Annotated in this window: 213 protein-coding genes and 3 pseudogenes (2 of these 216 cut by a window edge); 93 read left to right on the top strand and 123 right to left on the bottom strand. The window is 69.5% G+C overall.

Annotated elements, in window-relative coordinates:
• The 3 genes from DMH03_RS21875 to DMH03_RS21865 form a co-directional block, all read right to left on the bottom strand.
• Positions 1–1705: the 5' end (the start) of a hypothetical protein gene (locus DMH03_RS21875; protein WP_125793800.1), read on the bottom strand. Its footprint begins 2765 nt before the window's first position; only the first 1705 of its 4470 coding nucleotides appear in the window; its start codon is at positions 1703–1705; the stop codon falls past the left edge of the window.
• Between the two features lie 178 nt (positions 1706–1883).
• A complete protein-coding gene (locus DMH03_RS21870; RefSeq protein ID WP_125794026.1) occupies positions 1884–2624 on the bottom strand; it encodes a hypothetical protein in 741 nt (246 codons plus the stop codon).
• 47 nt (positions 2625–2671) lie between these two features.
• Positions 2672–4123 (bottom strand): hypothetical protein, encoded by a 1452-nt coding sequence (locus tag DMH03_RS21865; protein WP_125794027.1) that lies wholly within the window; start codon positions 4121–4123, stop codon positions 2672–2674.
• 109 nt (positions 4124–4232) lie between these two features.
• Here DMH03_RS21865 and DMH03_RS21860 point away from each other — a divergent pair, with 109 nt between their 5' ends.
• From DMH03_RS21860 to DMH03_RS21850, 3 genes are all read left to right on the top strand, one after another.
• Positions 4233–4670, top strand: a complete 438-nt coding sequence (locus DMH03_RS21860) for a PPOX class F420-dependent oxidoreductase (RefSeq protein WP_125793799.1) — start codon at positions 4233–4235, stop codon at positions 4668–4670.
• Between the two features lie 314 nt (positions 4671–4984).
• Positions 4985–7498: a PQQ-dependent sugar dehydrogenase gene (locus DMH03_RS21855; RefSeq protein ID WP_125794025.1), complete on the top strand. Its 2514-nt coding sequence runs from the start codon at positions 4985–4987 to the stop codon at positions 7496–7498.
• A gap of 72 nt (positions 7499–7570) precedes the next feature.
• Positions 7571–8089, top strand: a complete 519-nt coding sequence (locus DMH03_RS21850) for an NUDIX domain-containing protein (RefSeq protein ID WP_125793798.1) — start codon at positions 7571–7573, stop codon at positions 8087–8089.
• On the opposite strand, the gene DMH03_RS21845 is transcribed toward DMH03_RS21850, so the two are convergent.
• On the bottom strand, positions 8064–8675 hold the full coding sequence (locus tag DMH03_RS21845; protein WP_233611577.1) for a TetR/AcrR family transcriptional regulator: 612 nt from the start codon (positions 8673–8675) through the stop codon (positions 8064–8066). The genes DMH03_RS21850 and DMH03_RS21845 overlap by 26 nt on opposite strands.
• Positions 8676–8759: 84 nt before the next feature.
• On the opposite strand from DMH03_RS21845, the gene DMH03_RS21840 reads away from it, so the two are divergent.
• A complete protein-coding gene (locus tag DMH03_RS21840; protein WP_125793797.1) occupies positions 8760–9635 on the top strand; it encodes a sterol desaturase family protein in 876 nt (291 codons plus the stop codon).
• 80 nt (positions 9636–9715) lie between these two features.
• Here DMH03_RS21840 and DMH03_RS21835 read toward each other — a convergent pair whose 3' ends face one another.
• Both DMH03_RS21835 and DMH03_RS21830 read right to left on the bottom strand, forming a co-directional pair.
• Positions 9716–10720, bottom strand: coding sequence for a glucosyl-3-phosphoglycerate synthase (locus tag DMH03_RS21835; RefSeq protein WP_125793796.1), 1005 nt, complete (start codon positions 10718–10720; stop codon positions 9716–9718).
• A gap of 104 nt (positions 10721–10824) precedes the next feature.
• Entirely contained in the window at positions 10825–11739 is a 915-nt protein-coding gene (locus tag DMH03_RS21830; RefSeq protein ID WP_125793795.1) for a hypothetical protein, read from the bottom strand.
• A 59-nt stretch (positions 11740–11798) separates the two neighbouring features.
• Between DMH03_RS21830 and DMH03_RS21825 the strand changes: the two genes are divergently transcribed.
• The 4 genes from DMH03_RS21825 (at position 11799) to DMH03_RS21810 (ending at position 17584) form a co-directional block, all read left to right on the top strand.
• Complete coding sequence (locus DMH03_RS21825) at positions 11799–14525, top strand: FHA domain-containing protein (RefSeq protein ID WP_233611576.1); 2727 nt, start codon at positions 11799–11801, stop codon at positions 14523–14525.
• Positions 14526–14719: 194 nt separating this feature from the next.
• Positions 14720–15934, top strand: coding sequence for a glycosyltransferase family 1 protein (locus DMH03_RS21820; protein WP_199748960.1), 1215 nt, complete (start codon positions 14720–14722; stop codon positions 15932–15934).
• Positions 15928–16635 (top strand): class I SAM-dependent methyltransferase, encoded by a 708-nt coding sequence (locus DMH03_RS21815; protein WP_125793794.1) that lies wholly within the window; start codon positions 15928–15930, stop codon positions 16633–16635. Before DMH03_RS21820 ends, DMH03_RS21815 begins: the two co-directional genes overlap by 7 nt.
• A gap of 25 nt (positions 16636–16660) precedes the next feature.
• Positions 16661–17584, top strand: coding sequence for a prenyltransferase/squalene oxidase repeat-containing protein (locus DMH03_RS21810; protein WP_199748959.1), 924 nt, complete (start codon positions 16661–16663; stop codon positions 17582–17584).
• Between the two features lie 421 nt (positions 17585–18005).
• Here DMH03_RS21810 and whiA read toward each other — a convergent pair whose 3' ends face one another.
• The 4 genes from whiA to uvrC are packed head-to-tail and all read right to left on the bottom strand — an operon-like array spanning position 18006 to position 22840.
• Positions 18006–18995 carry a DNA-binding protein WhiA gene (whiA, locus tag DMH03_RS21805; RefSeq protein ID WP_061980674.1) on the bottom strand — a complete coding sequence of 330 codons (990 nt, stop codon included), beginning with the start codon at positions 18993–18995 and terminating at the stop codon, positions 18006–18008.
• Complete coding sequence (gene yvcK, locus DMH03_RS21800; RefSeq protein WP_125793793.1) at positions 18986–19987, bottom strand: uridine diphosphate-N-acetylglucosamine-binding protein YvcK; 1002 nt, start codon at positions 19985–19987, stop codon at positions 18986–18988. The genes whiA and yvcK overlap by 10 nt, the downstream gene beginning before the upstream one ends.
• Positions 19974–20831 (bottom strand): RNase adapter RapZ, encoded by an 858-nt coding sequence (gene rapZ / locus DMH03_RS21795; protein WP_034311885.1) that lies wholly within the window; start codon positions 20829–20831, stop codon positions 19974–19976. Before rapZ ends, yvcK begins: the two co-directional genes overlap by 14 nt.
• A gap of 50 nt (positions 20832–20881) precedes the next feature.
• A complete protein-coding gene (uvrC, locus tag DMH03_RS21790) occupies positions 20882–22840 on the bottom strand; it encodes an excinuclease ABC subunit UvrC (RefSeq protein ID WP_125793792.1) in 1959 nt (652 codons plus the stop codon).
• Between the two features lie 238 nt (positions 22841–23078).
• Between uvrC and DMH03_RS21785 the strand changes: the two genes are divergently transcribed.
• Together DMH03_RS21785 and DMH03_RS21780 are read left to right on the top strand one after the other, a co-directional pair.
• Positions 23079–23816, top strand: a complete 738-nt coding sequence (locus DMH03_RS21785) for a trypsin-like serine protease (RefSeq protein ID WP_125793791.1) — start codon at positions 23079–23081, stop codon at positions 23814–23816.
• 95 nt (positions 23817–23911) lie between these two features.
• Positions 23912–24691, top strand: a complete 780-nt coding sequence (locus DMH03_RS21780) for an exodeoxyribonuclease III (protein WP_125783669.1) — start codon at positions 23912–23914, stop codon at positions 24689–24691.
• A gap of 292 nt (positions 24692–24983) precedes the next feature.
• Here DMH03_RS21780 and DMH03_RS21775 read toward each other — a convergent pair whose 3' ends face one another.
• The 5 genes from DMH03_RS21775 to rpe form a co-directional block, all read right to left on the bottom strand.
• The gene (locus DMH03_RS21775) at positions 24984–25427 is read right to left on the bottom strand and encodes a PH domain-containing protein (protein ID WP_125793790.1); all 444 of its coding nucleotides are present in this window, start codon (positions 25425–25427) and stop codon (positions 24984–24986) included.
• A gap of 17 nt (positions 25428–25444) precedes the next feature.
• Positions 25445–25951, bottom strand: a complete 507-nt coding sequence (gene ribH, locus DMH03_RS21770; protein ID WP_125793789.1) for a 6,7-dimethyl-8-ribityllumazine synthase — start codon at positions 25949–25951, stop codon at positions 25445–25447.
• Positions 25948–27222 (bottom strand): bifunctional 3,4-dihydroxy-2-butanone-4-phosphate synthase/GTP cyclohydrolase II, encoded by a 1275-nt coding sequence (locus DMH03_RS21765; RefSeq protein ID WP_199748986.1) that lies wholly within the window; start codon positions 27220–27222, stop codon positions 25948–25950. The genes ribH and DMH03_RS21765 overlap by 4 nt, the downstream gene beginning before the upstream one ends.
• A gap of 53 nt (positions 27223–27275) precedes the next feature.
• Complete coding sequence (locus DMH03_RS21760; protein WP_125783662.1) at positions 27276–27899, bottom strand: riboflavin synthase; 624 nt, start codon at positions 27897–27899, stop codon at positions 27276–27278.
• Between the two features lie 112 nt (positions 27900–28011).
• Positions 28012–28680: a ribulose-phosphate 3-epimerase gene (gene rpe, locus DMH03_RS21755; protein ID WP_125794020.1), complete on the bottom strand. Its 669-nt coding sequence runs from the start codon at positions 28678–28680 to the stop codon at positions 28012–28014.
• A gap of 146 nt (positions 28681–28826) precedes the next feature.
• Between rpe and DMH03_RS21750 the strand changes: the two genes are divergently transcribed.
• The 3 genes from DMH03_RS21750 (at position 28827) to DMH03_RS21740 (ending at position 32083) form a co-directional block, all read left to right on the top strand.
• The gene (locus DMH03_RS21750) at positions 28827–30062 is read left to right on the top strand and encodes a sensor histidine kinase (RefSeq protein WP_125793787.1); all 1236 of its coding nucleotides are present in this window, start codon (positions 28827–28829) and stop codon (positions 30060–30062) included.
• A complete protein-coding gene (locus tag DMH03_RS21745; protein WP_125793786.1) occupies positions 30059–30718 on the top strand; it encodes a response regulator transcription factor in 660 nt (219 codons plus the stop codon). Before DMH03_RS21750 ends, DMH03_RS21745 begins: the two co-directional genes overlap by 4 nt.
• A gap of 240 nt (positions 30719–30958) precedes the next feature.
• Complete coding sequence (locus DMH03_RS21740) at positions 30959–32083, top strand: serine hydrolase (protein ID WP_125793785.1); 1125 nt, start codon at positions 30959–30961, stop codon at positions 32081–32083.
• Here the strand turns inward: DMH03_RS21740 and DMH03_RS21735 are convergent.
• From DMH03_RS21735 to ggt, 4 genes are all read right to left on the bottom strand, one after another.
• Positions 32080–32586 carry a flavoprotein gene (locus DMH03_RS21735; protein ID WP_125793784.1) on the bottom strand — a complete coding sequence of 169 codons (507 nt, stop codon included), beginning with the start codon at positions 32584–32586 and terminating at the stop codon, positions 32080–32082. The two genes, DMH03_RS21740 and DMH03_RS21735, sit on opposite strands and share 4 nt — an antisense overlap.
• A complete protein-coding gene (locus tag DMH03_RS21730; RefSeq protein ID WP_125793783.1) occupies positions 32583–34019 on the bottom strand; it encodes an RsmB/NOP family class I SAM-dependent RNA methyltransferase in 1437 nt (478 codons plus the stop codon). The genes DMH03_RS21735 and DMH03_RS21730 overlap by 4 nt, the downstream gene beginning before the upstream one ends.
• Positions 34016–34942, bottom strand: coding sequence for a methionyl-tRNA formyltransferase (gene fmt, locus DMH03_RS21725; protein ID WP_125793782.1), 927 nt, complete (start codon positions 34940–34942; stop codon positions 34016–34018). Before fmt ends, DMH03_RS21730 begins: the two co-directional genes overlap by 4 nt.
• 204 nt (positions 34943–35146) lie before the next feature.
• Entirely contained in the window at positions 35147–36958 is a 1812-nt protein-coding gene (gene ggt / locus DMH03_RS21720; RefSeq protein ID WP_125793781.1) for a gamma-glutamyltransferase, read from the bottom strand.
• Between the two features lie 97 nt (positions 36959–37055).
• On the opposite strand from ggt, the gene DMH03_RS21715 reads away from it, so the two are divergent.
• Complete coding sequence (locus DMH03_RS21715) at positions 37056–38435, top strand: hypothetical protein (RefSeq protein WP_233611575.1); 1380 nt, start codon at positions 37056–37058, stop codon at positions 38433–38435.
• A 73-nt stretch (positions 38436–38508) separates the two neighbouring features.
• Here the strand turns inward: DMH03_RS21715 and DMH03_RS21710 are convergent, their stop codons facing one another.
• The 13 genes from DMH03_RS21710 to pyrR form a co-directional block, all read right to left on the bottom strand.
• Positions 38509–40602 carry a primosomal protein N' gene (locus DMH03_RS21710; protein WP_125793779.1) on the bottom strand — a complete coding sequence of 698 codons (2094 nt, stop codon included), beginning with the start codon at positions 40600–40602 and terminating at the stop codon, positions 38509–38511.
• A 439-nt stretch (positions 40603–41041) separates the two neighbouring features.
• On the bottom strand, positions 41042–42256 hold the full coding sequence (gene metK / locus DMH03_RS21705; RefSeq protein WP_370310842.1) for a methionine adenosyltransferase: 1215 nt from the start codon (positions 42254–42256) through the stop codon (positions 41042–41044).
• An 84-nt stretch (positions 42257–42340) separates the two neighbouring features.
• On the bottom strand, positions 42341–43561 hold the full coding sequence (coaBC, locus tag DMH03_RS21700; RefSeq protein WP_199748958.1) for a bifunctional phosphopantothenoylcysteine decarboxylase/phosphopantothenate--cysteine ligase CoaBC: 1221 nt from the start codon (positions 43559–43561) through the stop codon (positions 42341–42343).
• Positions 43554–43823, bottom strand: coding sequence for a DNA-directed RNA polymerase subunit omega (rpoZ, locus tag DMH03_RS21695; protein WP_005152353.1), 270 nt, complete (start codon positions 43821–43823; stop codon positions 43554–43556). Before rpoZ ends, coaBC begins: the two co-directional genes overlap by 8 nt.
• On the bottom strand, positions 43820–44476 hold the full coding sequence (gmk, locus tag DMH03_RS21690) for a guanylate kinase (protein WP_125793778.1): 657 nt from the start codon (positions 44474–44476) through the stop codon (positions 43820–43822). Before gmk ends, rpoZ begins: the two co-directional genes overlap by 4 nt.
• Complete coding sequence (gene mihF / locus DMH03_RS21685) at positions 44473–44790, bottom strand: integration host factor, actinobacterial type (protein ID WP_003096398.1); 318 nt, start codon at positions 44788–44790, stop codon at positions 44473–44475. The genes gmk and mihF overlap by 4 nt, the downstream gene beginning before the upstream one ends.
• Before the next feature lie 107 nt (positions 44791–44897).
• Positions 44898–45737 carry an orotidine-5'-phosphate decarboxylase gene (gene pyrF / locus DMH03_RS21680; RefSeq protein ID WP_125793777.1) on the bottom strand — a complete coding sequence of 280 codons (840 nt, stop codon included), beginning with the start codon at positions 45735–45737 and terminating at the stop codon, positions 44898–44900.
• Complete coding sequence (gene carB / locus DMH03_RS21675; RefSeq protein WP_125793776.1) at positions 45734–49048, bottom strand: carbamoyl-phosphate synthase large subunit; 3315 nt, start codon at positions 49046–49048, stop codon at positions 45734–45736. Before carB ends, pyrF begins: the two co-directional genes overlap by 4 nt.
• A 156-nt stretch (positions 49049–49204) precedes the next feature.
• Positions 49205–50353: a glutamine-hydrolyzing carbamoyl-phosphate synthase small subunit gene (gene carA, locus DMH03_RS21670; RefSeq protein ID WP_125793775.1), complete on the bottom strand. Its 1149-nt coding sequence runs from the start codon at positions 50351–50353 to the stop codon at positions 49205–49207.
• Entirely contained in the window at positions 50353–50862 is a 510-nt protein-coding gene (locus tag DMH03_RS21665; RefSeq protein WP_125793774.1) for a transporter, read from the bottom strand. The genes carA and DMH03_RS21665 overlap by 1 nt, the downstream gene beginning before the upstream one ends.
• Positions 50859–52151: a dihydroorotase gene (locus DMH03_RS21660; RefSeq protein WP_125793773.1), complete on the bottom strand. Its 1293-nt coding sequence runs from the start codon at positions 52149–52151 to the stop codon at positions 50859–50861. The genes DMH03_RS21665 and DMH03_RS21660 overlap by 4 nt, the downstream gene beginning before the upstream one ends.
• Entirely contained in the window at positions 52148–53080 is a 933-nt protein-coding gene (locus tag DMH03_RS21655; RefSeq protein ID WP_125793772.1) for an aspartate carbamoyltransferase catalytic subunit, read from the bottom strand. The genes DMH03_RS21660 and DMH03_RS21655 overlap by 4 nt, the downstream gene beginning before the upstream one ends.
• Positions 53077–53673: a bifunctional pyr operon transcriptional regulator/uracil phosphoribosyltransferase PyrR gene (pyrR, locus tag DMH03_RS21650; RefSeq protein ID WP_034311664.1), complete on the bottom strand. Its 597-nt coding sequence runs from the start codon at positions 53671–53673 to the stop codon at positions 53077–53079. The genes DMH03_RS21655 and pyrR overlap by 4 nt, the downstream gene beginning before the upstream one ends.
• A gap of 261 nt (positions 53674–53934) precedes the next feature.
• Between pyrR and DMH03_RS21645 the strand changes: the two genes are divergently transcribed.
• Positions 53935–54423 (top strand): transcriptional regulator, encoded by a 489-nt coding sequence (locus DMH03_RS21645; RefSeq protein WP_003096372.1) that lies wholly within the window; start codon positions 53935–53937, stop codon positions 54421–54423.
• A gap of 240 nt (positions 54424–54663) precedes the next feature.
• Here the strand turns inward: DMH03_RS21645 and nusB are convergent, their stop codons facing one another.
• From nusB to DMH03_RS21630, 3 genes are read right to left on the bottom strand one after another with little or no spacing between them, the layout of a single operon-like run.
• Positions 54664–55128: a transcription antitermination factor NusB gene (nusB, locus tag DMH03_RS21640; protein WP_125783628.1), complete on the bottom strand. Its 465-nt coding sequence runs from the start codon at positions 55126–55128 to the stop codon at positions 54664–54666.
• Positions 55128–55691, bottom strand: a complete 564-nt coding sequence (efp, locus tag DMH03_RS21635; RefSeq protein ID WP_076163692.1) for an elongation factor P — start codon at positions 55689–55691, stop codon at positions 55128–55130. Before efp ends, nusB begins: the two co-directional genes overlap by 1 nt.
• Positions 55692–55729: 38 nt before the next feature.
• Positions 55730–56821 (bottom strand): Xaa-Pro peptidase family protein, encoded by a 1092-nt coding sequence (locus DMH03_RS21630; RefSeq protein WP_199748957.1) that lies wholly within the window; start codon positions 56819–56821, stop codon positions 55730–55732.
• A gap of 329 nt (positions 56822–57150) precedes the next feature.
• Between DMH03_RS21630 and DMH03_RS21625 the strand changes: the two genes are divergently transcribed.
• Positions 57151–57570 (top strand): hypothetical protein, encoded by a 420-nt coding sequence (locus tag DMH03_RS21625; RefSeq protein ID WP_233611595.1) that lies wholly within the window; start codon positions 57151–57153, stop codon positions 57568–57570.
• Here DMH03_RS21625 and DMH03_RS21620 read toward each other — a convergent pair.
• The 11 genes from DMH03_RS21620 to DMH03_RS21570 form a co-directional block, all read right to left on the bottom strand.
• The gene (locus DMH03_RS21620) at positions 57525–59006 is read right to left on the bottom strand and encodes a beta-xylosidase (RefSeq protein WP_125794017.1); all 1482 of its coding nucleotides are present in this window, start codon (positions 59004–59006) and stop codon (positions 57525–57527) included. The genes DMH03_RS21625 and DMH03_RS21620 overlap by 46 nt on opposite strands.
• A gap of 60 nt (positions 59007–59066) precedes the next feature.
• Positions 59067–59993: a GNAT family N-acetyltransferase gene (locus DMH03_RS21615; RefSeq protein ID WP_125793770.1), complete on the bottom strand. Its 927-nt coding sequence runs from the start codon at positions 59991–59993 to the stop codon at positions 59067–59069.
• Complete coding sequence (gene aroQ / locus DMH03_RS21610) at positions 59990–60421, bottom strand: type II 3-dehydroquinate dehydratase (protein ID WP_125793769.1); 432 nt, start codon at positions 60419–60421, stop codon at positions 59990–59992. Before aroQ ends, DMH03_RS21615 begins: the two co-directional genes overlap by 4 nt.
• On the bottom strand, positions 60418–61527 hold the full coding sequence (aroB, locus tag DMH03_RS21605; RefSeq protein ID WP_125793768.1) for a 3-dehydroquinate synthase: 1110 nt from the start codon (positions 61525–61527) through the stop codon (positions 60418–60420). The genes aroQ and aroB overlap by 4 nt, the downstream gene beginning before the upstream one ends.
• Positions 61528–61535: 8 nt before the next feature.
• Positions 61536–61952, bottom strand: a complete 417-nt coding sequence (locus DMH03_RS21600; protein ID WP_125793767.1) for a hypothetical protein — start codon at positions 61950–61952, stop codon at positions 61536–61538.
• On the bottom strand, positions 61949–62473 hold the full coding sequence (locus tag DMH03_RS21595; protein WP_125793766.1) for a shikimate kinase: 525 nt from the start codon (positions 62471–62473) through the stop codon (positions 61949–61951). The genes DMH03_RS21600 and DMH03_RS21595 overlap by 4 nt, the downstream gene beginning before the upstream one ends.
• Positions 62470–63657, bottom strand: a complete 1188-nt coding sequence (aroC, locus tag DMH03_RS21590; RefSeq protein ID WP_125793765.1) for a chorismate synthase — start codon at positions 63655–63657, stop codon at positions 62470–62472. The genes DMH03_RS21595 and aroC overlap by 4 nt, the downstream gene beginning before the upstream one ends.
• A gap of 47 nt (positions 63658–63704) precedes the next feature.
• Positions 63705–64310, bottom strand: a complete 606-nt coding sequence (locus DMH03_RS21585) for an A24 family peptidase (protein WP_233611574.1) — start codon at positions 64308–64310, stop codon at positions 63705–63707.
• Between the two features lie 874 nt (positions 64311–65184).
• A complete protein-coding gene (locus DMH03_RS21580) occupies positions 65185–65814 on the bottom strand; it encodes an anti-sigma factor (protein ID WP_125793763.1) in 630 nt (209 codons plus the stop codon).
• The gene (locus DMH03_RS21575) at positions 65811–66323 is read right to left on the bottom strand and encodes a sigma-70 family RNA polymerase sigma factor (RefSeq protein ID WP_125675061.1); all 513 of its coding nucleotides are present in this window, start codon (positions 66321–66323) and stop codon (positions 65811–65813) included. Before DMH03_RS21575 ends, DMH03_RS21580 begins: the two co-directional genes overlap by 4 nt.
• Positions 66320–66688 carry a hypothetical protein gene (locus DMH03_RS21570; RefSeq protein ID WP_125793762.1) on the bottom strand — a complete coding sequence of 123 codons (369 nt, stop codon included), beginning with the start codon at positions 66686–66688 and terminating at the stop codon, positions 66320–66322. The genes DMH03_RS21575 and DMH03_RS21570 overlap by 4 nt, the downstream gene beginning before the upstream one ends.
• 132 nt (positions 66689–66820) lie before the next feature.
• Between DMH03_RS21570 and DMH03_RS21565 the strand changes: the two genes are divergently transcribed.
• Positions 66821–67261 (top strand): Rieske (2Fe-2S) protein, encoded by a 441-nt coding sequence (locus DMH03_RS21565; protein WP_125793761.1) that lies wholly within the window; start codon positions 66821–66823, stop codon positions 67259–67261.
• A gap of 65 nt (positions 67262–67326) precedes the next feature.
• Here DMH03_RS21565 and DMH03_RS21560 read toward each other — a convergent pair whose 3' ends face one another.
• Positions 67327–67782 carry a PTS glucose transporter subunit IIA gene (locus DMH03_RS21560; RefSeq protein WP_125793760.1) on the bottom strand — a complete coding sequence of 152 codons (456 nt, stop codon included), beginning with the start codon at positions 67780–67782 and terminating at the stop codon, positions 67327–67329.
• Positions 67779–68024: pseudogene (locus tag DMH03_RS21555) on the bottom strand (glucose PTS transporter subunit EIIB); the annotation flags it as partial. The pseudogene DMH03_RS21555 and the gene DMH03_RS21560, both read right to left, overlap by 4 nt.
• A 224-nt stretch (positions 68025–68248) precedes the next feature.
• On the opposite strand from DMH03_RS21555, the gene DMH03_RS21550 reads away from it, so the two are divergent.
• From DMH03_RS21550 to DMH03_RS21515, 8 genes are all read left to right on the top strand, one after another.
• The gene (locus DMH03_RS21550) at positions 68249–69037 is read left to right on the top strand and encodes a GntR family transcriptional regulator (protein ID WP_125793758.1); all 789 of its coding nucleotides are present in this window, start codon (positions 68249–68251) and stop codon (positions 69035–69037) included.
• Positions 69034–70290 (top strand): PTS transporter subunit EIIC, encoded by a 1257-nt coding sequence (locus DMH03_RS21545; protein WP_125793757.1) that lies wholly within the window; start codon positions 69034–69036, stop codon positions 70288–70290. The genes DMH03_RS21550 and DMH03_RS21545 overlap by 4 nt, the downstream gene beginning before the upstream one ends.
• A 40-nt stretch (positions 70291–70330) precedes the next feature.
• Positions 70331–70597: an HPr family phosphocarrier protein gene (locus DMH03_RS21540; RefSeq protein ID WP_076163675.1), complete on the top strand. Its 267-nt coding sequence runs from the start codon at positions 70331–70333 to the stop codon at positions 70595–70597.
• 61 nt (positions 70598–70658) lie between these two features.
• Positions 70659–71474 (top strand): serine hydrolase, encoded by an 816-nt coding sequence (locus DMH03_RS21535; RefSeq protein WP_125793756.1) that lies wholly within the window; start codon positions 70659–70661, stop codon positions 71472–71474.
• A 286-nt stretch (positions 71475–71760) separates the two neighbouring features.
• Entirely contained in the window at positions 71761–72780 is a 1020-nt protein-coding gene (locus DMH03_RS21530) for an iron ABC transporter substrate-binding protein (protein WP_125793755.1), read from the top strand.
• Positions 72781–72824: 44 nt separating this feature from the next.
• Entirely contained in the window at positions 72825–74282 is a 1458-nt protein-coding gene (locus DMH03_RS21525) for an iron ABC transporter permease (protein ID WP_233611573.1), read from the top strand.
• Positions 74279–75295, top strand: a complete 1017-nt coding sequence (locus tag DMH03_RS21520; RefSeq protein WP_125793754.1) for an ABC transporter ATP-binding protein — start codon at positions 74279–74281, stop codon at positions 75293–75295. Before DMH03_RS21525 ends, DMH03_RS21520 begins: the two co-directional genes overlap by 4 nt.
• Positions 75292–77745 carry an AMP-binding protein gene (locus DMH03_RS21515; RefSeq protein WP_233611572.1) on the top strand — a complete coding sequence of 818 codons (2454 nt, stop codon included), beginning with the start codon at positions 75292–75294 and terminating at the stop codon, positions 77743–77745. Before DMH03_RS21520 ends, DMH03_RS21515 begins: the two co-directional genes overlap by 4 nt.
• On the opposite strand, the gene DMH03_RS21510 is transcribed toward DMH03_RS21515, so the two are convergent.
• Positions 77679–78620 carry a D-2-hydroxyacid dehydrogenase family protein gene (locus DMH03_RS21510; RefSeq protein ID WP_125793753.1) on the bottom strand — a complete coding sequence of 314 codons (942 nt, stop codon included), beginning with the start codon at positions 78618–78620 and terminating at the stop codon, positions 77679–77681. The genes DMH03_RS21515 and DMH03_RS21510 overlap by 67 nt on opposite strands.
• A 92-nt stretch (positions 78621–78712) precedes the next feature.
• Here DMH03_RS21510 and DMH03_RS21505 point away from each other — a divergent pair, with 92 nt between their 5' ends.
• Positions 78713–79336 (top strand): maleylpyruvate isomerase family mycothiol-dependent enzyme, encoded by a 624-nt coding sequence (locus tag DMH03_RS21505; RefSeq protein WP_125793752.1) that lies wholly within the window; start codon positions 78713–78715, stop codon positions 79334–79336.
• A gap of 139 nt (positions 79337–79475) precedes the next feature.
• On the opposite strand, the gene DMH03_RS21500 is transcribed toward DMH03_RS21505, so the two are convergent.
• Positions 79476–80675, bottom strand: coding sequence for an endonuclease/exonuclease/phosphatase family protein (locus DMH03_RS21500; protein ID WP_125793751.1), 1200 nt, complete (start codon positions 80673–80675; stop codon positions 79476–79478).
• 138 nt (positions 80676–80813) lie between these two features.
• Between DMH03_RS21500 and DMH03_RS21495 the strand changes: the two genes are divergently transcribed.
• Both DMH03_RS21495 and DMH03_RS21490 read left to right on the top strand, forming a co-directional pair.
• Positions 80814–81239: a hypothetical protein gene (locus DMH03_RS21495; RefSeq protein WP_125793750.1), complete on the top strand. Its 426-nt coding sequence runs from the start codon at positions 80814–80816 to the stop codon at positions 81237–81239.
• 17 nt (positions 81240–81256) lie between these two features.
• Positions 81257–81937, top strand: a complete 681-nt coding sequence (locus DMH03_RS21490; protein ID WP_125793749.1) for a TetR/AcrR family transcriptional regulator — start codon at positions 81257–81259, stop codon at positions 81935–81937.
• Between the two features lie 365 nt (positions 81938–82302).
• Here the strand turns inward: DMH03_RS21490 and DMH03_RS21485 are convergent, their stop codons facing one another.
• The 8 genes and pseudogenes from DMH03_RS21485 to DMH03_RS21450 form a co-directional block, all read right to left on the bottom strand.
• Entirely contained in the window at positions 82303–83565 is a 1263-nt protein-coding gene (locus DMH03_RS21485) for a GrpB family protein (protein ID WP_125793748.1), read from the bottom strand.
• A 58-nt stretch (positions 83566–83623) separates the two neighbouring features.
• Positions 83624–84481, bottom strand: coding sequence for a shikimate dehydrogenase (locus tag DMH03_RS21480; protein ID WP_125793747.1), 858 nt, complete (start codon positions 84479–84481; stop codon positions 83624–83626).
• The gene (gene mltG / locus DMH03_RS21475) at positions 84468–85913 is read right to left on the bottom strand and encodes an endolytic transglycosylase MltG (protein WP_125793746.1); all 1446 of its coding nucleotides are present in this window, start codon (positions 85911–85913) and stop codon (positions 84468–84470) included. Before mltG ends, DMH03_RS21480 begins: the two co-directional genes overlap by 14 nt.
• A 356-nt stretch (positions 85914–86269) precedes the next feature.
• Positions 86270–86773 (bottom strand): Holliday junction resolvase RuvX, encoded by a 504-nt coding sequence (gene ruvX / locus DMH03_RS21470; protein WP_125793745.1) that lies wholly within the window; start codon positions 86771–86773, stop codon positions 86270–86272.
• Positions 86766–89429 carry an alanine--tRNA ligase gene (alaS, locus tag DMH03_RS21465; protein WP_125793744.1) on the bottom strand — a complete coding sequence of 888 codons (2664 nt, stop codon included), beginning with the start codon at positions 89427–89429 and terminating at the stop codon, positions 86766–86768. The genes ruvX and alaS overlap by 8 nt, the downstream gene beginning before the upstream one ends.
• Before the next feature lie 103 nt (positions 89430–89532).
• Positions 89533–89841: pseudogene (locus DMH03_RS42600) on the bottom strand (hypothetical protein); the annotation flags it as partial.
• Positions 89838–90236: a DUF948 domain-containing protein gene (locus DMH03_RS21455; protein ID WP_005157207.1), complete on the bottom strand. Its 399-nt coding sequence runs from the start codon at positions 90234–90236 to the stop codon at positions 89838–89840. The pseudogene DMH03_RS42600 and the gene DMH03_RS21455, both read right to left, overlap by 4 nt.
• A gap of 130 nt (positions 90237–90366) precedes the next feature.
• Positions 90367–90894: a hypothetical protein gene (locus tag DMH03_RS21450; RefSeq protein ID WP_125793743.1), complete on the bottom strand. Its 528-nt coding sequence runs from the start codon at positions 90892–90894 to the stop codon at positions 90367–90369.
• An 89-nt stretch (positions 90895–90983) separates the two neighbouring features.
• On the opposite strand from DMH03_RS21450, the gene DMH03_RS21445 reads away from it, so the two are divergent.
• Positions 90984–93062 carry a phosphocholine-specific phospholipase C gene (locus DMH03_RS21445; RefSeq protein ID WP_125793742.1) on the top strand — a complete coding sequence of 693 codons (2079 nt, stop codon included), beginning with the start codon at positions 90984–90986 and terminating at the stop codon, positions 93060–93062.
• 498 nt (positions 93063–93560) lie between these two features.
• On the opposite strand, the gene DMH03_RS21440 is transcribed toward DMH03_RS21445, so the two are convergent.
• The gene (locus tag DMH03_RS21440; protein ID WP_125793741.1) at positions 93561–94151 is read right to left on the bottom strand and encodes a hypothetical protein; all 591 of its coding nucleotides are present in this window, start codon (positions 94149–94151) and stop codon (positions 93561–93563) included.
• 151 nt (positions 94152–94302) lie between these two features.
• Between DMH03_RS21440 and DMH03_RS21435 the strand changes: the two genes are divergently transcribed.
• Together DMH03_RS21435 and DMH03_RS21430 are read left to right on the top strand one after the other, a co-directional pair.
• On the top strand, positions 94303–94998 hold the full coding sequence (locus DMH03_RS21435) for a VOC family protein (RefSeq protein WP_125793740.1): 696 nt from the start codon (positions 94303–94305) through the stop codon (positions 94996–94998).
• 178 nt (positions 94999–95176) lie between these two features.
• Positions 95177–97561, top strand: coding sequence for a glycosyl hydrolase family 18 protein (locus DMH03_RS21430; protein ID WP_125793739.1), 2385 nt, complete (start codon positions 95177–95179; stop codon positions 97559–97561).
• A 419-nt stretch (positions 97562–97980) separates the two neighbouring features.
• Here DMH03_RS21430 and DMH03_RS21425 read toward each other — a convergent pair whose 3' ends face one another.
• From DMH03_RS21425 to DMH03_RS21375, 11 genes are all read right to left on the bottom strand, one after another.
• Positions 97981–98559: an acireductone dioxygenase gene (locus tag DMH03_RS21425; protein WP_125793738.1), complete on the bottom strand. Its 579-nt coding sequence runs from the start codon at positions 98557–98559 to the stop codon at positions 97981–97983.
• Positions 98556–99188 carry a methylthioribulose 1-phosphate dehydratase gene (mtnB, locus tag DMH03_RS21420; RefSeq protein ID WP_125793737.1) on the bottom strand — a complete coding sequence of 211 codons (633 nt, stop codon included), beginning with the start codon at positions 99186–99188 and terminating at the stop codon, positions 98556–98558. Before mtnB ends, DMH03_RS21425 begins: the two co-directional genes overlap by 4 nt.
• Positions 99185–99901 (bottom strand): acireductone synthase, encoded by a 717-nt coding sequence (mtnC, locus tag DMH03_RS21415; RefSeq protein WP_125793736.1) that lies wholly within the window; start codon positions 99899–99901, stop codon positions 99185–99187. The genes mtnB and mtnC overlap by 4 nt, the downstream gene beginning before the upstream one ends.
• Positions 99898–100908 (bottom strand): methylthioribose-1-phosphate isomerase, encoded by a 1011-nt coding sequence (locus DMH03_RS21410; protein ID WP_125794014.1) that lies wholly within the window; start codon positions 100906–100908, stop codon positions 99898–99900. Before DMH03_RS21410 ends, mtnC begins: the two co-directional genes overlap by 4 nt.
• Entirely contained in the window at positions 100908–102038 is a 1131-nt protein-coding gene (locus DMH03_RS21405) for an acyl-CoA dehydrogenase family protein (RefSeq protein WP_125793735.1), read from the bottom strand. The genes DMH03_RS21410 and DMH03_RS21405 overlap by 1 nt, the downstream gene beginning before the upstream one ends.
• Complete coding sequence (locus tag DMH03_RS21400) at positions 102035–102763, bottom strand: nucleoside phosphorylase (RefSeq protein WP_125793734.1); 729 nt, start codon at positions 102761–102763, stop codon at positions 102035–102037. The genes DMH03_RS21405 and DMH03_RS21400 overlap by 4 nt, the downstream gene beginning before the upstream one ends.
• Positions 102760–103617, bottom strand: a complete 858-nt coding sequence (locus DMH03_RS21395; RefSeq protein WP_125793733.1) for an ABC transporter permease — start codon at positions 103615–103617, stop codon at positions 102760–102762. Before DMH03_RS21395 ends, DMH03_RS21400 begins: the two co-directional genes overlap by 4 nt.
• Positions 103614–104618, bottom strand: coding sequence for an ABC transporter permease (locus DMH03_RS21390; RefSeq protein ID WP_125793732.1), 1005 nt, complete (start codon positions 104616–104618; stop codon positions 103614–103616). Before DMH03_RS21390 ends, DMH03_RS21395 begins: the two co-directional genes overlap by 4 nt.
• Positions 104615–106132 carry an ABC transporter ATP-binding protein gene (locus DMH03_RS21385; protein WP_233611571.1) on the bottom strand — a complete coding sequence of 506 codons (1518 nt, stop codon included), beginning with the start codon at positions 106130–106132 and terminating at the stop codon, positions 104615–104617. Before DMH03_RS21385 ends, DMH03_RS21390 begins: the two co-directional genes overlap by 4 nt.
• Positions 106113–107150: a BMP family ABC transporter substrate-binding protein gene (locus DMH03_RS21380; protein ID WP_233611570.1), complete on the bottom strand. Its 1038-nt coding sequence runs from the start codon at positions 107148–107150 to the stop codon at positions 106113–106115. Before DMH03_RS21380 ends, DMH03_RS21385 begins: the two co-directional genes overlap by 20 nt.
• A gap of 68 nt (positions 107151–107218) precedes the next feature.
• Positions 107219–108796 carry a metallophosphoesterase family protein gene (locus tag DMH03_RS21375; protein WP_125793731.1) on the bottom strand — a complete coding sequence of 526 codons (1578 nt, stop codon included), beginning with the start codon at positions 108794–108796 and terminating at the stop codon, positions 107219–107221.
• A 273-nt stretch (positions 108797–109069) separates the two neighbouring features.
• On the opposite strand from DMH03_RS21375, the gene DMH03_RS21370 reads away from it, so the two are divergent.
• Complete coding sequence (locus DMH03_RS21370) at positions 109070–110323, top strand: HNH endonuclease signature motif containing protein (protein ID WP_125793730.1); 1254 nt, start codon at positions 109070–109072, stop codon at positions 110321–110323.
• 272 nt (positions 110324–110595) lie between these two features.
• Here DMH03_RS21370 and DMH03_RS21365 read toward each other — a convergent pair whose 3' ends face one another.
• The 11 genes from DMH03_RS21365 to DMH03_RS42880 all read right to left on the bottom strand — a co-directional run bounded on the left by DMH03_RS21365 (position 110596) and on the right by DMH03_RS42880 (position 123403).
• Complete coding sequence (locus DMH03_RS21365) at positions 110596–111660, bottom strand: hypothetical protein (RefSeq protein ID WP_125793729.1); 1065 nt, start codon at positions 111658–111660, stop codon at positions 110596–110598.
• 191 nt (positions 111661–111851) lie between these two features.
• A complete protein-coding gene (locus DMH03_RS21360) occupies positions 111852–113219 on the bottom strand; it encodes a replication-associated recombination protein A (protein ID WP_125793728.1) in 1368 nt (455 codons plus the stop codon).
• Between the two features lie 43 nt (positions 113220–113262).
• Entirely contained in the window at positions 113263–114111 is an 849-nt protein-coding gene (locus tag DMH03_RS21355; RefSeq protein ID WP_125793727.1) for an SGNH/GDSL hydrolase family protein, read from the bottom strand.
• Positions 114112–114186: 75 nt separating this feature from the next.
• Positions 114187–115374, bottom strand: a complete 1188-nt coding sequence (locus tag DMH03_RS21350) for a phosphotransferase (protein WP_125793726.1) — start codon at positions 115372–115374, stop codon at positions 114187–114189.
• A gap of 79 nt (positions 115375–115453) precedes the next feature.
• On the bottom strand, positions 115454–116395 hold the full coding sequence (locus tag DMH03_RS21345; protein WP_125793725.1) for a DUF389 domain-containing protein: 942 nt from the start codon (positions 116393–116395) through the stop codon (positions 115454–115456).
• Entirely contained in the window at positions 116395–118167 is a 1773-nt protein-coding gene (aspS, locus tag DMH03_RS21340) for an aspartate--tRNA ligase (protein WP_125793724.1), read from the bottom strand. Before aspS ends, DMH03_RS21345 begins: the two co-directional genes overlap by 1 nt.
• A 127-nt stretch (positions 118168–118294) precedes the next feature.
• Positions 118295–118870 (bottom strand): organomercurial lyase, encoded by a 576-nt coding sequence (merB, locus tag DMH03_RS21335; RefSeq protein WP_125793723.1) that lies wholly within the window; start codon positions 118868–118870, stop codon positions 118295–118297.
• A 147-nt stretch (positions 118871–119017) separates the two neighbouring features.
• A complete protein-coding gene (locus tag DMH03_RS21330; protein ID WP_199748955.1) occupies positions 119018–120925 on the bottom strand; it encodes an intein-containing Rv2578c family radical SAM protein in 1908 nt (635 codons plus the stop codon).
• Between the two features lie 131 nt (positions 120926–121056).
• The gene (locus tag DMH03_RS21325) at positions 121057–122004 is read right to left on the bottom strand and encodes a sucrase ferredoxin (protein WP_125793722.1); all 948 of its coding nucleotides are present in this window, start codon (positions 122002–122004) and stop codon (positions 121057–121059) included.
• 85 nt (positions 122005–122089) lie between these two features.
• Positions 122090–123271, bottom strand: coding sequence for a cupin domain-containing protein (locus tag DMH03_RS21320; RefSeq protein ID WP_125793721.1), 1182 nt, complete (start codon positions 123269–123271; stop codon positions 122090–122092).
• Entirely contained in the window at positions 123272–123403 is a 132-nt protein-coding gene (locus tag DMH03_RS42880) for a hypothetical protein (RefSeq protein WP_255431246.1), read from the bottom strand.
• Between the two features lie 172 nt (positions 123404–123575).
• On the opposite strand from DMH03_RS42880, the gene crcB (DMH03_RS21315) reads away from it, so the two are divergent.
• Together crcB (DMH03_RS21315) and crcB (DMH03_RS21310) are read left to right on the top strand one after the other, a co-directional pair.
• Positions 123576–123986 (top strand): fluoride efflux transporter CrcB, encoded by a 411-nt coding sequence (gene crcB, locus DMH03_RS21315; RefSeq protein ID WP_125793720.1) that lies wholly within the window; start codon positions 123576–123578, stop codon positions 123984–123986.
• Complete coding sequence (gene crcB, locus DMH03_RS21310) at positions 123983–124357, top strand: fluoride efflux transporter CrcB (RefSeq protein ID WP_125793719.1); 375 nt, start codon at positions 123983–123985, stop codon at positions 124355–124357. The genes crcB (DMH03_RS21315) and crcB (DMH03_RS21310) overlap by 4 nt, the downstream gene beginning before the upstream one ends.
• A gap of 1 nt (position 124358) precedes the next feature.
• Here crcB (DMH03_RS21310) and DMH03_RS21305 read toward each other — a convergent pair whose 3' ends face one another.
• Entirely contained in the window at positions 124359–124784 is a 426-nt protein-coding gene (locus DMH03_RS21305; protein ID WP_125780403.1) for a MarR family winged helix-turn-helix transcriptional regulator, read from the bottom strand.
• Between the two features lie 87 nt (positions 124785–124871).
• Between DMH03_RS21305 and DMH03_RS21300 the strand changes: the two genes are divergently transcribed.
• Positions 124872–125948, top strand: coding sequence for an NAD(P)/FAD-dependent oxidoreductase (locus tag DMH03_RS21300; RefSeq protein ID WP_125793718.1), 1077 nt, complete (start codon positions 124872–124874; stop codon positions 125946–125948).
• Positions 125949–126029: 81 nt separating this feature from the next.
• On the opposite strand, the gene DMH03_RS21295 is transcribed toward DMH03_RS21300, so the two are convergent.
• Genes DMH03_RS21295 through DMH03_RS21285 form a run of 3 tightly spaced genes read right to left on the bottom strand, consistent with a single transcriptional unit; the run spans position 126030 to position 129975 of the window.
• Positions 126030–126980 (bottom strand): LLM class F420-dependent oxidoreductase, encoded by a 951-nt coding sequence (locus DMH03_RS21295; protein WP_125793717.1) that lies wholly within the window; start codon positions 126978–126980, stop codon positions 126030–126032.
• On the bottom strand, positions 126977–129100 hold the full coding sequence (locus tag DMH03_RS21290; RefSeq protein WP_125793716.1) for a prolyl oligopeptidase family serine peptidase: 2124 nt from the start codon (positions 129098–129100) through the stop codon (positions 126977–126979). The genes DMH03_RS21295 and DMH03_RS21290 overlap by 4 nt, the downstream gene beginning before the upstream one ends.
• A gap of 20 nt (positions 129101–129120) precedes the next feature.
• Positions 129121–129975 (bottom strand): PPK2 family polyphosphate kinase, encoded by an 855-nt coding sequence (locus DMH03_RS21285; protein WP_125793715.1) that lies wholly within the window; start codon positions 129973–129975, stop codon positions 129121–129123.
• Between the two features lie 156 nt (positions 129976–130131).
• Here DMH03_RS21285 and rocD point away from each other — a divergent pair, with 156 nt between their 5' ends.
• Together rocD and DMH03_RS21275 are read left to right on the top strand one after the other, a co-directional pair.
• Positions 130132–131334, top strand: coding sequence for an ornithine--oxo-acid transaminase (rocD, locus tag DMH03_RS21280; RefSeq protein WP_125793714.1), 1203 nt, complete (start codon positions 130132–130134; stop codon positions 131332–131334).
• A 31-nt stretch (positions 131335–131365) separates the two neighbouring features.
• Complete coding sequence (locus DMH03_RS21275) at positions 131366–132727, top strand: DUF2252 domain-containing protein (RefSeq protein WP_125793713.1); 1362 nt, start codon at positions 131366–131368, stop codon at positions 132725–132727.
• 202 nt (positions 132728–132929) lie between these two features.
• Here DMH03_RS21275 and DMH03_RS21270 read toward each other — a convergent pair whose 3' ends face one another.
• The gene (locus DMH03_RS21270; RefSeq protein WP_125793712.1) at positions 132930–133805 is read right to left on the bottom strand and encodes an FAD-dependent oxidoreductase; all 876 of its coding nucleotides are present in this window, start codon (positions 133803–133805) and stop codon (positions 132930–132932) included.
• A 69-nt stretch (positions 133806–133874) separates the two neighbouring features.
• Between DMH03_RS21270 and DMH03_RS21265 the strand changes: the two genes are divergently transcribed.
• Positions 133875–134483: a phosphatase PAP2 family protein gene (locus tag DMH03_RS21265; protein ID WP_125793711.1), complete on the top strand. Its 609-nt coding sequence runs from the start codon at positions 133875–133877 to the stop codon at positions 134481–134483.
• Here DMH03_RS21265 and zapE read toward each other — a convergent pair.
• Positions 134437–135471, bottom strand: a complete 1035-nt coding sequence (gene zapE / locus DMH03_RS21260; protein WP_125793710.1) for a cell division protein ZapE — start codon at positions 135469–135471, stop codon at positions 134437–134439. The two genes, DMH03_RS21265 and zapE, sit on opposite strands and share 47 nt — an antisense overlap.
• Before the next feature lie 98 nt (positions 135472–135569).
• Here zapE and DMH03_RS21255 point away from each other — a divergent pair, with 98 nt between their 5' ends.
• From DMH03_RS21255 to DMH03_RS21210, 10 genes are all read left to right on the top strand, one after another.
• A complete protein-coding gene (locus DMH03_RS21255; RefSeq protein ID WP_125793709.1) occupies positions 135570–136316 on the top strand; it encodes a pyrimidine reductase family protein in 747 nt (248 codons plus the stop codon).
• Entirely contained in the window at positions 136313–136870 is a 558-nt protein-coding gene (locus DMH03_RS21250; RefSeq protein WP_125793708.1) for an RNA polymerase sigma factor, read from the top strand. The genes DMH03_RS21255 and DMH03_RS21250 overlap by 4 nt, the downstream gene beginning before the upstream one ends.
• The gene (locus DMH03_RS21245) at positions 136870–137295 is read left to right on the top strand and encodes a hypothetical protein (protein ID WP_125793707.1); all 426 of its coding nucleotides are present in this window, start codon (positions 136870–136872) and stop codon (positions 137293–137295) included. The genes DMH03_RS21250 and DMH03_RS21245 overlap by 1 nt, the downstream gene beginning before the upstream one ends.
• Positions 137296–137428: 133 nt before the next feature.
• Positions 137429–137878, top strand: coding sequence for an Asp23/Gls24 family envelope stress response protein (locus tag DMH03_RS21240; protein ID WP_125780378.1), 450 nt, complete (start codon positions 137429–137431; stop codon positions 137876–137878).
• Entirely contained in the window at positions 137875–138054 is a 180-nt protein-coding gene (locus tag DMH03_RS21235) for a hypothetical protein (RefSeq protein ID WP_199748989.1), read from the top strand. Before DMH03_RS21240 ends, DMH03_RS21235 begins: the two co-directional genes overlap by 4 nt.
• Positions 138051–138407: an Asp23/Gls24 family envelope stress response protein gene (locus tag DMH03_RS21230; RefSeq protein WP_125793706.1), complete on the top strand. Its 357-nt coding sequence runs from the start codon at positions 138051–138053 to the stop codon at positions 138405–138407. Before DMH03_RS21235 ends, DMH03_RS21230 begins: the two co-directional genes overlap by 4 nt.
• A 191-nt stretch (positions 138408–138598) precedes the next feature.
• Entirely contained in the window at positions 138599–139135 is a 537-nt protein-coding gene (locus tag DMH03_RS21225; protein ID WP_125780374.1) for a DUF6286 domain-containing protein, read from the top strand.
• The gene (gene amaP, locus DMH03_RS21220) at positions 139132–139719 is read left to right on the top strand and encodes an alkaline shock response membrane anchor protein AmaP (RefSeq protein ID WP_125793705.1); all 588 of its coding nucleotides are present in this window, start codon (positions 139132–139134) and stop codon (positions 139717–139719) included. The genes DMH03_RS21225 and amaP overlap by 4 nt, the downstream gene beginning before the upstream one ends.
• A 28-nt stretch (positions 139720–139747) precedes the next feature.
• Positions 139748–140827, top strand: a complete 1080-nt coding sequence (locus tag DMH03_RS21215) for an ATP-dependent DNA ligase (RefSeq protein WP_125793704.1) — start codon at positions 139748–139750, stop codon at positions 140825–140827.
• Positions 140828–140899: 72 nt separating this feature from the next.
• The gene (locus DMH03_RS21210) at positions 140900–142465 is read left to right on the top strand and encodes an alpha/beta hydrolase (RefSeq protein ID WP_125793703.1); all 1566 of its coding nucleotides are present in this window, start codon (positions 140900–140902) and stop codon (positions 142463–142465) included.
• Between the two features lie 405 nt (positions 142466–142870).
• On the opposite strand, the gene DMH03_RS21205 is transcribed toward DMH03_RS21210, so the two are convergent.
• A complete protein-coding gene (locus DMH03_RS21205) occupies positions 142871–143113 on the bottom strand; it encodes a DUF2630 family protein (protein WP_125794009.1) in 243 nt (80 codons plus the stop codon).
• A gap of 91 nt (positions 143114–143204) precedes the next feature.
• On the opposite strand from DMH03_RS21205, the gene DMH03_RS21200 reads away from it, so the two are divergent.
• On the top strand, positions 143205–143564 hold the full coding sequence (locus DMH03_RS21200) for a co-chaperone YbbN (protein ID WP_125780364.1): 360 nt from the start codon (positions 143205–143207) through the stop codon (positions 143562–143564).
• 87 nt (positions 143565–143651) lie between these two features.
• On the opposite strand, the gene DMH03_RS21195 is transcribed toward DMH03_RS21200, so the two are convergent.
• Both DMH03_RS21195 and pruA read right to left on the bottom strand, forming a co-directional pair.
• Entirely contained in the window at positions 143652–144581 is a 930-nt protein-coding gene (locus DMH03_RS21195; RefSeq protein WP_125793702.1) for a proline dehydrogenase family protein, read from the bottom strand.
• An 18-nt stretch (positions 144582–144599) separates the two neighbouring features.
• Positions 144600–146228 (bottom strand): L-glutamate gamma-semialdehyde dehydrogenase, encoded by a 1629-nt coding sequence (gene pruA, locus DMH03_RS21190; protein WP_125793701.1) that lies wholly within the window; start codon positions 146226–146228, stop codon positions 144600–144602.
• Between the two features lie 128 nt (positions 146229–146356).
• On the opposite strand from pruA, the gene DMH03_RS21185 reads away from it, so the two are divergent.
• Positions 146357–147949 (top strand): CdaR family transcriptional regulator, encoded by a 1593-nt coding sequence (locus tag DMH03_RS21185; protein ID WP_125793700.1) that lies wholly within the window; start codon positions 146357–146359, stop codon positions 147947–147949.
• On the opposite strand, the gene DMH03_RS21180 is transcribed toward DMH03_RS21185, so the two are convergent.
• Entirely contained in the window at positions 147946–149406 is a 1461-nt protein-coding gene (locus tag DMH03_RS21180) for a carboxylesterase/lipase family protein (protein WP_125793699.1), read from the bottom strand. The genes DMH03_RS21185 and DMH03_RS21180 overlap by 4 nt on opposite strands.
• Positions 149407–149438: 32 nt before the next feature.
• Entirely contained in the window at positions 149439–150056 is a 618-nt protein-coding gene (locus DMH03_RS21175; protein WP_125793698.1) for a TetR/AcrR family transcriptional regulator, read from the bottom strand.
• A 54-nt stretch (positions 150057–150110) separates the two neighbouring features.
• Here DMH03_RS21175 and DMH03_RS21170 point away from each other — a divergent pair, with 54 nt between their 5' ends.
• Positions 150111–150467, top strand: coding sequence for a GatB/YqeY domain-containing protein (locus tag DMH03_RS21170; RefSeq protein WP_125793697.1), 357 nt, complete (start codon positions 150111–150113; stop codon positions 150465–150467).
• 487 nt (positions 150468–150954) lie between these two features.
• Here the strand turns inward: DMH03_RS21170 and DMH03_RS21165 are convergent, their stop codons facing one another.
• The 4 genes from DMH03_RS21165 to DMH03_RS21150 all read right to left on the bottom strand — a co-directional run bounded on the left by DMH03_RS21165 (position 150955) and on the right by DMH03_RS21150 (position 154241).
• The gene (locus tag DMH03_RS21165) at positions 150955–151995 is read right to left on the bottom strand and encodes an LLM class flavin-dependent oxidoreductase (protein WP_125793696.1); all 1041 of its coding nucleotides are present in this window, start codon (positions 151993–151995) and stop codon (positions 150955–150957) included.
• A 7-nt stretch (positions 151996–152002) separates the two neighbouring features.
• Positions 152003–152395, bottom strand: a complete 393-nt coding sequence (locus DMH03_RS21160) for a DUF6221 family protein (protein WP_125793695.1) — start codon at positions 152393–152395, stop codon at positions 152003–152005.
• A gap of 249 nt (positions 152396–152644) precedes the next feature.
• Complete coding sequence (locus DMH03_RS21155; RefSeq protein ID WP_125793694.1) at positions 152645–153664, bottom strand: DNA polymerase domain-containing protein; 1020 nt, start codon at positions 153662–153664, stop codon at positions 152645–152647.
• 19 nt (positions 153665–153683) lie between these two features.
• Positions 153684–154241 carry a GNAT family N-acetyltransferase gene (locus tag DMH03_RS21150; RefSeq protein WP_125793693.1) on the bottom strand — a complete coding sequence of 186 codons (558 nt, stop codon included), beginning with the start codon at positions 154239–154241 and terminating at the stop codon, positions 153684–153686.
• A 24-nt stretch (positions 154242–154265) separates the two neighbouring features.
• On the opposite strand from DMH03_RS21150, the gene DMH03_RS21145 reads away from it, so the two are divergent.
• From DMH03_RS21145 to DMH03_RS21105, 9 genes are all read left to right on the top strand, one after another.
• Positions 154266–154952: a TVP38/TMEM64 family protein gene (locus DMH03_RS21145; RefSeq protein WP_125780348.1), complete on the top strand. Its 687-nt coding sequence runs from the start codon at positions 154266–154268 to the stop codon at positions 154950–154952.
• A gap of 132 nt (positions 154953–155084) precedes the next feature.
• Positions 155085–156737 carry a serine/threonine-protein kinase gene (locus tag DMH03_RS21140; protein ID WP_255431249.1) on the top strand — a complete coding sequence of 551 codons (1653 nt, stop codon included), beginning with the start codon at positions 155085–155087 and terminating at the stop codon, positions 156735–156737.
• Between the two features lie 73 nt (positions 156738–156810).
• Entirely contained in the window at positions 156811–157116 is a 306-nt protein-coding gene (locus tag DMH03_RS21135) for a hypothetical protein (protein WP_125780344.1), read from the top strand.
• 19 nt (positions 157117–157135) lie between these two features.
• On the top strand, positions 157136–157558 hold the full coding sequence (gene msrB, locus DMH03_RS21130) for a peptide-methionine (R)-S-oxide reductase MsrB (RefSeq protein ID WP_125793691.1): 423 nt from the start codon (positions 157136–157138) through the stop codon (positions 157556–157558).
• 76 nt (positions 157559–157634) lie between these two features.
• Positions 157635–158516, top strand: a complete 882-nt coding sequence (locus tag DMH03_RS21125) for a TIGR04222 domain-containing membrane protein (protein WP_125793690.1) — start codon at positions 157635–157637, stop codon at positions 158514–158516.
• Positions 158509–159315: a TIGR04222 domain-containing membrane protein gene (locus DMH03_RS21120; RefSeq protein WP_158633104.1), complete on the top strand. Its 807-nt coding sequence runs from the start codon at positions 158509–158511 to the stop codon at positions 159313–159315. The genes DMH03_RS21125 and DMH03_RS21120 overlap by 8 nt, the downstream gene beginning before the upstream one ends.
• A 113-nt stretch (positions 159316–159428) precedes the next feature.
• Complete coding sequence (locus DMH03_RS21115; RefSeq protein WP_125793688.1) at positions 159429–160385, top strand: TIGR04222 domain-containing membrane protein; 957 nt, start codon at positions 159429–159431, stop codon at positions 160383–160385.
• Entirely contained in the window at positions 160375–161190 is an 816-nt protein-coding gene (locus DMH03_RS21110) for a DUF692 domain-containing protein (protein WP_199748954.1), read from the top strand. The genes DMH03_RS21115 and DMH03_RS21110 overlap by 11 nt, the downstream gene beginning before the upstream one ends.
• Entirely contained in the window at positions 161187–161531 is a 345-nt protein-coding gene (locus DMH03_RS21105; RefSeq protein WP_125793686.1) for a hypothetical protein, read from the top strand. Before DMH03_RS21110 ends, DMH03_RS21105 begins: the two co-directional genes overlap by 4 nt.
• 17 nt (positions 161532–161548) lie before the next feature.
• Here DMH03_RS21105 and DMH03_RS21100 read toward each other — a convergent pair whose 3' ends face one another.
• The 4 genes from DMH03_RS21100 to hemE are packed head-to-tail and all read right to left on the bottom strand — an operon-like array spanning position 161549 to position 166083.
• The gene (locus tag DMH03_RS21100) at positions 161549–162895 is read right to left on the bottom strand and encodes a CoA transferase (RefSeq protein WP_125793685.1); all 1347 of its coding nucleotides are present in this window, start codon (positions 162893–162895) and stop codon (positions 161549–161551) included.
• Positions 162896–162906: 11 nt separating this feature from the next.
• Positions 162907–163599, bottom strand: a complete 693-nt coding sequence (hemQ, locus tag DMH03_RS21095) for a hydrogen peroxide-dependent heme synthase (RefSeq protein ID WP_125793684.1) — start codon at positions 163597–163599, stop codon at positions 162907–162909.
• 25 nt (positions 163600–163624) lie between these two features.
• Positions 163625–165004: a protoporphyrinogen oxidase gene (gene hemG / locus DMH03_RS21090; RefSeq protein WP_125794008.1), complete on the bottom strand. Its 1380-nt coding sequence runs from the start codon at positions 165002–165004 to the stop codon at positions 163625–163627.
• 5 nt (positions 165005–165009) lie between these two features.
• Entirely contained in the window at positions 165010–166083 is a 1074-nt protein-coding gene (gene hemE, locus DMH03_RS21085) for a uroporphyrinogen decarboxylase (RefSeq protein ID WP_125793683.1), read from the bottom strand.
• Between the two features lie 88 nt (positions 166084–166171).
• On the opposite strand from hemE, the gene DMH03_RS21080 reads away from it, so the two are divergent.
• From DMH03_RS21080 to DMH03_RS21070, 3 genes are all read left to right on the top strand, one after another.
• On the top strand, positions 166172–166735 hold the full coding sequence (locus DMH03_RS21080; RefSeq protein ID WP_199748953.1) for a DUF3000 domain-containing protein: 564 nt from the start codon (positions 166172–166174) through the stop codon (positions 166733–166735).
• Between the two features lie 940 nt (positions 166736–167675).
• Positions 167676–168392, top strand: a complete 717-nt coding sequence (locus tag DMH03_RS21075; protein ID WP_125793682.1) for a response regulator transcription factor — start codon at positions 167676–167678, stop codon at positions 168390–168392.
• 68 nt (positions 168393–168460) lie between these two features.
• Positions 168461–169729 carry a ribonuclease D gene (locus DMH03_RS21070; RefSeq protein WP_125793681.1) on the top strand — a complete coding sequence of 423 codons (1269 nt, stop codon included), beginning with the start codon at positions 168461–168463 and terminating at the stop codon, positions 169727–169729.
• Positions 169730–170119: 390 nt separating this feature from the next.
• On the opposite strand, the gene DMH03_RS21065 is transcribed toward DMH03_RS21070, so the two are convergent.
• Positions 170120–170776, bottom strand: a complete 657-nt coding sequence (locus tag DMH03_RS21065) for a TetR/AcrR family transcriptional regulator (RefSeq protein ID WP_125793680.1) — start codon at positions 170774–170776, stop codon at positions 170120–170122.
• A gap of 178 nt (positions 170777–170954) precedes the next feature.
• Here DMH03_RS21065 and DMH03_RS21060 point away from each other — a divergent pair, with 178 nt between their 5' ends.
• The 6 genes from DMH03_RS21060 (at position 170955) to DMH03_RS21035 (ending at position 179839) form a co-directional block, all read left to right on the top strand.
• Entirely contained in the window at positions 170955–172421 is a 1467-nt protein-coding gene (locus DMH03_RS21060) for an amino acid permease (RefSeq protein WP_125793679.1), read from the top strand.
• A gap of 11 nt (positions 172422–172432) precedes the next feature.
• Positions 172433–173266 (top strand): urea amidolyase associated protein UAAP1, encoded by an 834-nt coding sequence (locus DMH03_RS21055; RefSeq protein WP_125793678.1) that lies wholly within the window; start codon positions 172433–172435, stop codon positions 173264–173266.
• On the top strand, positions 173263–173874 hold the full coding sequence (locus DMH03_RS21050) for an urea amidolyase associated protein UAAP2 (protein WP_125793677.1): 612 nt from the start codon (positions 173263–173265) through the stop codon (positions 173872–173874). Before DMH03_RS21055 ends, DMH03_RS21050 begins: the two co-directional genes overlap by 4 nt.
• Complete coding sequence (uca, locus tag DMH03_RS21045) at positions 173871–177446, top strand: urea carboxylase (protein WP_125793676.1); 3576 nt, start codon at positions 173871–173873, stop codon at positions 177444–177446. The genes DMH03_RS21050 and uca overlap by 4 nt, the downstream gene beginning before the upstream one ends.
• Positions 177443–179056: an allophanate hydrolase gene (gene atzF, locus DMH03_RS21040; protein WP_125793675.1), complete on the top strand. Its 1614-nt coding sequence runs from the start codon at positions 177443–177445 to the stop codon at positions 179054–179056. Before uca ends, atzF begins: the two co-directional genes overlap by 4 nt.
• A 195-nt stretch (positions 179057–179251) precedes the next feature.
• On the top strand, positions 179252–179839 hold the full coding sequence (locus DMH03_RS21035; RefSeq protein WP_125793674.1) for a D-alanyl-D-alanine carboxypeptidase family protein: 588 nt from the start codon (positions 179252–179254) through the stop codon (positions 179837–179839).
• Between the two features lie 121 nt (positions 179840–179960).
• On the opposite strand, the gene bla is transcribed toward DMH03_RS21035, so the two are convergent.
• Positions 179961–180881, bottom strand: coding sequence for a class A beta-lactamase (gene bla / locus DMH03_RS21030; protein WP_125793673.1), 921 nt, complete (start codon positions 180879–180881; stop codon positions 179961–179963).
• Between the two features lie 185 nt (positions 180882–181066).
• Between bla and DMH03_RS21025 the strand changes: the two genes are divergently transcribed.
• The 3 genes from DMH03_RS21025 to DMH03_RS21015 all read left to right on the top strand — a co-directional run bounded on the left by DMH03_RS21025 (position 181067) and on the right by DMH03_RS21015 (position 186257).
• Positions 181067–182299 (top strand): thiolase family protein, encoded by a 1233-nt coding sequence (locus DMH03_RS21025; RefSeq protein ID WP_125793672.1) that lies wholly within the window; start codon positions 181067–181069, stop codon positions 182297–182299.
• On the top strand, positions 182299–184410 hold the full coding sequence (locus DMH03_RS21020; protein WP_125793671.1) for a 3-hydroxyacyl-CoA dehydrogenase NAD-binding domain-containing protein: 2112 nt from the start codon (positions 182299–182301) through the stop codon (positions 184408–184410). Before DMH03_RS21025 ends, DMH03_RS21020 begins: the two co-directional genes overlap by 1 nt.
• Before the next feature lie 245 nt (positions 184411–184655).
• The gene (locus DMH03_RS21015; protein ID WP_125793670.1) at positions 184656–186257 is read left to right on the top strand and encodes a PHP domain-containing protein; all 1602 of its coding nucleotides are present in this window, start codon (positions 184656–184658) and stop codon (positions 186255–186257) included.
• Between the two features lie 78 nt (positions 186258–186335).
• Here DMH03_RS21015 and DMH03_RS21010 read toward each other — a convergent pair whose 3' ends face one another.
• The 4 genes from DMH03_RS21010 to DMH03_RS20990 all read right to left on the bottom strand — a co-directional run bounded on the left by DMH03_RS21010 (position 186336) and on the right by DMH03_RS20990 (position 190615).
• Complete coding sequence (locus DMH03_RS21010; RefSeq protein ID WP_125793669.1) at positions 186336–187160, bottom strand: aldo/keto reductase; 825 nt, start codon at positions 187158–187160, stop codon at positions 186336–186338.
• 26 nt (positions 187161–187186) lie between these two features.
• Entirely contained in the window at positions 187187–188314 is a 1128-nt protein-coding gene (locus tag DMH03_RS21005; RefSeq protein ID WP_125780295.1) for a cell wall metabolism sensor histidine kinase WalK, read from the bottom strand.
• A complete protein-coding gene (locus tag DMH03_RS21000) occupies positions 188311–188988 on the bottom strand; it encodes a response regulator transcription factor (protein WP_007033550.1) in 678 nt (225 codons plus the stop codon). Before DMH03_RS21000 ends, DMH03_RS21005 begins: the two co-directional genes overlap by 4 nt.
• 139 nt (positions 188989–189127) lie before the next feature.
• On the bottom strand, positions 189128–190615 hold the full coding sequence (locus DMH03_RS20990) for a PucR family transcriptional regulator (RefSeq protein ID WP_199748952.1): 1488 nt from the start codon (positions 190613–190615) through the stop codon (positions 189128–189130).
• A gap of 110 nt (positions 190616–190725) precedes the next feature.
• On the opposite strand from DMH03_RS20990, the gene DMH03_RS20985 reads away from it, so the two are divergent.
• From DMH03_RS20985 to DMH03_RS20965, 5 genes are all read left to right on the top strand, one after another.
• Complete coding sequence (locus DMH03_RS20985) at positions 190726–192177, top strand: sodium:solute symporter (RefSeq protein WP_125793667.1); 1452 nt, start codon at positions 190726–190728, stop codon at positions 192175–192177.
• A gap of 28 nt (positions 192178–192205) precedes the next feature.
• Complete coding sequence (speB, locus tag DMH03_RS20980; RefSeq protein WP_199748951.1) at positions 192206–193159, top strand: agmatinase; 954 nt, start codon at positions 192206–192208, stop codon at positions 193157–193159.
• The gene (locus DMH03_RS20975) at positions 193156–194805 is read left to right on the top strand and encodes a thiamine pyrophosphate-binding protein (RefSeq protein WP_125793666.1); all 1650 of its coding nucleotides are present in this window, start codon (positions 193156–193158) and stop codon (positions 194803–194805) included. Before speB ends, DMH03_RS20975 begins: the two co-directional genes overlap by 4 nt.
• Positions 194802–196208, top strand: coding sequence for an aminobutyraldehyde dehydrogenase (locus tag DMH03_RS20970; RefSeq protein WP_125793665.1), 1407 nt, complete (start codon positions 194802–194804; stop codon positions 196206–196208). The genes DMH03_RS20975 and DMH03_RS20970 overlap by 4 nt, the downstream gene beginning before the upstream one ends.
• An 81-nt stretch (positions 196209–196289) precedes the next feature.
• Entirely contained in the window at positions 196290–197744 is a 1455-nt protein-coding gene (locus tag DMH03_RS20965) for a cytosine permease (protein ID WP_125793664.1), read from the top strand.
• 184 nt (positions 197745–197928) lie between these two features.
• Here the strand turns inward: DMH03_RS20965 and dxs are convergent.
• Positions 197929–199833, bottom strand: a pseudogene (gene dxs / locus DMH03_RS20960) (1-deoxy-D-xylulose-5-phosphate synthase).
• Between the two features lie 217 nt (positions 199834–200050).
• On the opposite strand from dxs, the gene DMH03_RS20955 reads away from it, so the two are divergent.
• From DMH03_RS20955 to DMH03_RS20935, 5 genes are all read left to right on the top strand, one after another.
• A complete protein-coding gene (locus DMH03_RS20955) occupies positions 200051–201535 on the top strand; it encodes an aldehyde dehydrogenase family protein (protein ID WP_125793663.1) in 1485 nt (494 codons plus the stop codon).
• Between the two features lie 17 nt (positions 201536–201552).
• Entirely contained in the window at positions 201553–203064 is a 1512-nt protein-coding gene (locus tag DMH03_RS20950; protein WP_125793662.1) for an APC family permease, read from the top strand.
• The gene (locus tag DMH03_RS20945; protein ID WP_125793661.1) at positions 203061–204614 is read left to right on the top strand and encodes a GMC family oxidoreductase; all 1554 of its coding nucleotides are present in this window, start codon (positions 203061–203063) and stop codon (positions 204612–204614) included. Before DMH03_RS20950 ends, DMH03_RS20945 begins: the two co-directional genes overlap by 4 nt.
• 234 nt (positions 204615–204848) lie before the next feature.
• Positions 204849–205391 carry a DUF1062 domain-containing protein gene (locus tag DMH03_RS20940; protein ID WP_125793660.1) on the top strand — a complete coding sequence of 181 codons (543 nt, stop codon included), beginning with the start codon at positions 204849–204851 and terminating at the stop codon, positions 205389–205391.
• Between the two features lie 381 nt (positions 205392–205772).
• Positions 205773–207029 (top strand): HNH endonuclease signature motif containing protein, encoded by a 1257-nt coding sequence (locus DMH03_RS20935; protein ID WP_125793659.1) that lies wholly within the window; start codon positions 205773–205775, stop codon positions 207027–207029.
• Between the two features lie 123 nt (positions 207030–207152).
• Here DMH03_RS20935 and DMH03_RS20930 read toward each other — a convergent pair whose 3' ends face one another.
• The 4 genes from DMH03_RS20930 to DMH03_RS20910 all read right to left on the bottom strand — a co-directional run bounded on the left by DMH03_RS20930 (position 207153) and on the right by DMH03_RS20910 (position 211471).
• The gene (locus tag DMH03_RS20930) at positions 207153–207410 is read right to left on the bottom strand and encodes a transposase (RefSeq protein WP_125793658.1); all 258 of its coding nucleotides are present in this window, start codon (positions 207408–207410) and stop codon (positions 207153–207155) included.
• Positions 207411–207676: 266 nt separating this feature from the next.
• Positions 207677–208021, bottom strand: a complete 345-nt coding sequence (locus DMH03_RS20920) for a hypothetical protein (protein ID WP_233611567.1) — start codon at positions 208019–208021, stop codon at positions 207677–207679.
• 214 nt (positions 208022–208235) lie between these two features.
• Complete coding sequence (locus tag DMH03_RS20915) at positions 208236–209441, bottom strand: class I SAM-dependent RNA methyltransferase (protein ID WP_125793655.1); 1206 nt, start codon at positions 209439–209441, stop codon at positions 208236–208238.
• Positions 209438–211471, bottom strand: coding sequence for an APC family permease (locus DMH03_RS20910; RefSeq protein WP_125793654.1), 2034 nt, complete (start codon positions 211469–211471; stop codon positions 209438–209440). Before DMH03_RS20910 ends, DMH03_RS20915 begins: the two co-directional genes overlap by 4 nt.
• A 98-nt stretch (positions 211472–211569) precedes the next feature.
• Between DMH03_RS20910 and DMH03_RS20905 the strand changes: the two genes are divergently transcribed.
• Entirely contained in the window at positions 211570–212235 is a 666-nt protein-coding gene (locus DMH03_RS20905) for a TrkA family potassium uptake protein (RefSeq protein WP_125793653.1), read from the top strand.
• Entirely contained in the window at positions 212235–212891 is a 657-nt protein-coding gene (locus DMH03_RS20900; RefSeq protein ID WP_016332961.1) for a TrkA family potassium uptake protein, read from the top strand. The genes DMH03_RS20905 and DMH03_RS20900 overlap by 1 nt, the downstream gene beginning before the upstream one ends.
• 101 nt (positions 212892–212992) lie before the next feature.
• Here the strand turns inward: DMH03_RS20900 and DMH03_RS20895 are convergent, their stop codons facing one another.
• Positions 212993–213721, bottom strand: coding sequence for a DUF3159 domain-containing protein (locus DMH03_RS20895; protein WP_125793652.1), 729 nt, complete (start codon positions 213719–213721; stop codon positions 212993–212995).
• 9 nt (positions 213722–213730) lie between these two features.
• Entirely contained in the window at positions 213731–214111 is a 381-nt protein-coding gene (locus DMH03_RS20890) for an OB-fold nucleic acid binding domain-containing protein (RefSeq protein ID WP_034316985.1), read from the bottom strand.
• 103 nt (positions 214112–214214) lie between these two features.
• Between DMH03_RS20890 and DMH03_RS20885 the strand changes: the two genes are divergently transcribed.
• Positions 214215–214931, top strand: coding sequence for an alpha/beta hydrolase (locus DMH03_RS20885; RefSeq protein WP_233611566.1), 717 nt, complete (start codon positions 214215–214217; stop codon positions 214929–214931).
• A 213-nt stretch (positions 214932–215144) separates the two neighbouring features.
• Here DMH03_RS20885 and DMH03_RS20880 read toward each other — a convergent pair whose 3' ends face one another.
• Both DMH03_RS20880 and dut read right to left on the bottom strand, forming a co-directional pair.
• A complete protein-coding gene (locus DMH03_RS20880; RefSeq protein ID WP_125793651.1) occupies positions 215145–215795 on the bottom strand; it encodes a DUF3710 domain-containing protein in 651 nt (216 codons plus the stop codon).
• Positions 215795–216277, bottom strand: coding sequence for a dUTP diphosphatase (dut, locus tag DMH03_RS20875; protein WP_007033571.1), 483 nt, complete (start codon positions 216275–216277; stop codon positions 215795–215797). The genes DMH03_RS20880 and dut overlap by 1 nt, the downstream gene beginning before the upstream one ends.
• Positions 216278–216301: 24 nt before the next feature.
• Here dut and DMH03_RS20870 point away from each other — a divergent pair, with 24 nt between their 5' ends.
• Complete coding sequence (locus DMH03_RS20870; RefSeq protein ID WP_199748950.1) at positions 216302–216796, top strand: DUF3093 domain-containing protein; 495 nt, start codon at positions 216302–216304, stop codon at positions 216794–216796.
• Positions 216797–216887: 91 nt separating this feature from the next.
• Here DMH03_RS20870 and DMH03_RS20865 read toward each other — a convergent pair whose 3' ends face one another.
• Entirely contained in the window at positions 216888–217196 is a 309-nt protein-coding gene (locus DMH03_RS20865; RefSeq protein ID WP_005164528.1) for a DUF4193 domain-containing protein, read from the bottom strand.
• A gap of 454 nt (positions 217197–217650) precedes the next feature.
• Between DMH03_RS20865 and cei the strand changes: the two genes are divergently transcribed.
• Positions 217651–218334: an envelope integrity protein Cei gene (cei, locus tag DMH03_RS20860; protein ID WP_125793650.1), complete on the top strand. Its 684-nt coding sequence runs from the start codon at positions 217651–217653 to the stop codon at positions 218332–218334.
• Positions 218335–218489: 155 nt separating this feature from the next.
• On the opposite strand, the gene DMH03_RS20855 is transcribed toward cei, so the two are convergent.
• A complete protein-coding gene (locus DMH03_RS20855; protein WP_125793649.1) occupies positions 218490–219308 on the bottom strand; it encodes an inositol monophosphatase family protein in 819 nt (272 codons plus the stop codon).
• 67 nt (positions 219309–219375) lie between these two features.
• Between DMH03_RS20855 and ppgK the strand changes: the two genes are divergently transcribed.
• From ppgK to DMH03_RS20840, 3 genes are all read left to right on the top strand, one after another.
• A complete protein-coding gene (gene ppgK, locus DMH03_RS20850; protein WP_199748983.1) occupies positions 219376–220137 on the top strand; it encodes a polyphosphate--glucose phosphotransferase in 762 nt (253 codons plus the stop codon).
• A gap of 246 nt (positions 220138–220383) precedes the next feature.
• Positions 220384–221784: an RNA polymerase sigma factor gene (locus DMH03_RS20845; RefSeq protein WP_125793648.1), complete on the top strand. Its 1401-nt coding sequence runs from the start codon at positions 220384–220386 to the stop codon at positions 221782–221784.
• A gap of 91 nt (positions 221785–221875) precedes the next feature.
• A complete protein-coding gene (locus DMH03_RS20840; RefSeq protein ID WP_125793647.1) occupies positions 221876–222397 on the top strand; it encodes a pyridoxamine 5'-phosphate oxidase family protein in 522 nt (173 codons plus the stop codon).
• A 133-nt stretch (positions 222398–222530) separates the two neighbouring features.
• Here DMH03_RS20840 and DMH03_RS20835 read toward each other — a convergent pair whose 3' ends face one another.
• From DMH03_RS20835 to DMH03_RS20820, 4 genes are read right to left on the bottom strand one after another with little or no spacing between them, the layout of a single operon-like run.
• Positions 222531–223730, bottom strand: a complete 1200-nt coding sequence (locus DMH03_RS20835) for a hypothetical protein (protein WP_233611565.1) — start codon at positions 223728–223730, stop codon at positions 222531–222533.
• A gap of 48 nt (positions 223731–223778) precedes the next feature.
• Positions 223779–224156 (bottom strand): hypothetical protein, encoded by a 378-nt coding sequence (locus tag DMH03_RS20830; protein ID WP_125793645.1) that lies wholly within the window; start codon positions 224154–224156, stop codon positions 223779–223781.
• 18 nt (positions 224157–224174) lie between these two features.
• Complete coding sequence (locus DMH03_RS20825; protein ID WP_125780250.1) at positions 224175–224381, bottom strand: hypothetical protein; 207 nt, start codon at positions 224379–224381, stop codon at positions 224175–224177.
• Positions 224378–224968 carry a hypothetical protein gene (locus DMH03_RS20820; RefSeq protein ID WP_125793644.1) on the bottom strand — a complete coding sequence of 197 codons (591 nt, stop codon included), beginning with the start codon at positions 224966–224968 and terminating at the stop codon, positions 224378–224380. Before DMH03_RS20820 ends, DMH03_RS20825 begins: the two co-directional genes overlap by 4 nt.
• Before the next feature lie 110 nt (positions 224969–225078).
• On the opposite strand from DMH03_RS20820, the gene DMH03_RS20815 reads away from it, so the two are divergent.
• From DMH03_RS20815 to DMH03_RS20805, 3 genes are all read left to right on the top strand, one after another.
• Positions 225079–226257, top strand: a complete 1179-nt coding sequence (locus DMH03_RS20815) for a sensor histidine kinase (protein WP_125793643.1) — start codon at positions 225079–225081, stop codon at positions 226255–226257.
• Positions 226254–226907 (top strand): response regulator transcription factor, encoded by a 654-nt coding sequence (locus DMH03_RS20810; RefSeq protein WP_125780244.1) that lies wholly within the window; start codon positions 226254–226256, stop codon positions 226905–226907. Before DMH03_RS20815 ends, DMH03_RS20810 begins: the two co-directional genes overlap by 4 nt.
• 67 nt (positions 226908–226974) lie before the next feature.
• Entirely contained in the window at positions 226975–228414 is a 1440-nt protein-coding gene (locus DMH03_RS20805) for an APC family permease (RefSeq protein ID WP_125794001.1), read from the top strand.
• On the opposite strand, the gene DMH03_RS20800 is transcribed toward DMH03_RS20805, so the two are convergent.
• A complete protein-coding gene (locus DMH03_RS20800) occupies positions 228389–229057 on the bottom strand; it encodes a hypothetical protein (protein WP_125794002.1) in 669 nt (222 codons plus the stop codon). The two genes, DMH03_RS20805 and DMH03_RS20800, sit on opposite strands and share 26 nt — an antisense overlap.
• Positions 229057–229375, bottom strand: the 3' portion of a protein-coding gene (locus DMH03_RS20795) for a GNAT family N-acetyltransferase (RefSeq protein WP_125793642.1). 98 nt of this gene lie beyond the right edge of the window; only the last 319 of its 417 coding nucleotides appear in the window; its start codon lies beyond the right edge, outside the window; its stop codon occupies positions 229057–229059. Before DMH03_RS20795 ends, DMH03_RS20800 begins: the two co-directional genes overlap by 1 nt.

The raw sequence follows: 229375 nt of genomic DNA, 5'->3' as shown, positions 1-229375 counted from the left end.
GCCTGTCCTTTGTGGACCCGGCGAGCCGGTGCGCGTCGTTGACCGTGGCCTGCGCGGAGCGCAGATCCTCGGCGACGCGTTCGAGTTCCTGTTCACGGCGGACGAGTTCCGCGGCGGTCGTCTCGGCCTCGGTCCTGGCCTCGCGGGCCGCCTCGGCGACATCGGCCCCGGCCTTGAGCGCGCCGGACCGGACGGCTTCCGCGATCTCCTCACGGACCTCCGCGATCCGCGCGCCCAGCCCGCGGGCCTCCGCCCGGCGCGAAGCCGCGAGGTTCGCCGACTCGTCCCGTTCCGCCTGTGCCTTTTCCGCCTCGGCACGCAGGGCGCCGACCTGCGCCTCGGCCTTCACCGCCTGCTCGGTCGCGTTCTTGGCCAGCGCCAGCAGGCCACGCGCGAGCGCGGCCGCGGCGGTGTTGCGCGCCTGCAGCGCGGGCTGCGCCTTCTGCTCGCGGTTTCCCACCAGTTCCCGGAAATCGCGGGCCTTGCGGGCGGCGTTGAGGTGGTTGAGCACGGTGGCGCATTCCCGCCATGCCTCGGCGGAGGTCTTGGCCTCGGCCAGTTCGCCGTCGACCCGCTTCTTGCTCTCCTGCGCCTCGTCGAACCGCAGTTTCCCGACCAGGCGGCGAAGTTCGGTTACGCCTGCGGTGAGACGACGGTGGTCGCCCTCGGCCAGTTTCTCCGCGGACTTCACCTCGTCGACGTGCTGTTCGAGCCCGCTCAGCCGCTCGTTCTCCAGCTTGTCCCGCGCGGCGACCTGGCAGGCCAGCGTCCGCATCTCGGCGCGGGCCGCGTCGGCGAGCTTCCGTGACGCGGCCGCGACGCCTTCCTCTTCCGCCAGCGGTGTGAGCAGATCGAGGGCACCCGCGACGAAGTCCCGCTCCGACAGCAGATCCCCCCGCTGGGCGAGGTTGTGCGCGTAGGTCGCGACGACCTCGGCGAGGTCCTTCGGCTCCTCCTCCGAAAGGACCGCGCGCAACAGGAACTCGACGAACGCCTCGTCGGTGCTGAACGCGAAGGCGTCCGCCGCCTCGCCCTCACCGGCGTTCATCGCGCGCTGGTACCGGAAAAGCTCGGTGTCGAGGCCGAGACCGTCTAGCCGGGACGTCCATTCGTGGTGACGCCGGGTCCAGAACAGCTCCAGTTCCGGCTCGCCGCCGTGCACCTTGTCGAGCTGGTCGTGGAAACCGGACATCGTCAGCAGCCTGCCGTCCGACGTCAGCGGCAGCGAGTCCAGATCGAGCGAGGGGGTGGGACGGAAGCAGTACCAGGAATCGACGAGGTTCTCCGAATCCGCCGACACCACGTGCCCGCGCCATTCCGACACCTTGCCGGTGATCACCCGGTGGCCGGTCTCGACCTGCAGCCACTCCAGCACGACGTGGGAGACGTCCTTGGCGGTGACGAACTTCTCCAGCACCTTGGTGTTCGTGGTGCCGACGACCTGGCGGCGGCCTGGCAGCATGACCGAGAAGATCAGCTTGATCAGGACGGACTTGCCACCGCCGTTCTCCAGGAACAGCACGCTCGCCGGCGACGGGCGCCGCGGCGGCCCCTCCCCCGCCAGGTGGATACCGGCGCTGAACAGCGCGTCCTGTTTGGGCGCGGTGATGGCGGCGCCGACGCCGCTGAAGTCCAGCACGACGTCCTGGTACCGCGCGCCCGCCGGGCCAACCGAGTGCAGGCGAACCCGCGAAAGCTCGTACATCTCTTCCCTCCCCTATCCGAGAACCCGCGTCCGCGATAGCGCCGCCAGGGCGCTGGTTCCCGTTGCCACCCAAGCTCTGCTTTCCGGCGCCCTGCCGCCGCGATAGCGGGGCCTCCGGCCCGGGCGGGTTCGCATCGGCTGATTTCCGCTCATCCCCACTGCTCCGCTCACCAGCCGTCTAGAGCGTGTCCGACGCAGCAGCTCGCAGTGTCCCGCCGCCGTTGGCGACCGAGACCACGTTCAGCTCGAGCAGATCGTCGAAGGCCGCGTCGGCGGCGAGTTCCCGCACCTGCACCTGATAGCGCGGCGTCGTCCGGTAGGTCCCGCCCTGTTCCCCGCTGACCTGGACGAGAAAGCCTTGATCGGCGAGGAAGCGCAGGGCCCGCGCGACCATGCCGCGCGTGGTGTCCGAAGCCAGCCTGCCGTCCTTGGTCGCCGCCGCCGCGGGACGCCGGGCGTAGGCGCGCCATGCCTGTTCGAGCTCGGGCGCGTCGGCCAGCGGGTCGTTGTTCGCCTCGGCCGCCGCCGCGCGCTCGTCGAGGATCCGGCAGGCCTCACGCACCATCGCGTCCACCTGCTCGACGCTGACGCGGCCTATGTAGGTGTCGTTGGCGAGGTCGTCCGGGCGCGGGTAGCCGAGCGCGGCGGTGGCCAGGTGGACGAGCCCGTGCAGGACCTTCTCGGTCTCCCGGCGTTCGCGGATCTTGCTCTGCCGCGCGTAGCTGTCCATTTTGATCTCGAAGACGGACTCGTCGGTCGCCGCCAGCACGGCACCGGCCTGGAGGTTGACCTCCAGCACCATCAGCCCGAGCCCGGCCGCGACCGCGTGCGTGAGCTGTTTGAACGCCCTGTCCTCGCCGTAGCGCCGGACGAGATCGCCGTACACGACGTCCCGCGACGGCAACTGCTTCGGGCGCATGCCGAAGGAAACCAGCCTGGCCGCGGATTCGACGTCCCCGGTTGTCGTCACGCGACCTCCTCCTCTTCTTCTTGGCGATCCACTGCGGCCGACGAAAGCAGCAGATCCGCTCCGCCGAACTCGGGATCTTCGAGCAGCGTGCCGTCGTCGACGGCCAGCAGCACTTGACGCTGCCCCAGCCGCAGCGCCGCGCCGACCTCGGGACTGTAGGCGTGCACCGCCCGCAGGGCGACCAGGGCAGGCAGCCCGGGATCGATCCGGCGGGCCTCTTCGAGCAGTCCGGACAGCCGTCGCGGCACCTCCGGCAGGTCGAGCAGGTCGTCGGCGAGGCGCCACTGCTCGTCGCCGAACTTGTCGGTGACGTCGGCGGGCATGAGCTCGGGCTCCGGGATCTCGCCGACGAGCTGGTCGCGTTCCGGTGCCGGCCGCAGCAGCAGCGACACCAGCGAAGACAGCGACGGCACGGTCGGCGGCGAGATACCGGCGCCGGCGTGGAAGAACGACTCGGCCGGCGCGACGGCCTCGGCGATCGGCAGGCCCAGCGTCGGCATCAGGAGCTGGCCGAACAGGTCGATCGTCGCGCGTTGCGGCGGCCCGGAGAACTGCTGGCGGTCCTGTTCGGCTCGGAACACCGCACCGGCGTCGGCCAGCCTCGACTGGAGCCGGGTGTGGCGGCGGATGCAGTCGCTGACGATGTCGACGAGTTCGGCCGCGCGGCGTTTACGGTCGAGGTCCTCGGTCTCGTCCCGCGACGCCGTGATGTTCTTGAGGATCGCGTTCTCCGCCCGGAACCGGGACTCGATATGGGACAGCGCCTGATCCAGCAGGTCCGGGACCTCGCGCTCCCAGTCGACCGCGCGGACGTCGCGCCGGGTGGCGTCCAGCTTGGCGCGCAGTGTCTCGCCGTACTGGACGGTCCGGTAGCGGGCCTGTTCGGCGGCGAGCTTCGCGTCGGCGAGGCGGCCGCGGTTGATCAGGTTCTCCAGTTTGACCTCGGCCGCGATCTGGGCGGACTCGACGTCGGTGTCCAGCGCGCCGACGAGGACGTTGATCGCCTCGTCGGTGGCGCGCAGGTAGACCTCGTCGTGGCGCTCGGCCAGCTCGACGAGCAGCTTGAAGTCGAACTGGCGGCGCTGGTAACCCCCGCCGGGGCCGATGGAACCGTAGACGCGGCGGAACCCGCGATCGGTGGTGCCGACGTTGATCAGGTTGTCGAGGACCCACCGGGCGACCTTGGCGTGCTCGTCCGGCGTCCGGCCGGGCGCCTGGAGCGCGACGAACGGCAGCAACCGCGCGATCACCTGTTCGTGATCGGCGCCGGTGTCGAAGTCCATCGACACCGTGACCTGGTCGATCGTGTGCAGCGCGATCTCGGCCATCTGGTAGATCGTGGCGTCCGCCCAGTCCAGCTTCGCCTTGCGCGCGTCGAGGTCGTGCAAGGGCGCTGTGCAGGCCAGCGCCTTGAGGCGGCGGGTCAGCCCCTCGTCGGCCAGCCCCATCCCGGTCAGCTCGTCGTCTCGCACAGCAGGCCAGGCTAGTCGCCACCCCCGGCGACCCGCACGGGTGACCGGGGTGCCCGGCGCTCCGGGCGGCGGTAGCGTCTGGTCCATGCGTGAAATGAGCCGGGACGAATGGTGGAAGTTCTCGAGTGAGGGCACCCGGACGGGCATGCTCGGCCTGGTCCGCGCCAACGGGGCGCCGATCGTGACTCCGGTGTGGTTCCTGCTGAACGAGGGTACGGACGGTGACGAGCTGATCTTCACCACCGGCACGGAGACCCTCAAAGGGAAGGCGCTGCGGCGCGACCCGCGGCTCTCGCTTGCTGTCGACGACCAGAAGCCGCCCTACTCGTATGTGCAGTTCACCGCTGAAGCCGTGCTGCACGACGACCTCGACGAGATGCTCGAATGGGCGACCAAGCTCGGTGGCCGGTACATGGGCGCCGACCAGGCCGAGGCCTACGGCAAGCGGAACGCCGTGCCCGAGGAGTCGTTGGTGCGCGCACGGATCACGAAGGTGATCGCGCGGGCCGACATCGCCGGCTGACCCGATAGCGCGTGAAGGCCCCCTTCCCTCGGCTCAGCCGAGGGAAGGGGGCCTTCACGCGCTATGGGCGCGACACCCGGACAGCCCGTTTCACATGACCCTCTGTGTTGATGTTGGTCAAGTATTGACACGAAGCACCCTCTGGTGTGTGATCTGAACCATAGATAGGAAAGTTTCCTAACTAAAACTCCCTCCCCCGCCGGGCCCGCCCGGTCCGCCGTTGCACCTCCCGACCCCGAACTTCACGCATGGAGGCTCCAGTGGCACCCCGACCCCCGTGGCGCGCGTTGCTCACGTGTGCCGCCGCGACGGCGATGACCCTCGCCGTCCTGCCTGCTCTGCCCGCCGGCGCGGCACCGACCGACCATGAATCCGAAGCCGCGACGATCTCCCAAGGCGCCGTCGAAAAGAACCACGCCGGCTATTCCGGCACCGGGTTCGTGAACTTCGACAACGTCGCCGGCAGCTACGTCGAGTACACGGTGAACGCCGCGCAGGCCGGAACCCAGACGCTGACTTTCCGCTACGCCAACGGAACCACGATCGACCGGCCGGTTTCCTTGAGTGTCGACGGGACCGCCGCCGGCACGCTGTCCTTCCCCGGGACCGGCGCGTGGACCACCTGGAAGACCGTCACCAAGGACGTCGCCTTGGCCGCCGGGGCGAACAAGATCCGCACCACCGCGACGACCGCGAACGGCGGTCCCAACGCGGACAAGCTCACCGTGAGCGGGGTGGCCGACGCAGAAGCGCCGACCCCGCCGAAGAACCTGGCCGCCAAGGACATCAAGGCCCGCAGCGCCACCTTCACCTGGGAAGCCGCGACGGACAACGTCGGCGTGGTCCGCTACGACGTCATGCGCGGTGGCAACGTCCTCAAGACCGTCGACGGGAACACGCTCACCGCGACCGTCGACAACCTGCAGCCGAACACGGCCTACGACATCTCGGTCGGCGCCTTCGACGCGGCCGGAAACCCTTCGCAGCAGAGCAATGTCGTCCAGTTCACCACGCCGCCCAGCGGGGACACCACGCCGCCGACGGTGCCGGGGAACCTGCGCTCGACGTCGGTGACCGCGAACAGTGTCTCCTTGGCGTGGAACGCTTCCACGGACGACAGCGGCACCATCGCCGGCTACGACGTCTACCAGGGCACCACGAAGGTCGCGACGACACCGTCGCTCGAAGCCACGATCACCGGGCTGACGGCGAACACGTCGTACACCTTCACGGTGAAGGCGCGTGACCTCGACGGCAACGCCTCGGCCGCGAGCGCCGCGCTGACCGCGAAGACGAGCGGGAACGCGGGCGGCGGAATCCCCGAGTACGACAAGGAAATCACCAAGGTGGACCTCGCCTGGTCGGTCGACTTCCTGCCGGACGGCACGGCGCTGGCGACCGAACGGGACCGGTTCGAGATCCTGCGGATCACGCCGTCGGGTGAGAAGACCACGGTCGGCAAGGTGCCCGGCGCGGTCGGCACCAACGGCGAAGGCGGCCTGCTCGGCATCGCGATCTCGCCGAACTACGCCACCGATCACGCGATCTACCTGTACCACACGGCATCCGGGGACAACCGGATCGTGAAGATGACCTACGACAACGGAAAGCTGTCCTCGGCGTCGACGCCGGTGCTCACCGGGATCGCCAAGAACCGCTACCACAACGGCGGAAGGCTGCGCTTCGGCCCGGACGGAAAGCTCTACGCCACCGCCGGCGACGGGCAGAACAAGGACACCGCGCAGAACAAGGGATCGCTCAACGGCAAGATCCTTCGGGTCAATCCCGACGGCTCGGCGCCGAGCGACAACCCGTTCTTCTCCACCGGCGGCAGCGCCCGCTACGTGTGGAGCTTCGGACACCGTAACCCGCAAGGCCTGGCGTGGGATTCCCGTGGCCAGCTGTGGGCCTCGGAGTTCGGCGACGGCAAGCTCGACGAGCTCAACCTGATCCAGAAGGGCGGCAACTTCGGCTGGCCCCAGTGCGAAGGCACCGAGGGCTCCTGCGGAGGCACTGTCGCGCCGAAGAAGACTTGGTCGACCAGCTCCGGCGGGCCGAGCGGGATCGAGATCGTCAACGACTGGATCTACGTCGCGGCCGTCACCAGCGAGCAGCTCTTCGCCACCCAGATCAACGCGGCGGGCAACGGCGTCGGTTCGGTGCAGTCGCTGTTCTCCGGCCGCTGGGGCAGGCTCCGCTCGGTCACCAAGACACCGGACGGCGGCCTGTGGGTCACCTCGACCAACGCGGACAAGAACGGCGGCACGCCGAGCGGGATCGACAACGTGGTGGCACGGTTGAAGTTCCCGGGTACCTCGCAGCCGGGAGCGTTCAAGCTGACCAGCTCCGCGTTCGCCGACAACGCCTCGATCCCGGACAAGTTCACCTGTGCCGGTGACGGCACCGCGGGCCAGGACACCTCCCCGCCGCTGACGTGGAGTGCCGGGACCACCGGCGCCAAGGGATACGCGGTCGTCTTCGCCGACGTGGCCAACAACGGCAACAAACTGCACTGGGCGATCTGGGACATCCCGGCGTCCTCGGGGTCCACAGTGTCGCTGCCCGAAGGCCTCGGAGCGGGCTACACGGTCCCGAACCAGAACGGTGCCAAGCAGAAGGCCATGGGCAGCGGGGCGAACTCGCAGAAGTACTTCGGCCCCTGCCCCGGCGGCTCCAGCCATCCCTACACGTTCACGCTCTATGCCCTGAAATCGGCGACGGTGCCGGGCTTGTCCTCATCCTCGACGATGGCCCAGATCGAGACGGCGATCAAGAACGCCTCGACGGCCAACGTCAAACTGCGCGGCAAATCCAGCGCCGCGTCCTGAGTCGCGGTCGGGGTGTCCGGAGCGGCGCCGGGCACCCCGGCCGTTTCCACGGAAACGCCTAAGCTCCCCACGGTGAAGGACTGGAAGTTCTGCCCTCGCTGCGGCGACCGCACGCGAATCGACGGCGACGGCGAAGACACCCATGTCGAGTGCCCCGCCTGTGGCTTCACCAAATACGACAACCCGCTGCCGACCACGGTCGGGCTCGTCCTCGACGGCGACCGGATCCTGTTGCTGCGCCGGGAACAGGAGCCGCGGAAGGGCAGCTGGGACACCGTCGGAGGGTTCCTCTCCGGCGCGGAGACCGCCGAGGACAACCTCGTCCGCGAAGGGCTCGAGGAAATCGGCTGCGAACTCCGGAACCTCCGGTTCGCCGGATCGTACCCGTCCGTCTACGGCGACACCGGGCTGACGACGATCGGGCTCGCCTTCGTCTGCGAACTCCCGCCGGACGCGGAAATCGTGCTGTCGGAAGAGAATTCCGAGTACGCCTGGTTCCCGCTGGACGATCGCCCGCCGCTCGCCTTCGCCGACTGCGAGGCCGCCGTCGCGGCCTTGGCGGCGCTCACCAGCCGAACAGGTTCCGCATGATCCGCGAACAGCGCTCGGTCATCGCCGCGGCGTCCTGATCCGGCTGGTCGATCCACCAGCTGATCAGGGAATCGACCACTCCGGTCCACACCTGGGCGATCGCCTCGATGTCGCGATCGTCGTCCAGCCCGCGCGAATGCATCAGCTGCGCGGCGCCGATCAGCGCGAATCCGTCGAGCCGATGGCGATAGCCGACCGCGACGCCGGCGATCTCGCCGGTCGACGGCACCGTCGGGTCGCGGAGCAGCTTCCACGCGTACCGGTCATTGTCGAATGTCTCGAAAATGGCCGAGAGCACCGCGAGCGGCATGCGTTCCGGCGGCCCGCCCTTCCCCGCCATCGTCTCGGCGACCCCTTCGGTCAGCCTGTCCCCCGCCCGGTGCAGGCAGGCGAGGTACAGCCCGTCTTTCGAGCCGAAGTACTGGTACAGCAAGGGTTTCGTGACGCCGACCCGGCGGGCGATCTCCACCATCGACGCCCCGGCGTACCCGTTCTTGCCGAACTCCTCCGTCCCGGCGCGCACGATCTGGGTCTCCCGTTCCTCACGGGGCACCCCCTTCGTGCCGACGGCCCTTGCTTCTGTCACGGCGGTTATCTTACCCTGAGGTAAATGACCCCAGGGTAAGTTACCTGATGGTCAGTTAACCGGGGCGGGACAGGGAGAGGTGCGATGGCGGAGTTTCTTGCCCATTTGAGTGACCCGGTGTTGCTGGCGACGCCGGTGTTCCTGCTGTTCGTCGCGATCGAGATCCTCGCGCTGCATGTGCTCGGCCACGACGACAACGTCATCGGCTACAGCGTCAAGGACACCCGGACCAGCATGTCCATGGGCGCGGTGGCGGTGGTGATCAACGGTGTCTTCCGCATCGCCATGCTGTTCGTGTTCGCCGCGCTCTACGAACTGGCGCCGGTGAAGTTCAGCCCGCACGACTGGTGGACCTGGGTGCTGATGCTGCTGGGGCAGGAGATCGTCTTCTACGCCTACCACCGGGCCAGTCACCGCGTCCGGATCATGTGGGCCGGCCATCAGGTGCACCACTCGAGCGAGCACTACAACTTCTCGACGGCGTTGCGGCAGAAGTGGACCCCGTACTTCCAGCTGCCGTTCTGGTCGATCCTCGCCCTCGCCGGGATCCCGCCGTGGATGATCCTCACCGGACTGTCGATCGACCTCGTCTACCAGTTCTTCGTGCACACCGAGAAGATCCGGAAGCTGCCGCGCTGGTTCGAGTACGTGTTCAACACGCCGTCACACCATCGTGTGCACCACGGCAGCGACCAGGAGTACCTGGACGCGAACTACGGCGGCATCCTGATCATCTGGGACCGGATGTTCGGCAGTTTCGTCCCGGAAGGCAAGCGGCCGACCTACGGGCTGACCAAGAACGTCGAGTCCCACAACCTGCTCAAGGTCGGCTTCCACGAATACGGCTCGATCCTGCGAGACGTCCGCGCCGCCGGGTCTTGGCGGGACAAACTCGGGTACGTGTTCGGCCCGCCGGGCTGGCAGCCCAAGGCGGCGCTGAGCCCAGGCCGTGTCCTGTGAGTGCTGACCTGCGGAAAGAGAGCGGGGGACCTTTGCTCTCGCCTCCGGGACGGTCACCGCGCGTCCTCGCAGGACACGGCCTAAGCGCTCCTGCGCAACGCGGGTGAATTCTCCGGCCGGATCTCCGGCGGGAGGCTCTCCAGCGGCGGCCGCTGGGTGAGGGCCACGTCGGTGAGCACGAGTTCCCGCTCGACGCCCTCCCCCGTGCCACGCCGGAATTGGGCGAGCGACGTCGACGGCGGCGCCGCGGAGATCACCCGGCCGCCCCGCTCCAGCCGGTCCATCAGGGTCAGCATGATCTGCGCGGCCATCCTGCCGAGCGCCTGGGTGCCCTGGTGGCGGTGGGTCCGGTGGCCGAGGTCGACCTGCGCGAGCGCGTCGAGCCCGTGCAGTTCGAGCAGGTCGATCAGATGGCCGACCTCGACGCCGTAATGCGTGACGAACGGGATGCCTTCGAGCACTTCGCGCCGCCCCGCGTACTCGCCGGCGAGCGGCTGGACGAAACCGGCCAGTTCCGGCCAGTACATGTTGAGCAGTGGACGGGCGACGAGTTCGGTGACCCGGCCACCGCCGTCGGGTTCGACACCCGCCGCGCCGGCGAGCGGCCGGTGATAGAACCCTTTGACGTAGGCGATTCCCGAATCGGTCAGCAGTGGCCCCAGCAGGCCGGTCACGTAGTCGGCGGTGAAGTCGCGCAGATCGCCGTCGACGAAGACGACGAGATCACCGGTGGTTTCGGCGACGCCCTTCCAGAGCGCTTCTCCCTTGCCCGGCAGGCTTTCCAGAGCCGGGAACACCGCGTCCTGCGCGACGACGTCCGCGCCGGCCGCGCGGGCGACCTCGGCGGTGGCGTCGGTGGAATGGCTGTCCACCACCAGGATTTCGTCCACCAGGGGAAAGCGTTCGACGAGTTCACGCCGGATGGTGCCGACGATCGCGCCGACCGTCTCGGCTTCATCGCGGGCCGGGATCACCACCGAAACCCGCGTCCCGCGTTTGGCGGCGACGAGTTCGCCCGCCCACCAGTCACCCGCCCGGCTGCTGCGCCGGGCGAGCCACGTGCCGACCTCCGCCGATACCCACATGGCTGCCCCTTCCTCGAAGATCACCTCACCGGGAAGCTTCGAGGGGAGCTGTTTCCATCCGTCGTCACCACGGAAACCGCCGCGTTACGCCTGCCCGCCGCAGGTTAACGGCCGGACAGTGCGGCGGAGAGGGCCTCACCGGTGCGGCGTTTGGCGAGGTAGAACGCCGCCTCGTGCGGTTTCGCCCCGTTGTCGACGGTGTAGCCGCTGTCCAGGACGCCGTCGGCGCCGGGGAACAGCCTGCTGAGGTCCGGCCGGGCGGCGACGAGATCGTCGCGGTCGGCCAGGTTCACCCAGCTCGCGACGCCGGGCGGGACGGACGGCGGCTGCGGGCGGGTCCGTTCGTAGACCACCGTGCGCAGGCCCAGCGGCGAGCCGAGGGTGAGCAGCAGCGGCAGCGGACGGCCGTGCAGATGGGCGGCTTCGTAGGCGACGACGGAACCGAGCGAATGCCCGATGATCGCCTCGGTCTCCGGGCCGATGTGTTCGGCGACGCGGTCCTGCACGCGTTTCCGGATCGTCTCGTCGGTGAGGTACAGCGTCACCTGTTTGAGTGCCTTGACCACCACGCGTTCGGCGAACGCCACCCCGAGCCTCGCGAACGGCTTCAGCCGCATCAGCGCGTTCAGCACCGGGCGGGCGGCCGCGCGTACGCCCTGGGTTTCCCCGTCCGGACCGCCGAGCCGGGCCAGTTCGGCACTCGCCCGCTCGCGATCCGTCTCGCGGGACGCCGACACGGCCGCGTTCCGGAGCCACTCCCCCGCCAGCGCCTCGGCGAGTTCCCACTCGTCGGCGGTGAGTTCGTCGGCGCCGCCTTGCTGGCCGTCCTTGAGGAAAAGGTCACCGTAGAAGGCCATCCGAGCGTCACCGGGCCGGGCGTCGCGCCACAGGGAGTCGGCCAGTCCGGCGTCACCGACGAGCCGGACACCGCCCGCCAGACTCGGCAGCCATTCCGCCTCGAGGGTGTCCGCGGACTTCTGTTCCTGGGCGATGCCGTGCACCAGAACGATCCGAGCCATGGCGCACAGTATCGCGGCCGCCCTTGCCGGTGACCGTCCGATGAGACAAAGTGATCTCCGTGGGAGAGCGGAGGTCGTTGGTCGTCGCGTCGCAGTGCGACTCGCTGAACCTTCTCTCGTTCCTCCCCGACGCGGGCCGTCAGGTTTCGACGGCCCTGCTCGACCCAGAGATCGGCGGCTGCGTCCCCGCGCTCGAGGACGGCCGCGGCCTGCTCGTCGACCCGACGATGGTCGAGCTGGACGACGCACTGGTGGAAGCGTTCGAGCGTGCTTCGGAAGACGAGGCGACGCTGTTCCTTTCGCTCGTCGGGCACGGCGAATACGCCGACGACGACTTCTACTTCCTCACCAAGGACACCGGCCTGCCGGTGGACAGCCGGAAATCGTTCCTGTTCGCCCAGCGCATCAAAGAGCTCCTCGGCCGCCACTCGATGCTGGACGGTTTGGTGATCCTGCTCGACACCTGCCACGCCGGGATCGGGGCGAGGCAGGCGGGCCGACGCTGGCTGCGGATCGTCGGCGAGGCGGGTAGACGGTTCGACCTGCTCACCGCCTCGGACGACCGTGTCGCGGCGAACGGGTGTTTCAGCCGGTCACTGGTTTCGGTACTCCGGTCGGGGCACGCCGAGTTCGGCGAGCGCGTCCGGTGCGCGGACCTCAAACGGGTGATCACCGGCCTGTGCCCGGCGCAGACCGCCATCCATCTGGGTTTCGACGGCACCCGTGAGGTGACCGAAGCCGACCAGGGACTGTGGCTCGCGCTGAACTCCTCGCCCGCCTGGCGGCGTTCGCCCTTGGCAGGCAACCCGGCCGCGCCGCGGATCGAGCGGCTGACCGCGGACTACCGGCCGGATCCGAAGCTCGGTGAGACCGTCGGGCACCTGCTCACCGGGACCCGCCTGGTCGTGCTCGCGGGCGAGGCAGGCACGGGGAAGTCGGCGATGCTCGCCGCGCTGGCCCGGCCGTCGGTGGCCGGTTCGTACGTGCCGCCGGACTTCCTGCACGCCGTGCTGTTCACCGGCCGAGGTGAGACCGCGGAACAGATCGCCCGTGAGCTGGCCAGGCAGTTGCGGCGCACCGTCCCCGGATTCGCCGGCGCCGAAGACGCCCATCGTGCCGGGCTCGACGACGTCGGCCGCGCCGGCGCGAGCGCGTTCGAGCTGGCACTGTTCGGCCCGCTGCGCCGTCTCGCTCCACAATGGACCGGCGGTCCGGTGCGGATCGCGATCGACGGGTTCGACGACCTCGATCCCGGGCTCCGGGGGCGGCTGCGCGAGGTTCTTCTCGACCTGTCGCTGGACCCGGCGCTGGCGTGGGTCAAAACGGTGGTGGCGACCCGGAAACCGGACGTCCTGGGGCCGGCGTTCGTGATCCGGCTCGGTCAGCGGAACCACCTCCTCGAACCGGAGGAAGCCTACGAGGGCGACCCCGTTCCGGGACACGACACCGGCTCTCCCACTTCGCCGAGGATCACTCCCGCCACCCTGATCATCGACGTCCCCGGCCTCCCGCCCGCGCGGCACGAACTGTCCTTCGGGCTCACGACGCTCGGCCGCAGCAGGAACGCCGCGCTCCGGCTCGGCGATTCGCGGGTTTCCCGGCTCCACTGCGAGATCCGCTGGGACGGCACGACGGCGTGGCTGACCGACCGGGACTCCGCCAACGGCACCTTCGTCAACGGGAAACGGGTGCCGAACGCCGAGTTGGCGCATCGGGACGTGCTCCGGCTCGGCGATTCGACGGTCACCTTCATCAGCGTCACGCAGGCGGACCGGGACGAGGAGGACGAGGAGCACGGCACCGGCGCGGTGGCCTCGCCGCGGCACGGTGACGCGGTCCTGCTGGAGCTGCTGGGGCTGGCCGCGGGACGCGGGCCCATCCCGATCTCGATCCTCACCGCCGCGAGCGCGGCGGCGGGCGGGCCGGACCGGCGGGTGCGCGTCCGCGATTTCCTGGCCGGGCTCGGTGATGCGGTCAGCCGGACGCGAGCGGGCCTCGCCGACGAAACCGTCCTGTGGACCGGTGCGCCGCCCGAGCTCTTCCCTGATGTGGAGACCCGTTTGCACGCCTGGCTGGCGTCGGCGACCTCGGAGGTGCCACTCGTGACCGGAGACGACGAGCCGACGCTCGAACAGGGTTATGCCGAGGCCAACGAGGCCGAGCACCTCTGGCTCGCCGGGCTCCGCGAAGACGCCCTCACCTCGCTGGAACGCCGGACGTCCCACATTCCGGTCGAGAACCGGGAACGCTGGGCGATCTGGGTGAACCGCGCGGCCGACGAGCTCGGTGAGACCGACCGCATCACGTTGCGCTGCAAGGCACGGCACGCGACGTGGACCGGCAAGGCGGGTGACGCGGCCGGGGCACTCGCCCGCTTCGAAGAACTCCTGCCGATCGCCACCGCCGCGCTGTCCAGCGGCGACGAAGACGTTTTGAGCATCCGCAACAACATCGGCCATCTGCTCGCCGAACTCGGCCGCTTCGAGGAGTCCCGGGCCGAGTTCGAAGCCCTCGTCCGCGACGCCACCCACGCGCTCGGAGCCGACCATCGCGAGACACTGCACGCGCGGCACTTCCTCGCGGTCGCGACCGGCAAGACGGGGAACGGGGAGGAAGCCCTCCGGCTCGCCAGGGAACTGCTGCCGCGGGCGAAACAGGTGCTGGGCGACGACGAGATCGTCAGCCACGTCCGGCACAACATCGCGTTCTGGAGCGCCGAAATCGAGCACCCCCCCCCGTCGTTTCGGACTACCGACGGCTCCTCGACGAAGCGACGGGACGGCTGAATGACCGGCATCCCGACGTCCTCGACCTCCGATACGGTCTCGCGCTCACCCTCGCCAAGGCCGGGCAGGTCACCGAGGCGCTGTCGACCTGGACCTTGCTGCTCGGCGATTCCGTCGAGGTCCGCGGCGAACGGCACGGCGAAACCCGGAAGATCCGCGAGCAGCTCGCGTACTGGAGCGCGCGGGAGTGAGCGGTGAGCGCACTGCGGATCGCGCTCCTGACCTACCGCGGGAATCCGCGCAGCGGCGGTCAAGGCGTATACGTCCGGCATCTGAGCCGCGAACTCGCCGCGCTGGGGCATCGCGTCGAGGTGCTGTCCGGGCCGCCCTATCCGGTGGTCGACGACGGCGTGCGGTTGACGAAGATCCCGGGGCTCGACCTGTTCGCGGAGCCGAACCCCTTCCGGACACCGCGGCCGCGGGAGTTGCGTGATCTGCCGTCGTGGGTGGAATTCCTCGGCATGCGCCGCGGCGGCTTCCCCGAACCCCTCGCCTTCTCCCTGCGTGCCGCCCGCCATCTCGCGAAACGCAGGAACGAATTCGACATCGTCCACGACAACCAAGGGCTCGGCTACGGGATGCTCCACTGTGGACTGCCGACCGTCGCCACGATCCACCATCCCATCGCCGTGGACCGGGCTTTGAAGCTCGCCACGGTCGCCGGACGCGACGCGGCGCGGGTCAAGCGGTGGTACGGGTTCGTCGACATGCAGCACCGCGTCGCACGGCGGCTGCCCACGCTGACGGTGTCCCGGGCTTCCCGCGCGGCCATCGGCCGGGAAATGGGTGTCCCGGAGGACCGGATCCAGGTCGTCCCGCTCGCCGCCGACACCAGGATCTTCCGGCCGCGGCCCGAAATCCGCCGGGTCCCGGGCCGGGTCGTGGCCACCGCGAGCGCGGACGAGCCGTTGAAGGGGCTCGAACACCTCCTGGCGGCGTGGGAACGGATCGAAGGCGAATTGGTGATCGTCGGCAAACCGAAACCGGACGGCCCGGCGGCGCGGGCGCTCGCCCGCCTCGGCCCCGGCGCGGACGTCCGATTCGTCACCGGGCTGACCGACGACGAACTCGCGCGGCTGCTTTGTTCGGCCGAAATCGCTTGTGTACCTTCACTGTTCGAAGGGTTCTCGCTGCCGGCGGCCGAGGCGATGGCCTGCGGAACGCCGGTCGTCGCGACCACGGGCGGCGCACTTCCCGAGGTCGTGGGTGACGCGGGGATCCTGGTGCCGCCGGGTGACGTACCGGCGCTCGCGGAGGCGCTCACCAAAGTCCTCGGCGACGAACATCTGCGCGCCGACCTCGCGGCCCGCGGCCGGGAAACGGCGGGGGCGCTGAGCTGGCGGCGCACCGCCGAGGAGACCGCCGCGCACTACCGGCGGGTCCTCGGCCGGGAGCGTGCGGGGTGCTGACCGTCGACTTCGACCGGTTCCCCGTCGGCCCCGGGGACCGGGTGCTCGACCTCGGCTGCGGGGACGGACGGCACGCCTATGAAGCGTACAAACGCGGCGCGGACGTGGTCGCCGCCGACCTCGACGACACCGCGCTGAAGTACGTGCGGGACATGTTCGCCAACCTCGCGAAAGCGGGCGAGGCTCCCGCCACGGCCTCGGCGATGGCGGTCCGCGCGGACGCCCTCCGGCTCCCGTTCCCGACCGGCTCCTTCACCCGGGTGATCGTGGCCGAGACACTGGAACACATCCACGCCGACCGGACAGTGCTCGCGGAGGCGAGCCGCGTGCTGGCACCCGGTGGACGGCTGGTGGCGACCGTGCCGCGCTGGTGGCCGGAGCGGATCTGCTGGCTGCTCTCGGACGCGTATCACGAGGTCGAGGGCGGGCACATCCGGATCTACCGGCGTCGCGAACTGCTCGGCAGGCTCACGGAAGCCGGACTGCGGCCGACCGGAAGCCATCACGCGCACGCGCTGCACTCGCCGTACTGGTGGCTGAAATGCGCTGTCGGCCCGGACGAGGAGCATCGGCTCTGCGCGCTGTACCACCGGTTCCTGGTCTGGGACATCATGCGGAATCCCCCGCCGGTGCGGTTCGCCGAGCGGGCGCTGAACCCGGTGCTCGGCAAGAGCCTCGTCGTCTACGCCCGCAAACCGTGAAGGCCACCGCCGCCGGATCGCGGCCGTGCAACGGCCGGACGGCGGGATCCCCTGGGAGACCGGCGGACACCTCGATCCGTGGAATCACCTCGAAGCCGCCATGGGGCTGGACGTCGCCGGACTGAAGGCAGAGGCCGAAGCCGCGTACGACTGGCTGCTTCGGAACCAGCGTCCTGACGGATCCTGGGCGGCCAGGTATCGCGACGGCGGGATCGACTTGTCCACCATGGACACGAACTTCACCGCCTATGTCGCGGTCGGGACACGGCACCATTTCCTGCTGACCGGGGACCGTGCCTGGCTGGACCGGATGTGGCCGGTCGTGGACAGGGCCGTCGACGCCGTCCTGCGGCGACAGCAGCCGTCGGGCGCCATCTCCTGGCGTGACGACCCCGAAGTCCGCTTGGTCGCTGGATGCGGCAGCATTCACCACGCACTGACCCAGGCGCTGGCGCTCGCGGCCACGATGGGGCTGGACCGTCCACAGTGGCGGGACGCAGCGCGGCGGCTCCGCGCGGCTCTGCTCGGCGAGCCACGCCTGTTCGCCGCGAAACCGCATGCGATGGATTGGTACTACCCGATCCTGGGTTCCGTCATGACCGGCGACGACGCCACCGCGCGGCTCGCCGCGGGCTGGGACCGGTTCGTCGAACCCGGCCTCGGAGTACGCTGCGTGCACCACGAACCTTGGGTCACCGGCGGGGAAACCGCCGAACTGGCACTGACCCTCGCCACCCGCGGCGAGCGGGCCCGCGCGGGCGAACTCCTCGCTTGCGTGGCCCGGCTTCGGCTCGACGACGGCTCGTACTGGACCGGATATCAGTACGCGGACGACGAGTTCTGGCCGGACGAGCGCACGACGTGGACCTCTGGTGCCGTCCTCCTCGCCACCGCCGCGCTCGATGGGGACCCAGCCACGTGCGAAGTCTTCGGCGAGCAGCACATTTAGTGAGCCGAAAGTCAAACGTGTCGTGCGAGGAGGCCTTCACAGACCGGTGAGCGTTTCCTCGCGCGGGGCCGGTGTCGCTCCTGCGTACGCGTTCTCCTGGTAGCGAGGGCCTCCTTCCCTACTCTGAAGGTAGGGAAGGAGGCTTTCGCTACCGTCAGATGTGATCCCTGGTGACAGTGGGACGGCTGTGACCTCGGCGGCCGGTCGTGAAGGCGTGACTCGCGTGCTTGAGGACGTAACTCGCGTGCCTGGACGCCGCACTCGCGAGATCCGGGTCCGAGCACGCGAGTACGGTGTCGCGTCACCCAGCCCACCGTCTCGCCCGACACACAACACCCTTGCCTTACCGCATTTAGTCCTCTGGATGCGGTCCTTGCACACGCAAGTACCGCATTTAGAGGACTGAACGCGGGCTACTCGCTCAGGCTTCGTCTTCTTCGAGCATGTCCGGGGTGACGGCGGATTCGGTGTCCGGAATGCCTTGTTCCTTCGCCTTCTTGTCGGCCATCGCCAGCAGGCGGCGGATCCGGCCGGCGACGGCGTCCTTGGTCATCTGCGGATCGGACAGCTGACCCAGTTCTTCGAGCGAGGCCTGCCGGTTCGACAGGCGCAGTTTGCCCGCGGCGAGCAGGTGATCCGGGGCGGATTCGCCGAGGATGTCGAGCGCGCGTTCCACCCTGGCCGCCGCCGCGACGGCCGCGCGGGCCGAGCGCCGCAGGTTGGCGTCGTCGAAGTTCGCGAGCCGGTTCGCGGTGGCGCGCACCTCGCGGCGCATGCGCCGCTCTTCCCACGCGAGCACGCTCGTGTGCGCGCCGAGGCGGGTCAGCAGGGCGCCGATGGCGTCACCGTCGCGCACCACGACCCGGTCCGCGCCGCGGACCTCGCGCGACTTGGCCTGGATGCCCATCCGCCGGGCGGCGCCGACGAGCGCCAGCGCGGCCTCGGGGCCGGGGCAGGTCACCTCGAGTGACGACGAGCGGCCGGGTTCGGTGAGTGAACCGTGCGCCAGGAACGCGCCGCGCCAGGCGGCTTCCGCGTCGGCGACGCCGCCGGACACCACCGCGGCGGGCAGTCCGCGCACCGGACGGCCGCGCTGGTCGATCAGGCCGGTCTGCCGGGCGAGTCCCTCGCCGTCCTTGACCACCCGGACGACGTACCGCGTGCCCTTGCGCAATCCGCTGGAGGAAATGACGTGGACGTCGGACTGGTGTCCGTACAGTTCGTGGATCTCCTTGCGCAGCCGCCTCGCCACCGAACCGGTGTCGAGTTCGGCCTCCACCACGACGCGGCCGGCCACGATGTGCAGCCCGCCCGCGAATCGCAGCATCGACGCGACCTCCGCGCGGCGCGGCCCGATCTTGGTGATCTCCAGCCGGCTCAGCTCGTCCTTCACGGCGGCGGTCATCGCCATCGCTGCCCCTCCATACCTTCAGCTCCTCCCCCGGTGAGACCGAGAGCGTCTCGCATACAGCCCGCGAGCGCATCAGGATCATGCCGCCCCGTCACGACCGGGTCAGCCACCGCCCCCAGCAACGCCCTCGCGCCCAGTCTCTCGGCGGCGTCCCGCAACCGGGCTGGTGAGGGCACCGAGTCGCGATCCGCGATGACCGCGTCCACCCGCAATTCCGGGGCGTGTTCGAACAGTACGTCCAAATGCTTCTCCGGAGAGAATCCCGCCGTCTCCCCCGGTTGGGGGATCAAGTTGAGGATGACGACCTTCGTGGCGTCCGTTCGGAGCAACGCGTCGTGCAGATCCGGTACCAGCAGATGGGGCAGCACGCTGGTGAACCACGACCCGGGGCCGAGGAACACCACGTCCGCGGCGAGCACGGCCTCGATGGCCTCGGGACACCCGCGCGGCGGCCGGTCGGCCTGCCCTGTCGGGTGCAGGCTGATCCGGTGCACCTGGCCCGGCGTCGTCGCCACCGCCACCTGACCGCGAATCCGCCGGAGCGCCTCGGGATTCTCGGCGTCCAGCCCCGAAACCTCACCTTGAATTTCCAGCGGTTCGGGTGACATCGGCAGCACCCGGCCGGAAATGCCCATGAGCCTGCTCGCCTCGTCGAGCGCGGCGACCGGATCCCCGAGCACTTCGAACAATCCGGCCAGCAACAGGTTCCCGACCGCGTGCCCGGCAAGAGCCCCGTCGCCGCCGAAGCGGTGCTGGAACACCTCCGCCCACAGGGTCCCGCCGTCTTCGGCGGCGAACGCGGCGAAGGCCTGCCGCAGGTCGCCCGGCGGCAGCAGCCCGAGTTCCCGGCGCAGCCTGCCGGACGAGCCCCCGTCGTCCGCGACGGTGACCACGGCGGTGACCTGCGAGGTCACCCGGCGCAGCGCGGTGAGGGTGGCGTGCAGGCCGTGCCCGCCACCCAGAGCAACCGCGCGCGGATCACTCGCGGCCAAGGTCGCGGTGCACCACCTTCACGGCCATACCGTCCTCATTGGACAGACGCTGGGCGAGCTCCTCGGAAATGGCGACACTGCGGTGCTTTCCGCCCGTGCAGCCGACGGCCAAGGTCAGGTACCGCTTGCCCTCGCGCTTGTAGCCCGCGCCGATCAGGCGCAGCAGCTGGTGGTAGCGGTCGAGGAACTCGTCCGCGCCTTCCTGGCTGAGCACGTAGTTGCGAACCTCACCTTCGAGACCGGTGTGGTCGCGCAGTTCCGGGATCCAGAACGGGTTCGGCAGGAACCGGACGTCCATCACCAGGTCGGCGTCCATCGGCAGGCCGTACTTGTAGCCGAACGACAGCACGGTGACGCGGGTCTGCGTGCTCGCCTCGGAACCGAAGGCATCCTCGATCTTGGCGCGCAGGTCGTGCACCGAAAGCGACGACGTGTCGAGCACCAGGTCCGCCTCTTCGCGCAGCGGCTCCAGCAGCGTGCGTTCGGCGGTGATGCCGTCGGCGAGCCTGCCGTCGCCCTGCATCGGGTGGCCTCGGCGGACGGCCTCGAACCGGCGCACCAGTACCGCGTCCGTGGCCTCCAGGAACAGGACACGCGGCTTGTACCCGCGGGCGTCGAGATCCTTGATGACCGACGCCAGGTCGTCGGTGAACGCGCGCGAGCGCACGTCCATCACCACGGCGACCTTGGTGATCGCGCCCCGCGCCTGCGCGCCGAGCTCGACCATGGTGGCGATCAGTTCGGGCGGCAGGTTGTCCACCACGAACCAGCCCAGATCCTCCAGGCATTTCGCGGCGGTGCTGCGGCCCGCTCCGGACAGCCCGGAAACGACCGCGACCTCCATCCCCGAACCGCGGCCTTCTTCTTGCGCACTCACGATGGTCCCTTCACCGATCACGTACCGGACTCCCCCGCCGCCGCGGCTTTCTCCCCTGCGAGTGCCGCGACGACCGCTTCCGCGGTGCGCCTGCCGAAGCCGGGCACCGCCTCGATCTCCTCTATCCGCGCTTCGCGGAGTTTCTTCACCGAGCCGAAATGCTTGATCAGCGCGGTACGCCGAGCCTGCCCCAGCCCGGGCACACCGTCCAATGCGGACACCTGCATCCGCTTGGACCGCTTCTCCCGGTGGTACCGGATGGCGAAGCGGTGCGCCTCGTCACGCAGCCGCTGCAACAGATACAGCGCGTCGGAGGTGCGCGGCAGGATCACCGGATCGGGATCGCCCGGCAGCCACACCTCCTCCAGCCGTTTCGCCAGACCGACCACGGCGACGTCGGTGACGCCCAGTTCGGAGAGGACGTCCGCGGCGGCGGTGGCCTGCGGGCCCGCGCCGTCGACGACGAGCAGGTTCGGCGCGTACGCGAACTTGCGCGGTTTACCGGTCTCCGGGTCGATACCCGGCCGATCCGGATCGACCGCGACACCCTCGGCGGTTTCCTTGAGGTAGCGGTAAAACCGGCGGCGGACGACCTCGGCGATCGACGCGACGTCGCCTTCCTCCGCGGCCTCGCGCAGGGCGAAACGCCGGTACTCCGACTTGCGCGGGATCCCGTCCTCGAAGACCACGAGCGAGGCGACCACGTCACTGCCCTGGATATGGCTGATGTCGACGCATTCGATGCGCAGCGGCGCGGTTTCCAGCGCCAGGTAGTCCTGCAGTTCCGCCAGCGCGGCCGAGCGCGCGGTGAGATCGCCCGCGCGGCGCAGTTTGTGCTGCGTGAACGCCTCACCGGCGTTGCGCGTCACCGTCTCCGCGAGCGCGCGCTTGTCCCCGCGCTGCGGCACCCGCAGGCTCACCCTCGAACCGCGTAGCCCGGAAAGCCATTCGCCGAGCGCTTCCGCGTCGGCGGGCAACTCGGGGACGAGGACCTCGCGCGGCACCGGCGACCCGAGATCGGGGTCGTCCGCGCGTTCGGCCTCCTCGCCGTAGAACTGCGTGAGGAAATGGTCGACGAGGTCTTTGACGTCCATCTCTTCGGCCTTGTCGATCACCCAGCCGCGCTGGCCGCGGACCCGGCCGCCGCGCACGTGGAAGACCTGGACGGCGGCTTCGAGTTCGTCGTGGGCGAAGGCGACGACGTCCGCGTCGGTACCGTCGCCGAGCACCACCGCCTGCTTCTCCATCGCGCGCCGCAACGCGCCGAGGTCGTCGCGCAGCCGGGCCGCGCGCTCGAACTCCAGCTCCTCCGACGCGGCCGCCATTTCCTGTTCCAGGCGGCGGATCAGCGCGTCGGTGCGACCGGCGAGGAAGTCGCAGAAGTCCTCGACGATCGCGCGGTGCTCGTCGGCGGAGACCTTGCCGACGCAGGGCGCGGAACATTTGCCGATGTAGCCGAGGAGACAGGGCCTGCCGATCTGGCCGTGCCGTTTGAAGACGCCCGCCGAGCAGGTGCGCGCCGGGAAGACCCGGAGCAGCAGATCGAGCGTTTCGCGGATGGCCCAGGCGTGCGCGTACGGACCGAAATACCGCACGCCCTTCTTGCGCGCGCCGCGATAGACGTGCAGGCGCGGGAACTCCTCGTTCATCGTGACGGCGAGGACCGGATAGCTCTTGTCGTCGCGGTAGCGGACGTTGAACCGAGGGTCGAACTCCTTGATCCAGTTGTACTCCAGCTGGAGCGCCTCGACCTCGGTGCTCACCACGGTCCACTCGACGCTCGCCGCCGTGGTCACCATCTGGCGGGTGCGCGGGTGCAGACCCGTGATGTCGGCGAAGTACGAGTTCAGCCTGCTGCGGAGGCTTTTCGCCTTGCCGACATAGACGACCCTCTTCGTGGCATCGCGAAATTTGTACACGCCAGGGGCGTCCGGGATGCTCCCCGGCGAGGGACGGTAGGTGGTCGGGTCAGCCACGTCGTCCAGCCTATGGGGCACCACCGACAGTCTTGCGAGCCCCCATGCCCTAACCCTCATTCGAGTGGCGCCTACCACGATGCGGTCCGTATTTAATTACGTATACCGACCTAAGTCTGGTCTTCGGCCGGATCAGACGTTCGTTGGTTCCTAGCGGGTGAACCGGGTGACTACTTTCCGTCCCAGTTCCACTTCATTCGGTTCTTCGTCAGATGACGCTCGAAAGGACTCCTGCACCGTGAGCCGTCTTCGCACGCTGGGCGCCGCCACCCTCGCCGCCGCAGCCCTCACCATGACCGCCGGCGCGGTCGCCTCCGCGGGTACCCCCACCGGTGTCCAGCCGAACATCGTGGGCGGCGGCACCGCCCCGACCGTGAGCTGGGGCGCCCAGATCTACGTCAACACCCCCGGCCGTCAGTGGGACGGCTTCAACTGCTCCGGCAGTGTGATCGCCCAGCGCTGGGTCCTGACCGCCAAGCACTGCCTCGACTCCGACGGCAGCGGCATGCGAGTCCGCGTCGGCAGCAACGCGCTGCAGGGCGGCCGTGAGATCGCGGTCGACCGCAAGGTGTCCTCGCCGAACGGCGCCGACATCTCGCTGCTCCACCTGGCCTCGGACGCCGGTGTCACGCCGATCTCCCTGACCGGCTCGAACCCGCCGGTCGGCAGCACCAACAAGCTCTACGGCTGGGGCCGTGAGACCCCGACCGGCCCGCCCGCCTCGGCGCTGAAGGTGGCCGACGTCCGCGTCACCGGCAGCTCGCGCGACGCCTACGGCGGCCCGGCCATCCAGAGCGTCGGCATCAACGGCTCGGCGTGGAAGGGCGACTCGGGCGGCCCCCAGGTCTACAACGGCGTCCAGGTCGGTGTCGCTTCGACCGTGCAGAACCAGAGCGGCTCGAACATCCGCGGCACCAACAACTACGGCAGCGTCGCTTCGGCCCGCTCCTGGATCCGCTCGACCACCGGGGTCTGACCTCCACCCCGGCCGGGCCCCTGTCGCGACGTGACCCGTCGCGACAGGGGCCCTTTCGCGTGGTCGTGTCGGTGGGGTGTGGGACGCTCGCGGGCATGCGGATCGCGACCTGGAACGTGAACTCGATCGGGCCCCGGCTGCCGAGGGTCCTGGACTGGCTCGGCTCGGTGCAACCGGATGTGCTGTGCCTGCAGGAACTCAAGAGCGGCACCGACGCCTTCCCCGTCGACGCCGTGAAGGAACTGGGCTACGAGACGGCCGCGTACGGCATCGGGCGCTGGAACGGCGTCGCGATCGTGTCCCGCGTCGGCCTGGAAGACGTGACGCGCGGCCTGACCGGTGAGCCCACCTTCGAGGACAAGGCCGACGCTCGGGCCATCGGCGCCACCTGCGGCGGGCTGCGGCTGTGGTCGGTGTACGTACCGAACGGGCGTGACCTGGAGAACCCGCACTACGGCTACAAACTGGCCTGGCTCTCGGCGCTGGAGGCGACCGTGCGGGAGGAGCAGGCGCGCGGACTGCCGTTCGCGGTGCTCGGCGACTTCAACATCGCGCCGACCGACGCGGACGTATGGGACATCGGCGTGTTCGCCGAATCGACGCACGTGACCGAGCCGGAGCGAAAGGCGCTCGCCGCGCTGCGCGACCTCGGGCTGTCGGACGTGTTCCCGCGGCCGCTGAAGTACGACCACCCGTTCACGTACTGGGATTACCGGGCGGGGAACTTCCCGAACAACAAGGGAATGCGGATCGACCTCGTGTACGCCGACGCCGTCGTGGCCGGTGCGGTGACGGATTCCTATGTGGACCGTGACGCGCGGAAGGGGAAGGGACCCTCGGACCACGCGCCGATCGTGGTGGATCTTTCGCTTTGAGCGCTTGCCGGGTCCCGCGCCGGACGTCATGAAAGGGTCGTTCAGGACGTTTTTTGTCCTGAACGACCCTTTCATGACACTTGAGTGCGCCCCCGCACTGCGGCCCGCACCCGCCCCGAACGCTAGGAAAGGTCCTTTCCTGGCAAATTTCGCAAGGAAAGGACCTTTCATGGCAGCCGTCCCCGGCGTTGCGGTGACCCGCGTCCGTGCCGGTCCCCGAACGCAATGAAGGGGCCTTTCATAGCAAATTTTGCTATGAAAGGCCCCTTCATTGCACGCTAGGGAGAGTGCGTCAGCCTTCCCAGGCCGCCTTGTGCAGCCGCCGCAGCGACCGCACCGCGGCCACCGCCCGGTCCCGGTCCACCGCCTGCACGGCCATGACCGAGTAGTACTCGTCGTCCGGCAGTTCCAGCCGCGCCCACGAGGCACCGTCCGGGAAGCTCACCGAAAGCACCTCGCTCCACGCGAACTTCTTGGTGATCAGCACGTTCCGGACCTCGATGCCGTCGGCGTCGGCCTTCACGCGCGCGGTCGCGAACAGCATCGTGCCCGCGGCGAGCAGGACGCCGATGCCGATCATCGCCGCCTGGTCGGACGGCTGGAAGATCACGCCGGTGTCCGAGCCGCGCAGCAGCACCGCGACGACCACGAACGTCGCCAGCAGGATCACCGCCAGCACCGAGCACATCACCAGGGCACGGCGGGGCCGCAGCACCACGACCTCGGACTTCGTCATCACATCCGCCTCGACGCTCACACGAAGCCCCGCTCGGTCCACGGCTGGCGCAGGTTCCGCAGCGCGTGCGCGGCGTCCAGTGCGGCGACCGTCGCTTCGTAGCCTTTGTCCTCGACGGAGCCGGGCAGGCCGGACCGGTCGAGGGCCTGCTGCTCGGTGTCGCAGGTGAGCACGCCGTTGCCGACCGGGGTGCTCTCGTCGAGCGCCACCCTGGTCAGGCCCGCGGTGACCGCGTCGCAGACGTACTCGAAGTGCGGCGTCCCGCCCCGGATGACCACGCCCAGCGCGACGACCGCGTCGTGGGTGCGGGCCAGCGCCTGCGAGGCGACGGGCAGTTCGACGGCGCCCGCGACGCGCACGACCGTCGGCTCTTCCTCCAGGTCGGCCGCCTTGGCCGCGGCGAGGGCGCCGTCCAGCAGCGCGCTCGTGATCTTCGTGTGCCAGCGTGTGGCCACGATGCCGAGCCTGATGTTCTTACAGTCGGACAGGTCGAGTTCGACGTCCGGACGGCCTTCGCCGCTCACCGCTTGCCACCTCCGTTGCCCTGGTCGACCTCGGCGCCGACCTGGTCGAAATGCTCCAGCTGGGACAGGTCGTGGCCCATCCGGTCGCGTTTGGTCCTGAGGTAGCGCAGGTTCTCCGGATTCGGCGAGATCGGCAGCGACACCCGCCCGGTGACCCGCAGGCCGTAGCCCTCCAGGCCGACGCGTTTGGCGGGGTTGTTCGTCAGCAGCCGCATCGAGCGGACGCCGAGGTCGCACAGGATCTGCGCGCCGGTGCCGTAGTCCCGCGCGTCGGCGGGGACGCCGAGCTGCAGGTTCGCGTCGACGGTGTCCGCGCCGGCGTCCTGCAGCTGGTAGGCCTGCAGTTTGTGCAGCAGCCCGATGCCGCGGCCCTCGTGTCCGCGGATGTAGAGCACGACGCCGCGGCCTTCCTTGGCCACCGCTTCCAGTGCCGCCTCCAGCTGCGGGCCGCAGTCGCAGCGCAGCGAGCCGAAGACGTCTCCGGTGAGGCATTCGGAGTGCACACGGACCAGGATGTCCTCGCCGTCGGCGATCTCGCCGTAGACGAACGCGATGTGCTCGATGCCATCCAGCAGGCTGTCGTAACCGACCGCGCGGAACGTGCCAGCCGCCAGCGGGATACGCGCCTCGGCGACCCGCTCGACCTGCTTCTCGGTGCGCCGCCGGTACGCGATCAGGTCGGCGATGGTGATCATCTTGAGGTCGTGGTCCGCGGCGAAGACCTCGAGTTCGTCGCGGCGGGCCATGTCGCCCTCGTCCTTCTGCGACACGATCTCGCAGAGCACGCCGGACGGCGAGAGCCCGGCGAGACGGGCCAGGTCGACGGACGCTTCGGTGTGTCCAGGGCGCCGCAGGACGCCGCCCTGCTTGGCGCGCAGCGGGACCACGTGGCCGGGCCGCCGGAAGTCCGACGCCTTGGACGCCGGGTCGGCGAGCAGCCGGACGGTATGCGACCGGTCGGCCGCGGAGATGCCGGTGGTGATGCCCTCGGCGGCGTCGACCGTGACGCTGTACGCGGTGCCGCGCTGGTCCTGGTTCGTGTGGTACATCGGCGGCAGGTCGAGCCGGTCCGCCTCGGCCTCGGTCAGCGCCACGCAGACGTAACCCGAGGTGTAGCGCACCATGAAGGCCATCAGTTCCGGCGTGGCCTTCTCCGCCGCGAAGATCAGGTCGCCTTCGTTCTCGCGGTCTTCGTCGTCCACCACGACGACCGGACGGCCCGCCTTGATGTCGGCGATCGCCGCCTCGATGGCATCGGCGTTCACGGCCACCCCGCCTCCACAGGGGGTCAGATCAGCCGACCCCGGAATCGCACTCGTCTCACTCACGCCCGCTCCTCCGTACCGCCATTGTCCCCCTGCGCGCGCAGATGCGGCATGGCCAGCTTTTCGACATACTTGGCGACCACGTCGACCTCGAGGTTCACCAGGTCACCCGGGGTGTTCCGGCCGAGAGTGGTGAGTTCGAGGGTGGTCGGGATCAGGGCGACGGAGAACTCCTCGTCGGTCACGGAAGCGACCGTGAGGGAAACGCCGTCGACCGCGATCGACCCCTTCTCGACCACGTACCGCGACAGCCTCTTGGGCAGCGCGAACGTGGTGAGCCCCTGCTCGTCCCGCTTGAGGAAGACGCCGGTGCCGTCGACATGGCCCTGCATGATGTGCCCGCCGAGCCTGCCGCCCGCCGGCGTCGCGCGTTCGAGGTTGACCACGTCACCGACGTGGACCTTCGCGAGGCTGGAGCGCTGCAGGGTCTCGTGCACGACGTCGACGGTAAACTCACCGCCCGCCACCGCGACCACGGTGAGGCACACGCCACTCACCGCGATGGAGTCACCGTGCCCGGCGTCGCTGGTCACCAGCGGACCCCGCACGGTCAACCGCGCGGCGTCCGGGACCTGCTCGACCGCGGTGACCTCGCCGAGTTCCTCGACAATGCCGGTGAACACTCCTGCTGCCCTCCTCCTGGCTCGCACCGCCGCTGGAAACGGTGCTCCCCTCATCCAACACCCATCGGGGCCGATTCCTTCTCCTGACCCGACGGCGGATCAAGAGGCGGGATCAGCCGCGGGCACGGGCCGCCTGTTCGCGCAGCGCCGCGACCGCCTTACCTGGGTCTTCGGCGCCGTAAACGGCGGAACCGGCGACGAAGCAGTCCACACCGGCCTCGGCGGCCTGCTCGATGGTGTCGGCGTTGATCCCGCCGTCGATCTCGACGACGAGCTTGAGGTGACCGGTGTCGACCAGGCGCCGCGCCGTGCGCACCTTGTCGAGGACACCCTCGATGAACGACTGGCCGCCGAAACCGGGCTCGACCGACATCACCAGGAGTGTGTCGTAGTGCTTGAGGGTGTCGAGGTGGTCCTCGATCGGCGTGTTCGGTTTGATCGACAGGCCGGCCTTGGACCCGGCGGCGCGCAGGTTCTTCGCGAGCGCGATCGGGTCGTGCGCGGCCTCGACGTGCACGGTGACGTTGTACGCGCCCGCCTCCGCGTACCCGATGGCCCACTTGTCGGGGTTCTCGATCATCAGATGGCAGTCGATCGGCACGTCGGTGGCCTTGAGCAGCGACTTCACCACGGGCAGGCCCAGGGTCAGATTCGGCACGAAGTGCGCGTCCATGACGTCGACGTGGACCCAGTCCGCGCGGGTTTCCCCCTCCCCCGCGACGGCGCGGATCTCGTCGCCGAGCCGGGCGAAGTCCGCGGAGAGGATGCTGGGTGCGATCAAAGGTCGGTGAGCCACGCGCCCGAGTGTAGGAGGACACCGCTAACGCCCGCTAACCGGCTGTGACCGCCCCGCCGGTCTTGAGGATGACGGGAAATGGCACCCCAGTGGGAGGTGCGCGCACGGCCGGGGCGAATAGCGTTCCGGTCATGGTCAACCCCCTCAAACCGCTGGTGCGGATCGGTAGCTATCGGAGCGTGCCGTTCGGTTTCCTCGGCATGGCGATCACCGCGATCCCGTTCCCGATCGCGCTCATCCCCGCCGTCCTCATCCCGGGCGACGTGCGGGCGAAGGCGGTCTACGGCGTGCTCGCCATGGGCGTGCTGGTCGCGCTGGCCGGGCTGCCGGGGCCGATGCGGCGCGTCGGCATCTGGTTCGCGAACCAGATGCTGGGCACCCGGATCGCGCAGCCACTGCCGAATACGAAGATCGCCTGGCCGGAGCGCTGGCGCTCGGCGGCATGGCTGGTCGTGCACACCGCGCTCGGCTGGGTGCTGTTCGGCCTCGGCTGCTTCCTGTTCCTGGGATTCGTCCTGACCCTGGTGTGGGCGGGCGGTGGCGGCAGTCCCATCGCGATCTTCGGCCAGGAGGTGACGATCGAACCCGGCATCGCCGGAGCGTGGACATTGCCGATCGGGTTCTTCACACTCGTGGTGATCGCGTACGTCCTCGCCGGCTTCACCAAACTGTTCCAGTACAGCGCGGTCGCGCTGCTGGGACCCTCGGCCGCCGAACGCGTCGCCGCGGCCGAGGTCCGGGCGAACCACTTCGAACAGCGCAACAGGCTGGCGCGCGAACTGCACGACTCCATCGGCCACACGCTGACGACGTCGACCATCCAGGCCGCCGCGGCCGCCGAACTGGTCGACTCCGAACCGCAGCTGGTGCGGAAGGCTCTAGGCACCATCGAGGAGTCTTCACGGGCAGCGCTCGAAGACCTCGACCACGTACTCGGCCTGCTGCGGGAGGACCGGTCGTCCCGCGAACCCGAACGGCGGCTCATCGAGGCCGCGACGCTGGCCGAACGCGCCCGATCCGGCGGAGCGGTGATCGACTACGAGCTGACCGGCCCCGCCGCGGAACTGCCCGCGACCCTTTCGCGGGAGGCGTACCGGATCGTCCAAGAAGGACTGACGAACGCGTTGCGGCACGCCCATCCCGGCCCGGTTTCCGTGCGGGTCGCGGTCCTCGCCGACGCGCTGCGGATCGAGATCGTGAACCCGCTCGTGGAGTACGCGGCCGTTTCCGGCCGCGGCGGCAACGGGCTGCCGGGGCTCACCGAACGTGTCGAAGCCCTGCGCGGCGAGCTCGTCGCGGGGCCTGCCGTCGACGGGGAACCGCTGTGGCGGCTGGTGACCACGATCCCGCTACGGTCGCACTCATGACACTGCGCGTCCTGATCGTCGACGACGAACCCCTGCTGCGCGCCGGATTGCGCTCGCTGCTGGACAACCAGCCGGATCTGACGGTGGTCGGTGAGGCGGGCGACGGCGGCGAGGTGGTCGGCCTGGTGCGGCGGACGCGTCCCGACGTGGTCCTGATGGACGTGCGCATGCCGGGAGTGGACGGGATCGAGGCGACCCGGCGGGTGCTGGCCGGGACGGCCGAGCCGCCGAAGGTCCTCGTGATCACGACGTTCGACAACGACGATTACGTCTACGACGCGCTGCTCGCCGGGGCGAGCGGGTTCCTGCTGAAGCGGGCGCGCAAGGAGGAATTCGCGCACGCCATCCGCACCGTCGCCGCCGGGGAGACACTGCTGTTCCCCGACGCGATCCGGCGGATGGTCACCGCGCGCCCGGCGCCGTCCGGCCTCGCTCCCCGGCCGTCCTCGCTGACGAAACGGGAGACCGAGGTGCTGCGGCTCATCGCCACCGGGATGTCCAATGTGGACATAGCGGCCGAGCTGGTGATCAGCCTCGAAACCGTCAAGACCCATGTGGGCAACATCTTCGGGAAACTGGGCGCGGCGAACCGCAGCCAGGCGGTGGTGTTCGCCTACGAGACCGGCGTCGTCGCGCCGGGGCACAGCCTGCGCTGACCTCTCGGTGCGGGGGCGGCACGCGCCGCGGCAGGGCGGTCGGGCACTCAGGTGAGGTTCGTGGTCCGGCCGCGGTGCTCCCAATGTGGCATTGGGGTCGCTGAGCGTCCCCAATGCCACATTGGGGGCACCGAAAGCGGGCGCCAAGCGGAGGCTTCACGGCCAGGTGGGGCAGACCCCCGGTCCGGCGTGGGGCCTGCCCCATGGCTACCGCACCCGACCGTCCCTAGCGTGATGACCATGCGAAAATCCTTGCCAGGCAAGAAGGTCATCGCCGTCGGTTCGCTGGTCGCGCTGCTCGCCGCGACGACCGCCACCCCGGCGCTCGCCGCGAGCGGACCACACGACAAGGTCGACCAAGCGCTGAAAACGCTGGTGCAGGACGGCGTCCCCGGCGCTCAAGCGACGGTGACGAGCCCGTCCGGGCGCACGTGGTCGGAGCGCGAAGGCGTCGGGAACGTCGAGACCGGGACGCCGTTCCCGCACGGTTCGAAGTTCCGGGCGGCCAGTATCACGAAGACGTTCGTCGCCGTCGTGGTGCTGCAACTGGTCGCCGAAGGGAAGGTCGGGCTGGACACGCCGATCGACCGGTACCTGCCGGGGCTCGTCAAGGGGAACGGCAACGACGGCACCAAGATCACCGTCCGGCAGCTGCTCCAGCACACCAGCGGGATCTACAACTACCTCCGTGACCTCGACCTCGAGGAGTGGCGCCATCGCGGTGCCGAACCCGAGGAGCTGGTGGCGATCGGGCTCGCGCATCCGCCGTTGTTCGCACCCGGCACGAACTGGTCGTACTCCAACACGAACTACATCATCGCCGGGATGCTGATCGAGAAGCTCACCGGTCGTTCCGTCGCCACCGAAATCCGGAGCAGGATCACCAAGCCGCTCGGCCTGCGCGACACGTACCTGCCGTCGCGCGGCGACGAAGGCCTGCCGTATCCGCACGCCAGGGGCTACGCGCCGGGTCCCGCCGGCCACACCGACTACACCGAATTCGATCCGTCGGCCGCCGGGGCCTCCGGCGGGCTCATTTCGACCGGTGCGGATCTCAACCGGTTCTACGGCGCGCTCGTCGACGGCCGACTCCTGCAGCGCGCGGAGCTGGCGGAGATGCAGCGCACCATTCCGGCACCCGTCGGGCTCCCGGGCGCGCAGTACGGTCTCGGCATCGCGTCCGTCCCGCTGTCGTGCGGCGGCACGTTCTGGGGGCACGGCGGGAACATCGTCGGTTACGCGAACCTGTCGGGCGCCGTCCCGCACGGCAGGCGGGTGAACGTCGTGGTGAACCTGAATCCCGCGCCGCCCAAGGTTGCGGACGACCTCACCAAGGCGCTGGACACCGGATTCTGCGCCCGCTAAACCGACGGCAGCAGGTCCAGCACGGAGGTCCACGAGGCCTCCGGGCTGAGCCTCGCGGTGGTGACCCCGGCGGAGGCGAGCGTGTCGAGATGGCGCTGCCACGCCGGATGGTGCACCCGCGTGTCCTGGATCTGGTAGCCCAGCACGATTGTGACGCCCGGTGTGCCGAGGACGTCGCCGAGCAGGGTCAGCGCCTGGTTGTCGGCGATGCCCAGCGCCAGTTTCGCCACGGAGTTCGCCGACGCGGGCGCGAACAGGAACACTTCGGGATCCGGATGCGGGCGGGGTTCGCCCGGCAGCCGGGAGGTACTGCGGACCGGCAGCTCGGTGCACTTCTCCAGGTCACCGAGCCCGCCGGTCTCTTCCAGCCAGCGGGCCGCGGTGGGGGTCAGCGTGATCGCGAGCTCCCAGCCGCGGTCCGCGGCCGGTTTCGCGAGCTGCGCGGCGAACCGGGTGTCCAGTCCGCCGCACGAGCTCGCGACCAGGCCGAGGACCCTGCTCACCCGGCGGAGTCCGGCTTCCGCAGGACGGCGCAGAACATCGCGTCCGTGCCGTGGCGATGCGGCCACAGCTGGACGTACGGGCCGTCGCCGAGCTGCGGGACATCCGGGAAGAACTCCCGCGCGTCGACGATCTGGGCGCCGGCGCGGCGCGCGGTCTCCCCCACGACGCCTTCGGTCTCGGCCAGATGCGGCGAGCAGACGACGTAGGTGACGACACCGCCGGGACGGACCAGGTCCAGCGCCGCGGTGATCAGCTGGCCCTGCAGTTTCGTCAGGTCCGAGATGTCACCGGGCTGACGGCGCCAGCGTGCCTCCGGGCGACGCCGCAGCGAGCCGAGCCCGCTGCACGGCGCGTCGACCAGAACGCGGTCGTAGCCCGGTTCGAGACCGGACTCGCGGCCGTCGGCGACGTGGATGGTCACCGGCAGGCCCTGGACGGCGTTCTCGATCAGCTTCGCGCGGTGCGGTGCCTTCTCGACCGCGTCGACGGTCGCGCCGCTGATCGACGCCAGCGCGCCCAGCAGCGCGGCCTTGCCACCCGGACCGGCGCACAGGTCCAGCCAGCGCTCGTCGGAGCCGGTGAGCGGGACCTTCGTGACGGCGACGGCGCACAGCTGGCTGCCCTCGTCCTGCACCGCGGCCAGCTTTTCCCTGATCGGCTCGATGTCGCCGGGGTCGCCGGAGCCCGCGGGCATCCGGACACCGTAGGGCGAGTACGGGGCGACGTCGCCGCCGGTGATCGCGGCCAGTTCGTCGGCGCTGATCTCGCCGGGCCGGGCGACCAGGTGGACGTCGGGACGGTCGTCGTCGGCCTCAAGAGCCGCCTTCAGCTCAGCGCCCTTGTCCCCCAAGGCTTCCGCGAACGAACGCGCGACCCAGCGCGGGTGCGCCGTCCGCAGCGCGTAGGCGCCGATCGGGTCGACGGCCTCGTCCGGCGCCAGCTCGTTCAGCCAAGTCTCTTCGTCCTTTTCGGACACCGAGCGCAGCACTGCGTTCACGAAACCCGCGATCCAGGAACCGACTTCGGCGCGAACGAGGTCCACAGTGGACCCGACGGCGGCGTGCTCGGGGATGCGGGTGCGCAGCAGCTGGTACGCGCCGAGCCGCAGCCCGTCCAGCACGATGGCGTCCACTTTGGCCAGTGGCCGGTCGAGGCATGCCTCGATGACGGCGTCCAGCATGCCGACCGCGCGGCAGGTGCCGTAGGTCAGTTCGGTGGCCAGCGCCGCGTCACGACCGGAGATCCGGCGGTTGCGCAGCAGCTGCGGCAGCACCAAGTTCGCGTACGCGTCGTCTTCACGGACCGCGCGCAGGACGTCGAAGGCGACCTGCCGGGCCGGGTCGATCTGCGGCGGGCGGCTCGGCCCCTCTTTACGCGGGCCAGGGCGGCCTCGCTCCGGCCTCGACGGCCGGCGTTCCCTACGCTCGTTCACTGCAGGCGCTCTCCTTGTTCGATCCTCGTACCGCGCGCCCAGTCGGTGGCCGCCATCCGCTTCTTCCCCTGCGCCTGCACTTCGCCCAGCCGCACCGGCTTCGACGCCGTGCCGACCAGGACCCGCTTGCGTTCCACGACCAGCTCACCCGGCGGGGGCCCCGGCTCGTCGACGACCGTCACCGGGCCGAGCTTCAGCCGCTCGCCCCGGAACTCCGCCCACGCACCGGGTTCCGGCGTGACCGCGCGGATCTGCCGGTCGACCGCGGTGGCCGGATCGGCGAACGACACGCGCGCGTCCTCGACGGTCACCTTGGGCGCGTAGCTCAGGCCGTCACCGGTCTGCTCGACCGCGCGCAATGTGCCGTCGGCGATTCCGTCCATCGTGGACACGAGCAGCTTCGCCCCGGACTCCGCCAGCCTGGCGAGCAGCTCCCCGGCGGTGTCGCCGTCGGTGATCTGCTCGGTGATCACGCCGTAGACCGGTCCCGCGTCGAGTTCCTTGACGATACGGAAGGTCGAGGCGCCGGTGATCTCGTCCCCGGCGCGGATCGCGGCCTGGACCGGCGCGGCGCCGCGCCACGCGGGCAGCAGCGAGAAGTGCAGATTGACCCAGCCGTGCGCCGGGATGTCCAGCGCGGCTTGGGGCAGCAGCGCCCCGTACGCGACCACCGGGCACGCGTCGGGGGCGATCTCCGCGAGCCGGGCGAGGAACGCGGGGTCGCTCGCCTTCGGCGGGGTCAGCACCTCGATCCCGAGCTCGTCGGCCAGCGCGCCGATCGGGGACCGGACGACGCGGCGGCCACGGCCCGCCTGAGCGTCCGGACGGGTCACCACGGCGACGACCTCGTGCTGTTCGGACGCGAGAAGCGCCCGCAGCGACGGGACGGCGGGTTCGGGGGTGCCGGCGAAGACGAGGCGCATCAACGCACCTCCGCCGGGGGGACGGGTACCTCTGACTGGGCGAACATCGCCGCTCAGTCTAGAAGGGCCCCGCCGCCGGGGCGCGCTCGCTGTCCCCGTGCCCGCCGTCGAGCGCCATGAACGGTCCTTTACTTGCAAAATTTGCAAGTAAAGGACCGTTCATGGCACGCGAGAGAGCTGAAAGAGGCCTTCGCGAGCCGGGCCCTACCTGGGTGGCCAGGGCAGCACGACGGCCGCCGAGCCGCCACCCCGCCGGGTCGGTTCGGCGGCGGCGAGCCACCGGCCGTCCCGCAGCCGCTCGACACCGGTCGCGGCCCCGATCTCGGCGGGCGCCGTCGAGAAGCCCTGTCCCTTGGCCTTCAGCGCCTTGAGCACCTCGGTCTGGTCGAGGAACGCCTGCTCGACCTGCGCGGCCGCCGAGTTCCGCTGCGAAGCGCGCGGTTCGGCGATCGCGTCGACGAGGTTCAGGCCGCGGTCGATGCGGCCGGTGAGGATCTGCAGCACGGTGGTGATGATCGACGCGCCACCGGGCGAGCCGACGGCGAGGAACGGCTTGCCGTGGTCGAGCACGATGGTCGGCGCCATCGACGAACGCGGCCGCTTCGCCGGGCCCGGCAGGTTCGGGTCGGGCACGCCCGGCGTCACCGGGGTGAAGGAGAAGTCGGTCAGTTCGTTGTTGAGCAGGAACCCGCGGCCCGGCACGACGATGCCGCTCCCGCCCTCCTGCTCGATGGTCAGCGTGTAGGCGACGACGTTGCCCCACCGGTCGGCGACCGTGAGGTGGGTGGTGTTCTCGCCCTCGTACGGCGTCGGCGCGGCGTTCGTCCCCGCGACACAAGGAGTCGGCTTACGCGGGTCGGCGGGCGCGACCGGGCTCGTCCCGGCTTTCGCGGGGTCGATCAGGCACGCGCGGCTGTCGGCGAACTTCTGGCTGATCAGTTCCTTCGCCGGGACGTCGACGAAGGCCGGGTCGCCGATCCACCGGTTACGGTCGGCGAAGGCGTACCGCGTCGACTCCAGGAAGTAGTGCAGGTAGTCGGCCTTCTCCAGCTTCGAGAGCTTCGTGTTCTCGAGGATGTTCAGCGCCTCGCCGACGGTCAGCCCGCCCGAAGACGGCGCGGGCATGCCGTAGACGTCGAGGCCGCGGTACCGGGTCTTGGTCGGCTTCCGCTCGACGACGCGGTACTTGGCGAGGTCGGCCGCCGTCATGTCGCCGGGACGCACGTTCAGCGTCGACGCGGGGTCGACCGGCGGCTTCCGCACGGTGTCGACGACGTCGGCGCCGATCGGGCCGCGGTAGAGCACGTCGGTGCCCTTCGCGGCGAGCTGCGCGTACGTGCCGGCGAGGTCGGGGTTCTTGAACGTCGTGCCGACCGCGGGCGGCGCCCCGCCTGGCAGGTACAGCGACCGGGTCGACGGGAACGCCGAGAAGCGGGCGGCGTTGTTCGCGATCTGGGTGGTGAAGGTCTGGTCGACGGTGAAACCCTTGCGGGCGAGGTCTTCGGCTGGCTTGACCGCCTTCGCCAGCGACCTGGTCCCCCACTTGCGCAGGGCCTCGTCCCAGGTGGCGGGTGTGCCGGGCACGCCGACGCCCAAACCGCTGGTGACGGCTTCGGGGAACGGGATCGCCTTGCCGTTCTCGACGAAGAGGTTCTCGTTCGCCGTCGACGGCGCGGTCTCGCGGCCGTCGAGGGTGTTCACCTTGCCGGTGCGCGCGTCGTAGTAGACGAAGAAGCCGCCACCGCCGAAGCCGGCGGAGAACGGGTCGGTGACGCCCAGCGCGGCGGCCGTCGCGACGGCGGCGTCGACGGCGTTGCCGCCCTCACGCAGGATCTTCGTGCCGATCGCGGTCGCGTCCGCGTCGATACTCGACACCGCGCCCAGATAGCCGACGGCGGTCGGCGACTTGGGTGTCGGTGGTGCCGCGGCCGCGGTTCCCGGCGCGGCCGTGCCGACCAGTGCGGCGATCGCGGTGACTGCGGTGATGCGTCCCAGAGTGCTTCTGTGCGCGGCCATGGCGCGAGTCTGCCCCGCCTGTCCACCCCGGACAAGACCCGGCCAGACCTGCGAACGTCGGTAGTGCGGCCCGGCATCGATGAGAAGAATGCGGTCCATGAAGACTCCCGGCAGGCGATGGGGCGTGCTCCTTCCGCTGCTCCTCGCGCTCCCCGTCCTCGCTGTCCCCGGCGTCGCGCAAGCCGAAGACGCCCGCTCCTGCTTCGACGAGTCCGCGGCGATCACCGTCGAGGAGAAGCGGCTCACCGCGACCATGCCGTCCGGTGGCCCGGCGGTCGGCCCGGAACTCGTCCGGCTCGCCGGATTCGACAAGCTCGTCTCGGACTTCACGACGCGTCTCTGCACGACGAAGACCGCTTTGCGCGCCGAGAAGCTCGCGGAGAACGCCGGCGACGGGCTCTGGCGGACCGCGGTCGACCGCGCGCAGGGCCGCCGTCCCGATCTCGGCGGCATCGACAAGGCCGACGACCGGCCGCTCTACTGGGCGCGCCTGCAAATGAGCAAGGCACTGCGCCAGTGGACACCGCGCTTCCCACTGTCCGCGCCCGCCCGCGCCGAACTGCTGAAGACGTTCGACGTCGGCGCCCGCGGCCTCGACGACTCCCGCTTCCCTGCCGGCCCCAAACTGCGCCGGGTGCTGGTGAGCGGGTTCGACCCGTTCACCCTCAACGGCGCGGGCGTCCGCATCGCGAACCCGTCGGGCGCGGCCGCGCTGCACCTGGACGGCAAGGTCATCCAGACGCCCACCGGGCCCGCGCTGGTGCAGGCCGTGTCGTTCCCGGTGGTGTGGAGCTACTTCGACGCCGGCATCGTCGAGGCGGCCTACGGCCAGGCGTTCAAGGACCGCTTCCGCCGCCCGGAGCTGATCATGACGATCAGCCAGGGCCGTCCCGGCCGCTTCGACATCGAACGCTGGGCCGGTGCCTGGCGCGGTGGCTCGCCGGACAACCTCGACGAGCCCGTTCGCGGCCCCGTCCCGCCCGCCGCCGGCTGGCCGCAGCCGGCCGCTCAGTTCATCGAAACCACGCTGCCGTACGAAAAGATGCTCGCCGCGCCCGCCGGGGCGTACCAGGTGCTGTACAACCAGGCGTTCTGCGTCTGGCCGGACAGCGGCAACCCGGGGACGGGAACGGCGGTCTGCCGGACGGACGCGCCGAAGCCCGGCGAGATCGCCGCTTCCGGCGGCGGCGGCAACTATCTCAGCAACGAGTCGATGTTCAGAAGCAACCGCCTGCGGACGGGACTCGGCTTGGACGGGATCGCGGGCGGGCACCTGCACACGCCCGTCCTCGGCACGCCCGCCGATCCTTCGGCGCTGACCGACGCCGGCTTCGAGGCACGGCGGGCGGCGATCTCCTCGCAGATCGTCACCCTGCTCACCGCCGCTCTCGGCGGCTCCGCCGCGAAGGCGGCTACGCCCGCTCCGGGCGCTTCGCCCCGCTCCGATGTCCTCGCCACCCCCGGCACGACCCTCTGACCCCACGCAATTAGTCCTCTGGATGCGGTAGTTCGAGGCCGAACTACCGCATCCAGAGGACGAAACGCGGGGGTTAGATGAGCTCCAGCGGGTCCAGCTGGATCCGGATGGGCTCGGAGGCCTTGCGCGCGTCCCGGCGGGCGGCGGCCGCGTGGATCGCGGCGGCGAGCGCCTTCCCGTCCGGACGTGCGACGCGCACCAATGCCCGCTCACGTTCGGCGTTGCCGTCCTCGTCGACCTCGCCGAGCGGCACCGGGCCCAGCACCTCGCCGGTCTCCGGCAAGGCGAGGTCGTCGAGCAGCCCGGCGACCGCGTCCGGGGTGCCCTCGACACTCGCCATCCGCATCGCGGGCGGGAAGCCGAGTTCGCGTCGCTCGGCCAGCTCCTGGCTCGCGTGCCAGCCCGGGTCCCACCGCACCAGCGCCTGCACGACCGCGAGACCCGCTTCCGCGCCGACGAACACGCGGCCGCCTTCGGTCCCCGGCCGCACCAGTGCCGCGGCCGCCATCCACCGGCGCAAGGTCTCCTCCCCCGCGCGCAGGTCCTGCCGTCCGAGCAATGCCCAGCCGTCCAGCAACAACGCCGCGCCGTAGCCGCCTTCCGCGACCGGCTCGGCTCCCGGCGTGCACACCACGAGCGCCGGTTTCCCCGGCACTGAAGCCAAAACCTCCGACGCGCCCGAGGTCCGCACGGGGAATCCGGTGAACGCGCGGCCCAGTTCCTCCGCGGTGCGCTTGGAGCCGACGACGACCGCCCGCAAGCGCACCGAACCGCAAGCGGCGCAATGGAAGTTCGTCTCGGGGACACCGCACCAGCGGCAGGCGGGCGGCCTCGGCGCGCCGTCGATCAGCCCGCCCGGCAGGGAAAGCGGACCGGCGCACCGGCGGCAGTGCGCCGACGTCCGGCAGTTGCCGCAGGCGAGGCCCGGGACGTATCCGCGACGCGGAACCTGCACGAGGACAGGGAATCCGCCCGCCAACGACTGCCGGGCCGCCTCGAAAGCGACCGACGGGAGGCGCGCGGCCTTCGCCGCTTCGTCCCGGGCGACGTCGAAGTCCTCGCCGACCGGGGTGACCCGCGGCGCCGCGGCCCGCAGTTCGGGGCGGGCCGCCACGAGAGGCTGCGCCCAGCCTGATTCCACCAGGAACTGCGCCTCCGCGGTGCGCGCGAAACCGGCGACGAGCATGGACCCCTTCGCGGCGTGCGCGCGGTCCATCAGCACGTCGCGGACGTGCGGGTACGGCGCGTGCTGGTCGAGGTGGACGTCGTCGCCGTCGTCCCACACCACGAACAGGCCGGGATCGGCGACCGGCGCGAACATCGCCGCGCGCGTGCCGACGACGACCCGCACCGCGCCGCGCAGCACCGCGAGCCAGCGGCGATAGCGCTCGGCCGGCCCCAGCCCGGCGATCAACGCGACCACGGAATCGGCGCCCATCAGTTCGGCGCACGCGTCGTGCAGCCGGGTGAGGTCGCGGTGGTCGGGAACGACCATGACGACCCCGCGTCCGGCCGCGGCCGCGACGGTGGCCGCTTCGGCGAGGCGGCGCGGCCAATCCTCACCCGGCAGGGCCTGCCAGACGGCGTTGGCCGGACGCCGTTCCGCGACGGCCTCCAGGAAAGCGGGGCCGTTTTGGTACCGCTCCCAAGCCGTGGTTTCGGGCGGTTCCGGCGTCGGCGCGGGCTCCGCGGACGGCTCGGCCTCGACTTTCGCGTGCCGGGAGGGGATCGCGAGCCGCAGGACGTCGCTGAGCGTGCCGCCGTACCGGTCCGCGACGGATCGGCAGAGCGTGTGCAGCGCCGGAGGCAGCACCGGCTCGCTGGAGGTCACCCTGTCGATGTACGCGAGCTTCCCGGTGAACTCCGTGGTGTCGGCACGCTCGACGAGGTACCCGTCGACGAGCTGGCCCGCGAACCGGACGCGCACCCGGCAGCCGGGCACGGCGGCTTCGTGCAGCTTCTCGGGGATCCGGTAGTCGAAGGTGCGGTCGAGGTGCGTGAGCGGGATGTCCACGACGATCCGCGCCACCGGGTTCTCGGGCGCGGGATTCTGCGCGCCGCGGCGGCTGGCGGTTTTCGCGCGGGACGGTTTGGCCTTCCGCGCCGGCTCGGCTTTCGGAGGCTCCGGAAGGTCCCACAGCGGGGTCGGTTCGGGACTGCTGCTCACCCGGTGATCTCTACCAGACTCTGTCGCCACTGCCAGTCACCGCGTGCGATGAACGGTCCGTTGCTTGCGAAATTTGCAAGCAACGGTCCGTTCATCGCACGCGGTGCTGGGGTGCCTCTCGCCGCGGAGTGACGTGAAGGCCCCCGTGAGGGACCCAGAGTCCCTCAAAGTTCCCCTCACGCGCCGGCGGACTCCACCGACCACAACGATGCCGCGTGAAGGACCCCTTCACGCGGCTCAGCCGGAGAAACTCGACCTTCACGCCTTCCCAAGTACATGAAGGCCCCCTTCCTTGCGCCTAGCGCCGTGAAGGACCCCTTCATGTACCTCCGGTACCGCGCGCCGACCCAGGGCTACCGCCGCCCCGCATCAGGCCAGGACGTAGTGAGGGCCTCCTTCCCTACCCTCAAGGTAGGCAAGGAGGCCTTCACGGAACGGATCAGGCGCCGGCGGCCGACTTCAGGTCCGCGGCCCGCGCCGTGCTCTCCCACGGGAGGTCCAGCTCGGGACGGCCGAAGTGGCCGTACGCGGCTGTCGGCGCGTAGATCGGGCGAAGCAGGTCGAGGTCGCGGATGATCGCGGCCGGACGCAGGTCGAAGATCTCCGTGATGGCGGCCTGGATCTTCGACGGGTCGACGGTCTCGGTGCCGAAGGTCTCGACGAAGAGGCCCACCGGGGCCGCCTTGCCGATCGCGTAGGCGACCTGGACCTCGGCGCGCGAAGCAAGCCCGGCGGCGATGACGTTCTTCGCCACCCAGCGCATGGCGTACGCGGCGGAGCGGTCCACCTTGGAGGGGTCCTTGCCGGAGAACGCGCCGCCACCGTGGCGGGCCATGCCGCCGTAGGTGTCGACGATGATCTTGCGGCCGGTCAGGCCCGCGTCGCCCATCGGGCCGCCGATGACGAAGCGGCCGGTCGGGTTGACCAGCAGGCGCACGTTGGAGGTGTCGAGGCCGAGCTCGGCGATCTCCGGGGCGACCACGTGCTCGCGGACGTCGACGCCGAGCATCTGCTCCAGGTCGATGCCGTCCGCGTGCTGGGTGGACACGACCACCGTGTCGAGCCGCACCGGCTGGTCACCGGCGTACTCGATGGTGACCTGGGTCTTGCCGTCCGGGCGCAGGTACGGCAGCACGCCGTCCTTGCGGACCCTGGTCAGCCGCTGCGAGAGCCGGTGCGCCAGCGCGATCGGCAGCGGCATCAGCTCGGGGGTGTCCGAGCAGGCGTAGCCGAACATCAGGCCCTGGTCGCCGGCGCCCTGGCGGTTGATCTCGTCCTCGTCGGACTCGACGCGGGACTCGTACGCGGTGTCGACACCCTGCGCGATGTCCGGCGACTGGGAGCCGATCGCGACGTTGACGCCGCAGGAGTTGCCGTCGAAGCCCTTGGCCGAGGAGTCGTAGCCGATCTTCAGGATCACGTCGCGGACGATGGTCGGGATGTCCGCGTAGGCCTCGGTGGTCACCTCGCCGGCGACGTGCACCTGCCCGGTCGTGATGAGGGTTTCGACCGCCACCCGGCTGCGCGGGTCCTTGGCCAGCAGGCCGTCCAGGATCGAGTCGCTGATGGCATCGCAAATTTTGTCGGGATGACCTTCAGTCACCGATTCCGATGTGAACAGTCTGCTCGTGGACGCGGTCACGGTGCCCGTCACTCCCTCACCTAGACGTCTGATGCCTAGAAAGTTAGGCACCCCTCAGCTTGAACTCAAGCCTACTGACTATCGCTTTGGGGGCTCTCAACGCTTCATCAAGGTCACAACAGCATCCCACAATGTGGACGCCAGTTCAGCCTTGGCGCCGAGGGGGATCGGGATTTCGGTGCCGTCGGCCCCGAGCAGCCAGCCCGAGTTGTCCTCGGTCCCGAAGGCCTTCCCCTCACCGACGGCGTTCACCACCAGCAGGTCCGCGCCCTTGCGCTTCAGTTTGACCCTGGCGTGGTCGAGGACGCCGCCCTTGTCGTCCCCGGTTTCGGCGGCGAAGCCGACGACCACCTGACCTTGGGTCCGATTGCGGACCAGCTCGGCCAGGATGTCCGCGTTGCGCGCGAGTTCGACGACGGGATCCGGAGTGTCGTCGGACTTCTTGATCTTGTGATCGGCCCGGTTCGACGGCCGGAAGTCGGCGACGGCGGCGGCCATCACGAGGACGTCGGCGGAGGTGGCCTCGGCGTGCATGGCCTGGCGCATCTCCTCGGCGGTCGACACGTGGACGACCTTCGCGCCCGCGGGCTCCGGCAGCGCGACGGTGTGCGCGGCGACCAGCGTGACCTCGGCGCCGCGCTGGGCGGCGACGCGGGCCAGCGCGTAACCCTGTTTGCCCGACGAGCGGTTGCCCAGGTACCGGACCGGGTCCAGCGGCTCACGGGTACCACCGGCCGAAATCGCCACGCGCACGCCTTCGAGGTCGCGCGGGAGGGCCTTCGGCACGGCGAGCAGGATCCGGGCGAGGTCGACGATCTCGGCAGGGTCGGCGAGCCGTCCCTTGCCGGTGTCCTTGCCGGTGAGCCTGCCGGCGGCGGGTTCGGCGACGACCAGGCCGCGGGAGCGCAGCAGCGCCACGTTGTCGCGGGTGGCCGGGTGCTCCCACATCTCGGTGTGCATCGCCGGGAAGAAGGCGACCGGGCACCGGGCGGTGAGCAGGGTGTTGGTCAGCAGATCGTCCGCGATGCCGTGCGCGGCCTTGGCGAGCAGGTTCGCCGTGGCGGGCACGACGATCACCAGGTCGGCTTCCTTGCCGACGCGGACGTGCTGGACCTCGGGCACTTCGGTGAACACGCCGGTGTGCACCGGGTTCCCGGAGAGTGCCTCGAAGGTGGCCGCGCCGACGAAGTTCAGCGCGGCTTCGGTGGGGACCACGCGGACGTCGTGACCGGATTCGGTCAGTCCGCGCAGGACCTCACAGGCCTTGTAGGCGGCGATCCCGCCACCTACGCCCAGAACGATCCGGGGTTTACTCACCCTCGGTGTGCTCGAGCAGGCCACCGTGGATCTCGCGCAGGGCGATGGAGAGCGGCTTCTCGCGCGGGCCCGGCTCGACCAGCGGGCCGACGTACTCCAGCAGGCCCTCGCCCAGCTGGGCGTAGTAGTCGTTGATCTGGCGAGCGCGCTTGGCCGAGTAGATCACCAGCGCGTACTTCGAGCTGACCTTTTCGAGAAGGTCGTCGATGGGCGGGTTGGTGATGCCTTCGAGCTCTTCGTGCAGCGTGGCCTGAGTCGTCACTCGTGGTGCTCCGAATCTTCGGTTGAGATGTCGCCGGTTATCAAGTTTAGCAACTGCTCGGCGGCGTCTCGCACCTCGGCGTTGACGACGCGCTCGTCGAACTCCCCGGCGGCGGCGAGTTCACGCTCCGCCTCGGCCAGCCTGGCCTTCACCGCGGCCTCGTTTTCGGTGCCGCGGCCGGTCAGCCTGCCGACCAGTTCGTCCCACGACGGCGGCATCAGCATCACCAGCCGCGCTTCCGGCATCGCCTTGCGGACCTGCCGCGCGCCCTGGAGTTCGATCTCCAGTACGGCGTTGCGTCCGGCGGCCAGTGCCCGCTCGACGGGCTCGCGCGGGGTGCCGTAGCAGTTTCCCGCGAACTCGGCGTGTTCGAGCAGTTCGCCGACGGCGACCATGCGGTCGAATTCGGGCCGGTCGACGAAGTGGTAGTGCTCGCCGTCGACCTCACCCGGCCTCGGCTTCCTGGTGGTCACCGAGACGCTGAAATAAATCTCCGGATCCAGCTTGCGCAGCTCCTTCGCCACGCTCGACTTCCCGACCCCCGAAGGCCCTGAGACGACCGTGAGCCGGTGCCGGGAAGAAACTCCCGCCACCGGCTCACCGCCGCGGTCAGCGCCCGGGGTCACCGGGTGGTCCTGACCGGTGCCGCTCACTCGCCGCTGAATTCGGCCAGCAGCGCCTTGCGCTGCCGGTCGCCGAGGCCGCGAAGACGACGGCTGGGTGCGATCTCCAGTCGTTCCATGGTCTGCTGGGCACGGACCTTGCCGACGCCCGGAAGAGCCTCGAGCAGAGCCGAGACCTTCATCTTGCCGAGGACTTCGTTCTCCTCGGCCTGCTTCAACACGTCGACCAGAGTGGTACCGCCCCGCTTCAGCCGCTCCTTCAGCTCAGCACGGATGCGGCGGGCGGCGGCGGCCTTCTCCAGCGCCGCAGCGCGCTGTTCCTCTGTCAGCTGGGGAAGTGCCACGTTTTCCTCCGGTAGTTCTCAAATCTGGGTGGGTGTGGCGACGGTACCCACCCGTTACCTCGGCCCACAATGCGGGGGTGGCTGGTCATGACGGATTCCCGGGCCTGCTATTGGCCTTTTTCCAGGGGACCGAGGGAATCCCGGGTCCGCCGAACGGCCGCACGCAACGCTTCGGGGGCGGGTCCGTGTCTGAGGACGTCACGGGACGACGCGGGGAGCACACCCGGCAGTCCCGGCCCGAAAAGGGCCCGCAAATCGGCCGGAGTGGCCCCCTGTGCCCCGAAACCGGGCGCCAGGACGGGACCGTTCAGCTTGCTCAGATCGAGCTCTCCCGGCGTGATGGTGGCGCCGACGACGACACCGATGTCACCCAAGGGCCCGACGCCCGCGTTGTACGCGGCCGCCGTGTCGACGATGTCCTGCGCGACACTCTTTCCGTTGGGCAGCAAGGCGTTCTGCAATCCCTGCGCCTCCGGGTTGGAGGTGCGCGCGAGAACGAACAGCCCCTTGCCTTGCGTTCGCGCAACGTCGAGCGCGGGGGCCAGCGAACCGAAACCGAGGTACGGCGACACGGTGATGGCGTCCGCCTCGAGTTCCGCGCCGGCCGGCAGGAACGCCGCCGTGTACGCCGCCATCGTCGAACCGATGTCGCCGCGTTTGACGTCCAGCAGGACGAGCGCGCCCGCCTCCCGGCACACCTTCATCGTCTTGGCCAGAACGGCGACCCCAGGAGGCCCGTAGGCCTCGAAAAAGGCCGACTGGGGCTTGATCACCGCGACCTCGGGCGCGATCGTCTCAGCGGCCGTGAGGGCGAACTTCTCCAGACCGCCCGCGTCCGCCGGAAGACCCCACGCCTGGAGCAGCCCGGGATGGGGGTCGATCCCGGCGCAGAGCGGTCCCTTCTCGGCGACCGCCCGCGCCAGCCTCGCCCCGAACCGTTCGCTCATGCCTTGGCCTTCAACGCCGCCTGGAGGCTCTGCAGCGACCGCACGCCGATGTCGCCCTTGATGACGGCCTCTATCCCGTGCACGGCCGCCGCGGCGCCCTGCACCGTGGTGATGCAGGGGATGTCCCGCGACACGGCGGCGGTGCGGATCTCGTAGCCGTCGATGCGGGGACCGCTGTTTCCGTACGGCGTGTTGATCACCATCTGCACCTCGCCGCTGAGGATGACGTCCACGACGTTCTGCTCCCCTTCGGCCGAACCCTCGTAGTGCTTGCGCACGACGGTGCAGGCGATTCCGTTGCGCCGCAACACTTCTGCGGTTCCCGACGTGGCGAGGATCTCGAAGCCGAGGTCCGCCAGCCGCTTCACCGGGAACACCAGCGAACGCTTGTCGCGGTTGGCGACGGAGACGAACACCTTGCCCGACGTCGGCAGCGAACCGTAGGCACCGGCCTGCGACTTGGCGAACGCCTTCCCGAAGGAGACGTCGACGCCCATGACCTCACCGGTGGACTTCATCTCCGGGCCGAGCAGCGAGTCGACGCCGTGGCCCTCGGGGGTGCGGAAGCGGTGGAACGGCAGGACCGCCTCCTTGACCGCGACCGGCGAATCGGCGGGCATGTGGCCGCCGTCACCCTCGGCGGGAAGGACGCCGGACTCGCGCAGCTCCTTGATCGACGAGCCGGTCATGATCAGCGCCGCGGCCTTCGCGAGCGGCACCGCGGTCGCCTTCGACACGAACGGCACCGTCCGCGAGGCGCGCGGGTTGGCCTCCAGGACGTACAGGACGTCGTCCTTGAGCGCGTACTGGACGTTCAGCAGCCCGCGGACGCCGACGCCGCGCGCGATGGCCTCGGTCGAGCGGCGCACCGTCTCGATGTCGGTCCGGCCCAGCGTGATCGGCGGGAGCGCGCACGAGGAGTCGCCGGAGTGGATCCCGGCCTCCTCGATGTGCTCCATGACGCCGCCGAGGAACAGCTCGTCGCCGTCGAAGAGCGCGTCGACGTCGATCTCGATGGCGTCGTCGAGGAAACGGTCCACCAGCACGGGGTGCTCGGGGGTGACCTCGGTGGCGCGGTGGATGTAGCCGGCGAGGGATTCCTCGTCGTACACGATCTCCATGCCGCGTCCGCCGAGCACGTAGGACGGCCGGACCAGGACCGGGTAGCCGATCTTGTCGGCGATCCGCTTCGCACCCTCGAACGAGGTCGCCGTGCCGTACTTCGGCGCGGGGAGCCCGGCGTCGGTGAGGACCTCGCCGAACGCGCCGCGGTCCTCGGCGAGGTGGATCGCGTCCGGGGAGGTGCCGATCACCGGGACACCTGCGTCGGCGAGGCGTTTCGCCAGCGAGAGCGGGGTCTGGCCGCCCAGCTGCACGATGACACCGGCGACGGTGCCCGACTCCTGCTCGGCGTTGACCACTTCGAGGACGTCCTCGAACGACAGCGGCTCGAAGTACAGGCGGTCCGAGGTGTCGTAGTCGGTGGAGACGGTCTCGGGGTTGCAGTTGACCATGACGGCCTCGAAACCGGCCTCGCGCAAGGCGATCGCGGCGTGCACGCACGAGTAGTCGAACTCGATGCCCTGCCCGATGCGGTTCGGCCCGGAGCCGAGGATGAGCACCTTCGGCTTGTCGGTCTGCGCGGTGATCTCCGACTGCGCCGCGGGATCGGTCTCGTAGGCCGAGTAGTGGTACGGCGTCTTGGCCGCGAATTCGGCCGCGCAAGTGTCGACGGTCTTGTACACCGGCCGCACGCCGAGACGGCGGCGCAGCGCGCGGACGCCGTCCTCACCGGCCAGTTCCGGCCGCAGCGCGGCGATCTGGCAATCCGAAAGACCGGTGCGCTTGGCGCGCCGCAGCAGCGGCTCGTCCAGCACCAGCGCGTCACGGACCTCCGAGCCGACCTCGCCGATGAGGGCGATCTGGTCGATGAACCACGGGTCGATACCCGAGGCCTCGTGGATCTCCTCGACCGTGGCACCGAACCGCAGCGCCCGCTCGACCTCGTAGATCCGCCCGTCGTGCGGCGTGCGCAAGGCGTCCAGGATGGACTCCTTGGTCGCGCCTTCGGGGTCGGGACGGGTCCAGAAGCCGGTGGCCTTGGTGTCGATGGACCGCAGTGCCTTGCCGAGCGCCTCGGGGAAGCTGCGGCCGAACGACATCGCCTCGCCGACGCTCTTCATCGTCGTGGTCAGCGTGGGGTCGGCGCCGGGGAACTTCTCGAAGGCGAACCGCGGCACCTTCACCACGACGTAGTCCAGCGTCGGCTCGAAGGCCGCCGGGGTCTCGCCGGTGATGTCGTTGCGGATCTCGTCGAGGGTGTAGCCGATGGCGAGCTTCGCGGCGATCTTGGCGATCGGGAAGCCGGTCGCCTTCGACGCCAGCGCGCTCGACCGCGACACCCGCGGGTTCATCTCGATGACGACCATGCGGCCGTCGGCGGGGTTGATCGCGAACTGGATGTTGCAGCCACCGGTGTCGACGCCGACCTCGCGCAGCACGGCGATGCCGACGTCGCGCATGTGCTGGTACTCGCGGTCGGTCAGGGTCATCGCGGGCGCGACGGTGACCGAGTCGCCGGTGTGCACGCCCATCGCGTCGATGTTCTCGATCGAGCAGACGACCACCACGTTGTCGTGCCGGTCGCGCATGAGTTCGAGTTCGAACTCCTTCCAGCCGAGGACGCTCTCTTCGATCAGCACCTCGGTGACCGGCGATTCGGTGAGGCCGGTGGAGGCGAGGCGTTCCAGCTCCGCGTCGGTGTGCGCCATGCCCGAGCCGAGCCCGCCCATGGTGAACGACGGCCGGATGACCACCGGGAGGCCGACCTCGGCGACGGTCGCGCGGACCTCGGCCATGTCGTGGCAGACCCGCGAACGCGGCACGTCGGCGCCGATCGTGCGGACGATGTCCTTGAACTTCTGCCGGTCCTCGCCGCGCTGGATGGCGTCGATGTCGGCGCCGATCAGCTCGACGCCGTACTTCTCCAGGACGCCGCGCTCGTGCAGGGCGACAGCGCAGTTGAGCGCGGTCTGCCCGCCGAGGGTCGCGAGGATCGCGTCGGGGCGCTCCACGGCGATGACCTTCTCGACGAACTCCGGGGTGACCGGCTCGATGTAGGTGGCGTCGGCGAACTCGGGGTCGGTCATGATGGTCGCCGGGTTCGAGTTCACCAGCGAGACGCGCAGTCCCTCTTCGCGGAGCACGCGGCAGGCCTGGGTGCCGGAGTAGTCGAACTCCGCCGCCTGGCCGATCACGATCGGCCCGGAGCCGATCACCAGCACGTGCTGGATGTCTGTCCTCTTCGGCATTACTTGGCCTTCTCCGTGTTGATCATGGCGCGCGGTCGACGAACGCGTAGCCGGGCCGTGAGTTCTGGAATTCCGTTGCAGTCCGCGCCGAAGGCGGCCCGCCTCCACGTTCGCGAGGCCTTCGGCCGGTGCGCGCCGTCGTGGCCGGTCAGCTGATCAGCCATTTCCCCGCCCCGCGCTCTTGCTCATCAGACCCACGAACTCATCGAACAAGGGGGCCGCGTCGTGCGGGCCGGCGGCGGCCTCGGGGTGGTACTGCACCGAGAACGCGGGGACGTCGAACGCGCGGACACCTTCGACGGTGTCGTCGTTCGGGCAGTAGTGCGAGATCTGGGCGGCGCCGAACGGCGTCTCGAAGCGCTGCCCCGGCTCGCCTTCGAGGGCGAAACCGTGGTTCTGCGCGGTGATCGCGACCCGTTTGGTGGCCACGTCGATCACCGGGATGTTGATCCCGCGGTGACCGTAGCGCATCTTGTAGGTGCCCAGCCCCAGCGCGCGGCCGAGGATCTGGTTGCCGAAGCAGATGCCGAACAGCGGGATTTCCCGCTGTAGTACCGCTTTCGTCAGCTCGGTCGCGTGCGCGGTGGTCGCCGGGTCGCCGGGGCCATTGGACAGGAACACACCGTCCGCCTCGACGGCGAGCAGTTCGTCCACAGTGGACGAGGAGGGCAGCACGTGCACCTCGATGCCGCGCGCGGCCATCATGCGCGGGGTGTTGGACTTGATGCCCAGGTCCAGCGCGGCCACGCGGAACCGGGTCTCCCCCTGCGCCTTGACCACGTACGACTGCTTCGTGGTGACCTCGCCGGCGAGGTCGGCGCCCTTCATCTGCGGGCTCGCCTTCACCTCGGCGAGCATTTCCTCGTCGGTGCCCAGCGCGTCACCGGAGAACACGCCGGAGCGCATGGCGCCCTGCTCGCGCAGGTGCCGGGTCAGCGTGCGGGTGTCCACTTCGGAGATCCCGACGACGCCCTGGCGCTCCAGTTCCTCGTCCAGCGTGCGCTTGGAGCGCCAGTTGGACGGGGTGCGCGCCGGGTCGCGGACGACGTAGCCCGAAACCCAGATGCGGGCAGACTCGTCGTCCTCGTCGTTCCAGCCGGTGTTGCCGATCTGCGGCGCGGTCTGGACCACGATCTGCCGGTGGTAGGACGGGTCGGTCAGCGTCTCCTGGTAGCCGGTCATGCCGGTGCAGAACACCGCCTCGCCCAAGCTGCGGCCACGGGCGCCGTACGCGGAGCCGCGGAACACGCGGCCGTCTTCGAGGACCAGTGCCGCGGGGGTCCTAATGCCGTTCGTGGTGCTCATCAGGCACCTCCCTTGATGTCGTTGCGAGTGTCTTGCAAAGCTTCGATCCACTGTGGATAGTCGTCGACGTCGTCGCCGCGGAATCCGGTGTCCAGTTCGACGTCGCCCGCCAGCCAGGTGATGACGAGCAGCGCGTCGATGCCCATCACCTTCCCGGCCATTCCCTTGTCCTTGCGGACGCCGGTGACGGACGCGCGCGGGATCCAGAAGTCCGGGGCGCCGCCGCGTTCGATGGCGACGCCGTCTTCGTGCAGCCGCCAGACCGCGCCGGTGCGCAGGCCGGCGCCGCGGGTGACCACCCGCTCCTGCCAGTGCCCCGCCGTCGTGGTGCTGATGTAGACGCCGGTCGATTCGAGCGAGGCCTCACCGGGCTCCGCGGGGATCTCCGGGAACGGCGGCACCTGGACGCTCTGCGCGCGCGACTTGCGCCGCCAGCCACGCCACATCAGGAAGACGCAGAAGAGGAAGAAGGCGAAGACCGCCAGGGTCAGCAGAATCCGGTCGCTCATTGCGTGATCTTCCCTTCCCGCGCGGTGATCCGCCCGCGCAGCAACGTCGCCGTCACCACGCCGGGGAGCCGCATTCCTTCGTACGGGGTGTTCGCCGCGATACTCGCGAACTCGGCGCCCCGTACGGTCCATTCGGTTTCCGGGTCCACCAGCGCCAGGTTGGCCGGTTCGCCGACCTCGATCGGACGGCCGTGGTCGGTCAGATTGCCGATCTCGGCGGGCCGCTCGCTCATCACCCGTGCGACGCCCCGCCAGTCCAGCAGGCCGGTGCGGACCATGGTCTCGATCACGATCGACAACGCGGTCTGGAGGCCGAGCATGCCGGGCCGGGCCGAGTTCCACTCGCAGTCCTTGTCCTGGACGGCGTGCGGCGCGTGGTCGGTGGCGACGCAGTCGATGACACCCTCGGCGAGCGCGGACCGCAGCTTCACGGCGTCGGATTCGGTGCGCAGCGGCGGGTTGACCTTGTTGACCGGGTCGTAGGTCGAGAGGCGCTCGTCGGTCAGCAGCAGGTGGTGCGGGGTGACCTCGGCCGAGACCTTGGTGCCGCGCTCCTTGGCCCACTTCAGGATGTCGGCCGTGCCCGAGGTCGAGACGTGGCAGACGTGCAGCCGCGCGTTCGCATGCTCCGCCAGCAGGCAGTCGCGGGCCACGATCGACTCCTCCGCCGAAGCGGGCCAGCCGGTGTAACCCAGGCGTGCGGCCTGCTCACCTTCGTGCGCCTGGGCACCGACGGTCAGCCGCGGCTCCTCGGCGTGCTGGGCGATGACCACGCCGAGCGCCGTCGAGTACTCCAGCGCGCGGCGCATGAGCAGCGGGTCCGCGACGCAGAGACCGTCGTCGGAGAAGACCTTCACCTTGGCCTCGGACTTCGCCATCGTGCCCAGTTCGGCGAGTTTCTCGCCCTTGAGGCCCACGGTGACCGCGCCGACCGGGTGCACGTCGACCAGCCCGGCCTCCTGGCCGCGCCGCCACACGTGGTCGACGATCACCGCGTTGTCGGCCACCGGGTCGGTGTTGGCCATGGCGAACACCGCGGTGTAGCCGCCGAGCGCGGCCGCGGCCGAACCGGTCGCGATGGTCTCGGTGTCCTCGCGGCCGGGTTCGCGCAGGTGGGTGTGCAGATCGACGAAACCGGGGAGCAGCACCTGGCCACCCGCCTCGATCACTTCGGCGTTGTCCGGGGTGTCGATCGAACCGATGTCGGTGATGACCCCGTCCTCGACGAGTACGTCGACCGGGTCGCCCTCGCCGTAGGGTCGGGCGCCCTTGATCAGGACGATGGTCACGCGGTGGCTCCTTCGCTGGCGAGCAGGTGGTAGAGGACCGCCATGCGCACGTGGACGCCGTTGCGGACCTGTTCGGTGATGGCCGAGGCCGGGGAATCGGCGACCGCCGAGGCGATCTCCATCCCGCGCAGCATCGGGCCGGGGTGCAGGACGACGGCGTGCTCTGGCAGGAGCTTCATCCGTCGTTCGTTGAGGCCGTAGGAGATCGAGTACTCGCGAGAAGACGGGAAGAAGCCCCCGTGCATCCGTTCGGCCTGGACTCGCAGCATCATGACCGCGTCGACCGCGGGCAGTTCGGCGTCGAGTTCGTGCGACACGGTGACCGGCAGGCTTTCCACCCCGGCGGGCAGCAGCGTCGGCGGCGCGACGAGCACCACTTCCGCGCCCAGCGCCGACAACAGGTGGATGTTCGACCGCGCGACCCGGCTGTGCAGGACGTCGCCGACGATCGCGATCCGGCGCCCCGCCAGCGAGCCGAGGCGCTCCCGCAGCGTCGCCGCGTCGAGCAGGGCCTGCGTCGGATGCTCGTGCGTCCCGTCGCCCGCGTTGACGACCGCCGTCCCGGCTTCGGCGAGCCAGCCCGAAAGCCGCTGCGCCGCCCCGGAGGCGGGGTGCCGGATGATCACGCAGTCGGCGCCGGCCGCGGCCAGCGTCAGCGCGGTGTCCCGCAGCGATTCGCCCTTGTTGACCGAGGAACTGGACGCGGAGACGTTGATCACGTCGGCGCTCATCCACTTCCCGGCGATCTCGAACGAGACGCGGGTGCGGGTCGAGTTCTCGTAGAACAACGTGATCACGGTGCGGCCGCGCAACGTCGGCAGTTTGCGGACCTCGCGGCCCAGCAGGGTGTGCTTGAGCTCTTCGGCGGTGTCCAGCACGGCTGTCGCGAGCGCCGGGTCGAGCCCGTCGGTGGCGAGCAGGTGCTTCACGATCGATCTCCTTCTGGTTGCGCGCGAAGCAGAACCGAGTCCCGTCCGTCCACTTCGGACAGCAGGACCTCGATCCCTTCGGCGCGCGAGGTAGGCACGTTCTTGCCCACGTAGTCGGCGCGGATCGGCAGTTCGCGGTGGCCGCGGTCGACCAGCACGGCCAGCTGGACCGCGCGCGGGCGGCCGTGGTCGCGCAGGGCGTCGAGGGCGGCGCGGATGGTGCGGCCGGAGAACAGCACGTCGTCGACCAGGATCACCACCGCGTCGTCGATACCGGTCGGCGGCAGCTGCGAATGTTCGAGCGCGCGGGGCGGGCGGCGGCGGAGATCATCACGGTAAAGCGTGATGTCCAGCGCGCCGGTCGGCGGACGGATGCCGGAGAATTCGGCGATCTTGTCCGCGAGCCGCAGGGCGAGCGGAGTACCCCGGGTGGGGATGCCCAGCAACACGGGCGGAGTCGAGCCACCCGCACCGAGAGCGGTCTTCTCGATGACCTGGTGGGCCATTCGGGCGATCGTGCGCGCGACATCGCCGGACGAGAGCAGCTCGCGCTCTCCCGCCGGTTCCGCCGCGCCACGCGGACGTGACGACAAGGCGGACCTCCTTCCCCGCCTCTCTGGACGGGTCCTTAAAGGACGTCGACTTCCTGCTTGGCGAGGAAATCGAACCGACACTAGCAGGAAGGAGCCCTCAGTCTTACGGGTGGCGCGCCCCAGGTGACGAAGGCCTCTCGAAAGCACCCGCTTGACCTGGTGACAACTATGCGTAACCATTACTCTGAGTATTCGACTCTAGGAGTCCCCTGGATCGGTCACCCTCGACCGGTTGGGGGTGAGGAAACGGAGAACCACCAGATGGGCGATTACGCCAAGGCGCTCGGGGCCAAGCTCCGCGGGATCCGCCAGCAGCAGGGCCTGTCCCTGCACGGGGTCGAGCAGAAGTCCGGAGGCCGCTGGAAGGCCGTCGTCGTCGGTTCGTACGAGCGCGGAGACCGCGCCGTCACCGTGCAGAAGCTCGCCGAACTGGCCGATTTCTACGGCGTGCCGGTGGTCGAGCTGCTGCCGGAGGGCCGGGTGCCGTCGGGCGCCGAACCCGCCACGAAGATCGTCATCAACCTGGAGCGTCTCCAACAGCTCCCGGCGGAGAAGGTCGGGCCGCTCGCCCGCTACGCCGCCACCATCCAGAGCCAGCGCGGCGACTACAACGGCAAGGTGCTCTCCATCCGCACCGAAGACCTGCGTTCGCTGGCGATCATCTACGACATGACCCCCGGCGAGCTCACCGAGCAGCTGATCGACTGGGGTGTGCTGCCGCCAGAGGCTCGACCGTCCAAAGAGGACTGAAGGTGAGGACGTTTTCGGTCGGGGGGCCGGAAACGTTGCCCCACCAAGGTAAAAACGACCACCCCCAAGGTGACCGAGGCGAAGGTGACCAAGGTCTTTTGATCTTTTGGAGTCGCGCCTTTCGGCCGACAGGCCCCGGGATCGTGATGACAGGGCGCCCTCCAGCCTGACGTGAGAGTCAATGCTGAAGAGCGCCCTGGCAGCACGATCGCGGCAGCGCGATCAGAGAAACAGCGCGATTTACAGTACAGCCCGGAGCCGGTCGGCGATGGTGCCGATGCGGCCGAGCACGCCGTTCACGAAACGCGGCGAGTCGTCGGTCGACAGCTCTTTCGCCAGCCCGACGGCCTCGTCGATGGCGACCGGATCCGGCACGTCCGTCGCCCACAGCAGCTCGTAGACGCCGACCCGCAGCACCGCGAGATCCACCGGCGGCATCCGGTCCAGCGTCCAGCCCTGAGCGTGCTCCGAAAGCAGCTCGTCGATCTGCGTCTTGCGTCCGGTCACGCCCTCGACCAGCGAGATCGTGTAGTCCCCGATCGGATCGACCTCGACCGAACCGACCCTGTCCGCCAGCAACGTCACCGCGTCGGCACCGCGCTGAGCGGCTTCGTACAGCACTTCGACGGCACGCTTGCGTGCCTGGCGGCGGCTGATCGGCCCTCCGCGGTTCGGCGACTTGCCGGATTTGTCTGAACCGGCCATCAGTTGGAGACGCGGCCCAGGTAGCGGCCGTCACGGGTGTCGACCTTGATCTTCTCGCCGGTGGTGAGGAACAGCGGCACCTGGATCTCGGCGCCGGTCTCCAGGGTGGCCGGCTTGGTGCCACCGGTGGAGCGGTCGCCCTGCAGGCCGGGGTCGGTGTGCTGGACGATCAGCTCGACCGAGGTCGGCAGCTCGATGTACAGCGGGACACCCTCGTGCACCGCGACCTGGACCTCGAAGTTCTCGAGCAGGTAGTTCGCGTTGTCGCCGACGGTCTCGGCCAGCACGGTGATCTGGTCGTAGGTCTCCGCGTCCATGAACACGAAGTCCGCGCCGTCCTTGTACAGGTAGGTCATGTTGCGACGGTCGACGGTGGCCGTGTCGACCTTCGTCCCGGCATTGAAGGTCTTGTCGACGACCTTGCCGGTCAGCACGTGCTTGAGCGTCGTGCGGACGAACGCGCCGCCCTTGCCCGGCTTGACGTGCTGGAACGCGGTGACGGTCCAGAGCTGGCCGTCGAGGTTGAGGACGAGCCCGTTCTTCAGGTCGTTGGTGGTGGCCACGAGTGTGCAGTCTCCTGTGTCGATCTTCCGGGCCGCCGTCAGACGACCACGAGTTCCTTGGTGCTCAGCGTGAGGAGTTCGGGCGTACCTTCCCGCACGACCAGCGTGTCCTCGATGCGCACGCCTCCGCGTCCGGGCAGATACACACCAGGTTCGACGGTGACGGCCATACCGGCGGACAGTGTACCGACGCCGGTGGCGGCCAGGCTGGGCGCCTCGTGCACCTGCAGTCCGACCCCGTGGCCGAGACCGTGGCCGAACTCGTCGCCGCGCCCCGCGTCGACGATCACCCCGCGGGCCGCTTTGTCCACTTCGGACACTTCGGCGCCGGGCAGGACGGCGTCGCAGCCCGCCGCCTGCGCGCGCTGGACCAGCTCGTAGATCTCCTCCTGCCACGCCGCCGGCTTGCCGAGGACGAACGTGCGGGTCATGTCGGAGTGGTAACCGTCGACCGTGGCACCGAAGTCGATCTTGACGAAGTCGCCGTTCGCGAGCACGGCCGAGGTCGGCCGGTGATGCGGGATCGCGGAGTTGACGCCCGCCGCGACGATCGTGTCGAACGACGGCCCTGTCGACCCGTGACCGAGCATGCGATTCTCGAGGTCACGGGCGACGTCCAGCTCGGTCCGGCCCGGCCGGAGCCCACCTGCGGACACCAAATCCTCCAGCGCCCTGTCGGCCGCGGCGCACGCCTGGCGCAGCGCCTCGATCTCCTGCTCGTCCTTGACCAGCCGCAGCTGCTCGACGAGCCCGGGCGTCCGGACCAGCTCGACGCGGTCGAAGCGGACCTTGAGATCTTCGTGCTGCTCGACACTGACGTGCTGGCTCTCGAACCCGGTCTTGCCGAGCTTCTTCCCGGCCGCGAGGTCGGCCAGCTTCGCCGCACTCGCGCGGTCCAGCACCCGTTCGAGGTCGGGCACCTCTGTCGCCGACTGGACCGTGTAGCGGCCGTCGGTGCAGAAGATCGTCTTGTCGTCGCCGCTCCCGTGGACGAGGAGAGCGGCGTTGGACCCGGTGAAGCCGGTCAGGTACCTGATGTTGAGCAGGTCCGTGACCAGCAGCGCGTCCACCCCGGAATCGGCCAGCAGGGAACGCAGCGCCGCGCGGCGGCGAGAGAAGTATTCACGCACGCCTTGGAGTTTAGGGGGCCGACCGCTCATTTCGCCCGCATGCGCCGCCCTCTTGCGCCGCTTGTGGTGCCCGGTGGTCCGTGAAGGCCTCCTTGAGGGACTCTGGGTCCCTCAAGGAGGCCTTCACGGACTTGGCCAGGCCCACCAGCCCCACCAGCCCCACCAGTCACAGCGTGGGCGCATGAGGGCCTCCTTCCCTACCCTCAAAGTAGGGAAGGAGGCCCTCACGGACCTTCGCCCACCGAGGGTCCAGGACCGCGCGGGGGTGACCATCGCTACTGGCGAGTTAAACTCACCCAATGGCACCGTGGCTGACTCGTGGACTCGTGATGGCGCTGCTGCACGGCGCGGCCGTCACCGTGCTGGCCAAGTACGAGGTCTTCAACCCCACCGACAAGACCCTCGTCACCTCCCTCGCCCCCGCCGTCCTGGTCGGCGCGGCGGCGGGCTGGGGCGCCGTGGACGCCTGGCGGGGCAAACCCGAACGCGGCAGGGACTGGTTCATCGCGGCGCTGATCGCCGGACCGGTCTCGGGGGTGCTGTACGTGATCGGCCGCGCGGTGTTCGTCGATCAGACCGGCGTATCGGAGCTCGGCGGCGCGCTCACCGGCGGTGCCGCCTTCTCGGCCCTGCTGGTGCTCATCCCGGCCGGGCTCGGCCTGTTCGTCGGCGGCCGCATCACCAGGAGCGAAGACGACGAAGATCAGCCCGCGAGCGGGAAACCGGCAGGGAAACCGTCCCAGGCCTGATCGCTGATCTGCTCGACGGCCGAGTCGTTCAGCGCCGCCGTCCCGGCGTCCGGCACCGCGAACAGTTTGCCGTCGAGCACCACGCCGAACCCGCGTCCGGGGGCGCGCACCATCCTCGCCCCGGCGCTCAGCCGCGCCGCCTGCGGGAACTTGTCGACGACCTTGAGCCGCTGGTCCAGGATCTCGCTCGCGAGGGTCGCCGCCACGGAACGCCGGTCGACCCGCACCAGGGTGCCGTCGGCCACCAGATCGATGGTCCGCTGCGGTGACGGCATCGCGACGCCTTCGAACGAGGTCCGGATGCGGGCGTCGCCGTCGCAGGCCCGCGAACCGCGGACGTCCAGGCCGAAATGTTTGAGGTCGGTCGGCGCCCCCGCGCCGCCGACGATCGTGGCCCGGACGACGTCGAACGGGACCCGGTCGCAGACGTCACCCGAGGAGAGCGGCGCGTGCCCGTCGGGCCGCCGGACCAGGCCGGGGCCTTCCTTCCACGCGCCGGGGATGATCGCCGTCCGGTACGGCTGCGCGGAGAAGTCCCTGGTCCAGAAGGTGAGCGTGGTGCCGGTTTCGGTTTCGTGGGCGATCACGAAGGCGTCGAGCGCGCCGACCCACATCAGATCCGTGCTGAATCCGTCGACCAGTGAGCGGGTGCGCGGTGAGATCGTGCTGGGCTTGGGGACGAAGCCCTGCTCCCCCAGCGTCTCCACGCCTCGGGTGAACGCAGCGTCCTTGGCGCGGAGCAGGAATTGCCCGGCGCCGTTCCACCCGGCGCCCTTCGCCGTGGTGTCGGTGAAGAGCACGTAGAACCAGCCGTCGAGGTACACCGCCGAGGGCTGGCCGGCGCCGTAGACGTTGGCGCGATGCACGTCGTGCGAGGGCCCGATGATCGGCTTCCCGCCCGCGGCACGGGTCCAGTTGAGGCCGTCGGGGCTGGTCGCGAGCCCGATCGAGTTGCCGAGCGCGTGATCGCCCGCCGCGCCGGTGTAGTACATGTAGTAGATCGAGCCGACCTTGATCACCGACGGGTCGCAGGTGTGCATACCGTCGAAACCGCCGGGCGCGCCGGAGAACACCGCCGCCGGGCCGCCACCGGACGGGCCGGTGAAGGGACCGTCGAGCGAGGGCGACTGCGCGTAGAGGATGTCGTCACCGGGCGGCTGCGCGCTGCCGTACTGGCTGCACCACCACATCCGGAGCTTGCCGCCGTCGCGCATCACCGTCGGGCCGTAGTTGTAGACCGCGTCCTGATCGCCCGCGGCCACCACACCGCCACTGGCCCGGGGGTCGCTCGTCGCGAGTTCGACGTCCATCGGCCGCGGCTTTTCCGTGGGCAGCTGGGCTCCGCCGATCCCGCCGCCCTTGCCATCGGCCTGGGACTGGACCTTGCCGTCACTACACGCCACGAGGACCGCGCCTGCCGCGAGGACAGCCACCACGGCACGGGCGGGTCGCCGACCCCCACGAAAAAGGCGCATGATGGCCGAGTGTAGCGAGGCTTAACCCGGCCGGGTGACGTCAGTACCCGGTAGGGCGACCAATTCCACTTCGAAGCCATCGGCGTTTTCGAGGTAGGCGGCGTAGTGGTGATCACCGCCCGCATTCGGAAACTTGTCCGCGAACATCGGCGACCAGCCGTGTTCGAGCGCCTTCGAAGCCAGTTCGTTCACCCGTTCGCGGGATTCGACGTGCAGGGCGAGATGGTTCAGGCCCGGCGCGGTGCGCTCGTGTTCTTCGCCGCTGAGCGCGGGAGAACGCTCGACGACGAGATAGGTCGCGCCGTGTTTCCAGCTGACCCCGGCGGGCCAGCGCTGGAATTCCCGCCAGCCGAGTTCGCCGAGCAGCCAGCCCCAGCTCTCCTCGGCGCGGGCGAGATCGGGGACCCACAGTTCGATGTGGTGCGCGCGGCCGTGGTCCGAGGGCAGCGCGACGAAGACGCGGTGCGGCCCGCTGCCGTAGTGCTCGCCGCCGCCGACGTCGAGGAAACCCAAGCGCTTCACCAGGTTCTGACTGGCCACATTGGACTCGCCGACCAGCGCCCACACCGACGACAGGCCGAGCCCGACGAGTCCGTGGTCCAGCAGGGCCTTCGCGGCCTCGGTCGCCAGGCCTTGCCCGCCGTGCGCACGCGCCAGGTAGTAGCCGACCTCCGGTACGTCGCCGGGCAGCTCCTGCGACGGCCGCAGATGCGCGAGGCCGATCACCTCGCCGTCGCGTTCGATCGCCCAGTGCCCCATCCCGGCCGGGCCGCGGTACGCCAGCCGCCTGCCGACCATTTCGCGGACCAGGTCCGGCTCGGTCAGCCGGTCCGCGAAATGCGCGCTCATCGCCGGGTCGGCGAAGAGCGCGACGATCGCCTCGGTGTCCGCCTCCGTCAACGCGCGCAGCCGCAGCCGCGCGGTCTCGATCTCTGGAGGGTTGTTCACGCCGCGTTCGCGGCCATCCAGCGCAGGGCCAGCGGGTACCCGTCGACCCCGAGCCCGGCGATGACCGCGGTGGCGATGTCCGACAGCACGCTGTGATGCCGGAACTGCTCGCGTTTGTGCACGTTGGAGATGTGCAGCTCGATCAGCGGCGCCTTGAGCTGGGCGGCGGCGTCGCGGACCGCGATCGAGTAATGCGTCCACGCGGCCGCGTTGAGCACCACCGGCCAGCCCGCATCGGCGGCTTCGTGCAGCCAGCCGACCATCTCACCCTCGTGGTCGGTCTGCCGGACCTCGACGTCGATCCCCAGCTCTTTGCCTGCTTCGGCGCAGGTGGAGACGAGATCCGCGTGCGTGGCCGAACCGTAGATACCGGGTTCGCGCAGGCCGAGCCTGCCGAGGTTGGGGCCGTTGAGGACGAGCACCTTCACAGCAGCACGCTCCCGCCCGCCTTGGGGGCGTCGCCCGCCACCACCGAGTACGCCGCGGCGAGCAGCGACGGGTCCGGGCCCTCCAGCCTGCCGGGTTTGGCGAGGCCGTCGAGGACGACGAAGCGCAGCACGCCGGACCTGGTCTTCTTGTCGCCCTTCATCGTCTCCAGCAACTGCGGGAGCGCGTCCGGGTCGTACGTGGTCGGCAGGCCCAGCATCTTGAGGACCGACGCGTGCCGCTCCGCGGTGGCGTCGTCGAGACGGCCCGCGAGCCGCGCGAGTTCGGCGGCGAACACGAGGCCGACGCTGACCGCCGCACCGTGGCGCCACCGGTACCGCTCGCGGCGTTCGATGGCGTGGGCGAGTGTGTGGCCGTAGTTGAGGATCTCGCGCAGATCCGACTCGCGCAGATCCGTGGCGACGACGTCGGCCTTGACCTGGATCGAGCGGCGGACCAGTTCGCCGAGGACCTCGCCGGTGGTGTCCAGCGCCGCGGCGGGATCCTGCTCGACGAGTTCGACGATGCGCGGGTCGGCGATGAACCCGGCCTTGACCACCTCGGCCATTCCCGCGACGAGTTCGTTGGGAGGCAACGTTTCCAGCGTCGAGAGGTCGGCGAAGACCGCGCTCGGCTCGTGGAAGACGCCGACCAGGTTCTTGCCGGCCTCGGTGTTGATGCCGGTCTTGCCGCCGAGGGAGGCGTCGACCATGCCCAGCAGCGTGGTGGGCACGTTGACCAGGCGGACGCCGCGCATCCAGGTCGCGGCGACGAACCCGGCCAGGTCGGTCACGGCGCCGCCGCCGAGCCCGACGACCACGCCTTGGCGGTCGAGGCCCATGCGGCCGAGGACCTCCCAGCAGAAGCCGGCGACGGTGAGCGCCTTGCCGTCCTCGGCGTCGGGGATCTCGACCCGGTGCGCGTCGATCCCGGCCTCGGCCAGTTCGTCGCGGATGGCCTCCGCGGTCGTCGTCAGCGTCGGCGGGTGGATCAGCGCGACCTTGGAGGCGTCGGAGAGCTGCTCGGTGAGCTCGCCGAGCAGGCCGCGGCCGATGACGACGTCGTACGGCTTGGCGGTGTTGACGGTGATGCGGACCGGCTCGGTCATCGTTCCCCTCACTTCGGCGGAAGCCGCTTTGCCCTCGCGACCTCGCAGGTGATCTTGCCCTTGACCGGGGTGTCCCCCGGGATCTCTTCGGTCACCTTCTGGCCGGGCGACATCCGGTTCTTCGCGAACAACGCTTCACCGGAGGCCTTGCCGTCGGCGTCCTTGATCGCGATGGTGACGGCGTAGCGCGCGTCCTCGCCCGTGCTGTTGGTGACCTCGATGGTGATCTTCGGGGTGTAGCTGTTGCTGTCGCATTTGGTGACCTTGACGTCGGCGGCGACGTCCTCCGCCGGAGCGGCGGAACCGGTCTGCGCGGCGGAGGTCTGGACGACGTCCGCGCCGGCGGGCTGCTTCTCCTCGCCGCACGCCGTCAGGGTCATGGCCACGACGGCGAGGAGGACACCGGCGGTGGTGGTGCGCTTCATGCTCGTTCCTTGCTGATCTCGTGCAGCCCGATGACGGCGGCCTCGACGACCTCGTCGGCGGTCAGGCGGTCGGTGTCGATTTCGATCGTGGCGACCTCGCGGTACACCGGCAGGCGCGCGTCGAGAAGCGACTTGTAGGTGGCGCGGGGGTTCACCCCGGCCAGCAGCGGACGCGCGGTCGAGAGCCCGGCGCGCTGGACGCCCGCGGCCATCCCGACGTTGAGGAAGACCACGGTGTGCCTGGCGAGCCGCTCGCGCGTGCCCGGGGTGATCGGCGCTCCCCCGCCCAGGGAGAGGACGCCGTCGTGTTCGGCCAGCGCCTTCGCGACCACCTCCTCCTCCAGCGCGCGGAAGGCGGGCTCGCCCTCCTCGGTGAAGATGTCGGTGATGGGCTTGCCCGCGCTCGCGACGATGTCGTCGTCGGTGTCGCGGAAGGCGAGGCCGAGCCGGGCGGCGAGCGCCGGGCCGACCGTGCTCTTGCCGGAGCCCGGCGGCCCGATGATCACCGCGCGAGGAGTCACCAGCGCTCCTCGAGCGCCTTCAGGTAGGCCTCGGCGTTGCGCTTGCCCTCGACCAGCGAGTCTCCGCCGAACTTCTCCAGCGCGGCGTCCGCGAGCACCAGCGCGACCACCGACTCCAGCACGACGCCGGCGCGGGGTACCGCGCAGACGTCGGAACGCTGGTGGATGGCCACCGCGGGTTCACCGGTGGTGACATCCACAGTGGACAGTGCTTTGGGGACGGTCGAAATCGGCTTCATGGCGACGCGCACGCGCAGCGGCTCGCCGTTGGTGATGCCGCCTTCGAGCCCGCCCGCGCGGTTGGACCGGCGGGTCACCCCGACCGGACCGGTGCCGCGGTCGATCTCGTCGTGGGCCTGGCTGCCCCAGCGCTTGGCCGTGGTGAAGCCGTCGCCGACCTCCACGCCCTTCATCGCCTGGACACCCATGAGCGCGCCGGCGAGGCGGGCGTCGAGCCTGCGGTCCCAGTGGACGTGCGAGCCGAGGCCCGGCGGCAGGCCGTAGGCGATCACCTCGATCACGCCGCCGACGGTGTCACCCGCCTTCCGCACGGCGTCGACCTCGGCGACCATCGCGTCGGTCCCCTCCTTGCCGAAGGCGCGGACCGGGCTCTCGTCGATGGACGGCAGATCCGACGGCACCGGCAGCGGGCCCTCGGGCGCCGAGGCGCCGCCGATGGAGACGACGTGGCTGAGGATCTCGACCCCCAGCAGCTGCTTGAGGTACGCGCGGGCGACCGTGCCGAGCGCCGTGCGGGACGCCGTCTCGCGGGCGCTCGCGCGCTCCAGCACCGGACGGGCCTCGGGGAAGCCGTACTTCTGCATGCCGGGCAGATCCGCGTGGCCGGGCCGGGGACGGGTCAGCGGCTCGTTGCGCGCCAGGCCTTCCAGCTCCTCGGCGGGCACGGGATCGGCCGACATGACCTTCTCCCACTTCGGCCACTCGGCGTTCTCGATCTGGACCGCGACGGGGCCACCCTGAGTGAGCCCGTGCCGGACACCGCCGGTGAACTCGATGTGGTCGGTCTCGAAGCCCATCCGGGGGCTACGGCCGAAGCCGAGCCGCCGTCGCGCGAGCTGCTCGCCCACTTCGGCGGTGGTGACCTCGACCCCGGCGGGCATCCCTTCCAGGATGGCGGCGAGAGCGGGTCCGTGCGATTCCCCTGCGGTTATCCAGCGCAACACCTGACAGATCCTGTCACAACCTCCTCTCCGTCCCGGTACAGGCCGGGCTATCCCGGACCGGGTCCGGCGAAGACGGCGAGCGTCCACGCCGCGACCAGGAGACCGGGCCCGTGCGGCACCGTGGGGTGCCGGGGCCCGCCCACCGCGAGCGCCACGCTCAGTAGCGCGGCGGCGACGGCGCCGAGCACGACCGACGGCCAGCCCGTCGCGGCGAGGACCGCGCCGAGACTCCCCGCGAGCTTCACGTCACCGGCGCCGAGCGAGCGTGGCGACAGCGCGTGGACGAGCGCGTGCGCCCCGCCGAAGACCAGCGCGCCCAGCACGGCCCGCCACGCGATGGCCGCCCCTCCCCCGTGCGCGGCGACCGCGAGCGCGGCGGCCAGCGCCGGGTACGCGGGCAAGGTCAGGATGTCGGGCAGGCGGCGGTACTTCAGGTCGGCGAGCGCCAGCGGGACCGCGAAGACGGTCAGCACGGCCGGGACCGCCAGCCACCACGCCGGCCAGGCTCCCGCTTGATGCCGCAGCCAGACCGCGACGAGCGCCACCGCCGCGACGGCCGCCGCCCAAGCCGTCACCGGTGCTCCGGCCCGGCGCAGGCAGGAGCGGGTGACGAGCGCCGATCCGGCGCCCGCCGCGGCGAACGCGATCGGCATGAACACAAGATCAAGAGTGCGCCCGTCGCGCTCGGTGCGGCAAGGATTTCTTTTTGTGACAGGGACTTTCACGCACTTTCGGCAGTTCGGGGGTGAGCTGAAAGGGCCTTTCGCCGCGTCTCATGCGGTGAAGGGCCCTTTCGCTGCATGGCATGCGGGGAAAGCGTCCTTCACCCCCCGGCTGCGCGCGGGGTGTCCGTTCGCCTAGGTACGTGAAGGACCTTCATGTACCAAGTGTCCCGAGTTGGAAGTTCGTGCGGTAATTCGGCGTGGTGCCGAAGGATCTTGTTCTTGTTTCGTGCGGTGAAGATGCTGGCGACTGAGGCCGTGAGCATTTCGCTGACTTCAAGGTAGCCAGGAGGCTTTCATGGCCAGGTTCCGGACCGACTACGGGAGCCGGCCCCGTCTTGAGTGTCCATAAGGGACACTTCCGGGCGGCGATATGTCCGGCTTGTGGATAAATGTGCGGTTTTCAGCGGGGGTCGTGAGTGGTAAGTGTCGTTCTAACGACACTTACCACTCACGACCCCCGCGCAATGTACCCAAAATGGACACTAGTGCCTGCCCGGCGTCCCTTGTGGACGGTCAAGAGCTCATTTTCACCTCATGACCCCCGGGCCAGGCGCGAAACGGCCGGATATCGATACGGATTTACGGCGCGAACTTCCGGTGCAGGACCGCCGCGCTGGGTTCCCATATTCCGCGAAGGCCTCCTTGAGAGACGCCAGAGTCCCTCAAGGAGGCCTTCACGGAACGCGATCGCCACGCTGGTCACAGCAGCCCCGCCAGGAGCAGCCGACGCGACCCGGAAGTTTTCGGCAACGGCACCAATCCGCCTCGACTCCGGCACCGAAGGCCTGTCATGACACCGGGATCAGGGGTTCATCCGCAGCAGCGGGAGACCCGAAGGCGTGCGGATCTCCAGCGCCTTGATGTCGCCGGTGCGCATCGCGGTGCCGACCACGATGTGCGCGGTGTCCTTGGGCATCGCGCGCCAGGACGCGAGTTCGCTGGTGCCGCCGTCGGCGCCGACGGCGACCAGGATGTAGTCGCCGGTGCGGTTGCCGCCGTAGCTGCACGTCATGTCGACCTTCGTGCCGGTGTCCGTGGCGGACATGGCGACCTCGGCGGTCACCGGGTAGTCGCCGAGCGGGGTCATCGGGTTCCCCGCCGTCGCGACCGGCCCGGTCAGGACGACCACGAGCGCGGCACTGGCGGCGACGGCCAGTCCGGCCGCGGTGGTGGTGATGGCCCGTTGGATCCGCCTTCCCCGGCGGACCCGTTTGAGCACGGTCGGCAGCAGTTCCGGCGAGGGTGCCGGTTCGTCGTCCAGCAGCGCTGGGGCGCCCGCCTGGGCGAGCAGGCCGGGGATTCCGGCCAGATCGCGTACGGACGCGGCACACCGGTCACAGACGCGAAGGTGTTTCTCGTAGGCGAACCGGTCTTCCGGGGACAACGCCCCGAGCACGTAGGCCGCGTCGTAGGTGGCGAAGGGGTCGGTCATTGAGTCACCCCTCTTTCCTCCAATATCAGCCGCAGCGCCCGCAACGCGTAGTGCGTCCGCGACTTGATGGTTCCTTCGGCCACACCCAGCCGCTTCGCAGCGTCGGCGACGGAGTAACCCTGGAAATAACACAGGACGAGGACGTCCCGGTGTCTCGGCGAGAGCTCGCCGAGGGCTTCGGCGACCAGCCAGCCCTGGACGGCCCGTTCGGTGCCGTCCGTGACCGCCGTTTCGGGCGGTTGACCGGTCACCACCTCCGGATGCGCCTCGGAAGCGCGCCAGTCGTCGATGGCGATCCGCCTCGCGACGGTGAACAGCCAGCCGCGCGCCGATCCCTCCGACTGGTCGAGCACCTTGGCGTTGCGCCAGGCCCGCAGCAACGTCTCCTGGACGACGTCCTCCGCGCGGACCCGGTCGCCGCTGGTGAGGTGCAGTGCGTAGGACCAGAGCGCCGCCGCGTGCTCGTCGTGCAGAGCCCGCATGAGCCGGTCCTCCGCGAATTCCTTCACCGATCCGTGCTCTCGCGGTTGAGAAGCAGCGGAAGGGCGAAGACCACGCACACCACTTCGGTGATCAAGCCCCAGAGCTCGGCCTGGGTGGTGAAGCGCTCCGAGACACCGAAGAACCCTGTGGTCAGGGAGAGAACGTACGCACCCAGCGTGGCCAGGCCGAAGCCGATCGCCGCGAGCGCCGGCAGCCAGTGGTGCCACACCAGGACGGCGACCGCGATGACCACGCCCGCCACGACGTTCACCAGGAAGAGCGGGCCGACCACGGCCGTTTCCGACGCCCAGTCCTGCCATACGACGTAATGCACCCATGCCGAGCCGAGCAGGCCCGCCGCCACGACCGCCCGCGACAACCACCGGATCATGTCCGTATCCCTTTTCCGCGTTTTCGGTTCCCCTATGCCTGTGAACACGGAAAATCGGGCCTCCCGGTTCAATTCCGCACCCGATGGGCGCCGAAATTGAACCGGATGGCCGCTTGGACCGTGTGTAGAGGCATGACTGCCGAACTCCACTCCCGCCGCACCGTCCTGACCACCGGGGCCGCCGTCGCAGGCGCGGCCGTCGGTGCCGTGGCCCTCACGGCCTGCGGAAGCGAAACCCCGCCGTCCGGCTCGGCCGCCGCACCGCCCGCCGCGGCACCGGGCGAGACCCTGACCGCGCTCTCCGAGATCGAGGTCGGCAAGGCGAAGGCCGCCAAGACCGCCGACGGCAAGGACGTCATCGTCACCAGGACCGCCGAAGGCACGGCGGCCGCGTTCAGCGCGATCTGCACGCATCAGGGCTGCGCGGTCGTCCCCGAGGGCGCCGACCTCAAATGTCCCTGCCACAACTCGATCTTCGACGCCGCGACCGGCGCGGTCAAAAAGGGACCGGCGGACCAGCCGCTGCCCTCGATCGCGGTCAAGGTCATGAACGGCCAGGTCGTCACGGCCTGACGAGCACGAAAAGGGTCCCTTTAGGACGGAAATTCCGTCCTAAAGGGACCCTTTGATCCGATACTTCAGCTGTCCCAGGTGAAGATCGCGTCGCCCGCTTCGACGTCGCCGCCGGTGAGCAGTCCGGAAAGGACTTCGGCCTTCGCGTCCAGCGCCACCACCGGCACGATCGGCGAGTAGCCCGCGGCCTTGACCGCCTCGGGGTCCCACTCGACGACCGGCTGCCCGGCGCGGACGGTCTCACCCTTGGCGACGTGGAGGCTGAACCCCTCGCCCTTCTGCTTCACCGTGTCGATCCCGAGGTGGACCAGTACCCCGCGGCCGTCTTCGGTGGCCACCACGAAGGCGTGCGGGTGCAGGGTCACGACCGTCCCGTCCACCGGTGCGACCGCGTCCTGGCGCCCGCCCGAGGGCATGACCGCGAGACCGGGGCCGACCATCGCCTGCGCGAAGACCGGATCGGGCACTTCGGTCATAGCGGTCGTCTTACCGCTCACCGGGCTCAGAATTTCGAGACTCACATCAGGTCCTCGATGTCGCTGGCGATCGTGTCGGCCTCCGGCCCCACGATGACCTGGACGCCCGCGCCGATCCGCACGACGCCCATCGCGCCGGCGGCCTTCAGTGCCGCTTCGTCGAGCAGGCTCACGTCTTCGAGCTCACAACGCAAGCGGGTGATGCAGCCCTCCACCTCGATGACGTTCTCAGCGCCGCCTAGCGCCGCGAGGATCTTTTCCGCCCTGTCATCCGCCATCGCGGTCTCCCTGTTCCCTGTCGGTTTCCCACATGCGAACCAGCTGTACTACGCCGTTCGCCGACTCGCACGCGATCCCTGGCCACGAACGCGTAACGGTGGTTGACACCCGCTCGTGCGACGGAGCATCCTGCCCCATCGGATCATTGGTCTAGACCGGAACGTACCAATCTTCCGGACCAGATGCGAGTACGGGTTCCCCGACAGACCGGCCCGAAAGGACGGTGACCGTCATGAGCGCTTCGGCGCAGCTGCCGCCGTCCGACCGTGTGATCAACGGACCGACGCCCAAGCACGCCCAGCTGCGGGAGATTCTGCGCCGCACAGTGGAGCGTGAGCTACCCCCTGGCTCGCCTATTCCCTCGGAACGTGACCTCGCCGAGACCTACCAGGTGTCGAGGCTCACCGTCCGCTCGGCGATCGGCAAGCTGGTCGAAGAAGGGCTCTTGTCGCGCGTGCGCGGCAAGGGGACGTTCACCGCCGCGAGGCGGATGGAATTGCAGCTCTACCTGATGTCCTTCAGCGAAGACATGCGCCGTCGCGGGATGACGCCGACCACGGAGGTCGTCAAGACGGCCACCGAGGTCCCGCCCGCCCCCTCGGCGCACGCCCTCGGCCTGGCCGCCGGGACCCCGGCGCACCGGCTGGTGCGGCTCCGTCGCGCCGACGGGGTCCCGCTGGCGGTCGAACGCGGCTGGTATCACGCGGGCCGGATGCCCGGTCTGCTCGACCTCGATCTCACTCGATCGTTGTACGTCCAACTCGCCCAGTCGTACGACCTGCGCCCGGATCACGCGTGGCAGACGGTCTGGGCCGAATCCGCGGACCGCGAAACGGCACGCCTGCTCGGCATGCGCGCCGGCAGTCCGCTTCTTGTCTTCCGCCGGGTCTCCAGCGTCAACGGGGAACCGATCGAAGACATGACTTCCTGGTACCGGGGCGATCACTACCAGGTCACCATGCAGCTGGACCGGAACACCCCGGATTCCGGTCACCATCCTCACTACGGAGGTACCCGATGAGCTCCACCACCGCGGAGGGGGCGAAGGGCAAGGGCAAGGGCTTCGCCGGGCTTCAACGCTTCGGCCGCAGCCTCATGCTCCCCATCGCCGCTCTGCCCGCCGCCGCGCTCCTGAACAGGTTCGGTCAGCCCGACCTGCTCGGCAAGGACGGCCTCGGCTGGGACAAGGTCGCCGAAGTGCTCGGCGCGGCGGGCAACTCGCTGTTCAACTGGCTGCCGCTCCTGTTCGCGGTGGGTATCGCCGTCGGCTTCGCCCGGAAGAGCGACGGCGCGACCGCGCTGGCCGCGGTGGTCGGCTTCTTCGTGTTCACCAGCGTCCTGCAGGTCTTCGCGCCGTTCTCCGAACTGCCGGGCTGGAACCCCGAGAAGCCCGCGGGCCTGATGCTCAACCCGCTCAAGTGGCCCTACAGTGTGCTGGCCGGTGTGATCGTCGGTCTGGTCACCGCGCTGCTGTGGCAGAAGTTCTACCGCATCAAGCTGCCGCCGTACCTGGCCTTCTTCGGCGGCCGCCGGTTCGTGCCGATCGTCACCGCACTGACGCTGATGATCCTCGCGGTGCCCCTCGGCCTGGTCTTCCACTGGGTCAACGAAGGCATCCAGGCCGCGGGTGAGGCGGTCACCGGTTCTCCCGTGGTCGGTGGCGGTATCTACGGTGTGCTCAACCGGTTGTTGATCCCGGTCGGTCTGCACCAGCTGCTGAACGTGCCGGTGTGGTTCATCTTCGACGGCGGTGACCTCACGAAGTTCTTCGAGGGCGACCCGACCCGCGGCACCTTCATGACCGGCTTCTTCCCGATCTTCATGTTCGCCATCCCCGCCGCGGCGCTGGCGATTTGGCAGACCGCGAAGCCCAGCCAGAAGAAGATCGTCGGCGGTGTGATGATCGCCGGTGCGCTGACCTCCTTCCTGACCGGTATCACGGAGCCGATCGAGTTCTCGTTCATGTACGTCGCGTGGCCGCTGTACCTGATCCACGCGGTCCTGACCGGTACGTCGCTGGCACTGGTGAACGCGCTCGACATCCACCTCGGCTTCGGCTTCTCCGCCGGTGCGATCGACTTCGGGCTCAACTTCAACCACCCGGCGGCGAGCGGCAACGTCTGGCTGCTCATCCCGATCGGCCTCGCCTACGCGGTGATCTACTACGTGCTCTTCCGTTTCGTGATCAAGAAGTGGAACCTGCGCACCCCTGGCCGCGAGGACGACTCGATCGAGGCCGACCTCGAGGCCACCGCGGCGAAGCCCGCAAAGTAGTTTCAGCTCAGCAGAACCACAGGCACGAAAGGGAAAGAACATGCCGGAGAAACGCGTCACCGTGGCCAGCAAGGTGGGCCTGCACGCCAGGCCCGCGGCGACGGTCGCCAAGGCGGCCGCGGCGCAGCCCGTCGCGGTGTCCATCGCCAAGGCGGGTGGCGACCCGGTCGCGGCCGGCAGCGTGCTGAACCTGATGACCCTCGCCGCGGGCTACGGCGACGAGGTCATCATCAGTGCCGAGGGTGAGGGGGCCGAGGCGGCCGTCGACGCCATCGCCGAGCTGGTGGCGACCGACCTCGACGCCTGATCCCAGGATCCTGCGAAGCCCGGGCCGCCCCGACCGGCCCGGGCTTCGTAGGGTGTTGGGCATGGACAGCGTGCGCGAGATCGAACAGTGGCCGGTGGACAACGCCGCCACGGCCGTGGTGACCGCCGCCGGTGACGTGCTGGGCACGCACGGCGACACGGCGAAGGTGTACAAGCTGGCGTCGGTGACCAAGCCGCTCACCGCCTACGCCGCGCTGATCGCCATCGAAGAGGGCGTCGTCGAACTCGACACCCCCGCCGGGCCGGAGGGCTCCACGATCCGGCATCTCCTCGCGCACACCTCGGGTCTGGCCTTCAACGAGCACAAGCCAATGGCCGCGCCGGGCAACCGGCGCCTGTATTCCAACGCCGGATTCGAGCAGCTCGCCGACGCGCTCACCGAGCACTCCGGCATCCCCTTCGCCGACTACCAGGCAGAGGCGCTTTTCCAGCCGCTGGGCATGAAGGCGACCAAGCTGACCGGTTCCCCCGCTTCGGGCGCGGAGTCCACTGTGGACGACCTGGTCGCGTTCGCCGCCGAACTGCAGGCACCGAAGCTCATCGCCGCCGAAACGGTGCGCGCGGCGACTTCCGTGGTCTTCCCCGGCCTTTCCGGTGTCCTGCCCGGCTTCGGCCACCAGAAGCCGAACGACTGGGGCCTCGGCTTCGAGATCCGCGACCACAAGAGTCCACATTGGACCGGGTCGTCGAGCTCGCCGCGGACCTTCGGCCACTTCGGGCAGTCCGGCACGTTCCTCTGGGTCGATCCCGACGCCGGCGCCGCCTGCGTCGCGCTCACCGACCGCGCCTTCGGCCCGTGGGCCGCCGAGGTGTGGCCGCCCTACACCGACGCCGTACTGGCTGAGCTGGGGTCGTGAGCGGCGATTCGTGTTCTCTTGAGAGATAAGGCATAAGTGTCGTGAGGTCGGGCGTGTCGCGAAAGCCACTTTCGCGACATGACAGCCGGACGAGGCGACACTCACCGGTCCGTGAAGGCCTACCCCGGACACACTGGGAAATAACCAACCCGGAACCCGCTCGCCACTCGAATGAGTGACGTGACCGAGGTTGCATCACGTAATGGCCACGATGCCTTGTTAGTCCCTTAGGTGAGGTTTACCTTAGCCGCGGCACAACCGTGGGGGCTGACCGAAGGAGGGCCCCGTGGCTGTGGGCCGGGTAGCTGTGGTTCTGTTCGTCGCGGCGTTGCTGGCGACCTCTGTCGCCGCCTGCGACAGCGCGGAGGAATCCGACGCGCTGGTGATCTACTCAGGACGCAACAAGGAACTCGTCGGCGGGCTACTGGACCGGCTGAAGCAGGCCACGGGAACCCCGGTCGAAGTGCGCTACGGCGGCAGCGGCGAGATGGCCGCGCAACTGCTCGAAGAGGGTGAGCGGACCCAGGCGGACGTCTTCTTCGCCCAGGACGCGGGCGCGCTCGGCGCGGTCGCCGGCCAGGGCAGGCTCTCCGCCCTCCCCGCCGACGTACTGGGCCTCGTACCCGCCGGATACCGCGCCGACGACGGCCGCTGGGTCGCCACCTCGGCACGGGTCCGGGTCGTCGCCTACGACCCGGGCGCGGTCACCGAAGCCGAGCTGCCGAAGAGCCTCGACGACATCGTCGACCCGAAGTGGAAGGGCAGGCTGGGGTTCGCCCCGGCCAACGGCTCCTGGCAGGCGTTCGTGACCTCGGTACGGGTCCTCAAAGGCGAGGAGTTCGCCCGCGACTGGCTGCGCAGGTTCGCCGCGAACGAACCGAAGCGGTTCGACAACAACGTCGCGATCCTCAACGCGGTCAACGACGGACAGCTTCCCGCGGGGTTGATCAACCACTACTACTGGCACGCCAAGGTGGACGCGGTCGGCGCGGGCGCGGTGCGGGCGAAACTGCACCACGTCACCGGCGGCGACCCGCTCGGTCTGGTGAACGTCGCCGGGGCCGGTGTCGTGGAAGGGACCGACCGGAAGGACGCCGCGCTGCGGGCCGTGCGGTTCCTGCTTTCCGAGGAGGCGCAACGGCATTTCGCCGACGTCACCGCGGAGTACCCGGTCGTCCCGGCGGTGAAGTCGTCGAAGCACCAATTGCCTCCGCTCACCGAATTGCACGGTCCCGACATCGATCTCTCGCGGCTGTCGTCGCTGCAGCAGACTGTCGCGTTGCTCCAGGAAGCGGGCCTGTCCTGAAAGGCGTCTTCCGGGCCGCCCCCGCGCTGACGACGCTCGGCGCCTTGGTCGCGGCCGCGGCCGTGACGCCGCTCGGCTACCTCGCGGTCCGCTCGTTCGACCACGGGGCGGGCGAGGTGTGGCGCGTCCTGTGGCGGTCCCGCACCTTCGACCTCGCCGTGCGCAGCGTCGCGCTCGCGGTCGCGGTCACCACGGCCTGCCTGGTGCTCGGCGTGCTCTCCGCGTGGCTCGTCGTGCGCAGCGACCTGCCGGGGCGCCGGTTCGCGGGCATCCTCCTGGTACTGCCGCTGGCCGTGCCGTCGTACGTCGCCGGGTTCACCTGGCTGGCGCTGGCCCCCGGGCTGACCGGGTTCTGGGGCGCGTCCCTGGTGCTGACGCTGGTGTCCTACCCGTACGTCCTGGTCGTCGACGCGGCGGCGCTGCGCACCGCGGACCCGGCGGTCGAAGAGGTCGCGCGGTCGCTGGGCCGCACGAGTACGCGGACGTTCTTCTCGGTGACCCTGCGGCAGATCCGGCCCGCGGCCACCGCGGGCGGGCTGCTGGTCGCGCTCTACGTGCTGAGCGATTTCGGCGCGGTGTCGCTGATGCGGTTCGACGCGTTCACCCTCGGCATCTACACCAGCTATCGCGGGACCTTCGACCGGACGCCCGCCGCCATCCTCGGCTGCGTCCTGGTCGTCCTCGCGATCTTGCTGACCGTCGGTGAACGGCGCGCGCGAGGCGCGACCGGCGGCCGCGGAGAACGCGAGCCCGTCCGAGTTCCCCTCGGCCGGGCGAAGATCCCGGCGGTGCTCGGGACGGCGGTGGTACTCCTGTTCGCTCTCGGCGTGCCGGTGGCGAGCCTCGTCCGATGGCTGGTCGCGGGGAGTTCGGCGGCGGGCGGCAACCTGCTCTCGACGACCGGGAACACCGTGGCGGTGGCGGCTTCCGGCGCGGTCCTCACCGTCGTGTTCGCCCTTCCGGTCGGGATCCTCGCGGCGCGGCACCGGGGACCGCTCGTTCGCGGGATGGAACTGGCGAGCTTCGCCGGGCACGCGCTGCCGGGGATCACGGTCGGGCTCGCGCTGGTGTTCTTCGGGATCCGCGTGCTGCCGGACCTTTATCAGACGACGTCGATGCTGGCCTTCGCCTACGCGGTGCTCTTCCTCCCGCTGGCGGTGAGCGCGGTGCGGACCGCCGTCGCGCACGCCCCGCCGGTGCTGGAGGACGTCTCACGGTCGCTCGGCAAGGGCCGGTCGGCCACGCGGCTGCTGGTGACCGTGCCGCTGGCCGCGCCGGGCATCCTGGCCGGCGCGGCGCTCGTTTTTCTCACCTGCGCCAAGGAACTGCCCGCGACCCTGCTGCTCCGCCCGACCGGGGTGGACACGCTGGCCACCGAACTGTGGACGAAGACCGAGATCGGCGCCTACGCCGCGGCCGCGCCGTACGCGGCAGTCCTGCTGGTGGTGGCGGCCATCCCGGCCGTCGTCCTCGACCGGTTCCTGCGAGGAGCGACGCGATGAGCGGCTTGGACGTGAAGGGCCTGATCGCAGGCTACGGACCGGAACCGGTGCTGCGCGGGCTGGATCTGCGGGTTCCCGAAGGCGGTCTCGTGGCGGTGCTCGGGCCGTCCGGCTGCGGGAAGACGACCCTGCTGCGGGTGCTCGCCGGATTTCACCCGGTCCGCGACGGCGAGGTACGCCTCGGCGGCAGGCTGCTCGCCGGCGGATCCACGCACGTGCCGCCGGAGCGCCGCGGGATCGGGATCGTGCCGCAGGAAGGCGCCCTGTTCCCGCATTTGACCGTCGCGGGCAACGTGGGCTTCGGGTTGCCGCGCGCCGGGCGCCGCGACGGCCGGATCGAGGAACTCCTCGAACTGGTCGGGCTTTCCGGTTACGCCTCGCGGAAACCCGGCGAGCTGTCCGGCGGGCAGCAACGCCGGGTCGCGCTCGCCCGCGCGCTCGCGCCACGACCGGGTGTCGTGCTGATGGACGAACCGTTCTCCTCGCTCGACGCGAGCCTGCGCGACGAACTCCGGGCGGACGTCCGCGCGGCGTTGCGCGCGTTCGGCGCGACGGCGCTGCTCGTGACGCACGATCAGGAGGAGGCGCTCGGCATGGCCGATCTCGTCGCCGTGCTGCGTGACGGTGTCGTCGCGCAACTCGGGACGCCGCAAGAGATCTACGCCCGGCCCGCCGATCTCGGGGTCGCGCTCTTCGTCGGCGAGGCGGTCACTTTCCCCGGTGACGCGGAAAACGGGACGGTGGACACACCCTTGGGCAGGTTTCCCGTCCAGGGCAGCGGTTCCGGCACCGTTCTGCTGCGCCCGGAGCAACTGCACGTCGGCACCGACGGCGTACCGGCCACCGTGGACGATGTGCTGTTCCACGGGCACGACGCGACGGTGCTGCTGCGACTCGCCGAAGGCAGGCGGGTGCGCCAACGTGTCCAAGGACCGCTCGGCGTCACCCCCGGTGACGAGGTCCGCGTGCACGTGTCCGGCCCTGCCCTGTTCTTCGCCGGGGAACCGGCATGACCAGGGCGGCCGACCTCGGCTTCCTCGGCGATCTCGCGGTCCACGGCGACCGGACCGCGCTGGTCGCCCCAGACGGCTCCGCACTGAGCTATCGGGAGCTGGACCAGCGAGTGTCCACTGTGGCCGATCGGCTCGGCCCGGTGCGCAGGCTGGTCCTGCTGGCCGCCGCGAACGACGTCGACTCCCTGGTCGCCTACTTGGCGGCGCTGCGCGGTCGGCACCCCGTGCTGCTGGTCCCGCGTGGCCAGGCGGGGGCGCCGTCCGAACGTTACGACCCGGACGTCGTCATCGACGGCGACCTGATCGAACGGCGACCGGGTACCGCGCACGAACTGCATCCCGAACTGGCGCTGCTGCTTTCGACCTCGGGATCCACCGGCTCCCCCAAAGCGGTGCGCCTGTCGGCCGGGAACCTGCGGGCCAACGCCGCCGCCATCGCCGGGTATCTCGACATCCGGTCCGACGACCGCGCCGTCGCCTCGCTGCCGTTGTCATACTGCTACGGGCTTTCCGTGGTGAACAGCAATCTCCTGCGCGGCGCCTGCCTGCTGTTGACCGAGCGCTCCGTCCTCGACCCCGAGTTCTGGACACTGGTGCGGGACCGGGGCGCGACGAGCCTGCACGGTGTCCCGCACACTTTCGCCCTGCTCGACCGGATCGGGTTCGATCGGCTCGACCTGCCCTCCCTCCGCTATGTCACGCAGGCGGGCGGACGGCTCGATCCCACGAAGGTGGCCGAGTACGCCGAGCTCGGGCGGCGACGTGGTTGGCGGTTCTTCGTGATGTACGGCCAGACCGAGGCCACCGCGCGGATGGCCTATCTGCCGCCGGATCTGGCGAGCGCCCATCCCGGCGCGATCGGCCTGCCCGTCCCCGGCGGCGACTTCGACCTCGCCGAGGACGGCGAGCTGATCTATCGCGGCCCGAACGTGATGCTCGGCTACGCGCACGGCACCGCGGACCTGGCCTTGGGCCGCACCGTCCACGAACTCCCGACCGGCGACCTCGGCCGCCGGAACGCCGCCGGACTGTACGAGGTGACCGGCCGCAAGAGCCGGTTCGTCAAACCGTTCGGGCTGCGCGTCGACCTCGACCGGGTCGAACGCGTCCTCGCCGCGGCCGGGATCGAGGCGGTGTGCGCGGGCGGCGACACCGGGGTCGTGATCGCCGTCCACCGGTCCGCCGACCGGGCGGCCGCCCTCGTGCGCATCCGGTTCGGCCTGCCGCCGTCCAGTGTCGTCGTCCGCCGCATGCGCGAATTCCCCTTACTTCCCAACGGAAAGCCCGACTATCCGGCCATCGCCGCGGCGGCGGGACCGGCGAGCCCGGAACCGGCGTCGGTACGCCGGGTGTTCGCCACCGTGTTCGGTCGGCGGAGCGTTCCCGGCGACGCGACCTTCGTCGGGCTCGGCGGTGATTCGCTCTCCTACGTCAGGATGTCGATCGCGTTGGAACGCGTGCTCGGACGGCTTCCCGACGACTGGCCGACCACGCCGGTCTCGGAACTCGAACGCCTGCGCACGACCCCCTCGCGATGGCCGGCGCTGGAGACCAACGTCCTCCTTCGCGCACTGGCGATCGTCTTCATCGTGAGCACGCACATGGAGTTGTTCACCGTCCACGGCGGCGCGCATCTGCTGCTCATCGTGGCGGGCTGGAACTTCGCCCGGTTCGTGCTGCCCGGCCCGGCGACGCGGATCGCCAGGGCCGCGCTGCCGATCGCCGTGCCCGCGATCGCCTGGCTCGGCTACCGGCTCGCCGTCACCGACGACGTGTCGTGGACGAACGTGCTGCTGATCAACAACTTCACCCTCACCGGCGCATACGGGTACTGGTTCGTCGAGGTCCTCGTGCACGCGTTCCTGGCACTGTCACTGGTGTTCGCGATCCCGGCGGTGCGCCGGGCCGAGCGGGCGCACGGGTTCGCCACGGCGTTGGTGGCGCTCGGCGCCGGTCTCCTGCTGCGGGTGAGTCTCGGCGAGGCGCCGTCGTTTCCCGAACTGCACTGGACCACGCTCGGCACGGTCTGGTTCTTCGCTCTCGGGTGGCTCGCCCACAAGGCTCGGACGGGTACGCAGCGGGCGATCGTGCTGGGGTTCGGTTTCCTGCTCGTCCCGGGGATGGTCGGCGATCCGCTGTGGGAGGCCGTGGTGCTGGGCGGGCTGGTGCTGGTGCTGCTCCAGGTCCGCGTTCCGGTGCCGGGGGCGGCGATCGGCGTCGTCGGGCAGGTCGCGAGCGCGTCGCTCTACATCTACCTGACGCACTGGACGGTCTTTCCCGCCCTGCTCCCGTACCTTCCGGCGCCGGTCGTGCTGGTGCTCAGCGTGGCGGCGGGCACGGCCGTGTGGTGGACCGTGCAGCTCGCCACGCGCCGCCTGCGGTCCTACTCCATGACTCGGATCGGCGAACCTGCCTGGAAGGCCGCGATGTCCTCGACCGCGTCGCGGTAAAAGATCTCGTAAGCCTCCCGGGTGACATAGCCGATGTGCGGGGTGAGCACGACGTTGTCCAGCGTCCGCAACGGATGCTCCGACGGCAACGGCTCGACGTCGTAGACATCCAGCGCGGCGACCGCGATCTCCTTGCGGCGCAAGGCGTCCACGAGAGCGGCCTCGTCCACGATCGGGCCGCGTGAGGTGTTGACCAGCATCGCCGTCGGTTTCATCGCGGCGAGTTCGGGCGCGCCGACCAGCCCACGGCTGCGGTCACTGAGCACCAGATGGACCGACAGGACATCCGCACGGGCGAACAGTTCCTCCTTCGACACCGCCGTCACGCCGTGGGGATCGGCCTTCTCCTTGGTCAGGTTCTGGCTCCAGGCGATGGTCTCCATGCCGAACGCCTTGCCGATCTTGGCCGCGCCGGCGCCGAGCCTGCCGAGCCCGAGCAGCCCGAGGGTCTTGCCGGACAGGATCGTGCCGACGGTGGTCTGCCAGCCGCCCTCGCGCATGTTCGCGGACTCCACCGGCACATTCCTGGCGGCGGCGAGGATCAGCGCCCAGGTGTGCTCGGCCGCCGGGGCCGCGATGTACCCGGTGGAGGAGACGACCACACCGTTGCGCCGGGCGGCGGCCACGTCGATCGCGGCGTTGCGGTGGCCGGTGCTCACCAGCAGCTTGAGCGCGGGCAGCCGGTCGAGGACCTCGGCGGGGAACCGGGTGCGCTCACGCATCGCGACCACGACGTCGAAGTCCCGGAGGCGGCCCACGACGTCGGCGGGGTCCGCGAACGGCTTCGTGAACACCTCGATCTCGGCGCCGAGGGAGCCCCAGTCGCCGAAGCCGAGCGCCACTTCCTGGTAGTCGTCGAGAATCGCGATCTTCATACCCTCAGGCTAGTTCAGCTCTTTCGGAGAACTCGAACGGCGAGGACTGTGGTTCCATGGCGGCGAGGTGTATCTCCGGACAGAGGAGCGGGATGGACGACGGCGACGTCTTGGCCTGGACCGAGGCCGAACGGCTGAGCTTCGCGGATCTGCTGGAGAGCCTCTCCGAGCTGGACTGGTCGGCGAAGACGCTGTGTACGGAGTGGACGGTCCACGCGATGGCGGGCCATCTCGCGCAGACCACCAGGAACCGGCTCAAGGACACCCTCGTCGGCATCGTGAAGGCCAAGGGGAACTGGGACCGGATGAACGTCGACCAGGCCGTCGCCTACGCCGCGCGGTTCACCCCGGCCGAACTCGTCGCCCAGATCCGCGAGGACGCCGGATCGGCACGCCGCCCGCTCGGCGCCAAACCGGTCGACGAGCTCGCCGACGTCCTCATCCACGGCCAGGACGTCGCCCGCCCGCTCGGTATCGACCGGCCCATGCCGGAGAAGCCGACGATCGCGGCGCTTGAGCACCTGCTGGCCAGCCCGTTCTGGGGCGCCAAGAAGCGCTGTAAGGACCTGAAGCTGATCGCCACCGACGCCGAGTGGACCGGTGGCACGGGCCTCGAAGAGGTACGAGGCCCGCTCGACGACCTGCTCTTGGCGGTGAGCGGACGAAGCATCGGCCTCGCCACGCTCACCGGCCCAGGTACCGCGCGGCTCAGCTGAACGTCACCAGCGAGGGGACCCTTTTCCAGGTAAGAGTGCCTGATTTGGGCGTTGTGTGAGGGGGTCGTGAGTGGCAATGATCGTTCTAACGACACTTACCACTCACGACCGGCAATGCAACTTTGCCGGGGCCCTGACGTCACCAGCGAGGGACGAACACGTCGACCCGGACCAGGTGGTGGTCCGAAGCGTCGTTCAGCCGGGCCAGCGGTGAGTCGGGCAGCGGCCAGAAGACCTCGGCGCGCCAGGGGATCAGGCCCTTCGACGGCAGGACGTAGTCGATCCGCAGGTTCCCCGGCGCGTTGTCGTTGAAGTCGCCGGTGTCGAAGAAGGGGTCGCCCTTCTGGCCGATGTTGGCGCCTGCCTGGTCCTGGGCGGCGCGCACGCCGCCTTCGCTGCCCGGCCGGGTCTCGATGACACGCGGCGCGTTCAGCAGGCGCGAGATCGCGCCCGGAACGCTGTCGCCGTCGAGCGGGTCGGAGTTGTAGTCACCCGCGATGACGAACTTCTCGTGCGGGGAGAGCCCGCCGCGGCGGCCGTTGTCGTCGTGGATGTAGCGGCCCTTGCCCGGGGTCACGTAGTCCGCCCAGAAGCGGATCTCGTCGTTGTTGCGGGTGCCGTTGCGGTCTTCGGGGCCGTCGAAGGTGGGCGGCGTCGGGTGCGCGGTCAGGAAGTGGACGGTCGAGCGGCCGACGCGGACCGGAACGTCCCAGTGGGACTTCGACGACAGGCGCAGCACGTCGAGCGCCTGCGGCGAGTACCAATCGCCGGGCGCCGGGGTGGCCGGATCGTCCGGGAGCAGCGCGCCCGGCATGTCCTTCCAGAGGAACTTCTGGAACGTCCGCACGCTCTTGGTGTCGATCGGGTACTTGGACAGCACGAGCATGCCGTACTGGCCCTCGAAGAGGCCGAAGCCGTGCGCGTCGTTGCCGCCGCCGACCTGGGCGATGCGGTCGAGGTCGAAGCCGGTCGAGACGCCGGTGTTCGACGGCGCCGTGAAGGCGTACGGGTAGTCGATCGGCGCGGCACCGTTCTGGCCGCGCTCGAGGTAGTTCTCGCGGAACAGGTCCGCGGCGCGGTTGCCCGGCACGTAGTCGAACTCGTTGATCAGCAGCACGTCGGGCCGGTTGCGCTGGATCACCTCGGCGACCTCGCCCGCCTGGGCGTTGCCCGGCTGGGAAAGGTCGGTCACCAGCTGACCGGCGGCGCCACGGTTGAGCGAAGCGTTGAACGTCGCGAAGCGGACGTTGTGCCCGACGGTGGCTTCCGCCGGTGTGGCGGCCAGCAGCGTCCCGGCCAGCAAGGCGCCCGAGGTGAGCACGGCGGCGATGCGTTTCACGGTCTTACCTCCCAGAGTCGTAGCGACGATACGCACTCCGTGCGGCCGCACGGGTGAGCTTCAGGTGAACAGCGTCTCTTGAACGCGTTCAAAATCTGAGCTACGGTACTTCTTGAACACGTTCAAAAGGAGGTCCCCATGCAACCCGTAGTCGTGGCCTACGCCCTCTACCTGGCCATAACCGTGCCGCTGACCGTGCTGGTCGCCCGCACGCTGAGCAGGCACGGCAAGACGTTCCTGGAAGACGTCTTCCAGGACAAACAAGCACTGGCGCATTCGGTCAACCAACTGCTCGTCGTCGGGTTCTACCTGGTCAGCCTCGGTTTCGTGACCCTGTTCCTGACCAGCGACGACATCGTCCTCGACGCGCGCGACGTCTTCGAGATGCTGTCGGTGAAGGTCGGCACCGTGGCGCTCGTGCTCGGCGTGATGCACGTCGGGAACGTGCTGGTGTTCAACGGCATCCGCCGCAAGCACCTCAACCACACGGCCGCGCGGCCCGTGCCGCCGCCCTACCCCGGTTACCCCGGCTACCCGGCGCCCGCTCCGCACCCCGCGCCCTGACCGGATAACGTGCAGTCGTGGCGAAGAGTGAGGAAACCAGGTCACTGATCGTGGCGACCGCGTTACGGTTGTTCGGCGAGAACGGCTACGACCGAACGACCATGCGGGCCATCGCCGCCGAAGCGGGCGTGTCGGTCGGGAACGCCTACTACTACTTCGCCTCGAAAGACCAGCTGATCCAAGGCTTCTACGACGAGATCGCCAGGGTGCACCTGACGACGGCGCGGGAGGCGATCGAAGGTGAGCGGGACTTCAGCGCGCGACTCAAGACCGTCCTGCTCACCTGGCTCGACGTCGCCGAGCCGTACCACCGCTTCGGCACCCAGTTCTTCGTCAACGCCGCCGACCCGGACTCGCCGCTGAGCCCGTTCAGCGAGGAGTCTTCGCCCGCGCGGGACGCCTCGATCGGCCTGATGCGCGACGTCATCGCCGACTCCGACGTGAAACTCGACCCGGACCTGCGCGACGACCTGCCCGACCTGCTGTGGCTGTACCAGATGGGTGTCGTGCTGTTCTGGGTCCACGATCGCTCCCCCGGCCAGAAACGCAGCCGGATGCTGGTGGAACGGACGGTCCCGTTGATCGCGCGGCTGGTGGGGCTTTCGCGGCTGCGGGTGCTGAGGCCGGTCAGCCGGGAGATCGTTTCACTGATCCGGGACCTTTCGAAGCGGGACGATCCCGCTCCCCCGCGCGATTAGTCACCTACTTGCGTGGGTTCGCCGGCCGGCACGAGGCATGCATCAAGTCCCCGAGTGTCCACAAGGGACACTTTCGAGGAGTTAAATGTCTGATTAATGGCTAGATGTGCGGTTCTCGAGGGGGTCGTGAGTGGTAATGATCGTTAGAACGACCATTGCCACTCACGACCCCTTCGCAAAACGCCCGAATCAGGCACTGATACCCGGAAAGAGTCCCCTGTGGACAGTCGAGAAGATGTCAGGCCACTGTGACGAGTCCCCACCACCCACTTCAACCAGCGGTTATGCGACTTTGCCGGGACCCTCAGGGCAGGCAAGGAGGCCTTCACAGACTTCTGGGGTGCCCACCGGCCGCAAGTAGGTGACTAATTGCGGGCTGGCTCCCGGACGGTCCGGAAGTACAGGAACCGCGGCTGGGTCCGCAGCTTCGCGTACCACCGCGGGTCCGATTCGGCGATCGCCTCATCCGGCATCGGCTCGACCAGCCGGTCGACCGCGAATCCGGCATCCCGCACCGCACCGAACGTCCAGCTCAGCGGACGCCGGTAGAACCGGACCTTCTGACCAGCCGGGAACTCGTCCTCCAGCAGTTCGAGCTGGAAGTAGTTCTGCTTCCCGAACCAGCGCCAGTCCTCGCCGGGATGGTGCACCGAGAACACCAGGAGCCCGCCCGGTTTGAGCACCCGCCGGAACTCCGCCAGCGCCGGCGCCCACTCCTTCAGGTAGTGCAGCACCAAGGACGCCGTGATGACGTCGATCGAGCCATCGTCCAGAAAGGACAGCGGCCGCGAGACGTCGGCCGTCTCGAACTTCGCGACGTCCCCGAACTTCTCCCTGGCGATGGCGACCATGCCCGCGCTGGCGTCGACGCCGAGGACGTCCGCCCCCTTCGCGGCGAGCAGTGCGCTGAGGTGACCTGCCGCGCTGCCGACGTCCAGCACCCGTTTGCTCGCCACGTCCCCGGCCAGTTCGACGATGGCGGGACGGTCGTAGTGGGCGTTGGTGCTGCTGGTTTCGGCGTGCGCCGCGTAGAGCCGGGCGAACCCGTCGTACTGGGCGGCGCGCGCCCGCTCGACGATCTCGTCGATCACCTCGGTCTTGGCGTCGGCGTAGTGCTGGATGTACTTCCAGGTGCGCGACGCCAGCTCGCGTTTCTTGACCTCGTAGAGCTTCCGCTCGTCCTCGTGCGCGATCAGGCGCTCGCGGAAGAGCCGGTAACGCTCGGTCTGGCCGTTGTCCGGCGAGTAGACGTGCAGGTTGATGTTGGTGTCCGGACCTTTGAAGCTGCGGTGCTTCTCCCACTCCGGCTCGCGGATGACGAGCTTGTAGCCTGCCGCCTCCAACTGCGGCACATAGGCGTCCTCGTCGTCCGAATCGGCGACGATCAGCATGATGTCGATGATCGGTTTCGCGCAGAGTCCCGGCACCGACGTGGAGCCGACGTGCTCCAGCACCAGCGCGCGTTCCCCCAGGATCCCCCTGATGCGCTTGGCTTCCCGCTCGAACAGGGCGGGCCACTCCGGATCGTATTCGGCCAGCGTGACGGTGGAATTCAGTACCGGAGGCTGATCGACCCAGGCGTTGTTGATGTCTTCTTCGGTGTAATCGTCTCGATCAGGTTTAGGCATCGACCCCTTGTTCCTCTCTCAAGGCAGTCGGCCAGATTATCGAACTCTGGCGAACTTGTCAGCTGATCGGCAACGGAAGGATCCCGCCGGTCGCTTCCCGAAGAGCGTCCCGCATCTCCGCTCGCGGCGCCGGCTGCCCGGTGAAGTACTCGGACTGCCCGAAAGCCTGGTGCAGCAACATATCCAGTCCGGTCGCGAGCCGCCCGCCCTGTTCGGCGACGGCTTCGGCGAGCGCGGTCGGCCAGGGGTGGTAGATGACGTCGAGGACGCAGCCGATCCGGGCCAGCTCCGCCAGATGCGGGCGGACCGCGTCCGGGGGCACGGTGTTCACCAGTACCGACGAGTCGGCCGCGAGCTTCCCGAAGTCGGCGTCGGCCCAGCGGAGCACTTCGGCGTCGAGCCCCGCCCGCTGCGCCGCCTCGACCGTTTCCGTGGCCCGTGCGGGATCCCGCACGACGAGCCGCACGGTCCGCACGCCGAGCGACGCGAGCCCGACGACGGCCGCCGCGGCCGTGCCGCCCGCTCCGAGGACGACGGCCGCGTCATCCTCGCCGGGCGAGTACTCCCCCGCGATGCGCAGTGCCTCGGTGACCCCGTCGACGTCGGTGCAGTCCGCCAGCCAGCCGGTTTCCCGGCGCACCAGCGTGTTCGCCGCGCCGACCGCCGTCGCCGCGAGCTTTACCTCGCCGGCGAACTCCAGTGCGGCCCGTTTCCCGGGCATGGTCACCGAAAACCCGGTCCATTCCGGACCGAGACCGTCGACGAACGCGGGCAGCCCGGGTCCGTCCATCTCGACCCGCTCGTAGGTCCAGCCGTCCAGGCCCAGCGCGCGGAAGGCGGCGCCGTGCAGCACGGGCGAAAGCGAGTGTTCGACCGGCTTTCCCAGGATCGCGGCTTTGCGGTTAGTAGACACCACGCCTCTGTGCGTCCAGCTTGTTCTTGTTGTGCTCGTCATTCGTCACCGCGAAGCAGGAGAGCCCGTTCTTCTCGCACTTGACGAAGAAGATCCAGTTTCCCGCGACCGGCTTGAGCGCGGCCTGGATCGCTTCCGCGCTGGGCACCGCGATCGGTGTCGGGGTCAGGCCGACGGACTTGTAGGTGTTGTACGCGCCCGCTTTTTCCCGTTCCTCGGGTTTCGTGAGCAGGGTCGGCCGGTCGAGGACGTAGTTGACCGTCGAGTCCATCTCGAGCCGCATCTTCTCGTCGAGCCGGTTGTAGATGACCCGCGAGATCTTCCCGAAGTCGGCCTTCACCGCCTCGCGTTCGATGATCGACGCGATGATGAGCGTCTCGTACGGTGTCTTGCCCTCGCCCTTGGACTGATCGCTCAGCCCGGCGTCGAGGATGCGCTTCGCCGAGGTCTTCACGACGTCGGTGAGCAGTTCCTCGGCCGTCCAGCCGGGTTTGACGTTGAAGATGCCCGGGGCGATCAGCCCTTCGAGCCGCCGGTCCTTGTGCTCCGCCTTCGCGGCGGAGTCGATGGCCCAGGACGGGACACCCAGTTTCGCCAGATCCGCGGTCTCGATCGTCTTCCGCAGTTCCTCGACCGGGATGCAGGTGCTCTTGCCGTTCAGGTCGGCGCAGGAAGCCTTGGACAGCAACGAATACACACCCGGGGTCACCTTGCCGTCGGGCTGGGTGATGTCGTGGAACTGGGTGTACGGCCGGATTTCGACCTGGCCGACCTTCGACGCGGGGGTGATCATCTTCTCGACCGCGCTGGCGCCGGACATCTTCGTCTTCATGACGTAGTAGCCCTGCTGGAGCCGCGAGACGGCGGTGTTGTCCTCGCCCGCCTTCACGAACGCCTTGCCGCTGGCGACCACTCCGGCCGCCTGCAACCGGTTGCCGATCGCGGAGGTCGAGTCGCCCTTCTCCACCTGGACGAGGACGTCGCTCTCGCCGGTGCCTTCGTAGTCGTCGTAACCGAAGATCTGCGTGAAGCCGTAGTAGGCGCCACCGGCGAGCAGGACGAGCACGGTCAGCGCGGCGATCCAGCCCACCGCGCGTTTCTTCTTGCGCTTCTTGGGCGGCGGTCCCTGACGTTCCGGGCGCTCGTCCTCGATGCGTTCCGGCTCGGCACGGTCGTCGTCTTCGAAGTCGTCGTAATCCTCGTAGTCGTCGTACTCGTCATAGTCGTCGTACGTGTCGTCGCCGAAGATCTCGTTGTATTCCTCTTCGCTGCCTTGAGGCGGCGAAGAAGGAGCAGCGCCGGGGCGCCGGGCGATCGGCGCGTCCTGGATCGCGGGGAGGATGTCGGTCGGCCGCTCGTCCGAGAGCGGGCCGTCGTCCTCGCGGCGCCTGCGGCGGCCGGGGCGGGGCGGCTCGTCCTGGGCGTACGCGGGCATGCCAAGACTCCGGTCACCCGGCTGGGGGGACCGCCGCGGCGGTGCGGGAGGCGGCGGAGGAACCGCGGGTTCCGGGGCCCGCCTCGGCGGGGCCGGACGTGCCACCGGCGGCGGCTCCTCGGCCGCACGCCGGGCACGCGGCGGTGGCTCTTCGGGAGACCGGCGGGCACGCGGCGGTTCCTCCACCGGACGCCGCACGGGCGGCGCCTCGGGGGGTTCCTGCCGGATGTGCCGTCGTCCCGTCGGCTGGGGTTCGGGCCTTCGACGGGGCGGGGCCGGCGGCTGGATGGCCTCCTCAGGCTCCCGCAATCGCCGCCTACCGCCCTGACGGCGCTCGGGCCGGCCGTGGGGCTCGGTCATGTATCGCCCTTCCGTGCGCGATGTGCCGCTACCGCGTCGATCCACGCCTGCAGGATCTCGACCGCGGCCGCCTGATCGACGACGGCACGTTGCTTACGTCCCTTCACCCCACGCTGCGACAGCATCCTGGATGCCGTCACCGTGGTCAACCGCTCGTCGGCCAGTCGCACCGGCACCGGGGCGATCCTGGCGGCGACCTTTTCGGCGTAGTCGAGCGCCGCTTCGGCCGCCGGGCCGTGACGGTCCTTGAGCGTCCTCGGCAGGCCCACGACGACTTCGACGACGTCGTGTTCCGTGACGAGTCCGACGAGCTGGTCGACGTCTTTGTCGCCCACCGCGTCGCGAGTGAGGGTAACGAGCGGGCTCGCGAGGATGGGGTCGGGATCGCTGAGCGCGACCCCGACCCGGACGGATCCGACATCCACCCCGAGCCGCCTGCCGCGCCCCGGATCGGTCTCCCCTGGCCGATCCGGGCGCCGCTGAAGGGCGTCGTCAGCCAACTTGGGCGACCGCCGCGCGCAGTGAGGCGATGGCCTGTTCGGCCCCGGCCGGGTTGGTACCCCCGCCTTGCGCCATATCCGGCTTGCCGCCGCCGCGGCCGCCGATCGCCTCGGCGAACGACGGGACGAGCTTGCCCGCCGCGATCCCCTTCTCCTGCGCCGCCTTGGTGGTGGCGACGACGAAGGCGACCTTCTCGCCCTGCGGGGCGAACAGCGCGACGATGCCGGGACGGTTGCCGAGCCTGCCGCGGATGTCGGAGGCCAGCGCGCGCAGACCGTTCGAGTCGACGCCCTCGCCGAGCTTCTCCGCCACGACCGCGACGCCGCCGATGTCCTCGGCCTTGTCCGCGAGCGAGCCCGCCGAGCCGAGCACCTGCTGGGTGCGCAGCTGCTCGATCTCCTTCTCGGCGTTCTTGAGCCGCGTGAGCACGTCGTCGATCCGCGACGGCAGCTGCTCCGACGGCACCTTGAAGGTGCTCGCGAGCTGCGAGACGAGCAGCTGCTCCTTGCGGACGTACTTGAGCGCGTCCGTGCCGACCAGCGCCTCGACGCGGTGCACGCCGGAACCGATGGACGAGTCGCCGACCAGTTTCACCAGGCCGAGCTGGCCGATGCGGTCGACGTGGGTGCCACCGCAGAGTTCGCGGGAGTACTCGCCCATGTCGACGACGCGGACGTCGTTGCCGTACTTCTCGCCGAACAGCGCGACCGCGCCCAGTTCGAGGGCCTTGTCCTTCGTGGTGACGAAGGTGTTCACCTCGACATTGGTCTGGAGGTAGTCGTTGACCTCTTCCTCGACCTCGGTCAGCACGTCGGCCGAGACCCCGCCGGAGGTGGTGAAGTCGAAGCGCATCCGGCCCGGCGAGTTCAGCGAACCGGCCTGCGCCGCGCGCTTGCCGTACGCGCCGCGCACGGCCGCGTGGACCAGGTGTGTCGCGGAGTGGGACCGCTCGATCGACAGGCGGCGGTGCTGGTCGACCGAACCGGTCAGCGCGGTGCCGATGCCGACCTCGCCGTCGAGCACCTCGACGCGGTGCACGAACAGGCCCGGCACGATCTTCTGCACGTCGTGGACCTTGAGCTCGACGCCGTCGCCGAGCAGCACGCCGTGGTCGGCGACCTGGCCACCGCTCTCGGCGTAGAACGGCGTGCGGTCCAGGACCAGCTCCGCCTTCTTGCCCGTGCCGACGCTGCGCACCGGCACGCCGTCTTCGAGCAGCGCGACGACCTTCGCTTCGGCCTGCAGGTCGGTGTAGCCGAGGAATTGGGTCTCGCCGTGCTGTTCGAGCACCTTGCGGTACTCGGACAGGTCACCGTGACCGGTCTTGCGCGACGCCGCGTCGGCCTTCGCGCGCTGCCGCTGCTCGTTCATGAGCGTGCGGAAGCCCTCTTCGTCGACGGCCAGGCCCTGCTCGGACGCCATCTCCAGGGTCAGGTCGATCGGGAAGCCGTAGGTGTCGTGCAGCTGGAACGCCTTGTCACCGGCCAGCAGCGAACCGCCGGAGCGCTTGGTCTCCTCGGCTGCCATATCGAAGATGCGCGAACCGCTGGTGAGCGTGGAGAGGAACGCCTCCTCCTCGACGCGCACGACGTCCTCGATGCGGTCGAAACCGGAGACGAGCTCGGGGTACGTCGGGCCCATCGTGTCGCGGACGACCGCCGCGAAGGCGGGCAGCACCGGCTCGTGCACGCCGAGCAGGCGCGCGGAACGGATGATGCGGCGCAGCAGGCGGCGAAGCACGTAACCGCGGCCGTCGTTGCCGGGGGTGACGCCGTCGCCGATGAGCAGGACGCGGGCGCGGCCGTGGTCGGCGATGACGCGGAAGCGGACGTCATCGGTGTGGTCGGAGCCGTAGCGCCGGCCGGAGAACTCCTCGGCGCGGCCGATCACCGGGCGGACGAGGTCGGTCTCGTAGACGTTCTCGACCCCCTGCAGGATCGTCGCGACCCGCTCGACACCCATGCCGGTGTCGATGTTCTTCTTCGGCAGCTCACCGATCGGCTTGTGGCCGTGCTTCGGGCTCTTGTCGCCCCGCACGTCCTGCATGAAGACGAGGTTCCAGATCTCGATGTAGCGGTCCTCGTCGGCGACCGGGCCGCCCTCGCGGCCGTAGTCCGGGCCGCGGTCGTAGTAGATCTCCGAGCAGGGGCCGCCGGGACCGGGCACGCCCATGTCCCAGTAGTTGTCCTTGCCGTCACGGGACTGGATGCGCTCGCCGGGCAGGCCGGTGAGCTTCTTCCACAGGCCGGCCGCCTCGGCGTCGTCCTCGTAGACCGTCGCCCAGATGCGTGCCGGGTCGAGGCCGTAGCCGCCTTCGCTCTGGGGCTTGGTGATCAGCTCCCAGGCCGCCTCGATGGCGCCTTCCTTGAAGTAGTCGCCGAAGGAGAAGTTCCCGGCCATCTGGAAGAACGTGTTGTGCCGGGTGGTCTTGCCGACCTCTTCGATGTCCGGGGTGCGGACGCATTTCTGGACGCTGGTCGCACGCGGGTACGGCGGCGGGACCTCGCCGAGGAAGTACGGCTTGAACTGGACCATGCCGGCGTTGACGAACAGCAGGTTCGGGTCGTCGAGGATCAGCGGCGCGCTCGGGACGCGCGTATGTCCCTTGTTCTCGAAATGGCTCAGAAAACGCTGGGTGATTTCGTGTGTTTCCACGGGATCGTCCTTGTATACGGGCTCGCGCGAAAGCGCTGGGAATGCGGACAGGCGGGAACGGCGGAGGGCTGGGTCTGTTCCGGTCGCGGACGCGACCCCACCAGCCCTCCGCCCGGCGAGCTCGCCGGGCCGGGCGCCGCGGCGACGCCGCGTGCCTGCCCGCAGGGCCGTCGGCGGCCGTGCTCAAACCGGTGCGTTCGGACACCATGTCGTGCAGCTCCTGTTCCCGTTCGCTCATCCCGGCGCGGACCTCCGCGCCGAACGAACCGACGGCGCCCGCGAGTTCCCGCACGGCGTCGCCCAGGTTCGAGGCTAGCCCCGCCGGCGTGGCCTGGCGAGCGGTTTCGGTCGCTTTGCGTGACAGGGCGACGCCGGCGACCACGCCGACGCCGAGCCAGAACAGGCGCTTCATTTGCGGCCCCGCTTCTTCGCCGGGCGGGCCGCCTTCGCTTCCGCTTTCTTGCGGCGGGCCTTGATGGCCTTGCTGAGGCCGTAGGACAAGGCGGCCGTCTTCACCAGCGGTCCGCCGAGCGTCGCGGTGAACACCGACGACAGCGCGGACACGTTGCCGGAGACGGCCTGCGCGTTCGCGGTGATGCCGTCGACCCGCTCCAGCTGCGTGTTGACGTGCGTGATCGTCTCGTTCGCGCCGATCAGCAACGGGTCGGTGTTCTCGTGCGCCTTGCGGATGGCGATCGTGGCCTCGTCCAGGGTCCGGCCGAGCTTGAACAGCACGATCGCCAGAAGCACGACGAGTACGACGAATGCTCCTGCGGCGATCAGCGCGGCGATCTGCCCTGCCGACACGGGCCCTCCTCAAGGGTCTGCGGTCTTTGGTGCCCGTGAGGTTACCGCCCCGCCAGCCGTTCGGCGGTGTCACCCCGCCGGACGGTCACTCAGCGCAGTGACCTCACGACGAACCGGGGAGAACCGGACGTCAGCGCCCGCTCTTGGGCGGCGTGGTCCTCGCGTGCCCGGGCGGGTCATCGGGCGCGCGGCTGTTGCGGCGCTCGCTGTCCGCCGGCGAAGTGGTGGAGGGGGCCCGTGCGTCCGGCGGGCCGGACACGGTCGTGGTCCGGACCGGAGCAGGCCTGGCGCTCGTGGGCATTGTTTCGAGAACCGGCTCGGGCGCTCCCCACGATTCCGGCGGCGAAGCCGTTCGAGGCCCGCTCGGCGTTGGCCCGTCCGTCGTTGTCGTGGGCGGCGGTGTCGTAGGCGGCGTTGTCGCGGGAGGCTGGGACGTCGCCTGCGGCCTGGGTACCGGCCTCGGGCCCAGCGCGGTGGGCAGGTCCGGCACGCCGGAGAGCGCGACGAGAAGGAGGACTCCGTAACCGGCGGCGGCTCCGGCACTGATCGCGATCCGGCGGATCAAGACGCCGCGACGGCCACCGGGTTCGGCGGACACCGGCTTCGCGGGTTCTCCCCCACCGCCGTTTTCGTCGTGATGCTCGGGAATCACGGCCATCCAGGGATCGTACGGGCGGACCACTCCGGCTGCCGACTCCGAGTCGACCGGTTCTTGTGACGTTCATGTTACTGGGTCAAGGTTCCGGCATGCCTGAACTGTCACGCCGCACGTTGCTGGGCGCCACCGGCGCCGCGGCCGCCACCACCCTTCTCCCGCCGTCCGTGCACGCCGCCATGGCCGAACCCATGCGGCGCGGCGGACTCGACGCCATCGAGCACGTGATCGTGCTGATGCAGGAGAACCGGTCGTTCGACCACTACTACGGCAGCCTGCGCGGCGTCCGGGGCTTCTCCGACGCCCACCCGCTCGAACTGCCGTCGGGGAAATCGGTGTTCGAGCAGCCGAATCCCGCCGGCGGGACGGTGCTGCCCTTCTCGGTGCGCAAGGCGGCCGAACTCGCCGGGCGGAAAGCGGACGACATCCAGTACCTCGGCGACCTCGACCACAGCTGGAACGGCAGCGGCAAGGCGTGGGCGCGCGGCTGGAACAACGGCTGGATCGCGGCGAAGACGCCCGCCACCATGACCTACTACGAGCGCCGTGACATCGCGCTGCAGTACGAACTCGCGGACACGTTCACCATCTGCGACGCCTATCACTGCTCGATCTTCGGCTCGACCAACCCGAACCGGAACTTCCTCTGGACCGGGACCACGGGTTTCGAACCGGGCAGCACGACCAACCGCGCGGTGACGAACGCGGCGTACTCCTACGACCACAAGGGTTACGACTGGACGACGTACCCGGAGCGCATCGAGGCCGCCGGAGTGCCGTGGCAGATCTACCAGGAGTGGGACAACTTCACCGACAACGCCGTCGAGTACTTCTTGCCGTTCAAGAAGGTCGGCACGAAGATCCTCGCTTCGGTCGAGGGGAAGTTCCGCACCACCGAGGAGTTCTACGACGCGCTGCCGAAGAAGACCCCCGAAGAGCGCGCGAAACTGCTGGCGCAGTTCGACGCCGGGGTCGCGAAGCTGACGCCCGCCGAGCGGAACCTGTTCAAAAAGGCCATGTACCGCAGCGAGCCGGAGACGCTGGTCACTCGATTGAAGGCGGACATCCAGGCGCGGCGGCTGCCCGCGGTCAGCTGGCTGGTGCCGTCCGCGAAGGACTCCGAGCACCCCGGCGCGTCCACTCCGGTCGGCAGCGCGAACCTGATCTACCGTGTGCTCGACGCACTGGCGTCCGACCGCGAGACGTGGTCGAAGACGGTGCTGCTGATCAACTTCGACGAGAACGACGGCTATTTCGACCACGTCCCGCCGCCGATGCCGCCGGGGAACGCGGCCGACGACGCGGACCATTTCAACGGCCAGCCGCTCGGCTTCGGGCCGCGCGTGCCGATGACGGTCGTCTCGCCGTGGTCGATCGGCGGCAACGTCGACTCCACCGTGTACGACCACACCTCGGTGCTGCGGTTCCTCGAGCGCTGGACCGGGATCGGCGAGCCGAACATCAGCAAGTGGCGGCGGACCGTCGCGGGCGACCTCACGGGCGCCTTCGACTTCTCGCACGCCGGGCGGCAACCTCGGGTGAACCGGCCCGGTCCCGTTCCCGCGCCGATCAGCCGCTGGCGGCCGTCCGCCCCCGCGGAGCAGAGCCTGCCCGTGGCCGAGCCCGGCAACCGGCCGTCCCGTCCGCTGCCGTACCAGGTGTCGGTGTCCGGCGCGGTGGACAAGTCGGGGAACCTGGCGCTTTCGCTGGCCAACAGCGGCTCGTCGTCCGCGCATTTCGCGCTGTACCCGTACCAGGGCGAATTCGCCGAGCCCGCGCACCGCGACGTCCGCGGCGAGGCGCCGGAACTCGTGCGGCTGGCCGGTGACGAGTACCGCGTGGTCGTCCAGGGACCGAACCGGTCGTGGTGGGAACTGCGCGGGAACCGTCGCGGGGCCGCCGCGGGTGTCGATGTCCGGACGCGCTTCCTGACGTGGCGTTCGGGTGTCGAGTTCAAGCTGTCCAACTCGGGCACTTCGGCGCTGACGCTGCGGCTTTCGTCCTCGCGGCTCACGCGCGTCGTGCGAGTCGGAGCGGGGCGTTCGGTCACCGTGGACTGGCCGGTTTCGGGTGGCTGGTACGACGTGAAGGTCACCGCGGACGGGGATCCGTCGTTCCTGCGGACGCTGACCGCGCGGGTGGAGAACGGGCGGACCGGCGTCTCCTGCTGATCGTTCCGTGAAGGCCTCCTTCCTTGCGCCTAGTGTCCCGAGTTGGAAGTTCGTGTGGTGATTCGGTGTGGTGCCGAAGGCTCTTGTTTCTTGTTTTGTGCGGTGAAGATGCTGCCGGCTGAGGCCGTGAGCATTTCGCTGACTTCAAGGTAGCCAGGATGCCTTCATGGTGAGGTTCCGGACCGACCACAGGAGCCGGCCCGTCTTGAGTGTCCATAAGGGACACTTCCGGGCGGCGATATGTCCGGCTTGTGGATAAATGTGCGGTTTTCAGCGGGGGTCGTGAGTGGCAATGAGCGTTAGAACGCTCATTGCCACTCACGACCCCCGCGCAAAGTACCCAAAATGGACACTATTGCCTGCCCGGCGTCCCTTGTGGACGGTCAAGAGCCCATGACCCCTGGACTAGGCGCGAAACGGCCGGATATCGATACGGATTTACGGCGCGAACTTCCGGTGCAGGACACTAGGTACAGGAAGGGGGCCTTCATGTACTTACTACTGCCGGCGCCGCCGCCAGTACGCGAAGCAGACTGCCGCCAGCAGCGGTCCCCAGAGCAGGAGCGGGGCGTAGGTGAGTTCGAAGAAGGCGAGTTGCCAGCCGTGCAATGACTCCGTGGGGAAGTCGTCCGGCAGGGGATCGCCTTGGAGGGTGAGCCCGGCCAGTGAGGTGGCGTAGGCGGTCGTCCACAGCACGGTCAGGATCGTGGCGCCGAGAGCGGCGGGCACGACGGCGGCGAGGGGCGGTATTTTGCGGCCGCCCAGCAGCGGAATCCAGCGCGGGAGGACCTCCCCCCACTCGGCGATCAGCCCGACCGCGGTGAAGGCGATCAACTCGGAGACAACGGACAACGCGATGACGTACACCGGCCCCGGCAACCACGACGGGAGCTGGCCCGCACCGTGCGTGGCGTCGTCGCCGATGTGGAAGACGACGGTCATGATCCGCCACAGGCCGGAGGGGAGCACGACGAAAGGGATGGCGTAGGCGGCGACCTTGGCCCACCGGGGGACCCCGGGCACCGGGGCGTGTGCTCTGGTCCACGCGGCGCGCAGTCGCCCGGTCGCGGTGGCTTGGTGGACGGTCATACGTACTCCTCGGGGTCCGCTCGCTTGATCGGTTCAACGATCACAGCCGTCCCGGTCCGCGGCGTCCCCCGCCGGATGGAAGCGGGTCCACTCCATGGGGGAACGCGCTTATTCGGTTGCGTGCGGGTCGCCGTCGTTTCTAGCGTCGCTTATGACCGTCACCTTGCACACGCTCTGTTTCGCCGCGCACGACCCGCGGCGTCTCGCCCGTTTCTGGACGGGCCTCCTCGGCTGGGAAACCGACGGCGACACCCTGGTCCCGAACGACGACACCGGCTTCCGACTCGGTTTCGCGCCGACGGAAGAACCGAAAACCCGCCAGAACCAGATGCATTTCGACCTGACGAGCAAGTCCCTCGATGACCAGCGGCGGACGGTCGCGAAGGCGCTCGAACTCGGCGGCAGGCATCTCGACATCGGCCAGCTTCCCGAGGAAGAACACGTGGTGCTCGCCGACCCCGAGGGCAACGAGTTCTGCGTCATCGAGCCGGGCAACGATTTCCTCGCCGAATGCGGTTTCGTCGGCGCGGTGGCGAGCGACGGTTCGCAGGAAGTCGGCTATTTCTGGAGCAAGGCGCTCGACTGGCCGCTGGTCTGGGACCAGGACCAGGAGACCGCGATCCGGTCACCGCACGGCGGCCCGAAGATCACCTGGGGCGGCCCGCCGTTCACCCCGAAAACCGGGCCGAACCGGCTCCATTTCGTTGTGCACGGCCCTGTTTCGGAAGTCGAGCGGCTCGTCGCGCTCGGCGCGACCCCGCTCGGCACCGGCGAGCGCGGTCAGATGGCGATGACGGATCCCGACGGGAACGAGTTTTCGTTCGTGGTGCGGGAAATGGCGGCATAACACGCACCGGATGTGGTCGAGGGTATGGCCACCCCCGGCAAAGCCGGACCTGACGGACCACAGGTACGCTCCGCCGTACGGCACAGGATGGAAATTGGTCTACACCTATTGACGCGCGCCAGGTCAGCGGCCCAAGCTGCTGTGACCGAGGGCCATCTTCCACTGTCGGAGGTTCGGCGTGCCAAGGAGAATCAGGAAACTACTCCCCCTGCTGGCGTCGCTCATCACGCTGGCCGGACTCATGATCGTCGTCATCACCCCGTCCACGTCGAGCGCGGCAGGTCACGAGGACTGTCGTCCCGACGGGCTGTACCGGACACCCGGCGTCGACACCCCCTACTGCACCGTCTACGACACCGCGGGCCGCGAATCCCTGGGAGAAGGGCATTCCCGCCGCGTGATCGGCTACTTCACCAGCTGGCGCACCGGAAAGAACGGTGCACCGGCCTATCTGGTCAACAACATCCCGTGGTCGAAGGTCACCCACCTCAACTACGCGTTCGCCCATGTCGACGCGCAGAACAAGGTGTCGGTCGGCGCGCCGAGCGCGACCAACGAGTCCATCGGCATGGAATGGCCGGGCGTCCCTGGCGCCGAGATGGACCCGTCGTTGCCCTACAAGGGACATTTCAATCTGCTGACCAAGTACAAGAAGCAGAACCCCACCGTGAAGTCGCTGATCTCGATCGGCGGCTGGGCCGAGACCGGCGGCTTCCTCAATCCCGACGGCACCCGCAACGCCTCGGGCGGCTTCTACAAGATGACGCAGACTCAGGCGGGTATCGACGTCTTCGCGGATTCCGTCGTGGAGTTCCTGCGCGCCTACGGTTTCAACGGCGCGGACATCGACTACGAGTACGCGACGTCGGCGAGCTACGCCGGAAACCCGGACGACTACTGGATCGCGCAGTCCAACCGCGGCACCCTCTGGGCGGGCTACGAGAACCTGATGCGCACGCTGCGCGAGAAGCTCGACAAGGCGGGCGCCGCCGACGGCAGGCACTATCTGCTGACGGCCGCCGTGCCCGCGTCCGGCTGGTTGCTGCGCGGTCAGGAGGTCTACGGCGTCACGCGGTATCTCGACTACGCCAACATGATGAGCTACGACCTGCACGGCGCGTGGAACCAGTTCGTCGGGCCGAACGCGGCGCTCTACGACGCCGGCAACGACGCGGAACTCGCGCACTGGCAGGTGTACACGACACCGCAGTACGACGGGCAGGGTTATCTCAACACCGACTGGGCCTATCACTACTTCCGAGGCGCCATGCAAGCCGGCCGGATCAACATCGGCGTCGGCTTCTACACGCGCGGCTGGCAAGGTGTGTCCGGCGGGACGAACGGCCTGTGGGGCAAGGCGCCACTACCGGACCAGAAACAGTGTCCACCGGGCACCGGATCCCAAGTCGGTTCGACGGTGCCGTGCGGTAACGGTGCGATCGGCATCGACAATCTCTGGCACGACCTGGGCCTGGCGGGCGGCGAAGTCCCCGCGGGCGCGAACCCCATGTGGCACGCGAAGAACCTCGAAAACGAGATCACCCCGGACTATCTGGAGGCGTACGGGCTGACCCCGAAGACCGACCCGACGGACCGGGTCTCCGGAAGCTACAACAGGCACTACGACAACACGATGGTGACACCGTGGCTGTGGAACAACGACAAGAAGGTGTTCCTGTCCACTGAGGACGAAGCCTCGCTCGCCACGAAGGCCAAGTACGTGGCCGACAAGGGCATCGGCGGCATCATGATCTGGGAACTGGCGGGCGACTACGCCTTCGACGAGGCCAAGGGCCAGTACTTCATGGGCGACACGCTGATCACGAAGATCAACGACGGCCTGCGCGGCGCCGCCCCGTACGGCAACACCAAGTCGTCGCGTCCCGCGCCGTCGTCGGTGCTGAACGCGAACGTCAACCTGACCGGCTTCGCGCTGGGCGACGCGAACTACCCGATCACCCCGCGGATGCGCGTCACCAACAATTCGACCACCACCATCCCCGGCGGGACGAAAATCGAGTTCGACTACGGCACCAGTGCGCCCGGCAGCATGTCCGACCAGTCCGGTTTCGGCCTGACGGTCACGAGCAAGGGCCACAGCGGGCCCAACGTCGGCGGGATGAAGGGAGACTTCCAGCACGTCGCGGTCACCGTGCCGACCTGGCAGAACATCGCGCCGGGCGCGACGGTCGAGATCCGGCTGAACTACTACATGCCGATCGCGTCGCCGTCGAACTTCACGTTCACCTTCGGCGGGACGACGTACGCGATCGCGTCGGACCACCCGCGTGGCGGCGGTGCCCCGCCGACATCCACCACACCCACCACGACCACCGGTACGACGACCACCACCACGACCAGTCCGACGACGACGACGCGGACGACCACCACCACCCCGACGACGACCACCACGGTGCCGTCCGACGCGTGGAAGCCGAACACCGACTACGCCACCGGTGCTCGCGTGACCCACAACGGCGCGGCGTACGTATGCCGTCAGGGCCACCGGTCCCTGCCCGGCTGGGAGCCGCCGAACGTGCCTGCCCTCTGGACCCCCGCCTGACAGAGCCCGGCAGCGCGCTAGGAACGGTCCTTTCCTTGCGAATTTCGCAAGGAAAGGACCGTTCATGGCGTCGGAACTTCCGCTGAGACCGACGCGATCGGCATTCCGTGAAGGCCTCCTTGAGGGACTCTGGGTCCCTCAAGGAGGCCTTCACGGCTCGGAGGTGTCCACGGGACGCCACGCGAAGGCGAAATGCCCGCTTTGTGTACTTTAAGTGACTTTACGCAGGGGTCGTGAGTGGCAATGAGGGCTAGAGCGAACCGTGTTCTAGGTACCTACGGCGGGCGGGCAGGGAGCCCTCCGAGGCAGACGGGCGGGCAGGAACGCCACCTGGAGTCTCAGTGCTACAGCGACTGCGCGTGAAGGTCGAGTTCCTCGGCTCAGCCGACGAACTCGACCTTCATGTCTTCCCCAAAGCGTCAGTAGCGCCCCGCGGTCAACGTGTCGAAGTCCGGGAACTCCCCCGCCAGCGTCGCGCCGGTGAAGTTGCCGACCCAGCCGCCGTCGTCGTGGAAGAACCGGATGGACACGTAGTCGGGCCGCGTGCCCATGTCGAACCAGTGCGTGGTGTTCGCGGGCACGCTCAGCAGGTCTCCCGCCTCGCACAGCACCGCGTACACCTTGCCGCCGACGTGCAGGTAGAACACGCCGGACCCACGCGCGAAGAAGCGGTCTTCGTCATCGTCGTGCGTGTGCTCGGCGAGGAACTTCTGCCGGGCTTCGGCGGCTTCGGCCGCCCAGCCGGGCTCGTCGGACGGGGTCATGCGGACGGCGTCCACGAAGGTGTAGCCCTCGGCCGCCGAAACCTTGCCGATCGGCTCCTCGTAGGCGGCCAGCACCTGCTCGGGCGTCACGTCGCGCGGCAGGTCCGGGACGAGGTCCCAGCGTTGGAACCGGACACCGAGCCGCCCCAGTTCCCCGGTGATCACGGCCGGATCCTCGGTCCTGAGCGCGATCTCGTCGGGCCGGTCGTCCGGCCACACCGTCAGCAGGGTCATCGCACTCCCCTTTCTCGACCGACAAGTCTTGTCTCTACCCGGAACCGGAGCAACCACTCCAAACATTCCAGACGGTGGCGAGCGTGGCGCAGGTCATCGCCCCAGACGTAGATCCCGTGCCGCGCGACGATCACCGCCGGCGTGTCCGCCCGGAAGCCCGCCTCGAACGCGTCGCCGAGGACTCGCATGTCCTGGCCGTTGGCGATCACCGGGATCGTCACCAGGTCGTCGTGCGCGGCCCGGCCGAAACCCTTGAGCATCTCCAGGTCCCGCAGTTCGACGCCGTCCGGCCAGTGTTCGGCGGCCACCACCGGCGCGAGCGCGTGCACGTGGATCACCGCGCCCGCATCCGACACCGCCGCGATCCGGGCATGCAGGCCCGCCTCGGCCGACGGCACCTTCTCCGGATGCGGCTGGTCGGCGACGGCCAGCCCGTCCTCGCCGACCACCACGACGTCGTCGCTGGTCAGCTCGCCCTTGTCCCGGCCGCTGACGGTGACGGCGACCCGCAGCGGATCGCGGCCGAGCACCACCGAGAGGTTGCCCGACGTGCCCCGCATCCAACCCAGCCCGGCGAACCGCGCGGACTCCTCGGCCAGCGCGCGTCCGGCGAGTTCCAGCGTGCTCATCGAGGGACGACCTTCACCTCGTCGAACGTCCGGATCGTCCGGTGCGTCCCGAAATCCGCGTCACCGAACGGCTCACCCTCGCGAGCGAGGCCGACGGTCTGCCAGCCGTCGGCGGCGGCCCCGTCGAGTTCGGCCGGGACGTCGGAGAAGAACACGATGTCACCCGGCTCGGCCTCCAGCGCGGAGGCGATCGCGCGATACGACGGCGCCTCACGCTTCGGCCCGGCGTTGACGGTGTCGAAATGCTTCTCGAACAGGCCGGTGACGTCGCCGTCGGTGGTCCGCGAGAACGACGCGACCTGCCCCGCGACCGAGCCGGACGAGAACACCGCGAGCCGCAGCCCGGACTCGTGCCACGACCGCAGCGCCGGGGCGACGTCACCGAAGAACTCCGTCGTGAGATCGCCTTCGGCATACCCCTGCTGCCAAATGAGGCCTTGCAACGTCTTCAGCGGCGCGATCTTCTGGTCCGCGTCCATCCAGCCGTGCAGCACCCGCACGACGTCCACTGTGGACGCGTCCGCCGGGAGCCCGCCGAGTTCCTTGATCCGGGCGACGGCACCGGCGACCTCGGGGTCGTCCGGGTGCTCGTCGATCCACGGGCCCAGCCGCGGACGCGCGTAGTCGTAGAGGGTCACATGCACGTAGCTGGTGGCGGTCAGCGTGCCCTCGATGTCGAGGACCACCCATCGGGCGGTCAGCGTTGCGGTCACTGGTTCGCTTCCCCTTCTGCGTAGTACTCGCGGAGCCGCCGGGGTTCGAAGGCCCCGCGGTCGGTCACCACCGAGGTCACGAACCGCGGTGGTGTCACGTCGAAGGCCGGATAGTGGCCCCGCACGCGTTCGCTCGCGACTCGGTGGCCGAGCGCGCTCAGCACCTCGTCGCCGTCGCGGTATTCGATCGGCACGTCGGCGCCGGTCGGCGCGGCCTGGTCGGGTGCCTGGACCATCGCGTGGAACGGCACGCCGAACGCCTCCGCCGCCACCGCGAGCCCCAGTGTGCCGATCTTGTTGACGACGTGGCCGTCCATGGTGACCCGGTCGGCCGCGGTCACCAGCGCGCCGACCTCGCCGGACGACAGCACCGCGGCGCCCATCCCGTCCGTGATCAAGCGGGTGTCGGCGCCCATCTCGGCGAGCGTCTCGGCGGTCAGCCGCGCGCCCTGCAGGTACGGCCGGGTTTCCGTGCAAAGAAAGGAGAACTCCTTGCCCTGCCGTCGCGCGGCCAGCACGAATTCGACCAGGTACAGATCCGCCCAGCAATGCGTCAGCACGGTCGCCCCGCCCGGCACCAGTTCCGCCGTGTACTCACCCAGCGCACGGCTGCGCGACCGATACAATTCGTCACCTGCTTGCGCACCGGCCGTCGCGGCCTCGACGAGATCGCCTGCCGATTTGTCCACTTCGGACAGTACGGCGGAGACGGCCTTGCGCAGGTGGTTGTTGGTCTTGCGGGTCGCGACGATCCGCTCCCCCGCCCGCTCCAGGTACGCCCGCGGGTCCGCGAACCCGGACGCCTCCCGCGCCGCGAGCACCATCGCGCCCAACGCGGCGAAATACGGCCCGGAAGACTGCGTGACCATCTCTTCGATGGCCACCGCGACCTCTTCCGAAGTCCGGCACAGCACCCATTCCCGTTCGAACGGGAACACCCGGCGGTCGAGGATGTGCACGCCTTCGTCGTCGAGGCGGACGCTTTCGGCGAGGATCGGCAGCGTCATCAGCTGTACCCCGAAAGGCATGGCGGGATCCCGTTGAGGAAGTGGTCGCCGACCTCGCGAGCCTTGTAGGTCACGGGGTCGTGCAAGGTCAGCGTGCGGGCGTTGCGCCAGAAGCGATCGAAGCCGTACTTCGTCGCGGTGGCTCGCGCGCCGGTGAACTCGAAGACCTTGCTCGTGGTCTCGACGGCGGTCCGGCTCGCGACGATCTTCGCCGACGAGATCGCGATCGCCGCTTCGGCACGCTCGGCCGGGGTCAGCTCGAACCCGCGCTCGTCGGCCTCGCCGAGGGCGGAAACCGCGGCGTCGACGGCGAATCCTGCTGCTCGCGCCGTCGCGACCAGCTCGCCGTATCCGGCCAGGATGTACGGATCCTGTGTCGCTTTGTCCACATCGGACAGTGTCCAGGGCCGCGCGGTCTCACGGGTGTACACCGCGGCCGCGTCCAGCGCGCCGAACGCGAGGCCGACGTACACCTGCGCGAGCATGAGCTGGAAGCCGATCGCCGCCAGGGAGATCCGGGGCACCTTCGGATCCGACTGGTCCTCCGGCTGGGTGCCGAGCACGTCGTCGGCGGCGATCCGGACGGCGTCGAACCGCACCGCGCCGCTCGCGGTGAGCCGCTGGCCGATGTTGTCCCATTCACCGGGGAAGGTGATCCCGTCGGCCCGCGCGTCGACGACGAACGTCAGCTTGTCGCCGTTGTCCGTCCTCGTCGCGCTGACCACCAGGCGGTCGGCGACGGCCGCGCCGGTGGCGAAGGTCTTGGTGCCCTCGACGGTGAACCCGCCGTCGATCGGGGTCAGGAGCAGTGCCGCGTCGAGCGGGTTGCTCACGCCAGCCCAGAACCAGCCCGGTTCGCTCGCCGCACGCGGCCCGAACAGGCCGGTGCGCCACAGCTGCAGGTAGTGGTAACCGAGGAGGTGCCCGACGGAGGCGTCGGCGGCGGAGACGATCCGGGTGGCCTCGTTCGCCGCCGCCCAGCCGGCGGTGCCGAGCAGGGGCAGGAGCCCGGACTCGCGCAGCAAGCCGACTTCCTCGACCGGGAGACGCCCGGCGAGGTCCCGCTCGGCCGCGTCCGCCGCCAGGGTGCTCGCCAGCTCGTGCGCCGCTTTTCGCCACACTTCGGTCATTCCGCCCCTTCCACCTCGATCAGCGCGTCGAGCGCCACGCGGGTCGCCCTCGCCACCCCGGCGGCCACGACGTCGCGATGCGGGTCGTAGGCCGACGGGTCGGGGTGCTCGGGCCGCGCGTCGCCGTCGATCACGAGCACACCACCGGCCCGCAGGCCGCGCAATGCCGCGAACACCAGCAGCGTGGAGAGTTCCATCTCAATGGCGATCACCCGCGCGGCCAGGTACTCGGCCATCGGGAGGGTGAGCACCAGCGGGCTGAACGCGGCCCGCGTCCACACCACGCCCCGGTGCGCGTCCGGTGCCTCGCGGCTCAGCGCCACGACGACCTCCGGCGTGGCGAACGCCGGGTACTCGGGGTGGATCAGCTGCTGGGTGACGCCGTCGTCGCGGACGTCGTCCTCGGCGATGACGAGGTCGCCGTCGGTGATCCCCTCGGCCAGCGAACCGGCGGTGCCGAGCCGGAGGAAGGTCCGGACGCCCGCCTCGGCCAGCTCACCGAACTGGCACAACGCGCCGGGCCCGCCGACTCCGTGCGACGACACGACGACCGGGACGCCCTTCCAGGTGCCGGTGTAGGTCCGGTACTCGCGGTTCTGCCCGACGAGAGCGGAGTCCACCAGCGACTCGGCCACCGCCGTCGCGCGGTCCGGATCACCCACGACGAGGGCGCGCGGCGGCAGTCCGTGCCGGGGGATCTTGGTGATGGGCAGGACGTCGCTCACGCGGGCTGTCCCTTCTTCCGCTTGAGATTCGACAGGAACAGCGCCACGAGCGTGACGACGTACGGAGCGGCGTCGGTGGCCTGCTGCGGCAACCCGATGCCCTGAAGCCGGAAGCCGAACGCCTCGGCGAGGCCGAACAGCAGCGCCGCGAGCAGCACCCCCAGCGGATGCGCGCGGCCCAGCATGACCGCCACGACGGCGATCCAGCCGCGGCCCGCGGTCATGTTCTCGGCGAAGAGCGTCACCGAGCCCAGCGCCAGTTGCGCGCCGCCGAGACCGCACAGCGCTCCCCCGGCGAGGATCACCCCGTAGCGGTACTTCGTCACGTTGACGCCGAGGCTGGAGGCGGCCTCCGGGCGCTCGCCGACGCCGCGCAGCCGCAGGCCCCACGGATGCCGGTACAGCAGGACCGCGAGCGCGGGCACGGCCAGCCAGGACAGGTAGACCAGCAACGACTGCCCGGGAATCGGCCCGAACTGGCCCAGCCCCTGCAAGGAGGGGTCGCTGAACGAGCCTTCGGTGCCGAACACGGTGCGAATGAGGAAGCTCGTCAGGCCGACCGCGAGCAGGTTGCTCGCGACGCCCAGCACGATCGGGTCACCGTCGAAGGTGATCGAACCGATCGCGAGGATCAGCGAGTACGCCGTCGCCGCGATCACCGCCACGACCACCCCGATCCAGGCGCTGCCGGTGTACCAGCTCCCGGCGACGGCGCCGAAGCAGCCGACCAGGAGCGAGCCCTCGAGCGAGATGTTGAAGACCCCGGCCCGCTGGCACAGCGCGCCCGCGAGCGCGGCGAACAGGATCGGTGTCAGCGCGGTGAGCGCCGAGGAGAACAGACTCGCGTCGATCATGCCCGCTTCCCCTTCCGCTTGAAGACCCCCGAGGCGGCCGCGAGGAAGATGATCAGCACCGCCTGCAGGACCGCGGTCAGCTCGCGCGGGACCTGGGTTGCCCGTTCCATCGCGAAGCCGCCGCTGGTCAGCGCCGCGAAGAACACCGCCGCGAGCAGGGTCCCGAGCGGGCTTGCCCCGGCGAGCAGTGCCGCGAGCAGGCCGATCCAGGTGTACTGCGGCGTGATCAGCGCGCCGTCGATGAACCGGTACGGGAAGCCGAGGACGGCGATCGCGCCGACCAGTCCGGCCGTCCCGCCCGAGGCGGCCAGCAGCCGCAGCGTGAGCTTCGGCCGGTCGATCCCGGCGTAGGCGGCGAACCGCGGCGCCCAGCCGGTCACCTTGGTCTCGAAACCAGCGGGCGTGCGGGCGTCGATCACGGCGTGGACCGCGATCACCGCCACCACCAGGAAGATCCCGGTCGTCACGCCGTCGATTTCGGGCAGGCGCGCGCCGTCGGGCAGTTGCGGGCTCTGCGGCAGGCTGGACCCGGCGTCCTTCAACGGGAACCGCACCAGATACCCGGCGAGCGACATCGCCGGGTAGCTCAGCAGCAGCGTGCTGATCAGCAGCGGGACGCCCAGGCGGTTCTCGCAGACCGCGGCCAGCGCGGCGTACGCGGCTCCGGCGAGGATGCCAGCGAGCAGCGCCAGGATCACCTTGACCGGCCCGGGACCGGGCACGTACAGGCCGACGGCGAGCGCGCTGACCGCGCCGAGCACCAGCTGTCCCTCACCGCCGAGGTTCACCATGCCGGCGCGCAGCGGAATCGCGAGCGCGGTCGCCATCCCCGCGACGGGGACGGCGTAGGCCAGGGTGTCGCCGATGCCGTCGGGGCCGAACGCGCCGGAGACGATCGCGCCGTACGCGGCCAGCGGATCGGTCCCGGTGGCCAGCAACAGGATCGCGCCGAGGACGAGCGCCGCGGCGACCGGGACGGCGACGAGACGGACGCGGGTCATCCGGCACCTCCGGCCATCGCGAGGCCGATCGTGTGCTGATCGGCCTCGTCCTTGGTGAACTCCGCGACGATCCGGCCTTCGAACAGCACCAGCACGCGGTCCGACAACGCGAGGATCTCGCTGAGTTCGGCGGAGATCAGCAGGACGGCGTGCCCGGCGTCGCGATGGGCGACGAGCCGGGCGTGGATGTTCTCGATCGCGCCGACATCGACGCCTCGGGTGGGCTGCTCGACCAGCAGGAACGGCGCGTCGTGGGTGAGCTCGCGGCCGAAGATCGCTTTCTGCTGGTTGCCGCCGGACAGCGTGCCCATCGCGGCGCCGGGGCCGGACGCGCGGACGTCGTAGTCCTCGATGATCGCCGACGCGTGCTCGTCGATCGCCTTGCGCCGCAGGAATCCCTTGCGCACCAAGGGACGCTTGCGATGGAACCCGACGGCGAGGTTCTCCCGGAGGCCCGCCGTGGGCGCCGAGCCGACCTCGGCGCGATCTTCCGGGACATGGGCGAGCCCGGCGTCCCTGCGCGCGCGGACCGACAGGCCATCGAGAGACTGTCCATTGAGGACGATGGTGCCGCCGGTCTTCCGGAGACCGGTGATGGCATCGGAGAGCTCAGCCTGCCCGTTGCCCGCGACCCCGGCGACGCCGACGATCTCCCCCGCGCGCACGGTCAGGGAAACGTTGTCCAGCAACGGTTTTCCTTCCGCTCCGGGAGCGGTCAGGGAACGGGCTTCGAGGACGGTGTCCCCTGGTGTCCCGGCCGGGTGCACGCGGTCGAGGTCGACCACGCGTCCGGTCATCGCCGCGGCGAGCCCGGCGGCCGTCTGGTCCGCGGTGCGGCCGCGGGCACTGACGCGGCCGTCCCGCAGCACCGTGACGTGGTCGCTGACGGCGAGGACCTCCTGGAGCTTGTGCGACACCAGCAGAATCGTGCGATCCTCGGCGGCGAGGGCACGCAGCACACCGAACAGCCGCTCGGTTTCGGGCGGGGTCAGCACGGCGGTGGGTTCGTCGAGGATCAGCACGCCGGCCTCGCGGTACAGCAGTTTGAGGATCTCGACGCGCTGCCGGAGCCCGACCGGCAGATCGCGGACCCGGTCGCCCGGCCGCAGCCGCAGTTCGTGTCGTTCGATCAGCTCGCTGACACGGGCCGTCGCCGCCTTGCGGTCCAGCAGGCCACGGCGGGTCGGCTCGCTGCCGAACACGACGTTCTCGGTGACGGTGAGCTCGCCGAACAGCGCGAACCCCTGCTGCACCATGCCGACACCGGCGTCGATGGCCTGCGCGGGCGAGCCGAAGGAGACTTCCTCGCCGTGCAAGGAGATCGTGCCCTCGTCGGGCCGGTGCAGACCGTAGAGCACGGACATGAGCGTCGATTTGCCCGCGCCGTTCTCGCCCATCAGGGCGTGGATCTCGCCGCTGCCGACGTCGAGGTCCACGTGGTCGTTCGCGAGCACTCCGGGGAACCGCTTGACGATCCCCCGGAGCGAGACGGCGTCAGGATTTGGCGGGGTCATCGACGACGATCGCGCCTGAGATGATCTGGTCCCGCAACTCGCCGACCTTGGCCAGCACGTCGGGGCGGCTCGCGACGACGCACTGCGACGTCGCCGCGTCCGGCTCCAGCCCGGTCAGGGAGATGCCCTTCTCCTTGACGCCATAGGACTTCGTCTCGCCGGTCTTGCCGCCGAGGATCGCCTCGACCCCGTCGCCCACGACGACGTTGGTGCGCTTGATGACGTTGTCCACGACCTGGCCCGGACTGGCCGGGCACTGGTTGGCGTCGACGCCGAACGCGAAGAACTTGCCCTGTTTCGCGGCCTCGAACACGCCGAGGTTGCCCGCCGCGGAGGCCGCGCCCATGACGTGGTCGACGCCCTGGCCCGCCAGGGTGGTGGCCAGCGCCTTCGCGCGGGCCGGGTCGTTGAACGGGTTCGCTCCGCCGATGAACAGCGGGGCCAGCGTGGTGCCGGGTTTGGCCTTCTCCGCGCCCTGGCCGAACGGGATCGAGTACCGGCGGAACTGGGGCGTGTCGAGCACGACGACCGCGCCGACCTTGCCGGACTTGCTCAGCAGCCCGGCTTCGGCACCGGCGAGGTAGCTGCCCTCGTGCTCGCGGAACACCGCGCAGGTGACGTTCGGGAACGGTTTGGTGGTGCAGGAATCCACGAACAGGAACTTCTGCTCGGGATTGCGCTCGGCCTCGGCCGCGATCGCGTCGGCGAAGTTGAAGCCGACGGCGACGATCACGGCGGGCTTCTCGCGCACCGCGGCCGCGAGATTCTGCTGGATCGATGCCGGATCGGTGCTCTGATACACCTTCTGCGTCCCGTTGTGCTTCTTGGCCGAGTCCTCGATGCCCTGGACGGCGAGCTTGAGGAAGTCGTTGACCCCGACCGGGCTCGGCGTGATCAGGACCAATGCCGGCCCGGCGGCGTTTTGCGCGGCCGGGTCCTTGGCCGAGGCGTTGCACGCGGCGAGGAGCGTGACGGCGGAAACGGCCATGACGGCCCGCAGGAGGGTTCTCGGCGACATGTCCCGGACTGTATGTCGCCGGTCCACGATATGACACCGATTCCCACCATGCGGAACCGTGTAGGTCGTTATACGTCGCCCGGATCTGCCCCGAGCACACTCCCGTGCCGCGAACGGTGGAGACCGGCGGTGCGGCGCAGGGTGAACCGGTCGATCTCGGCGCCGTCGTTGCGGAGGGTCCGCACGGTCAGCGTCGTCCGGCGGCCGGGCCAAGCGGGCTCGACGTCGATGGCGAGGAACGAGTATCCGGTGTAGCGCACCCGCGACCAGGACACGGTCTCGGTCACCTTCTCGCCGCCCTTGACCCAGTGGTACGACTCGAACTCCCCCGCGAACGTGTCGGGCACCGGGAAGCTGTAGAGGCTCTTCCCGCCGCCACCGCAGGTCGCGTACACGGTGCCGTCGCGATCCGGCTCGGCTGTGTCGCCGATCCTGACCTCACGGATCACCTTGCCGCCGCGCAGGGCGTCGGTCCGCTCGTAGATGTGGTTGTGCCCGTTGATCACGAGGTCGACCCGGAACTCGTCGAACAGCGGGACCCATTGCTCACGGACGCCGCCCTCGGACGCGTGCTGGTTCGTCGTCGAGTAAGCACAGTGATGGAAGAACACCACGACGAAGTCGACGTCCGGCTGCGAGCGCAGATACCGCAGGCGCCGCTTGAACCACGCCGTCTGGGAGCCGTGCGAGTAGCCGAGGTTCGCCGGGATCTCGTAGGAGACGTCGTTGGCGTCGAGCGAGATCACCCCGACGTTGCCGTAGATGAACGAGTACACGCTGGGACAGTCGTGCGGGCCGCCGCCGGGGAAATCCCAGCGCTTGAGCTGCCCGCCGTAGCCGTCCGGGGAGTAGAGGGCCTCCATGTCGTGATTGCCGGTGGTGACCATCCACGGCACCGACGCCGCGACGCCCTCGATCTGGCGGTAGTAGGCGTCCCAGACCTTGGGGTCGAAAAGGTCGTGCCCCGCGTCGGGCTTGGACCCGGGCGGCTTGCCCGCACCACTCGGGTCGGCGTACGCGATATCGCCGGCCAGCAGGTGAAAGCGCGGATTCTGGCCCGCGACGGCACCGTCCTGCGCGAGCGCCGTCGTCGAGACCCCTTGGTCCCCGAACGCGGTGAACGTGAACTTGCCGGCCGGAACACCCCGCGCGGGCGCGGTGGTGAACGTCGAGATCGCGGCAGGCCCGCCGTCACCCGACGCCGGGTCGAAACCCTCGTGCCCGACGGCGTACCGGTAGGTGTGGCCGGGCCAGAGGTGATCGGCCTCGGCGTGCAGGTAGTACTGGTCGTACGGCGCGATGACCCCGGCGACCTCCGAATGCAGCGCGCGGACCTCGGCCGGAATCCGATGACTCCAGCCGCCATGACCGTCGGCGATCCGCAGGAACGGCTTCCGCACCGGCGCCGGCACCTGCCACGCGACCCGCATCGACGTCCGCGGATTCCGGCCGAACGCCAGATGCCGCCCCGCCGGGACGACCTTGTCGCCGTCGGCGTACGCGGTGCCCTGCAAGAGAAGCGGCCCGGCGGCGAGGAGGGCACCGGTTCCTTTCAGCATCGAGCGTCGGCTCAGGTACTCGTGTTGTTCGGCCATCGTGAGGTGCGAGGCCAGCGCGTCGGGCACACCGACCCTGGGGATTTCCATGCGCGGGATACTCGCCGACGCAGATGTTCGGCTCGCGACGGTGAAACGAACGGGAGTGGTCGAGCTGCCCAGGGCCGGCCCAAGGAACTCTCAAGCGGGCTTTACTGTTCCGGTCTTCTGAATGGGCGAGCGCATTTAGTCGACTAACTGCGGCACACTTTATTTGCGTAGCCTCCATGCGAGAGATCATCACCCTTCAGTGTTGTTCGCGCGTTTGTTCTGTTGCTTAAAATTACGAACGCTTGTTCAATTGTTTTGCGGTATTCTTGTGGGGTGTCCGAGACTTTCCTTCCCGAGTTGCCGCAGGAACTGTGGCGTGCCGGCAAGCTTGAGCTTGCCCATGGCGTGCAGCAGTCTCTGCGGGTGATTCGGATGGCCACTGCCGGACTGGGGCGATACCTGGCGGAGATCGAGTCTCGTGGCGTCAAAGACTTATACGGCTATGGCCGCACGGATAAGTGGTTCGCCGATATTGCGGGATTGTCGGTTGGTGAGGCGCGTGCGGTGGTGAATCGGGCAATCGCATTGAACCCCACCCGAGCGTTGGACGGCACCGAGGTTCCGCCTGTGGCTCCCGCGACCGCCGCGGTGGCGGCGGAGGGGTTGGTCGGGGATGAGCGGATCGACCAGATCCTGGAGATCTTGAAGAACCTCCCGCCCGACACCTCCGCTGAGGATCGGGCGAGTGCGGAGAAGATCCTCGCCAATCTCGCCCGGGATGCCGGTCCCCGCCAGCTCGCCGACGCCGAAGTGAACCTCCTCGCCTGGCTGGACCCTGACGGCAATGAACCGAAGGATCCCGAGCCCAAGGAACCGCGACGGGAAATCACCCTGGAGCGCCGCAAAGACGGTTACTGGAAACTCACCGGCCTTCTCGACGATGAGACCGGTGCTCGCACCGCGGCGGCTCTGGAGGCGTACGCCCAGCCGCGCCCAGTCGACGAGTTCGGCCAAGCCGACCTGCGGATGAAATGCGAACGCATGGGCGACGCCTGGGTCGACATCCTCGACCTGGCGATCGCCTGCCCGGACCAGCCCGGCACCAGCGGCTACCGCACCCTGCTGCATGTCACCATCGGCCTCGACGAGTTGAAGTCCGGCCTCGGGACCGCGTGCCTCGACTTTGTCGGGACGATGACCGCCCGCGAGGCCCGGCTCGCGGCCTGCGACTGCCTGATGCTGCCGGTCGTGATGAGCGCCGCCGGAGAACCCCTCGATGTGGGGCGGCTGCGACGGTTCGTCACCCCCGGCCAACGCCGGGCGTTGAACATCCGGGATGGCGGCTGTGCGTTCCCCGGCTGTCATCGGCGGCCCAAGAACTGTCACGCTCACCATATTCATCACTGGGCAGACGGAGGGCCTACGGATCTCCGGAATCTCGTGCTGCTGTGCGGATTCCACCACCGGCTGATTCACCACGGCGACTGGGAAGTACGGATGGCGGGCGACGGGTTACCGGAGTTCATTCCACCCCAATACCTGGACCCGCTCCGAAAACCCCGGCGCAACACCCTCCACCACCGCTGAACCCGAGGAGCCCGCCAGCCACACCGGCGACGGGCCCCTCGGCATGCAAAACTGTGATTGAAGTACATGAAGGCCCCCTTCCTTGCGCCTAACGCAAGGAAGGGGGCCTTCATGTACTTGGCAAAGGCGGGAAGGTCGAGATTCCTCGGCTGCGCCGAGGGAAGGAGGCCTTCACGCACCCGTTGTGACAGGCGGTGTCAGTGAGGCTCGTGGGAATGCTCGGACTTCGGCCACAGCACTCGCCCCATCGCCGCGACCCACCAAGACACAAGTCAGGACTTGTCCGCCGCAGCCGCAGCGAAAATGTCCGTTTCCAGGAAGACTCGCCACTGGGCGGGAGATTCGCTTTGCAACGCCCGATAAGCGGCCGCCTGGACCTGACTCCCGGACTTCGCCCTGTTCCAGATCTCGCGGACCAAAGGACCTTCCTGGAGATACCTGGCGTACCCGGCCTCGATACCGACGACGGCTGCGGCGCGGACCTTGATGGCGTCCACCTTGTCCTTGGCCGCGGCCTCGAAGATGCCGGTGTCGATGAAAGCCCGCCACTGCTCCGGCGTCCGGCTGAGGTAGGCCCGGTACCACACCTCGGAGTCCTGAGGCACCAGGTCGCCGGTCACGATCTGCTGCACGAAGTACTCGTCCGTCAGCTGTGCGGCCAAGGCCGGGTCCATGCCGACGACGGCGGCCGCCTTCACCCGCGCGTCGCGAAGCTTCTTTTCCGCGGCTTCCTTCTCGGCCGCTTCCTTCGCCGCGTCCACATCACGCTGGTGCTCGACGAAGATCCCGCGAACGATGAATTCCTTCTGCTCCGCCGGCGTTCCGCTGTAAACGGTGCCCGCGGCGGACCGCACGAACGATCCCCTGGCGGCCCGTTCCCACAACGCGAAGACGAAGTTCTTGTCGTCCTGGGCCAGCAGGATCGTGGTCAGCTCGAAACCGAGCAGCGTGGCGGCGGGCTGCCGCTCCGTGCGCCGGGCCTGATAGACCGCTTCCCGGTCCAGATCCCGTTGGCGCGCCTCGTAGATCCCGGTCGCGAGGAACAACGAGGTCCACCCGCCGTTGTAGGCGTCGAGTGCCGCGAACTGAACCTCCCGCGCGGTCTCGCCTCGCAGCTTCGCGGCCCGGTAGATCTCGTAGACGAAGTCGCGTTCACTGAGGCGCAGCAGTTCCGGAGTAATCGCGAGCCCGACGACGGCGGCCGCGTTGGTGCGCAACTCTTCCGGCGTCTGCGCCGCGGCGGACGAGGCCCCGGCCGGAGCGGCGGTCGCCACCGCGGGGGCGAGAACACCGGTCATCACGGTCACCGCGGCGAGAGCGGCGACGGAGGACGCCATCAAGCCGCGAACTTTGGACTTACCGATAGTCATCATAGTTGAGGCTGTCAGTTTCGTGCTGCTCGCCGAGATGGTCGAGCACGAGGAATCCCCCACCCAGATCGACAACCCGGTGATCCCCCAGCCATGGGGGATATAGCCCCATGATCAACGAACGTTACCGATCACCTCGGGGTTACGCCGAATGCGGGCTAACGCTCACCCCGGACGGTGCGCCGCAGCTTCGGCACCCGCTCGTACAACGTCCGCTCCGCTCCGTGCTGCGTCGGTTCGTAGTAATCCCGGCCGACCAGTTCGTCCGGTGGATACTGCTGTGCCAGAACGCCTTCCGGCACTTTTTGCGGATGCCGGTAGCCCTTCGCGTTGCCGAGTTTCTCCGCCCCCGCGTAATGCCCGTCCCGCAGATGCGGCGGTACCGTGCCGATCCGCCCGGACCGGACGTCGCTGAGCGCGGCGTCGATGCCGGTGATGACGGCGTTCGACTTCGGCGCCGTCGCCAGGTGCACGGTCGCCTGCGCCAGCGCGAGACGGCCTTCCGGCATCCCGATGAACTGCACCGCGTGCGCCGCCGCGATGGCCGACTGCAATGCCTTCGGATCGGCCATGCCGATGTCCTCGCTCGCGTGCACCACCAGGCGGCGGGCCAGGAATCGCGGGTCCTCCCCCGCTTCGATCATCCGCGCCAGATAGTGCAGCGCGGCGTCCACATCGGACCCTCGGATGGATTTGATGAACGCGCTGATGACGTCGTAGTGCTGATCGCCGTCGCGGTCGTAGCGCACCGCCGCTTTGTCCACTGTGGACTCGACGATGGCGAGGTCGATCGTCTTGGCCTCGGTCGCGCTCGCCGCGTCGGCGGCCGCTTCCAGTGCGGTGAGCGCGCGCCGCGCGTCACCGGACGCCAGCCGCACCAGATGTGCCCGCGCGTCTTCGGTCAGGGTGAGTTCGCCGCCGAGACCGCGTTCGTCGGCCAGCGCGCGGTCGATCAGCGCGACGATGTCGGCGTCGGTCAAGGGCCGCAACTGGAGCACCAGCGACCGCGAAAGCAGCGGCGAGACGACGGAGAACGACGGGTTCTCCGTGGTGGCGGCCACGAGCAGCACCGTCCGGTCTTCGACGGCGCCGAGCAAGGCGTCCTGCTGCGTCTTGGAGAACCGGTGGACCTCGTCGATGAAGAGCACCGTGTTCTCGGCGTTGTAGTTCCGGCGGCGGCGAGCCTCTTCGATGACGCCGCGCACTTCCTTCACCCCGGCCGACAGCGCCGACATCGCGACGAACCGGCGGCCGGTCGCGGCCGAAACGAGGTTCGCCAGCGTGGTCTTGCCCGTCCCCGGCGGGCCGTAGAGCAGCACGGAAGCGGGTGCCGCGCCTTCGACGAGCCGCCGCAGCGGCGCGCCCTCGCGCAGCAGGTGCTGCTGGCCGACGACCTCGTCGAGCGACCGCGGCCGCATCCGGACCGCCAGCGGCGAGCCCGCCGGGACGGCGACGTCCCTCGGCTCGGCCTGCTCCGGCGGCGGCCCGAGATCGGGGTTCACGGTGAAGAGTTCGTCCTGTGCCACGGTGTCGACGGTAGCCGTAGCCACCGACGGTTCCGGCCACAGGTCAGCGCAGCCGCTCCCGGAACGAGTGCCACATGATCACGGCCGCGTACGGCACGAACTCGCGGCCCCGCCGCCACACCCACGGGACACCCTTGAGCACCAGCCAGCCGACGTGCCCGGCGGTGCTCGGTTCGACGCCTCCCGAGCAGGTCAGGCTGACCGGCCGCGGCACCGCGAACCCGGCCTCGGCGAGCCGTTCGGTGAAGCCGGTGGCCAGCATCCGATGCCCCAATTCCGACGGGTGCAGCCGGTCGACGCTCCACGCGGTGAGGTCGTAGGCGCCGGGCAGCAGTTCGAGGTCGAGGCACGGCACGCCCTCGCGCTCGACGACGCCGGCGATGGCGGCGTTCAGTTCGGCCACCCGCTCGCTCAGCGCGCGCCGCAGCGACCCCGGGAGGCGGAACACCTTGCCGTGGTCGTGGTAGCGCACGGGGACCACGGTGGTGCCGACGGCGGCCAGTGAGCGGATCACCTCGGTGAGGTCTGCGGCGATCTTCTCGGCGCTGAAATCGGGACGCAGGGTGTCGTTCATCCCCGCCACCACCAGCGCGACGTCCGGCCGGTGCGCCACGGCCGCGGGGAGCTGCTCCGTCAGCACGCATCCCATACGCGCTCCGGTGAACGACGGGTTCAGGTAGCCGTCCGGCTCGACGCCCAGCGCCTCGGCGACGAGCGGGCCGACCCCGCGCCACCCGCCTCGGTTCGGCAGCGGGTCGCCGAGGCCCACGGCCGTGGAATCGCCGAGCACGACCAGTCTGCGAGCGGACCGCGGTACGGCCGGGGCAGGAGGAAGGAGAGGTTCGGGACTCGGAGTGACTTCGACACTGATCACGGTCACGGTAGCCACCATCGGCCACGCAGACTCACCAGCGGTGATGCCTGGGTAACGCGATGAGGACGGTCGAGCGAAAAGTCCGTGCGGCGGCTACCGGAACGCCGGGTAGAAGGCGAGGTCCGCGTGCGGCCCCAGCCTGGCCCCGAGCGCCGCGGCGACCCTGGTGGCGTGTTCGGAGATGTCCGTGAGGCGGGCACGCAGCGATTGCTTGGCCAGTTCCCGCCACCAGGTGACCAGTGCGGCCTCCCGGCTGATCGGTGTGGCGTGCCGCTCCAAATCCAGCTCCGGAAGGATCTCCCAGGTGATGACCCACAGCAGGAGCAGCTGACCGTCCATCAGGTGGTCGGCCAGCGCGTCCTCGTCCGCGAGCCCCGGCCAGACCGAGACGACCTCGGACCGCCAGGCCGCGATCATCGCCTCGCTCATCCCCGGCGGCAGCGCCAGCGCGTCCGCGCTCGACGCGAACGGGAGCCGCAGGTACGCCACGTCCATCAGGGTGCTGCGCACCCGGCCGCGTTCGAAATCGAGGAATCGCACCCCGTCGCTGGTCACGAGGTTGTTGTCCGGGCTGAGATCGACCGGGCTGAACGCGCGATAGGACGGTGAGCCCGCCCGCTCGGCGACCTCCATGACCCGCCGTTGCACCGGCTCCGGGGTCTCGACGTCGAGCAGTTCCTCGAGCAGCCCCGGCAGTTGCGCGCAGACCGCGGGCAGCGGCGCGTCCTCGTTCTTGACGGGGCCGCCGAGACGGCGCAGCAGCGCGTTGAAATCGGGTTCGCGGCTGGCCGTGCTCGCGTGCAGCCTGCCCAGCGACCGCGCCCAGGACAGCAGCGCGCGCTCGGCGCCGCGAGCGTCACGGGCGTGGAGCTTGTCGTGCAGCGTCGGGACGCCGCCGAGGTCCTCGATCACCAGGACGCGGTACCGGCCGTCGTGCGCCAGCAGTTCCGGGCAGATCCGGTCCTCCGGCGCGAGCGCGGTGAACAGCTGGTAGCTGACCGCCTCCTGCGCGAACGGATCCGGCCGTCCCGGTTCGGGTGGATCGGGGTAGTGCTTGATGACCAGCGTGCGCGGCAGCCCGAACGGTGAAGTCGCCACTCGTGCCCGCACGACCGTCGCCGGACCGCTGCCGTCCAGGTCTTCCGGGGCTACGAGAGTGATCGCGCTGCCGAAGCGGCGCGAAAGGACCGACTCGCCGGCAGCGACCGCCGCTGCGACGGCGAGGGTTTCGGCTCCAGCTCCGACGGTCGAATCGTCGGCAGAGGAGGTATCGACTGTCATTGCCACCGACCCTACTCGTGACTGAGCAACCATGACCACTGAGATCCGGGCAATCGCGCGCACTGGCGCGATCTGGGACTCATCCGCGTGAAAGCGGACGTTCCGTCACCCTCGATCGTTGCCCACGACGGCGCAATGTCAGCACAATGGCCGCAGCTGCAACGATTCCGATGAGATTGACCAGCAGCTGACCGGCCGAATAAAGGCACCGTTCCCACTGACCGGCAACCGCCGCGACCACCGCGTAACCCGCCGCGGGAACCGTCGTCACCGAGATGAACACACCCACGAGCGCGGCGGATTTGGCCGAAGTCATGGAAAGCATCCCGGCCGCACCGGCGAGCAGCGCGACGATGAGCGACGCGATTCCCACCTGGTAAACGAAATCCACCTCGTGGTTGTCGGCGAGTTTGCTCACTTCGAGCACTCCGGTGGCGTTGCCCACCAGAACCACACCGAGGGTGACCACCATCGCGATCGGGAAGCCGCCTAGCAGCGCGATGGCGCCCTGCTTCACGAGATCTCCCCGCCGGAGCACCAACCCGACGGAGATGGCCGCGAGCGGGCCGAATTCCGGCCCCACGACCATGGCGCCGACGATGGTGACCGACGAGTTGGTGAGCACCCCGACCGACGCCAGCACGCAAGCGATGGTCAGGAACGCCTGAAACGTCCAGGTGAGCCGGGACTCTTCGCCGGAGCGGCCGACGAGTTCCTGCCACACGACAGCGTCCGCGCCTTCGCCCGGCGCGGCTTCCTCGGCCTTGTCGGCGGCGTCGGACACCGCGGTGTCCAGCGCTTCCAGCGTGATGCCGCCGGTGTGGTCGAGATCGAGTCCGCACAGCGACTCGATGATCTGGTCGGTCGCCTCGCGGGCGATGTCCGCTTCGATCAGGTCGCCCTCGGGCGCGACCGCCACCCCGTGATGCACGACGAGGTGCGCGGTCCCGGCGTGTGCCCGCAGGATCCGGATCGCTTCCTCGGTCCGGTCCGGCGGGCACACGGCCCTGAGGTGGAGCATCAGTTCTTGACGGGCGGCGCGGGCTTGGCGTCGATGCCCGCTTCCTTGCGCTGCTCCGCCGTGATCGGCGCGGGAGCGGCGGTCAGCGGGTCGAACCCGCCACCGGTCTTCGGGAACGCGATCACGTCACGCAGCGACTCGGCCTTGGCCAGCAGCATGACGATCCGGTCCCAGCCGAACGCGATCCCGCCGTGCGGCGGCGGGCCGAAGGCGAAGGCGTCGAGCAGGAAGCCGAACTTCTCCTGCGCCTCCTCCTCGCCGAGGCCCATCAGTTCGAAGACCTGCTTCTGCAGTTCCTGCTGGTGGATACGGATCGAGCCGCCGCCGATCTCGTTGCCGTTGCAGACGATGTCGTAGGCGTAGGCCAGCGCGTTGCCGGGGTCGTCGGCGAGTTTGCCGATCCACTCCGGGGTCGGCGAAGTGAAGGCGTGGTGCAGTGCCTTCCACTTGCCGCCGCCGACGGCGACGTCGTCGGACTCCTCGGCCGAGATGAACATCGGGAAGTCGACGACCCAGACGAACGACCAGGCGTTCTCGTCGATCAGGCCGAGACGGCTGCCGATCTCCAGGCGGGTGGCGCCCAGCAGCGCCCGCGCGTCGGCGGCCTTGCCCGCGGCGAAGAAGACGCAGTCGCCGGGCTTGGCGCCGACGGCTTCGGCGACCGTCTCGCGCTCCTTCTCCGACAGGTTCTTCGCGACCGGGCCGCCGAGCGTGCCGTCCTCGTTCACCAGGATGTACGCGAGCCCGCGGTGACCGCGCTGCTTGGCGAAGTCCTGCCAGGCGTCGAGGGTGCGGCGCGGCTGGTCGGCCCCGCCCGCCATCACGACGGCGCCGACGTACGGCGCCTGGAACACGCGGAACGGGGTGTCGGCGAAGAACGCCGTCATGTCGGTGAGCTCGAGGTCGAAGCGCAGGTCCGGCTTGTCCGAACCGTACTTTTCCATCGCCTCGGCGTAGGAGATGCGCCGGAACGGCCGGGGGATCTCGGCGCCGATCAGCTTCCACAGCGCCGTCACGATGTCCTCGCCGAGGGCGATGACGTCGTCCTGCTCGACGAAGCTCATCTCGATGTCGAGCTGGGTGAACTCCGGCTGCCGGTCGGCGCGGAAGTCCTCGTCCCGGTAGCAGCGCGCGATCTGGTAGTACCGCTCGAGCCCGCCGACCATCAACAGCTGCTTGAACAGCTGCGGCGACTGCGGAAGCGCGTACCAGGAACCGGGCTTGAGCCGGGCCGGGACCACGAAGTCGCGGGCGCCCTCGGGGGTGGAGCGGGTCATGGTCGGGGTCTCGACCTCGACGAACTCCTGCGCGTGCAGCACCTCGCGGGCGGCGCGGTTGACCTCGCTGCGCAGGCGCATCGCGGCCGCGGGGCCGCTGCGGCGCAGGTCGAGGTAGCGGTGCTTGAGGCGCACCTCCTCGCCGACGTCGACCCGCTCGTCGATCGGGAACGGCAGCACGGCGGCCTCGGACAGCACCTCGAGCTCGGTGACCAGCACCTCGATCTCACCGGTGGGGATCTCGGCGTTGGCGTTGCCCTCGGGGCGCTTCGAGACCTCGCCGACGACGCGGACGCAGTATTCGGAGCGCAGCTGGTGGGCGCGCTCGGCCATTTCGCCTTCGCGGAAGACGATCTGGCTCACGCCGCTGGCATCGCGCAGATCGATGAAGATGACGCCGCCGTGATCGCGCCGCCGAGCCACCCATCCGGTGAGGGTGACCGTCTGACCGGCGTGCTCGGCACGCAAGGTGCCGGCTTTGTGGGTGCGAAGCACTGCGGGTGCTCTCCTTCGGCATCACGATTCTGCGATTCGACGGCGCTGCGGTTCGACTGCTCTGCGCCGACGTCAAAGGCTAACGAATCACCCCGGATGCCTCGCGACCAGGTACAAGCCCGGTGGCTCAGAGGCTCGGCCAGGACTCCAGCGCCGCGACCATCCGCCGGGTGTGCGCCAGATAGTCGCGGACGGACAGGACCCGGCCGTCGATGTTCTCCAGCAGCCAGCCCGAGGCCGCCTCCTTTGACGCGAAGAACTGCGTGCAGACCAGCGCCTCGACGTAGTCCTGGCCGAGCGCGAGGTCGATCCCGGACAGCCGCGACGCGGCGACGACGGCATGCGGCGGATCGACGCTCAAGACCCTCTCGCGGGTGAAGTGGACGCGGACCCGTGCTCCGGTCGCCGGGCAGACCGAATCCGCGTGCACCGGTTCACCGGTGGCGACGGCCAGCAGGAACAGGTCGACCCGATACCGGTCGGAGCCCGCGCGCTCGGCCGGGCGCGAGCCGCGGTCCATCACGACCAGGCCGTCACGGATGACGAAACCCATCAGATCCATCAGGCGGTGGGCTTCGTCCGGGGCCATGCCGACGGTGGCGGCGAGTCTGCCGATGGCGATGGGGTGTCTGCCCGCTCTGGTCAGCTTGGTCGCGGCCCAGGCGATGCGGACAGCGGCGGTGCGATCCGTACGGGTGGTCAACAGGCACCTCCTCGCCTTCGTCCCATTGAGATTAATCACGAAAAGGTTTTCCGCCAAGTCACTGCGCCGAACGGCCGAATCCGTTGCGCGGTAAGAAAATGTGCGGACTTTCGGTCACGAGGGGCGAAAGTGGCGTGCGATGCCGCCCTACAGCAATTTGAGCTGCTCCGCCGCCGGGATCACCACCTCTCCCGAACGCTGCACAGGCATCGTCACCTGCATGCGGTCCCCGTCGTCCGCACGGGAACCGAAGCCGTGACGGCGCAGCAGTGGGCCGACGCGGGTGCCCAGCCGCTCCCGATAGGACTTCGGCAGGTAGGCACCGCGGGCGTACAGCTCGCGGTATTTCGGCACCAGCTCCGGATGTTCCCTGCCGAGCCAGCGCGCGAACCATTCCCGCGCGCCCGGCCGCAGGTGCAGCGGGAGGACGGTGACCCGCGTGGCGCCGGCCTCGGCCAGCCGCGAGAACAAGGCGTCGAGCGCCTCCACCGAATCGGTCAGGTACGGCAGCACGGGGGCGACCAGCACCGAACACGGGAGCCCGGCGTCCCGCGCCTTGCGGATCAGGTCGAGCCTCGCCCGCGGGCTCGGCGTCCCCGGTTCCAGCCGGTGTTGCAGGTCCTCGTCGAGCAGCGCCAGTGAGATCGCCAGCCCGGCGGGCACGTCCTTCGACACCGACTCCAGCAACGGCAGATCCCTGGCCAGCACCGTGCCCTTGGTCAGGATGGACAGTGGCGTACCCGAATCGGCCAGTGCGGTGATGATGCGCGGCATCAGCTTGTACCGGCCTTCGGCGCGCTGATAGGGATCGGTGTTCGTGCCCATCGCGACATGCTCGCGGGTCCAGCTCGGCCGCCGCAGTTGCGCGGCCAGTACCTCGGGCGCGTTGACCTTCACGATCACCTGCGTGTCGAAATCGCGTCCGGCGTCGAAGTCCAGGTACGTGTGGGTGTTCCGGGCGAAGCAGTTGTGCGTGACCATGCCGTCGGCGATGAAGTCGCCGGTGCCGGTGGTGATGTCGAACAGCGGCAGCTCGATGCCCAGCGGTTCGATGGACGTCACCTTCCGCCTGGTCCGGCCGATGACGAGGCCGTCCAGCGACCGCTTCCAGCCGACGGCCGGATCGGAGAGGTGGAGGAACCGCACCTCCTCCGACGGCCCGCCGAGGAGCTGCACCGTCCACAGCGGACTGAACTTGGCGTTTTCGGTTTTGACGTAACGGAAGCCGAAGTTGTCGAGAGCGGCGCAGAAGGTCGAGACGATGTCCTGCTCGTCGTGGGTGACGCGCAGCGCGCCGTGCCGGTAACTCCCGGAGAGATCGAACAACCCGGCCAGGAAGCCGCGCCGCCAATGGGAATCCGGCGAAGGCGGCACCTGCACGAAACCGACCGACGCGCCGAAATCGGGCAGATACCTCAGCGCGCGGTCCGCGGCGTCCTTCTCGGCCGAGAACCCGCCGGAGCGCAACATCCCGCACAGGTACCCGGCGCGATAGCCGAGGGTGTCGTCCGGGGTGCGGGCGAGTTTCCCGACGCCGACGAGCTCGGTGCCACCGACCAGATGCGGCCGCTGTGCCGCGCCGAACCGGGTGCCGGTGACGTGTTTCCAGCCGCGGCCGGTCAGGAACCGGTGGTCGCCACTGGCCACGATGGACGTTCCGTCTTCGAGGGTCAGGCGGTACGCCGGTTTCAGCGTCGACCAGTGCGCGAGCACCTCCGTGGGCACCAGCCGCCGCCCAGCGCCGCGCCCGCGCGTCCCGTAGATCGCGTCACCGGGCGCCAGGTCCGCCAGCGCCTTCGTCCGGCCGTCGGCCATCAGGACCGGCGTCCCGCCCTCGAGGCAGTACGTGCACGCGTGAGCACAACCGCGGTACGGGTTCACCGTCCATCCGAACGGGACACCCGACCCCTCGGGAACCTTGTTCAGCACGGATTTGGCGTGCACCTCGTGAAAGGTGACGCCGTCGAACTCGGGCGTGCGCACCGAGCGCAGCAACCCGTCCAATCCGGGCAGCACCGGCTCGCCGCCGTCCGCCCGCTGTCGATCCCATCGCACCCGGCCAGTCGAACACATGTTCTAGACAGGTGTCAAACAGATGTTCGAACGCGGGTGATCTTCGCAGCGTTTAGTCCTCTGGATGCGGTAGTTGCGCGCGCAACTACCGCATCCAGAGGACTAGACGCGAGTCAGAGCTTCGTGATCTCCTCGGTCACGTACCCGGCGGGCTGGATCAGCCCCGCGCACCGGCTCTCCCCGCGCGGCGTCGCCGACCGGCGGCGCACCGTCACCGAGTAGAAGTCCTGGCCGCCGCGCACGGTGACCACCCGCGCGTCGGATTCGAGCAGCGGCTCCTCCTGGACGGCGAGCACGTCGTCCAGGCCTGGCAGGTCCAGCTGCCGCCGGAGCGCGATCTCCGCGAACTGCGCCCACGCCGTCCGGGCGGACGTGCGGCCACGAAGCTGCTCCGGCTCGACCTGACCGCGAAGGGCTGCCTTGGCGACCAGCGCCGCTTCGGCCGGGTTGAGCTGGCCGTGCAGGAAACCGTCGGGGACCACCAGGAGATTGCCCGCCCAGCGGTCACCGCCGACGTGGCTGACCTCCCAGGCCCTGCCTGGGTGATTGGTGTTGAGCGTCGAGGCCAGCGGGCGGCCGAGCACCGCGCAGCACATGTCCTTGGTGCCGTGCGTGCAGACCAGGAACAGCGGCCCGTCCACTCGGGTGCCGAGCCCGCCGACGCGGGCCGCGACCGCTTCGAGGTCCAGCTCGGCCAGTTCACGCAGGTCGCGGATCTCCAGCCGCTCCAGCCAGCGGTTTCCCGGTTCGCCTCCGCCGACGTAGACGGCACGAGGGCTGTCCGGGTCGCGACGATGTTTGCCGGGGCGCCGGATCAGCAGCGGACGGAGCCCGTGGGACCGTCTCAAGTTCTCGAGCAGCTCGCGGCGCTCGGCGGGGAATGCCTCGTCGAGGACGTTTTCCAGCGCGTCCGCCGGCCAGGGGCCCGGCTGCTCGATGAGCAGCCAGCAGCGCATGTCCGCCGCGGTGCCGGCGGGGTTCGCGCCCAGCATGCGCGCGACGGTGGCGCAGCCCGGCAAAGCGGCGGGCGGCGCTGGAGTGTCCGAGAGCTGAGCGGTCATCGGCCGACCGCTCCGGACTTCACCTTAGGCATGCCTTAGCTTACCCCGCCCGGCCTCCCTTCACACTTCTCGTCCCCTGTGACTTTCAGCCGATCGAGAGGAGCCCCTGCGTGGTGAGCTCGCCGAGGAAGGTCCGCACGGTCCCTCGATCGAGTTCGGACAGTTCGGCGAGTCGCTTGACCGCCTGCGGCGTGCCGTCGAGCAGCGCTTTCAGCAGCGGGGCCGCGGCGCCCGCGAAGACGAACCGTTTGCCGTCCGCGAGCAGGGTCACCCGGCCGTCACCTTCTTCGAGCACCGCCCGCGGGACGAGGAAGCGGACCTCGGTCTCGTCGCCGTCGGGCAACAGCCCGGAGGTCGCCGCCCACGGCAGCCCGACCCGCGGATGCGCCGGGGCCGACGAGTCGCGCTCGGTGAGGAACCTGTCGAGGACGCCGGCGGTCAGCGTGGCTTCCAGTTCCGCGCGCAATGCGGCGGCACGGGCCGCCCGCTCCTCCTCCGTCCCGAACCTCGGGAGGTCCTGACGGAACACGGTGCTCGCCCGGAGCTTGTCGGCGAGCCAGGACACCAGGTCGATCCCGGTGGCCGGGCTGAAACCGAGCGTGAGATGCAGTGACATCTCCCCCACCGCGGTGACGTCGTGCCAGTGCCCGCGCGGGACATAGAGGACGCCGCCGTCTTCGAGGATGAAGTCGTCGATCGGCTCACCGGGCCGGTCGGGCTGTTCGACGTCGCGGTGCAGCGGAGCGGGCCTGGTCGGGCCGTGCATCCGCCAGCGTTTGCGGCCGGCGACCTGGATGATGAACGCGTCGTGGTCGTCCCAGTGCACGTCGAAGCCGTGGGTGACGCCCCAGCCCGCGTACAGGTTGACCTGGACGCTCTCACGGAGGTCGTGTTCGAGCCCCCTGGCGAGGTCGCCGATCGGGTCGCTGAGTTCCTGGATGGCGTCGAGCACCATCGTCGCGCCGCCGCGGAGCTGTTCGGTGAACGGAGCGGCTCGCAGCCGCGGGACGGTGCCACTGCGGCGGGTGGGGACGAGATCGGTGTAGCTCTCCATGGGCACCGGGGTGCCGTCGAGCGCGAGGCGCAGCCTCGGGAATTCGAGGCGATGCTGCCGGAGGATCGCGTTCAGCGCCGGCCACGGCAGCAGGTCGGCGAACCGGCCTGCGCGGCCTTCGAAACGGCGATAGGTCTCGCCCTGGACGTCTTGGAAGAACTGGCTGACCCCGAGCGGAGCCACGAGGTCAGCCAGCGTCGGCGTTTCGGGCACTCAGCCGTCGTTGCCGTCGTTGTCGGCGGCCGCGCCGTTGGCCTTCCCGCGGTCGACCGCGGTCGGGATCATTTCGACCTCCAGCAGCAAACCACTGTCGGGAGCCTGCGTACCTGACTGTTCCTGTGCCATCCTGCCACCTTTTTCTCAGACGAGCGGACGGACCGAAAATCGGTCTGGAGCGCCACCGAGCCTACGACACGTGTCGAGAAAATTCACTGTCCAGAAGGGAAAAACGGCCTGCCGAGCGATCTTCGACACCGCGGCGCGAGTTCACCCGGACAGCGGTTCTAAGCTGCCATCCATGGCTGATGCGGCATCCGTTCCCCGCCCGCGATGGGACGTGCTCGCGGCCGTCGGCGCGGGTGGCGCGCTGGGCAGCCTCGCCCGCTACGGGCTGTCGCTCGCGATCCCCCATTCCCGGGGCCAATTCGCGCTTTCCACCTTCGCCATCAACGTTTCCGGCTGTCTGCTGATCGGTGTCCTGATGGCGTCGCTGACCGCGGCGGAAGACCCGCACCGGCTGCTGCGCCCCTTCCTCGGGATCGGGATCCTGGGCGGTTACACCACGTTTTCGACGTACGCGACGGACACACTCGATCTTGTGACGAACGGGCGTCCGTTCACCGGGTTGGCGTACGCGTCCGGCACGGTGGCGGCCGCTTTGGTAGCGGTCTACGCCGGGCACGAAATCACTCGCGCGGTGAAGAAGTGACCGTTCTCTTCGTCGCGCTCGGCGGTGGTTTCGGTGCGATCGTCCGTTTCCTGACCGATCTCCGGCTGCGGGCGTGGCGAGGTACCGCCTTCCCGTGGGGCACGCTGGCGGTCAACATCGTGGGCTCGTCGGTCCTCGGGGTCCTCACCGGCTGGGCACTGCACGGCGGGCAGCCGGACGGGATCCGCTCACTGGTGGCCGTCGGCTTCTGCGGCGGGCTCACCACTTTTTCGACCTTCGGCTACGAAACGCTGCGCCTCTTCACCGAGAAGGCGCGCCCGCGGGCCGTGCTGAACGTCGGCGTCACCATGGTCGCCGGGATCGGCGCCGCGGCGGCGGGACTCCTGCTCGCCGGCGCGATCTGGACCTGAATCAGTCTTCGGGCGCCATCCGCCACACGGCCGCCGCGACCGCCTCACGCTGTTCGGCCGGGAGATCGGCCGCCATCTCCTCCAGTTTCTCGACGACACCCTCGTGCGCGGCGTTCGCGAGCCGGAGGCCCTCTTCCGTCAGCGTGATCTTCAGCGCGCGGCGATCACCGGAATCCGCGACCCGTTCGACGAGCGACCGCCGCTGCACCCGATCCACCAGGCCGGTGACACTGGACTTCTCCAGGTTCAGCATCTTGCCGAGGTCGGTCATCCCGACACCCGACTCCCCCTGTGCCAGCACGCAGAGCAGTTGCGCCTGCTGCGGTGTGAGGTCGTGCGACCGGCCGACGTCGATGAAAGCCCGCTGCACCAGATGCGAAAGCCGCACCAGCGCCGTCGCGAATCCGAGGTCTTCGGCCGTGGTCATGACCGGAGTCTACTTGACGATCGTTCGGAGTACGAACTACTGTAGTTCGCAGTACGAACATTACGCACTACGAACTAGGGGGATCTCATGACCACGACCGTGGCCGTCATCGGCGGGGGATACGGCGGCACCACCGTCGCCAAAGAGCTCGACTCGTTCGCCGACGTCGTTCTCGTCGAACCGCGCGAGGATTTCGTCCACCACGTCGCCGCGTTGCGCGGGCTCGTCGATCCCGAGTGGACGGATCGGCTCTTCTACCCGTACGCCCGGCTTCTCGAACGGGGACGAGTGCTCCGCGACCGCGCGGTGAGCGTCGACCAGGACGGTGTCACGCTCGCGTCCGGCGAGCGGCTCACCCCGGACTACGTCGTGCTGGCGACCGGTTCGGCGTACCCGTTCCCGGCGAAGATCGATTTCCACGACAGCGCGTCGGCGAAGGCGAAGATCCGTGCCACGCGGGAGGAACTCGTGGGCACGGACAAGGTGCTGCTGCTCGGCGCGGGCCCGGTGGGCCTCGAACTGGCGGGTGAGATCAAGGCGGTGTGGCCGGACAAGGCCGTGACGATCGTCGACCCGGCGAAGGAGATCCTGCCCGGCTTCCCGGAGGAGTTCCGCGCGGAGATCCGCCGTCAGCTCGACGATCTGGGCGTCGAACTCCTGCTCGGCACTTCGCTGACCGAGCCCCCGGTCTCGGAACCGGGGCAGGCCAAGACGTTCACCTCGGGACTCACCGGCGGCGGCGAAGTGACCGCCGACCTGTGGTTCCAGTGCTACGGCGGCGCTCCGCACACCGCATACCTCTCCGGCGAACTGGCGGCCGCGAGGCAAGCGAACGGGCAGGTGGACGTGGCGCCTGACCTGCGGCTTCCGGGACAGCCGCGGGTCTTCGCGCTCGGCGACATCACCGCGCTGCCGGAAGGGAAGCTGGCGAAGGTGGCGGGCGACCACGCGGAGGTCGTCGTGGCCAACATCCGGGCGCTGATCGAAGGCGGCGAACTGCGGACCCACACTCCGGGCGGGCCGATGATCTCGCTACCGCTCGGACCTTCCGGGGGCGCGACCTACGCCGAGGAAGCCGGGGTGCTGGACGCGGCGACGACCTCGGAGATCAAGGGGTCGCACATGATGGTGTCCAGGTACGACGAGCTGTTCAACGTCGTCTGAGCCCTCGCACGCGCGCTATGAACGGTCCGTTACTTGCAAATTTTGCAAGTAACGGACCGTTCATAGCGGCCGGTGGACCGGTCAGCGCGGAGCCAGACCCCGCACCTGAGCGAAGGGATCCTCCCCCGTCGGCAGCAGCGCGATGATCGGCGTCGTCAGCCCGTTGTCCACATAGGACTGCACCTGCTCGCGGCAGGAGTCGAGGCTGCCGTGGACGATCAGGTCGTCGACGACCTCGTCCGGGATTACCTGGTTCGCCTTCTGCCGGTCGCCGGAGGCCCACGCCTCGTGCATCGGCGCGAGCGCGTCGCCGCGGCCGAGCCATTCGTGGAACGCCGCGTACACGGGCACGGTCAGGTAGCTCGAGATGAGCATCCGGCCGAGGCCGCGTGCGGCGGCCTTGTCCTCGGTGGGGCACACGAAGATCCGCGCGGCCAGTTCGGTGTCCGGACCGATCTCGGCCCGCACCTTCGGCACGTCGGAGGCGGCGAGCCAGTTGGTGATGGCGCCGTCGGCTTCCTTCGCGGCCAGCCGCAGCATCCCCGGCCGCAGCGCGGCGAGCATGATCGACGGCGGCGGGTCCGCGGGCCGCTCCAGCCGGAACTTGCCGACGGAGAAGGTCTCGTACTCCTCGGTGACCTTCTCCCCCGCCAGCGCCGACCGCAGGAACCGCAGGGTGTCCCGGGAGCGCGCGAACGGGGCCTCGAACTCGGCGGCGTTCCAGTTCTTCACGATCACCGGCGACGACGCGCCGATGCCGAGCACGAACCGGCCGGGCGCCAGTTCCGCGACGGTCGCCGCGCTCATCGCCAGCAGCCCGGGTCCGCGCGTGTACACCGGCACGATCGCGGTGCCCAGCCGCAGCTGTGGCGCCCACTGCGAGGCCAGCACCAGCGGGGTGAAGGCGTCGTTGCCCGCCGTCTCGGCCGACCACGCGTCGGTGTAGCCGAGGTCCGGCAGCTCCTGCACCAGCTCCTTGTGCGCCGCGAGCGGCACCCCGGTCAGCGGAATGGTGATGCCCCACCGTTTCATGCGTTCTCCTCGCTCTTGACCGCGGCACCGGACAGCTCACGCACGATCCAGTCCACCTGCGTGCGCATCAGGTTCTCCGCGACCTCTTCGGCTTGCGGCGTCATATGCGTCGCGCCGGCCAGCGGCAGGAACACGTGCGCGCGTCCCTTGGCGAGCAAGGCCGACGACAGGCGCAACGAGTGGGCCACGAAAACGTTGTCGTCGGCCAGTCCGTGCACGATCAGCAGCGCCCGCGAAAGGTCGCCGGCGCCGGCGATCAGCGAGTTGTGTTCGTACGCGGCCGTTTCCTCCTGCGGAAGCCCGAGATAACGCTCTGTGTAATGCGTGTCGTACAACGACCAATCGGTCACCGGCGCACCCGCGACACCGGCGTGGAACACGTCGGGACGGCGCAGCACGGCCAGCGCGGACAGGTAGCCGCCGTAGGACCAGCCGCGGATCGCGACCCGTTCCAGATCCAGCTCCGGATGGAGCGCGGCCGCCGCGTGCAGGGCGTCGACCTGGTCGGCCAGGGTGACGTCGGCGAGTTTGCCCGCGATCTCCTTTTCCCACGCGGAACCCCGGCCTGGCGTCCCGCGCCCGTCGGCGACCAGCACCGCGAACCCCTGGTCCGCGAACCACTGCGGGGTCAGGAAGGCGTTGCGGGTCTGCAGGACACGCTGGGCGTGCGGGCCGCCGTACGGGTCGAGCAGCACCGGGAGCTTGCCTTCGCTCTCCTCGTATCCGGTCGGCAGCACGAGCGCGGCACGCAGGCCCCGCTCCCCCAGCGTCAGCCAGGTCAGGTTCGGCACGACGTCCGGGTCGACGGTGTAGGAACCGATACGCGCCACCGTCTTCTCACCGGAGACGACGGTCACCACCGGGCCGCTGCGCTCCAGGCTCCACGACGAGAGCACGGTCAGCGAGGTGTTCCCGGAGCCGACGTGCACACCGTCCTCAGTGGACAGACGGCGGAGCTCGCCGCCTTCGGTGCGGAAGACGTGGATCTGCGTGGGATCGGCCTCCGACGCGCTGAACAGCACCTCGTCACCGACGTGCAGGATCGACCGCACCTGCAATCCGGGCGGGGTGACCGCGACCCCGTCGATGACGAGCCGGTGGTCGCCGTCGGCGGCACTCTCCCGGACCAGACGGCCATCGGTGGTCCACGCCGGGACGCCCGCCGCGAGCTCGACCCAGTGCTCGTCGGTCTCGGTGTGCAGGACCTCGACCGAGCCGTCCGCCGGGTCGACCGCCTGGATCTCGAGCTTCCGCTGGTCACGCGACTGCACGGACAGCAGCGGCTTACCTGCCGCCGACCAGTGCACCGCGGCGAGGTACTCCCAGTCGGTCTTCGCGACGTCGACTCGCGAGCCGTCGAGCCCGAGGATCGCCAGCGTCACGTCCGCGTTCGTGGTGCCCGCCGCCGGGTACGCGACGACGTTGGCCGGCGACTGCGGATTGGCCGGATCGGCGATCGTCCAGCGCGGCACGTTCGCGCGATCGGAGCGTTCGGCCAGCAGGCTCTTCCCGTCCGGAGCCCACCAGTAGCCGCGGGTGCGGTCCATCTCCTCGGCCGCGATGAACTCCGCGAGCCCCCACGCGATGTCCTCGCCGTCTTCGCTGTCTTCACCGCCGAGCACGCGATCCTCACCGGTGGCGCGGTCGATCACCCGCAGCCGCCGGTCCCGGACGTAGGCGACCCGGGTGCCGTCCGGGCTGGGCCGCGGGTCGACGACCGAACCCTCGACCAGCACCGCCACCGCGCCGGTGGCCAGGTCGAGGGTGTGGAGCTTGCCCGAAAGCGAGAACGCGACGACGGTGAAGGCGTCGTCGACCGCGTAGCCGACCACGCCGCCTCCGGTCTCCCGGCTGCGCTCGCGGCGGGCACGCTCCTCGGGCGGCAGGTCCTCTTCACCGGGCAGCAGTTCGGCGGCGTCGACCAGCTTCGTTTCCTCACCCGACGCGACGTCGAACGACCACAGGCTGTGCCGGGGGTCGGTACCGGACTCGGACCGCAGGAACAGGATGCGGGAACCGTCCGGGGCGACCTTGAACTCTTTCGGCGCGCCGAGGGTGAAGCGCTGAGTACGGGCCTGGCGGCGGAGGAACGGGAGATCTTCGAGGCTGGTGTCGGTCACTTCCGCACTCTCTCAGACGCTCAGCCCGGTACGCCAACGCCTTCCAGCTTCTCGATCTCCGTCTCGGGATCGAAGTCGGCCGGAGGGAACTTCGGGTCCATCTCCTCGATCGTCTCGATCAGCAGCCGCGCGACCAGCCAGTTGCGGTACCACTTACGGTTCGCCGGGACGGCGTACCAGGGCGCGGCCGCCGTGGAGGTCTTGGCGAAGATGTCGGCGTAGGCCTTCTGGTAGTCGTTCCACTGGGCACGCGCGTCGAGATCGGCGGGGTTGTACTTCCACCACTTCTCCGGGGTCTCCAACCTCGCCTTGAGCCGCTTCAGCTGCTCCTCCGGCGAGATGTCGAGGAAGATCTTCACGATCTTCGTGCCCGCCTCGGTCAGCTCCTGCTCGAACTCGTTGATCTCGGCGTAGCGCTTGCGCCATTCCGCGGCGGGCACCAGCTTCTGCACGCGCGGGACCAGGATGTCCTCGTAGTGCGAACGGTCGAAGACGCCGACCTGCCCCGGCACGGGGAGCTGTTTGCGGATCCGCCACAGATAGTGATGACGCCGCTCGGTCGCGGTCGGCTTCTTGAACCCCGCGTACCGCACGCCCATCGGGTTGACCAGGCCGAGGACGTGGCCGACCGTGCCGCCCTTGCCGGAGGTGTCCATCCCCTGCAACACCAGCAGGACGCTGCGGTTCCCCCCGCCGACGCCCTCCGCGTAGAGGGCCTCCTGCAGGTTGGCGAGCTTGCCGCCGGCGTCGGCGAGGTCTTTCAGCCCCTTGGGCTTCTTGTGCGGCCCGATCGGGAACGAGCCCGGATCGTGCCGCTCGGTCCCCTTGCCGATCCGCAGCGTGTCCCGGACGGAGACGGTGTCCTTTTTCGCCATCCGGCGACGATAACCGCGGTCCGGATCCCGCGCCTGCGGTGATCGAGTACGCCGATGCACGATTTCACCACCCGAAGGAGTCGATACGCAACGAACAACGGGTCAAAGCAACGTTTCCCGGATGAAAGCAGACGGATGGGCATCTAACCTGAACGCATGACGACCGCCGACTTCATCGCGCTCGACGAGCAGTGGAGCACGCACAACTACCACCCCCTGCCCGTGGTGATCGCCACCGCCGAGGGCGCTTCGGTCACCGACGTCGAGGGCAAGACCTACCTCGACTTCCTCTCCGGCTATTCCGCGCTGAACTTCGGGCATCGCCACCCCGGGCTCATCGCCGCCGCGGTCGAACAGTTCGGCCGGGTGACGCTGACCTCCCGCGCCTTCCACCACGACCAGCTCGGGCTGTTCTGCAAGGAGCTCGCCGAGCTGACCGGCACCGAGATGGCCCTGCCGATGAACTCCGGCGCCGAAGCCGTCGAGTCCGCGGTGAAGATCGCCAGGAAGTGGGCGTACCGCGTCAAGGGTGTCCCCGACGGGACCGCGGAGATCGTCGTCGCCGGCTCCAACTTCCACGGCCGGACGACGACCATCGTGTCCTTCTCCACCGACGAGACCGCGCGCGCCGACTTCGGCCCGTTCACCCCCGGCTTCGTCACGGTCAAGTACGGCGACGCCGAAGCGCTGCGCGACGCCATCACCGAACGCACCGCCGCGATCCTGCTGGAACCGGTGCAGGGCGAGGCGGGCGTGATCGTGCCGCCCGCCGGCTACTTCGCCGAGGCGCGGCGGCTGTGCGACGAGCACAACGTCCTGCTGATCGCCGACGAGATCCAGTCCGGTCTCGCCCGCACCGGCACCGTCCTCGCGCTCGACCACGAAGGCGTCCGCGCCGACATCTACACCTTGGGCAAGGCGCTCGGCGGCGGCATCATGCCGGTGTCGGCCGTGGTCGGCGGCAAGGACGTGCTCGGCGTGCTGCGACCGGGTGAACACGGCTCCACCTTCGGCGGGAACCCGGTCGCCTGTGCGGTCGGACGGGCCGTGGTCGGGTTGCTGAAGACCGGCGAGTTCCAGGAGCGCTCGCGGGAACTGGGCGCCCACCTGCACTCGCGGCTCGGCGAACTGGTCGGCAACGGGCTCGCCGAGGTCCGCGGGCGCGGGCTCTGGGCGGGGATCGACATCGCGCCCGGCGGGCCGACCGGCCGGGAGGCGTCCACCGCGCTGGCCGAACGCGGCGTGCTGTGCAAGGAGACCCACGACCACACGCTGCGGATCGCGCCGCCGCTGGTGATCACACGCGAGGAACTCGACCGCGGTATCGACGCCATCACGGAGGTCGTCAGGACCCGGTGAACCTTTCGGGCGGGCTGTACGTTGCCTGTCCATGGGAGACGAGCGGGAGTGGGTGGAACGGCCGCTGGTCGGCACCGAGACGGTGTCGCCGGAGGACTGGTTCGCCAGGGGCAAGGCGCTGCGGACCGAGGCGCCGACGTCCGCGCACGATCACGCGGCGGCGGGTGAGGGCCGGCCGAGCGTGGCGGAGTTCTTCGCGCGAACCAACGAAGGCCGTCTGCCGGAACTGGTGGAACTGCGGCGCGAGCGCATGCTCGCGTCGCCGTTCACCTTCTACCGCGGCACCGCCGGTCTGATGGCCGCGGATCTGGCGGGGTCGCCGTCGTCGGGGCTGACGGCGCAGCTCTGCGGGGACGCGCACGCCGCGAACTTCGGGCTGTACGGCACGCCAGAAGGCCAGATCGTCATGGACATCAACGACTTCGACGAATCCGTGCCGGGCCCGTGGGAGTGGGACCTCAAGCGGCTCGCCGCGAGTCTCGTCCTGGCCGGACGCGAAGGCGGCATCGGCGAATCAGGCTGCCGTGAGGCCGCCGAAGACGCGGTGAAGTCGTACCGGCGCACCATCCGGGGCCTGGCGGAACTGCCGTTCCTGCGCTCGTGGAACGCGCTGCCGGACGCGTCGGTGCTGAGCGAGGTCAAGGCGCACGACCTGATCGACGACTTCGAGGAAGCGGCCGAGAAGGCGCGGAAGAACACCAGCGCCAAGGTCACCGCGAAATGGACCCGGCGGATCGACGACCACGAGACCGGCCTCGAACGGCACCGGTTCGTCGAGGACCCGCCGGTGCTCACGCACGTCGACGACGCGACGGCGGAAGCGGTCGTCACCGGTTTGGTGTCCTATGTGGACACCCTGCGCGAGTCGCGGCGGACGCTGATCTCGCGGTACCGGGTGTCCGATGTGGCCTTCCGGGTGGTCGGCACCGGCAGCGTCGGGCTGCGCAGCTACGTCGCACTGCTACATGGAAACTCGGGCGAAGACCTTGTACTGCAAGTGAAACAGGCCAGCCCGTCGACACTGGCGCCGTATCTCGGGCTGGCTTCGCCGGAGCACGAGGGCCGGCGGATCGTCGAGGGCGCGCGGCTCGTGCAGGCCGAGACCGACATCCTGCTCGGCTGGACCACCATCGACGGCGTGCCGTACATCGTGCGGCAGTTCCGGAACCTCAAGGGCGACATCGATCCGGCGGAACTGAAGAAGGACCACCTCGACGACTACGGCCGCCTGGCGGGCGCGTTGCTGGCGCGGGCGCACGCGCGGTCACTGCATCCGCGGATGCTGGCGGGGTACTTCGAGGACGACGAAGACCTAGACGAGGCCATCGGAGCTTACGCCGTGCGCTACGCGGATCAGACCGAAGCGGACTTCACCGCCTTCGCCGCCCTCTGACCCGCCCGCATTTGGACGGGGACCGTGAGTGGCAAGTGTCGTTCTAACGCTCGTTACCACTCACGATCCCCCGCAATGCGCTCCAACGGACCCCCATTTTCTCTGGCTGTGACGAGCCCTCCGCCACCCCTTGACCAGCGAGTAGACGACTTTGCCGGGCCCGACTTGGCCCAACGCGTTTAGTCCTCTGAATGCGGGGTCGTCACACCAGGGCCAGCACGTCGTCCGCGCATCCCCAGGCCACCGTGATCCCGGCGCCCCCGTGCCCGTAGCAGTGCACGACACGCCTTTCCCGCTCCAGCCGGACCTCGGGCCGGAAGGGACGCAGCCCCACTTTCGCGCCCAGCACGGGCGCGTCGGCCAGCGCGGGCACGAGTTCGCGGCACCGCCGCACGATGTCGGCGGTCACCCCGGGATCGGGTTCGACGGAGTCGCGCCCCGGTTCCTGCGTGCCGCCGCAGACGACGTGCCGTCCGTGCGGGATCACGTGCCGCAGCACCGGGGTGGCCCCGTCGACGATCCATTCGGTCAGCCCCGGATCGGCGAGATGGACGACCTGGCCGCCGACCGGCACCACGGTGCCGTCCCCCGCCAGCCGCCCGCCGCCTAGCCCGGCCGCGTTCACCACGAGCTCCGCGTCGAGGTCGTCCAGTCGCGTGACGGTGCGGCGTTCGGTGCGCGCGCCCAGCGCGGCGACCTCGCCGGCGAGCCAGGCGAGATACACCGGGGTGTCGACCACCGCGGTCGTGAAGGTGAGCCGCCCGGGTTCGTGGTCGAGGCCGGGCATCGAGAACGCCCACGACGGCACCGGCGCCTCGCGCGGGACGAGGTAGGTCCCCCGGATCATGCGGATCCCGGGCGCACCGAGCGAGCGGTACTCCTCCACGCTCGCCGCGGTCCAGCGATCGACCCGGCCGGAGTTCGCCGCCAACGGCGGGAAGAGCACGCCACCGGCGACCGCCGACGTCGTCTCGCCCGGGCCGGCGTCGGTGAGCACCGTGACGTCGTGCCCGGCCCGGGCCAGCCGGTGCGCGCAGCTCAGCCCGATCACGCCGCCACCGACCACACTGATCCGCATCGAAACCCCCTTCGTCCTCGCGAGCCGTCCCTGCATGGTGACTGATCACCTGTCACGTAATCTCGCCGGATGAGCGGAAGAGCGCCGTACGGGCTGGTCGCGGTCACCTGCGCGGTGATCATGGTCGTGCTCGGGATGCTGGTCTCGGGCGAAGGCCTTTCCGGCCCCGACGAGCTCGCCGTCAAATGGGTGGAGCGCACCTTCGGCCGCGACACCGGCCTTCTCCGGTTACTGGTGCTGCCGACCGAGGCCTACGTCCTCATCCCGGTCGCGGTCCTCGCCGCCGTGCTCTGCCTGATCGGCGGGCGACGGCTCGAAGCGGTGCTGACCATCGTGGGCCCGCTCGTCGCGATCCTCGCGAACACCTGGGTGCTCAAACCGCTCTTCGACCGCTGGAAGTACACCTACCTCGCCTACCCGAGCGGGCATACCGTCGCGCTGGTCGCGGTGCTGACCGTGCTCGTCCTGCTCGCCCGCCCCGGGGTCGCGACGGCCGTCATCGCGGTCGTGGGCGCGGTGGTGCTCGGCGGGGTCACGATCGGCATGATCGGCCTCGGCTACCACTACCTGACCGACGTCGTGGGCGGCACGCTGTTCGCCGTCGCGACCGTCTGCGCGACGTGGATGCTGCTCACCTGGGCTGCACGGCGTCGCGCGCCAGTGCCGTCAGACGGCTGACGGCACGCAGGTACTTCTTGCGGTAGCCGCCGTTCACCATCTCCTCGGTGAACAGGTCCGGCACCGGTTCGCCCGAAACCACCAGCGGGATCGCGCGGTCGTAGAGCCGGTCGGCGAAGGCGACCAGCCTAAGTCCGACGTTCTGGTCGGGAACCGGGTGGATGTCGCGCAGGTGCACCCGGGTCACGCCGTCGAGAAGCCTGCCGTAGCGCGAAGGATGCAACCCGCCGAGGTGTTCGCACAACGCGTCGAAATCGTCCACAGTGGACTCGGGATGTGTGGCGGCGGAGGCTTCCAGCTCCGCCGCGGTCGCGGGCGGCGGCGCGTCCGGCAGGCCGCGGTGGCGGTAGTCCGGGCCGTCGACCCGGCAGACGCCGAACCGGGCGGACAGCGACTGGATCTCGCGCAGGAAGTCCGCCGCGGCGAACCGGCCCTCGCCGAGTTTGTCCGGCAGCGTGTTGGAGGTCGCCGCCACGAAGACACCCGCCGAGATGAGCTCCTGCAGCAGCCGGGTGACGAGCATGGTGTCGCCGGGGTCGTCGAGTTCGAACTCGTCGATCGCCAGGAACCGGTGTTCGGAGAGCCGCCGCACCGCCTCGGCGAAACCCAGGGCGCCGACGAGGTGGGTCAGCTCCACGAAGGTCCCGTACGCCTTGGGCGACGGCGTCTCGTGCCACGTCGAGGCGAGCAGGTGCGTCTTGCCGACGCCGAAACCACCGTCGAGATAGAGCCCCCTCGGTCCGGACGGCGCCTCGTCCCCGCCGCCGAACAACGCGCGCAGCTTCGACTTCGGCTTCCGGTTCGACGCCTCCGCCACGCGCTTCGCGAACTCGCCACAGGTGACGACGGCCTCGGCCTGGCTCGGCTCGTCCGGATTGGGCACGTAGGTGGAGAACCGGACCGCGTCGAACCGGGGCGGCGGGACGATCGCGGTGATCAGCTCGTCGGCGGACAGCTCCGGACGGCGATCGATCAGGCGGGCGGGCATTCGCCGAGGGTAACGGCACCGGCGTCGGCCGTTCACCCTCCCTGACCGGGCGTATCCCCCGCTCAGCGGTGCCGTCGGACGCGTGCTGGGATGTCGGTGTGCAGCTTTTGTGGCCAACGACACCGGCGGAACCCGTCTCCGACGCCGACCTCGAGCGGCTCTACGGGTACCCGGAAGGCCTGACCCGTTCCTGGGTCCAGGTCAACTTCGTCAGCTCCGCCGACGGCGCGGCGGCGGTCGACGAGCTGTCCGAGGGCCTTTCGCACCCCGCGGACAAGCGGATCTTCCTGCTGGGGCGGCTGCTTTCCGACGTGATCCTGGTCGGTGCCGGCACGGCACGCGCCGAGGGCTACCGCGGTGCGCGCGTCAGTCCCGAACGCGCGGCCCGCCGGGTCTCGCTCGGGCTGTCCGAGGTCCCGCCGATCGCGGTGGTGACCCGTTCCGGTGAACTCGACCCCGCGGGCCCGTTGTTCACCGACACCAAGGTCCCGCCGATCGTCATCACCACCGAGAAGGCGCCGCGCGGCGCGCTGGAGCGGGCGGGGGCCGAGGTACTCGTCGCGGGAGTCGAGGACGTCGACCTCCACCGGGCGCTCGACCTGCTGGGTGAGCGCGGGCTGCGCCGCGTCGACTGCGAGGGCGGGCCGACGCTGTTCGCCGACCTGATCGCGGCCGACCTCGTCGACCAGTTGTGCCTGACCGTCGCCCCGCTGCTGGCGGGCGCGGGCGAAAGCCGGATCGCCCACGGCCGTCCCGCCCCGGAACCGCGCCGGATGGACCTCGCGTCCGCGCTCTTCGAAGACGGCTTCACCATGCTGCGCTATCGCCGCCGGGAGAGCGGGTGAACGAGGCCGCGCCGGTTCCGGACGAAGAACTGGTGGCCCGGGCCGCCGCCGGGGACCACGATGCCTTCGACACCCTGGTCCGGCGGCATACGGCCAGGATGTACCGCGTGGCGCTGCGGATCACCGGCAGCGCGTCGGAAGCCGAGGACGTCGTCCAGGAGGCCTGGCTCTCCGCGTGGCGTGCGCTGCCCCGGTTCCGGTTCGAGTCCGCGGTGTCCACCTGGCTCTACCGGGTGACGACGAACGGCGCGCTCGGGCAGGTCCGGCGGCGGAAACCGACCGTGCCGCTCGACGAGGGCGACGCGGGTGTCGTGCCTGGTCCGGAGGGTCAGGTGGTGAGCGCCGAGCAGGTCGGCAGGGTGCTGCGCGCGATCGCCGAACTGGACGTCGGCCAGCGGATCCCGCTGATTCTGCGAGAATTCGAGGGGATGACCTACGACGAGGTGGCCGAGGTTCTGGAAGTCAGCGTGCCCGCTTTGCGCGCCCGCCTGCACCGCGCCAGGGTCGCGCTGCTGGCGAAACTCGGTGACAACTTCCGACCCGGGGAACGGTGATGAGCGAGGATCCGCGCGACGACCCCCGGTGGGAGCAGGTACGCGCCGCCGCGAGCCGTCCGGTGCCGACGCCGCCGGGACTCGTCGAACGGGTGCTCCGCTCGGTCGGCGGCGTCCGCGGCAAGCACACCACCGCCCCGCTCGACCTGCCTTCGGCGGGCGGCAAGACCCAGGTGTCGGAACGGGCGCTGGTGCTGATGACCAGGAAGGTCGCCGCCGAGATCGGCCGTGACCTCGGCGGGGTCCACGTTTCGGCCGTCGCGCTCGAAGAGGACGTGCTGCAGGTGCTGGTCACCATCCGGTTCGGCGTCGAAGCGACGGTCGCGGACGTCCTGCGCCGCCGGGTCGGCGCGGCACTGACCGGCCAGCTCGGGTCGCCACCGCCCGCGATCAACGTCCACGTCGTCGACGTGCACCCCGACTGAATCCCGGCACTGATTACCCCATTCGGGGGACATCGCGTGACGGCTCGGCATGCGCGCGTGTCCAGGTCGGTGAGAGCGTAGGGAGCGCCGCGCGCGCAGGTCGCGCGGCACAGGCCGAGAAGGAGCGAACTTCATGGCGCAGCCGAGCGCGAGCAAGCCCGACACCCTGGTCACGGGGTCGTCCCTCAACGAGGAAGGAGCCGCCGGCAAGACCACGATCTCGTCGGTGGTGGTGCAGAAGGTGGCGGGGCTCGCCACCCGCGAGGTGACCGGGATCCACGCGCTCGGCGGCGGGGTCTCGCGGGCCTTCGGCGCGATCCGTGAGCGCATCCCCGGTTCCGGCACGGTCACCACGTCCGGTGTCTCGGTCGAGGTCGGCGAGAAGCAGGCGGCGATCGATCTCGACGTGGTCGTCGAGTACGGCGCGCGCATCGTCGACGTCGCGCGGGCGGTGCGCCGCAACGTGATCGGCCAGGTCGAGCAGATCACCGGCCTCGAGGTGATCGAGGTCAACATCGCGGTCAACGACATCCACCTGCCCGACGAGAACGGCGGCGAGACCGAGACCTCGCGGGTCGAATGATGAACGGGACCCAGACCGGCCTGCTCGCCGGCCTCATCCTCGGCCTCTCCGCGACCCAGGGCTTCACCGCGTTCCTGGTGACGCTGGCCGTCGGCGTCATCGGCCTCGTCCTCGGCCGCGTGCTCGACGGCGAACTCGACCTCGGCGACCTGTTCGGCCGGGGCCGCGACAAATGACCGTCCCGCCCGAACCGGAGGATCGCGGCACCCTCACCATCGCGCCCGCCGTGGTCCGCAAGATCGCGCAGCACGCCGCGGACCAGGTCGACGGGACCACCCGCGCCGAGCGGCGGATCGCCGGGCTCGGGCTGGGGACCCACGGCGCGAGCGCGAAGGTCGGCGGTGAGGGCAACGACGTCGACCTCGTGCTGGACGTGGCTTTGCACTATCCGGCGCCGGTGCGGCGGATCGTCGGCGATCTGCGCGCCAGGGTCACCGAGGAGGTCGAGCGGATCACCTCGTACCAGGTCCGGGACGTCTCGGTGACGGTCTCCGCGCTCCTGCCCGACATCGCGCCCCGCGTCCGCTAGAAGCCGGTTCGGCGGAGCTGAGATGTATTCCCGGAAGGCGACCATACGCGTGAACCTGCCCGGCCGAAGGCCCCGCTATCGCGGTGGCAGGGCGCCCTGTTCGCAGCGGCGACGTGGACGACCAGGTTGCGCCCTGCCGACGTCGATCGCGGCCGCGGGTTCACCACCAGCACTCTAGAAGGAGCACCGGTATGCGTTTGTTCGTCCGCCTGCTGTCCGCCCTGATCGGGCTGGCGCTGGCCGCCGCCGGGGTCCTGCTGGCGCTGGAGGTCGGCTGGGGCTGGTGGCGGCCGGGGCGCGGACCGCTCTTCGTCCCGTGGGACGGCTGGCGCGACAGGCTCGCGGAACTGTCCTGGAACGCTTCCTCCGTCCGGTACCTCGCGATCGCCGTCGCGGTCGTGGGACTGCTGCTGATCCTGGCGGCGGCCTCGGCAGGGCGGCGCGCGATCCGGCTGACCGATCCGGCGAACGAGGTCAGCGTGACCACCTCACCGCGTTCACTGGCGAGGCTGGTGGGCGTGACCGTGCGCGCGCAGGAAAACGTCGCGGGCGCGAAGGTCACCGCCACCGCCAAGAAGATCCGTGTCCGCGCGACGAGCAGGCTGGAAACCGAAGGCGAGCTGCGACCGCGGCTGCTGGAGACGGTCACCGGTCTGCTCGAAGACGTCCCCCTGGTGCGGCGGCCGAAGGTGTCGGTCGTCGTCGACTCCCCGAAGGACCGCCGATGACCCGTTCGGTCTCCGCCAAGGCACTCGGCCGGTCCACCGGCACGGAACGCACCCTGACCGTCCTCATCGGACTCCTCTTGCTGCTCGGCGGGGCCGCGGTGGTCGTGGTCGGCGCGGGGTGGCTCGGCACGCACCGTGCGAACCGGCCGCTCGTCGATCCGATCGCCCTCGACTGGCTGTCCCAGCACGCGCTCGCCGCCCGGATCGGTGCCATCGTGCTCGGCGTCCTCCTGCTGTGGCTGGGACTGTGGTGGTTCTTCCGGTCGCTGCGCCCGGAAGGCCGTCCGGACCTCGAACTCGACGAAGACCTCGTGGTGACCTCTTCGGCCATCTCCGAGGCCGTTCGCGTCGACGCCGAGACGGTCGACGGCGTCGGGCGCGCCAGGGTCCGCGCGGTCGGCGACAAGGAGAACCCGGCGCTGCGGATCACGCTCTGGCTGAGCGAGGGCACCGACCTGAAACGGGTCTGGGAGCAGCTCGACAGCACGGTGCTGGCCCGCGCGCGGGAATCGCTCGGGGTCGACGTGCTGCCGACCGCCGTCCGGATCGAACTCGACACGGCGGCACCGCAACGGGTGCGCTGAGCACGTCATTAGGGCAAGAATGGCCGTCATGTCGCTTCCCTTGACGCCGCCGATCAAGCCGATGCTCGCCAAACCGGCGAAGGCGATCCCCGATTCCGGCGGGCTGCTGTTCGAGCCGAAATGGGACGGGTACCGCTGCCTGGTGTTCCGCGACGGTGACGAGCTGACGCTGCAATCGCGCTCGGAGAAGCCGCTCAACCGGTACTTCCCCGAGGTCGTCGAGCGGCTGAAGGCCGCGCTGCCCGAACGGATCGTGCTGGACGGCGAACTGGTGGTCGCCCGGGGCGGGAAGCTGGACTTCGACGCGCTCACCGACCGGGTCCACCCTGCCGAAAGCCGGATCAAGCTGCTGGCGGAACAGACCCCGGCGGAGTTCGTCGCGTTCGACCTGCTGGCACTCGGCGACGAGTCCTATCTGGACGAACCCACGTCGAAGCGGCGGGAGCGGCTGGAGAAGCTGGCCTCCGACGGCATCCACCTGACCCCGGCCACTTCGGATCCGGCGATCGCGCGGCACTGGTTCGAACTGTTCGAGGGCGCGGGGCTCGACGGCGTCATCGGCAAACCGCTCGACGAGCCGTACAGCCCCGGCAAACGCGTGCTGCTGAAGTACAAGCATTCGCGCACCGCCGACTGCGTGCTCGCGGGGCTGCGCTGGCACGTCGACGGCGAACCGGGTGAAATGGTCGGCTCGTTCCTGCTCGGGCTCTACGACGAGAACGGCGTGCTGCACCATCCCGGTGTCGTCGGCTCGTTCCCGGTCACCCGGCGGCGCGAACTGGCCGAGGAGCTGGCGCCACTGATCACCGATGGCGCCGATCATCCCTGGCTGGGTGACAACGTGAGGGAGAAGCAGCGGATCCCCGGCGGGATCACCCGGTGGAAGTCCAAGGAAGCCCCGTGGGTGCCGCTGAAGCTGGAGAAGGTGGTCGAGGTCGGCTACGAGCACACGGAAGGCGGATACCCGTCGCGGTTCCGCCACACCGCGCAGTTCAAACGCTGGCGCCCCGACCGCGAACCGGACTCCTGCACCTACGCCCAGCTCGACGAGGTCGCCCGCTACGACCTGGACGCGGTATTCCGCGGCGAGGTGAAACGCACCCGCTAACCGGGGCCTGACACGTCACCTGCGAAGCTCGTCCACGAGCTTTTGTCATGCCCGGAAAGTGAGGACCAGCCCGTGCGCCCCGCCAGCACCGTCCGCCGCAGGCCACGGCTGATCCTGATGACGACCCTGGTCACGGCCGTGCTCGCGGGCTGCACCGCCGGGCCGTCGGTACGGCCGGCGGTGATCGACAACGACGGCAAACCCGACCCCGGCGGCACGACGACAGCGCAGCAGGTGCCGTTGCCGCCGCTCACCGAACCGCGGTCGCCGTCGATCAACTGGGAGGACTGCGACGACGCGACCCGGCAGCGGCTGGGCCAGCCGTCCGTGCCGGACACGCTGAAGTTCTCCTGCGCCAGGGTGCCCACCACGCTCGACGCGCCGGACCTGCCCGGCCGCGGCCTGTCGCGGCTGTCGGTGGTCAAGACCGGCGGCGGGCCGATCCCGCTCGCCGTGGTCAACGACATCGACGGTGAGCCGGGCTCGCTGTACGCCGCGCGGCTGGCCGCGACGCTGCCGCCCGAGTTCCTGCAGAAGTTCTCCCTGATCGGCGTGGACCGGCGCGGGACGGGGACGTCCGCGCCGGTGCAGTGCATCCCGGCGGAGATCCGCACCGACCTGCTCGGCGGCGACCCGGCCGCGGGCGACCTCGAAGGCGTCGTCGGCCCGGCGCGCAGGGCCGGCCAGCAATGCGCCATCGAACTGGACGACTCGCAGGTCGCGATGGACAGCTGGCGCGCCGCCGGCGACCTCGAAGAACTCCGGAAGCAACTGGGACTGGACAAACTGCACGCGCTGGGCCGCGGTGACGGTTCGAAGGTCCTCGCCGAATACGCCGTGCGGTTCCCCGCGCAGGTCGGCCGCATGATGCTCGACGGCCTGCCCGACCCGGCCCCCGACGCCGCGGCCGTGCAGGAGTCCGTCGCCGCCAGCGCGCAGGCAACCCTCGACGCGTTCGGCGCCGACTGCATCGCGAGGGGCTGCCCGATCGGTGACGCCCGTTCGGCCGTGACCGCCGTCGCGGACCGGCTCCGCTCCGCCCCCGCGACGACCACCGACGGCGCGCAGATCACGCCGGGGATCGCGCTGTACGCCATCTACTCCGGGCTCGCGCAACGCTCACGCTGGGTCGAACTGGCGGAAGCGCTCAAGACCGCGCAGACCGGCGACGTCACGCCGCTGGCCGCGTTCGCCGAACCCGTGCTGAAAGACTCCCGTGCGCGGCCGTCGCGGCTGGACGGCACGATCGCGACCAAATGCAACGACAGCGCGACCCGGCTCTCGGCCGAAGAACTCACGCGCGCGACCACGACCCTGCGCGACAAGCACCCGCAGTTCGGTGTCTTCGCCGCCCAGCAGCTGGCGTGGTGCAGCCCGTGGCCCGTCCGCCGCGAACCACTCCCGCCCGCCGGAGCCCCGGGCGCGCCGCCGATCCTCGTCGCGGGCACCGCGACCGACCCGGTCACGCCGGAGCAGGGCACCGGCCGGGCCGCCGACCAGATGCCGAGCGCGGTGACGATCACCTGGCAGGGCGCCGGACACGGGGCGCTGAGCCTCTCGCCGTGCGTCGCCGACGCGACGCGGGCGTTCCTGATCGACGGGAAAGCGCCGGTCGACGGGACCCTCTGCCCGGCGTGAGCCTGCTCCGGACCGCCTCGTCAAGTGTCATGAAAGGGTCGTTCAGGACATTTTTCGTCCTGAACGACCCTTTCATGACATTCGGGACCGTGAGACTCCAGTCAGCGCTCTCGCCGGGCCCCGCGCCTAGCCGCTTCTGGAGCCATGGCGCGTTGCGAAAGCCACTTTCGCAACCCCCACGCCGCCCCCCGCCCGCGTGCAATGAAGGACGCTTTCATAGCAAAATTTGCTATGAAAGGCCCCTTCATTGCACGGGCGCGCGGGTGATCGGCCATGGCGCGTCGCAGAAGCCACTTTCGCAACCTCCCGCGCCCCACTCCCTCGCCCGCGCGCCATGAACGGTCCGTTCCTTGCAAAATTCGCAAGGAACGGACCGTTCCTAGCGTCGGCCGGGATCGAAAACCGCTACTGCCGGTAAGACTCCACCTCGGAGATCGGCCTTGCCGAAGCCTGGTCCGGATCCTCGTCGAACTCCACCCGCGCCCGCCGCTGCCGCAGCAGGTCCCAGCACTGGTCCAGCTGCTCTTCCACACTCGCGAGCCGGGACCGGTCGTCCGAGCTCAGCCCGGTGCCGATCGCCCGCGAACGGAGTTCGTGCTCCTCGCTGACCAGCTCGTCGATCCGGCTGAGGATGTCACCGTCGGCCATCTGCGCCTCCTGCGAAACCTGGGTTTGCTCCATCCGAGACGCTACGCGCAATCGCGGGAATGCGCGTACCGCCCGATTCGTTACGCCGGACATGAGCACAGTGGAGCTGACCGCCGCCAACTTCGATCAGGTCGTGTCGGAGAACGACTTCGTGATCATCGACTTCTGGGCGGGCTGGTGCATGCCGTGCCGCCAGTTCGCGCCGACCTACGAGAAGGTGTCGGGCAACCACGACGACATCGTTTTCGCGAGCGTCGACACCGAGGCCGAGCAGCAGCTGGCCGCGGCCTTCGACGTGCGTTCGATCCCCACGCTCGCGGTGATCCGCGACAAGACGGTCATCTACGCGCAGCCGGGCGCCCTCCCGGAGAAGACGCTGGAAGACCTCATCCAGCAGGCGCGCGACATCGACATGGACAAGCTCAAGGAAGAGGCGGCCCAGGAGGCCTGACGAGCATGGAGAAGGGGCCCTACCCGGCGGGTTTCGCCGGGTAGGGCCCCTTTGTCTTTCAGCGGAGCAGTGCCACCGAGGGGCGGGTCAGCCCCGGGTGGCGAGTCCGCGCAGGAAGAACGCCAGGTTCGCCGGGCGTTCCGCCAGCCTGCGCATGAAATAGCCGTACCATTCGTCGCCGTAGGGGACGTAGACGCGCATCGTCTTGCCGTCGCCCGCGATCCGGCGCTGCTCTTCGGGACGGATCCCGTACAGCATCTGGAACTCGTGGTCGTCCGCCTTGCGGTCCGCGTCCATCGCGAGCTTCTCGCCGATCGCGATCATCCGCGGGTCGTGCGAGGCGACCATCGGATAACCCTTGCCCTGCATGAGGATTTTCAGGCAGCGCACGTAGGACTTGTCCACTTCGGACTTGTCCTGGAACGCGACCTCTTCGGGTTCGGCGTACGCGCCCTTGCACAGCCGGACGCGGGAACCCTCGGTCGCCAGGTCGCGGCAGTCCTGTTCGGTCCGCCGCAGGTAGGCCTGCAGCACCGCGCCGACCCACGGGTACTCGGTGCGCAGCTCGCGCAGGATGCCCAGCGTCGAGTCGGTGGTGGTGTGGTCCTCCATGTCGAGGGTCACCGTGGCACCGACCGCTTCGGCCGCCGCGCAGATCTTGCGGGCGTTCTCCAGCGCGACCTTCTCGCCTTCGGCTGGCAGGAACTGGCCGACCGCGGAGAGCTTCACCGAGACGTCCGCGCCGAACGCGAGGCCGTCGGCCGCCAGCGCGGTCAGCAGTTCCTCGTAGGCGCGGACGGTCGTCGCGGCCTGCTCGGCGTCGGTGGTGTCCTCGCCGAGGTGGTCGAGGGTGACCCGGAGGCCGTCGTCGGCCAGTTCGCGGACCACCCGGGCGGCGTCGGGCGTCTTCGAACCGGCGACGAACCGGCTCACCACCGATCGGGTGGCGGGGACGACCTCGACCAGCTTGCGCATCCGCCGGGATCGGGCGGCGGCGAGCAACGGGGCACGCAACATCACGGACTCCTGGAGAACTCAGCCCTGGTGGGGGTAGCGGACGCTGGTGGGCGGGACGAAGGTCTCCTTGATCGAGCGCGGGCTCGTCCAGCGGAGCAGGTTGAACACCGAACCGGCCTTGTCGTTGGTGCCGGAGGCGCGGGCACCACCGAAGGGCTGCTGGCCGACGACCGCGCCGGTCGGCTTGTCGTTGACGTAGAAGTTGCCGGCGGCGAAGCGCAGCGCCTCGGCCGCCTTCGCGACGGCCGTGCGGTCGTTCGCGATGACCGCGCCGGTGAGCGCGTAGTCGGCGGTCTCGTCCACCAGCTTCAGGACCTGGTCGAAGTCCTCGTCCTCGTAGACGTGCAGCGCGAGGATCGGGCCGAAGTACTCGGTGCGGAAGATCTCGTGCTTCGGGTTGTCCGAAACCAGGATCGTCGGGCGCACGAAGTAGCCGACGCTGTCGTCCGCGGTGCCACCGGCGATGACGTCGATCTCGGCGTCCTCGGCGGCGCTCTTCAACACGGCGGCGTGCTTGTCGAAGGCGCGGCGGTCGATCACGGCGCCACCGAAGTTGTCCAGGTCGTTGACGTCGCCGTAAGTGACGGCTTCGGTCTCGGAGACCAGCTCGTCCTTCAGGCTCGCCCAGAGCGAACGCGGGACGTAGGCGCGGGACGCGGCCGAGCACTTCTGGCCCTGGTACTCGAAGGCGCCGCGGATCAGCGCGGTGCGCAGGATGTCGACGTCGGCCGAGGCGTGCGCGAGCACGAAGTCCTTGCCGCCGGTCTCGCCGACCAGACGCGGGTACGTGCGGTAGCCGGAGATGTTGGCGCCGACGGTGGCCCACAGGTGCTGGAAGGTCGCGGTGGAGCCGGTGAAGTGGATCCCGGCCAGGTCGCGGTGGGTCAGGGCGACCTCGGAGACGGCCTTGCCGTCACCCGGGAGCAGGTTGATGACGCCCGGCGGCATGCCCGCTTCTTCGAGCAGCCGCATCAGCATGTGCGCGGCGTAGCTCTGCGTCGGAGACGGCTTCCACAGCACGACGTTGCCCATCAGCGCGGGCGCGGTCGGCAGGTTGCCGGAGATCGCGGTGAAGTTGAACGGGGTGATGGCGTACACGAAGCCCTCGAGCGGGCGGTGCTCCATCCGGTTCCAGATCCCGGGCGAGCTGACCGGCTGCTCGGCGAGGATCTGACGGCCGAAGGCGACGTTGAACCGCCAGAAGTCGATCAGCTCGCAGGCGGAGTCGATCTCGGCCTGGAAGGCGGTCTTCGACTGGCCGAGCATGGTGGCGGCGTTCAGCTTGGCGCGCCACGGGCCGGCCAGCAGGTCGGCGGCACGCAGGATGATCGCGGCGCGGTCGTCGAAGGACAGCGCGCGCCAGCCGGGGGCGGCGGCCTTGGCCGCGGCGATCGCGTCGTGGGTGTCCTGCGCGGTCGCGCTGTGGATGACGCCCAGCACCGCCTTGTGGTTGTGCGGCTGGACGACGTCGATCTTCTCGCCGCCGCCCTTGCGCTGCTCACCACCGATCGTCGCGGTGATGTCGATGGGGTCGGCGTTGCCCAGCAACTTGAGCGCGCCCTCGAGTTCAGCGCGCTCAGCGCTGCCCGGTGCGTAGTTCAGCACCGGCTCGTTCTTCGGGGCGGGGGTCTGGGTCACGGCGTCCACTGACTGCTCCTGACTGCACTTCGCCGGGTAGAGGTCTCACCCCGAACGGTAGACCGGACAGCGCGCCAACGGCTTGTTCGACTGGCTAGAATCAGGGTGACCGTCTTGTCCGATCGGCTTAATCGGTGATGACAGCGACTACTCAGACAACCCCTGGCGCATCCCTGCGGCACGTCCTCGCGACGCTGGGAGAACCGCTGGTCAGGGTGCTCGCGGCGCCGAACGGGCTCGGCGTCGGAGTGGACGACGTCGTCATCCACGACCCGGAGGACCCGCCCGACGCCCATCCGGGTGACCTCGTCCTGGTGATCGGCGCTCGCGGCCGCTCCGCCGCGGGTGCGATCCGAGCGGCGGGACGGTCCGGCGCGGCCGCCGTCGCGGTCAAGAACGGCATGGCCGTGGTGAACGTCGCGGCCGACGCGGGGATCGCGCTGATCGAGGTCGGCCACGAAGCACGCTGGGAGCAGGTCGAGGCGTTGGCCAGAGGCGTCGTCGACGCGGCCCGCGCGGGTGGCGAGGCGGACAGCGGCGAGGTGCTCGGCGACCTGTTCTCGCTCGCGCAGACCATCGCGACGCTGACCGGTGGCCTCGTCAGCATCGAGGACACCGCGAGCCGGGTGCTGGCCTACTCGCGGGCGGGCGACGAGGTGGACGAACTGCGCAGGCTCTCGATCCTCGGCCGCGAAGGTCCGGAACGGTATCTCGCGATGCTGCGGGAATGGGGTGTCTACCAGCGGCTTCGCGCCGGGGAAGGCATCGTCCGCATCGACGAGCGGCCCGATCTCGGCATCCGGCGGCGGATCGCGGCGGGCATCCACGCCGGATCGCAGCCGCTGGGCACGATCTGGGTCCAGGAGGGCGCGCATCCGCTCACCGAAAGCGCGGAAGTCGCCTTGCTCGGCGCGAGCCGGGCGCTCGCGCCGCAGCTGATCCGGCACCGGACCTTGCCCAGCCCGGAACTCCGGTTGCGCGAAGACCTGCTGGCCGGCCTGCTCGACGGCCGTCTCGACGTGGAATCCGTCGCCGACGACATCGGCGCGGATCCCGGGAAACCCGCGATGGTGCTGGGGTTCTCGCTCCCCCGCGACCGCGCCGCGACCGACCGGCAGCTGCGCCGCGCGGAACTGGTGCACCTGATCACCGTGCACACCGCCGCGTACCGGCGGAGCGCGCTCGTGAGTGTGATCGGCGGCCGCGTCTACGCGCTCCTTCCCGACCTCCCCGAGCACGCCGAGACACGGATCCTGGCGCTGGCCAAGGAAATCGTCGGTACCGCGCAACGTCATCTCGACGTCCGGGTGCGCGCGGCGCTGGGCGGTGTCGTGCCCCGTCTCTCCGACGCGGCGGCCTCGCGTGGCGACGCCGACCGCGTGCTGGCGACGATGGCGCGCGGGCACGGGACGGCGGACGTCGCCTCGCTGGCCGACGTCCGCGCCGAGGTCCTGCTCTCGGAGGTGCTCGCTTTCCTGAGCGAGCAACCGAGGATCCGCGATCCGCGGCTGGCCGAACTGGTCGCGCACGACGCCGAGCACGGCGGCATCCTCGTGCCCGCGGTGCTGGCCTACCTCGACGCGTTCGGCGACGTACGGAAGGCGGCGCGCGAGCTGAACATCCATCCGAACACGGTCCGCTACCGGGTGCGCCGCGCCGTCGAGGTGTCCGGCATCGATCTGGACGACCCCGCGCAGCGCATGCTCACCCAGCTTCTCCTGCGCCTCTAGGGTTTTCCCGCCCAGAACTCGAGCCGGTGCGCGGCGGCGTAGTCCGTGCCGCCGCTCTTCCCGGGTGCCAGGCTTTCGACGTGCTCGAAACCCGGCCAGCCCGGATCGCCGTCCCTGGCGAACGCCGCCCAGTGGCGGGTCATCCGGTCGGCGAGCTCCTGTTGTGGCGCCGGGAGCGCCGGGCGGCCTTCGAAGTCGAACTGGTAGATCAGTGCACTGGAATGCTGGGCACCGGCGGGGAATCCCGGGACCAGTGACGGCGCGTCCTCGTCGGCGAACTCGGAGAACCAGGTGCCGGTGTGCGCCGCGAGCGCCTTGGCCAGTTCCCACGACGGTCGCGCCCAGGCGCGGTCCGTGGAGATTCGCGCCCACGCCAGGCTCGGCGTTTCGTAGTCCCGCACCGGATATCGTTCGGCGACTTCGTCCGCGTGGTCGCCGAAGGCTTCGGCCAGCAACCGCGGATAGCTCTCGGCGGTGACCGGGTCGCCGGCGAGCGTGACGAAGAACCGGGCCTCGTCGAGCGTGGTCCCCAGCAGCACCGGCACGCGGTGGAAACGCCCGGCGGCCAGCGCGATCGCAGGCGACTCGGGCAGCGTGGCGCCGCCGAAAGCCGGGCGGATGAACGCGTCCGAGACTTCGAGCAGGTCCTTCACCGGCACCTGCCGGAGCTGCGCGAGCGCGTCGCCGTCGCCGGTCACCCAGCCGCGTTCGGCCGCGACGGCGGCCCCGATCGCCGCCAGTTCCGCCTCGGAAGTCCAGCGAGGTGGCAGCTCCGGGAGGCCGGGCATGAAGGTGTGCGCCGGCGTCGTGCCCAGAACCGAGAACACGCTCTGCACGATCGCGCGGTGGAACAGCCCCGCCGAGCCGGGGGCGGTCAGCTGTGCCGCGACCATGGTGGCGCCGTAGGACTCCCCCATCAGCGTCACGTTGCCGGGGTCGCCGCCGAATCCGGCGATCTCCCGCCGTACCCAGCGGAGGACGGCCTGCTGGTCCTGGAGGCCGAAAGTGCCGCCGTCGTCCAGGCCCGGGTACCCGAAGCAGCTCAGGACGCCGAGCCGGAAGTTCGGCGCCACCACGACGAGGTCACCGTCGACGGCGAGGCGGCGGGCGTCGTAGTCGGCGGCGTTGCCGTTGGTCCCGCCACCGCCGTGCAGCCAGACCAGCACCGGACGGCCTTCACCTGGCGTGCCGGGGATGGTGACGTTCACCGTCAGGCAGTCCTCGTCGAGCGAGGTCGTGCCGTCGAAGGACGCCGCGGGTTGCGGCGCGGGATTCCCCGGCTCGAACGCGTCGCGGACACCCGTCCATGGCTCGACGGGCGCGGGCGGACGCCACCGCAGATCGCCGACCGGCGGCGCGGCGTACGGGATCCCCCGGAACGAGACGTGGCCGTCGAGGCGACGGCCACGGACGGTGCCACTGGTCAGCCGCACCGTCGGGTTTTGCCATATGTCCATATTGCAAAGATACTCAGCCGAGCCCGCCTCTGTCAGGCGGATTGCATCGAGCGAGTGAAGACGGCGGCGATGGAACGGCTCAGGACCTCGCGTGCGGGGAACGCCTCCGCCCCCGACAGCGCGACCTGATCCGCCAGCCCCTGGACGGTCGCGAGGATCATCCTCGCGGCGAGTTCCGCGTCAGTTCCCGGCGCGACGTCGCCGCTGTCCTTGCCCCGCTCGACCACCGAGGTCACGTAACCGAGCAGGTCGCGACCCGACCGCCGGGCGACGTCGGCGAGCGCGTCGTCGTGCGCCGCCTGCGCCTGAAGTCCATGCCGGACGCGGTATTCCAGCTCGCGTTCGGCGTCGAGTGGCAGCAGTTCGGCCAGGGTACCGAGCAGGACCTCCGCGATCGGGAGCCCGGCGGCCTCGCCGTTGCGAACCCGCGACCGGACCCGCTCGCCCATCCGGCTCACGGCGTCGTCGTAGGCGAACCGGAGCAGGACGTCCTTGCCGGCGAAGTAGTGCTGAATGGATCCGACGGAGATCCCGGCTTCCGCCGCCACCTTCGAGAACGAGACGCCGGCGAAGCCGTCCGCGGCGAGCAATCGCTGGAACGCCCGCGCGATCCGGGCTCGGCGCTGATCATGATCGACGACGCGAGGCATACGGATATAGTACAGTCATATTGTCAAAGTCCCCGAGACAGGGAATCCGAACCCATGCGCGCCGACCTGCGTGACGAACTGAAGACCGCCCTCAAGACCAAGGACCGCGTCGCCATCGCGGCCCTTCGTTCCGCGCTGGCGGCGATCGACAACGCCGAAGCGGTGCCGCTGGACTCGGCCACGGGGATCGCCATGAACGAGCAAGTCGCGGGAACGGCGGTGGGGCTGGGCGCGGCCGAGGTCGAGCGCCTTCACCTCACCGAGGACGACGTGCGGGACATCGTGGCGCACGAGATCAGGGAGCGCACCGTCTCCGCGGACGAGTACGAGCGTCTCGGCCGCGCCGACGCCGCCGACCGCCTGCGTGCCGAGGCCGCCGTCCTCGAGCGTTTTCTCGCGCCCCGCGATTAGATGGACGTCAAAGTGGCGTAGGCGCCAAGGAGCCTGGTGTGCTCTTGACCGTCTACAAGGGACACCGGTCGGGTACCAGTGTCCCTTTTGAGCACTTTGCGCGCGGGTCGTGAGTGGCAATGAGCGTTCTAACGGCCATTACCACTCACGACCCCTCCACCGAAAACAGCATATTTAGCCACAAATCAGACATTTCACGGCTCGACAGTGTCCCTTGTGGACGCTCGAGGCACGGTCCGCTCCCATGGCCAGTCCGGAACGTCGTCACGAAAGCCTCCTCCCTACCTTGAAGCCATCGAAGAGTCCCTCGTCGGAGGCTCAGCTCGCCACGCTTGCCCTTCGGCTCACCTACTTGCGATGGACGCGCCTGAAACCACCCGCCGCCGATGTCATGAAAGGGTCGTTCAGGACGTTTTTCGTCCTGAACGACCCTTTCATGACACTTCCGGGACGGGGTCGGGACGCCGGGCCAGGCTGGACCGCCGAGTCACGACACGGCGGCGAGGCTGCGTAATCCGGCGACCTCGGCCAATCCGCGATAGGAATCCAGCCGCTCCGCCTGGTCGAACGTACTGGTGGTCACCAGGATCTCGTCGGCGCCGGTCTTCGCGACGAGGTCGGCGAGCCGGTCTCCCACCTCGTCGGGGGTGCCGGCGAGCTGACCGTCGAGCGCCCGGTCCAGCCGTTCCCGATCGCGGTCCGACAGCGGCCCGGCGAAGATCTCCTCCGCCGGCGAAAGCGGTGGGAACACGCCGTGCGTGCGCGAGTAGACCGTCGACCACGCTTCGGGGATCAGCAACCGCCGGGCCCGTTCGGCCGTCTCGGCGACCGCGATCGCCGTGGACACCACGACATACGGTCGCGAAGCCTGCGCGGAAGGCCGGAAGCCGGAGCGGTAACCCTCGATGGCTTCGAGCAGCGGACCTTCTCCCCGGACCGGCGCGATCACCAGCGGCAGCCCCAGTTCCGCGGCCAGCTTCGCCCCGGCACCGGTGGCCAGCAGGAAGGCCGGCACGCGCAGGCCTTCCGCGGGAATGGCGTGCACGCCCGGATACGCCGTCTGGTCGCCCGTGAGGAAGCCCAGCAGTTCCCGGACCTGGTCGCCGAAGCGGTCGGCGTCGTCCTTCTCGTGCCCGAGCGCCTGCCGGACGCCGCCGGTGAACCCGACCGACCGGCCAAGCCCCATGTCGATCCGGCCGGGGAAGAGCGATTCGAGCACGCCGAACTGTTCCGCGACCACGAGCGGCCGGTGGTTCGGCAGCATCACGCCGCCGGTGCCGACCCGGATCCGCCGAGTCGCCGAGGCGACCGCGGCCGCCAGCACCGTGGGTGCCGAGCCGGCGACGCCGGGCACGCCGTGATGTTCCGAAACCCAGAACCGGTGATAGCCCAGTGCTTCGATGTCCCGCGCGAAGGCGACCGTGTCCCGCAAGGCGCGAGGCGCGTCGCCGCCGCGGCGGGTCGGGGACCGGTCCAGTACCGAAAGCGTGATCACCCTCGGGTCAACGCGTCCGGACCCGGCGGGCATTCCCCGATCAGGGGCGCCAGCGCTCGCTGTAGTCCGGGTGATCGGCGTGCGGCAGGGCCAGCAGCCGCAGGGTGAGGCACCAGTTCGTCCCGGCCTCGTCGGCGGGGACATGGCACGTCTCGCACCAGTACTCGTTGCCGTACAAGGGGAACCCCGGGACCTTCTCGGAAACCGTGGTGCGGTGCGCCTGCAGGAGCCGCCGGGTCGCCTCGATCTCGTTGATCATCTGGTTGACCGTGTCGAGTTCGATGTCGTTCATCGAACGGATCTTCTTTTCGATGACGACCTTGGTCTCACCACGATTGAGCGATTCGTTGATCTCGGTTTTCTTGACCGCCTGCATGATCAACGCCTGGCGTTGCCCCACACGCGCGGCGAGAAAGGCGATCAGGTCTTCCACGGGTACTCCTTCGTCCTCCCCCAGCCTAGTGTTCGGAGGGAAATGTCGCTGGCAGGAAGCCCGGCGTTACGGCCGGGTCCCGTGCGTCACACAGTCTCGTATCGATCCACCGCATGACGGTGACTGGTTTCTCGATCGACACGAAAGCGCAATCACACTGCGAGCAAAAAGAAGGAAAGGCGCGAATTCGTCACCGAGAACGCACAGGTCGTCACGAAACGCGTTCCCGGGTCGCGAAAGCCGCCAGGTCTAGGTGTCGTCGCGCGCTTTGCTGGGCTGGACGCGCTTCGGCTCGCCCGGCATTTTTGGATAGTCCGGCGGATACGGCATCTCGCCGAGACCGTGGTCGCGTTCGTCCCGCGCGTACCACTCCAGCAGGGTCTCGATGCCGAACGCCCGCTCGTCCATCGGCGCGTGCAGGTCACCACGCTCGGCGTAGAAGGCGCCGGCGGTGAGGACGTCGAAGTCGTCCGGGTCCACTTCGGTCAGTAGATCCCAGGTGAGCGGCATCGACACCGTCGCGCGCGGAGTGCCGCGCACCGACCAGGCCGACGCCACCGTGCGGTCACGCGCGGCCTGGTTGTAGTCGATGAACACCCGGCCGCCGCGTTCTTCCTTCCACCACGCGATGGTCGCCTTCTCCGGGATCCGGCGCTCGACCTCGCGGCCCAGCGCGATCACCGCATGCCGGACGTCGATGAAGTCCCACTCCGGCCGGATCCGCACCAGGACGTGCACGCCGCGGCCACCCGAGGTCTTCGGGTAGCCGACCAGCCCCGCCGAGTCGAGGACCTCACGCACCACGGCGGCGACCTCGACCGCGTCGGAGAACCCAGCCTCGTCGGGCGGGTCGACGTCGATGCGGAGTTCGTCGGGATGGTCGACGTCGGGCCGCCGCACCGGCCACGGGTGGAAGTCGAAGGTGCCCAGGTTCGCCGCCCAGGCGAACACGGCGGGCTCGGTCGGGCAGACCTCCTCCGCCGTCCGGCCCGACGGGAAGGTGATCTTCGCGGTCTCCACCCACTCCGGGGCGCCCTTCGGCACGCGCTTGGCGTAGAACCAGTCACCCTCGACGCCGTCGACGTAGCGCTTCAGCGTTGTCGGCCGCTCCCCGATCGCGCGCAGCAGCGGATCGCCGACCGCGACGTAGTGCTCCACGACCTGGCGCTTGGTGATCCCCCTTGCCGGGAAGTACACCTTGTCCGGACTGGACACCCGGACCTTGCGCTCGCCTGCCTCGACCTCGATCGGCTCACCGTTCTTGGGCATGCGCACACCGTATCGCCGATCAGGGCCGGGGATCGGTCCCCAGAACGGCCATCGTGATGACGTCATGCCACTCGCCGTCCCACCACAGCGCTTCCCGCTGGAGCCCCTCGCGGACGAATCCGGCCTTCTCATAGGCACGCCGGGCTCGCGGGTTGTAGTCGAAGACCTCCAGCGAGACACGGTGCAGGCCGACGACGTCGAACGCGTACTCCAGGACCAGCTTGGTCGCCTCGGTGCCATAGCCCTTGCCGAAGAACTCCGGGCCGTTCAGCGCGATGCGGAACGCCGCGGACCGGTTGTCCTTGTCGACGTCGGTGAGCGCCAGATCGCCGACGTGCGCGCGATCGCCCTTGCGCACGATCGCGTAATCCGCGCGATCGTCGAGCCCCGGCCGTCCGGCCAGCCAGGTCCGGACCTGTTCGGGGGTGAACTCGGTATGTGTACCGGTCAGCCTGCGGCTTTCCGGTTCCCGCAGGGCCTCCCAACCGGTCTCGAAGTACGTCTCGTCGAGCTGGGTGAGCACGACGTTCTCGCCGGTGAGTTCGGGCTGCGTCCGCAGCGCCTCGGTATCGATCACGGCGGATACCGTACGGTTGACGCAGTGTCCGGCCGTACCAAATTAATCCTCGCGCTCACCGTGCTCGCCCTCTTCGTGGCGGCCGCGGTCCTGCTGCCGATCCCGAGCCCGGCCGGGCTCCGCGCTTGGGCCGCCGAGACCGGCCCTGCCACTCCGCTGGTGTTCTTCCTGGTCTACTCGGTACTGACGGTCGCGCCGATCCCCCGCACCGTGTTCAACCTGGCGGGCGGGCTGCTGCTCGGCGCCACGACGGGCATCGTCGTCGGCATCCTGGCGACCATCGTCGCGTCCGCGCTCTCCTTCACCCTTTCGAGGGCGCTCGGCCGCGATCTGGTCACCCGGCACCTGCACCGGGCGAAGGTCCGCGCGGTCAACGACCGGCTTTCCGACGGCGGGGTGCTGGCGATCACCTCCTTACGGCTGATCCCGATGGTGCCGTTCGCTCCGTTCAGTTACCTGTGCGGAGTGTCGTCGGTCCGCTTCGCTCCGTATCTGATCGGGACCGCGCTCGGCAGCCTCCCCGGCACGATCGCGGTCGTCGTCCTCGGCGACGCTCTGACCGGGGAAACCCCGCCCGCCCTGCTGATCTGTTACGCCGTGTTCGCCGCAGCGGGGGCCATCGGACTGCTCAAGGTCTTCCGGCGGAAAGCCCGTCCGATGCCCGGAACGAGCGATGAGGAAGAATTGCCCGCCTCCGCACCGGCGAGCTGACGGGGAGCCGAAACCGCCGCCCGCTACACTCGATCGGGTGCGCGGGACCTGTCAGGTCGCGTAACGCCACCATCACCCGGGATGTGTTCGTCAAAGAATGTGTCAGGAGCAGTCGCCATCGACACCGGTCAGCTGATCGCTGGGCACTACCGCCTGGTCGAGCAAATTGGTAGCGGTGCCATGGGGGTGGTCTGGCGCGCCATCGATGTCCGCCTCGAGCGCTCGGTGGCGGTCAAGCAGATCCTCCCGCAGCCGGGTGTCTCCGAAGCCGAACGCGACAACATGCGCCAGCGCGCCATGCGCGAAGCGAAGAACGCGGCCCGTTTCCAGCATCCGAACGCGATCGTGGTGTTCGACATCGCCGAGCACGGCGGCGATCCCTGTCTGGTGATGGAGTACCTGAACGGTCCGAGCCTCTCGGCGATCATCTCCGATGAAGGCACGCTGCCGCTGGGACGCGTCGCGAAGATCGGCGAGCAGGTGGCGTCGGCGCTGGTCGCCGCGCACCGCGCCGGAATCGTGCACCGCGACGTCAAACCCGGGAACATCCTGATCGACGAGGCAGGCACCGCGAAGATCACCGACTTCGGCATCTCGCGCGCGGCAGGCGACATGACGCTCACCCAGACCGGACTGATCGGCGGCACCCCGGCGTATCTCGCGCCCGAGCTGGCGCGCGGCTCGGACCCGGTGCCCAGCTCCGACGTCTTCGCGCTCGGCGCGACGCTCTACCAGGCGATCGAGGGCCAAACGCCGTACGGGAACAGCTCCAACCAGCTGGCGCTGCTGTACGCGGCCGCGAACGGGCAGATCAACCCGCCGCAGCAGGCTGGCCCCGCGACGGCGCTGCTGATGAGCCTCCTGCGCACCGAGCCGACCGAACGCCCGACCATGGCCGAGGCCCGTGAGCGCCTCGCCGCGCTGGCGGCGAGCGAATCCGCCGCGGGCACGGCGGCGTCGCCGCGGCTCTTCGGAGCGGGCGGCGGTAGACAGCCCGCCGTGCCCGACACCCCGGGGCACGGCATCCCCGGCGGAGACCGCCCGCCGTGGCAGCGGACCGACAAGCCGGCGCAGTCCAACGCGGCGGCTCCTCCGCCGTCCACCAAGACTCACACGCCGACGGCCGCCTTCATCCCGATGCGCTCGCCGTCCGCCCCGCCGAACACGCCGCCGCGGCCGGTCGCCGCGATGAGCCCGCCGCCGTCCGCGGCCGCCCCGATGCGGCCGTCCCCGGCGAAGCCGACCGACGCCAAACGCAAGGCCGTCCTGTTCGCCGGCGCCGGTGCCGCGGTCGTGGTGATCGCCGTGATCGTGTTCCTGGTGCTGAATTCGGGCAACGGCGCCAACAACCAGGCAGGCGACAACACCGGCGCGAACCCGCAGTCCAGCGTCTCGGCTCCCAAGTCGAGTGCCCCGCCTTCGTCGCGTCCCGCACCGGCGGGCTTGGGCAAGACGCCGAGCGAAAAGGTCACGAGCTACTCCAGCGTGGGGCAGTTCCTGCTGGACTTCTTCGACACGGACAAGATCGGGACGTCCGCGAGCTGGAACAAGCTCACTGACGCCGCGAAAGCCGTGTACGGCTCGGAGCAGGCTTTCGCCGAATACTGGAGCACCCACAAGGTCACCGGTGCCGACACCGCGCGAGCGGACAGCGGCGGCGGGAATCCCGACGGTTCGATCGACATGAACATCACGCTCAACAAGGGCCCGCGTCCGGCGCTGCGCGTGGTCCAGGTCGGCGGCCAGTACTTCATCGACGCCGACACGCGAGTACTCGGCAACTGACGCAGCGTGGCGGTGGTGAGACCCGCCTCGCTGGTGGTAGGCCAATCGCCGATCGTGGCTTACTGTTGCCGGTATGGCCGATAGCGGACCTTTCGGACCTGGCCAGAATCCTCGTTTCGACGAGGACCTGGTAGGCCTCGACCCGTACGATCCCGAAGCCCGTGCCTTCGCCGAGCATCTGGACCGCATCGAACGCTGCGGCCCGAACTTCACCGTGGAAGCCTGCCTCGACGGTGTCTCCGATTTCGCCGACTCCAGCAACCGGCTCGGCGGTCTGCGCTGGTGGATTTCGGCACTCGTCGTGGTCCTCATCGTGCTCGGCGTGATGGTCACCGCATGGGACATCATCGGCCGGGCCATCGCGTGGCTCGCGGGGTAACGTGGAACCGGTGAAAGGCATGAAACCCGTTGTCGGAGCCACGCCGCGCGTGGTCAAATCCGAGCAGGAATGGCGGGAGCAGCTCAGCCCCGACGAGTACGCCGTGCTTCGCAAGGCGGGCACCGAGCGCCCCTTCACCGGGGAGTACACCGACACCGAGACCACCGGTGTCTACCAGTGCCGGGCGTGTGGCGCCGAACTGTTCCGCAGTGACACGAAATTCGAGAGCCATTGCGGCTGGCCGTCGTTCTACGATCCGGCCGACACCGACGCCGTCCTCCTCCGGGAGGACACCGCCATGGGGATGCGCCGGATCGAGGTGCTGTGCAAGTCGTGCCACAGCCACCTCGGGCACGTCTTCGAAGGCGAGGGCTACGACACGCCGACGGACCAGCGGTACTGCATCAACTCGATCTCGCTGAAGCTCGTTTCCGAGTCGTAACCGAACGAAGCCAACCACCGCCCTTCTCGACGCGTTCCCGTTGCACAGGAACAGCGTCGGGGAGGGCGGTGTCGTCATGAACGAACCTTGGGGAATCTCCGGACCGGCTTTCGCCTGGCTGTACGGAGTCTGTGCCGTACTGCCGATCGCGCTCGCCGTGGCGCACGAACTGTGGCTGCGTCGTGACACCGGCGCCAGGACGGTGCCCGGCCTCTATCACCTGGCCGCGCTGGCCGACGGTGTCGAGCGGGTCACCGACACGGCCGTCGCCGGTCTGCTCGAACGGCACTTCCTGCGGCCCGACGGCCGCGGCATCCTGCACCCGGTCAAACCGGTCCCGGCCGATCCGTTCGAACGCGCGATCGTCCTGCTCGTGCACGGCCACGGGACCGGCCTGCGCGAGCTGCGCTCGAAGATGGCACGGCACGAGGTCGTCCGGGAGCTGCGCGCCGATCTGGAGCAGCGAGGCCTGCTGGTCCACGAGAACCGCCGACGAAAGGGCTGGCAGTACGCGATCGCCGCGTACGTGGCCATCTTCGCGCTGGGGATCGCGAGGCTGGTGAACGCCGTACCGCTGAAGCGGCCGGTCGGCGTCCTCGTCGGCCTGATCGTCGGTGTGGCCTGCGCGATCGGCCTGGCTGTGTGGCGGCAATGGCCGGATCGCTCGGGCAGGGCGACCACCGCGGGCGGCCTGGCGCTCCGTTACGGCGATTGGGACCGCGCTCTGGCCGGCTCCGCGGCCGGGAAGGTGGCCCTCCACGGGTTGCGGGCCTTCCCCGACCGGGTCGTCGCGGTCACGCTGATCAAGACCGGCGGCACGAGGAGCAGGGTGTTCGCCGGCTCGGCGAGTACCTGCGGCGGAGGCACGTCGTACGCCGTCGGTTCCTCGTGCGGCGGTGGCGGTTCTTCGTGCAGTAGCAGTAGTGGTGGCGGTGGCGGAGGTGGTTGCGGTGGCTGAAACCTGGGGCATCTCGGGACCGGATTTCGCGTGGCTGTACGGCTTGGCCATCGCGCTCCCCTTCGCCATCGCGGGGCTGCACGCGCTTTGGCTCCGGCGCGGCTTCCACGACGGCGGCAGGCTGCCGAGCGTGCGGCATGTGGCGGCGTTGGCGGGCGGCACCTCGCGGGTCACGGACACGGTGGTCGCCGCGATGCTCGAACGCGAACAGGCCCGGCTCGGCCGTTCGGGCAGGCTCTACCGCACCCCGCTGGTCCCGGTCGACCCGCTGGGGCTGGAGCTCTCCGGTGCGCTGTCGTCGTTCCCCGACCACTGGCTGCGGGCGTGGATGAGCCGCGCGCCCGCGATGCGGGCACTGTGGGCTGATTTGGGCCGCAGCGGCCTGGTCGTCGCGGAAGGACGACGACGGCTCACGTGGAGGATCACCGCCGCCGTCTACGCCGTTCTCCTGGGGATCGGGACGGTCCGGTGGATCGCCACTGCCGGCAGCTGGGTCTTGATCACGCTTCTCGTCGTCGCACTGGCCCTGCTGATCGTCGCCCTCCGGCTCGGCCGGACCGATTACGAAGGCAGGACGACCGCCGCGGGCCGTGAGGTGCTGGCCGAAGCGGAGACGGATCAAAGCCTCGTTTCCGGTGCGGCGGGCGCGGTGGCCCTCGGCGGCTTCGGCGCCTATCCCGATCGCGAACTCGCCCGCATCCTGAGCCGCCACAGCGGTCGGCCGGGCAAGGACTCTCGCACCTTCGCCTGGGGCGACGGGACGGGCTCCGAGTCCTATGGGACTGCCGGCAGCTTCTGACGGCCCAACTGCCGTCGTGAAAGCCCACCCCGGATGGTCGAATCACGGAACCACGACCGGACGGAAAAACGTCCGACTACGGTAAGTGCACCTGCTCGTGAAAGGCCCGTGCGATGGAAGACACTTGGGGCATCCCCGGACCCGCTTTCCTGGCGATCTATGGCGCACTGCTGGTGTTCCCGCTGATCGCCGGTCTCCTGTGGACGATCGCGGTCAAGCTGGGCCGCAAGGCACCGCGCGCCGCCGTGAGCGGACCGGAGCCGACGGTGTACGAACTCGCCTACCTCGCGGGCGGCCCGGACCGGGTGGTCGACACGGCCATCGCGGCGCTGGTCGACCGCGGGACGTTGCGGGTCAGCAGCTCGAAGAAGCTCCAGCTGACGGGTCCCGAACCCGCCGACCCGATCGAGAAGGCCGTCGCCAAGGGCGCGCGGCCCGGGTACAACTCGACGACCCGCGGCATTCGCGACCGGCTGCGGATGTCGGGGCCGATGCAGGCGCTCGCCAAGGGGCTCGAGGACCGGGGACTCGTGGTCGCGGACCGGGCGCCGCGGATCCGCCAGGTCGTGTTCTTCCTGTACCTCGCCGTGCTCGTCCTCGGTGTGGCGCGCCTGATCGCCGGGATCTCCGGTGACCACCCCGTCGGTTTCCTGATCCCGCTGCTGATCGCGGCCGGATTCGCGACGCTGGTCGCCAGGGCGGTCAAGAACAAGCGGTCGGGTCCGCGTCCGACCGGCGAGGGCGACCGGATCCTTCACCGGGCCAGGTCCGCCCACGGGCGGGAGCGCAAGCGCGGGATCCCCAACGCGACCGCGGTGGGCGGAGCGAGCGGTGGCGCGATGATGGGCGGTGCCGTACTGGGCGGTGCCGCCGCGGCGGTCGCGTTCGGCGGTCTCTCCTACTACCCCGACGAGGAACTGAGCGCGGCCTTGATCCCGCCTCCGGTCTCCGGCGGTTTCGGTGGCGGTTCGTCCGGCGGCGGCTCCACGTGCAGCAGCGGCGGTGGAAGCTCGTGCAGCAGCGGCGGAGGCGGCGGGAGTTCCTGCGGAGGCGGCGGCTGTGGTGGCTGACGGGCCGGGCGGGCTCGGGATCGGCATCGGCTGGCGGCACGAGCTGGACCTGTCGATCGCGCGGCTGCCCGGCGTCGACTGGGTCGAGGTCGTCGCCGAAAACCTGCACGCCGGTCACCTGCCCGAGACCCTCGTCGCGTTGCGCGACAAGGGAATCCCGGTCCTGCCGCACGCGGTCTCGCTGTCGCTGGGCGGTGCCGAACCGCTGGACACCACCCGCGTCGAGCATCTCGCGGAGGTCACCCGCGAGCTCGGCGCGCCGATGGCCAGCGACCACGTGTGCTTCGTGCGCGCGGGCGGCCTCGACTCGGGGCATCTGATGCCGCTCCCCCGCACCCGGGAAGCGCTCGATGTCCTGGTGGACAACGTCAAACTGACGCAGTCCATCGTGGACGTCCCGTTCGCGCTGGAGAACATCGCGGCGGTGCTGGAGTGGCCGGACGCGGAGTTCACCGAAGCGGAGTTCCTGCGGGAGCTGACCGACCGGACCGGGTGTCTGCTGATCATCGACGTCGCCAACCTGTACGCCAACGCCCGTAACCTCGGCACCGATCCCGAACAGTTCCTCGACGAGATCCCGTGGGAGCGGCTGGCGTATACGCATATGGCGGGCGGTGTCGAACGCGACGGCGTCTACCACGACACGCACGCCCATCCGGTGGTCCCGGAGGTGCTGGACCTGCTGCGCGAACTGCGGCGGCGCACCGAGCCGCCGGGTGTCCTGCTGGAGCGCGACGACGACTACCCGCCCGACAGTGAACTGGCGGCCGAACTGGCCGCGCTCAGGGAAGCGGTCTCACCGTGACGTCGCCCCGGGAGCGGCTCGCCGCACAGCAGGCCGAGCTGCTCAAGGCGTTGCTCGCCGGGGGCGACGCTCCGGCGGGCTTCGACGCGGACAGGCTCCGCATCGAGGCGAACGTCCTGCGGAACAAGCAAAGCAGGCTGGTCGCCTACCTTCGCCCGGACCTCGCCGAGGCACTCGGAGACCGGTTCGGCGCACTCTTCCGCGAGTACGCGACGAGCAGCCCGAAGACCGACGCGATCCGCGCGCGGGCCTACGCGGACGCCTTCGGCGCGTGGCTCGTGGAACGCGGTGAGGTCCCGAAGCCCCGGGGCCGGCTCGCGCGCCTGCTACGCCGCGTTTAGTCCTCTGAATGCGGATTTCACCAGACCGGGCGGTCGCTCCCGGGCACGTGCGTCGCTTCCGTCCACTGTGGATTCGAGCCGGGCAGCGTACCGGCCATCTTGACCCGGGTGACCCGGCCGAGCTGACCGTCGACCTCTTCGGTCCATTCACTGCCGTCGAAACCGGTGGGCCCGGATTCCTTGCGTCCCAAGGAGTTCAGCCACTCCCCGGTCCCGGCGAGCGAGGTACGGACGTGCTGGGTGCCGCCCTCGGTGGCCGCCCGGCGGAGCGCGGTCATGATCGCCGCCGCGGTGAGCCAGCCGGTCGCGTGGTCGAGTGCTTGCACCGGAAGCGGTCCCGGGCCGTCGAGCCCGGCGGTCTTGCCGCCCTCGTCGGCGATCCCCGACACCATCTGCACCAGGCTGTCGAACCCGCGCCTGCGCGCCCACGGCCCTTCCCAGCCGTAGGCGGACAGGTCCGCGACCACGATCCCCGGCCGGAGCTCCGCGATCGCTTCCGGCGAGAAACCCTTGGCCACCAACGATCCCGGCCGGAAACCCTGTAGCACGACGTCGGCGCGAGCGATCAGCTTGCGCAGCCGCGAGCGCCCGGCTTCGGTCTCCAGGTCGACGTACGCCGAGAGCTTGCCCATCCCGGTGTCGACGGCCAGCGGCGGCACGGTCGGCAGCCGATCCGACCCGATGTGCATGACGGTGGCGCCGTGCGCGGCGAGCACGCGGCCCGCGACCGGTCCGGCGATGACGTGGGTCAGGTCCAGGATCCGCACCCCGCCCAGCGGCCGGTCGGACTCGAACAGCCGCACGGGTTCCGACGGCCCGAGCGACCGGATCTCGGCGACCGGCAGTGCGCCTGCCGCCTGCCCTTGCTTGTGCGCCAGCCACTCCTCGCGGGAACGCAGCACGGCGGCGGCACCGCCGGCGCCGATGACCGCCGACTCGACCTCGTACTTCGACTTGGCCGCGACGACCTTTTCGAACGCCGCGCGGGTCGCGGGCACGCCCAGGCCCCAGCACACGGCGGAGACGTGCCGCGGGTAGTTGCAGTGCAGCCGCACCCAGCCGTCGTTCGCGCGGTAGTCGCCGGACAGCGGCGCGCTGAACGGCACCGGTTCCCCGTCGACCCGGATGTACTGCTCGCTGTGGAACGACGCCGCGGCGTGCCGGGTGTCGACCGAGACCTTGCCCGGCTCGATTCCCCGCAGCCGCAACAGTTCACCGGCGGCCAGTGTCGCGGCGGCGATACTCGTGGTCGCCGCCTCCTCGACCCGGAAGGTCCCCGGCAGCACCGACTCCGGGCCGGTGATCTCCACGGCGTCTTCGGCGAGGGCGTCGCCGGTGAGCGTGGTCCAGACGCGGGTGTCCACGGAGGCCTTCACTAGGGCAGGAGCGCGATCAGCTCGGCCGGTTCCACCTTGGTCCCGGTGTAGAACGGGATCTCCTCGCGCACGTGGAGGCGCGCCTCGGTGCCGCGCAGATGACGCATCAGGTCGACGATGCGGTGCAGTTCGTCGGCCTCGAAGGCCAGGATCCACTCGTAGTCGCCCAGCGCGAACGACGCGACCGTGTTGGCGCGGACGTCCGGGTAGTCGCGGGCCTCCTTGCCGTGGTCGGCGAGCATCTTGCGGCGCTCGTCGTCCGGCAGCAGGTACCACTCGTAGGAGCGGACGAACGGGTAGACGCAGATGAACTTGCGGGCCTCTTCACCGGCGAGGAACGCCGGGATGTGGCTCTTGTTGAACTCGGCCGGGCGGTGCAGCGCGACCTGGCTCCACACCGGCGCCGACGCGCGGCCGAGCGGGGTGTGCCGGAAACCGCTGTACGCCGCCTGGACCTGCTCGATCTCCTCGGCGTGCCACCAGATCATGTAGTCGGCGTCGGCACGCAGCCCCGAGAGGTCGTAGACACCGCGGACGATGACGCCCTTGGCCTCCAGCGCGTCGAGGTACTCGGTGGTCTCCGCGGTCGCCTTCGCGCGGTCTTCGCCGAGCTTGCCCTGCTCGGCCCGGAAGACCGACCAGGCGGTGTAGCGGATGGTGTCATTGAGCTCGTTGTAGTTCAGCCGCGCCATACCGCCATCTTGGCACTGCCGGTGCTCAGGAGCCCTCGTGGGTCGGTGTGATCCCGGCGATGCGGCGCGCGGCCGCGTCGGCGGTGGCGATACACGCCGGGAGCCCGACGCCGTGCAGCGTCGCGCCCGCCACGGCGAGCCCCGGGACGTCCGCGACGGCGCGTTCGATCCGCTCGACGCGGACGAGGTGCCCGGTGCCGTACTGCGGGAGCCCGCCGCCCCATCGGGTCACCAGGGTGTCGATCGGTTCGGCGGTGACACCGGTCAGCCGGGCCAGGTCGTCGCGGACCACGCGGACGAGTTCGTCGTCGTCGGCGTGCAGCGCGCCCGGTTCGCCGAAGCGGCCGACCGAGCCACGCACCAGCACCGGGCCTTCGCCGTACTGCGCCCACTTGCGGGAGGAGAAGGTGAACGCTTTGGCGGCGAACGGCTTCCCGGCAGCGTCCCGCTCCCCGGCGCCGATCAGCACCCCGGACGACTCCGGCAGCACAGTGCCCGGCGGAAGCGCGAGCGCGATCACCGCCATAGACGCGAGTTCGACCTTGGCGAACACCGACGAGGCCACTCCCGCGACACCGTCGAGCAGCCGCCGGGCCGAAGGTGCCGGGACGGCGAGAAGAACGGAGTCGGCGTCGAGGTCGTCGACCTTCCAGCCGACGGCGGTGCGTTCGAGTGCCGTCACGGTGGTCCCGGTCCGGATCTCGGCGCGAGACAGCTCCGCGAGCCGCGCGATCAGCGTTCCGAGGCCGCCCAGCAGGGTGCCGAAAACCGGCGCCGTACTCGGCGAAGCGGGCATGAGCGACGCGGCGCCTTCGGTGAGCGAGCGCGCACCGCGTTCGATCGCGGACGCGAGACCGGGCATCGTCGCGCGCAGCCCGAGGCCGTCCGCTCCCCCGGCGTAGACCCCGCCGAGCAGCGGGTCGACGAGCCGGTCCACGAGTTCGTCGCCGAACCGCTCACGCAGCAGCGGGCCGAGCGGCAGGTCACCGGCGGGCAGTTCCAGCGGAGACAGCGAGGCTTCGGCCTCGACCAGGGCGCGCCCCTTCTCCGACAGCACCCCCGCGACCGCGTCGGCCGAGGCCGGAACGCCCATGACCGTGCCCGGCGGCAGGCCGAGCACGGATCCGCCGGCGTGGATCTTGGCGCGGGCCTTGGTGGGGTGGACGAGGCTTTCGCCCAGCCCGACCTCGCGGACCAAAGCGAGCGCCTCGGGACGGCGGGCGAGGAAGGCCTCCGCGCCGACGTCGTAACGTTCACCGGCGAGTTCGACCGTGCGGAGCTTTCCGCCGAGGGACTCTGTAGCTTCGAAAACGACGATCCGGGCGTCTTCACCGAGCAGCGTCCGCAGCCGGTACGCCGCGGTCAGTCCCGAGATACCGCCACCGATGACGGCGATGGTGCGCACGGGCTTCACGGCTGGAGCTCGTGCACCAGCCCGACCACGCGCGTCAGAACGTCCGGGTCGACGCCGGGCAGCGCGCCGTGGCCGAGGTTGAAGATATGGCCGTCGGCCGCGCGGCCCTCGGCGTGGATGCGCCGGACCTCCGCTTCGAGCACCGGCCAGGACGCGTGCAGCAGCGCCGGGTCGAGGTTGCCCTGGACGACACCGCCGCCGAGCCGCCGGACGGCTTCGTCGAGCGGGATGCGCCAGTCGACGCCGACCACGTCGGCGCCCGCATCGCGCATGGCCACCAGCAGCTCGCCGGTGCCGACGCCGAAGTGGATCCGGGGCACGCCGTAGCTCGCGACCGCGGACAGCACCTTCGCCGAATGCGGCAGGACGAACTCGCGGTAGTCCCGCTCCGACAGCGCGCCCGCCCACGAGTCGAACAGCTGGATCGCGTCGGCCCCGGCGTCCAACTGCGCGGAGAGGAAGGTGATCGCCATGTCCGCGAGACGACCGGCCAGCTCGTGCCACAGCTCCGGGTCGGAGTGCATGAGTGCCTTGGTGTGCTCGTGGTTACGGCTCGGGCCGCCCTCGATGAGGTACGACGCCAGGGTGAACGGCGCGCCCGCGAACCCGATCAGCGGCGTCTCGCCCAGCGACCCGACCAGCAGCCGGACCCCCTCGGCGACCCGCTCCACCTGCTCGGGGTCCAGCACCGGCAGCGCGCGCACGCCCGCGGCGTCGCGGATCGGCTCGGCGACCACCGGTCCGGTGCCCGCGACGATGTCGATGTCGAGGCCCGCCGCCTTGAGCGGGACGACGATGTCACTGAAGAGAATGGCCGCGTCGACGCCGTGACGGCGGATCGGCTGGAGCGTGATCTCGGCGAGCATCTCGGGGTCGAAGCAGGCTTCGAACATCGAGGTGCCCTCGCGCAGCGCCCGGTACTCGGGCAGCGACCGGCCCGCCTGGCGCATGAACCACACGGGGGTGTGGGCCGGGCGTTCGCCGCGCGCGGCGGCCAGGAACGGCGCACCGGGCAGGGCGCGACGGGCCGCCGGAACGGTCTGCGCGGGAGAAGCAGCTGAAGGAGACATCACGGTTCATGGTGCCATGGGCGCTCAGGGGCCTTACTCTCGGCGCGCCTGCGCCCCGAACCGGACTATCCCGTCCTACAGTCGGTTGGTGACCGCGATGACATCAGTACCCGATCTCTTCCGTGAAGCCGTCGCGGCGTTGCAATCGGTCCGGCCCCGCCCCGAAGTGCAGCTGGAGACGATGCGCCCGCCGCAGCGGCTGGCGCCGTGGTCCTACGCGGTGAGCTGTGAGGTGGAAGGACCGGCGGACGTGCTGGCGTCCGGACGGCTGGTACTGCTGCACGACCCGGACGGCCAGGAAGGCTGGGACGGGGTCCTGCGGCTGGTCATGTACGTCCGCGCGGAACTCGACCGCGAACTGGCGACCGATCCCTTCCTTCCGGCCGTGGGCTGGTCGTGGCTGACCGACGCGTTGGAGAGCTCGGGCGCGGACTGGACGGCACTGGGCGGCACGGTCACCGAGACTTCCTCGGCTCGCTTCGGCGACATCTCCGGGCCCTCGCGCACCGACGATCTGGAACTGCGGGCGTCCTGGACGCCGACGGACGCGGCGCTTCGGTCGCACGGGCAGGCCTTCTGCCAGGTGATGGCGAGCGTCGTCGGGCTGCCGCCGGTGGGCGTGACCCTCTTCGAGCAGCGCCAGTCCTCCTGACCGGCGCCAGCCTTCTCCGAAAGCTCCGCAAGGTCCGTGAAGGCCTCCTTGAGGGACTCTGGGTCCCTCAAGGAGGCCTTCACGGACCCGACAGCGGTCCCGACACGCCGAATCCCAGCAATCGAGACATAGCATTTGGGTTATTTTGCGAGTTCCGGCCATCTAGCGCCGCTAGGAAAGCTAGCGATACTAAAGGTCCCTTGCTATCGCCGGCGGATCCGTGAAGGCCTCCTTCCCTACACTCAAGGTAGGGAAGGAGGCCCTCACGGACAGCCGCGACGCTCGCAGAGGCGGCGCGAAGCGGCCGAAGGCGTCTTCACTTACTCCATCCGCGAGCCCCCGAGAGCGCCCGTACGCCGTCGAGAGGCCCCACGCGGCCATCCGGACTAGACCAGCCCCGACCAGCGCGGAGCCGGTCGAACAGAGGTCTGAACCACCCCGTTCGTGCTAACCCGGCAGTCACCGTGCGCAACAAGATCAAGTGAGCCCGAACCGGCCCCGCGGACACCCCGAGACCCTTCCGGAGCGTTACCACCACAGTCACTGAGCGGAGCGATCATGACTCTCCGCGAAGTTGATCAAGCCCCATGCCGGGGCCGCTTTCCGGGTCCCGGCGCACCGCTCTCCGAGCGTCCCGGGCAGAGGCACCGGCAGGTGCACGGCTCATCTGCACAGTCGGTTGGGCCCCGGTATCCCCAGTGCATCGTGTTCGTTCGGCGATGTGTTAGCCACCGGCTGTGTACTAGCCCGATCGTGTTACTACGAACTCCCTGAGTGACCACTGGTTTGAGATAGATACCCATTCGATCCCCCCGTGAAGGCCTCAGGGCGGCTACAGTGCCATCGACGACACCACTTTCGGTCTAAAGCTGGCGCGGCTAAACGGCCGAAAGTCCCGGTGCCGGTCGGGGGGCACGACCGACTCCAGGGAGGTAGTGACGTGGCTACCGTCGGCATTTCTCAGGCCGTCCGATCCACGCCAGCCGGTTCATTGCCGGCGAGCATGGTTCCGCACCCGCGGGAAGAGCTTTTTTCCGTGTTGGTGGTCGATGACCACCCATTGTTGAGGGAGGCAATCTCAGCAAGACTCGCACAGATGGGTGCGGGCACCGTCCACGAGGCCGCCACGGTGGCCGAGGCGAGGGCGCGAGCACAGGCCACAGGGCCTTGTGATCTGGCGATCCTCGATCTCGGACTGCCGGATGGCAGCGGCATCGAGCTGGTTACGGAACTCCGTAGCAACGGCTGGCCTCGAGTAGTGGTGCTCGCTTCATCAGACGACCCGTACGCGGTCAGGTCGGCGTTCCAAGCCGGCGCCCAGGCATACCTGCTCAAGTCGGCATCGCCGGTCGTAGTGACCGACGGCGTCCGCAGGGTGCTCGAGGGCGGCGTCTACGCGGACCCGAGCGTCGCACCGGTCCTGGCCACCGGCACCCGAGTCGCCGGCACCGACAACACCCCGCGCGAGCTTTCGGCGCGCGAGGTCGAGGTGCTGCAGCTCGTGGCCGACGGCCAGAGCAACAAGGAGATCGGCGAGGAACTCAGCCTCTCCGCTCTCACCGTGAAGTCCCACCTCTCCCGGATCGGGCGCAAGCTCGGCACGGGTGACCGGGCTCAGATGGTGGCGCTGGCCATGCGTGCCGGCGTGATCCGCTGACAAAGGCGAACAGCCCTGCGGGGCGGGCGGACCAGGCGCGGTCCGCTCGTCCCGTAGGGTCTTCACCTATGGAAGGCGACCGACCCGGAGAACCGCAGACGGACCCGAAGAACGGCACCGATGACACCGGTGGACCGGTTCTTCTGCGTGAGCCCGCCGAGGGCACTCCTCCGGTGATCGCCGACGCGACAGCCCTCGCCGAAGCCTGCGCGAAGATCGCGGGCGGCAGCGGGGCCATCGCCGTGGACACCGAACGCGCGTCCGGCTACCGATACTGGCCGAAGGCCTATCTCGTGCAGCTGCGCCGCGAAGGTGCCGGCTCCTTCCTCATCGACCCCATTCCGCTCGAAGGGCAGCTCGAACCCCTCGCGGAAGTGCTCAACAACGCCGAATGGGTGCTGCACGCGGCCTCTCAGGACCTGCCGTGCCTCGCCGAACTCGACCTGCACCCGAAGAGCCTGTTCGACACCGAACTCGCCGGACGGCTCGCCGGGTACGAACGGGTCGCCCTCGGCACCCTCGTCGAACTCCTTCTCGGCTACCAGCTGGAGAAGGGTCACAGCGCCGCCGACTGGTCGAAGCGCCCGCTTCCCGTCGACTGGCTGAACTACGCCGCCCTCGACGTCGAGCTGCTCATCGAGCTGCGCGAGAAGCTCGAGGCCGACCTGGCCGCCCAGGGCAAGCTCGAATGGGCCCAGCAGGAGTTCGAGGCCGTCCGCACCGCGCCGCCGCCCGCCCCTCGGGCCGAGCCGTGGCGCCGGACCTCCGGGGTGCACAAGATCCGGAGCGCCCGCGGTCTCGCCGCCGTACGCGAACTATGGCAGGCGCGGGACGAGCTCGCCCGCAAACGCGACCGCGCGCCGAGCCGGATCCTGCCCGACACCGCCATCATCAACGCCGTCACCGCGGACCCGAAGACCGTCGAGCAGTTGCAGGCGCTGCCGGTGTTCAGCGGCCGGGTCCAGCGCAAGTACACCGCGAGCTGGCTGCGGCATCTGCAGGCCGCCCGCGCGCTCCCCGCCGACGAGCTGCCGACCCCCGCGCAGCAGACCGACGGCCCGCCGCCGGTGAACCGGTGGTCGGACAAGGATCCCGACGCCGCCGCCCGGCTCATCGCCGCCCGCGCGGCGCTGGCCGCGATCGCGGAGGACCGGCGGCTGCCGGTGGAGAACCTGCTGCTGCCGGAACTGGTGCGCCGCACCTGCTGGCGTCCGCCCGCGGACCTGAGCGAAGACGCCGTCGCCCAGGTGCTCCGCGACGGCGGTGCCCGGCCGTGGCAGGTCGAGCTGACCGTGGCGGCGCTGAGCAAGGCACTGCACGCCACCGCCGCCGCCTGACCTCGGAGCTGAAGGACGCTTTCGTCTCATCGCATGCGGGGACCCGCAAAGTCACATAACCGCTGGTCGGCTCCGCCGCTAGAGCCGGACAAGGCGAACGTGTCGCGGGTGGACGCGGCAGGAGCGGGCTCCCGCAAGGAGCCTCACCTGGCCCTTGACTGTCCACAAGGGACACTTTACGAGACAGGCGTGCCCGATTTAGGCGACTTGCACGGTTTCGCGAGGGGGTCGTGAGTGATTTTTGTCGTTCTAACCCTCATTGCCACTCACGCCCCCTCGCGGAACCGCACATAGCGGCACATGCAGCCCCGCGACAGTGCAGCAATAGTCGCCTGACCTGCAAGATCTCGACTTTGCCGGGGCCCTGCATCGCATGCGGGGAAATCCCCTTCAGTCCTCCAGCAGCATCCGGGCGGAGGCACGCAGCCCCGCGTCCGGTTCCCCGATACCGGCGAGCCTCAGCACGCTGTCGGCCCCTTCGACGGCGTGCGCTTCGACGTCCAGGTCCGGCTGGTCACGCCGGACGATCGCGATGCTCTCGACGAGCCCGAACACGAGGTCGGTCCGGATGCCGACGAGGTCACCGGGTACGCCTGCCGCCGCGACGAGCGAGCCGTAGACGCGTTTGAGTTCCGCCCGTTCGGCGCGGAATCGCCCCAGCCTCGGCGACGAGATCTCCGGCAGCAGGTACAGGGCGCCGAGGTTGTGCCGCGCGCTGCCGAGCAGATGGATGTCCGCGTACGCCAGCGCCCACAGCCGCGCGCCGACCGGCGCGAGCTGCGCCGAAAGCCCGCCCGCGACGTCCAGTGACGGCCGGACGGTGTCCTCCAGCAGCGCCGCGAGAATGTCCTCTTTGGACGGAAAGTGGTAGTAGAGGGACGCCTGGCGCAGACCGGCGCGTTCGGCGATGGCTCGGGTGGTCGTCGCCGCGTACCCGGCGCCGGTGAACAGCTCCCCCGCCGCGTCCAGTACGGCGTGCCGCGCTTCCCGCTTGCTCGCCGCGGCGCCGCTGGCTCTCGGCCTTCCCACCCCGGTCGTTTTCGTCATCTATCCGATCCTGCCATTTCTTCGCGAAGATCTTTGTTACGTCCGGTGGTCGGCCCAGGTTACCCAATCCGGTATCTGTTAACACCGCGCTTACCCGGCGGAGATCGGAAGGATCCCGCACGCGCTTAATTTCGGTCAGCCGATCGAAATCCGGCCCTTGAGACAGGAGCCTCCGCAAATGCCTTCCGAAGACCTTTCCGCCTTCGGGTACCGCCAAGAACTTCGCCGGACACTCGGCGGTTTCTCCGCCTTCGCCGCCGGTTTCTCCTTCGTTTCCATCCTGACCACGGTGTTCCAGCTGTTCGCCTTCGGCTATTCCTTCGGCGACACGCTCTTCTTCTGGACATGGCCACTGGTCATCGCCGGGCAATTGCTCGTCGCGCTCAACTTCGCCGAACTCGCCGCCCGATTCCCGCTGGCCGGATCGGTTTACCAGTGGGCGAAACAGCTCTCCCCCGGATTCGGGGGCTGGCTCGCCGGCTGGATGATGCTGGTCGGCTGCGTCGTCGCGCTCGCCGGTGCCGCGATCGCGCTGCAGGTGGTCCTCCCGTCGGTCTGGAGCGGCTTCCAGCTCGTCGGCGGGGATCCGGCGATCACCTCGCCGACCGGCGCCAGCAACGCCGTCCTGCTCGGCACCCTGCTGATCGTCGTCACCACCGCGATCAACGCGGGCGGCGTACGGCTCATGGCGCGGATCAACGACATCGGGGTCGCGGCGGAACTCGTCGGCGTCCTCGTGCTGGTCGTCGGTCTCGCGTCGTTCGCGGTCCGTGGCCCGCAGGTCGTGACGCAGCCGGCGGGCGAAAGCCCGGGAGCCGGCGGCGTTCTCGCTTCGGCGCTGATGGCCGCGTACGTTCTCTACGGTTTCGACACCGCCGCCTCGGTCGCCGAGGAGACCAAGGACGCACGCCGCATCGCCCCGCGCGCCGTGCTCCGCGCGCTCTTGATCTCCGGGGTCGGCGGGCTCGCCGTCGTCCTCACCGCGCTGATGGCGGCGCCGAGCCTGACCGACGGGCAACTGGCAGGAAAGGGCCTGCCGTATGTGATCACCGCCGTCTTCGGCGACACTCTCGGCCGGGTCTTCCTCGCCGACGTCGCGATCGCGGTCGTCGTCTGCACCCTGACCATCCAGACCGGCACCGTGCGGCTGATCTACTCCATGGCCCGCGACGGCGCGCTCCCCGGCGCCAGGCGGCTTTCCGCGGTGAACGCCCGCACCGGCACACCGATCGCGCCCGCCGTGCTTTCCGGGGCGCTCGCCATCGGGCTCCTGCTGCTGAATCTGGGGAACCCGACCGTCTTCAGCACGATCACCGGCACTTCGGTGGTCGTGGTCTACCTCGCCTATCTCCTGGTGACCGGGCCGCTGCTGCTCCGGCGCCGTCAAGGCCGTTTCACCGCCGAGCCCGGCCATTTCTCCCTGGGGCGATGGGCTATTCCGGTCAACATCGCGGCAGTAGGGTACGGCGCGATGATGATCGTCAACATCGCTTGGCCACGAGCCGAGATCTACGACCTGGCGGGCACCGGTTCCGTCTGGGTCGTGTTGTTCCCGATCGAGTTCGTCGGCGCCGCGCTGCTCACCGGCTATCTCTGCTGGCGCCGCCGCTCCGCGCTCACCACGGTTCCCGTCCCCGCGACCTGAAGGAAGGTTCCATGAGCACGACATCGACCACGTACGGCGCTCGCGACCACGCCCGCGCCCAGGCGGGCACGGTGACCGAAGCGATGCCCGCCATCCCCGCGTCCACCTGGCCGGACCCGCCGCCCGGAATCGACCCGGCGAAGCTGGTCTGGGCCGAGACCGTCGCCGGCGGCGGCTACACCCACAAGGTCCTCGCTCGCGGCACCGAACTGCGGCTGACCGACGTCGAGGGGGACGCCTGCGCGCATCTGCTGCTGTTCAACGCGGACCAGCCCTGGGAGCGGCTGAACGTCGCGGACACGGTGAAGGTCCAGTGGAACGCCTATCTCGGCGAGGCGATCGCGCTGCTTTCGGATCAGGCACGGGTACTCGCGACCGTCGTCACCGACGAGAGTGGCAAGCACGACGCCCTCTGCGGAACGTCCACTGTGGACGGAAACATCGACCGCTACGGTGACGGGAGCCCGCAAGGCGCTTCGCCGTCGGGCAACGCGCTGTTCACCCTCGCCGCGGCCAAACACGGTCTCACGCCGCGTGATCTCCCGCCGAGCCTGTCCTTCTTCCAGGGCGTCCACGTGGAGGCCGACGGCGGACTGACGTTCACCGGCTCGGCAGGGCCCGGCAAATCCGTGGTCCTGCGCACGGAACTCCCGGTCGTCGTCCTGATCGCCAACGTGGCACATCCGCTCGATCCGCGCCCGGACTATACGGTCACGCCACTGCGCGTCCTCGCCCAGCGCTCCGCGCCGTCCACTCCGGACAGTCCTGAATGGACTGCCTCGCCCGAGGCTCAGCGTGCCTTCGAGAACACCGCCGACTACCTCACCGCAAGGGGCCTCGCATGACGATCATCTCCGACACCGAGGTCGCCGCGCGGGCGCCGTATTCCACCGTGCTCCGCGAGGGCGAGACGCTCGCGATCATCGATCTCGGCGGCAACCAGGCCGTCGACTTCCTCTGCTACGACGCCGCAGACACGGCGAAGAGATACAGCGCGGCCGCCACGGTCGCCGCACAGCGCACCATCTTCCTCACCACCGGCAGCGTCCTGCGCACCGGCGAGGGTGCGCCGCTGCTGACCGTCGTCGAGGACACCTGCGGGCGGCACGACACGATCGGCGGCGCCTGCAGCAAGGAGTCGAACAGCCTCCGCTACGGCCAGCACACGCGATACCAGCACGCCTGCGTCGAGAACTTCCTGACCGAAGGCGCCAAATGGGGCCTCGGCAAACGGGATCTGGTCGGCAACGTCAACTGGTACATGAACGTGCCGGTCGAACAGGACGGCACGCTCGGCATCGTCGACGGCATCTCGGCGCCCGGCATGGAGGTCAAGCTGCGCGCCGAGACCGACGTCCTGGTCCTGGTGTCGAACTGCCCGCAGATCAACAATCCGTGCAACGGCTTCGACCCGACGCCGGTCCGGATGATCGTCACCGGCGGTGCCGGGTGAAGCTGCTCGTCGCCAACCGGGGGGAAATCGCGGTCCGGGTCCTCCGGACCGCCAGGGAGATGGGCATTCCGACGGTCGCCGTCTATTCCGACGCCGACCGTACGGCCGCGCACGTACGGCTCGCCGACGAAGCCGTCCGGCTCGGCCCGGCACCGGCGAGGGAGAGTTATCTCCTCGCCGACGCCATCATCGAAGCCGCGTTGAAGACCGGGGCGGACACGATCCACCCGGGTTACGGCTTCCTGTCCGAAGACGCCGCTTTCGCCAGGGCGGCGGAAGCGGCCGGGATCCGGTTCGCCGGGCCCACCGCGGATCATCTCGAAGTCTTCGGCAGCAAGCACACCGCACGGGAGAAGGCCGTCGAAGCCGGGGTCCCGTTGCTGCCGGGCACCGGGCTGCTGGATACCCTTGCCGACGCCGAAGCGGCGGCCGCCGAGATCGGCTATCCCGTGATGCTCAAGGCCACCGGCGGTGGCGGCGGGATCGGCATGCGGGCCTGCGCGTCCGCCGGCGAACTGCGAGACGCCTGGGAAGCGGTGCAGAGCATCGCGGCCAAGAGCTTCTCGACCTCGGGCGTGTTCCTCGAACAGCTGGTGACCCACGCGCGGCACGTCGAGGTCCAGGTGTTCGGTGACGGCGCGGGCAAGGTGCTGGCGCTCGGCACGCGGGACTGCACCCTGCAGCGGCGCAACCAGAAAGTGCTCGAAGAGTGCCCCGCGCCAGGACTTTCCGAAGCGGCGCGGGAGAAACTGGTCTCCGCGGCCGTCGACCTCTGCGCCTCGGTGCGTTACCGGTCGGCAGGGACGGTCGAGTTCATCTACGACCCGCGGCGGGAAGTGGCCGCGTTCCTGGAAGTGAACACGCGGCTTCAGGTCGAACACCCGGTCACCGAGGCGGTGTACGGCATCGACCTCGTCGCGTGGATGCTCCGGCTCGCCGACGGCGACACCGGGATGTTCGCCACCACGCCGTCGCCGCGCGGGCACGCGGTCGAAGCGCGGGTCTACGCCGAGGACCCGGCCGCCGGGCACCGGCCGAGCGCGGGCCTGCTGACCCGCGCCGACTTCCCCGAAGACGTCCGGGTCGACACCTGGGTCGAGGCCGGGGCGAACGTGACGACGCATTACGACCCCTTGCTCGCCAAGGTGATCACCGTCGGCGCGGACCGGAAGGAGGCGCTGGCCGCGCTGAGCGTCGCACTCGGCGAGAGCCGGGTGGACGGCGTCCGGACGAACCTCGGCCAGTTGCGCGCGGTCGCCGCCGATCAGCGGCTGCACGAAGTCACGCACGACACCGCGACGCTCGACACGATCACCGATCCCGAACCGCGGATCGAGGTCCTGCGGGGCGGCACGATGACCACCGTCCAGGACTGGCCGGGACGGCTGGGGTTCTGGCACGTGGGTGTCCCGCCGAGCGGCCCGATGGACGATCTGTCGCTGCGTCTTGGCAACCGCGCGCTCGGCAATCCCGAAGGCGCGGCGGGCTTGGAATGCACTGTAGACGGTGTCTCGCTGAAGTTCACCGACGCCGCAAGCGTTTGCGTCACGGGATCGCCGTCGCCGGTGGCCCTTGACGGCTCGCCCGTTCCACAGTGGACTCCGGTCGAGGTCCCCGCGGGCGGCGTGCTCGACGTCGGCACCGGCACCGCCGGGCTCCGCGCGTACGTGCTCGTCCGCGGCGGGATCGACGCGCCGGACTTCCTGGGCAGCGCGGCGACGTTCACCCTGGGCGGCTTCGGCGGGCACGGCGGGCGCGCGCTGGCGACCGGTGACGTCCTCTCCCCCGGTCCGGAGCCGGAGAAGGCCGTGACCGGTCCGGTTCCCGAAGCCGAACGGCCGGTCTTCGCGACGCACTGGGAGATCGGCGCGTCCGAGGGACCACACGCCGCGCCGGAGTTCTTCACCCCGGACGACGTCGAAACGTTCTACGCCACCGACTGGGAGGTCCACTTCAACTCCGCGCGGACCGGGGTCCGGCTCGTCGGGCCCCGGCCACGCTGGGCACGGGAAGACGGCGGCGAGGCGGGCTTGCACCCGTCGAACATCCACGACACGCCGTACGCGATCGGTGCCGTCGACTACACCGGCGACCTGCCGATCCTGCTGGGACCGGACGGGCCGAGCCTCGGCGGGTTCGTCTGCCCGGCGACCGTGGTGACCGGGCAGCGCTGGAAACTCGGCCAGTTGCGGCCGGGCGACACCGTGCGGTTCGTGCCGATCACCACCGAGCACGCCTCTTCCTTGCGGGATACGCCCCACACCGCGGTCAGGGCGAGCCGGAAACCGATCGACGACGGCGGCATCCTCGGCCGTCTGTCCACATCGGACGAGAACCCCGAGGTCACCTACCGGCGCAGCGGCGACGACAACCTGCTGATCGAGTACGGGCCGATGAAACTCGACCTTGCCCTGCGGATGCGGGTCCACGCCCTGGCCGATCGGCTGGCCAGAGAAGGGCTCGAGGGCGGCGGCGGTGTCCTTGACTTGACCCCGGGCATCCGCTCGCTGCAGGTCCACGTCGATCCGGACGTGCTGCCGGTACCGAAACTGCTCGGGCTCGTGCAGGAGGTGGAGCACGATCTGCCGCGCACCGCCGATCTCGTGGTGCCGAGCCGGACCGTGCGGCTGCCGTTGTCCTGGGACGACCCGGCGACGCGCGAGGCGATCGAGCGGTACATGGCGGGCGTCCGCGACGACGCGCCGTGGTGCCCGTGGAACATCGAGTTCATCCGGCGGGTGAACGGTCTGTCCAGTGTGGACGACGTCTACCGCACGGTGTTCGACGCGGAGTACCTGGTGCTCGGCCTCGGCGACGTCTATCTCGGCGCACCGGTGGCCACTCCGCTGGATCCGCGGCACCGGCTGGTCACCACGAAGTACAACCCGGCCCGCACCTGGACCGCGGAGAACTCGGTCGGCATCGGCGGCTCGTACCTGTGCATCTACGGGATGGAAGGCCCCGGCGGGTACCAGTTCGTCGGGCGGACCGTGCAAGTGTGGAGCGGCTGGCGGCAACGCGGATCGTTCGAGCCGGGTTCGCCGTGGCTGCTGCGGTTCTTCGACCGGATCTCGTGGTACCCGGTGACCGCGGAGGAACTACTCGACCTGCGGGCACAGAGTTCGGCGGGCGAACTGGAACTCGACATCACCGACGGCGAGTTCGCGCTGGCCGACCACGAACGGTTCCTCGCCGACAACGCCGCCGACATCGCTTCGTTCCGAGCGAAGCAGAGCGCGGCGTTCGAGGCCGAGCGGCAGGCATGGGCGGCGGCGGGCGAATTCGACCCTCGTCCCGAGCCGGTCGGAGCGAAGGTCCCGACCACGAAGATCGAGGCCCCGCCCGGCGGACACGTCGTCGAGGCACCGTTCGCCGCGACCGTGTGGCGGGTGGACGTCGACCCGGGCAAGAAGGTCGACCCGGCGGAGACGCTGGTGATCCTCGAAGCGATGAAGACCGAAGCGCGGATCCCCGCGCCCGCCGCCGGGGAGGTCGTCGAGGTGCTCGTCTCCCCCGGCGATCAGGTCGCCCCCGGCACGCCGCTGGTGGTACTGGGAAGGAGCGCGGGATGAGCGTGCTGGAACGGGTGCGCGCCGCGTACCACCGGATCGCGCGGGCCGACCGGCCCGAGATCTGGATCGACCTGCGTCCCGAGGCGGACGTGCTCGCCGACGCGGAAAAGCTGGAAGCCCGTCGTGCGGCGGGGGAAACCTTGCCGCTGTACGGAAAACTGGCCGCGGTCAAAGGCAACATCGACGTCGCCGGGCTGCCGACGACAGCAGCGTGCCCGGAGTACGCCTACCAGCCGGACGAGGACGCCCCGGTGGTGGCGCGGCTGCGGGCGGCCGGGGCGCTGATCCTCGGCACGACCAATCTGGATCAGTTCGCGACCGGGCTGGTCGGCACGCGCAGTCCGCACGGCGCGGTCCGGAACGCGATCGACCCGGCGTACGTGTCGGGCGGGTCGAGTTCGGGGTCGGCGGTCGCGGTGGCGCTCGGCATCGCGGATCTCGCGCTCGGCACCGACACCGCCGGATCCGGGCGGGTCCCGGCGGCGTTCAACGGGATCGTCGGGCTGAAGCCGACGCGGGGGCTGCTGCCGACGACCGGCGTCGTGCCCGCGTGCGCGAGCATCGACTGCGTGACGGTGTTCGCGCGGTCGGTCGACGAGGCTTCGGCGGCCTTCGCGTGTCTCAGCGAGCCGCGGGATCTTCCGGTGGTCCACCGTCCTTTCCGGATCGGCGTGCCGGAGGCGACGGGTCCTCTTCAGGAAGGGTGGGCGGACGCGTTCTCCGCGGCGGCTCACGAGTTCCGTGACGCGGGAGCCGAGCTGGTCACTGTCGACATATCGGCGTTTCTCGACGCGGCGCGTCTGCTGTACGAAGGCGCCTTCGTGGCCGAGCGCTATTCCGCGGTCGGCGAGTTCATCGACGCCCACCCGGATGCCGTCGATCCGGCCGTGCGGCAGATCATCGGTGCGGCGAAGGACATCCCGGCACACCGGTTGTTCACCGACTTGGCCGCGCTCGACGGCCTTTCGCGTGCAGCGTCGGCAGTATTGTCCACTGTGGACTGCCTGCTGCTGCCCACGACGACCGAACACCCGACGATCGCCGAGGTCGAGGCCGATCCACTGGGCGTGAACGCCCGGCTTGGCCGGTTCACGAACTCGACGAACCTGCTGGGCCTGTCGTCGCTCGCCGTGCCAGCCGGAACCGTCTCCGGGCTGCCGTTCGGGGTGATGCTGGTCGGCCCCGCGTACGCCGACCGGATCCTCGCCGACGTCGCCCGGCTGGTGCCGCGACGGACGCGCGTCGCCGTCGTCGGCGCCCATCTGCGCGGGCAGCCGCTGAACCACGAACTGACCTCGCGTGGCGGGCGGTTCGTTTTCTCCGGATCGACCGCGGCCGAGTACCGGCTCTACGCGCTGGACACCGTGCCACCCAAACCCGGGCTGGTCCGGGTCGCCTCGGGTGGCGAGCCGATCGAGGCCGAGGTGTGGGACCTGCCTTTGAGCGGCTTCGGCGAGTTCGTGGCGGGCGTTCCCGCGCCGCTGGCGATCGGGAAGGTGCGGCTGGCCGACGGGAGCGAGGTGTCCGGGTTCGTCTGCGAGCCGGTGGCCGTGGAGGGTGCCGAGGACATCACCGGGTACGGCGGGTGGCTCGGGTATCTGAGCCGCTGAGGCTCGCGTGGTCAAAACCTGATGTCCTGAAGGGCACCTCTGAGACGTTGAAGGTCTCAAGGTGCCCTTCAGGACACGAAACCTCTGCGGTGCGTGCCGCTCACCAGGGCTTTTCCGATTCGGTTGGCCTCCAGGGACGTTCTGGGAACAACGTCACAAACCCTGGCGGCCCGCCGGACACTGGGTAGCTTCGGAGTGGTGCCCACCACAGTCATCTCCAGCCGCCGGACCGCGATCAGCGTGCTCGTGGCGCTGGGTCTCGTCGGGATCGCGATGGTGACGCTGGGAGCCACCGGCGTGGCCGTCAAGACGGTGAACGGGCAACCGCTCGCGATCCTCGAAGAGGTCCCCGGCCCCGAGAGCGGGCCGACGTGCGCCGTCGACAAACGCTATGTCGACGAGGACACCTTCGGTATGCGCCCGGACGTGATCGAAGCGTGGAACGCCATGCGCGCCAAGGCCAAGGCACAGAACATCACGCTCTGCGTGAACGACGGCAAGCGCAGCCGGAGTCAGCAGCAACGCGAGTTCGACAAGGCCGTCGAGCGGTTCGGCTCCGTGGAGCAGGCCAAGAAGTGGGCGCTGCAACCGGAGACGTCCATGCACGTCAAGGGAATCGCCGTCGACATCCAGCCGCTGAACTCGGCCGCGTGGGTGGACGAGCACGGTGGTGCGCTCGGCTGGTGCCGCCGCTACGACAACGAGAAGTGGCACTTCGAGTACGACCCGGCCTATGCCACCGGCGGCTGCCCCGCCCTGCTCCCCAGCGCAACCGGCAACTAACACGTAACTCGCGTGATTGGACGCGTAACTCGCGTGATTAAAGGCGTAACTCCTCCGATCACGCGAGTTACGCCTCCAGACACGCGAGTTACGTCTTCAATCACGCGAGTTCCGGATTCCCTCACGTGAGGGTTTCGGCCACGTACTTCGCGGCCTCGGCGAGCAGCGCCTGGTCGTAGGGAGCGTCCTTGGCCGCCTTGCTGGACATGATCGCCAGCACGATCGGGGCTTTGGCCGGCGGCCATACGACGGCGATGTCGTTCAACGTGCCGTAGTCGCCCGTCCCGGTCTTGTCGGCCACGGTCCAGCCGGGCGGCAGGCCCGCCCGGATCCGGTCGGCGCCGGTGGCGTTGCGCTGGAGCAGGTCGCGGAGGAAGTCGCGTTTGTCGGCCGTCAGCGCGTCGCCCAGCACGATCTCGCGGTAGTCGGCGGCGAAAGCGCGCGGAGTCGTGGTGTCGCGAAGGTCGCCCGGGGTGGCCTCGGTGATGGCCGGTTCGACCCGGTCCATCCGCGTGACGGTGTCGCCGAGGCTGCGAGTGAACGCCGTCAGCGCGGCGGGGCCGCCGAGGTCCCGCAGCAGCAGGTTGCCCGCGGTGCCGTCGCTGAACCGGACGGCGGCGTCGCACAGCTGGCGGATCGTCATGCCGGTGGCGACATGCTGTCCGGTGACCGGAGCGTGTTTCATCAGGTCTTCCCGGGAGTAGCTGACCCGGGTTTCCAGATGCGACAACGGGTTGCGCTGCAGGACGGCGGCAGCCGCGACGCCTTTGAACGTCGAGCAGAACGCGAACCGCTCGTCCGCGCGATGCTCGACCGTGCCGCCGCCTTCGGTGTCGAGCGCGTACACGCCGAGCCTGGCGTCGAACTTCTTCTCCAGCTCCATCAACCGGTCGTGGAACTGCCGGGAGGGAGAAGGCGGGGGCGGCGGTGGAGGGGCCGACGGGCTCGGCGGCGGCGTCCCGCGAGTGCAGGCGGCCAGCGGCGCCAGGACCGCCATCCCGAGCAACGCGCGACGGGTGACGGCCGGCCCCGGCGATGTCATCGTGATCCCTCCCCCTGATCACGTCGAACATAGCAACTTCCCCACCGCCCCCGGATCGGCCAAGCGGCCGACCCGGGCGCACCCGGGAGTGTGCCTTCCCCCACTCGACCGGGCCACCATCCTGGTTACCGACGGGTAACCGGGGCTAGGGTGCGGACAGGACTACCTCTACTTCAGGAGCATTCGTGGCCGCAGGAGCAACACCGCTCGCGCCGAACGCGCGGTCGGTACGCAATGTCGCCTTCGTCGAAGGGGTGCGAACGCCCTTCGGCAAGGCAGGCGACAAAGGCATGTACGCCGGCACCCGTGCCGACGACCTCGTCGTCAACGCCATCCGTGAACTGCTGCGGCGGCATCCCGAGCTGCCGCCCGAACGCGTCGACGAGGTGGCGATCGCCGCCACCACCCAGATCGGGGACCAGGGCCTGACCATCGGCCGCACCGCCGCGCTGCTGGCGGGCCTGCCCAAGTCGGTGCCCGGTTTCGCGCTGGACCGCATGTGCGCGGGCGCGATGACCGCGGTCACCACGACCGCGAGCGGCATCGGCTTCGGCGCGTACGACATCGCCATCGCCGGCGGCGTCGAGCATATGGGCCGCCACCCGATGGGCGAGGGCGTCGACCCGAACCCGCGCATCATCGCCGACAAGCTCGTCGACCCGACGGCGCTCGTGATGGGCCAGACCGCGGAGAACCTGCACGACCGGTTCCCCGAGATCACCAAGCAGCGCACCGACGCCTTCGCCGCGCGCAGCCAGGAGAAGTACGCCGAAGCGGTGAAGACCGGCAAGATCGGCCCCGAGCTGGTCCCGGTCGCGACCCGTTCGAAGGAACTCGGCTGGGGTCTCGCGACCGAGGACGAGCCGCCGCGGCCGGGTACCACCGTCGAGCAGCTCGCCGGGCTGAAGACGCCGTTCCGCCCGCACGGCCGGATCACCGCGGGCAACGCGGCCGGTCTCAACGACGGCGCCACCGCGGCCCTGCTCGCCGATGAGGACACCGCCCGCGAACTCGGTCTGCCGATCGGCATGCGCCTGGTGGGCTACTCCTTCGCCGGTGTCGAACCGGAGGTCATGGGCATCGGCCCGGTGCCCGCCACCGAGAAGCTGTTCAAGCGCACCGGTCTGTCGATCGACGACATCGGCCTGTTCGAGATCAACGAGGCGTTCGCCGTCCAGGTGCTCGCTTTCCTCGACCATTTCGGCATCGCCGACGACGACCCCCGCGTCAACCAGTGGGGTGGCGCGATCGCCTGCGGTCACCCGCTCGCGTCGTCCGGTGTCCGGCTGATGACGCAGCTTTCGCGTCAGTTCGCCGAGCGCCCCGACGTGCGCTACGGCCTGACCACCATGTGCATCGGCATCGGCATGGGCGGCACTGTGATCTGGGAGAACCCGGCCTTTGAGGGGGCGAAGTAATGACTTTCACCGCTGAGCAGGCGAAAGCCGCCTTCCCCGACGAGGTCGTCACGAACGCGGTCACGCGTCTGGTGAAGGTGCCCGGCCTCGACAAGCCGGTCGCGCTGATCACCCTGGACAACGGCCACGACCACACCCGGCCGAACACCTTCGGCCCGCAGGGCCTGGTGAGCCTCAACGCCGCGATCGACACCGCCTTCGCCGCGGAACCCGCCGCGATCGCGGTCACCGGCAAGCCGTTCATCTTCGCCGTCGGCGCCGACCTTTCCGGTGTCGAAGCGGTCGCGGATCCGGCGCTGGCGCGGGAAATCGCGCAGACCGGGCACGACGTGTTCCGGCGCCTCACCGAAACCGAGATCCCGACGTTCGGGTTCATCAACGGCGCGGTGATGGGCGGCGGGCTCGAACTCGCGCTTTCCTGCCACTACCGCACGCTTTCGGAGAACACCGCCGCGATCGCGTTCCCCGAGGTCTTCCTCGGCCTGTTCCCGGGCTGGGGCGGCACGCAGCTGCTGCCGAACCTGATCGGGCCGGACGCCGCGGTCACCGTGATCATCGAGAACGCGCTGGCGCAGAACAAGATGCTCAAGGTCGCGCAGGCGGCGGAACTCGGCATCGTCGACGAGGTCTTCGGTTCGGCCGACTACCTCGAGCAGTCCCTGCTGTGGCTGGCGAAGGTCGTCAACGGCGAGATCACCCCCGCCCGCCGCGAGATCGACCGCGGCGCGGGCTGGGACGCCGCGATCGCCCGTGCCAAGGCCATTGTGGACGGACGCACCAAGGGTGCCTCGCCCGGCGCGACCAAGGCCGTCGATCTGCTGGAACTGGCCCGCGAGAACGACCTCGACCGCGGCTACGCGGCCGAGACCGACGGGCTCGCCGAACTGCTCATGGACGACACGCTGCGTGCCGGGCTGTACTCGTTCAACCTGGTCAACAAGCGGGCCAAGCGGCCGGCGGGTGCACCGGACAAGTCGCTGGCGCGCAAGGTGAACAAGGTCGGCATCGTCGGTGCGGGCCTGATGGCCAGCCAGATGGCGTTGCTGTTCGTCCGCCGCCTCAAGGTGCCCGTGGTGCTCACCGACGTCGACCAGGAACGCGTCGACAAGGGTGTGTCCTATGTGCACGGTGAGATCGACAAGCTGCTGGCCAAGAAGCGGGTTTCGCCGGACGGCGCGAACCGGCTCAAGGCGCTCGTCACCGGCTCGCTCGACAAGGCCGCGTTCGCCGACGCCGACTTCGTGATCGAAGCGGTGTTCGAGGAACTGGGCGTCAAGCAGAAGGTCTTCGCCGACCTGGAGCAGTACGTCTCCCCCGAGGCGATCCTCGCGACGAACACTTCGTCGCTGTCGATCACCGCGATGGCGTCGCAGCTCAAGCATCCGGAGCGCGTGGTCGGGTTCCACTTCTTCAACCCGGTCGCGGTGATGCCGCTGCTGGAGATCGTCCGCGCGGAGAAGACCGACGACGCCGCGCTGGCCACCGCGTTCGCCCTCGGCAAGCAGCTCAAGAAGTCGAGCGTGCTGGTCAAGGACGCGTCCGCGTTCGTGGTCAACCGGCTGCTGCTGCGGTTCCTCGGCGAGGTGCTGGTGACCGTCGACGAGGGCACGCCGTTCGAGGTCGCGGACAAGGCGCTCGAGCCGCTCGGCCTGCCGATGACGCCGCTGACGCTGATGCAGCTGGTCGGCCCGGCGATCGCCCTGCACGTCGGGGAGACCCTGCACGAGGCGTTCCCGGACCGGTTCACCGTCAGCGAGAACCTCGACCGCTTCGTCAAGGCGGGTAAGAAGGGCGTCTGGCAGTGGGACGCTCACGGCAACGCCACCGTCGATCCCGAGGTGGCCGAACTCTGGCAGCGCGGCGACTCGCCGTCGACCTCCGAGCAGGTGCGTGACCGCGCGCTGGCGGCGATCGCCGAGGAGATCCGGATCATGCTCGACGAGGGCGTGGTCGCGGAGGCGCAGGACATCGACCTGTGCCTGATCCTCGGCGCGGGCTGGCCGTTCTGGCTGGGCGGCATCACGCCGTACCTGGACCGGGCGGGCGTGTCCGAGAAGGTCAACGGCAAGCCGTTCCTGGCCCCGGGTGTGGCGAGCGTTCCGCTCTCCTGACCTCTGCCAAAAGGCCACCGTCGGCGATCTCTTGATCGCAGGCGGTGGTTTTTTGCGTTTCTCGTGGATTTCGTGGCGGACAACTGCGTTTTCATGAACACTTGGTGTCTGTTCGCAAAGCTCGTCTCCCCGGCCATCCCCCGGGGAGACGAGCTGCGTACCGCGACGGCGACGATCGTCACACGGCGCCGCGCGTTGGCCGTCCGGTCACCGCCCGTTCAGCGAGGCTCTTTAGCGTGCCGCCGGTGAACAGCGAAAAGCCCGGCGTCGACCGCCGCGGATTCCTCAAGCGTGCGGGCCTCGTGTCCGCGGCGGCCGCGGGTGCGCCGCTCGCCGCCACCACCCCGGCGGAAGCCCTCGACCTCGATCTCGACATCGATGTCAACCTCCTCTTCGGCCGGGACCGCTACCGGTGGCTGGTGGGCGATCACCACATCCACACGCAGTATTCCTACGACGCGATGTACACGGTGGACGGAATCGCCGACGCCGCCCGCAGGCACGGTGCGGACTGGGCGGTGATCACCGATCACGGCCACGCCGCGCACGAGAAGTCGTCGGTGGAGCGGACGAACGCCGCGATCCGGGCGGCACAGCGCGAGCACCGCGATCTCCTGCTGTGGCAAGGCATGGAGTGGAACGTGCCGGGCGCCGAGCACGCGACGCTGTTCTTCCAGGCCGGCGCGGATCAGGCCGCGAAACTGCGCGAGTTCGAGCGCGCCTTCGACTGGCGGCTGACCGGGACCGAAACGGGCACGCCGGACAACGAGGCGCTGGCGCTCAAGGCGATCCGCTGGCTCGCCACCGAAGAGCGGGCCCGCCGGATCCACGCGCCGGTGGTGGTGATCAACCATCCGCTGCGCAACGGCCGGATCGCCCCGCACGAGATCCGCGCGCTGCGCGACGCCGCGCCCGGCATCGTCATCGGCATGGAAGGCGCGCCGGGGGCGCAGGCCGACGGCTTCCCGAAACCGCTCGGGAGCGGCGGTGGCGCGCGCGGCGGTTACGGCAACTCCCCCGGCGCGAACTCGTGGCCGGGCTTCCCGGAATCGGCCTACCGCACCTACGGCGGCTTCGACTGGAGCACCGCGACCGTCGGCGGGCTGTGGGATTCGCTGCTGGCCGAAGGAAAGCCGTGGTGGATCACCAGCAACTCCGACTCGCACTACAACCGCGGCGACACCCACGTCCGGCCCGGCGTCCCGGACGGGTACTACGACGAGCACGGCGCCTACCCGGACCCGATCGACACCGGCGTCCCGCAGACCCTGCCCCCGTACGCGGACTTCGCGCCCGCCGAGTTCAGCCGGACCGTCGTCGGCGTGTCCCGTCGAAGCCACGAAGGCGTGCTGGAAGGCCTGCGTGCGGGACGCGTCTGGGTGGCGCACGGCGGGCTCGCGCAGGAACTGGAGTTCGGCGCGTACAGCGGCTGGAGCTCGGCGACGATGGGCGGCAGGCTGCGAGTCCGGCGCGGATCCGACGTCACGGTCGTCGTCTCGGCGAAACTGGCGGCCAGGCCGAACGGCGGCGGCACGATCCCCCGGCTCGCGCGGCTCGACCTCGTTTCGGGACCGGTGACCGGCCCGGCCACCGACCCGGACACGCAGACCGCTCCGGGCACGCGCGTCGTGCGGTCCTTCGAACCGCGGTGGGCGCCGGGGCGGCGAGTGGCCTTCCGGCACACCTTCCGCAACGTGCGCGAGCCGTTCTTCGTACGCACGCGCGGCACGGACGGCAAGAAGCACGTGCCAGGCGGGATCGAACCGAGCACCGACGTGATCGGGCAGTCGAACCCGTTCGAAGACCTGTGGCTGTACGGGAACCCGATCTTCGTGGACGTGCGGTAGGCGTTTCGCGGATGTCATGAAAGGGTCGTTCAGGACATTTTTCGTCCTGAACGACCCTTTCATGACACTTCCGGAACCCTAGGCGCCGAGCTTGTCCGGATCCGGTCCCAGCCGCTTCCCCTGCTCCAGCGTCGCGATCGCGGCGCCGTCGTGCGCGTCGAGGGCGAAGTCGAAGACGTCCATGTTCTCCTTGATCCGTTCCGGCGTGACGGATTTCGGGATCACCAGGTGGTTCATCTCGATATGCCAGCGCAGGACGACCTGCGCCGGGGTCTTGCCGTGCTTCTCCGCGATCGTGGTGATCTTCTCGTCGGCGAGCAGCTCTCCGCCGCGCGCCAGCGGGCCCCACGCCTCGGTGAGGATCTCGTGCTTCTCGTGGAAGTTCCGGAGCAGCGGCTGCTGCAACCACGGGTGGCATTCGATCTGGTTCACCGCGGGGACCGTCCCGGTCTCCTCGATCAGCCGTTCCAGATGCGGGATCTGGAAGTTCGAGACGCCGATCGCCTTCGCCCGGCCGTCCGAGGCGATCTTTTCCAGCGCCCGCCACGTTTCCACGTACTTGTCCTGCGACGGCAGCGGCCAGTGGATGAGGTACAGATCGACGTACTCGAGACCGAGTTCGCCCAGGCTGGTGTCGAAGGCACGCAACGCCGAGTCGTAGCCGTGCTCGGTGTTCCACAGTTTCGTGGTGACGAACAGTTCCTCGCGGGGCAGCCCGCTGGTGCGGATGGCCTCGCCGACGCCGCGTTCGTTGGCGTACAGGGTCGCCGTGTCGATGGCGCGGTAACCCGCCTCGATGGCGGTGCGGACCGCGCCGACGACCTCGTCGTCGCCGATCTTGTACACCCCGAACCCGAGCTGGGGAAGGGACGTTCCGTTGTTCAGCCTCATGCTGGGGACCATCCTTGAACCGTAACCCCAGCGGCAGGTCAAGGCAGAGCGGGAAGGTGGACGGTCACCGAAAGACCGCCGCCCACAACGGGTTCCGCGGACACCGTGCCGCCGTGCGCTTGGACCGCGGCCCGCACGATCGACAGCCCCAGACCGGCGCCGGTGCGGGCGGTCCTGGCGACGCCTGCCCGGCGGAACGGCTCGAACAGTTCGGGGACCGCGGCGGGGTCGAGCAGGCCGCCGGAAGACCGCACCCGCAGCACCGACCACTGTGGACCGGCCTGCGTGACGACGTCCAGCCAGCCGCCCTCGACGTTGTGCCGCACGGCGTTCTCCAGCAGATTGCCCGCGATCCGTTCCAGCAGCGCGGGATCACCGAACGTCGGCGCGCCCTGGGTCGCGAATTCGGTGCGGATACCGCGTTTCTCGGCGTCAGCGCGTACCGCTCGCCACGCGGTCGCGACGATCACCGCGAGATCGGCCGGTTCCCTGGCCACCAGTCCCGCGCCGTCCGTGCGCGCGAGCAGCAGCAGCGAACCGACCAGCCGCTCGGCTCGCTCGGTGGCGTCGCGGACAACACCCGCCATCCGGCGTAATTCGGCCTCGTCGGCCTGCTCGTCGGCCAGGGTGACGTCGAGTTCGGTGCGGATGACCGCGAGCGGCGTCCGCAGTTCGTGGCTGGCGTTCGCGACGAAATGCCGTTGGGCGTCGAACGCGGCCTGCAACCTGTCGAGCATGTCGTCGAAGGTCTCGGCCAGCTCGGCGAGTTCGTCCTTGGTGCGGACCTCGCCGATCCGCTCCCCCATCGATTCGATCGACAGACGCCGCGCCGTCCCGGTGATCTCACGCAGCGGCTGCAGGACCCGCGCGGTGAACGTCCACGCGAGGATCCCCGCCGCCAGCACGACGAAACAGAAGGCGGCCGCGCCGAACAGCAGCACCCGATTCCGGGCGTACACCCGCAGATGCTCGGTGACGGCGGAAGCGTCGACCTCGACGCCGTCGACCCGCACCGTGGTGCCCGGCGGCAACTGCGGAACGGCGGAAACCGCGTCACCGACCAGATTCCAGGTCAGCCAGAGCAACAGGAGGCTGACCAGCGCCACCAGCCCGGTCGCGAGCAACGTGACCCGCGCGCGCAGGCTGCGGGCACCGGACAGGTTCACCCGCGTGCGGTCCCCTGCTCCGGCACCCGGTAGCCGGAGCCGACGACGGTCTCGATGATGCCCGGCTCGCCGAGCTTCTTCCGCAGTGTCATCACGGTGACCCGGACGGTGGTGGTGAACGGGTCGGCGTTCTCGTCCCACACGCGTTCGAGCAGTTCTTCGCTGCTGACCACCGAACCGGCGGCCGACAGCAGCACCTCCAGCACGCCGAACTCCTTGCGGGTGAGCTCGACCGGACCGCTCGCGCGGCGGACGGTCCGCCTCGCCGGATCCAGTTCGACGTCGCCCGAAGTCAGCAGCGGCGGCGCGGCCGGGGTCGCGCGACGGCCCAGCGCCCGCACCCGCGCGACGAGTTCGGGGAAGGCGAACGGCTTGGCGAGATAGTCGTCGGCGCCGAGGGAAAGCCCGTCGACGCGGTCCGAAACGGAACTGCTCGCGGTGAGCATCAGCACGCGGGTCAGCTCGCCGGACGCGACGATCTCGCGGCACAGGTCATCACCGGACATACCGGGCAGGTCGCGGTCGAGCAGCACGACGTCATACCGGGTGACGGCGGCCTTCTCGTGCCCGTCGTCACCGGTGAGCGCGATGTCCACCGCCATCCCCTCGCGCCGCAGGCCGCGTGCGATCGCGTCGGCGAGGGGTTCTTCGTCTTCGACTACCAGAATTCGCACGACCCTACGTTGCCACAGATTCCTGAGAGTGACCTGATTGGACTCGTGACCGGCTTCGCGCTCTTATGTCGTGAAGGGCCCCTTTGAGACCTTCAACGTCTCAAAGGGGCCCTTCACGACATCCCACGACCGCGACCGCTCACGAGGCCCAGCGGAGGGCGAACCACAGGCGCATCCGGACCTCCGGATCCGCCAGGTCCACCTCCAGTGCCCGTTCGATCTGCCCGATCCGGTGCCGGACGCTGTTGCGGTGCACGCCGAGTTCGGCGGCCGTCCGGTCCCAGCCGCCGTGGTGCGCGAGCCAGGTTCGCAGCGTGTCGACCAGTTCGCGGTCGCCCTTCCGGTCGAGTTCGCGCAGCGGCGCCAGCGCTTGGGCGGCGAATCCGGCCGCCGCGTCCGGGGCGATCAGCGCGTCCAGGCCGAGCCCGGACGCCTCCGCCACCACCGGCCGTTCCAGCGCGGCGGCCCGGCGCAGCAGCAACTCCACTTCGGCGCCCGCCTCGGAGAGCCGGTCAGGCGGGACGGGCGAACCCACGACCGCGAGCCAGCCATCGGCGCGGAGCCGGTCGAGGTCGCCGATCTCCGGCGCCTCACGGACGATCGCGGTGAAACGTGGCCCGGGCAGCAGCCGCACGAGCGGGGTGTCGAGCCTGGCGCGCAACCAGTCGTAGCGCGCGGCGACCTCGTTCGGCCCTCGGCGGTAAGCGATCCCGGCGACCAGGCGGCGTTCGTCCCCGCCGACCACGTCGGTCTCGCCCAGCAGCAACGCCGTGGCGGTGGCACCCAGTCCGGCCGCGTCCGAACCCGCGCGGCCCACCAGCCCGAGCAGCGCCGCCCCGACCGACAGGATCGAGCGGTCCGCGCCGTCGAACCGTTCGACGCGGCCGACCACGACCAGATGTGACGCCGTCGCCTGCGGGTACACCGGTTGCGCGACGACATGCGTGCCGTCGGCCAGTTCCGTCGTCGCGCTGCGAATCCCCCGGCCCGCCCGCAGCGTGGCGACCAGTTCCCGGATCTCGTCCGGCAGCGGGGACGGCGCGCCGTGGTCGGCGGCGAGGACGTCGCCGACCCCGACCAGCGCCACCCACGCCCGCAGCCGCCCGGCCAGCGCGCTCGCGAGTTCGCCGAGCCCCTCGCCCGCGGCCCTGGTCAGCGCCTCGCGCGCGGCCGCGATCCGCCGCTGTTCCCGCTGGACGTCCTCGGCGAGCGCGACCGACACCGCGCGGCTGATCGCCAGGAACGGCGTCCGCGGCTGGACGACGATCAGCGGCAATCCGTGCCGCGCGCAGGCCGACCGCAGTGCCGGCGGCAAAGTCTCGTGGGTGCCCGGCGTCAGCCCGAAGCCGAGCGCGGAGATCCCGCTGTCGGCCAGCCGCCGAACGTAGCGGTCGACCTCGGACGGCTCCACCGGAAGGTTCACGCCCGCGGTGAGCAGCAGTTCCGCCCCGAGCAGGTACGGCGCGGGATCCCGCAGCTCGCTGACGTGCGCCCAGCGCACCGGGGCGTCGAGCGCGTCCGGGCGCAGGGTCTCCACGACCGGGTCGAGTGCCAGTTCCGGGTTGCCGACCACGGCCCGTAACGGGACATTCACATCCGAGTCGAACGGATCACGGCTTTGGGTCATTTCGTCCTCGATTTCCGACGCCTTGGACGGATCATCCCATGTCGTTCAAGGCGCGAACGAACCTACGGTGGCCCGAACGAAGCGAACCGCCCCAAGGCAAGGAGGACACCGTGGCCGGTGACTACGCGGTGATCGCGCTCTACATAGCGGGCATGATCGGGGTCGGCTGGTTCGGCCTGCGGCTGGCCAAGACCAAATCCGACTACCTGGTCGCGGGCCGCCGCCTCGGCTGGTTCATGTACTCGGGCACGATGTCCGCGGTCGTCCTCGGCGGCGCTTCGACGGTCGGCGGCGTGAAACTCGGCTACACCTACGGCATCTCCGGCGCCTGGCTCGTGATCGCGATCGGCGTCGGCATCCTGGTCCTGCACACGCTGTTCGCACGGCGGCTGGTGAAGCTGCGCGTCTACACCGTCGGCGAGATGCTCGACCTGCGCTACGGCGGCTCCACGAGCGCCATCTCCGGCGTCGTCATGTGGGCGTACACGCTGATGCTGACCGTCACCTCGACGCTGGCGTTCGCCACCATCTTCAAGGTCCTGTTCAACGTGCCGAGCTGGGCCGGGATCGCCATCGGCGGGTCGATCGTGGTGCTCTACTCGGTGCTCGGCGGCATGTGGTCGATCACGCTGACCGACATCGTCCAGTTCGTCATCAAGACCATCGGCATCCTCTTCATCCTGCTGCCGGTCTCGATCGTCTCGGCGGGCGGCTTCGACGGGATGGCCGCGCGGCTGGACGAGAGCTATTTCGAACTCACCGCCATCGGCGGCGACACGATCCTCACCTACTTCCTCATCTACAGCTTCGGCCTGCTCATCGGCCAGGACATCTGGCAGCGCGTGTTCACCGCGAGGACGCCGGGCATCGCCACCGGGGGCGGCGTCATCTCCGGTGTCTACTGCCTGGTCTACGGTCTCGCCGGCGCGCTGATCGGTACCGCGGCCAAGACGCTGTACCCGAACCTCGCCAGCGCGCAGGACGCGTTCGCGACCATCGTCGAGGATCAGCTGCCCGCCGGGGTCCGCGGCCTGGTGCTCGCGGCGGCGTTGTCGGCCATGATGTCGACCGCGAGCGGCGCGCTCATCGCCTGCTCCACGGTCAGCACCTCGGATCTGCTTTCCAAGCTGGGCCTCAAGAAGGCCGTCAACGAGGTCACCAGGAACCGTGTCACCACGCTGGTCCTCGGTGTCGTCGCGATCGGCATCGCGATGGTCGTGGACGACGTCGTCAACGCGCTGACCATCGCCTACGACATCCTCGTCGGCGGTCTGCTGGTCGCGATCATCGGCGGGCTGGCCTGGAAACGCGGCACTCGTCAGGGCGCGCTCGCGTCGATGGTCGTCGGTACCGTCGTGGTCATCGCGTTCATGTTCATCGACGGCGTCGAGGCCAACAGCCCGATCTACTGGGGTCTCGGCTCCAGCCTGGCGGTGTACCTGCTGGTCAGCTTCCTCACCCCGCGTACCTCCGACGAGATCCTCACCGTGTGGACCCGCCGTCTGAACGGCAGCGCGGTCGCCGAAGAAGAAGAGGCGAAACTCGCCGCTTCGAAGTCCTGAAACCCTTACATCTCAAGAAGGAGACACAGTGCCTGAGCAGAGCCCGATCGGCCCCGTCGACTCGTCCAAGGTGCCCCGGTTCGCCGGTTTCGCGACCTTCGCGAGGCTGCCGCGGATCGATCAGGTCGAGCGTGCCGATGTCGCCGTCGTCGGCGTGCCGTTCGACGCCGGGGTGTCCTACCGCCCCGGCGCGCGGTTCGGCCCCGCCGCGCTCCGTGAGGCCAGCAGGCTCCTTCGCCCGTATCACCCGGAACTCGACGTCTCGCCGTTCGCCGAAACGCAGGTGGTCGACGCCGGCGACATCGCGCTCAACCCGTTCAACATCGGCGAGGCGATCGAGACCCTGCAGGACGCGGCCGAGGCGCTGACCGCGAACGGGACCCGCCTGGTGACCGTCGGCGGCGACCACACGATCGCGCTGCCGCTGCTGCGGGCGGCGGCGAAGAAGCACGGACCGGTGGCGCTGCTGCATTTCGACGCGCACCTCGACACCTGGGACACCTACTTCGGCGAGCCGTACACCCACGGCACCCCGTTCCGGCGGGCGTCCGAGGAAGGCATCCTCGACACCGAAGCGCTGTCCCACGTCGGCACGCGCGGCCCGCTGTACGGCAAGCGGGATCTGGAAGAGGACCGCCGTCTCGGATTCGGCATCGTCACCTCCGGCGACGTCATGCGCCGCGGGGTCGCCGAGACCGTCGACGCGCTGCGCCAGCGCATCGGCGGCCGCCCGCTCTACATCTCCGTCGACATCGACGTGCTCGACCCCGCGCACGCGCCGGGCACCGGCACCCCCGAAGCGGGCGGCATGACCAGCCGTGAACTGCTGGAGATCCTGCGCGGGCTGCGGGACTGCAACCTCATCGGCGCGGATGTGGTGGAGCTCGCCCCGGCTTACGATCACGCCGAGATCACCGCCATCGCGGCCTCCCACGTCGCTTACGACCTGGTGAGCCTGCTCAGCCTGGGAAAGAGCGAATGACACAACGGATAGGCGGCGACGTCGTCGTCGAAACCCTCCGCGCGCTCGGCGCCGGCACCGTGTTCGGCCTGCCCGGCCAGCACGCGCTCGGCCTGTTCGAAGCACTGCGGCGCACGGACGACCTGCGCGTGATCAGCTCGCGGGTGGAGAACAACCTGGCGTTCGCGGCCGACGGGCACGCCCGCGCCCGGCTCGCGGCGGACCCCGAAGGCCCGGTCCCGGTGACCCCGATGATCGTGTCGACCGGCCCCGGCGCGCTGCTGACTTTGGCCTCACTGCAGGAATCCCGGGCGGCGTCGGTCCCGGTGCTCGGCATCTCCAGCCAGATCCCGGTCGCCGGGCTCGGCGGCGGACGGCACGGGTACCTGCACGAACTGCCCGATCAGCAGGCCAGTTTCCGTGACGTCGTGAAGTCGGTGCACGTGGTGCGCACCGTCAGCCAGATCCCGACGGCGCTGCGCGAAGCCTGGGAATCGGCGGCGACCGCGCCGTACGGCCCGGTGTGGGTCGAGATCCCGCAGGACATCCTGCTGGCGCCGACGGAGCTGCCGCGGATCACCTCGGTGACCGCACGGCCCGCTCCGCTCGCGCCGTTGCCGGAGCTCGTCACCGAGGCCGCGAATCTCCTTGGTGCGGCGAAGAATCCGGTGATCCTGGCCGGTGGTGGCGCACTGCGCTCGGGCGCGCGGGCGGAACTGAAGGCACTCGCGGAGGCACTGCGCGCGCCGGTGCTGTCGACGTTCGGCGGCAAGGGCGTCTTCGGCTGGGACCACGAGCTTTCCGGGCAGTCGTGGGTCGAAGACTGGCACAGCACCGAGTTCCTCTCGGCCGCGGATGTGCTGCTCGTCCTGGGTTCCGGGCTCGGCGAGCTGTCCAGCAACTACCGCGAGTTCGCTCCGCGCGGCCGGATGATCCAGGTCGAGGCCGATCTCGGGAAACTGGAGTCGAACTATCCGGCGCTGGGTATTCACGCCGATGTCCGCCTTGTCCTGCAAGGACTTCTGGAGCAGGTGCCGTTCCGCCGGTCCGACGGTGCCGCCGAAGCCGCGGTGGCGGATCTGTTGACCAAGGTGCGCGAACGCCTCGACGCCCAGCCCCTCGGGGTCGAACGCAAGCTGATCGAAGACATCCGCGCGGCACTGCCCGAGGGCACGCAGACGTTCTGGGACATGACGATCGCGGCCTATTGGGCGTGGTCGGCGTGGAATCCCGAGGGCGCCCCGATCCACACCGCGCAGGGTGCGGGCGGGCTCGGCTACGGCCTGCCCGGCGCGCTCGGCGGCGCTGTCGCCACCGGCGATCCGGTGCTCGCGGTGTCCGGCGACGGCGGCGCGATGTACGGGATCGCGGAACTGGCCACGGCGGTCCAGCACGGACTCGACGTCACGTGGCTGGTCATCGACGACGGCGGCTACGGCATCCTGCGCGAATACCTGACCGGCGCCTTCGGCCAGTCCACCGCCACCGAACTCGCCCGTCCGGATTTCGCCGCGCTGGCGCGCTCTTTCGGCGTCGACGCGACGGTGTCCTCTTTGGACACCATCGGGAAGGACCTCGCCGGCGCGCTGGGCACGCCGGGGCCGTCCGTGGTCGTACTTCCCGCCCTGCTGAAGATGTTCGAGCCGACCCACCTGGAGAAGAAATGACTCAGGTCCTCAATTTCGTCGACGGCGCCGAGGTACCGGCGTCGGGCTCGCGGACACTCGACCTGGTGGATCCCGCCACCGGCGAGGTCTTCGGCACCAGCGTCCTGTCCGAGCAGTCCGATGTGGACGCCGCGCTGGCCGCCGCCGAACGGGCGTTCAAGGTGTGGCGCAAGAGCACCCCCGCCCAGCGTCAGCTCGCCCTGCTGAAGATCGCCGACGCGGTCGAGGCACGCGCGGAGGAGTTCGCAGAGCTGGAGATCCGTGAGACCGGCAAGATCCGGTCCGTGGTGCTGGACGAGGAGATCCCGGAGTGCGTCAGCGCGCTGCGGTTCTTCGCCGGTGCCGCACGGCAACTCGAAGGCACCGCGTCCGGGGAATACCTGCCGGGGCACTCTTCGGCGATCCGGCGTGAACCGGTCGGCGTCTGCGCACAGATCGCGCCGTGGAACTACCCGCTGATGATGGGCGTCTGGAAGATCGCCCCGGCGCTGGCCGCCGGGAACACCGTCGTGTTGAAGCCGGCCGAGACCACGCCGTCGACCGCCGTGCTGCTGGCCGAGGTCGCGGCGGAGTTCCTGCCGCAGGGTGCGTTCAACGTGCTGTGCGGCGACCGCGACACCGGCCGCGCGCTGGTGAAGCACCCGATCACCGAGCTGGTCTCGATCACCGGCTCGACCCGCGCGGGTATCGACGTCGCCACCGTCGCGGCGGCCGATCTCAAACGCACGCACCTCGAACTCGGCGGGAACGCGCCGCTGCTGGTCTTCGGCGACGTGAACCTCGCCGAGGCGGCGGAGGGCATCGTCGGCGCGGCGTTCTACAACGCCGGCCAGGACTGCACCGCGGGCAGCCGGGTGCTGGTGGACGCGGCGATCCACGACGAGTTCGTCGCGGAACTCACCAAGGCCGCCGCCGCGCAGGCCCCCGGCCGGGACTTCGGCCCGCTCAACAGCGAGGCGCAGTTCGGCCGGGTGCGCGGGCTCGTCGAGCGGCTGCCGTCGCACGCCCGCGTGGAGACCGGCGGCGTCCCCGCCGGTGACCGCGGTTTCTTCTTCTCCCCCACCGTGATCTCGGGCCTGACACAGGACGACGAGATCGTGCAGGAGGAGATCTTCGGCCCGGTGATCACCGTTCAGTCCTTTGTGGACGAGGACGAAGCGGTGCGCCTTGCCAACGGCGTCCCGTACGGGCTGGCGTCGTCGATCTGGACCAACGACCTGGCACGCGCGACCCGCGTTTCGGGTGAACTCGACTTCGGCTGCGTCTGGGTCAACACCCACGGGCCGCTGGTCTCGGAAATGCCCCATGGCGGCTTCGGGCACTCGGGCCACGGGAAGGACCTCTCGTCCTACTCCTTCGCCGAGTACACCCGCGTCAAGCACGTCATGACCCGCTTCGCCTGACCCGCATTTCGTCCTCTGGATGCGGTACTTGCGTGTGCAAGGGCCGCATCCAGAGGACTAAATGCGTACTTGGAGGTCCCCATGGGTGACAAGGTCACCGAAGTCGAGCAGCACGGCATCGCGCCGATCCCGCCGGAGGAACAGACGTCGCGGCCCCGCGACCTGTTCCGGATGGCGTTCGGCGGCGCGAACACCTTCGCCACCATCATCCTCGGGACACTCCCGATCGCGTTCGGCCTGAGCTTCTGGGCCGCGGTGGCCGCGACCGTCGCGGGCGTGGTCGTCGGCGCGCTCGTGCTCTCGCCGATGTCGTTGTTCGGCCCGCTCACGCGGACCAACAACGCCGTCTCCTCGGGCGCGCATTTCGGCGTCGTCGGCCGCTGTGTCGGTTCCTTCCTCTCCCTGCTGACGGCGATCACGTTCTTCGCCATCTCGGTCTGGGTGAGCGGCGACGCCGTCGCCGGTGCCGCGCAACGGCTCTTCGGCTTCGACGGCGGTGAGGTGCTCCGCGGCGTCGCGTACGGCGTCATCGCGATCGCGACACTGGTGGTGTGCATCTACGGCTACCGGTTCATGCTGCTGGTGAACCGGGTCGCCGTCGTACTGGGCACGGCGATCATGCTGCTCGGGATCGTGGCCTACGGCGGCACGTTCGACCCGGGTTTCGCCGGCACCGGCGTCTATGCGCTCGGGGACTTCTGGCCGACCTGGATCCTGGCCGCGCTCACCACGATGGCGAACCCGATCTCGTTCGGCGCCTTCCTCGGCGACTGGACGCGCTACATCCCCGCACGCCACAGCCGCCGTTCCCTGCTGGCCGCGCCGTTCCTGGCGCAGGTGGCGACGCTGCTGCCGTTCGGCTTCGGCATCGCCACCGCGACACTGGTCGCCGATCCGGCCGACTACATCACCGGCCTGACCGCGATCTCCCCGCTCTGGTACGCGATCCCGCTGATCGTGGTCGCGCTGATCGGCGGGCTGTCCACCGGCACGACGTCGCTCTACGGGACCGGGCTGGACTTCAGCTCGATCTTCGTGAAGCTGAGCCGGGTGCAGGCGACGCTGCTGATCGGCTCGCTCAGTGTCGTGTTCATCTTCGTCGGCAACTTCGTGCTCGACATGGTCTCCAGCATCAACGCCTTCGCCACGCTGATCGTGCTGTGCACCTCGCCGTGGATGGTGATCATGATGATCGGCTTCGTGCTGCGTCGCGGGTTCTACGACCCGGACGATCTCCAGGTGTTCAACCAGGGCCGCAAGGGCGGCCGCTACTGGTTCACCCGGGGCGTGAACTGGCGCGCGATGGCCGCGTGGATCCCGGCGACGACGCTGGGCCTGCTGACCGCCAACACCCCGATGATCGCCGGGCCGTTCAAGGACATCGCGGGCGGCGTCGACGTCAGCATGGTGGTGACGCTGTGCACGGCGGCGATCGCGTATCCCGTGCTGGTGAAGCTTTTCCCCGAACCGCGGGAGGTCTACGCGTACTCGGAGCCTGTCGCCACGCCGGCGGTGGCGATCGCCCAGGAGGCCTAGCGCACCGCTTCGTGTTCCGTGAGGGCCTCCTTCACTACCTTCAGGGTAGGGAAGGAGGCCCTCACGGACCGGCGAGCGTGCCCTCGGTGGGCGTCGGCTCAGCGACCCGACGAAGGCCTAGCGCGTGCTATGAAAGGTCCTTTCCTTGCAAATTTTGCAACGAAAGGACCTTTCATAGCGCTTGTCAGCGGTGCGTGTCCTCCGGCGCCGGTGTCCGGCTCGCCAGGTTCGCGGACCACTCGGTGACCCGCCGCGCGACGTCCTGGGCGGTGAGCCCGACGCGGGCCAGCACCTCTTCGCGTGAACCGTGGTCGTGGAACACCTGCGGCACCGCGAGGTCCCGCAACGGCACGTCGCATTCGGCGTCGCGGAAGAGCGCGGCCAGCGCGGAGCCGAAGCCGCCGTGACGGCCGCTGTCCTCGACACTCACGACCAGCTAGTGCTGCTCGGCCAGCGCCACCAGTTCGGCGGGCGCCGGGACGACCCAGCGCGGGTCCACCACGGTCACGCCGATGCCCTGGTCGGCCAGCCGGTCCGCGGCGGCGAGCCCGAGCATCGCGAACGCGCCCACGGCGACCAGCAGGACGTCGGCGTCGCCGTCGGGTTTGCGCAGGACGTCCACCGTGCCGACGCGTTCGACGCCGGGCACGGAGTCGATCACGCCGCCCTTGGAGAACCGCAGCGCCGTCGGCCCGTCCTCGACCGCGACGGCCTCCCGCAGTTCCTCGCGCAGCGTGCCGGCGTCGCGCGGCGCGGCGACCCGCATGCCCGGCACCATGCCCAGCAGCGAGAGGTCCCACATGCCGTGGTGACTCGGCCCGTCCGGTCCGGTGATGCCGGCCCGGTCCAGCACCAGCGTCACCGGCTGGCGGTGCAGCGCGACGTCCATCAGGACCTGGTCGAACGCCCGGTTCAGGAAGGTCGAGTAGACCGCGACGACGGGGTGCTTGCCGCCCATCGCGAGCCCGGCGGCCGAAGTCACCGCGTGCTGCTCGGCGATGCCGACGTCGTACCAGCGATCCGGATACGCCTCGGCGAACTTGTGCAGCCCGGTCGAGCGCAGCATGGCCGCGGTGATCGCGACGACGTCCTCGCGGTCGGCGCCGATCTTCACCAGCTCGTCGGCGAAGACACCGGTCCAGCTCGGGCCCTTGACCGGCGGCAGGCCGGTCTCCGGGTCGATCGGGTCGGTCTGGTGCATCTGGTCGGCCTGGTTGCTCACCGCGGGCTCGTAGCCGTGGCCCTTCTCGGTGACCACGTGCACGATGACCGCCCCGCCGAAGTCGCGCGCGCTCTGGAACGCCTTCTCCAGCGCGGCCAGATCGTGCCCGTCCACCGGGCCGAGGTACTTGAGGCCGAGGTCGGAGAACATCATCTGCGGGCTCAGCGCGTCCTTGATCCCCGCCTTGGCCGCGTGCAGTGCCGCGTAGATCGGCTTGCCGACGATGGGCGTGTGCCGCAGCAGTTCCTTGCCGCGGTCCAGCACGCGTTCGTAGCCCGGCTTGAGCCGCAGCGACGCGAGGTGGTCCGCCACGCCGCCGATGGTCGGCGAGTACGAGCGGCCGTTGTCGTTGATGACGATGACGACCGGGCGGCGCGGGTTCGCGGCGATGTTGTTGAGCGCCTCCCAGCACATGCCGCCGGTCAGCGCGCCGTCGCCGACGACGGCGATCGCGTGCCTGCCGCCCCCGCCGAGCTCGAACGCCTTCGCCAGACCGTCCACATAGGACAGCGCGGTCGACGCGTGGCTGTTCTCGACGAGGTCGTGCTCGCTCTCACAGCGCGCCGGGTAGCCGGTGAGGCCGCCGAGCTGGCGCAGCTTGCCGAAGCCGTCATGACGACCGGTGACGATCTTGTGCACATACGCCTGGTGACCGACGTCCCACACGATGGCGTCGTTCGGCGAGTCGAAGACCCGGTGCAGCGCCATCGTCAGCTCGACCACACCCAGGTTCGGGCCGAGGTGACCACCGGCGAGCCGCACCTTTTCGACGAGGAAGTCCCGGATCTCCGCGGCCAGCTCGTCGAGCTGCTCCGGGGTCATCCGCTTCAAGTCGGCCGGTCCGTGCACGGACTCGAGCAACGTCACTCTCCCACCTCGCCTGATTCCTCTTCCGCCGTTCCGACCAGTCTACGGAGGGTCCCTGAGAGTCTTCCGTCCGCCGCGTCACGGGTCACATGTCAGAAAATCACCACTCGACACCCGACGGTGTGAACATGGTCTCTTTTGCCAAGTAGCGGTCACGTCGGGTGGCCGTAATAATCGCTGATCGACGGTTGAGCAAGAGCCGGTTGCGGAGGGCTTGATGGCGGACTTTTTCATCGGTGGCGAGTGGGTCGACGCGGTCGGCGGTGGTCGCCGGGAGATCCGCTGCCCCGCGGACGGGTCGCTGGTCGCGGAAGTCGCCGAAGGCACCCGTGAAGACACCGAAGCGGCCATCGCCGCCGCGAGGAAGGCGTTCGACACCGGCCCGTGGCCGGGCACGCCCGCTCCCCAGCGCGGCGACCTGCTGTTGAAGGCCGCGGACCTGCTCGATCGCGACGCCTCGGCCTTCGCCCGCGCCGAATCGCTCGACACCGGGAAACGGCTGGTCGAGAGCGAATACGACATGGCCGACATCGCCGCGTGCCTGCGTTACTTCGGCAAGCTCGCCGCCAACGACGCCGGCCGCGTGGTCGACACCGGCAACCCGGACGCGTTCAGCCGGATCGTGCACGAGCCGGTCGGCGTCTGCGGGCTGATCACGCCGTGGAACTACCCGCTCCTGCAGACGATCTGGAAGGTCGCCCCCGCGCTCGCGGCGGGCAACACGTTCGTCCTCAAACCCAGCGAGCTGACCCCGCACACCTCGATCATGCTGATGAAGCTGCTGACCGAGGCCGGGCTGCCCGGCGGCGTCGCGAACCTGGTGCTCGGGGCGGGCGCGCAGGCCGGGGCTCCACTTTCGGAGCATCCGGATGTCGATCTCGTCTCGTTCACCGGCGGCCTCGCGACCGGCAAGATCATCGCCGCCTCGGCCGCCGCCACCATCAAGAAGGTCGCGCTGGAGCTGGGCGGGAAGAACCCGAACGTCGTCTTCGCCGACTCGGACTTCGACACCGCCGTCGACTACGCGCTGACCGCGGTGTTCCTGCACTCCGGGCAGGTCTGCTCGGCGGGCGCGCGGCTGATCGTCCAAGAGGAATGGCACGACAGGTTCGTCGACGAACTCGTCCGTCGCGCCGAATTGATCCGACTGGGTGGACCTTTCGACCCGAAGGCTGAAACCGGTCCGCTGATCTCGGCCGCCCATTTGGAGAAGATCGAACGCTACGTCGCCGCGGCGCTGGAAGAGGGCGCCGTCCTGCGCACCGGCGGCAAACGACCCGACGATCGCGAGCTCGCGAAGGGGCACTACTACCTGCCGACCATCCTCGACAACGTGAAGCAGGGCAGCAGCGCCGTCGTCGACGAATCGTTCGGCCCGGTGCTCACCGTCGAGACCTTCACCGACGAGGACGACGCCGTCCGCATCGCCAACGACACGCACTACGGCCTCGCGGGCGCGGTGTTCACCTCGGACGCCTCCCGCGCGCAGCGGGTCGCGAACCGGCTGCGGCACGGCACGATCTGGATCAACGACTTCCACCCGTATCTGCCGCAGGCGGAATGGGGCGGCTACAAGCAGTCCGGCTTCGGGCGTGAGCTCGGCCCGACGGGACTCGCCGAGTACACGGAGGCGAAGCACATCTACCAGAACCTCCGGCCCGCACCACAGCGCTGGTTCTCCGGGGAGCCCGCGTCCAACTAAAGAGGGGAAAATTGCCGATGAGCAATCCTTCCGATGACGGCCTCGCCGGTTTCGGCTACAAACAGGAACTCGAAAGAACGCTCGGCAATTTCCACACCTTCGCCGCCGGGATCAGCTACATCTCGATCCTGACCGGGACCTTCCAGCTGTTCTACTTCGGCTTCAGCTTCGGCGGGCCGGCGTACTGGTGGTCGTGGCCGATGGTGTTCGCCGGCCAGCTCATGGTGGCGCTGTCGTTCGCCGAACTGGCCGCGCACTATCCGGTCGCCGGTTCGATCTACAACTGGTCGAAACGGCTCGGCAGCCCGCACGTCGCCTGGCTGGCCGGGTGGATGATGCTGACCGCCTCGATCGTCAGCATCGCCGCGGTCGCGCTGGCGTATCAGATCACGCTCCCGCAGATCTCGTCGTTCTTCTCCTTCTCCGGCGACAGCGCGGTGAACGCGGTCATCCTCGGCACGATCCTGATCCTGTTCACCACGCTGGTGAACGCCTGGGGCGTCAAACTGATGGCGCGGATCAACAGCGCCGGGGTGTTCATCGAACTGATCGCCGCGGTCCTGCTGATCGTCGCGCTCGCGGTGAACATCACGCGCGGCCCCGAGGTCGTCATGCAGACCAACAACACCGGCGCCGACCAGCCGTGGGGGTACTTCGGGGCGTTCCTGGTCGCCTCGCTCGCGTCGACCTACGTCATGTACGGCTTCGACACCGCCAGCTCGCTCGGCGAGGAATCCCACGACCCGCGCAAGAACGCGCCCAAGGCGATCCTGCGCGCGCTGATCGCGTCGTTCGTCATCGGCGGGCTGATCCTCATCCTGGCGCTGATGGCCGTCGGCGACATCAACAACCCGCAGATCGCGACCGGTGGGCTGCAATTCATCGTGCTCGACGTCCTCGGCAGCACGATCGGCACGATCTTCCTGCTGGCGGTCGTCATCGCGATCACCGTATGCAACCTGGCCGTGCAGTCGGCGGCGATCCGGATGATGTTCGCGATGGGCCGCGACAACAACCTGCCCGCCGGGAAGCATCTGGCGCGGGTGTCGCCGAAGACGAAGACGCCCGTGATCCCCGCGATCGTCTCCGGGGTGATCGCGGTGCTGATCCTGGTGGTCAACGTCGGCCAGCCGCAGATCTTCACGGTGATCACCAGTATCGGCATCATCATGATCTACCTGGCGTACCTGCTGGTCACCGTGCCGATGCTGGTCAAACGCCTGCGCGGGCAATGGCCGCCACCGAAGGTGGCCGGCACCAAGTACTTCTCGCTCGGCAAACTGGGGCTCCCGGTCAACATCCTCGGCGTGCTGTGGGGCGGCGTGATCGTGGTGAACCTGGCGTGGCCGCGGCGCGAGGTCTACAACGCGACCGAGCCCTACCACTGGTACCTCCAATGGGGGGCCGTGCTGTTCGTCGGCGCGGTGGCGGTCGTCGGTTTCGCGTATTACTGGTTCGTCCTGCGGCACAAGAGCGGCGTCCTGGCCGATCACGCCGCGGAAGCACTTCCCGAGGAGGCAGCACAGTGACCGGAGAGTTCGACTACATCGTCGTCGGCGGCGGGACGGCGGGTTCGGTGGTCGCGGCGAGACTCTCGGAAGACCCGGACGTCACCGTGGCGCTCCTGGAGGCCGGACCGTCCGATGTGGACAATCCGGCGGTGCTGGAACTGACGAAGTGGATGGCACTGCTGGAATCCGGCTACGACTGGGACTACCTGGTCGAACCGCAGGAGTCCGGCAACTCCTTCCTGCGCCACGCCCGCGCGCGAGTGCTCGGCGGCTGCTCGTCGCACAACTCGTGCATCGCCTTCTGGGCGCCGGCGGAAGACCTCGACGAATGGTCGTCGCTCGGTCTTCCCGGCTGGTCGGCCAAGGATGTTTTCCCGCTGTACAAGCGTCTTGAGACCAACGACGGTCCCGGTGACCACCACGGCCGCTCCGGTCCGGTGACCATCCGCTCGGTGCCGCCGAACGACCCGACCGGCGTCGCGCTGCTGCAGGCCTGCGAGCAGGCGGGCATCCCGAGGACGGAGTTCAACTCGGGCAAGACCGTGACACACGGGGCGAACTGGTTCCAGATCAACGCGCGCGAAGACGGCACGCGATCGTCGGCGTCGGTCTCGTATCTGCACCCGATCATCGGCAAGCGGCCGAACCTGGAGATCATCACCGGTGCCCGCGTCCGGCGGCTGCTGTTCGACGGCAAACGCTGCACCGGCGCGGAGTACCTCGCCGACGACCTGATCCACGGCGTCCCGCTGCGCGCGCGGCGCGAGGTCATCCTGTCCTCTGGCGCGATCGACACCCCGAAACTCCTGATGCTGTCGGGAATCGGCCCCGCCGATCATCTGCGCGAGGTCGGAGTGGAAGTTCTGGTGGACTCCCCCGGCGTCGGCGAGAACCTGCAGGATCACCCGGAAGGCGTCATCCAGTGGGACGCCCTGCAGCCGATGACCACCGAGTCCACGCAATGGTGGGAGATCGGCATCTTCACCACCACCGAGGAAGGGCTCGACCGGCCGGACCTGATGTTCCACTACGGCTCGGTGCCGTTCGACATGAACACCCTCCGGCAGGGCTATCCCACCACGGAGAACGGCTTCTGCCTGACCCCGAACGTCACCCGGTCACGGTCGACCGGCACCGTGCGGCTACGCAGCCGCGACTATCGGGACAAGCCGAAGGTGGATCCGCGCTACTTCACCGACGAGCACGACATGCGCGTGATGACCTACGGCATCAAACTGGCACGCAAGATCGCCGAACAGCCCGCGCTGGACGAATGGGCGGGCACGGAACTGGCACCCGGCAAGGACGTCAAGACCGACGACGAGATCGCCGACTACCTGCGCAAGACGCACAACACGGTCTACCACCCGTCGTGCACCGCGAAAATGGGCGGCGACGGGGATCCGCTGGCCGTACTGGACGCGCGACTGCGGGTGCGGGGCGTCGAAGGCCTGCGCGTCGCGGATGGTTCGGCGATGCCGTTCCTGGTCGCGGTCAACCCGTGCATCACGACGATGGCGATCGGTGAGAAGTGCGCGGACATGCTGAAGGAGGACGCGCGCTCCTAGGCATTGCTTGAGTGAGGCCCCCTGGTTTCGGCCAGGGGGCCTTCGCTTTGCCCTGGAAAACCAGTGGAGCGGCCTCTCCCTGGCCATTACCGTGCTGCCGGACCATGTCGTCGAGCCCGAGGGCCTGCCGTTGTACACCCTGTGAGACCTCCCGAGAGCTGATTTCGTCGCGCGTCGCGTCTAGGCGCCGCGTTTCTTTTTGCTGCGGATTTCTCACTGAACGGGCGTATTCCTGTGCTCGAAAACTGGGTGGTCGTACCCACCTGCCTACCTGTCGTCCTCCGCCGTTGCCACGCTTGCGCGTCCGGGCGTTTCCGGGCGAACGGCAAGTTCCGCGTCAACGCCAACCACAAACTCCTCGACGTCTGGCTCCTCGTGCGCTGCACCGGATGCGGGGACACCGCGAAGCTCACGATCCTGGAGCGGGTGAACGTGCGCTCCGTCCGGCCTGAACTGCTGAACCGGCTGCATGAGAACGACCCCGCCTTGGCGGCGCACCTGCTCCAGGACCCCGCCGTGCGGCGCCGTAACCGCATCGCCCTCGATTGGGAGGGTGCCTGGTGCCTCGACACCGGCTCCTCGGATGCCCCGGACTTTCGCGACGTCTCCGTTCGCTTCGCGGCTCGGATCCCGGTCCGGCCGGTGCGGCTGATCGCCGAGGGATGCGGTCTTTCGCGGGGCGAGGTCGAGAGACTGATCGAGGAAGGGAAGGTGGTTTCGGCGGTGCGGTTGACCGGGAAGGTTTCCGGGGACTTCACTTTCACGCTGAAACGCTGAGCTTGGGTCTCGTGAGTGGTAAGGACGGTTAGAGCCAAGGGTGGCTTAGGCACCTACGTGGTTCCGGCTTCCCTCGGCTCAGCCGAGGAAACCCGACCTTCACACCTTGCCTGAGTACATGAAGGACCCCTTCCTTGCGCCTGGCGCAGTGAAGGGGTCCTTCATGTACTCAGGCGGGCAAGAACACTGGTGCCGAGCCGCGTGAGTCTCGTGAGAGACAAAGACAGGTCGTGAGTGGTAAAGGACGGTTAGAACCGTCCTTACCACTCGCGAGCGTCACGATGTCCGACCCCATATCACCCATCAGTGGTAAATGTGCAATTACCATTATTGCTTAAAATTACGAATGATTTCCCGCCCATATTTCGGTAATATGGAGACGTGCCCGAGACGACCATTCCCGAACTGCCGCAGGAACTGTGGCGCGCCGGCAAGCTGGAGCTTGCCCACGGCGTGACACACCTGCTGCAGGTGATGAGGGTGGCCTCGGCCGGCTTGGGGAAGTACCTGGCGGAAGTCGAGTCGCGGGGCGCGGAAGACTTGTTCGGCTATGGGAGCGCGACATCTTGGCTCGCCGATGTCGCCCGGATCTCCCGGGGTGACGCGCAAGACATGGTGGACCGGGCCCAGGCCCTGAACCCCGCGCCGGGTGTCGGTGGTGAGGGTGCCGTGTTCGCGCCCGCAACCGCCGCCGCGGCCGAGGACGGCGCGCTCGGGGAGCAGCACATAGACCTGATCCTGGAGATCCTCCGCAAAATTCCCTCCGATGTGCCCGCGGAGGAACGAGCCGGGGCGGAGAAGATCCTCGCCGATCTCGCCCGCGAGGCCGGGCCGAAAGAGATCGCCGACGCAGGCGTGAACCTTCTCGCGCATCTCGACCCCGATGGCAACGAGCCGAAGGACCCCGAACCCACGCCGCCGAGGCGGGAGGTGTTCGTCGAGCGCCGCAAGGACGGCTTCTGGAAACTGTCCGGGCTACTGGACCCCGAGACCGGTGCCCGCACCGCGGCCACGCTGGACGCCTACGGGGCGAAGCGGCCGGTCGACGAGTTCGGCCAGACCGACCACCGCACCATGCCCCAACGCCGAGGAGACGCGTGGGCCGACCTCGTCGACCTCGCCATCGCCTGCCCCGATCAACCGGGCACCTCCGGCTACCGCACGCTGGTGCATGTCACCGTCGGACTCGAAGCCTTGAAGACCGGACTCGGGACCGCGTGCCTCGACTTCGTCGGGAAGATCACCGCCCGCGAAGCCCGTTTGGCAGCTTGCGACTGCCTGATGATCCCCGTCGTGCTCAACGCCGCCGGTGAGCCTCTCGATGTCGGACGAATGAAACGGTTCGTCACCCCAGGCCAACGTCGGGCCTTGAACATTCGCGACGGTGGCTGTGCGTTCCCCGGCTGCCATCGGGCGCCGAAGCACTGTCACGCCCACCACATTCACCACTGGGCGGACGGCGGACCGACTGATCTGCGGAACCTGGTCCTTCTCTGCGGCTTCCACCATCGGCTGATCCACCATGGCGACTGGCAGGTTCGGATGGCGCCGGACGGGATACCGGAGTTCGTGCCACCTCAGTACCTCGACCCGCTACAAGTGCCACGGCGCAACACTCTCCACCGCGTCGTGACTTGATCACGCACAACCCGAGGAGCCCGCCGTCCGCACCGGCGACGGGCTCCTCGGCATGCCCATGTTCAAGTGACGTGAAAGACCCCTGGACCGAACCATCCGGCCTAGGGCGTGTCCTGCGGATCTTCATCGGAGGTGGAGGACGATGCAGGCGAGGATGATCTCGGCGCGGTGGTAGGCGGCTCGTTTGGCGTATCGGGTCGCTAGGCCGCGAAATTGTTTGAGCCGGTTGAAGCATCGCTCGACGACGTTGCGGAGCTTGTAGAGGTCGGGGTCGAAGGCCGGTGGCCTTGATCCTGCGCTCCCGCAGCGCCTTCCGGGTATTCGGGTGGGTGTAGGCCTTGTCGGCCAGCAGCGGCAGCAGTTGCGGGTTGTCCCCGGCATGACCGGGCTTGAGGATCACCGCCAACGGCAGACCGGCCGCGTCGACCGCCAGGTGAAGCTTCGTCGTCAGCCCTCCCCGGGAGCGTCCGAGGCATTCCCCGTCGATCGCGAGGTCTTCGATCCAGTCCGCGCAACCCCTTTGACGATCACGTGCTCCAGGACCCGATCCCACGTCCCGTCCGCGGTCCACTTCCGCAACCGCTCATGCGCGATCTTCCACGGCCCATACCGGATCATGAACAAGATCCGCACCATCCGGCCGTACCTCAAATGGAGACGACGGCCGGGGTACCCCGCTCACCGGACATCTGCTGCAGCGCCCACGCCTGCCCGAATTTCGCCAGCGCGGGCCCCGACCAGTAGGCGGAAATGGCGATTCCCTTCCACAACGGCATCTTCGGTCCGCTCAGCGTTCCGTGAGCGACCTGCACCTGGACCGCGCCCTCCACCCAGGTGAAGACGAAATGCGCGTACATGAACATCCATGCCTGTCTGCCCAGCAGATCCCTGGCCAGCACCGGGCCTTCGGACGGGTAGGGCGCCGTGTAGATGACTTGTTTCCGGCCGCTGCGGTAGCTGATCTCCTGCGCCGTGACACCGGGAGGAAGCATTGACGGTTCCATTCGTCAGTCCTCCACGATGGTGACCGTGCCGTGCCCGTCGCAGCCGGCGCAGCCTTTTCCGTCGCAATCACCACATACCGAAGTAAGATAATCCATGATTCGGAATTCCGTTCGCGTCGAATTGAGCTCAAGTTAGCGAGCACTTCGACACCTGGACAAGCCGAACGAAGCCAATCCATTCCGACGGATTACCGATAAGCCGTTATTGCAGCAACGCAACGCATTCGACGTGGTGTGTCATCGGGAAAGCGTCGAAAGCACGCAGATCCGCCAGCCCGTATCCGTGTCCCGCGAACAGCGCGATGTCGCGGGCCAAGGCGGCCGGGTCGCACGCCACGTAGACGATCCTGTCGGGCGAGCCTTCCACAATGGACTCGACGACGGCCTTGCCCGCACCCTTGCGCGGCGGGTCGAGGACGACGACGTCGACCGGTTTCGGGGCGTCGGCCAGCAGATGCTCGACGCGGCCGGAGCGCCAGCGGACCTGCGGAAGGTCGGCCAGGTTCTCCTCGCCGTCGGCGACGGCGCGACGGCCGGATTCGATGGCGAGCACGCGGCCGCCCGGGCCGACCTGCTCGGCGAGCACCGACGCGAAGAGGCCGACGCCGGCGTACAGGTCCCAGGCCACGCCGTCGCGCGGCGCCTCGGCCCATTCCGCGACGACGGCGGCGAGCGTGTCGGCGGCGGCCGGGTGGACCTGCCAGAAGCCGTGGGCGTCGAGGCGCCAGTCGCGGCCGGCGGCGCGCTGGACGGCGAGGCCGCCCGCCAGCTGCCGCGACTTGGTCTTCCCGTGGACCGTCGACAGGTCGCGGACGTGCACGTGCCCCGCGCCGTCCTTCGTGACCTCGATTTCACTGCCGGGGCGCCAGTTCCGCGACACGACGTCGTCGAGCGCGCCGGGGACGGTGATCGGGCAGTCGTCGATGGCGATCACGCGGTGACTGTGGTGCGCCCGGAAGCCCGCCTTGCCGTCCTTGCCCGCGACGAGCCGGACGCGGCTACGCCAGTCCAGCGGGCCACCGTCGAGCGCTTCGACGACCACGTCGCGCTCGATCCCGGCCAGCCTCTTCAGCTGTTCCGCGACGACCGCGGCCTTGAGTTCACGCTGGTAACCGGGAGCGGCGTGCTGCCAGTCGCAACCACCGCACTCCCCCGGCGCCGCGAGCGGGCACGGCGGCTCCACCCGTTCCGGGGATGCCTCCAGGACCTCGATCGCGTCGGCACGGCAGAACGACCCGCCCTTGTCTTCGGTGACCGAGGCGAGGACCCGCTCGCCGGGCAGCGCGTGCCGCACGAACACGACCCGACCTTCCGCCCGCGCGACGCAGTGCCCGCCGTGGGCGACCGCGCCGACCTCCAGCTCGATCGTTCGTCCGAGCCAGGTGCCGGTCGACGCGTCCACACTCATTCTGATTTTTCCTTGTCCTTCGTTTTTTCGGTCTGTTTGACCACAGGGGAGAATCCACGCCGCACGTCGCCTGCCGCGGGCCGTGCCTTCCGGTCGCGTTTGATCGCCTTTTCCGACGATTCGAGCTGCCACGGCACGCTCGTCACCATGACGCCGGGCTGGAACAGGAGCCGTCCCTTGAGGCGCAGCGCGCTCTGGTTGTGCAGCACCTGCTCCCACCAGTGCCCGACCACGTATTCGGGGATGAACACGGTCACCACGTTGCGCGGATTGTCGCCGCGAACGCGCTTCACGTAGTCCAGCACGGGTTTCGTGATCTCGCGGTACGGCGATTCGATCACCTTCAGCGGCACCTTGAAATTGTGGTCGTCCCATTCCTGGACGAGTTTGCGCGTCTCGGCGTCGTCGACGTTCACCGTGACCGCTTCGAGGACGTCCGGCCGCACGGCCTTGGCGTAGGAAAGCGCGCGCAGGGTCGGCAGGTGCAGCTTCGAAATCAGCACGATCGCGTGGTTGCGCGAAGGCAATACGGTCGGCTTGCGGTCCATCTCGCGCAATTCCTCCGCGACCCGGTCGTAATGCTTCCGGATCGCGGTCATCAGGATGTAGATCGCCACCATGGCCGCGATCGCGATCCAGGCGCCGAGGAGGAACTTCGTGACCAGCACGATGACCAGCACGGTGCCGGTCATGGTGAGGCCGATCGCGTTGACCGTCTGCGATCGCCGCATCCGCCGCCGCACCGTCGGATCGGTCTCCCTGGCCAGCAACCGGTTCCAGTGCCGGAGCATGCCCGCTTGGCTGATCGTGAACGAGACGAACACACCCACGATGTAGAGCTGGATGAGCTTCGTGACCTCGGCGTCGAAGGCGATGATCAGCACCAGCGCGAACGCCGAGAGGAACAGGATGCCGTTGGAGAAAGCCAGCCTGTCGCCCCTGGTGTGCAGCTGGCGCGGCAGGTAGCGGTCCTGGGCGAGGATCGAACCGAGCACCGGGAAGCCGTTGAACGCGGTGTTGGCGGCCAGCAGCAGGATGATGCCGGTGGCGAAGGAGATGTAGTAGAACGCGGGGGTGAAGTCGGCGAACACCGCCTGCGCGATCTGCGCGACGATCGTCTTCTGCTCGTAGCCCGCCGGAGTGCCGGTGAGCTGCGTTTCCGGGTGTTCGGCGAATTTGACGTCGGTGATGATCGCCAGCGTGATGATGCCGACCAGCATCGTCACCGCGAGCACCCCCATCAGCAGGAGGGTGGTCGCCGCGTTCTTCGATTTCGGCTTCTGGAACGCCGGGACACCGTTGCTGATCGCCTCGACCCCGGTCAGCGCCGCCGCACCGGAGGAGAACGTCCGCAGCAGCAGGAAGAAAAAGGCGAAACCGGTCAAAGAGGCTTCTTCGTGCAACTGGAAATCCGCACTCTCGGCCCGCATGTCGGTGCCGGAGGCCGCCTCGATGAGGCCCCAGATCACCATGCCGAGAATGCCGATGATGAAACCGTAGACCGGGATCGCGAACGTTTTGCCCGATTCGCGCACTCCGCGTAGGTTCAGCGCGGTCAACACGACCACGATGACGACCGCGGCGATCACCTTGTGCTCCGCCACCCACGGGATGGCGGAACCGATGTTCGCCACCCCGGATGACGTCGAAACCGCCACCGTGAGCACGTAGTCCACCAGCAGGGCGCTCGCGACGGTGAGCCCGAATTTGCCGCCGAGGTTGGTATTGGCGACTTCGTAGTCACCGCCGCCGCTGGGATAGGCGTGCACGTTCTGCCGGTAGGAGGCGACCACGACCAGCATGACGACGGCGACGGCGACGCCGATCCACGGCGCGAAGGCGTACGCGGACAGGCCCGCGACGCTGAGGGTCAGAAAGATTTCCTCAGGCGCGTAGGCGACGCTCGACAACGCGTCGGACGCGAAAATCGGCAGCGCGATGCGCTTCGGCAGGAGCGTATGCGAGAGGCGGTCACTCCGGAATGGACGTCCGAGGACGAGCCGCTTCAATACGGTCGGGAACTTCGACACCGCAGAAGCGTAACGGGCGGCCCTCACGGTAGGTTCGGCCCTGGTGTGTCTGGGTACCTGCGGACGGGTGAAACGTTCGCTGACTAAGGAGGCAGTGCGTGCACGTGGTGATCATGGGATGCGGCCGGGTCGGCGCATCCCTGGCCGCGGCGCTGGAGCGGCTCGGGCACGAGGTCGCCGTCATCGACAAGAGCAGGCAGGCGTTCCGGCGGCTCGGCAGTGATTTCCACGGTCAGCAGGTGGTCGGCGTCGGCTTCGACCGGCAGGTGCTGATCGAGGCCGGGATCGAACGCGCGGGGGCCTTCGCGGCGGTGTCCAGCGGCGACAACTCCAACATCATCTCGGCGCGCGTGGCCAGGGAGAATTTCGGCATCGACAAGGTCGTCGCCAGGATCTACGACCACAAGCGCGCTGCGGTCTACGAACGGCTCGGCATCCCGACCGTGGCGACCGTGCCGTGGACGACCGACCGGTTCCTGCGCACCCTGCTTCCCGATGGCGTCGCCTCCGAATGGCGAGACCCGTCCGGCAGCGTCGCGCTCCTGCAGCTCCCGTTGCACGAGGGATGGATCGGGCGCAGCGTGCGCGAACTGCAGGACACCACCGGCGCCAGGGTCGCGTTCATGATGCGGTTCGGCACCGCCGTGCTGCCCGACACCAAGGCCGTGATCCAGGCCGACGACGTCGTGTACGTCGCCGCGAAATCGGGCACTGTCAGCGACGTGACCACCGTCGCCGCTCGCGAACCGGAAGAGGAGAACTGATGCGGGTCGCGATTGCCGGGGCCGGCGCGGTGGGCCGGTCGATCGCCGCGGAGCTGATCGACGGGCGCCACCAGGTGATGCTCATCGAACGTGAGGCCGACCAGTTCGAGCCGCACACCGTGGAGCAGGCGGATTGGGTGCTCGGCGACGCGTGCGAGGTGTCGATCCTGGAGGAGTCCGGGATCGAGGAGTGCGACGTCGTGATCGCCGCGACCGGCGACGACAAGGCGAACCTGGTGGTGTCGCTGCTGGCGAAGACCGAGTTCGCGGTGCGCCGGGTGGTGGCGCGGGTGAACAACCCGGCCAACGAATGGCTGTTCAACGACGCCTGGGGGGTCGATGTCGCCGTGTCGACCCCGCGGATGCTCGCGGCGATGGTCGAAGAGGCGGTGAGCGTCGGCGATCTGGTGCGGCTGATGACGTTCCGGCAGAGCCAGGCGAACCTCGTCGAACTCACCCTCCCGGAGGAGACGCCGCTGGCGGGCAAGGCGGTCAGCGAGATCAACCTGCCGCGTGACGCGGCGCTGGTGACGATCCTGCGCGGGGACCGGGTGATCGTGCCGCAGCCGGAGGATCCGCTCGAGCCGGGTGACGAGCTGCTGTTCGTGGCGACCTCGGACGTGGAGCCGGAGATCCGGACCGCGCTGGGTTACTAGAACCGCCCTTTCACGCCTCCTCAAACGCTATGAACGGTCCTTTCCTTGCAAATTTTGCAAGGAAAGGACCGTTCATAGCGTACGGGGCTTGACGGAAGCGGCTAGTTCTCGACGGCGGGCGCCTGCGCGTACTTCTCACGCAGGCGAGCCTCGACCTCGGCGTCGGTCTCTTCACGCGGGGCCTCTTCGGCCTGCGCCTTGAGGTGCTTGTCCGACCGCCGCACCGCCCACACGACGGTGAGCAGGCCGAGCGCGTACAGCGGGTATCCCATCGCGATCTTGGCGAAGGCCAGCCAGCCGGTGTAGTCCTCGTCGTACAGCCAGCGCTGCACGACGAACCGGGCGCCGAAGATCAGCGCCATGGCGCCGGTCGCGATCGAATAGGCGATCAGGGACTTCTTGTCCTTGCGCCAGGCGTGGCCGGTGCCGTTGAGCGCGTTCCACACCACCCCGGCGAGGGGCCAGCGGACGACGATCGAGAGCACGAAGACGCCGCAGTAGACCAGGCTCGTCCAGATGCCGAACAGGAAGAAGCCCTTGGCCGATCCGGTCCGGTAGGCGATGAACGCCGCGATCGCCACCCCGAAGAATCCGGAGATGGCGGGCTGGAGCGGCTCCTTGCGCACGATCCGCAGCACGGTGATCGCCACCGCGCTGCCCACCGCGGCCCAGATGCCCACCGTGAGCCCGAAGATCGCGTTCGCGATCACGAACACGATGACCGGCAGCGAGGAATAGAACAGTCCTGACAGCCCGCCCATCTGTTCCAACAGGGTGGGCGGGGGCTTCTTGTCGTCGGTCTTCTGCTCGCCGCCGGCGGGTTCACTCACGATGCGGGATCAACTCACAGGGCTCTGAAGTTCGTAATAGGGGTTGTACAGCACCTTCTGACCATCACGTTCGGCCATCCGGCCGCGCACCTTGATGGTTCGCCCGGGTTCGATTCCGGGGATCCGGCGGCGTCCGAGCCAGATTAGCGTCACACCCTGTGTGCCGTCGAACAGCTCGGCCTGCAGCGTCGCCGCCTCGTTGGTCGGGCAGAGCTCCACGCTGCGGAGTCTCCCGAGCACCGTCACCTCTTGACCCGACCGGCAGTCGCAGGCTCGCTGCGCTCCGCCGGCCTCGGATTTTTCGGACAGATCGTCGGCGTCGAGATCCTCGACGTCGCTGGTCAGCTTGCGGACCAGCCGGCTGAAGTAGCCGCCGTCTTTGGCGGACATAACGGTGCTCCTGTGCTCCGGGGCCCCCGACTTGAACGGCCCGTGCGTAATCCAGCGTAACTGTGCTTCGACCAGGAGAACGGGTTTAGGGGAATATCGCAACGTGACCTCCGCTATTCCGCCTACGACGGCAGTAGTACTCCCCGGCACCGGGTCCGACGAAGTGTTCGTGCGCAGCGTGTTCTCCGGCCCGCTGCGGGCGCTCGGCATCCGGCTGCTCGCCCCGCCCCCGCCCGCGGGCGGCCGTCTCGCGGACGGCTATCTCGAGGAGCTGGACAGGCTGTCCGGCGAGCACGGTCCGCTGCTCGTCGGCGGCATCTCGTTCGGCGCGCATCTGTCGGCGGAGTGGGCGGCCCGCAATCCGGGCCGCTGCACCGGCCTGCTGGCCGCGCTCCCGGCCTGGAACGGCCCGGCCGGACAAGCACCCGCGTCGCTCGCCGCGCGGCTGTCAGCGGATCTGGTGGCCGAAAACGGGGTCGAGGGCGCGCTGGCGAAATCGACGGACGGCGTCCCGGGCTGGCTCTCGGCGGAACTCGGCCGCGCGTGGCGGCGGCACGGTGCCGACCTGGCGGCAAGCCTGCGGACGGCGGCAGGCCATCCCGCCCCGACACTCGAAGACCTGAAAGGCCTCGACGTGCCCGCGGGGATCGGCGCATGCGTGGACGACCCGATCCACCCAGCGGCGGTGGCGCACGCCTGGGCGAACGCCCTCCCCCACGCCGAAGTCGGCGAGTCGACCCTCACCGCCCTCGGCACGAACAGGGAATCCCTAGGCCACACAACCGTCCAAGCCTGGCTAACCGCCACCCAGACCCACTAACCCCACCGCGGCACCACAGCACCGAACGGTCTCCCAAAGGGCGCTCTGCGCCCGACGGAGACTTCACCCGTCGCGCGCCCTCTTTCGGGCCGAAGGCCCACGGAACGTGATGAAGGGGCGCCCTCCGCTCCCAACCCGAGTTGCAAGCGGCCCGGCGCCCCTTCGGCACGTTTACGTCAGCGCGCGATCAAATAAACACAGCGCGCGATCAAATCAACTCTGCTCGGCGATGTGCTGTGCGACGGCGTCGGGCAGCGTGATGGTGAGCGGGGTGCGGACCGGCATCGGCGCGTCGCCGCGGTCGACGATGGTGTGCCGCACGATCTCGCGCAGTACCGCGGGCGCCTGGGACGCCTGCGACTGCGGACCGGCGATGACGCCGCGGAGCATCCAGCGGGGGCCGTCGACCCCGACGAACCGCAGTGCGACGTCGCCGACGATCGCGGACAGCTCCAGGCCCCATTCCCCCATGCCGACCGAGACCTTGGCGCCGTCGGCGCGCAGTTGCTCGGTGAGTTCGGTGCTGACGTCCTTCCACAGGCCGCCGGACCGAGGCGCCGCGTAGCCGCTCACGGTGATCTGGCCCTGTTCGGTGACGACGTGCACCGCGCGGACGCCGCCGCTCTCCGGGTCCATCTCGACCTGGACCTGGGAGCCGTCGGGTACCGGTACCTTCACCGAACCGAGGTCGATCCTCGGGATGCCGTCCTCGGGCGCGTCGGCGAGGTCGAAGGGGCCGTCGGAGGTCTCCGACAGCTGCGGCTCGATCTCGTCGGCGCCGTCGTCACCGGGACGGTCTTCGACCTCGGGCGCGGCGTGCCGTCCGCTCGGCTTGGCCTCGCGCTTGCGTCCGAAAATCCCCACTAGTTCTCCGTTCCTTCCCTGGCTCCGGCTCCCAGTGTGGCGTGTCCGCCCGTGGAGCCATACCCTCCCTCGCCGCGCTCGGACGGCTCGAGTTCGGCGACCTCGACGAATTCGGCCTGTTCGACCCGTTGCACGACCAGCTGCGCGATCCGGTCGCCGCGGGTGAGCACGACCTTCTCGGAGAGATCATGGTTGATCAGGCAGACGCGGATCTCACCGCGGTACCCGGAGTCGATGGTGCCCGGGGTGTTGACGACCGAGAGGCCGACGCGGGCGGCGAGACCCGAGCGCGGGTGGACGAAGCCCGCGTACCCGGGCGGCAGCGCGATCGCGACACCCGTTCCGACGACGCCGCGTTCGCCGGGCGCGAGCACGAGATCCGAGGTGGTGACGAGGTCGGCGCCCGCGTCGCCGGGGCGCGCGTAGGCGGGGAGTGGGACCGAAGGATCGATCCGGGAAAGCAGTACCTGAACGGTGGACACGGGCGGCGAGACTACCCTGAAGGCGTGGGTGAAAGCGTGAACACGGCCGAAGGCGGCGCCGTCAAGCATTCAGAGCGGCTCTATGTCCCGTGGTGGGGCTGGCCGTTGCCGCTGCTGGGCGGCGGGCTGCTGGCGGCGGAGATCGACATGGGCTATCCGGGGCTCCGCGGCTGGCTGCCGTACGTGGTGCTGATCCCCGCGGTGATCGCGCTGATGGTTTCGCTCGGCCGGTCCCGCGTGCGGGTGACCGGTGGCGCCGAGCCGGAGCTGTGGCTGCGCGACGCGCATCTTCCGCTCAAGTTCGTCGGCGACGTCGACGTCATCGACAAGGAAGCGAAGCGCAAGGCGCTCGGCCGCGACGCCGATCCGGCGGCCTTCGTGCTGCACCGGGGCTGGGTCGGCCCGGTCGTGCGGGTCTGGCTCACCGACCCCGAAGATCCGACGCCGTATTGGCTGTTCAGCACCCGGCATCCGGAGAAGGTGGCCGCGCTGCTGCGGCAGACCGCCTCGAAGTCCTGAGCACAGGAAAGGGGGCCGGCCACTCGGCCGGCCCCCTTATTCCTGTTCGAACCCCGAAACCCCTGTCGCGCCGTCCCCTGTGCCCGTAGGCTCAGGCGCAGTCGCGGCAGATGAGCCGTCCGCCACTCTCTTCCGCAAGCCTGCTGCGGTGGTGCACCAGGAAGCAGACGGAGCAGGTGAACTCGTCGGCCTGCTTGGGCACGACCTTGACGGTCAGGTCCTCCCCGGAAAGTCCGGAGAGGTCCGCGCCCGGCAGCTCGAAGTTCTCGGCGGTCGCGTCCTCGTCGACGTCCACGACGCCGGACTGGTTTTCGTTGCGCCGTGCCTTGAGCTCTTCCAACGAGTCTTCGGCCAGCTCGTCGGCTTCGCTGCGGCGCGGAGCGTCGTAGTCGGTCGCCATTTGTCCCTCACCCCTGCGATGCTTTCGATGTCAGATGGCCCGGACCCAAGAGCGCGCGGCTCGTGAGTCCTTCGTGCCGCTGGTTAACGTCCCAGCGCCCCTGTTTGTGCCCGGCTGGGCAGTGAGCGAGGTCTCTCTTTTGCGCCTCTTACTGCCGCCTGAGCCCGCGAAGGGTAGCTCACGCCGATACCGGCTCTGCAACGAGTCAGACATTGCCGGGATTACGTCACCCAACAGGGGGAACCCTGCTGTCAAGACGCCTGTCGTCCGAATGGGTTGTGCCCGCGTCGGGTACCTCACCCCTTGGGCCCGGCCGCTTGCCCGGAGTGGCCATCGCGTGGTGCTATCCGGAGGCCCGCGCCGATCACCTTCACCACAACGCATAGGCTGATCGGACACGATGGTGAGATGAAGCACCGTCCGGGGATCCGGGCTTTGGGGAAGGGACTGGCAGGTGGCGTCGGGGAACGGCATCGGGGACCGCGGGGCGAGGCCGTATCGCAAACGCAAGCCGCTGCCCGCGCTCATCGTCATCGGGGTGATGGCACTCGGCGCGGTCATCGTCTGGGTGAACGTCGTGGCGAGCAACGCCGACATCGATGCCAAGATCCGCTGCGATCCGCCGCCCGTCCCGCAGCAAGGCGTCACCTACACGCCGCTGGCGCACGACGGACTCGACGACCGGGCGCCGGTCCCGCCGGACAAGGTCGCCGTCCAGGTGCTCAACGGATCCCAGGTCCGCGGCCAAGGCGGCATCGTCACCAGCACGCTCCGGGAACTCGGTTTCTCCCAGGTGCTCGAGCCGGACGTCGACCCGGCCTACAAGAACGCGGAAGCCAAATGCCGCGGCCAGATCCGCTTCGGCGAGAACGGCGCGGCCGCCGCCCGCACGCTGAGCCTGGTGGTCCCGTGCGCCGAACTGGTCAAGGACAACCGCAAGGACGCTTCGGTCACGTTCACCACCGGCACCCTGCTCGGCGACGTCCGCCCGAAGGCGGAAGCGCGCCAGGTGCTCGACCAGCTCACGCAGTGGTCGAAGGCGCAGCAGGGCAACGGCGGCGGTGAGCAGTCGGCGGGCGGCGGTGCCCCGGTGATCGACCAGACGCTGCTGAAGGCCGCGCGCGAAGCTCCCTGCTGAGACTCTTGCAAACGCCATGAACGGTCCGTTCCTTGCAAATTTTGCAAGGAACGGACCGTTCATGGCGCACGCTGAGGGCCTTCAAGCGCTATGAAGGACGCTTTCATAGCAAAATTTGCTATGAAAGCGTCCTTCATAGCGTGTGCCGGACATGCTCAGATAGCGCCCACACCCGAGTCGAGCAGCGCCTGACGCAACGGAGCCTCGATCGACGGCGCCACCGCGAAAGTCGCGTCCGGCCCCAGTTCGGCGTCCTCCCCCGGCACCGACACCCGGGCACCCGCCTCGGCGGCGATGAGCGCCCCCGCGGCCCAGTCCCAGTGACCGAGGCCGTGTTCGACGTAGGCGTCCAGCCAGCCCGCCGCGACCGCGCACAGATCGAGCGAGGCGGCCCCGTTGCGCCGGATGTCCCGCACCCTGGTCGCCAGTTCCGCGACGAACCGGGCCTGCTTCGTCCGCCGTTCGACCTTGTAGGCGAACCCGGTGCCGACGAGGGTCAGATCGAGCCGCCGCGGGGCGTTGACCGACAGCCGCCGCCCGTCGAGGAAGGCGCCCTGTCCGCGCGCGGCGGTCCAGCGGCGGCCGCTGACCGGTTCGACGACGGCGCCCGCCACCGACACCCCGCCGACCTGCTCGGCCACCGACACGGCGAACCACGGCAGCCCGTAGAGGAAGTTCACCGTCCCGTCGATCGGGTCGACCACCCAGGTCACCCCGTCGCCGGCGATCCCGCCACCCTCCTCGCCGAGCACGGCGTCTTCGGGGCGCAGTTCGGCGAGCCGGGCGCGCACCAGCCGTTCCGACTCGTGGTCCACCGCGGTCACCACGTCGGTGTCGGCGGACTTGGTGTCCACCCGCACCTCGCGCCCCGCGTTCATCCCGGTCCAGGCCTCGCGGACCAGTTCGGCCGCCTCGCCCGCGACACGCTCGGCGACACTCTTCAGCAACGTCTCGTCAACTCCCACGTCCGCCATGTCACCACATCCGGTTAAAGTCTCCGAGGCAGGCTTCTGAATCGTGCGAGAAGGGACCACGTCCGTGGTGGAGGCGACCCGAGGTTTCGGTATCGACATCGGCGGCAGCGGGATCAAGGGCGCGCTGGTCGATTTGGCGGAGGGACGGCTGATCGGCGACCGGATCCGCATCGACACGCCGAAGCCGTCGACCCCGGAGGCGGTGGCGGACGTCGTCGCCGAGATCACCGGCCAGGCCGGCTGGGACGGCCCGGTGGGCGTCACGCTGCCCGCGGTGGTCAAGAAGGGCGTCGCGCACACCGCGGCGAACATCGACCGCAAATGGATCGGCACCGACGCCGACGCCCTGTTCGCGAAACGACTCGGCCGCGGTGTGGACGACATCGCGATGCTCAATGACGCCGACGCCGCCGGAATGGCCGAGATCCGCTGGGGCGACCCGATCGCGAAACGCGGTGTGACGGCGCTGCTGACCTTCGGCACCGGCATCGGCAGCGCGGTCTTCCAGGACGGCAAGCTCGTGCCCAACACCGAATTCGGCCACATCGAGGTCGACGGTTTCGACGCGGAGAAGAAGGCCGCGGCGTCGGTGAAGGACAACGAGGACCTCTCGTATCCCGAATGGGCGGAACGGGTGAACAGGTATCTCTCCGTGCTGGAAAACCTGATCTGGCCGGATCTGTTCATCGTCGGCGGCGGGGTCAGCAAGAAGTCGCACAAATGGGTCCCGCTGCTGGACATCCGCACGCCGGTGATCGTCGCGTCCTTGCAGAACAACGCGGGCATCGTCGGCGCGGCGGCGGCCGCCGCGGAGGGCATCGAGCACTGACGCGCCCACGCTGACATCCGCCCCACGGATGTCACTTCGGCGGGTCGCACGGCGTGTCGCGCCCGCCGGGTGGTGGTCCGCGCCGCGACGCTGTCACGTATCGTCGTTACAATGGAACACGGCCCACGGCGGCGGCACCCACGAGAACGAGGGAAACCGCAGGCCGAGGGGTGTTCCCCGAAGTTTGAGGCAGCCGAGACCATCACGCCTCGGCTCGTCATGATCGACCGCTGCGAAAGGGCGTAAGTGGCAGCCGCAAGAACCGCAACCCGAAGCGGGACGAAGACAGCGACCGCAGCCGGCGAGCCGGCCGACGAGGCAGCCACCGACGCGGCGAAGCCCGCGGCGCGCAAGACCGCCGCCAAGGCGGCAGGCGCGAAGAAGGCCCCGGCGAAGAAGGCTCCGGCCAAGAAACCCACCACCAAGGGTGCCAAGACCGAAGACGGCGATCCGGAAGACGGTCCGGTAGAGCTCGACGAAGCCGACCTCGAAACCCCGGATCTGTCCGACCTGGAAGAGGTCGAGGTGGACGTCGTCGACGCGACGGTCACCGAGGACACGGAAGAGGACGCGGAGTCCGAGGAGGACGTCGAAGAGACGCCCCCGCGCGGACGCCGCACGACGGCCGACAAGAACGCCGGAAAGACCTCCGACAACCCGGACTTCGTCTGGGACGAGGAAGAGTCCGAGGCGCTGCGCCAGGCCCGCAAGGACGCCGAGCTCACCGCTTCGGCCGACTCGGTCCGTGCGTACCTCAAGCAGATCGGCAAGGTCGCCCTGCTGAACGCGGAGGAGGAGGTGGAGCTCGCCAAGCGCATCGAGGCCGGGCTCTACGCCGCCGAACGCGTCCGCAACGCCGAGGAGGAGGGCGAGAAACTCGTCACCCAGATGCGGCGCGACCTCAAGTGGATCGTGCGCGACGGTGAGCGGGCGAAGAACCACCTCCTGGAGGCGAACCTCCGGCTCGTGGTCTCGCTCGCGAAGCGCTACACCGGCCGTGGCATGGCGTTCCTGGACCTGATCCAGGAGGGCAACCTCGGTCTGATCCGCGCGGTCGAGAAGTTCGACTACACCAAGGGCTACAAGTTCTCCACGTACGCCACCTGGTGGATCCGTCAGGCGATCACCCGCGCGATGGCCGACCAGGCCCGCACCATCCGTATCCCGGTGCACATGGTCGAGGTCATCAACAAGCTCGGCCGCATACAGCGTGAACTCCTGCAGGACCTCGGTCGCGAGCCCACCCCCGAAGAGCTCGCGAAGGAAATGGACATCTCCCCGGAGAAGGTCCTCGAGATCCAGCAGTACGCCCGCGAGCCGATCTCGCTCGACCAGACCATCGGCGACGAGGGCGACTCGCAGCTCGGTGACTTCATCGAGGACTCCGAGGCCGTCGTCGCGGTCGACGCGGTGTCGTTCACGCTGCTGCAGGACCAGCTCCAGTCGGTGCTGCAGACGCTGTCCGAACGTGAGGCGGGTGTGGTGCGGCTGCGGTTCGGTCTCACCGACGGCCAGCCGCGCACACTCGACGAGATCGGCCAGGTGTACGGGGTGACCCGTGAGCGCATCCGGCAGATCGAGTCGAAGACGATGTCGAAGCTGCGTCACCCGTCGCGTTCGCAGGTGCTGCGCGACTACCTGGACTGATCCCAGGCTCACGGAAGACCCCGTCACCGTTCGGTGGCGGGGTTTTTCGCGTCCGGTGTCGAATCGCGGCTCGTCCGTTCGACGCGTGGGTATGACGACGAACCCGATTTCGACCAGGAACCTCGACCGCTACGGCTCGGCGGAGCTGCCGTGGAGCCGTCCGCGCGGGATCCTCGCCGAGGACACGCCCACCGCCGACCTGACCTTCTTCGTGACGACCGTGCGCCCCGGCGGACGCCCGCATTCGGCGGGTGTCGGTGCCGTTTGGGTGGACGACGCCCTGTACTTCAAAGGCGGGCCGGGCACCCGTCGGTCCCGCAATCTGGCAGCGAACCCGGCGTGCGCGATTTCGGTGCGCCTGCGGGGAATCGACCTCACGATGGAGGGTGAGGCGCACCGGGTCACCGACCCGGCGACGCTGGAGCGGGTGGCGGCGGTCTACCGGACGGGCGGCTGGCCCGCGTCGGTGGAGGGCGACGCGCTCACGGCCCCCTTCAGCGCGCCCAGCGCGGGACCGCCGCCCTGGTACCTGTACCGCCTCACCCTGCACCGCGCCATCGGCGTGGCCGGCGCCGAACCGCACGGCGCCACGTGCTGGGACTTCGCCCCTTGATCTCGTGAGTGGTAAGGACGGTTATTGAGGGGTAAGGCGAAGGTGGCGTGGGCCGAAGGCGCGTCGCGAAAGCCACTGGGTGGTCGTGAGTGTTTCGGGTCGTTAGAACGACACATAACACTCACGACCCGTGTCAGGGGCGGCCGGTCAGGGTCGTCCACGGTACGTGCACCGTCACCCGCTCCCGGAGCTGCTCGTTCATCAGCCACAGCTCCCCCGTCGCCGGCCAGTACGACAGGTTCTGCGAGTTCACCGGTGCCCTGCCGCTGAGCCTCGACGTCGAGGTCCCGCCGACCCCGCCGTGCAGGCACGACGGATGGTCGCCCGCCACCCCGGCGTACTCGGGACACACGCCGGTCATCACGAAATATCCGTTGCGCGCCACCGCTCCCTGCATGCCCCACACCGGTGACACGAACCCTTCCTTCGCGTGCACGGTCCCGTCGGCCGACACCTTGGGCAGGCCGGTCGCGCGGTCGAACGGCCACCGCAGCACGCGGCCGCCCGCGGCGTTCGGAATGTGCTCCGAGGTCACGATCGAGCCGTCGCTGTGGTCGAACGACATCGTCGCGAGACACGGCCGCGTCCCGGGGGCGTTGGTGCAGGTGCCGCCGCCGGGGTACCAGTACGCGCCGATCTGCGGCATCGCGTAGTCGTAGAAAGCCGCGTGGTACTTACCGTCCGGGCCCTTCCCGACGACGCCGGAGCTGTCGTCGACCTTCCAGAAGTGCGTCGTGTCGAAGACCCGCACCACTCCCCCGGTGGTCGCGACGAACAGCCGGTTCCCGATCCAGGTCATCCCGTGCCCGTGCCCCTGCACGACGGCGAAGTTGTCGTTCGACGTCGGTTCCACGAGCAGCACGTGCCGGTAGCCGAGTCCGGTGGCGTCCACAAAGGACAGCCGGACCATGGTGTCGCCGGGGGTGTGCCAGGAGGCCGCCACGACCCGTTTCCCGCCGACCTTCCCGGTCGCCGCGTCGGCGTCGCCGGAACCGGTCAGCCCCTGCGGGATCCAGTCGTTGGTCTTGTCGTCATTGGCGTCCTCCCAGCAGAATCCCGCCGGTTTCAGCGCCGCCGCGAGATACGTGCCGTGGCACAGCGGGCGCGCCTTCCGGTTGGCCGACGACAGGATCTCCGGCAGGCCGCGCGGCGGAAGGTGTTTCTCCAGCGCGGCGATCCGGGCGCCGTAGGTGCCGAAGGACGAACCGGACGTCCAGCGGAAGCCGTCGACCGTGGCCGCGTCCATCTTCGGGAAGGCGGCCGCTGCGGAGGCGACCCCGGGGATGAGCGCGAACACCAGCAGCAGTGAAGCGAGAAGTCCCAGCCTCTTCATGTCCGCGAGCCTCCCGGCCGCGCGTATACATTCGATACAAAACCCGCGTCAGGACACCGAAAGCCCGCGCTCGGCCAGGGATTCCTCGACGCGCAACCGTTCGATCGCGCGGTCGAAGCCCTCCGGCAGTTCGTCCAGCCGGTGGTCGACCTCGACCTCCCGGCAGGCCTGGACGAGCAGCGCGTCGTACGCCTGCCTGGTGCCGTACCGGCGGACGGCGGAAGCGCCGGACGGAAGCTCCGCCAGCAGCCGGTGCACCCGGCGGAGATCGGCGGCGAGCTTCTCGATGGGCGGCCCGGCAGGCGCCTCCGGTTCCCGGCGGCGCCGCCACCGGCGCACTACGGCGGGCACTTTCAGCGCGCACCAGAAGAGAACCGACGGCGCCACGGCGACAACGGTGTACAGCGCGACAGGCCCGGTGGCCACGCCCCCATGGTAATCCCGCTACGAGCGGCGGCGTTGCTTGCGGGCGCGCTCGGCGAACAGCAACCCCACTCCGGCGGCCACCATCAGTGCGCTCGCCACCACGTGCATCCCCGGCGGGAGCAGGTGGAGCTGGACGAACCAGCTCGGATTCGTGCTGCCCAGCAGCCGGTTGATCAGTCCTCCCCCGCCCTGCACCAGCAGGAGGATCCCCAGTAGTTCGATCATCGTCGTGTCCCTTCCGAAACCCGGTCGTCGTTCTTGGGTGAAAGCTCCTGCCAAAGCGGCCCGGTGGCGAACCAGATGGCTGTCACGACCCCCAGCCGTGGCAACCAGCCCCACAACGGCGCGACCTGTTCGCCGTTGCCCACCAGGAAGATCAGGCCCAGCAGCACGGCGGCGGCGATCCCGCACGCCAGTACGCATTTGCCCCACTCACGCCATTCGACGCGGGCCTTCTCCCGTCCCCTCGGCTTGGGCGGCGGGGGCGGCCCACCCGCGAACCGGTGCGCGAACCGCACGTCGGCCCACCGGATCATCGACGGCCCGAACGCCACGCTGAAGCCGAGATACACCGCGGCGAGGCCGTGCACGAAGTTCGCCTTGCCGCCGCCTTGGAGGTCGAGCACCGTCGCGACCAGCACCACGATGTCGATCACCGGGGTGAGGGCCAGCAGCACGGTGCTCGTCCGCTTGAGCCGGAGCAGGTAACGGGCCAGCAGGCCGGCTCCGATGGCGACCCAGAAACCGATCTCCCCGGCGGCGATCACCGCCGCCATCGGATTCTCCGCGAAAAAGTCCCAGATCTTGTTCACCCTCCGAGCTTCGCCCCCGACGGGGGTCCGGCGCGTCGGTGAAGGGCAGGAGAGCATCGTCATCAGTTCGTAGGACCCCGCCGCCCGCCCCGGTGTGCTGGGATGGAGTGGTGCCCACGTTGGTCCCGCGCCTGAGTCATCTTCCGCTGTGGAAGCAGGACCTCGTCATCGCGCTCGGCACCTGGCTCATCGGCGTCCTGGTCTACCTCAGCGGCACTCAGGTGCTGCTCAACGGCCCGGACTCGACGCCACTGTGGATCCGGCTGACCGAGCTGACCGCGTTGTGCGCGCTGGAGATGCTGCGCCGCAAGGTCCCGTGGGCGCTGCTCGGCGCGCTGGTCGTGGTCGCCGTGGACGTGGCGATCAGCCCCTCGCTGCCGATCCTCGTCGTCTTCACCGACTTCCTCTACGCGACGACGCTCTACGGCTCGCGGCGGACGAGCAGGGTGATGATCGGCATCGCCGCGATCGGGACGCTCGCGGTGATCTGCCTGGCGCTCGTCCTCTCCTCGCAGTGGCGGACGGCGATCCTGGTGGCGTTCGCGTTCCTGCCGTTCCTCGTCACCCCGGTGTGGTGGGCGGCGAACGTGCGGCAGCAGCGGGACATCGCCGAGAACGAGCGGGCGAACGCGGTCCAGCTGGCCACGATCGGCGAACTGGACCGGAGGGCCGCCGTCGCCGGGGAACGTTCGAAGATGGCGCGGGATCTGCACGACGTCATCGCCGGGCATCTTTCGGCGATCGCGATCCAGTCCGAGGCCGCGTTGTCGATGGCCACCGCCGACCCGAAGCTGTCCAGGAAGGTGCTGGAATCGGTGCGGGAGAACAGTGTGAGCGCACTGGACGAGATGCGCGCGATGATCGGGCTGCTGCGCGCGGACACCGAGATCGAGCCGACGGCGCCCGCGCGGCTGGCCGAACTGTCCAAACTGGTCGAATCGGCGCGGGCGAGCGGGCTGGAGGTCGAGCTCGGTTCCGTACCGGACCCGTCGTCCCCGCTCCCGGCCGCGGTCGATCTGACCGCGTACCGGATCGCGCAAGAGGCGCTGACCAACGCGGTGAAACACGCCCCCGGCGGACGCGCGGTCCTCGACATCCGCTCGCGCGGCGGCATACTCACCGTCGAGGTGCGCAATGATCTTCAGCCGGGCCACCTCGACGACGGCGGGACCGGACTCGGCCTGCTGAACATGCGGGAACGCGCCGCCGCGGTGGGCGGCACCCTCGCCGCCGGGCCGTCCGGCGGTGGCTGGCTGGTCCGCGCCGAACTGCCTCTGGAGGGGTCTTGACCGTCAAAGTCCTGGTCGCCGACGACCACGGCGCGATCCGTGCCGGGTTGATGATGATCCTCGGGAACGCCGAGGGGATCGAGGTGGTCGGCGAGGCCGCGGACGGCGCCACCGCCGTCCGCCAGGCGAAGGCGCTGAAGCCGGACGTCGTGCTGATGGACGTCCGCATGCCCGGCGTCGACGGCATCGCGGCCACGCGGGAACTGACCGCGGAGGGGCTGTGCGAAGTCCTCGTGCTGACCACCTTCGATCTCGACGAGTACGTCCACGCCGCGCTGCGGGCGGGCGCGGCCGGATTCCTGCTGAAGTCGGTGGAGGCGGCGAGGCTGATCGAAGCGGTGAAACTGGTCGCGGCGGGCGAAGGAGTGCTCGCCCCGCAGGTCACGCGGAAGCTCATCGCCGCCTTCGCCGCGGGGACGCGCGAGCCTTCCCTCGTCCCCGCCGGACTCGGAGACCTGACCGAACGCGAGCGTGAGGTGCTGGCGTGCCTGGGCGGCGGCCTGTCGAACGCGCAGATCGGCACGCGGCTGCACATCGGCGAGACCACGGTGAAGACGCACGTTTCGCGGGTGCTGACGAAGCTGGACCTGCGGTCGCGAGTGCAGGCGGCGATCCTCGCCCAGGAGAACGGTGTCGTGCTGGAGAGGTGAATCCGCACCGATCTGCGAGGTGGCCGGTGTTCTTCTAGCGTGACCTCTCATGCGGCGAACTCTGGACGTGGACGAAGTCCTGAAACGGCAGGATTCCGGTGAGCTGAAACGCCGTCTGCACGGACGGGACCTGGTCGGCTTCGGGGTCGGCATCATCATCGGGACCGGGATCTTCACCCTCGCCGGGGTCGAAGCGAAATCCCACGCGGGCCCGTCGGTCACGCTCTCGTTCGTGCTCGGCGCCGTCGTGGCCGGGATGGCCGCCCTCTGTTACGCCGAACTCGCTTCCAGCGTGCCGACGGCGGGAAGCGCCTACACCTACGCTTTCGCCACCCTCGGCGAGACGTTCGCCTGGATCATCGGCTGGGATCTTCTGCTGGAGTTCGCCCTCGGCGCGGCCGTCGTGTCACGCGGGTGGTCCGGCTATCTCGCGAATCTGATGGGGCTCTCCCCCGACTGGTTCGGCGAAGACGCGAAGGTGAACGTCGGCGCTGTCACGATCATCGCCGTGCTGACCGTGATCGCCGTCCTCGGGATCAAGGAATCGGCGCGGGTGACGAATCTGCTCGTGCTGGTCAAGGTCGCGGTGTGCGTGCTGATCCTCGCGGTCGGCGTGTTCTACATCCGCGGCGAGAACCTGACGCCGTTCATCCCGCCCGCGCAGGCACCGACGGAGACGGCGAGCACCCTGCATCAGCCGATCGTGCAAGCCGCGCTCGGACTCGAACAGTCCGTCTACGGGATCGCCGGAATGGTGACGGCCGCCGCTGTCGTCTTCTTCGCCTACACCGGTTTCGAGGCGCTCGCCAACCTCGGCGAGGAGACCGTGAACCCGACACGCGATCTGCGGGTCGGCATCCTCGGCGCGCTCGGGATCTGCGCGCTGCTCTACATCGGTGTCTCGCTGGTCCTGACCGGGATGGTGCCGTTCGCCGAGATCGACGCGGGCGCCCCGCTGGCCGACGCCTTCGACCGGGTCGGGCAGCACTGGGTGGGCGCGCTGATCTCGCTCGGCGCGGTCACCGGGCTGACGTCGGTGATGATGGTGGAACTGGTGACGATCGGCCGGATCGGGTTCGCGATGGGCCGCGACGGCCTGCTGCCGAAGAAGTTCGGCACGGCGCATCCGCGCTGGGGCACCCCGCACCGGATGACCGTCGCCGGTGCCGTGCTGATCGCGGCGCTGGCCGCGTTCGTGCCGATCTCCGAACTCGCCGACATGGTCAGCATCGGCGCGCTGTCGGCGATGATCATCGTCGCGGTGGCGGTCCCGGTGCTGCGCAAGCGCCGTCCGGATCTAGAGCGCCCGTTCACCGTGCCGTTCTCGCCCTACCTGCCCATCGCGGCGGCGGTGGCGTGCTTCTACCTGATGCTGAACCTGGACGTGATGACCTGGCTGCGGTTCGCCGCGTGGCTGCTGCTCGGCCTGCTGATCTACGTCTTTTACGGGCGCAAGCATTCGCGCTTCGCGAAGGAGGAAGTCAGCTCCACAGACCTGCCGTCGTGATCGCGCCGAGGGCGGCCTCGGCGTCGGCGTCGTCCACCACGACCAGCATCCGCTTCAGCGCCGCGGCCATCCATTCCACCGGCTGGTCGTGCAATCCGTTGTCCCCCAAGGACGGATAACCGTCCATAACGGACACCAAGGTTCCTTCGGCGCCGATCCGCATCCCGGTCGCCAGCACGAAATGCCCGGCGGGCGGACGCCAGCGGGACGACCACAGCGGCGGGACACCGGTGTCGAGGTAGTCGAGCAGCGCTCGCGCCGGCGTGTCGTGGGCGCCGAATTCGGCCGGGTCGACCTCCGCGATCAACGCGACCCTCGGCAGCCGCCACAACGCGGCCAGGAGCATGAACACCGACTGCGGCGCCCAGTTCCCGGTGGCGGGCACCGCGGCGAGCCGTCCGCCCGACAGCGTCCCGATCGCCCGCGACAGCCCCTCCGGCGTGGTGCCCGCCAGCGCCGCGACCTCGTCCTGCCCCGCGACGTCGAAGCCCGCCGCGCGCAGGGCGGCCAGCGCGGTGAACGGCCCGGCGAGCCCGTCCTTCTGCGGGAGTTCGGCTCGCGCGACGGCGACGAGATGCTCGCCGCCGGGCAGCCAGCGGCGGCCGGACAGCCCCGTCCGGTCGCCGTCGATTCCGGAGGACATCAGTCTTCGAACGTCCACGACCGCATGATGAACGGTCCGTCGTTCGACGCCCCGGCCGAAGCGTAGGTCGCCAGCGCGGCCTCGTTGTCCCTTTCGACCCCGACCCACATCCCGCGGCAGCCGCGCTCCCGCGCGATCCCGGCCAGCGCGTCGACCAGGTCACGGCCGATCCCGCGGCGCTGGTAGTCCGGGCTGACGTCGAGTTCGTTGAGGAACATCTCGGTGCCCTTGTCCGGATGCGTCACCTCGGTGCCGGTGATCATCCCCGCGGGTTCGCCGTCCTCGTAGGCGATCAGGAGATGGTTCTCCTCCGCCGCG

Origin of the sequence: Amycolatopsis sp. WAC 01376, assembly GCF_003947415.1 — a bacterium.
In the GTDB taxonomy this organism is placed as follows: Bacteria; Actinomycetota; Actinomycetes; order Mycobacteriales; family Pseudonocardiaceae; genus Amycolatopsis.
Note: the sequence above shows the minus strand (reverse complement) of the source record. Positions and strands in the feature narration are given on the sequence as shown.

Bases quoted from the DNA above. Each gene is read 5' to 3' on its own strand.
- DMH03_RS21870 (WP_125794026.1), bottom strand. From the start codon at position 2,624: ATGCGCCCGAAGCAGTTGCCGTCGCGGGACGTCGTGTACGGCGATCTC.
- DMH03_RS21865 (WP_125794027.1), bottom strand. From the start codon at position 4,123: ATGGGGCTGGCCGACGAGGGGCTGACCCGCCGCCTCAAGGCGCTGGCC.
- DMH03_RS21860 (WP_125793799.1), top strand. From the start codon at position 4,233: ATGCGTGAAATGAGCCGGGACGAATGGTGGAAGTTCTCGAGTGAGGGC.
- DMH03_RS21855 (WP_125794025.1), top strand. From the start codon at position 4,985: ATGACCCTCGCCGTCCTGCCTGCTCTGCCCGCCGGCGCGGCACCGACC.
- DMH03_RS21840 (WP_125793797.1), top strand. From the start codon at position 8,760: ATGGCGGAGTTTCTTGCCCATTTGAGTGACCCGGTGTTGCTGGCGACG.
- DMH03_RS21835 (WP_125793796.1), bottom strand. From the start codon at position 10,720: ATGTGGGTATCGGCGGAGGTCGGCACGTGGCTCGCCCGGCGCAGCAGC.
- DMH03_RS21830 (WP_125793795.1), bottom strand. From the start codon at position 11,739: ATGGCTCGGATCGTTCTGGTGCACGGCATCGCCCAGGAACAGAAGTCC.
- whiA (WP_061980674.1), bottom strand. From the start codon at position 18,995: ATGGCGATGACCGCCGCCGTGAAGGACGAGCTGAGCCGGCTGGAGATC.
- rapZ (WP_034311885.1), bottom strand. From the start codon at position 20,831: ATGGAGGTCGCGGTCGTTTCCGGGCTGTCCGGAGCGGGCCGCAGCACC.
- DMH03_RS21780 (WP_125783669.1), top strand. From the start codon at position 23,912: ATGCGGATCGCGACCTGGAACGTGAACTCGATCGGGCCCCGGCTGCCG.
- DMH03_RS21775 (WP_125793790.1), bottom strand. From the start codon at position 25,427: ATGACGAAGTCCGAGGTCGTGGTGCTGCGGCCCCGCCGTGCCCTGGTG.
- DMH03_RS21750 (WP_125793787.1), top strand. From the start codon at position 28,827: ATGGTCAACCCCCTCAAACCGCTGGTGCGGATCGGTAGCTATCGGAGC.
- DMH03_RS21745 (WP_125793786.1), top strand. From the start codon at position 30,059: ATGACACTGCGCGTCCTGATCGTCGACGACGAACCCCTGCTGCGCGCC.
- DMH03_RS21740 (WP_125793785.1), top strand. From the start codon at position 30,959: ATGCGAAAATCCTTGCCAGGCAAGAAGGTCATCGCCGTCGGTTCGCTG.
- fmt (WP_125793782.1), bottom strand. From the start codon at position 34,942: ATGCGCCTCGTCTTCGCCGGCACCCCCGAACCCGCCGTCCCGTCGCTG.
- ggt (WP_125793781.1), bottom strand. From the start codon at position 36,958: ATGGCCGCGCACAGAAGCACTCTGGGACGCATCACCGCAGTCACCGCG.
- DMH03_RS21715 (WP_233611575.1), top strand. From the start codon at position 37,056: ATGAAGACTCCCGGCAGGCGATGGGGCGTGCTCCTTCCGCTGCTCCTC.
- pyrF (WP_125793777.1), bottom strand. From the start codon at position 45,737: ATGAGCGAACGGTTCGGGGCGAGGCTGGCGCGGGCGGTCGCCGAGAAG.
- carB (WP_125793776.1), bottom strand. From the start codon at position 49,048: ATGCCGAAGAGGACAGACATCCAGCACGTGCTGGTGATCGGCTCCGGG.
- carA (WP_125793775.1), bottom strand. From the start codon at position 50,353: ATGAGCACCACGAACGGCATTAGGACCCCCGCGGCACTGGTCCTCGAA.
- DMH03_RS21665 (WP_125793774.1), bottom strand. From the start codon at position 50,862: ATGAGCGACCGGATTCTGCTGACCCTGGCGGTCTTCGCCTTCTTCCTC.
- DMH03_RS21645 (WP_003096372.1), top strand. From the start codon at position 53,935: ATGGGCGATTACGCCAAGGCGCTCGGGGCCAAGCTCCGCGGGATCCGC.
- nusB (WP_125783628.1), bottom strand. From the start codon at position 55,128: ATGGCCGGTTCAGACAAATCCGGCAAGTCGCCGAACCGCGGAGGGCCG.
- DMH03_RS21625 (WP_233611595.1), top strand. From the start codon at position 57,151: ATGGCGCTGCTGCACGGCGCGGCCGTCACCGTGCTGGCCAAGTACGAG.
- aroB (WP_125793768.1), bottom strand. From the start codon at position 61,527: ATGACCGAGCCGGTCCGCATCACCGTCAACACCGCCAAGCCGTACGAC.
- DMH03_RS21600 (WP_125793767.1), bottom strand. From the start codon at position 61,952: ATGAAGCGCACCACCACCGCCGGTGTCCTCCTCGCCGTCGTGGCCATG.
- DMH03_RS21585 (WP_233611574.1), bottom strand. From the start codon at position 64,310: ATGCCGATCGCGTTCGCCGCGGCGGGCGCCGGATCGGCGCTCGTCACC.
- DMH03_RS21580 (WP_125793763.1), bottom strand. From the start codon at position 65,814: ATGACCGACCCCTTCGCCACCTACGACGCGGCCTACGTGCTCGGGGCG.
- DMH03_RS21570 (WP_125793762.1), bottom strand. From the start codon at position 66,688: ATGATCCGGTGGTTGTCGCGGGCGGTCGTGGCGGCGGGCCTGCTCGGC.
- DMH03_RS21565 (WP_125793761.1), top strand. From the start codon at position 66,821: ATGACTGCCGAACTCCACTCCCGCCGCACCGTCCTGACCACCGGGGCC.
- DMH03_RS21550 (WP_125793758.1), top strand. From the start codon at position 68,249: ATGAGCGCTTCGGCGCAGCTGCCGCCGTCCGACCGTGTGATCAACGGA.
- DMH03_RS21545 (WP_125793757.1), top strand. From the start codon at position 69,034: ATGAGCTCCACCACCGCGGAGGGGGCGAAGGGCAAGGGCAAGGGCTTC.
- DMH03_RS21540 (WP_076163675.1), top strand. From the start codon at position 70,331: ATGCCGGAGAAACGCGTCACCGTGGCCAGCAAGGTGGGCCTGCACGCC.
- DMH03_RS21535 (WP_125793756.1), top strand. From the start codon at position 70,659: ATGGACAGCGTGCGCGAGATCGAACAGTGGCCGGTGGACAACGCCGCC.
- DMH03_RS21520 (WP_125793754.1), top strand. From the start codon at position 74,279: ATGAGCGGCTTGGACGTGAAGGGCCTGATCGCAGGCTACGGACCGGAA.
- DMH03_RS21515 (WP_233611572.1), top strand. From the start codon at position 75,292: ATGACCAGGGCGGCCGACCTCGGCTTCCTCGGCGATCTCGCGGTCCAC.
- DMH03_RS21510 (WP_125793753.1), bottom strand. From the start codon at position 78,620: ATGAAGATCGCGATTCTCGACGACTACCAGGAAGTGGCGCTCGGCTTC.
- DMH03_RS21505 (WP_125793752.1), top strand. From the start codon at position 78,713: ATGGACGACGGCGACGTCTTGGCCTGGACCGAGGCCGAACGGCTGAGC.
- DMH03_RS21495 (WP_125793750.1), top strand. From the start codon at position 80,814: ATGCAACCCGTAGTCGTGGCCTACGCCCTCTACCTGGCCATAACCGTG.
- DMH03_RS21485 (WP_125793748.1), bottom strand. From the start codon at position 83,565: ATGCCTAAACCTGATCGAGACGATTACACCGAAGAAGACATCAACAAC.
- mltG (WP_125793746.1), bottom strand. From the start codon at position 85,913: ATGCCCGCGTACGCCCAGGACGAGCCGCCCCGCCCCGGCCGCCGCAGG.
- DMH03_RS21450 (WP_125793743.1), bottom strand. From the start codon at position 90,894: ATGGCCGTGATTCCCGAGCATCACGACGAAAACGGCGGTGGGGGAGAA.
- DMH03_RS21445 (WP_125793742.1), top strand. From the start codon at position 90,984: ATGCCTGAACTGTCACGCCGCACGTTGCTGGGCGCCACCGGCGCCGCG.
- DMH03_RS21440 (WP_125793741.1), bottom strand. From the start codon at position 94,151: ATGACCGTCCACCAAGCCACCGCGACCGGGCGACTGCGCGCCGCGTGG.
- DMH03_RS21435 (WP_125793740.1), top strand. From the start codon at position 94,303: ATGACCGTCACCTTGCACACGCTCTGTTTCGCCGCGCACGACCCGCGG.
- DMH03_RS21425 (WP_125793738.1), bottom strand. From the start codon at position 98,559: ATGACCCTGCTGACGGTGTGGCCGGACGACCGGCCCGACGAGATCGCG.
- mtnB (WP_125793737.1), bottom strand. From the start codon at position 99,188: ATGAGCACGCTGGAACTCGCCGGACGCGCGCTGGCCGAGGAGTCCGCG.
- DMH03_RS21410 (WP_125794014.1), bottom strand. From the start codon at position 100,908: ATGACGCTGCCGATCCTCGCCGAAAGCGTCCGCCTCGACGACGAAGGC.
- DMH03_RS21405 (WP_125793735.1), bottom strand. From the start codon at position 102,038: ATGACCGAAGTGTGGCGAAAAGCGGCGCACGAGCTGGCGAGCACCCTG.
- DMH03_RS21395 (WP_125793733.1), bottom strand. From the start codon at position 103,617: ATGATCGACGCGAGTCTGTTCTCCTCGGCGCTCACCGCGCTGACACCG.
- DMH03_RS21390 (WP_125793732.1), bottom strand. From the start codon at position 104,618: ATGACCCGCGTCCGTCTCGTCGCCGTCCCGGTCGCCGCGGCGCTCGTC.
- DMH03_RS21385 (WP_233611571.1), bottom strand. From the start codon at position 106,132: ATGACCCCGCCAAATCCTGACGCCGTCTCGCTCCGGGGGATCGTCAAG.
- DMH03_RS21380 (WP_233611570.1), bottom strand. From the start codon at position 107,150: ATGTCGCCGAGAACCCTCCTGCGGGCCGTCATGGCCGTTTCCGCCGTC.
- DMH03_RS21375 (WP_125793731.1), bottom strand. From the start codon at position 108,796: ATGGAAATCCCCAGGGTCGGTGTGCCCGACGCGCTGGCCTCGCACCTC.
- DMH03_RS21365 (WP_125793729.1), bottom strand. From the start codon at position 111,660: ATGGCGTCCTCCGTCGCCGCTCTCGCCGCGGTGACCGTGATGACCGGT.
- DMH03_RS21355 (WP_125793727.1), bottom strand. From the start codon at position 114,111: ATGGTGGCTACCGTGACCGTGATCAGTGTCGAAGTCACTCCGAGTCCC.
- DMH03_RS21350 (WP_125793726.1), bottom strand. From the start codon at position 115,374: ATGACAGTCGATACCTCCTCTGCCGACGATTCGACCGTCGGAGCTGGA.
- DMH03_RS21345 (WP_125793725.1), bottom strand. From the start codon at position 116,395: ATGCTCCACCTCAGGGCCGTGTGCCCGCCGGACCGGACCGAGGAAGCG.
- DMH03_RS21325 (WP_125793722.1), bottom strand. From the start codon at position 122,004: ATGACCGCTCAGCTCTCGGACACTCCAGCGCCGCCCGCCGCTTTGCCG.
- DMH03_RS42880 (WP_255431246.1), bottom strand. From the start codon at position 123,403: ATGGCACAGGAACAGTCAGGTACGCAGGCTCCCGACAGTGGTTTGCTG.
- crcB (WP_125793720.1), top strand. From the start codon at position 123,576: ATGGCTGATGCGGCATCCGTTCCCCGCCCGCGATGGGACGTGCTCGCG.
- DMH03_RS21305 (WP_125780403.1), bottom strand. From the start codon at position 124,784: ATGACCACGGCCGAAGACCTCGGATTCGCGACGGCGCTGGTGCGGCTT.
- DMH03_RS21300 (WP_125793718.1), top strand. From the start codon at position 124,872: ATGACCACGACCGTGGCCGTCATCGGCGGGGGATACGGCGGCACCACC.
- DMH03_RS21295 (WP_125793717.1), bottom strand. From the start codon at position 126,980: ATGAAACGGTGGGGCATCACCATTCCGCTGACCGGGGTGCCGCTCGCG.
- DMH03_RS21285 (WP_125793715.1), bottom strand. From the start codon at position 129,975: ATGGCGAAAAAGGACACCGTCTCCGTCCGGGACACGCTGCGGATCGGC.
- rocD (WP_125793714.1), top strand. From the start codon at position 130,132: ATGACGACCGCCGACTTCATCGCGCTCGACGAGCAGTGGAGCACGCAC.
- DMH03_RS21275 (WP_125793713.1), top strand. From the start codon at position 131,366: ATGGGAGACGAGCGGGAGTGGGTGGAACGGCCGCTGGTCGGCACCGAG.
- DMH03_RS21270 (WP_125793712.1), bottom strand. From the start codon at position 133,805: ATGCGGATCAGTGTGGTCGGTGGCGGCGTGATCGGGCTGAGCTGCGCG.
- DMH03_RS21265 (WP_125793711.1), top strand. From the start codon at position 133,875: ATGAGCGGAAGAGCGCCGTACGGGCTGGTCGCGGTCACCTGCGCGGTG.
- zapE (WP_125793710.1), bottom strand. From the start codon at position 135,471: ATGCCCGCCCGCCTGATCGATCGCCGTCCGGAGCTGTCCGCCGACGAG.
- DMH03_RS21245 (WP_125793707.1), top strand. From the start codon at position 136,870: ATGAGCGAGGATCCGCGCGACGACCCCCGGTGGGAGCAGGTACGCGCC.
- DMH03_RS21240 (WP_125780378.1), top strand. From the start codon at position 137,429: ATGGCGCAGCCGAGCGCGAGCAAGCCCGACACCCTGGTCACGGGGTCG.
- DMH03_RS21235 (WP_199748989.1), top strand. From the start codon at position 137,875: ATGATGAACGGGACCCAGACCGGCCTGCTCGCCGGCCTCATCCTCGGC.
- DMH03_RS21230 (WP_125793706.1), top strand. From the start codon at position 138,051: ATGACCGTCCCGCCCGAACCGGAGGATCGCGGCACCCTCACCATCGCG.
- DMH03_RS21225 (WP_125780374.1), top strand. From the start codon at position 138,599: ATGCGTTTGTTCGTCCGCCTGCTGTCCGCCCTGATCGGGCTGGCGCTG.
- amaP (WP_125793705.1), top strand. From the start codon at position 139,132: ATGACCCGTTCGGTCTCCGCCAAGGCACTCGGCCGGTCCACCGGCACG.
- DMH03_RS21215 (WP_125793704.1), top strand. From the start codon at position 139,748: ATGTCGCTTCCCTTGACGCCGCCGATCAAGCCGATGCTCGCCAAACCG.
- DMH03_RS21205 (WP_125794009.1), bottom strand. From the start codon at position 143,113: ATGGCCGACGGTGACATCCTCAGCCGGATCGACGAGCTGGTCAGCGAG.
- DMH03_RS21200 (WP_125780364.1), top strand. From the start codon at position 143,205: ATGAGCACAGTGGAGCTGACCGCCGCCAACTTCGATCAGGTCGTGTCG.
- DMH03_RS21195 (WP_125793702.1), bottom strand. From the start codon at position 144,581: ATGTTGCGTGCCCCGTTGCTCGCCGCCGCCCGATCCCGGCGGATGCGC.
- DMH03_RS21185 (WP_125793700.1), top strand. From the start codon at position 146,357: ATGACAGCGACTACTCAGACAACCCCTGGCGCATCCCTGCGGCACGTC.
- DMH03_RS21180 (WP_125793699.1), bottom strand. From the start codon at position 149,406: ATGGACATATGGCAAAACCCGACGGTGCGGCTGACCAGTGGCACCGTC.
- DMH03_RS21175 (WP_125793698.1), bottom strand. From the start codon at position 150,056: ATGCCTCGCGTCGTCGATCATGATCAGCGCCGAGCCCGGATCGCGCGG.
- DMH03_RS21170 (WP_125793697.1), top strand. From the start codon at position 150,111: ATGCGCGCCGACCTGCGTGACGAACTGAAGACCGCCCTCAAGACCAAG.
- DMH03_RS21165 (WP_125793696.1), bottom strand. From the start codon at position 151,995: ATGCCCGCCGGGTCCGGACGCGTTGACCCGAGGGTGATCACGCTTTCG.
- DMH03_RS21155 (WP_125793694.1), bottom strand. From the start codon at position 153,664: ATGCCCAAGAACGGTGAGCCGATCGAGGTCGAGGCAGGCGAGCGCAAG.
- DMH03_RS21135 (WP_125780344.1), top strand. From the start codon at position 156,811: ATGGCCGATAGCGGACCTTTCGGACCTGGCCAGAATCCTCGTTTCGAC.
- msrB (WP_125793691.1), top strand. From the start codon at position 157,136: ATGAAACCCGTTGTCGGAGCCACGCCGCGCGTGGTCAAATCCGAGCAG.
- DMH03_RS21125 (WP_125793690.1), top strand. From the start codon at position 157,635: ATGAACGAACCTTGGGGAATCTCCGGACCGGCTTTCGCCTGGCTGTAC.
- DMH03_RS21115 (WP_125793688.1), top strand. From the start codon at position 159,429: ATGGAAGACACTTGGGGCATCCCCGGACCCGCTTTCCTGGCGATCTAT.
- hemQ (WP_125793684.1), bottom strand. From the start codon at position 163,599: ATGGCGCGGCTGAACTACAACGAGCTCAATGACACCATCCGCTACACC.
- hemE (WP_125793683.1), bottom strand. From the start codon at position 166,083: ATGTCTCCTTCAGCTGCTTCTCCCGCGCAGACCGTTCCGGCGGCCCGT.
- DMH03_RS21070 (WP_125793681.1), top strand. From the start codon at position 168,461: ATGGAAGGCGACCGACCCGGAGAACCGCAGACGGACCCGAAGAACGGC.
- DMH03_RS21065 (WP_125793680.1), bottom strand. From the start codon at position 170,776: ATGACGAAAACGACCGGGGTGGGAAGGCCGAGAGCCAGCGGCGCCGCG.
- DMH03_RS21060 (WP_125793679.1), top strand. From the start codon at position 170,955: ATGCCTTCCGAAGACCTTTCCGCCTTCGGGTACCGCCAAGAACTTCGC.
- DMH03_RS21055 (WP_125793678.1), top strand. From the start codon at position 172,433: ATGAGCACGACATCGACCACGTACGGCGCTCGCGACCACGCCCGCGCC.
- DMH03_RS21050 (WP_125793677.1), top strand. From the start codon at position 173,263: ATGACGATCATCTCCGACACCGAGGTCGCCGCGCGGGCGCCGTATTCC.
- atzF (WP_125793675.1), top strand. From the start codon at position 177,443: ATGAGCGTGCTGGAACGGGTGCGCGCCGCGTACCACCGGATCGCGCGG.
- bla (WP_125793673.1), bottom strand. From the start codon at position 180,881: ATGACATCGCCGGGGCCGGCCGTCACCCGTCGCGCGTTGCTCGGGATG.
- DMH03_RS21020 (WP_125793671.1), top strand. From the start codon at position 182,299: ATGACTTTCACCGCTGAGCAGGCGAAAGCCGCCTTCCCCGACGAGGTC.
- DMH03_RS21010 (WP_125793669.1), bottom strand. From the start codon at position 187,160: ATGGTCCCCAGCATGAGGCTGAACAACGGAACGTCCCTTCCCCAGCTC.
- DMH03_RS20990 (WP_199748952.1), bottom strand. From the start codon at position 190,615: ATGACCCAAAGCCGTGATCCGTTCGACTCGGATGTGAATGTCCCGTTA.
- DMH03_RS20975 (WP_125793666.1), top strand. From the start codon at position 193,156: ATGACACAACGGATAGGCGGCGACGTCGTCGTCGAAACCCTCCGCGCG.
- DMH03_RS20970 (WP_125793665.1), top strand. From the start codon at position 194,802: ATGACTCAGGTCCTCAATTTCGTCGACGGCGCCGAGGTACCGGCGTCG.
- DMH03_RS20965 (WP_125793664.1), top strand. From the start codon at position 196,290: ATGGGTGACAAGGTCACCGAAGTCGAGCAGCACGGCATCGCGCCGATC.
- DMH03_RS20955 (WP_125793663.1), top strand. From the start codon at position 200,051: ATGGCGGACTTTTTCATCGGTGGCGAGTGGGTCGACGCGGTCGGCGGT.
- DMH03_RS20950 (WP_125793662.1), top strand. From the start codon at position 201,553: ATGAGCAATCCTTCCGATGACGGCCTCGCCGGTTTCGGCTACAAACAG.
- DMH03_RS20930 (WP_125793658.1), bottom strand. From the start codon at position 207,410: ATGCCGGGGACAACCCGCAACTGCTGCCGCTGCTGGCCGACAAGGCCT.
- DMH03_RS20920 (WP_233611567.1), bottom strand. From the start codon at position 208,021: ATGCTTCCTCCCGGTGTCACGGCGCAGGAGATCAGCTACCGCAGCGGC.
- DMH03_RS20915 (WP_125793655.1), bottom strand. From the start codon at position 209,441: ATGAGTGTGGACGCGTCGACCGGCACCTGGCTCGGACGAACGATCGAG.
- DMH03_RS20900 (WP_016332961.1), top strand. From the start codon at position 212,235: ATGCGGGTCGCGATTGCCGGGGCCGGCGCGGTGGGCCGGTCGATCGCC.
- DMH03_RS20890 (WP_034316985.1), bottom strand. From the start codon at position 214,111: ATGTCCGCCAAAGACGGCGGCTACTTCAGCCGGCTGGTCCGCAAGCTG.
- DMH03_RS20865 (WP_005164528.1), bottom strand. From the start codon at position 217,196: ATGGCGACCGACTACGACGCTCCGCGCCGCAGCGAAGCCGACGAGCTG.
- DMH03_RS20855 (WP_125793649.1), bottom strand. From the start codon at position 219,308: ATGGCGGACGTGGGAGTTGACGAGACGTTGCTGAAGAGTGTCGCCGAG.
- DMH03_RS20840 (WP_125793647.1), top strand. From the start codon at position 221,876: ATGACGACGAACCCGATTTCGACCAGGAACCTCGACCGCTACGGCTCG.
- DMH03_RS20835 (WP_233611565.1), bottom strand. From the start codon at position 223,730: ATGAAGAGGCTGGGACTTCTCGCTTCACTGCTGCTGGTGTTCGCGCTC.
- DMH03_RS20825 (WP_125780250.1), bottom strand. From the start codon at position 224,381: ATGATCGAACTACTGGGGATCCTCCTGCTGGTGCAGGGCGGGGGAGGA.
- DMH03_RS20800 (WP_125794002.1), bottom strand. From the start codon at position 229,057: ATGTCCTCCGGAATCGACGGCGACCGGACGGGGCTGTCCGGCCGCCGC.